The sequence below is a fragment of the Herpetosiphon sp. NSE202 genome (assembly GCF_042688385.1).
Classification (GTDB): Bacteria; Chloroflexota; Chloroflexia; order Chloroflexales; family Herpetosiphonaceae; genus Herpetosiphon.
The window spans coordinates 1-230,686 of record NZ_JBHUPY010000006.1 but is presented as its reverse complement, the minus strand read 5'-3'; the positions used below and the strand labels follow the sequence as shown (position 1 = coordinate 230,686).

Sequence of the window (230,686 nt, the reverse complement as noted above, 5' to 3'; positions counted from 1 at the left end):
TATCGCCATAGAGTTGCGAGATGATGATCGTTGTCCGGCTGATGTCTAAGCCAGCAACAATTAAATCGACTGGAGCCGTAAACGGCGGTGCGCTGATTGGTGTGCTAGTTGGTGCGGCTTCGCTTGTCGGCGTAGAACTGTCAAAACTGGCGGTTGGCACACTGCTTGGCTGGAGCGTTGGTTCAGTGGTGGGGGCACGTAAGGTGGCTGGCACTGCTTGGGTTGGCGAAATTGCTGCTATTGGTGGCAGTACCGTCGGACTCGGTTGGGCTGGTTGCTGCATACATCCAATCAACAGCAGACTGATCAGCATAAAACATCGACGCATCATCAATCCTCATTTCTCTGACACTAACGATCTATCTTCGTTGCAGTATAGAGTACGCTCGATCAAACATACTGAGCAACGAATGAAGTTTGGCTGATAGCTTGCTGAACCAAGGAAAACCGAGGATTTTAAGTGCTTGACACAACAGTTTTGCTCGGTGTAGCATGCGTTTACTAATTGAATTCCGACTACCAATTTTGGGGACGGCCATCACATAGACCTACGGGTCTGTTGATGCCGTCCCCTTTTTGTTGGAGCGGACAAAGGAGCAATCACAATGCAAATTCAATTGCAACCACTCACGCTGGCAATGGTTGATACGCTAGCCACCATCGATGCTGAACAGGCAGCGATCACGCGGGCCTATGCAAACGCCATAATCATTCCAAATGCCCAAATTCGCGCCATCGTTGAACAGGAAGCGCAGCAGCTGATTGGAGTGGTAGTCGAAGGCACGGCGATTGCTGATGGTCGCTGGTGGCTGTACGATCTCATCATCGTTCCACAATTGAGACGACAGGGCTATGGCCACGCGACAATCGCCGCCTTGCTTACGGAGCGCGCAGCCGACTATATCATTCAGCATTTGAATGCAGCCTATCCAGCCAGCAATCAAGTGGCTCAACAATTTTGGACAGCCTTAGGTGCGCAAGTTATCCTAAGCGATGCAGCGGGAGCAATAACTGTGACGTTGGCATTGCCGCCACATCCCACGCCAAACGCAACAATTACGCTGCAACCAATTACCCTCGCCAACGCACGGGCTTGTTTGGGATTAAGCATCGCGCCGCATCAGCAGCAGTTTGTCGCCAGCACCGCAGCCTCGTTAGTTCAATCGCGCTTCGAGCCACATTGGGAAACCCACGGCATCTACGCCGATGAAACGCTGGTTGGCTTCATGATGTATGGCAATGATCCAGTCTATGGCTGGGGGCTACTGCGGCTCTTGATTGATGCAAAATTTCAAGGTCGGGGTTATGGGCGCGCAGCAATTCAACACATGCTGGCCACCATTCGCGCCGCAGGTGGCAGCTCAGTAGCGGTTAGTTATGAAGATAATAATCATGTCGCCCGCCGCTTGTATCAATCGCTAGGCTTTGTCGAAACCGACGAGCAGCCGTTTGGCGAGCCATTTGCTGTGCTTCAGCTCAATCAATAAAACAGCAGCTTTGCCCCTTGCTTTTTCGCTCCTAGCAAGGGGCAAATTTTTGCAAGATGACGATTAATTGCTGTGCTCATGGGCATTATGGTAACCAGCAGGAAAGCGATCAGCAACCAAGTTGAGGGCAATGCCATGTTCAAGCCACGCCTTCAGCCCTGCCAGAACCAAACAAAAGCCTTCGGTTGAATCAACCACTTGTTGCTGAATAGATTCAGCTGTTCCGCTAAAGCCGGTTTCAGCAACCTCAACAAAGGTTGTTTGGTTGGGCTGCGGCTGCAATGACCAAGTAACCTGAGTTATGCCAACATAGCCAGGCCATTCAAGCACAAGTTTGGTTGGTGGCTCAACGACAAGCGACGTTACCTCAACCGCGACAGCATACATAGCCCATTCCCATGTAACCGTTTTGCCCTGCTCAAGCCAACCACTGCTGGCAGTAAACCAAAATTGAGTAGTTATTGCAGGGTTGATGAGCGCCTCAAACACCACTTCAATCGGTTTACGAATCACCATGCCAGTTTTTGAATCTGGATTTTGGCTGATCTGTAGCTCACTCATTGGTTGCTCCTTCATAAGATCCAATCGATGCTCTCTGCTCAGCGGCTTCATTATGAGATCATATGTTCGTAAAATACAAGTGTTTAGCGCTAGTTTTGGCGACTATTGTCCTCGCCAAATCGCTGCACATCGCTTATCGTACTCAGCATCGATGATTATGGATGATTGTGATGTGCACTATTGCCCTCCATAACTGCATCAATAAAGGAATACATATGCGCCGGATAACGACTGTCAGCGAGGTTGAAGCGCTGATTGGCTCACCCAACGAATTGGTTTTGATGAAAACGGTTACAAGCCTCGACGATGATTGCCTTGCGATTCTGGCGATTGCGCCTATCGCTGGCTTGGGCTTTCGCGATCCAGCAGGCCAGCCGCATACAACGGTGATTGGCGGAACTGCTGGCTTTATGCGGGCCGAATCAGCAACCCAAATAACCTTTGATCGCCCAAGCACGCTCGCGCTCTCCGAGCACTATCCCAGTGTTTCGTTGCTCTTCTTTCTCCCAGGAACCCACGGCGAAACGCTGCGGGTCAATGGCCAGCTGGCTGAAATTACGCTAAGCCAGGTAACAATTGCGGTAGAAGAGGCGTTTGTGCATTGTGCCAAGTGTATTTTGCGCTCAAAACTTTTTGATGTAAGCACAACGATTACGTCAAGTAATTGTATCCCTCAGCCCAGCGCAACCAGCCTCAATGATCCTCAGATTAGCCAATTTTTGGCGCAATCGCCGTTTGTGCTGCTTTCATCGTGGGATGCCAGCGGCGGCAGCGATACCAGCCCCAAAGGCGATCGAATGGGATTTGTGCGGGTGCTTGATGGCCAAACGCTGGCGATTGCTGATCGCAAAGGCAACCAGCGAGCAGACACCGTGCGCAATCTGTTGCAATCGGCCCAGATTGGGCTAGCATTTTTGGTTCCAGGCCGTGAGGAAGTGTTGCACATCAATGGCACTGGCTATCTCACCGATGATCTGGCGCTGTGTGCAAGCATGGCCTTGGGCGAAAAACCACCCCATGCAGCCTTTGTGATTAAAGTGCAACACATCAGATTACAAACCAACTCAGCCTTGCAGCAAGCCAAGCTTTGGGATGCATCTAGCCAAGCGGCCCAAGCTGAATTGCCAACTCCCAATTTGTTGGCAATCGTCGCCCGCCACATCACCAAAAACAAGCACTATGCAGCTCAAGCAGCGCTTAATCAGGAGGTTGATCAAGAATTAACCGTTGCTGCTGGCGAAGCAAGCATCAGCCCAAGCGTGCGCCAAGCCTACCAACAATCGCTTACGAACGAAGGCTATTAAACAACAAGCCCGCCAGTCGTTATGACTGGCGGGCTTTGGCTTGCAACTTGAAAGGTTATTTGTTTGCTGCGACTGGTTGCAGGCCGAAGCGTTTGGCAACTTCTGGCGTAATCAAGCCTAGTAAGGCATAACCAAGGCCAGTAACAATGATGCCGAGAACCAAGAAGCCAAGGCCAAGGGCGATTGCGCCATACGAAGCGCCAAGCGCCATTGCTGAAAGGCTCAGTGAAGTCACAAGCCCAGCAGCCGTCAATTGCGTGTTACGAGCTTGGTTGGCAACTGGCTTGCCGTTCGCATCTTTCAAAGCTTCTTCAGCGTTGTTCGTACCAGCTGGTGCGCCATCGGGAGTCGAGAAGCGACCCATTTGCGCATACGATAGACCTTGTGAGCTATCAGCAGCGTGGTGTTGAATGATGTCGGCCATGCTCAAAGCAGTTGCAATATCGTTGACTGGTGCATTTGGAATCGATGCATCTTCAGGTGTCGTGATTTGTTGCGCTTCAAGTTTATCGCCAACAAAATTATTGATATAGATGCCGGCCCCCATCGTCACTGCGCCACCTAAGGCAAAGATGATTCCGACGACAATGACCAGTTTAGGAAACAAACGTAAGGCTTTCATAACATCCCCCTATATTTGAATGTTGTTGTATATCGCACCGCTGTTTGAATTGTGTTTGTTATCGATTTCGCTGTTCGAACGTTGTTTGTTATCGATGTATGCAGTATATAATCGAAAGCAGCATTGCTAAGTTAAGAGTCGACAACCACAGGAGAACACGTCGCTTACCTTTGATCAAGCGCTGTTTAATCAGCAGATTGTGCTAAATTTTATGCTGGTTTCTCGCTCAGTAAGGAGCTTCAATGGATTCGAATCCAATCGCATTGATCGCCGAAATTGACCATGAATTACGCCATCGCTCTCAGGCTGCGCTTCAGCTTTTGCAGGCAATTACGCCGCATGTCGAGCCAGCACAACAAGCATATTGTGATTTGCTACATCATTATTTAGCGCAAAATGTAGCCCTCGCCGAGTCGATCCACGCCTGGCTGTTGGCGCAGATGAATAATCAATCATTTGATTAATTAGTTTGCCTAGCAGATTTATCTTCATTAAAATCTACCAAACCTTAAGCAAAAAAATAGCTTATGGGGCTTCAGTTTGCCACAATTCCTGCATAACTGGCGAGGTTTGCAACAGATCATCCAAGCGGCCTTGGGCGGCAATTCGCCCAGCATCCAGCACAATCACCCAATCAGCAAGCTGCAACAACGCACGGCGATGCGAAACGACCAGCCATGTGCTTGGCAGTTGCCGCAACCCTTGCCAAAGTTGGCGTTCAGTGGTTGAATCCAAGGCACTCGAACAATCATCGACGACCATTAATTGGCTTTGACGAACCAGCATACGCGCCAGTGCCGTGCGTTGCAGTTGGCCGCCCGATAAGCGCATCCCACGCGCACCAAGCTCAGTCGCAAAGCCAGCGGGCATGCTGGCTACATCAGCTTCGAGCATACTCGTCTTAATTGCTTGCGCTCGCTGTATTTCATCGAGGTTCAAGCCTAAACTGATGTTTTCATGCAACGAGCCGCTGAATAAGCGTGGCACTTGCGGCGTATAGGCGCAATTTGGGGGAATCAGCTGTTCAGCGGGGTGCGCGATAGCCTGATCATTCCATGTAATGGTTCCGCTGGCAGGCACAAGCCCGAGCAAGGCTCGTAACAACGTGGTTTTGCCAGCGCCAATTTTGCCAGTGAGAACCACAAATTGGCCATGCTCGATACCGAAATTAATTGCTTGGATGCCTGCTTGGCTTTGTGGATAGCAATAACTCAAGTTTTGAACTGCAAGCCGTTGCAGGTTGGGCAAAACGCTGGTTGGGCTAAAATCGGCAGCCGAATCGGGGGCAATCGGCCCATGCTCAACCAATGCCGCAGCAGGAGCAGCATTTAATAAGCTTTGCATGCGTTGAAACGAAACCCCAGCCTGTTTATAGTGGGTCAGCAACAAACCAATCAACGAGGGCAAGCGGGTGACCATGGCAAAATAGTAGACAAACAGTGAGAAATCACCAACGCTAAAATTGCCAGTGCGCATTGCCTCGCCAGCTAAGAGCAAAATCATGCCCGTACCAAGGCTAATTGTGGTGGCGTAGACCGAATTGAGCAGCGCAGTAAAAACCCGATCCTTAACCATCACCTGCCGCCGTTGATCGTTGAGCTGCTGAAAATGCGCAACCACTGCTGTTTCGGCGTTGGCAACTTTGATCGTTTGGATTGCGCCAAACAGCTCGCCAAGAAAATGCGAGACGTTGCTCGTAGCGGCGCGGCTGGCCTTGCGAAAGCGCTGAATTCGTTGGTTGGCAACCGTAAAAGCCGAAATCACAATCAATAAAGGAATCAAAATAACCAAGGTTATGCGCAGATCGATGTTCAACAAAATGGCCACGGCAATCACACTAAACAGCACATGACCAAGCACATCGAGCAACCAAACGCTGAAGGTCAGAATTTCTTCAACATCATCACGGAAGCTGTTGATTGCTGAACTCGACGATTCATACAAGGCTTGAGCACCTGGCTGAGCCAAAATTCGCTTGAGCATATTTTTGCGCAATAAGCCAGCGATGTTGTATTGCACCGCAATATCCATGGCCGTGCCAAGTTGGGTCAACAAACGGCGGCTCAATTCGCTGGTAACCAACAGTGCTACCAGCGTCCAGATGCCAAAGACCGCCGGAGCCGCACCACTCAATTGATCGAAGATTGCCCGATTGATCAAGCCAGGCAATAACGGCCACATAAAAAAGATGCTCCAAATGAACACACCAAAGCCATAGAGTGCAGGCCGATAGCGCATCAAGCGCAGCATTAATTGCCAGGGCTTCATTGCCACACCTCCGTTATGCCATGCTGCACCAGTTGGCGATACTGCGATTGGGGATTTTGCAGCAATGCTTGTCGCGACCCAAACTCGCGAATTCGGCCATGCTCAAGCACTAGAATCTTGTCGGCGCGCTGCAAGCTTGCCAAACGATGGGCAATGATAATCGTCGTGCGGCCTGCAAGCAGCCGATCTAAGGCCCGTTCGACAATTACTTCGCTCGCAGGGTCAAGCCGCGACGAGGCTTCATCAAGAATAATTAAGCGTGGATTTTTGAGCAGAATGCGCCCAAAGGCCAAAAGTTGCGCTTGGCCAGCAGAAAGCCCATTTGGTTGAATAATTGTATCCAAGCCATGCTCAAGGCTCTGCAACCACGGCGTTAAACCCAAGGTTGCTACGCTATCAAGCAATGATTGGTCAGCAATCGCTTGATCAAACAAACGCAGATTCTCGCGCACACTAGCTTGAAACAGTTGGACATCTTGGGTCACAAAGCCGATTGAGCGGCGTAAAGTGCTTAAACTGGTGTTCCGAATATCGGTGCCGCCTAAGCGAATGCTGCCTTGTTGAGGATCATACAAGCGCAGCAACAGGCGAATCAGGCTGCTCTTGCCGCTGCCAGTTCTGCCTAATACACCCAAAATCTGGCCTGCTGGCAATTCAAACGAGAGTGCGTGCAAAATCGGTGCATCGGCGCTGTAGCCAAACAAAACCTGATCAAACTGAACATCAAGCGCCTGCTGTGGCAGCGTTGCGGTTGTACCATCGATAATTGTTGGCTGTTCTTGGCGCAACGCATCAATGCGGATAATACTAGCGCTGGCTTTTTGAAACTCCTGAATTTGGCGCAAAATTTGATCAAGCGGTGTGGTAAGTAAGCCAATATACGCGGTAATCAGATACACGCCGCCAAGCGTCGTCTGCTGTTGTTGATAAAGGTAGATGCCAATGCCCAAGCCTAAGCCACTGGCAAGAATAAACATCGATTGGCCAGCATTGTAGAGCCAAGCGGTCGCCAACTCGGCGCTGCGGGTTTTGTGATAGAGCTTGTGCATATGCCGATACAGCTGTTGCAGCACATAATTACGTGCGCCGCTTGCGCGAATATCTTCAGTTGCCGCTAAGCGTTCTTCTAAAAAGCCAAAAAGTTCAGCGCTTGCTTGGCGCGATTCGCCCCAGCGTGGCACGCCAACCCGCTGCATTTTTTGCAAAAGGCCAATTCCAGCTGCCACACACACGATTAGGCCGAGGGCTACCCGCCAATCTTCCAAGGCCAAAAGCACGATAATTCCCAACAACAACAAGCCATTGCCAAGCAATTGAATAATAAATTGGCTAAAAAAGTTGGCCAAACTGGTAATATCGCCATCGATGCGCTCGATCAACTCGCCTGGCGTTTTTTCGGCATGAAAGCGACTATCCAAGCGCAAACAATGGGCAACTAGGTCGGCTCGTAAGGCATTGGTTGCCGTCCAACCAATGTTTTCGCTCAGATACACTGCCGCCAAAGCTAAAAGCTGTTGGCCAAAAGCGAGGCTCATAAAAAGCATTGCAAGGGTGATGAGCTGTGCTAATGGCTGGGCTGCTAAAGCTGCATCCAAAAAGTTGCGCATCAGCTGTGGGTTGAGCAATTGCACGCCGATCCCGCCAAAAACTAACCCAGCCAAACCGAACACCCACGCTCGTTGGGGGCGCAAATAGGTGCTCAGCAGGCGGCGATAGCGCAGCAAAGGAAACTGCATCAATTCTTCCTTTCATCAATTGGCCAATTCACTCATCAATCTATTGGATCAAGCGGCTCCAGCATGGCCAAGGCCTTGGTTGCCATCCGCTGAATCAGGCTGCGTAATGCTGGTGGTTGCAACACAACCAACGGCACATCAAGCTCCAGCAGCAAAAACGCTACCCACTCCAGATGCACTGCGGCCCGCCGTAACAGCACGCCCTGCGCCGTTGCTTCCAGCGTCGCGATTTGCGGCGCAATCAATTGCTGGGCATGATCAAGACTTGTTTTGAGCAATACTTCAACCTGCTGTTGATCATTGACATTATTCAAGGCGGCCAGCAGCGTATCGACAATATTGATTGAGGTTGGGCGCTCGAAATTGGTGGTTAACGGAGTTAGGCTGCGAATCCGATCAAGGCGAAAAATCCGCATGGCGCTGCGCAAATGGCAATAGCCAACCACATACCACGCTCCCTCATTAAACACAATCCCATATGGGTCGATACTGCGGGTACTTAACTGCTCGCTATAGGAGCTATATTCAAGCTGCACTTGTTGCTGATGCAGCACCGCCAAACTCAATTGCATCAGCCAAGCAGGCTCGATCCGCTGGCGATGAAAGTCATGCTGAATGCTAATCGCCGCCTGAATTGCCCGCGCATGGTGAATTAAATGCGCTGGTAATACCCGTTCAATCTTGGCTAAGGTTGTTTCAACAATCGCCCGCTCAACCGGAAACTGCAACTCGCGAATCGTCAATAAGCCCAAGGTTAAGGCCAGCGTTTCCGCTTCGCTGAATAAGAGCGGGGGCACGCGCTGAGCAGGCTTAAGCTGATACGCACCGTAGATGCCGCGTTCGGCCTCAACCGGAATACCCATATCTTGCAGTTGTTGAATATAGCGGCGCACCGTGCGCTGGTTGACATCAAGCCGTTGGGCCAGCTCGGCCCCGCTAATCTGCTGGCGTGCTTGCAAGAGTTCGAGCACAGCCAAAAGCCGCATCGTTGGTGAATACATCGTAATTGCTCCAAATTAGGGCCAATTCTGTCCTAATTTTATTGTATGCTCAGGCTATCAATCAATAGCAAGGAGCAGCATAATGAGCTATGTACCAGCAGGCTATGCCACCGTCAATCCATTTATTATTACGAGTGATGCTCAGCACTTGAGCCAATTTCTGCAAACGGTTTTTGGGGCGCAAGCAGTTGAGGCCGCCCATACGCTTGATACTGATGGCCTCTGGCTGCACTCTGAATTTAAAATTGGCGATTCGACCTTGATGGTGGTTGATCGCAAGCCCGATTGGCCTTGGACACCAAGCTTTTTGCAAATTTATGTTGCCGATTTGACCCAAACGTTGCAAACCGCGGTTGCCAATGGAGCCACGATTGTGACCGAGCCAACCCCAATTTTTGGCGAGCTATTCTCGCGCATCCTCGACCCATGGCACAATCTGTGGTGGGTGTATCAGGTGCTCGAAGCTGAACCGACGTGGGAATCAAGCTCAGCAGAAGGTGATAGCTGGGATACCGAATCGCCAGAATTAACCTATATTTATACAACATTGATAGAATGTATGCCTCGTTTAGGCCAACCTAAGGCCCAATAATTCGTGCAACGCAATGCGGGATACTACCTTATTTTGGTAGTATCCTGCAAGGATGAATCAATCAGCCAATCCACACTAGCAGCAACTTAATTAGTTGTATAATAAACCTTGCTGTTTTGTGGAAAGGAATATCTATGCGTTTTGGTCGTTCATGGGTGATCATTTTTGCAGTGGTGAGTATTGCCCTGATTAGTGTGATCACGGCAACTGCAATGGTCACACCCAGCGTCAGCTCATCTGATGGGCTATGGGCGAATGTTGCTGAACAGAGCATTCAACAAAAGGGCTCGCGCGAAATCATTCCAACGGTCTATCGCACGGTTAGCCTCGATTTGGCCTTGCTCGAACAACACTTGAGCCGCGTACCCCAAGAAGCCCAAACCAAAGTTCAAAAATCGGGGCTGATTTTGGATTTGCCCTTGCCCAATGGCCAATTTGGCAAATTCCGAGTCGTCGAATCGCCAATTATGGCTCCAGCTTTGGCGGCCAAGTTCCCTGAAATTCGTACCTTCTTGGCTCAATCAATCGATCAACCAGCCACCAGCGCGCGGCTTGATCTTACGCCACGCGGCTTTCATGGCATGATTTTGAGCGAGTCAGGTCGAATTTTTATCGACCCCTACAGTCGCAACGACACCAGCAACTATATTGTGTACGATAGCCGTAACTTTATAGCTGATCCCACTAAGTTGGCCGAACGCACCGGCATCGATTTTGAGCCAAATCTGTTGGATAACGCCCCATTAACCGTGCCAGAACGCTATTCAATCGGCGAAACCTTGCGCACCTATCGTTTGGCCATGGCCGCTACTGGCGAATATACTGCTTTCCACGGTGGCACGGTCAGCGGCGCAATGGCGGCAATCGTCACCAGCATGAACCGCGTCAACGGCATCTACGAACGCGATCTTTCAGTGCGCATGGAATTGATCGCCAATAACGATCTGATTGTTTATACCAACGCCAGCAGCGATCCCTACACCAACAATAGTGGCAGCACCATGCTTGGCCAAAACCAAACTAACTTAACCAGCGTCATTGGCAGCGCCAATTATGATATTGGTCACGTGTTCAGCACTGGCGGCGGTGGGGTTGCCTCATTACGCTCCGTCTGTTCAACCAGCAACAAGGCTCGTGGCGTAACTGGCTCAGGCTCGCCAGTTGGCGACGCATTTGATGTTGATTATGTCGCCCACGAAATTGGCCATCAATTTGGTGGCAACCACACCTTCAACGGTACAACTAGCAGCTGTAGCGGCAATCGCTCAAGCGGTGCGGCCTACGAACCAGGCAGCGGCTCAACGATTATGGGCTATGCTGGGATTTGTGGCTCCGAAAACTTGCAACCAAACAGCGATTTTGATTTCCACGTCAAGAGCTTGGAAGAAATCTCGGCTTTCATCACCACTGGCGGCGGCGCAAGCTGTGGCACGACCCAACAAACTGGCAATACGCCACCAGTCGCCAACGCTGGCAGCGATTACACGATTCCTGCTAACACTCCGTTTGAATTGACCGCCAACGCAACCGATGCAGAAGACAATAGCCTGACCTACGATTGGGAACAATATGATTTGGGGGCTGCTTCGCCACCAAATACTGATAACGGCACGCGCCCAATCTTCCGCAGTTTCAATTCAACGGTGAGCAATGTGCGAACCCTGCCCAAGCTCAGCGACATTTTGAACAACACCAGCACCATTGGCGAAGCATTGCCAACCACCAACCGCACCTTGACCTTCCGCTTGACCGTGCGTGACAATCACGCTGGGGCTGGTGGCTATGGCTTGGATACGGCAGTGCTGACGGTCAACAATAGCGCTGGCCCCTTCCAAGTAACTGCGCCAAATACGGCAATTGCTTGGACTGGCGATGCGAGCGAAACCGTCACTTGGAATGTAGCCAATACCACTGCGGCTCCAATTAACTGTGCCAATGTGAATATTTTGCTCTCAACTGATGGCGGCACCAGCTTCAACGCCTTGGTAAGTAATACGCCCAACGATGGCGGCGAAACCGTCGTTGCACCAAACGTCAATGCACCAGCTGCGCGAATCAAAGTACGTTGTGCAGATAATATCTTCTTTGATATTTCCAACGCCAACTTTACGATCAACGGGGTCAATATCACGCCAACGCCAATTACGCCAACGGCAACGGCAACCACGACCCCAACCCGCACGCCAACCGCAACGCCAGCAACGGTTAGCCCAACCGCAACCAACACTGCAACGCCAACCGCAAGCGTTACCCCAAGCGTCAGCGTCACGCCAACGCCAAGCGAGCAAAAGGTCTACTTGCCAATCGCAAGCAAGCAATAAGCTCATTAATAACCATCCAACTTCCCAATTGTGCGTAGTATTCTGCGTACAGTTGGGGAGTTTTTTTATGCCTGTTATTTGTTGGTTCCGGCGCGATTTACGCTTGGCTGATCATCGTGCCTTGCATGCTGCGGTTGCGGCAAGCGCTGGCGAGGTTATTCCAGTTTTCATTTTAGATGATGCAATTTTGCACGATGGCTATGTGGGAGCAGCCTTAACTGGCGTGACCCTCGCCATGCTCGCAGCGCTCGATCACGATTTGCGCCAATTGGGCAGCCGCTTGATTGTGCGCCATGGCCAACCGCTGGCCGAATTGCAAACCCTCGTGCGCGAAACTCAAGCCAGCGGCGTATATTGGAATCGCGATTATCTGCCCTATGCAATTAAGCGTGACACTGCGGTCAAACACTGGCTGCGCCAAGCAGGCCTGCAAGCCCATTCGTTTCACGATAGCGTTTTAGTCGAGCCTGAAGGGCTAAAAACCAAGGGCCAGCAAAAACCCTATCTGGTATTTGGTTCATATGTCAAGCGCTGGAGCGAATTGGCTTATGCGCAGGCCGAGCAACTTGTGCCAGCCCCGACCAAGCTTGTTCCCCCAGCAAGCGATTTAAGCAGCTTGCCAATCCCAAGTTTGGCCGATTTAGGCTTTGAGTTGCAGCAAACCCTGCCTACGGTTGGCGAAGCAGCAGCCCAACAGCGCTTGAGCCAATTTTTTGATCGGCGGCGCAGTTTATCGGTTTTGAAGTATGACCACGCCCGCGAGCTGCCCGCCGAAACTGGCACCTCGCAGCTTTCGGTCGATCTGCGCATGGGCAGCATTTCGATTCGCCAATGTCTGCAACGCGCCGTCGATCTGCTGACCGAGCCACTTACTGCCGAGCAGCGCCAAGGAGTCGATACTTGGATCAAGGAATTGGCATGGCGCGATTATTACACCCAATTGATCTACCACAATCCGCAGATGCTCAAACAGTCGCTCGATCCGCGCTACGACCAGATTGAATGGCGCAACGATCCTGCCGAATTTAACGCATGGCAACAGGGCCAAACTGGCTATCCAATTGTCGATGCAGGCCAACGCCAGCTCAACCAAACCGCGTGGATGCACAATCGAGTGCGCATGATCAGCGCCTCGTTTTTGGTCAAAGATCTGTTGATCGATTGGCGTTGGGGCGAGCGCTATTTTATGCAGCAATTATGCGATGCAGACCCGACCGCTAATAATGGTGGCTGGCAGTGGGCAGCAGGCTCAAGCGGGCCATCGGCCCAGCCCTATTTTCGCATTTTCAACCCAATTGCCCAGAGCAAAAAGCACGATCCGCAAGGCACATACATTCGGCGCTTTGTGCCCGAGCTAGCCAACGTGCCCGATCGCTACATTCACGAGCCATGGACAATGCCGCAAACCCTGCAAGAACATCTTGGCTGTGTGATTGGCCGCGATTATCCAGCGCCGTTGGTTGACCATGGCTTCGCGCGCGAACGCGCACTTGCCGCCTATCGCGAAGCCTTACAACAACCAGCAGAGGAATAATTATTCAACCTGACGTTGACTTGGCCAAGGCCGCAAAAACTCCATATTGCCATCATCAAGCGTGCCCAGCCGCAACATGAGCAAATCGAGCAGGTAGTTTTGATAAAGCTTCCACGGACGATTGCGGCCTTGGCGTGGCAAATGGCTGAGCACTCGTTGCACATAGCTGGAAGTAAAATTCAGCGCTGGCTCAGTGGCCATGGCTGGGTTAAAATTCTTGGGCACACAATACGCATAGCCATGGCGATCCATATGCTTCAACAAACGACACACATACATCGAGGTTAATTCGCATTTGAGCGTCCACGAAGCGTTGGTATAACCAAAGGCCAAAGCCAAATTAGGCACATCGCTGAGCATCATGCCTTTGTAATTCAGGGTTGTGCCCAGCTCGACCTTGCGCCCATCAACCAGCACTTCAATCCCGCTGAGCAAGCGCAAATTCAGGCCAGTAGCGGTCACAATTAGATCTGCGCTAAGCACTTGGCCCGATTTAAGCTGAATGCCAGTTGGGGTGAAATGCGCGATCTGGTCGGTCACAACGCTGGCCTGGCCTGCTTTCAAGGCTTTGAAAAAATCGCCATCTGGCGCTAAACAAAGCCGTTGATCCCATGGATTGTAATTTGGCGTAAAGTGCAGTTTGGCATCGTAGCTCGTGCCAAGCTCCTGCTGCGCCATCTTGATCAATGCCCGTTTGGCAATGCTCGGCAAACTACGCATCAACACATAATAGAAAATACTTTGGATAATCGCGCGCCAGCGAATCACATGAAAGGCCAATTTGGCTGGCAACCACCGCCGAATGCGCTCAGCACTTTGATCATGAGCGGGCTGAGCCACAACATAGCTTGGCGAGCGTTGGAGCATCGTCACATGGGCTGCGTGCTTGGCCATTGCTGGCACCAAAGTAATTGCGGTTGCGCCACTGCCAATTACAACCACTCGTTGATCGCGATAATCGAGCTGCTGTGGCCAAGCTTGTGGGTGCACCACCCGCCCTTGGAATTGGCTTAAACTCGGCCATTCTGGGGTGTAGCCTTGGCTATAATCGTAGTAGCCGCCGCACATGTAGAGAAAATTACAGCGATATTGCACGCTATCACCTTCAGCCAAGCGCTCAACCTCGACCGTCCACAGCGCTTGCTCCGACGACCAACTAACCCGCCGAACCATCTGCCCAAAGCGAATCTGCTGATCAATGCCATAGATTTGGGCAGTTTCGCGAATATACTGCAAAATCGAGGCTCCATCGGCAATCGCCTTGGAGCTGTGCCAAGGGCGAAAGGCGTAGCCCAGCGTGTACATATCCGAATCCGAGCGAATGCCAGGATAGCGAAAGAGATCCCACGTGCCGCCAATTGCCGTGCGACCTTCCAAAATGGCATAGCGTTTAGTTGGGCAGCGCGTTTGCAGATAATAAGCTGCACTAATGCCCGATAAACCAGCCCCAACAATCAACACATCAAAATCAATTGTTTGCATTGCCAACCTCATCAAACCAATAGCCGATTATACCAAGCGTTGGGCTATTCAAGCCATGGAAAGCCATCGGGATTGGCGTTAGCGCGCTCGATTAGGGTTGCAAGATTGTGGCTACGCACCTGATCGAGAAACGGAAAATCGTGGGGTTCAACCGTAAGTTTGGCAATTGGCGCAACCTCGTGCACACTCGCCCATTCCATAATTTGCAACATCATGCCACGTTTATAACTGCGTGGTTTGGCCACGAAACCAGCTTGCGGCAGAATGTAAATCGTGCCAACCCGCCATGGCTGGCGCTGATGCGCTTGGTCATCGATTGAGAAGAAATAATGGGGATCAGCGAAGCTCCCATCGTCATTCAGGCTGCGAAAACAGGCATTCAACAACGAAACCTCTGCTTGGCCGCGCTCAAGGATGGCATAAAAAATGGGCCAAATGCCATCAGAGGCCGCATACACTGCCAACTGATTGCCAAATTCGACAATATCGCTTGCTTGACGTGGCACAAGCGTGGCCAAATTTGGGTTGCCAGAGCCATGAAACAGCACTGGCTTGTGTTCTGCAAGATAGGCCAAAAATTGCCAGCGTGGCGAATCAACCAACGCGGTTAGGTCGATTGGCGTGGGTGATGCTTCGATTGTGGCCCAAATTGCCTCGAATTGGGCAATTTGGCTCGGCTCGTTTGGCAAGCTAGGCCGTCGTAAGTAATAACTAGGCTGCATAATACTCCTTTACGAATTGCGCTTGGCTGCTGGTTTTTCGGCTGCCTTCAGCATTTAAACCCAACCAAATCTATACCAAAATTGAAACTTAAAAATGATTGACAAATCCCACGCGATCAACTACCCTATACCGTGAAAGAAGGGGATTTCCCCATAGACTAACTCAATCAATGTTGCCAAATTCATAGCAATCGTCACTACTCATGCTCAATCCCCCCATAAAGAGATTTGGGTTAATTAGGCAGCATGGTGTGGGCAGATGCGCAACAGTTCATAGCATACATGTGCGCGCGTTAGCAATGCTGTTGGGCAGTGTCAGGAAAGGAAGCCGTTGATGGGCAAAATCAAATATCTGCGCTGGTTGCTTGCCGGCCTTGGATTGCTGCTCAGCGGCATCATTATCGTTGCCATCCTGCCCGAAACATGGTTCGCGCGCCCAACCACAACCGATGTGTGTGGCAATGCGATTGTGCCCGTGCCCATAGCCACCCAACGCGCCATGCAAACAACCATGTATTCAATGGATATTTTGCGGCAAGCCTTTGCCGAAGGCCGCATTAGTCGCGATCAGTTCTTTCTCTACCGCATATATTTAACGGATAATTATCGCGAGAAATATCCTGACGCACTCCGTGGAAATCATAGGCAACCTTGGAACCCAATCGAACGGTCATTTGAGCGCTATGCGTATCAAGATACACGGAAGCAATTCTGTACGTTTAGCCCCTGTGTACAACAGGAGTTAAATAGCATCCGTTTTCGATCAAAGCTGCACTGTCAGCAGGGCCAAGTTGTCACGATCACACCGTTACTGGAAGGCACGCCAACGCCATAATCGGGTGTTGTGATTAATGATGAATGCCTACAGCGCTAGAGACTCAGTGCTCTTTAGCCATAACGCTCAACTTGCTGCTCGACCCATGGAACCCCATCGAGCAAAGCGATCGAGAGCCAAGGGTTGGTGGAATCAAGCGCTTCCACGATTGTGCGCAGTTCCCATAGCTCAGCGGCAACAGCGCAATTACGCCATACAGCATAAATAAGCTGGATACTTTCGGCGATGTGTTGCTGTTCAACATAATAGGCAACAATCTGGCGCAAGGCTTCGATTCGTTTGGCTAGCGAATCAAAGCTCGGCACAAGCTGATAGGCACTAATAGGATCAGCAGCTTGCAATAACGCTGGCACTAAATATTCCAAGACAAAATCTTTTTCTTCCCAAGGCTCGCCATTTATAATCAACTCCTTAGCAAAGGCCAAATCGCCACGTTTGGCATAGGTCATGGCGATAGTTTCAAACCCCAAATCAGAATCAAGTTGGTGTATTTCAGCAATCAGCGCTTGGAGTGCAACCCGATTATCAACATCGGCATAGCCATTCGCAAGCGTTCTAAGCGCCTGCACACGTTTCTGAACCTCTGAAATCTGCAATGCATATTGATAGGCTTTGGTAAAGAACTCAGCATGGCCACGTACTGCGTAATCAGTACAAATCTCAGTCAGGCAGTTAAACAGATCGTCTGCATAGCTGCTTGGTTTTATGCCATCGGCGAGGCTTAGCAGATCAGTCAAAAATACTTGGGTATCTTCGTCAGGAGCATGATTAATATAGGTTGCCGCAACGTAGCGGTAAGCAACAACTTTGGGTCGGGTTTGGGTAACAATCGATTGAGTAATGCTATGCGCATAGCGCAACCAATCAATAAATACAGGGTAATTGCCTTGCTTCGCGTAGGCCTTAGCAATTTCACACAGCATTCCGATATATTCATATTCCGCCAAGCCTGTTATATCGGCATTGCGAATAGTTTCCAAGAGATTCATCAAATATTGATTAGCACCATAGTTGATTTGGGCAAGTGCAAGGTTGGAAACCCATTTCAGCGCTTGAACTGGTCGATGCAATCCATTACATAGTGCAAGCAGTTCACTATAATATCGGGCGGTAATGGTGGCTAGGCCTTGTTCATGGCTTTTAATGACAATTTGGCATAGGTTCCAAGCATAGGTTTCAGGCTGGGCTTGCGCCAAATTAAGTGTGGTATAGGATTGCTCAAGCTCACCATGAGCGGCGTAGCAATGGCTAAGTTCGGTTATGATTCTCGTTTGAGATTCATGATTCCTCATAGATTGGACAATGGAAAGTGCATTGGCCAATAGCCCATAGGCATGGTAGCTTTGCACAAGCATCGATCCAGCCCAAGTTTGCTCGTTTTCAGCTTCGATCGTTGCCAGCAGTTGGCTAGCTTCGTCAAGCATGGTTTTACCGAGCACATCAAGCTCGCTCTTCAAGGCTATAGTAGCAAGGTCACAGAGCAAGCGAATCTGATGATAGGCAGAATCGGCTGCTTGAGCGTGGGGCAAAGCTGCAAGCAGATAGCTTTGCACGAGGGAATAATTATGCTGCTCGCTGGCTTTGGTTGCGAGCATTTGGAAAAGGTTAACCGCCCAATGTGGTGATGAATGATGATCAATAATCTGGCGCACCGAATCAATAGCACCATGGTTGAGATAGATCTTGGCCTTTTCGAACGGCAAAGAATATTCAAAAGCTGCTTGATGACCAGTTAACAAGGCAGCTTGAACTACTTGTTGACAAAGATCAGCGTACTCATAACGCTTGACCATTTGAGCAAACAGTCGCAATAGATACATGTGCTCATTAACCAGTACTCTTGATGTAGCGGTATCAACTATGGTAGCTAATGCCTGCTCAAACGTGCTATGGGCGTGATCGTGCATAGCGTGCTCAGCATAGGTATTGGCGATGCACAGCAAACTTTTTACCGTATTGTAATTCTTGGCAATCTCGCCTAATTCTAGTCGCACGGCTTCCAGCAATTCCGCTATTTGCACATAATTGCGATAGCTGCTGGCCAACGAACAATAGCATTTCACCCGCTGATGCGGATCAACAATCAGTTGAATCATCGTTTCGGCGCGATCAGGCTCTGCATGAGTGCAGTACCACTCAGCGAGCGCGGCATAGGCTAGATTGCTACGATGCCAATGAGTAATTGTGGCCGCTAACTCAACCGCAGTTGCTATATCAGCATAATCAATATAGATCAAAACCAATTCATGCCGAAAACGATCTGATTCGATTGGAGTATCTAAACTCCGAGCTTTGAGCAAATTCCCTTGAGTCAAGTAACCCTTAATCAGCGCTGGTAGCGCCAAGAGTTGCGCTTCGCGGCTCAATCGTTCGTTTCTGGCGTGGGCCTTAATTAATAATGCGTGGGATTGTTGCTGATTGCCAGCGCGCCACTCGACCGTTGCCAGCATAGCGTTGAGTATGACCACATGCTCAGAATAAGCAAAGGGAATAGTTTCAGTCAATACTTGGCGTGCTTGCGCAAATTCAGCAACCGCAATTAACGCCGTCGCCAAAACCTGCGCACTCTTAAGCCGATACTTTGGAATTTGAATCTGCTTAACAATGCTGGCAGCTTGGGCTAAATCAGCTTGATTAATTGCGGTTTCGACTAAATGAGCCAAGGTTTGATCGCGAGTATCGTCAAGCGTGCGTGCAATTGACAATGCCTGATCCTGCATGGCGTTGTCAGCATAGGCTAACGTAAGCTGATGCAGCGCATAATCACGCTCTCGATGATCGTGCATACTGCGGGCAACTTGCTCCATGCGCTGCAAAATCGTCAAGCGACGCGCTGGCTCTGCATACGGCACAATCCAAGCCCATAAAAGCACTTGGTGCTCTGGATCAGAGCAAATCTCAATCTGGGCCAAGGCTTCGGCTATCCGTCCAACCACTGCCAAAATCACAAACACATAATCATCCCATTGATCGGCATGGCTGGTGAGGCTGGTGCGCAGCAGGCTATAGCGCCACAGTCGCGGCAACAATTCAAGCTGGTGGTCAAGGCTCTGGCCCGCCGCAATCACACTTTCGCGCGCCCGATCCAAATCGAGGCCATACAAGCGTGTGCTTGGCTCAAAACGTATTTTCTGCGCCCCATAATCACCTGCATCGACCACCTGCCACAAGTCAGCCCAACGCTCTGCTTGCGCCAGATGGGTGATATAGTGCTGGCGCGCATACCAGCGCCGCGCATGTTCAACTGGCTCGCTGCTATCCTGCCAAATTGCATCAAGCTCAGCCCCACACCAGTCGGCCATGCGGCTATGCCATGCGCGCAGTTCGGCAGTGCTGAATTCATGCTGCAATAAATAATCGTGAAACAACAAATGCTGTAATGCTAAGCGCTGATCGGCGGCAACACTGACCCAACCTGACAACAGCACAATCGGTGCTGTCAGCGCGTCGACTGGCTGGTGGATCAGTGCCGCGAGCACGGCTGGCTGTAATGGCTCGTGCGTCATCAACAAAACCGCCAAAATTGGCCGTGTGATCGTGTGCCATTCGGTTGGCGCGAGGCCTTGAATCCGCGCCAAGCTCAACCGAAACAGATTGGTCGGATCAGCAATGCTTTGATCGATAATGGGCACGACTTCGGCAGCAGGCATTTCGCTCATAGCCCGCGCTGCCAACTCCACCAACAAGGCATTGCCCTTGAGCGAGTCGGCTAATTGCCCCAACAAGGCTGGGTCAAGCGCTGATTGCAGCGTTTGCCAACGAGTAATCGCATCGGCCTCGCTCAATGGCGGCACCTTATAGATCACGCCCTGCTCAAGCGCCAGGCTTGCAAAGCTCTCGTTGGGTCGTGCACCAAGCACGATCACAATCCCCGGCGGCAGCTGCAAGGGCAAAAACGTCAAATCGCGACTACCATCAACTTCTGGTTGCAGCTGATCCAAGCCATCAAGATAGATCGTTTCGGCAATGCCGCTATCCGAGAGCGTTTGCAGCATCCGCCCAAATTCCAAGCGCAACGCAGGGTAACTGTCAACGGGAAAATAGCCATTGGTCAGATTGTGTTTAAGCATTAATTGGGCAACGATGCTACGCAACAAGTCGATTTGATAGGCGCGGCCCGGGGTGAGGGCAATAAAATGATGCGGCGTGTGCTCCAAGCCTGCGTACATAATTAATTGGGCAATGAGGCTGCTTTTGCCTTCGCCAGCGCCACCCGTCACTAAGACATAGCCGCCAGTCGGGCGGGTTTGGGCAATTAACTGATTAATTGCTGCTTGTTCGGCTACTCGCCCGACGAAGCCAGCTAACCGCAGCTGAAGCAAGCGCGCGCTTTCGCGATGCATCGCTGCCGCCCGCAGTTCGTGCTCATTGATTGACATTCTGCTTCTCTCCAATTACAAAAACAAGTTTCGCCGAGTGGTTGCCCACTCAGCGATGGTGCAATGCTCGCTAATTAGCGATGGGCAGCAAGATCGTGATAGGCCCACAGCACATTGACGACCGTCCAGTGATCATTAATTTTGACAATGTGCATGTAATCGATCCACTCATCGGCTGTTAGCTTCACGCTGGCAACGACTCCTTGCACATCGAGAATTTCAACAGTTTTTTGTGGATTTGGCGGAAACTTATCGCCTGCCTGATTATAACTTGCCGCCAGCAAAATCATCTCTTCGGCGCTCGCTTCGCGCAAATATTCCTTGCCCGTGGCGCGATGCGTCCAGACTGTTCGTTTGACCATGCGCGGATGAATACTGCGCTGCATTTGTTCTGGGTTGAGCGTATGCTGGGATTCCAAATAGTCTAGGGCTGCCTGCTGAATTGCCGCAATGTCGTCGCTGGTTGCGTGGTTCATTCATAACTCCGGTTATGCACCAAAATGAGGATTACGCGTGCTGCTCGTTGAGCAACGTCCCTAGTCTAGAAGCTCACGCCATAGCTTGTCAATCGGTCGTTTGCATGAAAGGTGTCAGGGATCGGGGATTGGGGATCAGGCACCAAGAAGCAGCTTGTTTGCCACGAATTGCATGAAGGTGAGGAATGCCAATCAACGCTGGTCTTTCAGCTAACCAATGATAGCAACCCCCAGACCTCTAACCCCTGACCCCTGATCATCGCCCCAACTCCCTTGAAAAATCACAGCAATGCTTCTATAGTGGCAGCATAGATTTAGTGTGCAGTTTGAGGATAGTATGTCAAACGATCAAATTCGCTTCGACGATGGCGCAAGCTATGAGCGCTACATGGGTGTATGGAGCCAACTGGTAGCAGCCAAATTCTTAACGTGGCTGGCTCCACAACAAGGATTAAACTGGCTTGATGTTGGCTGTGGCAATGGCGCATTTACCGAAATGATCTTCAAACAATGTCAACCAAGCGCCGTCACGGGGATCGATCCAGCGCCAGCCCAAATTGGCTATGCCCGCCAGCGCTTGGCGGATTATCCAGTCAAACTGGAGGAAGGCGATGCCCAAAATTTGCCTTTAGATAGTAACAGTGTCAATATTGCGGTGATGCCCTTGGTGATTTTCTTTGTGCCAGAGCCAGCCAAAGGCGTAGCCGAAATGGCGCGGGTGGTTGCCCCAGGCGGAACCGTGGCAGCCTACACGTGGGATATGTTTGGCGGCGGCTTTCCCTATTCCCCGATCCAAAAAGCCATCACCGACGCAGGGGTAAGCGTGCCCTATCCACCAAGTATCGAAGCCTCACGCATGGAAGTTATGCACGAGCTTTGGCAGCAAGCAGGCCTCAGCACTATTCAAACTGAAGTTATCAGTGTAACCCGCAGCTTTGTTGATTTTGCTGATTATTGGGAAACCGTACTTGGCGCACCCAGCATTGGCCCGCAACTGAATGCTATGAGTGCCAGCAAGCAGCAAGCCTTCCGAGACCAAATTCGCGCAACTTTGCCGCTCGATACCAATGGCCAAATCACGCTTCAAGCCCATGTCAACGCGATCAAAGGCATTGTGGCCCAGTAAGCACATGCCATGGTGATAGTCAGCATAATTATCATCATGGCGTTTTTATTTAATGCTTTGGTTTTGCCCACCGAGCCATTACTTGCCGCCAAGTCTATCATCAACAATCAGGAATTGGTAGGTTAGGAACATCGATATATGTCGGCTCTTCCAAGGGACCATCTACACCCATGATAACAACATCTTTGGTATCACTCACTGTTTGCCATTGCCTTCGAATCTCATCACGCTCATCAGGAGTTATGATCTGGTGTTCAACCGCAGCAACAAGATAGTCATCCGTACTTGTAAAAATTCCAATTTTGCTTGCCAGAAATCCCTTCGATACAGCATATTCATAATGAATCGGACAGGGAGGGGTATCTGTCGCAGTTAACAGTGGATCAACCGTCACGAAGGCTATAATTTGGCCAAACCCTTCCTGCGTACTATGGAACATTGCGGGAATCTCCATCGTTTGGATTCCAGGCACAATTGTGTGCAGGATTAAGGGAGCATCAACCGTCAAGACCCCGGTTGTCGTCAACGATACAGTAACGGTCGCAGCCATGGTTCTGGGAAATGTAGAGGAGAAATGCAGCCGAAATGGTTGCGGAGTGGTCATAGGGAGCTGTGAGGACTCAAAAATAATATTGACGAAAACACGGTTAGCGGGTCGGGCTATCTCTGATTTTCCACTAGTGCTCGATAGCGATGGGACTGGGCTACTCGAAACGCTTGGCGCTCCAGCCATACATCCAACCAGCGCGATAGCCATTAATCCGACAGCAACAAAGCGAACAAATAGACGCATAGAATTCTCCTAGCATAGCGCTAAAGCCTATGCAAACAACGCAGGATTTAGTGCTTCTGTTCCGCATAGCAGCAGAATGCTCAGCATCGTTGCAATTGATCGCAAGCTGTAAGCGTGGTGTAATACTCTATTAATATCTCAGGCCTATACTATTAACAGCAACGTGGATCTATTTGGGCTAGCCAAACGTAGGTTGGGTTAGTGGTTGTTAGTTAATAAGGATGCTGAGCATGAAAAAGATTCCCTCATCGGAGATAACGCCCGAAGCCTTGTTCCATTCACGCCGCCAATTTATCAAGGGCGCAGCGGCCTTGGTTGGCAGCGCCGCGCTGTTAGCCGCCTGTGGCAGCGAAGACACCAGCAATCTGCCAGCGGGCGTTGATGTGCAAACACCCTACGAATCGATCATCAATTACAACAATTTCTATGAATTTAGCACCGATAAAGAAGCGGTTGCCGCAAAATCCAAAAACTTTACTACCACGCCTTGGACGGTTGAGGTTGGCGGCTTGGTCAATAAACCGCAAACTTTTGCAATTGAGGATTTGCTCAAGCAATTTTCGCAAGAAGAACGGGTGTATCGTTTGCGCTGTGTTGAAGGCTGGTCGATGGTCATTCCGTGGACGGGATTTAGCCTTGCTGGCTTGTTGAAACAGGTCGAGCCAACCAGCGCTGCCAAATATGTACGTTTTGAAACCGTGATGCGACCAGAAGAAATGCCCGGCCAAAATAGCAGCTACTACACATGGCCCTACGTCGAGGGCTTGCGGCTCGACGAAGCCATGCACGATTTGACCTTGATGGCAACTGGAGTCTATGGCAAGCCTATTTTGCCCCAAAATGGTGCGCCGTTACGCCTCGCCGTGCCATGGAAATATGGCTTCAAAAGCATCAAATCGATCGTCAAAATTGAGCTTGTGGCCGATCAACCAAGCAGTTTATGGATGAACGCAGCGCCAGATGAATATGGCTTCTATGCCAATGTTAATCCCGATGTGCCCCACCCACGTTGGTCGCAATCAAGCGAGCGCCGCATTGGCGAGGCAGGTCGCCGCCGCACCTTGCCCTTCAATGGCTACGCCGATGAAGTTGCTTCGCTGTACAAAGATCTGGATTTAACTGTCAATTATTAATTTCCCCTATCCCACGGCGCGGGCAAGGGGTGCTTGGCTCGTGGTTCGCTAACGCTGGCAGCTATGGGCATGGCGATAAAGCTTGGCAAATTATTGAATAAAGGTAGGCTGCATGCTCAATCAACTCAAACGTCATTGGCTACGCTATTTGGTGCATGTCGGGTGTCTGGTGCCGTTTGGGTTATTGATCTTCGACTATCTGAACGACCAGTTAACCGTCAACCCGATTCAGGCAGCAACCTTGCGCACTGGCAAAACTGCATTAATTATTTTGGTGCTATCACTTGTCTGCACACCAATCAAAACCTTTACGCCATTTAAACAGGTAACTGTGTTGCGGCGACCATTGGGCTTATACGCTTTTTTCTATGTTTGCTTGCACCTGTTAATTTTTGTAGCTTGGGATTATGGCTTCGATTGGGAGTTTATTGGCGAGGCGATTGGCGAAAAACGCTATATCATCGTTGGCTTAATTGCCTGGCTCTTGCTGATTCCGTTGGCCATTACCTCGACCAAAGGCTGGATGCGACGGCTTGGTAAGCGCTGGCGGCTTTTACATCGGCTAGTTTATCTGGTCGCTGGCTTAGCTGTTTTACATTATGTCTGGTTAGTCAAGGCTGATGTGCGTGAACCACTGCTGTATGGCGCGGCGATTGGCATACTCTTATTGTTGCGCTTGCCAGCATTGCGCCGTTGGCAACAGCGCCCAAATAAACAACCAAAAGCGCTTGATCGCTCAAGTGAAGCTTCCTAAAAACCAAGGCGCAACGATTGTAATAATCGTTGCGCCTTGGCTGTTTAATCGCGAGCGTATCGTGGATAGTCCAGCGTTGGAACTAGCCTACGGTGCAATTGCAGGATACGCGTTGCGAACTAACATCGCAAATTGTGATGAGAACCAGCGGCCTGCGTGTGGTGCACCAGCCAACGCATTGGTTGGGTACGCTGGGTTGTAGCGGTTTTGCGCATTGGGGTCACACATTGCGTCAAACTGCTTGGCTGGGTCGGTTGGGTCAATCACCCCTGCCGTTGCCACGCCGTCGGATTCGCCTGGAGGCTTGACCCACACATAGGCATCAATCCCCGTCAATGGTGCTGCCGTTGGTCGTTCGCCAATCCCGGCCCCGGCTTGGTTACACCAGCCACCGCGGTGTGGGCGACGATCTAGCTTCGAATCGTTGACATAGATTTCCAACGAGTTCGAGCTGCTTACCGACGTTGGCCGAGCCGTGCCACCCCAACCGTTGCGGCTGGTATCAATCAACATCCCGATCCCACTTGGGAATCCTGCGCTGATGAAGGCATTGCGCATCGCCACCACATAATCCACTTCATCGAAGTAGGGGTTCCATTCGTAGAATAACGATGAGCGAATGGGGTTGCCACCACCCAAGGTCAAGCCCGAGTTGGGCAAGAACACTTCGTTCAATGGCGTGTAGTTGGCTGTGTTCGAGATGAAGCCATCGATCCCGCTCAAACCTTTGGTCGTGCCGCGCACCGTTTGGGTGTACAGCTGAATCGCTGGCGTGAAGTTGCTGTCCCAGCCCAACCAACCGGAGTGGGCAATGTCCATGTAGATGTAGACGTTGCTGGTCACATTCAGTTTGTTGATGGCGTATTGGACACCTTGGACATACGCGCCGCTCGAAATTGCTTCGGCACAGGCCGGAATATTGGCGTTGGTCACCAAGTTCGAGAGTGAATCCGGTTCCAACACGACCACAATCCGCAACGAAGCATATTTGCTATCGCTCAGAATCGTGGCAATTGGGTCGATGTACTCAGCTTTATAGCGAGCCAAGCCATTTTCCGAAATTTTCAACTCGCCGTTTGAAGCCAAAGCGGCACAGTCGCGGTTGGGCAAGTCGTAGACCACAATCGTAATCGCAACTTGTTGGCCGCTGGTTTGTTGTTGCACGAGGGCAGCATCCAAGTGGCCGCGCAAGCCCATGGCATCGCTGCTGCCAGCGATAGCGGCAATCCGATCCAACCAAACCGCAGTTGGATACTCAGCAACTTTGCGCATTTGTGAACCAAGCGTGCCACCAGTGGCGTTTGCTTCAGCGTTCACCCGGGCAGCATATTCGCTGTTGATATAGCCTTGTGCGCCAACAAATGGGTTCGCAACGTGGACACCAGGAATGCTGGTTGGAGCAGGCGTGCTCGTTGGAGCAGGCGTGCTCGTTGGAGCAGGCGTGCCAACTGGCGTGCTGGTTGCAGGAACCGTCGTTGCAACTGGAGTCGTGGTTGGGTTGGTCGATTGCGAAATTGCAGGATACGCGTTGCGAACCAACATCGCAAATTGTGATGAGAACCAGCGGCCTGCGTGTGGTGCACCAGCCAACGCATTGGTTGGGTACGCTGGGTTGTAGCGGTTTTGCGCATTGGGGTCACACATTGCGTCAAACTGCTTGGCTGGGTCGGTTGGGTCAATCACCCCTGCCGTTGCCACGCCGTCGGATTCGCCTGGAGGCTTGACCCACACATAGGCATCAATCCCCGTCAATGGTGCTGCCGTTGGCCGTTCGCCAATCCCGGCCCCGGCTTGGTTACACCAGCCACCGCGGTGTGGACGACGATCTAGCTTCGAATCGTTGACATAGATTTCCAACGAGTTCGAGCTGCTTACCGACGTTGGCCGAGCCGTGCCACCCCAACCGTTGCGGCTGGTATCAATCAACATCCCGATCCCACTTGGGAATCCAGCGCTGATGAAGGCATTGCGCATCGCCACCACATAATCCACTTCGTCGAAGTAGGGGTTCCATTCGTAGAACAACGACGAGCGAATGGGGTTGCCACCACCCAAGGTCAAGCCCGAGTTGGGCAAGAACACTTCGTTCAATGGCGTGTAGTTGGCCGTGTTCGAGATGAAGCCATCGATCCCGTTCAAACCTTTGGTCGTGCCGCGCACCGTTTGGGTGTACAGCTGAATCGCTGGCGTGAAGTTGCTGTCCCAGCCCAACCAACCGGAGTGGGCAATGTCCATGTAGATGTAGACGTTGCTGGTCACATTCAGTTTGTTGATGGCGTATTGGACACCTTGGACATACGCGCCGCTCGAAATTGCTTCGGCACAGGCCGGAATGTTGGCGTTGGTCACCAAGTTCGAGAGTGAATCCGGTTCCAACACGACCACAATCCGCAACGAAGCATATTTGCTATCGCTCAGAATCGTGGCAATCGGGTCGATGTACTCAGCTTTATAGCGAGCCAAGCCATTTTCCGAAATTTTCAACTCGCCGTTTGAAGCCAAAGCGGCACAGTCGCGGTTGGGCAAGTCGTAGACCACAATCGTAATCGCAACTTGTTGGCCGCTGGTTTGTTGTTGCACGAGGGCAGCGTCTAAGTGACCGCGCAAGCCCATGGCATCACTGCTGCCAGCGATAGCGGCAATCCGATCCAACCAGACGGCGGTTGGGTACTCAGCAACTTTGCGCATTTGTGAACCAAGCGTGCCACCAGTGGCGTTTGCTTCAGCGTTCACCCGGGCAGCATATTCGCTGTTGATATAGCCTTGTGCGCCAACAAATGGGTTCGCAACGTGAATTCCAGGAATGCTGGTTGGAGCAGGCGTGCTCGTTGGAACATTGGTTGGCACAGTTGTGTTGGTTGGGCGTGTGGTTGCGCTTGCAACTGGAGTGTTCGTCGGAACATTGGTTGGGCGCGTAGTCGCGCTTGGAACCGGTGTATTGGTTGCAACATTCGTTGGAACAGTCGTGTTGGTTGGTGCAGTTGTGGGGACTGTGGTGTTGGTAGGCACACTCGTTGGAACAACGACACCGCCACAGGTCACGCCATTGAGGGTAAATGCGGTTGGTTTGGCATTTGCACCACTATAGGTTGCTTGGAAACCGAAGTTTACCGTGCCACCAGTGCCAATATTGCCATTCCAGCCAGCGTTGCTGACGTTGACATTCGCACCAGTTTGGGCCACAACCCCACCCCAAAGATTTGAGATGTTTTGGTTGCCTGCGAATGACCAGCCGACTGTCCAGCTTGAGACCGCTGAACCGGTGTTTTTGAGGGTTACATCGCCAATAAAACCGCTACCCCAATCGTTAGCAATGTTATAGACGACTTCGCAGCTGGTGGCTGCGGCGGTTGGTTTAGCATTGAGTTGGCCTAAGCCACTGCTAACCACGGCGGTTAAAAGAACAAGAATTAATCCACGGGAATTAAAGATCCGAGCCATCGAATTCGCCTCCTTGCGTAGTATGTGTACTCTTCATCGATTAAAACGCGCATGGTTTTATGTACACAAACAATTCTTTGTCGTTCAACGTGGAAACTGGGTAAAAAAGTGGCTAACCTCCTTTGGAACCGGTCTCATATTTATAGCTTATTTGGGTAAAAACAGGCTTTGGAATGGGAGGCGAGAGCGTTATTTGAGAGCGATCCCAAAACTGTTGGACGAATGTTAAAGCTTTTAAGCAATTTTGTCAATAGCAAAACTTTAGAAATTCTTAAGTAAAAATTGGTTAGGCAAAAGTCGGTTTGGTGGCAACGTTTTTGGTACAATAACTACACGCATTTTCAGGACATAAAGGATCAGATTGCCATGCCGAATTCGTTACGAACCGCCGCGCCGCGCGTCGATCAAGCTACGCTCACCAACTTACTTCAGAGCTTTGATTGGCGTGCAACGCCGCTTGGGGCAATCGAAACATGGCCAATTGCCATGCGCAGCATCGTGGATATGATGCTGGCGGTTCCGGTTGCTATCGCCACTTTATGGGGCAGGCAAGGCGTGCTGATCTACAATGCTGGCTATTCAACTATTGCTGGTTCGCGCCACCCTGCGCTTTTTGGCCATCCAATTCTTGAAGCGTGGCCTGAAATTGCCGATTTCAATCAAGCGATCCTCGATCAGGTGTTTGCAGGCCAAAGCCTGACCTATGAAAAGCACGCTTTGATGCTCCAACGGAATGGACGCACTGAACAAGCATGGTTCGACTTAAGTTATAGCCCAATCGTGGATCAACAGGGCGAAATTATTGGGGTGATGGCCTTAGTCGTCGAAATAACCTCACAAGTGCTGGCTGAGCAACAACGCTATCGCGCCGAAGAACGCTATCAATTAGCCTTAGACGCTGGTTTACTTATCGGCACATGGGATTGGGATATTGTAGCCGATCGCTGTATCGTCGATCCGCGGTTTGCCGAGTATTTTTCGCTTGATCCCGTGCTTGCAAGCCAAGGCGTGAGCGTGAGCACCATGGTTGATTCAATTCATCCTGATGATCGGGCGACGATTGGCGAATTGATTCAATCAGCAATTTACAATGGTCAATCGTATCAAGCCGAATATCGAGTTCGCCACCGCGATGGCGGCTATCGTTGGGTCGAAGCAAGTGGCTTTTGCATTTTTGAAAACGAGCAGCCACAGCGCTTTCCTGGCGTGCTGATCGATATTACCGAACGTAAGCGCCGCGAAGATGCCTTGGCCCATAGCGAAGCACGGTTACGCGCAATTTTCGATACCTTGCCAGTTGGTTTGGTCTTTGCCGAAACTCCGACCGGACGGATTACCGATGGCAATGCTCATGTCGAGCGCATTTTGCTGCATCCTGTTTTGTCATCGCCTGCAACCGATGCCTATGGCGAATGGATTGCCTACGACGAACACAATCAACTTGTCCCCATCCACGAATATCCGCTGGCGATTGCCGTGCAAACCGGCCAAGTTTCCGAGCGCGATTTTCACTATCAGCGCGGCGATGGCTCGCGAGCGTGGATTAAGGTTATCGGCGGCCCAGTCCGCGATCTTGATAACACGATCACTGGTGGTTTAATCACCATTATTGATATTGACCGCGAAAAACGCACCGAAAAGCAACTTCAAGCGCTCAATAACGACCTTGAAGGCTTAGTGGCCCAACGCACCCGCGAACGCGACCGCATTTGGTTGGTCAGTCAAGATTTATTGGGCATTGCCGATCCAGATGGCAATTGGCTCTCGATCAATCCTGCTTGGCAACGCACACTCGGCTGGGATGATGCCGATATTCTTGGCCGCACCAGCACTTGGCTTGAACACCCAGATGATCATGAGCGTACCCAGCAAGAAATCGCCAAATTGGCGCGGGGAATTCCCACCAGCTCGTTTGAAAATCGCTTCCGCGATCGCGATGGTAAGTATCATTGGCTTTCGTGGACGGCAGTGCTCGACAATAAATATCTCTATTGTGTTGCCCGCGATATTACTAGCGAAAAACAGCGCCAAGCTGAAATTGAGGTCATGCAAACCCAACTGCGTCAATCGCAAAAAATGGAGGCAATTGGCCAACTTACTGGCGGCATCGCCCACGATTTCAATAATATTTTGACCAGCATTCTTGGCGGGCTAGATTTGCTGCAACGCCGGATTAATGCTGGCCGTTTTGATACCATTGAACGCTACATTACCAGCGCGGTTAAATCGGCCAAGCGCGCAGCAGCTTTGACCCAACGCCTGCTCGCCTTTTCGCGCCAACAAGCGCTTGATGTGCAACCAATCAATGTCAATAGCCTGATTCAATCGCTTGACGATTTGCTGCAACGCAGCCTTGGTGAGCAGATTCAGGTCGAAACCACGCTTGGCAACGATGTTTGGCGCGTACAGACTGATGCCAATCAATTGGAAAATGCCTTGCTCAACTTAGCGATCAATGCCCGCGATGCAATGCCGTATGGCGGAACGCTGCGGATTGCAACCAGCAATATCAGCACGCAACAAGCCAGTCAACAACAAATTGACCCAGCAGAGTATGTGTTGATCGAAGTTGCCGACACTGGCACTGGCATGAGTACAGAGATCGTCGAACGTGCCTTTGATCCGTTTTTTACCACCAAACCACTTGGCCAAGGCACAGGCTTGGGTTTATCGATGATTTATGGCTTTATTAAACAAATTGGCGGCCATATTCAAATTGATAGCCAACTTGAGCAAGGCACGAATATTAAGCTCTATTTACCACGTGATGAAAGCGGAATCGACCCCAATTTTGCAGCCGAATCGGCCCAATCGCGCAGCATTGAAGGCGCAACAATTTTGGTCGTTGAGGATGATGAGGCAGTGCGCATGGTCTTAATTGATGTGCTAGGCGAGTTGGGCTACCACACCTTAGAATCGTATGATGCAACCAGTGCCTTAGCCATTTTTGCCCAAAATATCCCGATCGATTTGGTGATTACTGATATTGGCCTGCCCAAAACCGATGGCTACGATTTATCACTCCAGATTCGCCAACGATCCCCAAACTTACCAATATTGTTGGTCAGCGGCTATACCGATCGGGCGGCGGTGCGCAGCGGCGAGCTTGAACCGCATATGGAGTTGCTCAGCAAACCATTTGAAATTACCGATTTGGCCAATAAAATTCACGACCTGCTCCAACAAAGCCACTAGCAAGCCCGCTGCCTAGAAGCAAGCTCGCCAGTGGCTGCCAACATGGAGCGAGCCTGCTGCCTAGAAACAGGCTCGCTCCACCAACACCTATGGAGCAACGCTACAAGAAACTCCATTCAAAACAAAGTTGGTTGGCACAGCATTGGTGCCATTATGAGTCGCAATAAAGCCAAAGTTTTGCGTGCCGTTGGTTGCAATATTTGCATTCCAATCGGCGCTATGTTTGGCTGTTACAGCTGAGCCAGTTTGCGTCAAAACTGTGTTCCAACTGCTGGAAATCGTTTGGCCATTGGCAAAATTCCAAGTCAACGTCCAGCCACCGCTAATCGGCGCACCCAAATTCGTGATTGTCAGATTGCCAGTAAAACCAGTGTTCCACTGATTGACCACATAATTGATTCGGCAACCACCAGCTGTTGGCGTTGACGTTGCGGTTGGCACGCGAGTTGGCGTTGAGGTAAATGGCAGTGCCGTTGGCGTAGTCGTGGCTGGCACGCGCGTCGCGGTTGCGGTTGGTGGCACGCTGGTCACGGTTGGCGTACCAGTCGCAGGCACAAAAGTTGGCGTGCCAGTTGCTGGAACGCGCGTCGCCGTTGCGGTTGCAGGTACGCTGGTCGCCGTGGCTGGCACGCTGGTTGCGGTCGCCGTGGCTGGGGCTGGCGTATTGGTCGGGGTTGAGCCAGCAATATCACCATAAATAATCCCGCGCCCATTCGTCCCAATATACACGCGGCCATAAATTCGGGGATCGCCCGTGATCGTTTCGTTGGTCGAGCCATATTGATGTTGATCATCGTTGATGCGCACCCAAGTTGTGCCACCATCGTCTGAGCGGAAGAAGCCTTCAGCGCCATCAATCGTGCCAGTAATATAGATTGCCTGATAGCTCTGGCCCGGCGCAGCCTTGCCAAAACCAACGACATTGGCAACGTCGACCCCAGCAATTTTGCTGAAGCTTGTGCCACCATTGGTCGAATGATACAAGCCATCTTTACGCCCAGCCAACCAAACATCGCCTTCAATCCCAGGAACTGCTTTAATTTTGGCCGTTTCAGCAGGCAGGTTGCTAGCAACAAGGCTGAAGTTCAAGCCGCCATCAGTGCTGCGATAGAAGCTGCCAGCAGCAATGCCATAGAAAGTTTTGGGATTAACCCGATCGGCAACCACTACTGCGCCACTTGGAATCCCAGCGCTGGCAGTCCACGAGTTGCCACAACCGCTGGCTACACTCACCGGCGCGCTCGTACCGCTCCAAATAATGCTTGCACCATCGGCGGCAACCGCAACTTTACCACCACCAACTGCGCCAGTTGGCTCGCTCAAAGCGTGCGACCAGTTCTTGCCACCATCCCAAGAACAGGCTAATTTTTTGGTTGTGCTACCTTCAGAAACATAGCCAACCCGCGCCATCGTCGTTGGCATCTTTTCAGCAAAATCGATGCCGGTTGATGTACCAAGCTGCAAGCCGCTCGACCATGATGGGGCTATGTTCAGGCTGGTATGGTAGAAGCCAGCAATATCGCCCAATGAACTGACCAAATTTGCGCCCGTTGGTGGGCTAATCAAATCGAGCACTGCCGTTTCTTCAAGCCCATGCGCCCGCACATCCAAGGCAACCTTGCCGCCAGTATCCCAAGCGGTCAAATTGCTAGTGCCATAAATGGTCGCGCCAGTGCCATACAGCATGGTATTCGAATCAAATGGATCAATTTCAATATCGCCAATCATCCAGCCCAATTTTGGTGCAACTTCCGGCGCATTGGCCGTGCCACCAAAATCAAGCCATGGCGAGGTGCTAATATCTTGGGTATAGCGGAAAATCCGTTCAGGATAATTGCCCCACGACCAAATGCCGATCCATGTTGCCCCGCCATCGGTGCTGCGATAGAGCAAGGCATCGGGCCACCATGAATTAAGGCTGCTGACCACCAAGGTATTGGGGTTTTGGGCATCAACCGCCAAGCCACCATAGCCAAAATAATTGTCGGCACTGCTCGAAGGAATGGGGCTAATATTCGTCCACGTTTGGTTGGCGGTGTTATATTTCCAAACATCACCCTTGCCGCCATCGTAAGGCCCAGGCGTATCGCTGTAGGTGATGTAGAGCATGCCATTTGAGGCCAATGTTGCGTGATGCGGAAAATATCCAGCAGTTGGTTGGCCCGCCAAGGCCGCCCAGGTTGCGCCGCCATCGGTGCTGCGGTAAATGCTGGTGGTCGTGTCGACTACACCTGCATAAATCACCTGCGAAGCGCTGTCATTGCTGGCGCTGCGTGGGTCAAATGTTACCCACACCACTCCAGTTCGGTCGCCAAAATAGGGATCGGTGTAGTTGCCGATTGCCGAAAAACTGGTAACTTTCGCCCACGTCACCCCATAATCGCTGCTGCGCCAAAGCCCTTGGCCGCGCGTCCCAAGATAGAGCACGCTATTTTTGTTGGGGTCGATGGCCAAGCGTTCACCCATTGAGCGGCCTGGCATATTGCCACCAAGCTTAAATGGTAAATCAGTGCGGCTCCAAGTGTTGCCTTTATCGTTTGAGCGTAAAATTGCGCCATTGGCCGAAGTCCAATCGTTGGTATACGTACCAGCGGCCAAATAGAGGCGATTAGGTTCAACTGGGTCGGTTGCCAAGCTCTCAATCCCAGTCCAATTCCAATCGGTTGCATTAATCCAATCGGTCAGGGGAATCCAGCGTTTGGTGGTGGGGTTCCAACGATATGCGCCGCCAATATCGGTACGCGCATAGACCAAATTGCGTTCAGTTGGATTATAAACAATGCCCGGCACAAAACCGCCGCCAACAATCTCAGCATTGGCCCACGTATAGGGCTGGCTGCTTGCCGCCCGCGATTGCGGTACGGCGACCATTGCTTGAATCACGCCTGCAAACAGCACCACTACTGCTGCGGCCATCTTTAGCATACGCATAGATGGGGTCTCCTTTGCACCCTAGGATTAGATCTATTAGGTAAAGCAGCAGCCAAGCACAAGCCACAACGCAAACAAAATGAGCTTAGCCTTTGAGGAAAGTTTTAGAAGTTTTTCTTGGAATCGATTCCAAGAAAAGGGTTAGCTAGGGCTTATTAAACCCAATGAACGAATAAAACCCCCTTCACTATTCAATCTAGTGGAACCGGTCTCAAAAGTTTAATAGCAATTAATAAAGCATCTTAGCCAAAAAAAGCAGTCTGTCAATACTAAAACTTTAGAATTTATTAAAATGTGGCTTCAATTTGCGCAACCGCGTAGCGCAGCTTCTTAATCATCCGCAGCATTAAGAATGCTTTGGAGCCATGTATGGGCTTTGGCAAGCAAGCGTTGGGCAATTGGCGTATTAAAAGCCCAATTTTGAAAGCCATGCGGCCCGCCAGCCACAACTTCAAACGTTATATCAACAGCAGCAGCCTGCAAATGCTCAGCATAACGCCGATTTTCTTCGTAAAACAAATCAATATCGCCGACCCCAATCCAAGTTGCGGGCAAACCAGCCAAATCGGCGCGCCGAGCCGCAGCAGCATAGATTGGAAGCTCGTCAAAGCTTGGTTTATGGCCCAAATAGGCCTGCCAACCAAGCATGTTTTTGTGGTTATTCCACACAAAATGATCGATCGCCGTCAAACCGCGATCAAGCGTCGTGCGATCATCAAGCATTGGGCATAACAGCAATTGGCCAATAGGCTGCGCTTGGCCCGCATCAAACAAGCGCTGCACCAAACTGGCAGCCAAGCCGCCACCAGCACTTTCGCCACCAATAATCACCTGCGTTGGATCAACCCCAAGCGTGGGCGCATGCTGTTGTAGCCAATCCCAGCCCGCCAAACAATCATCAAGCGGCACAGGAAACGGGTGTTCAGGCGCAAGCCGATAATCAACCGAAACCACCACAATTCCCAATTTTTGGGCGGTCGTGGCGCAGAATTGATCATCTTGAGCAGCATTCCCAATAATCAGCCCGCCGCCGTGAATCCATACCAGGGCAGCGTTTGAGTGACAAACAACTGGGCGATAGATGCGCAATGGGGGATTCAGCTCGGTATGCTGTTCAATGCTCACGCCAGCAAACTGCTTGCTTGGAATACGTTTACCTAACCAACGCACAAAACGTCGCCCCCAATTGCTGCCAAGCGGAAGCGGTGGAATGCGGCGAACATAGGGCTGTAATTCGGGATCGACTCTTGGAAGTTGCATCACACTGGCCTTTCTTGGGTGGATTAACCTCGATTTTTAGCATTGTACTGGCGTTTTGTACAGTAAATGGCAGTATTTCACCAGTAAAAATCCATTTTTTCGCCATTTGCGGCAGGTATGCTAAAGCTGGATCACCCAAGGAGCTTCAATTGATAGCGCGTTCAATCCGCAGCATTGAGTTACGAAGAGCTAGGCAGAAACTACAGATAGCTATGGAACAAAAATTTCTTTGGTAGCGTTTGATGGGTATGGTCCACAATGGCTTAATCAACATTATTATCTGAAAAGAGGCTGTTATGCGATTCAAACGAGGCAGCATTGTGCTGATCGCACTGATCATCAGCGCTTGTGGGGGAGAAGCGAGTGTTCCAACGTCAGTCAGCGATCCAAAATTACGCCCAGCACCACAAGCTGAGCCAACCAGCGTCGCTCAACAACCAGCGCCACAAGTCGATCCAAACGGTGGGGCCGAACAACCAGCGCCACAACCAATTCCCAGCCAACCACCAGCTGATGCAGCGGGTGCGCCATTGCCAGATGTGCAGGTAATACCAACCCAACCGCTTGATCCAGGTCGGCCCTACTCAAGTGACCAAGATCAAGAAGTTTTCGACTCGATGTACTTCAAAAATTATGGCACTAATCCATTCGTGCGCACAGAAACTGACCCCTTATCAACCTTTGCGATGGATATTGATAGTGCCTCGTATAGCCTGATGCGCAGCAGCATCAATCAAAACCTCTTGCCCCCAGCCGATTCGGTGCGGGTCGAAGAATATCTGAATGCCTTTGATTATGATTATCCACAGCCAGAAGATGGTGATTTTGCAATTTACAGCGAGGTAGCACCATCGCCATTTGGTGGCCCGAATTACGAATTGGTCCAAATTGGGATTCAAGCGCGCGAGATTGCGGTTGCCGATCGCAAGCCAGCGGCGCTGACCTTTGTGATCGATAGCTCAGGCTCGATGGCCCAAGATGGTCGCTTAGAAATGGTCAAAAACGCCTTGATCTATTTGGCTGGCAAGTTGCAACCAGATGATAGTTTGGCGATTGTGGCCTTCAACAATGATATGCGGGTGGTGTTGCAGCCAACCACGGGCGAAAATCAGATGGCTATTATCACAGCGATCAATTCGCTTGAGCCGAGCGGCGGCACCAATGCAGAGGCAGGTCTGCGCGCTGGCTTCGATTTAGCCTGGCAAGCCTTCAAACCAGAAGGCATCAATCGGATTTTGATGTGCTCCGATGGCGTTGCCAACAGCGGCATGACTGAGCCAAGCCAACTCTTGGCAACCTTCCAAGAGTATCTTGATGCAGGCGTGCAACTTTCGACCTATGGGGTTGGCATGGGCAACTACAACGATATTCTGTTGGAGCAATTGGCCGATAAAGGCGATGGCAACTATGGTTATATCGATTCAGCAGACGAAGCCCAACGCTTGTTTGGCGAGCAACTAACTGGCTCGCTCGAAACCATTGGCCGCGAAGCCAAGATCCAAGTCAGTTTTGATCCCAACGTGGTCAAGCGTTATCGCCTGATTGGCTACGAAAATCGTGATGTTGCTGATAGCGATTTCCGCAACGATAGTGTCGATGGGGGCGAAATTGGTGGTGGGCATAATGTAACTGCGCTGTATGAGATCAAGCGCCATCCTGATGCGCAGGGCACGATTGCCCAAGTTAATATTCGTTATGTCGATATGGATACGAACGCGCCGGTTGAAGAAAGCCTGAGCATTAGCACCGAGCAAATTCATAGCAGCTTTGATCGTTCGAGTGCGCGGATGCATTTGGCGGCCAGTGTTGCCGAATTTGCCGAACTTTTGCGCCATTCGCGCTGGAACAACGGCACTGACATCTTAGATGTTCTTGATTTAGCTGAAGAAGCAGCACTTGATTTACCCAACAACCAAGGTGCAGCCGAATTTGTGAACTTGCTCAAACAAGCAGAGCGCATGCACCAATAGCTAAAAAGCAGCAACGCCCGTTTCAGCGTGTGAAATGGGCGTTGCTTAGCAAAATGCCAGTTCAAAAAAATGAATAACTAGCAAGCAACCTCACGAGCAAGCAGATGGTCATCGAAAATCATACCATGATCGGCAGTGTTCCAACCCAATGGCCACACCGTGCCAGCATTATAGCGAGCACCTTGGAGTTGAGCATCAGTCAGGATAGCGTTGCGCAAATCAGCATCACGCAAATCGGCACCGCGCAAATCAGCGCCAGTAAAGTTCAATTGTTGGCGGGCTGGGTGGGCTGATTGATTGGAGCGAACCCCAAACAACGAAGCGTTGACCAAGCGTGCGCCACCGAATTGAGCTTGGCTCAAATTGGCCCCTGAAAGATCGGCATTGGTGAAATCAGCACCATCACATTGGGCTTGATTCAGATTCGCATCACGGAAATCAGCAGCGATAGCGGCAACCCGATTGAGTCGAGCGCGGTGAAAATTACAGCGTTGCAGATTTGCACCACTGAATTGAGCACGCACTAAATCAGCCAAGTTGAATTGAGTATCTGCCAAGTTTGCATCACAGAAATCGTGGTGGCGCAAGCGGGCAAATTGCATGTTGCTGCGATAGGCCGACAAAACGGGCATTTGAACAGGGTGGTTTTGTACATCCAAAACCAAGACATCGCGCAGGGTTGTCATAGCAGTCTACCTTCATTTAACGACGTGGTTAAAAGAGCAAGGGCGAATTATGATGAGCGAAGGTTTGCGATTAGCGTTTGCCTAAGCAAGAACTATGCTCATCGTTCGGTGACCAAGCCAAAAGGTATCTAGAACACCAGCTACGCTGTTGAACCGAGGCTATTGCAGGCAAGAATGAAACCAAAAGAGCAATTGTTTGGGCAATGATACCAACGCGAACGGATGATTGGTCGGTGAATGTCGCTTCACCGTGGTCTGCTCCGAGACAATACAACATGGTAACTCCAAACATCAGACAGTCAGGGTCTGAGGTAAGAATTTGGTGTGTTTATGCCATATAAACACGGGCCGATACAAATCCCGCCTCCGATAGCTCCTACCAGCCTAGGCTAGTACCTAGTTTGTGCGATGGCAGCAAGCTGCGGTATATCACCCACAATCACCAGCCAAAGCTCCAAATCAGCAACGAGGCTATTAGCCTTGTACAGGGTTGCTTGCTAGAACTTTCAGCCCGACACCTTTACCCACGAGGGGGATAAATCGTCAATTGTTGTGGCAGGTCGTGCCACGATAATTTGGTGATGGTTGTTCAGATCCGGTTGGTTTATCTGTGGGTTGTGGGGAGATTATACACAGATTACCCGCCATACCACTAGGTAATTAGAAACCATTTGGATAGTACCAATAGTACCAGCTGGTTTCTGACCTAGAGTGTATAGGAACTCAGTACTAGCACTTCTAGAATGAATTACCCATGCCATGGTATAACACCCATAGGGATAATTAGGCAACAACTGTTCTAGTCCTGACTATCAAGTAGTTAGGATCAGTGTAGACCGTATCATACCAAGAATTGCGAAATTTGTCACATGGAAATGATGGTACTGATATCGTTGCACTTCGGGCATCGTATCCAACTTAAATACTATACAACCATAGTCCAGCTATGGTACACTTCTCACACATAAATCCATAGTCCTATACAGCTATTGATATATGTGAAGTGTAAATAGTTCCGCTCAGGATTGAGCCATCGCTGCTTGAAATCAACCTATTCTGCGCTTTGCTCCAAGCATCCATTCAAGCAGCATCTTGTGATAACTGATGGAAGAGTTGTGTAACTTTGGTAGGGCATAGCAGGCGCTATGCTGAAGGAGCACCCATGCAAGCCCCAATCCAGCGCTGGCTTAATCAGATCAATCTTACAGACCCTGTGCAACGGGAGCAAGCCTTTCTCCTACAGATAATGTTAATTGGCTTGAGTATTATTTGTTTTGTTACTGTTCCAACTGCATTTATTGTCTCAAGCACCAGTGGCAGTGCTTTTCGGGCTGGCCTTACCAGTCTTTTGATTTTCATTTTCTTTGTGATTGCGGTCGTGAATCTGCGCCAAGGCCATTTTCGCCGTGCAGTTACGCTGGCCTCAAGCGGGCTTGTGGTAGGGCTGTCGATAATTTTGGCCCTTGAAGGATTACGCAATAGTGCTTGGATTCTTTCGGCATTTATGATGCCAATCACACTCTCAGGATTGTTAACTGGTCGCAAGGGGATTAAAACTATTGCTGGCGCAAGCATCGTTGTCATTGCACTCATCGGGGGGTTGCAATTCTTCAATGTGCAATTTATAGGAGCCTATCCACGGCTCGGCGATCTGTTGCCGCCAACAATTAGCACCTTTGTGTTTAGCGTTTTGATCGTGGGCTTCTTTTTTCATCGTTTTAGTGCCTCTTTAAATGATGCACTAAGCCGCGCGTTACAACGTGAATACGAGCTCCAACAGATTCGCGATAAACTTGAGATTTTGGTGGATGAGCGTACCGCAGCCCTGCAAGATGCCTTACACGCAGTCGAAGAACGCGAAGGACGACTTGAAAAAACCAATATCGAGCTAGCAAGCGCCAAAAACGCCGCCGAAGAAGCCAACCAACTTAAATCGCGCTTCTTGGCCAATATGAGCCACGAACTGCGCACGCCACTCAATGCAATTATCAATTTCACCGCCTTTCTTGATCGCTATGGAGATTTTTCTGAACGCCAGCGCGAGTTGCAAGAACGGGTACTGTATAACGCCGATCACCTGCTTGGCTTAATTAACGACATCCTTGACCTCTCGAAAATCGAAGCAGGCAGGATGGAGTTGATGTATGAAAAAACTGAGCTTGAACCCATTATTAGTGGAGTGATGGCCACCGCCAGCGGGCTGACCCGCGATAAAGGGCTTGAGCTTGACTTAGACATGCCCGAAGAACTGCCAACAATGGTGATTGATAAGGTGCGAATTCGCCAAGTGCTGCTCAATTTGCTTTCAAACGCCGTCAAATTCACAGAGCAAGGCCAAGTTAAGGTCATAATCAGCCAACCAAATCCTGAAACTGTGCAAATTGCCGTCCAAGATAGTGGGATTGGGATCGCGCCAGAGAATCAACAACAGATTTTCGAGGAGTTCCAACAAATTCAAAACGAAGTGACCCATCAATATCAAGGCACTGGTTTAGGCTTGCCGATTAGCAAACTGTTGGTCGAAATGCACGGCGGCAGGATGTGGCTCGAAAGCACCCAAGGCGAAGGCTCGACCTTCTACTTTAGCTTGCCAATTACCAACAGTTTGGCCGAAACCACAACCGTCGATCTTGCTGCGCCACCAAGTTTGATCGAGCTTGAAGCCACATCAAATGACCAAGCGAGCATTGAGATTGTGGTGATCGATGATAACCCTGATGCCCATGAAACCTTTCGGGTTATGCTGGAATCAGGGGGCTATCGGGTGCATAGCGTTTTAGATAGTCGTTTGGCAATTAGCAGCATCAAACAAATTGAGCCGCGCTTAATTATTACCGATGTGCAAATGCCAAATCTTGATGGTTGGGAATTGCTGGCCCAAATCAAGAATGATCCAACGATTGCCCATATCCCAATTGTTGTCTGCTCAGTGGTTGATCAAGGTACGATTGGGCTGGTTTTGGGGGCAAGGAAACATATTGTCAAACCTGTACGTGAGGAGGTATTGCTGGCGATTGTGCAAGAATGTGTCGAACCAGCTGCTGAGATCTTGGTTGTTGACGATAACCCTGACGCTCGTCAAGTTGTCCAACACATTCTCGCGGCCCGAGATTATGCGATTAGCGAGGCAACGGATGGGGTTGAGGCATTGGCGCTGATCGCGCACTCCAAGCCCGACCTCGTTATTCTCGATCTGATGATGCCAAATATGGATGGCTTTGAAGTGCTCGAAGCCCTGCGTAATAATCCCAACTATGCTGACATTCCAGTGATTATTGTCAGCGCCAAGGATCTTGATCAACAGGAACATGATTGGCTGCGTACCCGCGCCCAAGGGGTCATTGCTAAACGCCAACTTAGTGAGGAAGAATTTCTTAGCCGCATTAATGAGATCTTTAACCAAGGAGTAGAGTATGCCCGTGGCAAGTAATGAATATTTTGTTCCCGTTGTACCCAGCGACGCATCGGTGGTTATTGTCGAGGATAATCCCGATAATTTATTCGTTTTGGAGATTCTGCTCCGCGAAGATTTGCGGGTCAAATATTATAACGGACGAGCCTCTGGCCGCCAATTTTTTAAGTTGCTTGAGGCGAATCCTCGCCTGCACCCCGATTTGGTCTTGCTTGACATTCAGTTGCCCTATGAAGATGGTTTTACCGTTTTCAAAAATATGCTGCATGTGCCGCAACTTAAAAACACCCAAGTGATTGCGGTTACGGCCAACGTTATGCCGCAGGATGTGGCCAAAGCGCGTGAGCTTGGCTTCAATGGACTAATTGGCAAGCCGATTAATCGCAATCGCTTTCCCAATCAAATTACCCGCATTTTGAATGGCGAATCGGTCTGGGAACCCTACTAGATCGCGGTAGCCCAACCAGCGTTTGATTGCTCTACGCTGGTTGGGCTGCTATTCAGAAAGGAGTAGGGTTGAGATTACGACCTTGTGTAGGATCTCGATCCTTTGCCTATGAGCTTAATTCTTGACATTTTACTCAATGATTTGCGGGCATTAATTCGCGACCTTGGTCAAAATGGCGGCCTAATGAGTCCGTCGGTCTATGATACTGCTCAAGCGTTGCGCTTATACCCAACTCCCAACGAAGATCATGTTTGGCCAGCAGTTAATTGGTTAGTAATCCAACAACATGCTGATGGAGGTTGGGGCAATCCGGCTATGCCATTAAGCAGGGCAGTGCCAACTTTGGCTGCGATTTTGGCGCTGCGCCACCATTGTCAACGCCGCTCAACCTTCGATGGCTTGCTCGAAGCCAAACGTTTTTTGCGCCGCCAGCTTGAATATTGGGAAAAACCGCTGCCCGATAATCTGCCAGTGGGCATGGAATTGCTGCTGCCCTATATGCTCAAAGAGGCCTACCGCGAGGAACATGCCGATGATGCTGATGGGATTCCAATTAGATTACGGCTCGATATTCCACTTGCGCCTTATCGCGAATTGATCGCCTTGGGCGAACATAAACGGGCATTGATTCAGCAAAAGAAGCCGCGCGCTGGCACTGCTCCCGTCTATTCGTGGGAAGCGTGGGCGAGCCATGCAGACCCTGGCTTAATTGATGGCTCTGGTGGAATTGGCCATAGTCCTGCTGCAACTGCTGCCTGGTTATTTGCCGCCAACCATAACCCCAGCCTGCATCACGAAATCGCTGGCGCAGAAAGTTATTTGCGCCAAGCATCGTTGGCCACCTCGGAAAGCGCACCTTGTATTATGCCAACCGCTTGGCCAATTCCCCGTTTTGAGCAATCATTTAGCCTCTACGCCTTGGTAACCGCAGGAATTCTCGACTTTCCGAGCATTCAAGATGTACTCAAACCGCAAATTGCTGATTTGCAGCAAGCGCTCAAGCCCAAAGGCATTGGATTTAGCGATGATTTTATGCCCGATGGCGATGATACTGCGGCAGCGGTCGCCGTCTTAATCGCAGCGGGTTATCCCGTCGATCTTGAAATCTTACGTCAATTTGAGCGCGATCAATGTTTTGTTGCCTATCATGGTGAACTGCAACCGTCAATTTCATTGACAGCACGAGCGGTGCATGCGCTCGATTTGGCTGGGGTTGATATTTCGCGCTGGTGGAAAATTTTTATTGATGCCCAAAAACTAGATGGCAGTTGGAGCGGCGATAAATGGAATACTTCGTGGCTCTATACCACATGCCACGTCCTGATTGCCTTGAAAAACTCGCCCTACAAAACGGCGATGAAAGAAGCGGTTGCAGCGCTCCAGGTGCATCAACACCCTGATGGCGGCTGGGGCATTATTCAGCGCTCGACGACGGTTGAAACTGCCTATGCAGTGCTCGCACTCCACAACTTACGTGAAACTGGCCTTTTAGATAACGACGACATTCGCATGCTCCAACGTGGCTATAATTGGCTCTGCACTCATTATCGCCCTTTCCGCATGAAAGAGTATCAATGTTGGCTCAATAAAGAAATTTATTGTCCCCAACGGATTGATCGCGCCTATGAGCTAAGTGCCATGTTAGCAGTCACCTTAGGAGATTTACGGATATGATCCGCGACAGCATTCCAACGCTTGCAGATTTTCTTCAAGCTCCACTCGAAGCAATCCAACAGATTGCCCCAGCAACCATGATTTTTTCGAGCGGTGGCAGCCGCCGCAAAGCGGCCTTGGCAACTATGCCAGCGCAAGGCGAAGCGTATGCGCGTTGGTCGCACGGACAATTATTAACCTGTTTAGAGCTCTTTTTCTGTCACGGCATTAAGCATCTGTTTTTACCAATGCTTTTGCCCAATCAATTCCAAGAAACAACACCTAATTATCGTGAACATATTGAACATTGGGTTGCGTGGGGAGCAGCCAGCCCAGCGATGCGTGAGTATTACCGCGAACGCAATTGGCGAGTGCGACTGCTCGATACCCAACCATCACCAATTATCGCCGAAGCGGCTCAAAGCTTGCATCAGCCAGATGATACTTCGGAGCAGCCAACCCTTTGGTGGTTTATCGTCCGCGATTCAGAAGATCCATGGCAAGCCATCTTCCAAGCTGCCCATCAGACCGCCTTCAAAACACGGATTCAAGCAATTGAGGCGATCTATGGCGAACCAATCCCGCCTGCTGAATTATTTGTTTCATTTGGCAAACCGCAGGTTAATCATGATGTGTTACCACCCTTGTTGGTGGGCAATCTGCAATGTTACTGGACGCAAAAACCAGGTTACACCTTGAGCGAAGCCGAATTTCGCCAGATTTTGTATGATTTTAAATTTTTGCGCCAAACCTGGCAAAGCGATAAAACCGAACGCACCAAGGCCGCCTTAGAATTTCGGCAGCACTGGGAGCGCGGCCCCATTCTCGGGCTTGGCCAACAACTAGGCCCGTTTTGGTATCCACAATCAACCAGCATTGAATTAGAGTTGTAGCAGCGTTTTAAGGAGAATTGTGTATGACAGTCTTAGCAACTGATCTAGCGGAACCCAACCCACCAAGCATCAACGATGTCGAAGCCTATTACGACGCAATGGGGCCGTTTTATAAGCTGATTTGGGGTGATAGTGTTCACGGTGGCTATTGGCCAGCGGGCTTAGAACATTTATCGTTGCCTGAAGCCCAAGAGCATTTAACCAATTTGATGATTGAGAAAACGCCAATTGCCGCTGGTCAACACATGCTTGATCTTGGTTGTGGCACAGGCTTGCCAGCAATTCGCATGGCCGCCGCCAAACATTGCCACGTGCATGGCATCACTGTTGCCCACGGCCAAGTTGCTGAAGCCCAAACCACCATTCAAGCCATGCAGATGCAGGATCAGGTGCAGATTGCTTGGGGCAATGCCATGGCATTGCCCTTTGCTGATGGGTTCTTCAATGCCGCATGGGCCTTCGAATCGATCTTCCATATGCCCAGCCGCCTGACTGTCTTACAAGAGGCGAATCGCGTGTTGCAAACTGGCAGCTATTTGGTGCTGACCGATATTGTTGAAGTCAAGCCACTAAGCCTTGAACAAAAACACATCTTTTACCCTGCATTTCAGATCAATACCCTGACGACCAAGCAGGGCTACCTTGATCTTTTTGATCAAACGGGCTTCGAACAGCTTGAATTGATCGATTTGACCGCAGGAATTGCCAAAACGCTCGCCCACACCAAGCTTGGCATCGAGCAAAAACGGGCCGAACTGGAGGCGATGTATCCACCACCAATGTTGGCAATGATCGAACAAACCTGGCCGATGGTTGAGAAAATTTATGCAGAATATGTGCGCTATGTGTTGATTGTGGCGCGCAAACGTGGCTAAAATCAGCCATCACTAATTTCAATTGTTGTGCTCATTTTATTCATTCCATATCCCAGATCAGCGACAACGATTTACGTCAATACTTCCGGTTATCAATCAATTAATCGACTCACGAAGGAGTTAATTGTATGTCGCTGATTCAAAAAATGACCAAAGCATTTGTGCTAATCGTCGAAGATAATATTGATAATATGCTGGTATTAACTGAATTATTGAATGTTATGCCAGAAGTGCGCTATTGTAATGTGCGGCCCTCAGGTCGGCAGCTGTTTGCCTTCCTCGAAAATGATGCAGTGCCTGCAATTAATTTAATTTTGTTGGATATTAATCTGCCGCGGGAAAATGGCTATGTGCTGTTGCCCAAAATTCGTGCCCACCCAAAATTATGTAATGCGATTGTGATTGCAGTCAGCGCCCAATCTGCACCCCAAGAAGTAGCCAAAATGCGCGCTGCTGGCTTTGATGGTTTTCTGGCCAAACCACTCCATTTTCAACGCTTTCCAGAGCAGCTGCGCCGAATTATGAATGGTGAGCAAATTTGGGAAGGCAGTTAAACTAAATACCCAAATAGTTTATTCTTAAGTATTGTGCCCAATAAATTATAGAATAAATAGAGCCAATATATTTGCTAGCTATATAGCTTATTTTGGCTTTGTTAATAAAATTGGCTCAAAATTTGAATTAAATTTAACCAAATTTAGTTTTTTTTGACGTATAATACCCTTTGATCTGTGTGTCCAGGAGAAACAATTCATGGATTTTGCAATGTGGCATAACGTGAAGAGCAAAGTAGGGGTCCTACTTGGCTTGACGCTGTTGGCCGGCTCAATTGGCCAAGCTGCTCCAACCAAAGCCGCCGAGAAGCTGTGTTTCGACCAGCCAGGCGTTGTTGAATGTATTGCTCCCGAGTTCCGCGATTATTGGGAAAAGAACGGTGGCTTGCCCGTTTTTGGCTATCCCCAAACCGCAGCCTATGAAGAAGTCACGCCAGAAGGCAAGTTCTTGGTGCAATATTTCGAGCGCCAACGGCTTGAATATCACCCTGAAACTCCAGCTCCATTTACGATTTTGCTTGGACGGATTAATGATGAAGTGCTGTTGCGCGAAAACCGCGTCTGGCGCGATTTCCCAACCGCTCCGCAAGCCAACGGTTGCCAATTGTTCAGCGAAACTGGCCACAGCGTTTGTGGTGAGTTCTTGAAATATTGGAACTCGCAAGGCTTGGATTTGGGCGAAAATGGCATTACCTACGGCGAATCATTAGCTTTGTGGGGCTTGCCACTCTCTGATCCACAAGAAGAAATCAATATCGATGGCGATAAAGTCGTAACCCAACACTTCGAGCGCGCGCGCATGGAATGGCACACCAAAGATGGCAAGAACCAAATCTTGCTAACCCGACTTGGTGTGACCTTGGTGCCAATGCAATTGAAAATGTTGGCGATCAACGACTTCCATGGCCAAATCTCGACTGGCCGCAAAGTGAGCAACAAAGATGTTGGTGGCGCTGCCTATTTGAGCAGCTACATCAAACAAGCTCGCGCTAAAGCCCGCTACTCCTTGACGGTGCAAGCAGGCGATATGGTCGGCGCAAGCCCACCAAGCTCGGCCTTGTTGCAAGATCAACCAACCATGGAATTCTTGAATACCTTGGGTGTGAACGTTGGCACAATTGGTAACCACGAGTTTGATGAAGGCGTTGATGAACTGATGCGCTTGATCGACGGTGGCTGTCACCCAACCGCTGGCTGCTGGGATGGTGCAAACTATCCTTATATCGCTGCCAACGTGATTGACAAACGCACCAACAAAACCATCTTGCCAGCCTACCACGTTGTCAATGTCGATGGCGCACGGATTGGTTTTATTGGGGTTGTGTTAAAAAACACGCCTGAAATCGTAATTCCTTCGGGCGTTGCGAACCTTGAGTTCATCGATGAAGTAACCGCAATCAACCAAGCAGTTACCGAATTGAATGGCCAAGGCGTGCATGCAATCGTGGTTTTAGCCCACGAAGGTGGCACCCAAAACGCTACCAGTGGCGTAATTACTGGCCCAATCGCCGAAATTGCCAATAATGTGAATGATGATGTTGACGTGATTGTCAGCGCGCACACCCACACCTCAATCAGCGGCGAAGTCGATGGCAAATTGATCACCCAAGCGCTGTCGTATAGCACCGCGTTTGCTGATATTGATTTGACGATTGACCGCGCCAAGCGCGATATTGTAGGCAAAAAAGCCACGATCGTCACGACCTTCCACGAAGGCATGACCCCAGATGCTGAAGTTGCAGCGATGGTCAAGAAATATGAAGACCAAGTTGCACCACAAGTCAACCGCGTGGTTGGCTCAGCCTCAATCGCCATCAACAATACTCCCAACGATGCAGGCGAATCGGCCTTGGGCAACTTGATTGCCGATGCCCAACGCAACACCATGAGCACCCAATTTGCCTTCATGAATCCTGGTGGCATTCGCGCACCACTCGATGCTGGCGAAATCACCTGGGGCGAGTTGTATGCAATTCAACCATTCAGCAATGATTTGGTTAAGATGACGGTTAGCGGCAATGACATCTACACCTTGCTTAACCAACAATGGCAAACCCAAAGCGATGGCACAGTCCGCGCGCGCATCCTGCAAATTTCAGGCTTGAGCTACACCTGGACTGATGCCAACCCAATTGGCCAAAAGGTGTTAGAAGTTCGTGGCAGCGATGGCAAAGCCTTGGATAAAGCTGCAAGCTATACCATCACCGTCAATAGCTTCTTGGCCGATGGCGGCGACGGCTTCGTGGTGCTCAAACAAGGCACCAACCGCGAAGTTGGCCCAACCGACCTCGATGGCCTCGTGCGCTACATCGAAAAATTGGCGCAACCAGTCAATGCCAATGTCGAAAACCGCATCATCAAACAATAAGCTATAATTTTCGACACACGATCACCAATGCAGCAGGCAAAACCTGCTGCATTGTGTTTTAGGGCAACCAGCGCGGCCAAATCGCATCATCAGCAAGCTGGATAGGAGTCGTAATCTCAGGAACTTGATACCAAATCGAATAGCGCGCTTGCTGTGGGTCGAGTCTGCTCCAGATCAATTCTTGGCCCTCTGGTGACCATTGCGGGTCGAAATTATCGTAGCGTGAATCATCAGTCAGCTGGAGTGGTTCTAGGGGATTGTTGAACTTCAGCAGCCAGAGTTCGCCAACTTCGGCTCCCAACGGGCGACGAATATAGGCTAATTGCTGGCCATCAGGAGCCAGTCGCGGGTAGTAAACATCAGCATCAGGGCTTTCTAAAACCACCTGTATTTGCTCAGTCGCTAGATCGTAGCGCACCAAACGGCCAAAACGCCCTGCTGCTGGCTCGGTCAATTGAGCAATAATCAGCGCTTGGCTATCGGGCTGCCAGCTAAACGTACCAGTGAAGGTTAGTTCGCGGGTCTCGCCTGTCGCGGCATGCAAGACTAAATTAGGACGATCAGCCAATTCATAGATCAGCCACTTGCCATCAGGCGACCATTGTTGGTTCAAGGCTGGAGTTTGAGCAGCATCCAAGCTTTGGGGTTGGCTCGCACTCGCGCCAATTTGCCAAATGCTGGGCGGCGCAGGTTCGTCATCAATCAACTCCAACGGTGAACGCAAATAGAGCACTTGATCGTTAACTGGATGGCAGGTGGCTTGGCTCAACACCGCCGCAGGATCATCAACCAAGGTTTGAGTTTGACGCGTATTCAAATCACTTGCGAGCAAGCGATTCGTGCCGCTCAGCTTCGTTGTGTAAATCAAGCGCCCTTGACTGAAACAGGCTGGACTATTCACCGCCGTGCCAATTGTTTGTTGGTTTTGAGCAAAATCACGGACGATCAAATTCGCCTCGGTCAACGGCTCCTGCACATAGCTCATCAACCAATATTTCGGGTCAATGGTTGGCACAGCAGTTGATTTCACCGAACCACAACTGATTAAACTGCCAAGAATGCCAAGTAATAGAATCCAACGCATGCGATTAAATTCCCCTAAATACCTAGAATCCGTCAGGCTCACTGCTTTGCAGCAGCGGCCATGACGGATTATAAGCCAGACGAATAATAATTATTTATAGCGAATGTGTAAGTGATTATCGTGATTTGGATATGAGGTCGTCAAGCCTTCGCTAATCAACACTGGATCATTGAAGTAGATCACGGTAATTTGGCCAGGGGCGGCGGCGCGAATCGCTTTGACCAAATTGCGGGTTGCGGCCCGATCGTAGGTGCTTGATTGCCATGTGATGCGGCTGCCAGAGCATTGATTGCTATCGCTGCGAATTGGCCAAATATCCACATCAAGCCCAGTTTCGTGCGAAGCATGGCCTGGAATATCGCCGCCATGCTCGAAGCTAATATCGCCAAGTGGCACTTTGCCCTTGCCAAAGCTGGCAAAATTACTGCTTGCTTCTTCGAGTTGGGCCACGGTTGAGGCTACGCCCCAGTTGGCATTGCCATTGCCATCGGGATCTTTATCGCAGATGTTGGCGCTCATATCGGCATATTCATAGTGCCAAATCAAATTTTTCCAAGTTGTTGGGCCAACCACGCCATCGGCGCTCAAGCCAGCGTGGCTCTGAAAACTCTTGACAGCGCTTTCGGTGCCTGCGCCAAAATCGCCATCGACCGTCAGGCCTGCATTGCGTTTGGCGTTCAACAAGGTTTGTACAGCTTTGACGGCGTTGACATTATCGCCACGGCGCACGGTGACGACCAACGCGCCCCACGTATTTGGGCCAACGATGCCATCGGCTCCAAGGCCTTTGCTGGATTGAAAGCTCTTGACCGAGCTTTCGGTACCTGAGCCAAATACGCCATCGGCACCGATATTGAGCAAATATTGCATTGCCTTGACATCGCTGCCGCGATTGCCCTTGCTAACAGTGTGAAAAAATGCCGCTGAAAATGCCTGCGCCGTGTTGATCGAACTCAGCATAATGCCAAGAATTAATGTACAACTGGCGATTCGCCAAACGAGAGCTTTCATGAAGCAACCTCACTACATCGCTAAGTTATTCCAGCTATTCATGCCAACTACGCCATCAACCGTCAATTGGCGATTCGTTTGGAAGGCGCGCACCAAGGTATTTACGCCGGTGCCAAAGCTGCCATCAATCGTGGTTGGATAATTTTGCACGCTCAGTTGATTTTGCAAGGCTTTGACGGCCTCGCCAGTATCGTTCAAGCGCACGGTCATAATCAGTTTTTCCCATGTCGCCGCCCCAACAATCCCATCGGCGGTGAGGCCATTGGCGGTTTGGAAGGTTTTGACGGCGGTTTCGGTGCCTGGGCCAAACGCACCATCGGCGGTAATCGTCGCGCCCCGCGCCCGCAAGAGATATTGCATGGTTTTGGCAAGGCCAGTCGCTGGCGTATTGCGGCGCAAAATCGGCCACATGCGGCCAACCGCCCCACCATTGAGCGTCGTATCGACGGCGGTGCGCAATTGAGGCAACAAACTATACAGCGTATCACCTGGGCAGCTGGTGCTATCCAAATCGCGGTGGCCCACAATATCGTTGGCAGTAAGGCCATATTGCTGGCAAATATAGGCAATCAAGGCTACCAGTTTATTCCACAACGGCAGGCTGGGCGTGACGTTCATATACAAGCCTTCGCATTCGATGCCAATATGGGTTTCATTATGGCCATCGACGTGCGCGCCCTGCACATGTTTTGTACCGCCCTGCAAAATGCTGAGGCTTTGATGGCGGCCTTCCATAATCCAGCCACCACGGCTAATCGTAAATTGCTGGCCAGTATCGATCCAGCCGCGATTGAAGTGGCTTTGTTGAATTTGGCGCGCCACTTGCCAAGCCTTATTGCGGGTAAAATCGTTCGTGTTGAGGTTGGTGGTGTGGTGAACGACGATGCCAATTGGCTTTTGATTGAGCACATTAATTGGCTCTTTGGCTGCGGCAGAACCCCAAGCAGCAGTGCCATCGATGGCTGGGGTTGGCACGACGGCGTGGGCCGAGCGCAACAAACGCAATTCCGTCCCGCCAACGACCACACTCATAGCTACGCCCATGGATAACTTGCCAAACATTCGGCGCGAAATTTTCTTCATTACAGGGCTTTCCTTTGTTCAAAAAACAAGCCCCACGTTAGACAACGTGAGGCTTGCAGGCAAGGTCGATTATGGGCGCGGCCAAGCGCAGTGAATGTGGGTGCTGTGGCCGGAATCGCCGGGGCCGAGCACTTCGGTTGCGCCGAGGTTTGCGCATTTGTTGCGGAATGATTGTTGGTTGGGGTGTGATGCGCTAACGTGTGAGCCGTTGATGACGTTGACATCGACAGCAACGCCAGCATAGTGACGTGAGGTTGCGCTGTGCGAGCCGCCAGCAATTTCGCTGACCGAGTAGCTCCACGATTGTGAGAGGGTGATCATGCCGTTCAAGAGTGAGGTAGCGAGGTAGACCGAGCCACCTGGAGCATTGCCATAGCTGCTGCGGCGAGCTGCGCCACCATTAGCAGTATCAACAATGTTTTGGCGGGCGGTTGCGCTATCGGAAACGCCTGAGGTGTGGATGGTTGCCAAAGCGATGCGGCTGCTATCGCGGATGGTGCGAGCCAAATCGGCGCGGGTTGAGCCACCGCCACCGCTGGCATTGCCAGTCAAGGCAGCCCAGGTATCAGCACCAACGATGCCATCTGCGCCTAAGCCTTTGCTTGATTGGAAGCTCTTGACTGCCGACAAGGTGCCAGCGCCAAAATCGCCATCAACCGTCAATGAGTGGCCGTGTTTGCGCAATTGGCGTTGCAAAGCATTAACAACGATATTGTTATCGCCTGAGCGCACAACAACCACCAATTGTTCCCAGGTGTTTGGGCCAACCACGCCATCAGCGCTCAAGCCTTTGCTCGATTGAAAGCTCTTGACTGCCGACAAGGTGCCTGGGCCGAAATCGCCATCGACCGTCAAGCTATAGCCACGTTGCTTCAACATTGCTTGCACAGTGTAGACGTTATCGCCAGTGTTGCCATTGCTGACGGTTGCCCATGTGCGAGCTGCTACGCCGCGTGCCAAGGGGCCGAAACTTGCAAACGCCACTAAGGCTATAGTTAGGCCGCTGAACCAAAATGCCCATCGCTTGTGCATAATCGCTATCCTTCCTTGTGAATGACACCAAAAAAGATCGGGAATGGGACTGTTGCATGATTGTCGAAAAGCGCTTTTCGTAGGTATACTATATACAACGCTTCTTAAAAAATTCTAAAAAACTTGGTATATTTCTAAAAAACATCTTAAGAAGCCTTCAAGGAGCAACGAGCCACTAGGAGGTTCCATGACGCAACAGCCTACGATCTTAGTGATTCAGCCAGATCGCGCCTTGCAAGCCTTGATTGTGCGGGTATTAAAAACCGCTAGTTTTCAGGTTGTGCGCAGCACCAGCATTCACGAGGCTCAAGCTTTAGTCGAGCAAGAAGCCTTCGATCTGGTGGTGATCGATCAGTGGATGCCCGACCACGATGCGTTAGAATTTTGCCGTAGTTTGCGTGAGCATTCGAGCGTGCCATTGCTGATGGTTGGGGCCAGCAGCGATGCCTATATGCGCGGGATTGCGCTCGATCAAGGCATTGATGATTATGTCATTACGCCGTTTCACGAAAGCGAATTTTTGGCCCGCGTGCGCGCATTATTGCGCCGCAGCCAACAAACAACCTTGCAACAACAGCCCAACTATACCGAATGCGGCTCGTTGCTGATCAATTGGCAGGATCAGCAGGTGCGCAAACATGGCGAGCTGGTGCATCTGACCAAAACCGAATGGGCCTTGCTCAAATTATTTATTCAATATCATGGTCAAGTATTGACCCACCGCATGCTGTTGCAACAGGTTTGGGGCAAAAGCTATAGCGAAGATCGCGCCTATTTGCACGCCTATATGCGACGCTTGCGAGCCAAGCTCGAAGACGACCCAACCAAGCCGCAGTTAATTCACTCCGAATCGGGAATTGGCTATCGCTTTGCGCGCATCGAAGCCCCTAGTTATGCGCCAGTAGCCAATCCATTGAGCCTTGCCCATTTACGCTTGCCCTATCCCATTGCCGCCCTAATTGGCCGCCAGCATGAGTTAACCACGCTCCAAGCATTGTTGGCCAAACCAGAGGCACGGCTGATCACGATTACGGGCATGGGCGGTTCAGGCAAGACGAGCCTTGCTAGCTATATCGCCCAAACCATGCACCAAACGCAACAAATTCCAGTAGTTTTTGTGGCGCTCGATACGGTTAATGACCCGAGTTTGGTGGCGGCAACCCTTGCCCGTGCCGCCGGCTTACGCGACCATGGCGATGATGAGTCGCTTGAACGCTTGCAAGATTGGGTTGGCAACCAAACCATGCTGCTCATTTTAGATAATTTTGAGCAAGTGCTGGCCGCAGCGCCGCAAGTTAGCCAATTGCTCCAGCATTGCCCAAATTTAAAAATTGTGGTTACTAGCCGCATTGTGTTGGGCATTTATGGCGAATATGAGTTTGTGTTGCCGCCGCTGGGCTTGCCCGATTTACAACAAAGCCCTGAATTCGAGCAAATTGCAGCTAGCCCCGCAATTCAACTCTTTGTCCAGCGTGCGCAAGCGGTTGATAGCCAGTTTCGCTTAAACGCTGAAAACGCTGCCATCGTAGCCGAAATTTGTGTGCGGCTCGATGGTTTGGCCTTGGCAATTGAGTTGGCGGCGGTGCATAGCAAATTCTATCCACCGCAGGTGATGCTGCAACGGCTCAATCAGCGGCTTGATTTTCTCCAGCACAACAGCCCTGATCGCACGCCACGCCAACATTCCTTGCGCGGTGCAATCGATTGGAGCTACGAACTGCTTGGCAGCTACGAGCAAACCATTTTCCAAGGCATTGGCTTGTTTGCTGGCAGTTTTACCCGCGATGCGGCCCAAGCCTTGTGGCCCAACGATGAGCCAAGCAGGATCGAACGCGGCTTGCACCACTTGGTTAATGCCAGTTTGTTGCAACGCGAAACCAGCAGCGATGGCCTAAGCTGGTTTGCCATGCTCGACACAATTCGCGAATATAGCCTAAGCAAATTGCCCAAAGGCGAGGCTCATTGGCTACAACAACAATTACTCGATTATTATGTTGAGTTGATGCAACAAGCAGAGCAAGCCTTCTTGGTCAGCAACCACACCGGCTGGATCAAACGGCTTGAACGCGAATTGCCCACGATTCGCAGCATTCTCGCATGGGGCATTCAGCAAGATAATGCCTTGGCGGTCTGGCAATTAGGCGCGAGCTTTTGGCGCTTTTGGCACGAGCAAGGCCAGATCAGCGAAGGCCGCGAGTGGCTGGCCAAAATCCAACAGCTGCAACCAACCAGCATTCCGCTGGCAATTCGCGATAAAGTGCGCCTTGGCGCTGGCGTACTGGCATTTATCCAAGATGATTATGCGGCGGCCAATCGGGCATTTGGCGAAGTGCTGGTTGAGCCACGCAGAGAACATCAACCAAAGGCAATTGCCCACGCCTTGACCAACATTGGCATGGTGGCCTATTGGCAAGGCCGCTACGTCGAGGCAATTCAGGCCTTGCAAGAAAGCTTGCCTTTGCTCAAAATGCTTGATGATCGCTATGGCTTAGCCAGCAGTTTGCGCCATTTGGGCATGAGCCAACTGGTGCAACATGGCTCGCGCAGCGCTTTGGCCTTGTTGGCCGAAAGCCTCAGCTTTTATCAAGAGCTTGGCAGCAAAAGCGGCATTGGCACAGCAATGAGCTTCTATGGCCGAGCGCTCTTGATCTATGGCGACGATCATGAAGCCCAGCAATGGCTCGAACAGAGCATCGCCATGCTTGAGCCGTTGGGCAACTGGCCAGCAGTTGCGCGAAGCCAAACCTTTCTCGCGCGGGTTGCCTTAGCCCAAAAACGCTATGCTGATGCTCAACAGCTGTTGCATGAAAGCCTTGCCACGCTCTATCGCGTTGGCGACCGCGAAGGTGTGGCGGCTTCAATCGAAGGCTTGGCGGTTTGGAGTGCGCTCAACCAGCAGTCAGAGCGTGCCCAAGCGCTTTGGGCTGGCGCTCACTGGCTCCGCGAACTACTCGGTGCGCCAATTCCACCAGCCGATCATCAAGCCTTACGCCGGATGTTGCCGCAACAGTTTAGTTTTGTTCAGCAAGCACAAGCACCGAAATCGTTGCGTCACTTGGTTGGTTGCGCCTTGGCCGCCGATTGCAACTCGTTGGGCTGCGATGAGCATGGGTAGCATAGAGCATAGAGCATAGAGCATAGAACATAGATTATTTTTGATCCACGAAGCGCACGAAGAGCACGAAGCGGATGAGACTCTGGGCTTTTGGCTCTTGGCTAGCGGAACAATTGGTGGGTTATGCAACAGTGGTTGGAACTGTACGGAACTGATCCCCAGTCCCTGCCGTCGACCCCTCGCGCAAAACCCCTGCGTTTCCCTCCGGCGGAGGGACGGAAGGGTGGCGAAATCCAATGAGATCAATAATTTCCACGTTTAGGAGAAAAGCCTAGATTCGGCAACCAATAGCATATTAACCATAACGTTGATCGCGAATCGTAGCCGGTAATGGATCAAATATTTTTATTCGTGAATCATTCAGATCGAAATAATAATCAAGGTCGTCAATCTGCCATGATTCATCAGGAAATAAAACCTGCCAAACACGCTGCAAAAAAGCTTGAAGATCACGCGGTTGTTTATAAATGCCATATGGTTGTGACCACTCATGCTCAAGATCGGATTCTATATCAGCATCGTACACATTTAAACAATAACGTAACGATTCTTTAAATTTATACTGAAATCGAATATCGATCGGATAGTAGGATGTTGTAAAATGTGGTGCTATAAATGCTCGAATATAACGTTCTTGATTAAGCGGATCATCCATATACAGTGATTGCGGCAAATTCGACTTGTTTGCTTCTGCATTACCTGCTTGCAGATAAGAATAAATCCAATGGCGATTAACAATAATTCGTTTAAAACGCATGATTGGCTTCTCCCATATAATATTCACTTAACAAGTATATCAATTACTGAGTTCATTCAACAACAATCTACAGATTAAACCAAAAAAACCAGCGATCAACACGTGATCGCTGGCATGTTATTCAAGGCTTATTGGCTAACTTCGATTGGAGCACCTGCTGGTGGAGCGAAGAAATCGGCTGGGTAATCAGCATTAACTTCGAATTCCGTATAGGCTGATTCAACGAACATATCGCCATTCGATTCGTAATACTCCGACTTCAGCACCACAAACAACTCATCGTCGATCCAGAATTTGAGTCGGCTGTTGGCTTGGTCGCTACTGCCACCCAGCACACATTCGATTACCAAGGCATCGCGACCTAAGAAGCTTTCTTGGCCAACAGTTGAAAGTTGGTCGCCTGGTTGGGCGCACAAACCGTCGCTATTGCCATTCGAGTCGAGCGAAGCGGTTGGGTTTGGAATCACATACAATGCGCCATCCAATTCGCTTGAACTGAACTGGGAAACGCTGCCATCAACTGTATTAGGCTGGCCCGCTGGCGAGATCCAAGCCCAGGCATCAGCGCCGTTCATAATTTGGGTTTCGTATTGCTCAGCGCGGGTTTCGCTGCCTGGCCAAACAATTTCTTTGCGTAATTTATTTGGTTGCTGGACCCAAATTTTTTCGCTGACCACGCTGCCAGTTGCTGGCACGTGGGTTTCGAGCACGCCGTGCAGCGAATCGATACCAGTCAAGCCAAAAGCAGTGACTTGTTCGGCGCGGCGCAAGGCTTCTTTGGCACTAACTTGGCTGACTTGGCTTGGCAGCAAGCCAAAGCCAACTGCGGCCAACGCAACCCCAGTCGCGGCCATCATTGCTGGGCGCAACCAGCCCGTGCGGCGGGTTTGTGGCTTGAGGCTAGCTTGTTGTTGCAATGGTTTGAGCATGTTAAGTGAACCTTCGGGAACTTCGTGTTCTGCTACGTTAGTAAGCGCTTTTGAGATGGTATTATCGTTATGCATTACAGACTCCTCGACTACACAGATTCATTAATAATTGGGGCTAAGAGCCGACGCAGGCGTTCGCGAGCGCCCAACAGGCGTTGTTTGATCGCGCCTGGGCTGGTTGCTGCATCGTGAGCCATTTCGGCTTCGCTCATGCCAAGGTAATAGCGTTGCACAATTGCCGCACGCTGCAACGGCGTTAGTTGATTCAAGGCCTGCACGACGGTTTCGCGCATGGCATCTTGTTCTAGCAAGGCCTCTGGTTGCGGCTCATTGCTCATCAATTCTTCAAACATTGCCAAACCAGCAGCATTCGATTGATCAAGTGAGGGGTGGCGTTCGCGGCGTTGGGCATCTTTCAAGGCATCATTCAACACAATTTTCATAAACCACGGCCCAAAGGCCCGTTGGCTATCAAATTGTTGGATGCGCTGTACAACCCGCAGAAAGGCCGATTGAACAATATCTTCGGCGGCAGACCGATCGCGGACAACCAAGATCGCTGCTCGCACCGCCTGATATTGATAGTGGTGAACCAAGGGGGCTAGCCCAGCAATATCACCTTGTTTGAGTCGAGCTATAGCCTCGTGATCGTGCATATCCTTCCTTTCAGCCTAAGATTGAGCGCGCTCTCACTCTCTATATCCACGTGCAGACTAAAAAGTTAGGTCATCGTTTCGAGAACATAGAACAAAGAGCAGAGAACATAGGGGTCAGGGATCGGGGGTTGGGGATCGGAGTTTTTGGCTGTAGGAATATAATTCGTGGATTAGTTTTTTAACGCAGAGGCGCAGAGCAATGAAGGCTATTGACTATAGGACTTAGGAATTTGTAACGCTTAAAATCGTTCCGCCAGCCCATAGCCAAAAGCCTAATGCCATATTGGCCTTCGCGCTCTTCGCGTGCTTCGTGGTTTCGTTCTTCGTGCCCTTCGTGCGCTTCGTAGATCAATCCTAGCTTTTTTCGATTGAATAAAGCATCGCTGGCGTGCCATCGAGCACAATTTCGCGCTCTAGCTGCATGCCCATTTTTTCAGCAACCCTCATCGAAGCAACATTTTCGGGAATTGGCAAACAAATGAGGCGATTAAAATTCAACACATCAAAGCCATAAGCCACAATTGCCTGCGCAGCCTCGCTGGCCAAGCCTTGGCCCCAGTAGGCTTGATCGAGCAAATAGGCCACTTCAACTTCTTGGCGCTCATCGATGACCCACGGCAATAAGCCACAACGCCCAATAAATGCTCCCGTCGGTTTATAAATCGTCGCCCATAAACCATAGCCATATTCGCCATAATACACCTTGATAATCCAATCAAGTTCAGCTTTGGTTTCCTCGCGATCCAACACGCCCTCGGGAAAATGCTCGCGAATAACCGGATCACGGTAAAGCCGAAATAAAGCATCAAGATCGGCATTCGTTAGTTTGCGTAACATCAGACGTTCGGTTTCAAGAATAATCTGATTAGCCATAAGTGCTCCTTAAACTGTTTACTGGATGCTAGCAGTTTGGGTTGAATTACAAATCAATCGCTTGATTGAGCGTAAAATCAGCCCTGCGCCCTTCATGCTATAATCGGTAGCAGTTTTGCAGCCCAACGGTGTAGTGAGGAATTACGGCGATGAATCAGCTTGGTCGGCTTAAACGGGTTCCGATTCACGATGCTTGGCGACAAGCAGCCAGCCATTTTACCCATTGGCTCACTCAAGCCGAAAATATCGCCCAATTAAACACCGCCACCAACCTCGAATTGCGTTTTGAGGCGCTCAACAAAGGCACTGGCAATTTGCGCCAAAGCCTTGTCTGCTACGATCAACGCACCGAAACCAAAGTCTTGATCGAAAATCAATTAGCTGGCAGTGATCACGCTCATCTTGGCCAATTGCTCACCACCGCCAGCAGCGTTAAAGCGACGATTTTAATTTGGATTGCTGAGCATTTTACGCCTGAGCATCGCGCCACCATCGAATGGCTCAATCAACAAACCCTGCCGCATCTCTTATTTTTTGCAATTGAGCTGGAATTATGGCAAATTGATGATTCGCCGTTTGCCCCGCATTTCAAGCTAATTTGCAAGCCAAATGATTGGGAATTGGCGATTACTAACGAGCCAAGTTTGCCAGCCGCTCCGCCAACAGCAAATCCCAGCAAAAACATCTATTTAGGCTATTGGATGCGCTTTAATGCAATGCTGCGCGAGCGCAATAGCCACCTTGGAGCCAAAAAACCGCATGCCGAGCCAAGCACCAGTTTTGCCTTGGGCCGAGCCGATTGCAGCTTGCAAGCGAGCTTAAATGCCCGCGATAATTGGCTTGGAGTAGCGGTGATGTTGAGTGGAATTTCCGCCAAATTGCGCTTTCGCTGGCTGCGCCAACAACGAGTAGCGATTGAGCAACAATTGGGCGTTGGCCTCGAATGGCGCGAAAATCCCTTAACCAAGGAATATCAAATTTGGCTGGTTCGGCGCAACGCCAATTTGCACGATCATCAGCATTGGGCCGACCATCATGTTTGGATGATCGACACGCTCGAACGTTTTTACCGCGTGTTTACCCCGTTACTCAAGCAATTGTATATTCGCAACGAGCCAGAACAAAATTAAGATCCCCTCACCCCAACCCCTCTCCCGTGGCGCGGGCGAGGGGCTTTAATTCATGGTTCTTGCACAATTCGGCGGTAAAAATGGGTGCTCGCCCGCATCCAGTCGGAAAGGTGCTTAATCTGATGGTTTTCGCATGATCGCCAGATGCTCCCCCTCGCCCGCATCCAGTGGGAGAGGGGGTTGGGGGGTGAGGGAACAGCCCCTTATTGGTGGTGAAAACTGGTGCACCCCCTCGCCTGCGTCCAGTCGGAAAGGTGCTTAATCTGATGGTGTTCGCATGATTGCCAGATGCTCCCCCTCGCCCGCATCCAGTGGGAGAGGGGGTTGGGGGGTGAGGGAACAGCCTTTTAACGTCTGCGAGGTTGCAAATATTCGGTGGCGCGGCTGAAGGCTTGGGCCAAGGTTGCTGCCGTATCAATCACCGCCAGATCTAAGTGCAAATTAACCAAGGTTTCTGCCATGTCAGGCCGAATTCCAGCCAAAATCACCCGTGCACCAAGCAATTGGGCGGCATGCGAGGCATTGATCAAGGCGCGGGCAACCGCTGCATCGACCACAGGCACGCCAGTAATATCCATAATTACAACTTTGGCTTGTTGCTGCTCAATCGCTTTAAGCAAGGTGGCATTAATATCGCCAGCGCGATTGGCGCTAAACTCGCCAACCAACGGCATAACCAAAATCTGCTTGGTGATTGGGATGGTTGGCATGCTCAAGCGCCTCACGGTTTCGAGTAGGCGTTCTTGCTCCACATTTTGGGCCTGCACCTCGGCCAAGGCATGGTGTAACTCGCCAGTTCGCGTCACGACCAAGCCTTCTAGCTCCTCGTTCAGCTTCGAAAGCTTGGTTTGCGAGGCATTCAAGCCCACAACCATCGTATTGAAGACATCGCCAAGGCTGGCCAATTCATCGCGAGTTTTGAGGTGCACCGGCGTATAGGCATTGGGATCGTTGGTAAAGCGCGTGACGCTAGCATACAGTTCTTGAACTGGTAAGGCGATCCGCCGCCCAACATACCAGCCAATCCCTGCCACCAATGGCAAGGCAATCCCAATCACGATGGAGAGGCTCAACGCCAAGGTTTGGACGTTACTATAGATTACGTCAAGTGGACGCTCGACAATCAACAGCCAATCGGTGGGATCAAGCGCGGTGCGTACGCCCAGCACTTCTTCGCCAAATGGGCTAGTGTAGGTTTCAATCGGATTGCCATTTTTCAGCAACGGCAAATTAGCCAGATCTTGGTATTCGATCAGCGATTGCGTATTGGCGGCGCTGAGTAATTGGCCTTGCTGATTGACCACCAACACCCGCATCTGAGCCGCCGATTCGATCCGCGAAGTCGTTTCCCAAATCCGATCCATACTAATATCGGCCACCAAGATCAATTCGCCATTCGCACGGCCCAAAACAGGCAAGGCCATGCGAAAACGTGGAACTTCACTTGGCGCAAGCGGCAAAGAAACTACCTGTAATGGCTCGGGATTTTGAATTGCAACTTGGCGATTTTGCAGCATCTGCAATAACGGCGAACCAGCCAAGCTTTCGGGCAGATGCACGCCGCGCAAACGGGCGGCCACAGCAATCCGTTCGCCAGTAACCCGATATAGGCCAACCTCGGAGAAACTTGAGCCAAACAGCACTTGCGAGCCTAATTGCAAATCGCTCAGCTGGCTGGGATTGCCATTATTGCCAATCGTATTGCTGGCGTTGCGCAATTCATCCATACTATTGAGGATAAAGCGCCGATAATCTTCAGCTGCAAGGTTGGTCAGCGCAACTTGTTGATTTTGGGCTGAATTCTGTTGCGCACGATAACTAATTGTCAAGGCAATTGCCCAGACCGCTAGTAGCGGCAACAGCGCCGCAAGCAAAACTATTAATGTAACTCTTTGGCGAACCCGTGCCCGCATATCAATGATCCTATCTTTGCTGAAACGTTGCTTTGCGACGTTGAATCAAATCTGGTGGCTCAAACAGCCTGCTTAGCGCAGCTGGCTTGGGTCAAGTTTATCGAGAAAAATAAAATCTCCGCGCTCAATCTGCACAAACAAGACAGTTTTGTTGACTTCGCGCTCCGGCGTAAAGGCAATAACTCCGGTCACGCCTTCAAAGGTTTGGGTTGCAGCCAAGGTATCGCGAATTGTGCTCGAACTGCTATTTGGGCTACGTTTGAAGGCATCGATCAATAAATTGGTTGCATCGTAGGTCGACGAAGCCACCACATCAGGGTCGATATTGTAGGCGTTGCGAAATTCACGAATAAAATTTTGCACCATTGCCCGTGGATCGTTACGTGAAAAATCGGTTGCCAAGATCACGCCTTCAACATCGCTGCCGCCGAGTTTGACCAACGAAGGCGAATCCAAGCCATCGGAGCCAATAATTGGCAATGTAATGCCTGCTTGGCGCACTTGTTTAATAATATCAGCACTTTGCGCATAATAACCAATTAATACCAAGGCATCTGCTGGTTTGGCCTTAATGGTGGCAATCTGGCTACTAAAATCGCTCATATCGCTGGCATATTCGTTGGTGCTGACAATTGTTGATTGATTGGCGATTGCGGTTTTGGTAAAGGCTTCGGTAATGCTGCGCCCATAATCATTATTGATATTCAACACATGGAAATTGCGATAATTGAGCTTGGTTGTCGCATAATGAGCAAGCGCTTGGCCTTGCACCGTCGAAACATAAATCACCCGAAAAATCATCGGGCCAGTTTTGGTTACGTCGGGATGGGTTGCATAAGCCGCGAGCATTGGAATGCCGGCCTGCTGAAAGATGGGGGCTGCTGCGCGGGTTGTGCTGCTGTAGGAGCCGCCAATCACCGCCCGCACCTTATCCTCAGTTACCAGTTTTTGGGCCATGGTAATCGCTTGATTTGGCTCAAGCTGATCGTCGTAGGCTACCAATTCAAAGGTTTTGCCGGGCACAGTTTGGTTGGCGTTCGCTTGATCAATCGCCAGCTTAGACGCATGCATTGCATTATTCCCATCGCTCGCACTCGCACCACTTAATGGCCCGAAAAAGCCAATTTTAATCGTCTCTGATTGGGGCTGAGAAGCACTTCCACAGGCACTAACCAAGGCCAAGCCGATGAAGACAAGTATTCCCAAGCTGGCTCGTTTGAGCATGGTCAATCCTCCTGTATGGGATAGCACATGGCTTAGTAGGCTCCTAACGATGAGCAATGGTGGTTAAATCACGCTGCCGCATGGCTAGTCTAGCACACAAGCAAGCGCATGAGCAGTTGAGATTTAGAGGGAATTTTTGGCCGATCGCCAACCCTCTAGGCTATGCGCATGCTAGGAGTATTGGCTCATTGCCCAACTCAATCCAAGCATTCTCTTATCAGCAAGCCCTAATTACGTGGTAGCATGAGACCGGATTCATCAACTGATGGAGAACATCATGCAACAACTCAAATGGGGTTTGCTCGGAACGGGCTGGATCGCTGAACAATTTGCCAATGCTTTGGCCGATTTGCCCGGTGCTCAACGCTGGAGCGTGCTTTCGCGCAATCAAACCTCAGCTGAAACTTTCGCCCAAACCCATCAATTTGCCCATGCTCATAGCGATATTGAAACATTTTTGGCTGATCCAGAGCTGGATGTGGTGGTGATCGGCTCACCGCATCCACGCCACGCAGAACAAACTATCGCCTGTTTGAATGCTGGCAAACATGTGTTATGCGAAAAACCAATGGGCATCAACAGCCAACAAGTTGAGGCGATGATTGATGCGGCCAAAGCCAACCAGCGCTTTTTGATGGAAGCAATGTGGATGTGGTTTCACCCGAGCACGCTCAAAGCCAAAGCATTAATTGAAGAAGGCGCAATTGGCACGCCGCATCTGTTCCATGCCGATTTTAGCGTCCACTTCCCATTTGATCCGACCCATCGCATGTACGACCCTGCGCTTGGCGGCGGAGCTTTACTTGATATTGGGATTTACCCCTTGGCCTTGGCCTTGTATCTGTTTGGTGCACCAAGTAGTGTCTATGGCCAAGCCCAAATCGGCAAAACCGGAGTTGATGAGCAAGAAAGCATTATTTTGCAATATGCCGATGGTCGCCATGCCAATTGTGTCGCAAGCGTGCGCGCTGCGGGGCCATGTGAAGCCACAATCACCGGCAGCAACGGCTATATTCGCTTTCAACGCAATTTTTGGCACTCGCAACAATTGCTGGTCGCAAGCAACGGCCAAACTGAAACTCTCGATTTGCCCTTCATCGGCAATGGCTATGTCACCGAAGTTGCCCACGTGGCCGAATGTATTCAAGCAGGCTTGATCGAAAGCCCAATCGTCACTTGGGAAGCCTCGCGCAGCCTGATTAACACCATGGATCAATTGCGCCAAAGCTGGGGTATTCAGTATCCCGATGAGCGTTAATTAAGTACTTGGGGAGCAGAAACCCGCGCCTTTTCAACAGGCGCGGGTTTGTTGTGAGGGAAATTAATTATTGTTGATAGCCATTTGCTTGGTCAGCAGCATCACGCAACTGTTGCACAAACTGTTGCGCGCCAGCCGCCTGTTGGTCGCTTGGCAAACTACCAATATAATCGAGCAAAGCGCTGGCGCAAATCGCACCTTCGGCCATGGTGGCAACCGATGCAACATGCTCAGGCTTGGAAATTCCAAAACCCACCGCGCGCGGCAATTGGCTGTGTTGGCGTACTCGCGCCAAGAAATCGCCCAAATCATCGGCCAAGGCAGCGCGTGCGCCAGTTACCCCGCGCAAGGCCACGCAATAGATAAAGCCCGATGACAAACCAGCAACTTTGGCAATCCGCGCATCGGTTGAGGTTGGAGCCAAGAGAAAGACCAAATCGAGTTCATGAGCTTTGGTGGCCGCATGAAACTCTTGGGCTTCTTCTGGAGGCAAATCGGGCACAATAAAGCCATCGGCTCCTGCTGCTTTGGCCGCTGCCACAAATCGCTCAACGCCATATTGAAACATGGGGTTGAAATAACCCATCAGCAAGAGCGGAATGCTCAGCCCTGCGGCCCGCAACTGGCGCACGGTTTCCAAGCAAAATTCAAGATCAACGCCATTGGCCAGTGCAATATCAGTTGTGCGTTGAATCGTCGCGCCATCGGCCAATGGGTCGGAAAACGGCATGCCTAGTTCCAGCATATCCGCGCCGCCAGCCACCAAGGCTTGGGCTAAACTCAGGGCAGAATCGCGCTCAGGGTAGCCAATTGTCAAAAACGGCATCAGGGCTGTCCGACCTTGGCTGGCCAAGCGTTCAAAGGTTTGGGCAATTCGGCTCATAGCATCCTCAACTACAACAGCCACTACTCACGAAACTGGCTGTCATTCCATTCGGCAAAGAGTTCTTGCAAACGCAAGCGCTGATATTTGCCCGTTGCGGTGACCGGAATTTCGTTGCCAAATACCACAACTTTGGGGCATTTCGCAAAGGGCATCTGGGCACGACAATGGGCTAGAATTGCGGCGGCATTGAGTTGCACACCTTCTTCGGCCACAATATAAGCGCCAACTTCCTCGCCATACCAATTATTTGGGAAGGCAATTGCCAAGGCTGTGCGCACGCCAGGCATGGCCAGTAGCACTTCCTCAATTTCAAACGGGCTATATTTGACCCCGCCACGATTAATGAGCTCTTTCAGGCGGCCTGTGATAAACAAAAATTGGCGGCCTTGGGCATCCCATTGATAAAACCCTTCGTCACCAGAGCGAAACCAACCATACTTAAAGGCTTCTGCATTCGCATCAGGTCGGTTGAAATAGCTCATCATCACGTTATGGCCACGAATCACAATCTCGCCGCGCTCGCCCTCGGACAAGGCATGGCCTTGCGGATCGTGGATCGCCATTTCATTCGGCCAGATTGCCACCCCAATGCTGGGATAGCCAAAATCTTCCATCCAATGGCGATATTCTGCATCGCTCAGGTTGGTTGGCAAGAAACATGAATAACAGGTGGTTTCTGAAAGCCCATAGCCATGCAGCACACGCACGCCAAATTGGTCATAAAAGCGTTTGGCCAAAGCAACAGGCAATGTGCCAGCCCCACAAATTAAATAGCGCAAATGGCTGCGCTCAAATTGACTATGCTCTGGCTTGGCTTCGCACAAATATTGCAAAATCGTTGGCACAACCGAGACAATCTGCACCCGCTCGTTGGCGATGCGCTGCCAAAATGTGCCCGCGCTAAACGCCCGATTGAGCACCACCGAGGCTTGGGCCAACAATGGCGTAACCAAAGTCACCACAATCCCATTGACATGATGAATTGGCAAAATTGCCATCAAGCGGCTATCAACATCGATACCATGCCAGCGCATAATCCCGGTGCAATCGGCCAGCAAATTATAGTGGCTCAGTTGCACACCTTTGGGCGCGCCAGTCGTGCCCGATGTATAGACCAACAGCGCTTCATCAGCGAGGCTGGGAGCTTGGCTTGGCTCAAACGTCGCTGCTTGGGCTGCCAAGGCTTGCTCAAAATCAGCATCCAAAGCCACAACATGGGCAACGCCAGTAGCATGGCTGCTAATCGTTGTCGCTCGTTCGAGATATTCGGGCCGCGCCAGCACCACGCGCACCGCCGCATTACTCAAAATAAAGCCAATCCGCTGGTCATCTTCGCCGACATTTTGCGGCGCAATCGTCGCCCCAATCAGCCAGCATGCTGCATAAATTGCCACCGTATCAGGGTGATTATAGGCCAAGGTGGCAACCCGCTCGCCGTGGCGCACGCCATACACTGTCGTCAGCAAATTCGCAATCCGTGCCGCGCGCGCGAACAAATCGGCATAACTCCAACGAATTTCTTCGCCTGCATGATCGTTGAAATAGGCCAAAAACTCGCGTTGAGCATCGCTGGCAGCGCGAGCCTGCAACAGCTCAGCCAGCGAATGCCATGGAGTTTGAACCGTCGAGGCAGGAATTCCCGTGTAGGTATGGGCAGCATTCAACAACTGCATTGTCGTTGGATCAAGCTCAGGGTGCGTCATTGCACAAATACTCCTTAACTGAGAGCACACAGCGAACAGCCTCACCATTATATACGATGCTTGTGGTCGAGAATTAAGTTAATATAGTGTGTCACAATTCATACAATCCAAGGAAGCGAGTGATGACAGAGCAACAACCAATGGCCGCTGCGCCAATCAAATATCGCGACGATGGCGAGGTCGACTGGGCTAATATGTGGGAAAGCTTTTGTGGTTTGGCACTTGAAGGCGGGCCGCCCCATCGCGGCGATGATGCAGCCATTCCAATTCAGATTAATGCTAATTCGCAGCATCCCAACTATATGCAGGTCTATGCGGAGCTATGTCGCGGCATTTACGAGGTTAGCGGCCTCAGTGCCCATATTAGCGAAGCCGCCGAATGGCTGGCGATTGAATGCCCGATTGTTGGCCAAGCCCAATGGCTGGCAGGCGCAATTAATCAAGAGCATGTGGCGGCTCAAGCCAATGGCCAGCAACTATGGGTCCCAATTCATCAAGATTTTACCCTCAAAAGCGAAATCAAAAGCGTGATTACGGTTGTGGCCAAAACCACCCACTACTGGACAGAGCATCTGCCACCGTCGGTTAAACAGAGTTTTGCCATCCAAGCCCAATTCAGCAACGTCGGCCAAAAGCTCAAACGCCTATTTGGCCGGAAAAAATTAGTTTAATTAAGGAAAGCTACTCAATCCCCATTGCGTCTTTATGGCATCGAAAGAGTTAAGTTCGTTCGTCAGGAGGATTTCAATGGGGATTAACGATCAGGCTGAAGATACGATCAATCATCCAAATTCACGGCGCTCGTTTTTACGCAATAGTGGTTTGGCAGCATTAGCAACCGCTGGCGCAATTAGCGCGTTCGATCACGCTGCTGCCAGCACTAAGCCCGCAATTGATGAAAACCAACTTGCTGCTGGCGGCGAAATTCCTGATAGCGCCCAATATGCTCGCCGCGCTTTTCGCTCATTGACCTTATTGGCAATAAGTGCAGTCAGTAGTGACCAAACATTTGCCAAAAAAGTCTACGATTTTGCGCTTGCAGACCTTGACAAGAATGTGACTGGTTTATCGAATGCCAGCGATTCGGTCAACAGCCTGAGCTACACACCCAACCCCGACGACGATTACGAACCCCGCCCATGGTGGTGGCCACGCCCATGGTGGCGGCTCAAAGACCAACTGTTTACGCCAATCGAGCGTATTCCTGCTGGTGGGTTGATTGTTTTAGATTTGCATCGTAGCCTTGATGCCTTCAACATTGCCTTCCAATATGGCGATCAAGCTTTGCAAGCAGAAAATCTGCGCTTGGCCCGCAGCGAAATTCGCAGCCATTTTGTGGCACTGAAACGGGCAAATAGCTTTGCAGCATGGGAGCCAGGCGACGATCTTTGCCCGCCATGGTGGCCGTTCCCATGGCCGCCAAAACGCCAACCAGACATTTCAACACCGCAACCATTGCTTGAGCTTGGCAATCTAGTCAAAGGCTTAATCAATTATGGGCTTGGCAAAAGCATGAGCAATACGACGCTTGGCCTCGCTCGTAGCAGATCGATTATTCTCCAAGTTATGGGTAGTGCCCGCAAAATGACCAGTTATAGTGGCAATTTGGTTGGTTGGGTAGATGGCGATGACATTTGCCCACGCTGGCCATTCCCATGGCCAGGCCCATGGTCACTCAAACAATTACTTGATCAATACAACCCTAAACCGCAACCAGATCCATGGCAGCCAGTTGCCAGCGAAGTGCTGCGTGCCAGCACCATCTTTGCGATTGCCAGCAGTCTGAGAGACCGAGTGATTGCCCAAGGCTTACGCGACACAGCAATTGGGCACATTCAGGCGCAAGTTGGCAAATTAACCTAATTGTTGGATTGAAGCAGTGCAGCCGAGCTACGCAACCCGTTTGCTCGGCTGCAAACGATTAAGCGGCCAAATCTCTAGCTCGTCTAGCTCGCGCAGCAAGCGTTGAGTTGGCACAAAACGCCCAACCGCTTGAATCGAGGCTGGTTGGTCGGGCAGTTGGTGTTTAACCTCGTGAGCTGGCAAATGCTGGCTGTGTTGGTTGAACCATGGCCGCAGCTGCGCCACAGGCAATACATAAACCTTGCTGGTCGCAACCACATAGCTATACCAATATTCAGCCGCCGTGATTTGCAAACGGCTGGCAGGGTCGGGGTCGGCTTGCCAGGTGGGAATAAACAACTGTTGATCGTTGCCATATTCATCGTAGTAGAAGGCAATCCGAATATTACGCTTGGAGCATGGTGGGATGCGCACTTTCCAAACAATATTGACAGCTAATTGTTGATAGAGCGGCACATGGGCAACATCATTCACTTCTAAGGTATCGCTAAAACTGCGCAAATGCTTCATGAGCAGACGCTTAACTTCACGGCTTTGTTGGTCGCGCAGCGAGGGTATTTGCAGAATTGTTGCCATTAGAATGCCTCATTTCGTAGTTGCTTCAGTCACCCATTTTGACTATACCAGAACAAATTTTCTATGTCAAGCACACATGTCAAGTTAAGTATTTTAGCACTATTGTTTTTCATATGGTTCTTCTACATTCTCCACCCTTCCGTCCCTCCGCTGGAGGGAAACGCCGGGGGTTTCATCCCCCAGCACCCCCTAATATTTGCGTCGTGGATTGTTCAGGCTGGTTCAGCTACTCAACCATTGTGCATTTGTCGCATTCAATTCACGAACATAAATAAAATCAGCATAAAAAAGGCCAGTTGCATTATGCAACTGACCTAAATCTATCGATGAAACGCTATTATTTAGAGGCTAACCTTGCCATGATCGCCAACATCTGGGCGTTCGCCCGTGACGAGCGCCGTCAAAAAGCCTTTGACTTGGACAAAGGTGCTGTTGGGGGTATCCCAATATTCAACGATGCTTGGCTCGACCTTAATCAAGATAATGTTGGGGTCGTTTTCATCTTTGAACCAGGCCTTAGCCAATGGTGTCCATAACTCTTTGATTTTGGCGCGATCATCGACCAACTGAGCTTTGCCACTAACCGAGACATAGCGCGAGTCATCGACATTAACAAAAGCAACATTAACTTGTTTATCATTGCTCAATTCATCGATCTTGCCACTATCGCGGCTGGTCATAAACCACAAATCGCCGTCAAATTCTTTTTCTTGTACCACCATTGGGCGGCTGTGCAATGAATCATTTTGGGCAACCGTGGTTAACATAGCAATCTTAAAGCCTTTAAGTTGTTCGGCAACTTTGGCGATATTTTGTTGAACTGGGGTTTGCTCTGCCATTGAAGTATCCTCCAAACTAGAATTTCTACTAGCTCATCAAGGCAAGAGCTATGCCAAGAGCCAGCATAAATCCGTGGTATGATCAGATTGTAATTTCAGCATATCTTCACTTAGGAGGCTTCTGTGGAATATCGACGGCTAGGCAAAGCAGGCATGCGGGTTAGCGCCGTATCGTTGGGCGCATGGTTGACCTACGGCGGGAGTGTCGAAAGCGATATGGCCGCCCAATGTTTGCGGGCAGCAATCGACAATGGCATTAACTTTATCGATGTTGCCGATGCATATGCCTACGGTGAAGCTGAAAGAGTCGTTGGTGCAGTTATTCGCGATTACAAACGCGCGGATTTGGTGCTTTCTTCCAAGCTTTTTTGGCCCATGAGCAGCAATGTCAACGATCAAGGGCTTAGTCGCAAGCACATTATGGAATCAATCGATAAATCGCTCCGCCATTTTGGCACCGATTATTTGGATATTTATTTCTGCCATCGCTTCGACCCCAACACGCCACTCGAAGAAACTGTGCGTGCAATGAGCGATTTGGTGCAAGCTGGCAAGGTGCTCTATTGGGGCACAAGCGTTTGGGAAGCAGATCAAATTGAGCAAGCGGTCAGCATCGCCAAGCAATATAATGGCTACTTACCCCAAGTTGAGCAACCCCGCTACAATATGCTCGATCGCCATATTGAGCCAGCAATCATCCCAACCTGCGAGCAACACGGCCTTGGCTTAACCGTTTGGAGTCCGCTTGCTCAAGGGTTATTAACTGGCAAATATAATGCTGGCGTACCCGAGGGCAGCCGTGGCGCAACCACCAAATGGCTTGATCGCGAACTCAACGATAGCAATTTGCAAAAAATTCGCCAATTGACGGCGATTGCCGAAGAGCTTGAGCTGACCACCAGCCAATTGGCCTTGGCGTGGGTCTTGCGCTTGCCGCAAATTAGCTCAGTCATCACTGGCGCAACCAAGCCCGAGCATGTGCTCGATAACATCAAGGCTGGCGAAGTCCAATTAAGCGCCGATGTTCAAGCCCAAATCGAAGCAATTCTGGCCTAAAATACACCGTGCGCCACCAACAAAACTGTTGGTGGCGCACCAGCAAATACGCTTATTGCATCGTCCAAGTACCACTGCCGCCAGTAACTGAGGCTGCCACGGCCAAAGCTGCCCCCGTAAAGTTGCCAAGGTAGTCGTTGCCACGCCAGAATTGAATCGTTACTGCGCCGCCAACCCCAGAAACAACCGTCACTTGGAAGCTGCAATCGCCAACTAATTGGTTGATAGGAACCCCAATATAGCCGCCAGCACTGGTGCCACCACCAAGCCCAATGCCCCACATCGTGCCATAAAAGCGAATTTTTTGGTTATTATCAAAGGTCAAAATACATTCGCATGTACCATAAATGAAAGCAGTGGCAAATGTAGCAGTCCCAGTTGCGGTCGAGGTTGCTGCTGCGGTTAATTGATTTGGTGCATTTTTATCAGCATCAGGAAATGCTTGCTTGAGTGATTCAACCGTAGCATCGTATTGGGCTTGTGCAATTGAATTATAATCAATTTGTTGTTCAGTCGCCATTATTTATTCCTTTACTACACAAATTCTACAGTCAATTGAATCGATTCATACTTAAAACGTTCAAGCAACAGAAATCCTGAATTATTTCAAAGGATTTATAAAGATTGAATTACTAGCGCCAATCATAAAGCATTACAAGTATTGTAGATAATATTTATTGCTAAAATAAAAAACCAGCCATGATCAGCTGATCATGGCTGGGGCAAAAAATTAAGCGTTATTGGAGTTTGCCACGAAAACCAATTGGGCCTTCGCCAGCATAAACCATCGTTCCATCTAGGGTTTGGCCGCCATCTTGTGAATTAACATCAAGATTAATCGGATTCTGGTTATCACGGCCACCGATTACCCACGTTCCACCTGGATGCCATGGGGCATCATCGCCGCCCCATTGATTTTCAACAGCATAGTTGTTGGTACTGGTACGATTTGCGCGGAAGCCAATCGGGCCTTCATTGTTATAGGTCATGGTTCCAGTAAATGTTTGGCCATTATCAGCCGAGGAAATATTGATTGCTACAACATGTTGGTTATCGCGTGCGCCCAACACCCATGTTCCACCTGGATGCCATGGGGCATCATCGCCGCCCCATTGATTTTCAACCCAATATGCGCTCATTCGGTTGGCCTCCTAAACTAAACCGTTGTACCAAGAGAACCCAGCTCGCACCACCATAAACCATCGCAGGCAAAAGAGAAGCTATGATCAAGGGTTATTTGGTTGATTGCTGGCTCTGCATGTTAAACGCTGCTCAGCAAACAATCCTGAATAGTGTTAAGCCCCAATTTTTGATCAATTGCTCACGCTAAAAACCAAAGAAATCCCGTAACCGTGAGCGGCAACCCAAGCGCCAGCAGCAAATTAATGCTCAATCGGCGCACGCGCCCTTCGGCAACCCGCCATTCAACCAAGACACTGCGCAAGATTAGCCCAATGCCATTGCCCAACAAGACCCAATCGCCAAGCAACCATAAGTCATCGATTGCCAATAAGATGAAACCTACGCCATAAATAAAGCCAAGCAGTCCTAAACCCCAATAATGCTGCCTTTTTTCTGGCTGATGGAATAACCCCATAATCTTCCAGCTAATCACAGCCCCAATAATTGGCCAAAAATACAGAATCAGCAAAAGAGCTGTAAAACACGCCGCTAAAAAGGCAGCCCCAACCGCTAAAAATGATGAGCCAACGGCGAGCACGAGAATCGCAAAGCCCAAAACCGCCAACCATAAAAGAACGCGCTGAAACCACATACACTAAAACCTCACTATGCAATCGGTTGAATCAACCAGAGCATAGCCGCAGCGCGTTACACCGTTGTTACAAGGGTTTAGCTGTAATGGTCATGAGGTTAACCACCGCCTGAGCCCCTCACCCCAACCCCTCTCCCACGGAGCGGGCGAGGGGCTTTAACGCCGTGGTTCTTGCGCAATACGTCGGTAAAAACCCGTGCTCCCCCTCGCCCGCGTTTTCGTGGGAGAGGGGGTTGGGGGGTGAGGGAACATGATTGCCAATCCAATGAACCAATACATTTAACTTCTATCAATCCTTGCAAAAAATACGTTTTCTTTCATGTATCCATGTACAGGTAGCACGATTAATTAAATATTTTTAATGTATAATAGATAGGTATCCACTTCTACCTCTAGGAGGTTTGGCATGCCCGGAAAACGTTCATCGTTGGTGATCGTTGCAGCCTTGGTGGTTGCATTGCTGAGTAGCTTTGCTGCCGCCACCCTCGTCACTCCTACCGCCGCTTCGTCCGATGGCTTTTGGCAAGATGTGCAAGAAAGTCGGCTGGTGCAAAAAGGCGCGCGCCAAATTGTACCAACCATCTATCGCACTGTCGGTCTCGATTTGGATGGCTTGAGCCAATATTTGGCCAAAGCTCCATTAGAGCAAGACCAATTTGTGGCAAACTCGTTGTATACGCTGCAATTGCCTATGCCCGATGGCAAATTTGAGCAATTCCGCATCGTCGAATCGCCAATTATGCATCCCGATCTTGCGGCGAAGTTTCCCGAAATTCGCACCTACCTGATCGTTGGGGTGGATACACCGAATCTTAGCGGACGCTTGGATCTGACTCCAGCAGGCTTCCATGGCTTGATCTTGGGCGATCAAGGCCGAATTTTCATCGATCCCTACAGCGCTGGCGATACTAAGAATTATATTGTGTACGATAGCCGGAATTTTGTGCCAAGCAGCGAGAAACTGGCCGAACGCCAAGTCGAAGATTATGTGATCGATCTGCCCTTGACCAACGATGGCTTGGCAGCACCAAAAGCTGTTGGCGATAAATTGCGCACCTATCGCTTGGCCATGGCCGCAACTGGCGAATATACCGCCTTCCATGGCGGCACGGTCAGTGGCGCATTGGCAGCAATTACCACCAGCGTCAACCGCGTCAATGCCGTCTACGAGCGCGAAGTTGCTGTGCGCATGGTGTTGGTTGCCAACAACAGCAGCATTATTTACACCAACGCCAGCACCGACCCTTACACCAACAATAATGGTGTAACGATGCTTGGCCAAAACCAAACTAATATCAAAAACGTGATTGGTAACACCAATTATGATATTGGCCACGTGTTTAGCACTGGCGGCGGTGGCGTTGCCTCGTTAGGTTCCGTCTGTTCGACCAACTACAAAGCTCAAGGCGTGACCGGCTCATCGGCTCCGGTTGGCGATCCATTTGATATTGATTATGTGGCCCACGAAATTGGCCACCAATTTGGCGGCAACCACACCTTCAACGGCACAACTGGCAGTTGTGGTGGCGGCAATCGCGCCAGCAGCGCCGCCTACGAGCCAGGCAGCGGCTCGACGATTATGGCCTATGCTGGCATTTGTGGCGCTGAAAACCTGCAATCCAACAGCGATCCCTACTTCCATTCGAAGAGTTTAAACGAAATTACGACCTTTATTACCACTGGCGGCGGTTCAAGCTGTGGCACGGCAACCAACACTGGCAACACGGCTCCGGTCGCCAATGCTGGCGCAGATTACACGATTCCACGTAGCACGCCATTTGAATTAACTGGCACTGGCAGCGATGCCAACGGCGATAGCCTGACCTACAACTGGGAACAATATAATTTGGGCACGGCTGCGCCACCAAATACCGACAACGGCAGCCGCCCTATCTTCCGTAGCTTCAACCCAACCAGCAATCCAAAGCGCTCGTTCCCCAAATTGAGCGATATTCTGAACAACGTCAGCACGATTGGCGAATCATTGCCAACTACCAATCGCACCTTGGCCTTCCGCCTGATTGTGCGTGATAATCGAGCTGGCGGCGGCAGCTATGCAATTGATACCGCCAATGTGATGGTCAATAGTGCAGCTGGGCCGTTTACGGTAACCGCGCCCAACACGGCAGTTACCTGGACGCGCAACAGCAGCCGCACAATTACCTGGAACGTCGCCAACACCACTGCTGCTCCTGTTAGCTGCGCCAATGTCGAGATTTTATTCTCCAGCAACGGCGGCAGCAGCTTTACGAGCTTGCTTGCTTCGACCCCAAATGATGGCAGCCAAGCAGTAACAATACCAAATACGGCAACCACCCAAGCGCGAATCAAAGTACGCTGCGCCAACAACGTGTTCTTTGATCTTTCAAACGTCAACTTTACCGTGAACTAAGCACACAGCTGCTAAAATACAACAAACAACAGGCCAGTAGGAATATTCCTAGTGGCCTGTTTGCATCTAAATCAAAATGGCTTATTGTGGGATGGGCATGGTAGGGGTAACGGTTGGCGTTGGATCAGGATTGATCACGGTTGGTTCAGGATCTTTGCCATATGGGTCGATAATCATCATGCCCAACTTTCCATTCAGATACTCGTTGGTATCTGGGTTATAGCCGATGATCACCGTTGTCGCACTGGTGCGAAACTTGACCATGGTTTGGCTTGAATTGGCATAGGTCGTGTCGCCATGAATTTTTGCATAGCCATAATAGGGAGCTGTTTGGCTGGTTGGGCAATTCAGTGCTGAGCTAGAGCATTGGCCCACCACCAGCCGATTATCATCAATCAGGCGAAAGCGGCGCACGGTATTCGATTCCATGGCATCGGTGGTATGGCGATATTGCCATTGCAAATTGCCGTATAAGCCATTTACGTCAACACTCATTCGTGCATCAGGGTGATATAAGAGTGGCTGATTGCCATTCGTGCTAAATTGAGCTTGAGCATATGTCCAAAAATCAGGATAGTTCTGCTGCAAGGTGTTTGGCAAATCGAGATCACACGAAAGGTAGCCATTTCCTTGAAAGCGCGCATAATCTGCTGGGCTGAAATCGACAACACCATTGACGGTACAAGCAATGGTCGTCATTGAGACAATTGGTGGGTCTTGGCTTGGAATTTGCGGCGTACCAAGCTCGACCAAACAACCATTCGCCGTCTCAAAATCCCAAACTGCCATCCATGTATTTGGCGTTGAAAGATCGACACCTGCCAAACCGCAACCTGCAGGTGGAGGCGGCGTATTAGCCTTAACCTGCGTGGGTTGATTAAGTATAAATGAACCCAATAGGCTGATTAGAACTGTTAACACTACGATAAGTCGCATCTGGAGCCTCCCTAATCACAAACGAATCACTTGGCTTTCAGTATAGTGGGCTTAATGGCTCAAAAAGTCTCATGTTGCAGCGAAAAAGTCTCACATGAGGACGAGCGAGCCAACCATCGGCTGCTTTCGATTAACGAGGAGTGTGGAATGACGCATATTCTTAATCCAATCTTACGCACTGTACTCAACCAGTTTGATCAGCCTGCTGAGATTGGCACAATCCAACCGTTGGCAACCCCAGCCTTACTTGGGCATTGGTATGGTCTGTATGGAGCGTATCCGAATGAGCGGCAACGAGGCCAAATTATTCAATTGGTGGTTGCCTATGCTTTGCTTGGCGAAACCCAAGTGCGGCCCGATCAAAGCCACGATTTAGCTGAGATCGTGCAACAATTGCGGGCTGGCAACCGCGACCAACGCTTAGTCTATTGGCGCTTTTTGCACGAACACAAACTGCCGGTGCATGTGTTAATCGATGAGCTTGGCTTGGCCAAAGCAACCTTCCATCGCGATATGAAAGATCGTTTGCCCTTGATTTTGGATCAGGCTGCTGATTGTTTGTTGAGCATTTTGCAGCCAGCGCTCCAATTGGAACGGCCACCAGTGCCAGCGCAATTGTATGGCCGCGCTGAATGGCTGGCCGAAGCCCATGCAATGCTCAAGCATGAACAACATGTTTGTATCATTGGGCCAACAGGAGTTGGCAAAAGTGCCTGTGCTGCAATGCTCGCCAATACATGGCAAGGGCCAGTGTTTTGGCTGACGCTCCTGCCCGATTTGAATGATCAGGTTGAGAGCTGTTTGCCCTTGATCGGCGCATTCTTACAGCATCATGGGGCCTATAATTTGGCTCAACATTTGGCAATTGAGGGCGGCAAGCTCAACAGCAATGTGGCGTTGGGCTTAATTCGGCGCGATTGTGCCAGTCTGGCAACTCCAGCATTGTTTTGCCTTGATCAAAGCGAGGTTATGCTCAAGCAGCCGCAAGCCCACCATAGCGCCTTGCACTCATTTTGGCGTGCTTTAGCCGCAATTCCCAATGTGCATGTGCTGATTATTGGCAACCGCGTGTTTAGCGACAATCTACCAGTGCTCAGCCTAGAGCCGTTGGAAAGTAGCGCGTTTCGGGCATGGTTTGATGCAACCACAACCATTCAACCAGATTATCCATGGGAGCAATTCTTGGCACTGATTGCTGGCAACACCCATCTAATGCGGATTGTGATGGTTTTGATGCAGCAGGAACGAAGTTTGGCGGCAATTTGCGCCATGCTCGAAGCGCATCCAGGCGTTAGCTCGTTGATCGAACGGATTATCACCATGCTTGGGCCAAGTGCGCAACAATTATTAACCATTTTGGCCAGTTTTCAGCAACCGGTTCCACGCAGTTTATGGCCAAGCAGCGATCTCCAACAACTTGAGCACTATCAATTGCTGCAAGCAGGCTATCGCGATACGTTGGAGCTGTGGCCGTTGCTGCGCAAACACTATTGGCAACAGTTGAGTAACGAACAACGCCAACCATTGCATGAACATGCAGCCCAAGTGCATGCCTTGCTTGGGCAATGGACGCTCGCTGCCGAACATGCAATTGCCGCAGGCGATTATACACAAGCAATTGTTTGGTGGTTTCCGCAACGCCATAGCGAAATTCGGGCTGGCTATTTTGGCCGGATGCTGCGCATGCTGCAATTAATTCCACTTGATCAAGTACCAGCCCGCGAGGCCCAAACCCTGGCAATTGGCCAAGCAGAGTTGGCACGCTTTATTGGCAGCTACGATCAAGCCCGAGCTGGCTTAGCCGCCGTTTCGCACACAGGCAGCGATTCGCTGCGCGCCTACATCCGCCAACTCGAAGGTGATTTGTGGGAGGCCCAAGGTCAAATTGAGCAAGCAATGCAGAGCTACGAGCGGGCAATTACGATTTTGGATACCAACCACTATCATCAAGAAGCAATTTTATATGTCAAGCGTGGTTTGATGCACCTCAACCACGAGCGCGATTTTGCGGCAGCGCACCAAGCTGCCGCCAAGACCCATTTCATTGCCGCCTTGTTGAGTGGCGAAATTGCCGATGAGGAAGGCAACTACGATCGAGCCTTGGAGGGCTATCAAACTGCGCTTGAACATGCCTGCGCGCTCAACGATCAGGCGCTGCAAGCGCGCGCCCATGCGAGTTTGGCGATTGTGCATGCCCGCAATGAACGCACCGAAGCAATTGAGCATTTCAATTTTGCAATTCGTTATTATCAATCAATTGGCAACAATGTGCGTGCTGCCCGCAACCAAAGCAATTTGGCCTATTTTTTAGGCGAGATCAACCAACCCCACGAGGCGATCACAATTGCCCAAGAGGCATACAGCTTCTTCAAGCAAATTAATTCGCGCTTTTGGATTTCGATTAATACGATGACCTTGGCCAATGCCCACGTAGAACTCAATCAGTGTGATGATGCTGAGCGCTATGCCCAAGAAGTGCTGCATTATGAAGAAACAGCGCATGTGCCCTTTGGGGTGTATATTTTAGGCCGAGTTGCCAACCTCAAACAAGAATTCGCCATGGCTGAACGCTATTTACATCAATCAGTTCAACTTAGCCAAGCGATTCAGGATCGCTTTATGGAAGCCAAAGTTTGGCGCGAGCTGACCAAACTTTTTTATACAACCCAACGCTATCCTGACGCACAGCATGCCCTTACCCAAGCAAGCGCTTTGTATCAACAATTGGGCTTAAACAAAGAGCTGGATCGAATTCAACACTTGGCGCAACGCTACAATGGACAACTGATGGTCAACTAGTGCCTCAAGCCGCAAACGCCGCAAGGATGGGCTTGTCGATTGCGGCGTTCTGTCGTCGCCAATTGCTGCTCGCTTGACAGCAACCAGCGCCACGCTGATAATCGTAGCTGAGAAGCAGTTGGCAAAACTCCATGATACAAAATCCAAAACACAGAAAGGTTGATCGCAACGTTGGTGCATTGTTGCTCTTTGGAGTTGCATTGCTGCTATATAGCATAACCCTGCTGCCAGGCCTCGGTGGCGGCGATACTGCCGAATTTCAACGGGTTGGCCCAAGCCTTGAGATTGCGCATAGCACTGGCTATCCACTGTATAGTATGGTGACATGGCTGTGGAGCAAAGTACTGCCATTTGGCAGCGTTGCTTGGCGGGTTAATCTCTTTTCGGCCTTTGCTGCGGCGCTGAGTTTAACGATCGTTGGCCAAATTGCGCTCAAACTTGGGCTGGCTCAACGCTGGGCTTGGGCTTGTGCAGCCATTTTAGGGCTATCCGCAACTTTTTGGCAGCAAGCAACTCATGCCGAAATTTATGCCTTTGCAGTATTGCTACAAGTTGGCACAATCTGGCTAATTTTGGCTTGGCGGCAACAACAGGTTGCATTTTGCTGGCTTGGGCTGGCCGCAGGCCTGATGCTTGGGCATCATCGCAGCAGCCTATTTTTGCTGCCATGGATGCTGATCGCCGCTTGTTGGCAACGACGACCAACATTACGTCAAATACTGCTGGCAATCGCAGCTGGATTAATCAGTTTTCTACCGTATTTGTATATTGTTTGGCGCGCACCTGCTTGGCAAAATGGCTGGGCAGTGTTGGCTGAGTATCTGCTTGGCAGTGCTGGTGGCACGTGGTTTGACCCACAGCGAGCAGCCAATCAAGCATGGCAGCGGTTCGTTGCAGTGCAAGTTGGGCTTTTTGGACCGCAATTAACCTGGCTGGGCTTTGGCTTGGCGTGCTATGGGTTCTGGCACTGTTGGCGACAACAACGGCCAATTGCAATCATGCTTGCTGGTAGTTATTGCAGCATTCTGGGCTTTTGCTTGGCCTATTTCGTCGATGATTTGGCGGTTTTTGGGCTTGGCGCGTATGTTGTGCAAGCTTTGCTGATTGGCTTTGGGTTGGCGTATCTGCCGTGGCCACGCTGGAGTTTAGTCGGAGCTTTGGCTATGAGCGGATGGCTGGCATGGCAAAACTTGCCCCACATTCAAGCTAGCAATACAGCCGAAATCGAAAACCTTGCCCGTCAGCGCTTGGCCGAGCCAATTGCCGCACACAGCCTCGTGATTGGTGATGGCTGGAGCATCGAAAGTTTGCGCTATCTGCAAGCCGTTGAGCAGCAACGCCCCGACCTCGAATTTAGTTTTCAGGCCGATCAGCAGCGGATTCGCGATCAATTGGCTCAAGGCCGCCAAGTCTATGCGTTGCAAGCGATTCCCGAATTGGCCTTGCAGCATCGCAAACTTGGTGATTGGTGGCAGATTGAAAACAAACCCTTACAATTTAGCCAACAGCTCAACATTGGTTGGCACAATGGAATTCAATTAACTGGGCTTGAATTACCCAGTCATGCCCAAAACCAACTCCTAGTTGCCCTGCGCTGGCAAACTACTCAGCCGTTGCCAAGTTTGATTCGTTTTATCCATGTGCTCGATCAAGCTGGGAATTTGGTAGCCCAAACTGATAGCCCAACCAACCCTGCGAGCCAATATTGGCCACTTGATCAAGCCCAATCCGACCTACTAGCGATTGATTTGGCAGCGTCACTGCCAGCAGGTCGCTATACGGTCATTGTTGGTTGGTATGATCTAAGTGGCCAACGCATGCCGCTTGATGCAGCGAACGATACCTATGAACTGGGGCAAATTACTATTGATTAAGCTTTACAAAAGGCATAAATATGCGATAGCTCGCCGCAACTGGCACGCTCCAAGCACGTGAACCTTCAGTATTGCCGTTAATATCAACTGCACGCACAATAATGGTTGCTTGGTCAGCAACAGCGATTGGCTGGGTATAACGAATCCAAGTTGTTTGGCTGGGCAAGCGATATTCTAAGCCACGCACGCCACGATCGTCGGTCGCGCTGAGGGTTGCCAACCATGTGCCTTGGGTTTGGCTAAATCTTACGTTTGAGACGGGCGCTGCTTGATCAGTAAAATCAAATGAAGCTTGGGCAAGGTTGCTGGCCAGCGTCCGTTGCCCAGCAATCGACGGGTGATAAAAATCGGCGGTAACTAAGGTTGGCGAAATTGCTGAATTGAACAACAGATTCTGATCAAAGCGACAGCGTAAATAGCCGCTACAGACCTCGCTTAATTGGCTATTGAAATCGATAATTCGTTGACGGACACGCTGGCGACGCTCCATATCAGCGGGCGCGGTTGATTCGGGGTTGGCAAACATTGCCTGACAAACTCCAAATTGGTTCCAAATCCCGCGTGCAATTGGGTTATCTTTAAAGGTCTGCCAAACCTTAAACACATCGGGAATGCTAGCAATGAAAATGCGGGCTTCCGGCTCATTAGCGGTTAATTGATTTAATCCGCTGACTAGTTGCGCCCGATAAGCGGCCACGCTAGTCATATCACTTTCTTGATCAAAACAGACATCGTTCGCTCCGATTAAAATCGTGGCATATTGAACATCAGCAGGATTAGCTGCATTAACTTGGCCAACCAAGGCATTGATCGTTGCGCCAGAAGCAGCAGCATTGGTCACCGTTAAATTGCCAGTCGCGGCGCGAATCCGCTCGGCCAAACTGTTCACTTCAGGGCTGGTGCCAGTTGCCCAACTATACTGTGGCTGATCGGCAATATTATTTGGGTTGCCATCGGCCAGAAACGCGCGCGTAATTGAATCGCCAAAGGCCACCATCCGTTGCGGATAGCCAACAACTGCCGGATCAATCACCTCGCCCTGCGGTTTGGCTTGAATAGAACCACTCAGCGCCACGATGCCAACCAATAAACCCACCATTGTTCGTCGCATGCTTGTTCCTCGCTTTTGCTCAATTCAATCGTGTAGATACTGTATCAAACAAGGATTATCAAAAACAGCAACTTTGGCGCAGATTCGCAGCATGTTCACAGCAGTTCATACTATCTGCTTAAAGGATTCGATTAATCATTAACATCAAATACCCCCCAGCAAATTGGATTACGGGCGCGCTGATCTTCGAGCACAAACGCGCGCAGAGTTGCCGGAAGTTGGGCATGCTGCCAAGCACACTCTTGGCGACCAGTTTCATCCTCAGTGCCCTTGGCTGCTGCCGCGCGCACCGCCTTAATTGCATAGGCCGCAGCGCCAAGATTATGGGCGGCCACATGGGCAACTAAAGCTGCTTGAGCCGCCGCAAAGCCAGCAAAGCGTGCCGCCCCGCTTAAACCACGCGCAGCAGCATTGGCGTGACCACCAGCAGCGCGGGCTTCGCTCATACTAAGCTCGCCGCGCACCCAAGCATGAAGTTGGGCTAAGGCATGGCGTGGCCGTTGATCGTTGGGCTGGGCTTGCTCAAAGTATTCGAGCACATGGCTAGCACATGCAGCCGCCCAAAGCGCAAGCAGTCGATGGTCATCGTCGCTGAGCGTGCCTCCACGGCGAAGCGTAATCAGGCGCTGGTCGCGCTCCTTCGGCAAAATCATAGGTAACTCCTTGAATAACCGCTAGAAAGCATTCGCTGCGCAACAAGCGTTGCTTTGATCATGGGCTTGCTAGCGGCACGCCAATTGGCACGAGAAACTCACCATATAATTTCAAACGCTGGCTACTTGTGCAAATTACAACCAACTTCGGGACAATTTCGAGCAAACGCCGCAACCAGAGCGGATCATCAGGATGAGTTTGATAGCCAGCTAAAATTAATAAAACTTGGCGGGCTTGAAATAGCTGCAATAACTCCGCCGGGCTTGGCTTGGGCGAAGCTTGAACCTTTGCCAGTAAATGCTGGCTCAGTGCTTGCGACGGGCTGCCAGTTAAATCAAGCCATAAACAACCATCATTCATGCTAGTGCCAAGATCGTGGGCAAAATTCAGCACTAAAGCTTGCTGGCTTGGCTGATCAGCGCCAACCACATTGATCAAGCGCACCCCTTGCTCAAATAAGTGCAGGATGCGTTGATACGCCACCCCAGCCCGATTAACTGGTGGAGCAGCAGGCAAGCGAGTGGCTTGTCGGATTTGAGCAAACCAGGAGCGTGACGTTTGCAGCACTGGTTTTTGATTGATGCCAGTGGTCAAACTATGCAATAGTTTGCGCTGATGGCGATGAAAAGTTGCTTTATGGATGTGCAACTGTTGCAAATAAAAATCGACTGAAGCCCCTGGCTGAGCTAAAATCAGCTTTAACAAGCGCTGCTCAGCAGCATTGAGCGGCAGGCTTTGCAACAACGCATAACATTGTTGAATCCCACCACAAGCTTGCACAAATTGGGCAAGCTGGGGTTGATTGGCAATCTGTTCTGGGGCAAAAATTAATTCTGCGACAAGATCCTCGGTCAGTTGCATCGCATGTCCCATCTATTCAAGGCCAAATGTCTATCAAGTTCGTCTAGGTTAAACCCGAGCAAGCGCATCAAAATCCATACATCAGCTTAATATAATAATTCATCGTCGTGTTAAAATCGTTCTTTTCTAGGCAAAAATCAGGATCAGCAACAAAATCAACATCATCACAATAATGACTGAGCACGATCTTGGTTTGGGCCAAAAATTCACGTTCATTCCAACGCATTGCATACTTTTCAGTCTCAACGACATTCAAGAAATACCAATAAATTGCGAGAGCAATCAGGTAGTGTTGCTTAATTATCGCAACCAAGATCAATGATTCACAGGTAAAAAATACTTGTTCGATAAAAACCGTATTTTCTACCGCAACTGGATATAATATCTTGATACAGCGATCAATTCCTTGTTCATTTTTCAAGAAAAAGTATACTTTAATCAACCGAAAGTAGAGATTATAATCACCAAGATAGAGTGGAATATGTTGCATATGTTCTTCTTCTGCAATCAAATCGACTAGAATCTTTTCAGCTTCAAAATATTTTTCTTGGTAAATATAAATCAACGATATATTTTTCATCGATGCTGTAAAATCAAGGTAATATTTCATTTGCTTAAATTTCACTGCCAAATCTTGAAACATCAGATACGATTCATTCAATCTTTTGGATTTCCACATAAGATTTGCATAATTAAACATTGGCCCTAAGACATTAGTTTCATCACCAATCTGCTGGTAGAGATTAACTGTTGCTAAGAACATGTCTCCAGCTTCTTTTAATTTATTCTGCTCCATTAATATTAATGCATAAAAGTTTTTTGTTTTGGCTTCAAGGGTATAAAATCCATGCTTTTGAGTCAAATCAATCAGATAATGAATTATCGCTAGATGTGAATAATCTGGTCTATTTCGCGAACAGAACAAAATAGCTGTGTATAATACCCTACATTGCAAATATGGATTATCGGTTACCTTGAGCAAGCGTGGAATGACTGGTTCGATCCATGATCGAGCTTCTGCAATAAAGTGAAAACCCCACCAGAAACGATACAAAACAGCTAACAATTGCCAGAAACGCGTCGGATCAGCTTCGGCTTTGGCTGTATGCAAGGCTAATTGAATATTTGGATAGGCTTGAAACGTGGAAAGATGCCACATTCCATGGTCAGGGCCAATTAAGTATTCCTCTGTCGGGGTAACCCAGGTAATATAATAATCACAATGCTGTAAGCGTAAGCTATGGCGTTGCTCAGCACTCAGTAATTGCCATGCATAGTGGCGAATTGGCTCTAAAATTGTATACGGATGATGAACAACATCATTGCGGATACTAATTAAATGATTATCTAAGAGCAAACTTAAATGATCTTCCATTAAATCATGGTCAAGATCAGCTAACGCTGCTGCCGCCGCCACATCCCAGCCCGCCTGAAAGACGCTTAACTGACACAAAATTGCTTGGGTTTCAGCAGGCAATAAACGATAGCTCCAGCCAATCGTTGCCGCCATCGTTTGGTGGCGTATATCCACATCGAGCGGCCCTTCGGCAAGCAACCCAAGATCGCTACGAATTGCCGTCACAATTGACTCCAGAGAATATTCAGCTGCTCGAGCCGCCACCAACTCAATTGCCAGCGGCAACCCCGCAACGTGGCAGCAAATCTGACCAACCTGGTTTAGCAAGTGCTGATCGCTGCGATCAATCAAGCGCACCGCTTCTAGTCGATCAAGACAGAGCTGGACTGCTGGATAGTGACTGACGGGTTCCATACTCGGTGTAAGAGCAGGATACGCCAATACATCGACTTCGTAGATAATTTCATTTAACACATTTAAACGCACTCTGCTGGTCGCCAGCACTTGAAGCTGTGGCACTTCAGCAAAAAGGCTAGCCAACCACTCACCAGCCGCCGGAAGATGCTCCAAATTATCAAGAATCAGCAAACTGCGCCGATTTTCAAAAAACTGTTGAATCGCTTGCTCGATCGATTGAGCATCACTAAGCGATAGTTGCAACTGCTGCATACAGGCCAAGCCAATATCTTCAACGTGTTGTACATCAGCAAAACGTAAGACATGCACTTCATCACAGTCAATACCAACCCAATGCTGTGCCAGCTCAAACGCCAAGCGAGTTTTGCCAACCCCACCAGTCCCAACCAAACTGATCCAGCGGCTCCCGTTGGTTAGCAAGGTCGACAACACGTCAAGATCTGCTTGGCGGCCCACAAAACTCGTCCATGATCGCACAAGACTCGTGGGAATAAACGCAACAGGTTCAACCGCTGCCGGAATCAGTTCAGGCTGCCTCGGATTAGTATTCAGAAAACTGCTTAAGCTGTGACAAAGGGCATTTTGCTGCCGATGAAATGTCGCATGATGGATTGACAACAGATCGGTATAGCGTACGACCGACGCTTCAGGATGGGCCAAAATAACCTCAAGCACCCGTCGTTGCTTGGCTTTGAGCGGAAATTCAAGCAATTGCTGGCGCAGCTGCTGCAACCCACCAGCTTCGGCAATCACGGTTGACCATGTGGGGTGTTGAGATAAACGCTGGGGATAGTGCAAAAGATCATGGACAATCGCATCGTTCCATTCGGTTGATAATTGATTCATAGCGGGCTATCTTTCCTGCTGCCTAGGTTGCCGATTTGGTGCTGAACGCAGCTTGGCATGGCATACCACACAGCCCAATTAACCAAAAGATGCTTGGTTTGGGCTTCATGCAAACCCGCCTGAATCTGTTGAGCAGATAATCCTTGCAAGCCAGCTAGTTCACGCTGGTTGAGCCAACGCGGCAAGCGGGCTAGTGTTGTGAGCAGCTGTTGGGTCGCTGGTTGCAGTGTTGTATAGCGGGCGTTAATTAACCACGCCAAGCGCGCCTCGCTCGAAGCGATTGGCTGAAGTTGCGCCGCTAAAGTCGCCAAATCATAGTCAATACTCAGGCTGGCCACTACTTCGAGCGCCAAGGGCAAGCCACCCACGAGCTGGCAAAGCTGGCTTGCTGCCCCAATTTGGGCAGGCTCATGCAACGCGAGCGGCTGAAAATGGCTTAAGCGCTCACCCAAGAGTTGTAAGCTAGGATTTCCCTCAAGGGCAACAGGTTGATCAGCGGGCACAAGAGCGCTTAATTCGTCAACATGATGTAAACGCTCTTGGGGCACATGTAAGCGCTGCGTGCCGGTTGCCAACACCCGCACAAACGGCGCAGCCTGCAAACATTCAAACAACCAAGCAGCCAACTCAGGTTGATTCAGATTGTCTAAAATGAGCAACATATGGCGTGAGCTAAAATAGGCTTGCAAGCGTTGTTGCGCATCTAGGTGCGGGGAATCAAGCCCTAGCTGAGCCAAAAAATCGTGAGCAAGCATCGTTGGCTCAGCAGCGGTGGGAATATGCAACAAGCCAACACCATCACGGAAGATTGGGCCAACACGCTGGCTAATTTCCAAGGCCAAGCGGGTTTTGCCCACCCCAGCAGGGCCGATCAAGCTAATCCAATCGCAGCCTTGATCAAACAATAATTGAATTCGTTCAAGGTCGAGTGTGCGCCCAATGAAGCTCGTTGTGGGCATTTGGAAACCAATTGAGGCTGCTGCCTCAGCAGTAATCTCGATTTTGGGCGCTGGCAATAAGCCACTCAACCGCTGACACAGCGCATTTTGCTGGCGATGAAATGTCGCCGGATGAATCGCCAACACATCGCAATAATAGTCAACCGAGGCATCTGGCTGGCTGATTAAGATATTTAGCAAGCGCAATTCTTTGGTTTTCAGTGGGTAGGTTAATAGTTGCTGACGCAAATGGCGCAAACCGCCAAGTTCGGCAATAATCGGCGACCAGGCAGGGTGCGCCAAGAGGCGTTGCGGATAGTTTAAGAGGCTATGCACAACCTCGGCTGTCCATTCTAAAGTATCGGGTGGGGTCATAGCAGGGCTGCCCTATCGTTGCCAAAGCGAGCAAAGCTAAAACCATTCTCATCGGTTGGCTCTCACACCAACCTTCACCTCTCATCCACCCCCACTATACGCTTAATCCAACAAACCGTTGCGCTTCAAGAAAGCACTCAAGGCTTCGTCGCTTGGTTCGGTGATAACGGTACCACGATCAAATGAGCGCGCTTCGCGGCCTGCTGGCAACGGTGCTGGCGCTTCGAAGGGCAAATTGCTGCCAGCTTCGGCAACCACAATCGTGGGCACGCTGCGATAGCCAACCCAGCCCTCGACCAACGCACCAGCAGCGTCATCTTGATCGATATTAATTTGGGTGTAGGCAACCTGCTTGGCTTCTAAAAAACGTTGCGAACGAGCAAGATCAGGGCAAAAACTCGTTCGACCATAGACGACAACATGTTTACTCACAAGAAACCTCCATATGCACCGCCGGATAGAGATTAATAATGGTGCTCTATGATCGTACTTGGCTTTATACCATTGTCAAACGCCAGAACACCTCGTACAATGAGGGCAGCGACCCAAGTGGAGAACCTTCATGCCTGATGCAAGCAATGGCCATGTGTTAATCGTCGAAGACGACCTCAGTATTAGCCGCATGTTTCAATTGCTGCTGCGCGATGCTGGCTATCGGGTTTCATTGACCAATAGTAGCGAAGAAGCGTTGCAATTTGTGCGCGTCATTACACCAGATATTATTTTGTTGGATATTTCCTTGCCTGGTATGAATGGCGTTGATCTGACCCGCCATCTGCGCAGTAATCCCGCCATCCCATTTATTCCAATTATTCAAATTACCGCGCTTGGCGATTTGCGCACCAAAGTTGCGGCACTCGATGCAGGAGCCGACGATATTTTGGTCAAGCCAATCGAGTTATCCGAGCTATTGGCACGCTTACGAGTGATGATGCGGCTGCAAAAAAATCGCCGCGGCCTCGAAGAATCCACCCGCCAAATGCATATTTTGTATGCGATTAGCCAAACCCTCAACAGCTCGCTCGATATTAACAGTATTTTACGCGATTTGGTGCTGCAATTAGCCAATGCCTTGGGCGCAATCCGCACCTCAATCATTTTAGTCAACGACCATAACACGCCATTTTATGCCTCATCAGTCAAAGAAACCCTCAATACCGCAAGCATTCAACGGGTGATTCGCGATGGCGTAGCAGGCTGGGTGATGCGGGCCATGAAGCCATTAATCATCAGCGATACAGCCCGCGACCCACGCTGGATCTCGATGGATCGTCGAATTGATACCACGCGCTCGATTCTTTCAGTGCCCTTGATTCACCAAGGGATTGTGATTGGGGTCATTACGGCGGCGCATACCCGAATTAATTATTTTACCCAAGATCAGCTCGAATTAGCCCAAAATATTGGCAATCAAAGCGTCACCGCCTTTACCCATGCCCAACTGTTTCAAACCACCGTTCAACAAAAAGGCCTGCTCGAACGCCGCTCGCAAATGCTCGAAGAATTGTTGAATGTCGGCGAACGCTTAAGCCTCAATTTGCCACTGCACGAGGTGTTAAACGAGCTAGCCCAGGCAATTCATCGCTCGTTGGGCTTTCGCCAAGTTATTATTCACGTTTTTGAGATTGATGATGTTGAGTCGGCCCAAGGCGTAGCTGGGGTTCAGCGCGAGCAAATTCAGCAACTTTGGACCAATGAAAAGATTCAGCAAAGCATCATACCACTACTGCGTGAGCGCTTTCGGATGAGTCGCTCCTATTTTGTGCCATCGGGCTATACGCTCGACGACGAAGAAACCAACCATCTGCCATTTGGCGCAACTGGCATTCGCCAAGCAGATTATTTATTTGTGCCCTTGGGCAGCCCGCAACAATTGCTTGGCTTGATGATCGTCGATCTGCCGAATAATTTGATCACGCCCGATTTGGCCACGATTCAAGCGCTCGAAGTCTTTGCCAACCATGGCACAACCGCCGTCAATAACAATCGACTGTTCGCGCGCGAGCATACGCGCGCCAACCAATTGCAATTATTGGTCGAGCTAGGCCGCAATTTTGCCGAATTGATGACCCCTGATCAATTGCTGCGCTTGGTAACTTCGTTAGTGCGCCACAGTTTTGGCTTCAATAGTGTCGCAATTTTGCTCAAGCAGCAAAACCAATTTATGCTACGGGCTGGCACACATAATTTTGCCCATAATCCATACAACCAATATTTAAACATCGAACCCTATATTTTAGAAGCCTTAGAACACTATCAAAGCTGGCTTAGCAGCGATGTCACGCAGTTTTGCTTGGATTATCAATGGGCCGATCCGCAAATTGTGGCCGAGTTAATTGTGCCATTGCATACCCACGAGGGCATTCAAGGCCTCTTAGTGGTTGGGCATAGCGATCTCAGTGCCTTGGATGGCCTAACCCAATCGATTTTAGGCGCGGTTGCGGTGCAACTGACCGTCGGCTTGGATAATGCCAAGCTCTTTTTGCGCGAACAAGAATATATTCAACAACTTAACCAAGTTAATGAAATTGCCCTGCAATTGACCAGTGCCAGCAGCGAACCGCCATTTCATGAGATTATGCAGCAGGTTGCGGCGATTTTTCAGGCTCCCCAAAGTATGTTGGTGTTGATCGATCATGATCAGCGCCAGATTACCAAGAGCATTGCCTACCCGCTGCCATGGCTTGACCAACTGCCAGTCTTGCCTGAATTCTTGGCCAGCCTCGACGAAAGTCGCGTCCAGTTGTTTAAACAGCAGCACGATTCGGCATTGGGTCACGCATTACGTCAAGCAGAAATCAACATGGTCGTGATTGCCCAGTTGTATAGTGCCGAACGCTTACAAGGCCTGTTGTTGATTAAGCCTGCTGATGATCATTATATCTGGCGCTCGAATGAAAACAATTTGCTGCAAACTCTCGCCACCTTATTTGCCCAAGCCTTGGAAAATCAGCAACTCCAAGCTCAACGCCTCGAACGCTTGCGCGCCGATTTACAACGCTACATGGCTCCGCCGCTGGTCGAACAATTGTTGAGCGAAGGTGGTTTTGGTGAGCCAAGCGAGCGCGACATCGTAGTGTTATTTGCCGATTTACGCGGCTTTACGGCGCTCAGCGAAAATCTCGCCCCGCAAGTGGTGGTTAAGCAAATTCTCAATCGCTTTTTCGATGAAATGACAGCGGTGCTGTATCGCTATGATGCAATTATCGATAAGTTTCTAGGCGATGGCTTGATGGCAGTATTTGGCTCGGTGCGAGCATTGCCCAATGATCCAGAGCGCGCAATCAACGCCGCAATCGATATGCAGCAAACCTTTGCCAGCTTGCAAACTGAATGGCAAGCAAGCTTTGGCTATCCGATTGGCTTGGGCATTGGCATGAGCTGGGGGCGAGCGGTCGTTGGCAATATTGGCTCGGCCCAACGCATGGATTACACCGTGATTGGCGATGTGGTCAATACGGCCAGTCGTTTGGTGGCGATTGCCGAGGCTGGCCAAATTATCATCACGCAGCCGTTGGCGCAACGTTTACAGCAGCATCAAGCCCAACTGGATCAACTAGAGCCAGTCCAACTCAAAGGCAAACGCGAACTGCAAACAATCTACAGCGTGCGCAAAGCTGAATAAAAGAGCATAGAACATAGAGCATAGAACATATGGATAAGGCTATAGGCTGGTGGCTTTTGGCTATAGGTGCAATGGTTCATTAGGTTGGTAACCATGGTTCATTCCCTCACCCCCAGCCCCTCTCCCACTGAACGCGGGCGAGGGGAGCACGGACCGGTTGGTTGCCCTCGCCCGCGCCACGGGAGAGGGGTTGGGGTGAGGGGATCTTAAAACCGACCCTTGTAAGCAACCCCTGAACCCTCGTGATAAACCGCGAAGAACGCAAAAAGCGCGAAGGCTCGAGTTATAGAAGCACAGCAACATTCCAAAACATGAATATGTGGGGGTAAGGAGCGTTCCCTCACCCCCAACACCCTCTCCCACTAGATGCGGGCGAGGGGGAGCCAACTATTGTTTATCAACGACGTGCGGTAAAACCACATAGTAAAAGCCCCTCGCCCGCGCCACGGGAGAGGGGTTGGGGTGAGGGGATCTTTACCCACTTATTCGCTAAACCACTCCAATTGGCTTGGTTGAAAACTGGGCACTGCATAGCGCAAAAAGGTGTGCAAGCCTTCCAAATCAACCGACGTTAAGTGGTAGCGCAAATCGCGCAAATATTTAGCACAAACCCCAGGCGAGATATTAATTCGTGGCGCATAAAACTGGGCCAGTTCATCGATGCGGGTTAAATTTTCGGCCTTGGCAGCTCGCAACGCTGGCACAATCCCAGCATCACGCACAGCCTCGGCTTGATCGCGCCGCACAACCCAAACCGCAAATACAAACGGCAAGCCGCTCAGTTTCAGCCATTCATCGCCAAGATCAAAGAAGTAGGGCAACCCACGTTCGCCCAAATGACGACGCGCTGTTGCTTCAACCAAGGCCTTATCACCAATCATCAATGAACCTTGGCATTCAGCCAACATTGCATCAAGATTTGGAGCCATCGAACGCCATTCAGGCTGAATCCGATAGTGACGCTCGCACAGCACCTTGAGCAAATTAATGCTCGTTGCCGAATCGGTGGTCAAGGCAATCGGCTGGCCATCAAGCTGGCGCGGATCAGCAGCCCACGAAAACAGATTCACACTATTGACCGCGCCAATCGTGGCGATTGAAAAATCGCGCACAACTAACAATTTATCTGCATTCAAGGCCCATTCATAGACCGACATTGGCGCAACAGCAACCTCGCCGCGCAAAACTGCCGCGTTGATCGCCGTTGGCACGCCGCGTTGGACAGGCACATGCGGCAAGCGCTCAGTAATGCCATAATCCATCGGTTGGGTATTGAGATAATCGATTACACCAAGCATATAATTTAAAAGCGTGAGTACGCTAGGCGACTCACGCGATACGCAACGTTTCAAGCAACAGCCCAAAACCCTGCAATTAGTTCACAGCAATGTGGTTATATAAGGCATCACGTTCGACCGCTGTTTTGCCAGCAGTCGTCACAAGATGGACTAATTCGGCGCGTGAGATTCCTTGTTCGGTTTTAGCGCCAGCAGCGTGATAGATTTCTTCTTCGATCACGGTACCGTCTACGTCGGAAACCCCAAACGACAAGGCCACTTGGGCCAAACGTGGTGTAAGCGAGATCCAATAGGCTTTGACGTGGGCAAAGTTGTCGAGCAACAAGCGGCCAATCGCCAAATTCTTCAAATCTTCGAAGCCAGTTGTCCAATCGAGCTTCTTGACCCGCCCCAAGTTGTTATTTTCGGGGTGGAATGCCAGCGGAATGTAGGTTACAAAGCCGCCAGTTTTATCTTGTTGCTCGCGCAGCCGCAACAGGTGATCAACCCGTTGTTCGAGGGTTTCAATATGGCCATACAGCATCGTGGCATTGGTTTTGATGCCTAATTCGTGGGCAATCCCATGAATTTCCAGCCAGCCATCGCCATCAACCTTTTCAGGGCAGATTTTACGCCGCACATCGGGATGGAAAATTTCAGCGCCGCCACCAGGCAAGGCATCCAAGCCAGCTTTGCGCAAAATCTCAAGCGTCGTGCGCCAATCCATGTTCGAAATTTGCGCCATATAATCAATTTCAACTGCCGTAAAGGCTTTGACGTGAACATTGGGATAATGATCCTTCAATTCACGAATAATATCGGCATAATATTCAACATCAAGATCGGGCACTAACCCGCCAACAATATGAAATTCACGGGTTCGTTCGCTAAACAAACGCCCAACGTGATCAATAATTTGCTCAGGTGTGCGCACAAACGCATCAGGCTCGTTGCCATTGCGGCGGAATGAACAAAAATTACAGTGAAACGCACAAACATTGGTTGGCGTAATGCGGTGATTTTGCACAAAATACACCACATCGCCATTCTTGCGACGATTCACCGTATCGGCCAATTTACCCAAGGCTAAAATATCGTTAGTTTGATACAAACGAACTCCATCTTCAAATGAGAGCCGTTCGCCTGCTTCAACTTTTTCGGCAATATCAGAGAGTGGCGACTTCGCCAACAGAATAGCCATAGACAGTTCCTTTCCGCGTTACTGTGTTCATTATATCACAATGTTATTTTGATTTTCGTGCCAGTTTTGCGCGATTCCAGCGCCAGCGTTGGCTAACTGGAGTAACCAAATTGGAAACGAATAACAAGCCAAGGCTGGTGGTCAGCACCCAAATTGCACAAAACAGCAGATCGGCTCGCAATAAACGGCCTAAGCGCTGCCAGCCGTTGGCAAATTGGGCATGTTCCATGGCCACAATCGGCAAACTACCTTCGACTTGACTGGTTGCCAATACGAGCGGTTGGCGCTTCCAGCGATAGTGAATGGCCACAGGCACACTTGGCTCAAGCGTTTTAAGGGTAACGCTGAATGGTTGATTTGGCGTAATTGCCAGCGCTGGCTGAAACACCCCATAGCCAGCAGTTTCCCAAAGCGCTTCACGCGGCACGACCAGCGGCGCACAATGCTCGCGTGTTCCGACCACGACACAGCCTTGGAGTTTGGCATTGACCGGCGGCAGCTGGACCAAACTTAGGGCAAAGCCAGTTAATTCGCTTTGCTCCGATTGGATCGTGCCTTGAACAAAGGGTTGTTGGCCATCCAGAACCAGCATATTGGCCAGCGCGCCACATTCGCGTGGCCGAATCGCATTGCTCCGCGCAAGCCAAACAAACGGCAGCAAACTTAGTACAATCATTGTAGCAGGCATTAGGCTTAGGCCAAGTCGATTCAGCCGTAGCACTGGTTTAATAGGCCGTTGATAGCCATGATAGATATTAATTACTGCCAGTACGATTAGGCTAATAAACAGTGCCAATTGCAGGCTTTCGCTCAGCAAGCGCAACTTAGCCAAAAGCTGGCTTGCCAACTCCGAGCGTAGTGACAGCGCATGAATTGGATTAATAAATTGCCATTCAGGAATAAAGCGAAAGAAGAGATTAAGCTCGCGATGGCTATGCAACAGCGTCAGGCCAAAAGTTAACTCAGCGCCCAGCCACAAGCCCAAAGCGGCCCGCTTCAAGCGTAGCACCGCAATAATGCCAAAGGGTGCGAGCCAATATAGCCAATAAAACGGAATCTTAATCCAAAGAAAGAAAATCGCCAAGGTTGCGATGCTCACCCACCAAGCGCTATCAGCAACCCAAGGCCGTTCATACAACAGCAAAAAGATTAAGAACAGGCTATAGCACAGCAAAAAGAGCGAGCTAGGCTGGCTGAGGAAATTCAGCTGATCAAAAATGCGTGTGCCCTCGGATTGACAAAACGCCTTTGACATAGGCTGGGGTGCGCAGAAAAGGTAAACTTAACAGCAACAATGGCGCGATACTAACTCCAAATAATTTGAGCCGTTGCCACCACGAGCGGGTAAGTAGCACAATTAATGGTGGCACCAAAAACAGTGGCACCAGCTTGAAACCAGCGCCCAAGCCAAGCACGAGCATTGCCCAATAGCCATAGCGACGCGCCTTGCTCACATCGTTCGCAGCCAATGCGCGGCTCACCAAATAGGTTCCTAACAGCATCGCAGCCGTTGGAGTACACATCGTTTTGACCCATTGCCAACATAAATAAGGCCGTTGGCGACCAAGCCCACATTGCCCACGCCAAGCGCCCAGCAACCCGTTGCAAAAGCCAGCCAATCAATAGATCAAACGGTAAATAGAGCAGCTTAAACAAAAAAACCGCCCGCATCGGATTGGCAATTTCTCAAGTTGAAGGCCATGCCTGAAGATCAATCAGCCCCAAGAGATCGTAGATTTTTGCCGCAAATCCGGTATAGGCATAAAATCCATAGGGATAGGGAACCCAAACCGGCATTTCGATCACCCGCGGCCCATAGGTGGTATATAAATGCTCATACACATTCAAATGACCCTGAGTCACAAAATGGGCATGCCACGGCATATACAGCGCATCGTGTTGGCTCGCCAAGGGCATAATCAAAAAGCGCGCCAAGTAGCCAGCCAGAATAATCCAGCCCAACGGCGCAAGCTTCGGCAACAAGCCTAATCGATAGTTCATGGATTAACTTGCTTTTGTACCATGCTTAGCTTAAACGGCGCAATGCTTTGAGCAAACGCAGGATTCGGCCCGATTCAAGCGTGTTGATCTGCTTTTCAAGCTGGGCGATATGGGCATTTTTGCTGGCGAGCGTTGCTTCAAGCGTCGCCACATACTGCTGAAGCTCGTTGGTCGTAGTCGTTAATGGTGGTATCTGCGCCTGAGTTTCACGCAGCTGAGTTGTCAATTCGGCATTGTGCATGGTCGCTTGCTGCAAATCATACACCAACCACGCAGGCGGGCCTAAACGAGCCATTAATGCCTGTGGATGGCAGGCATAGACCGTCAACATGCGATATTCTGGTGATTCATCGCAATAAAATACGCACAAGCCCGCTTGGGTCACTAAGCTGGTGAGCGTTGACGCAGTAAAATATAAGGTATGCACCACGCTCAAAAGGCTGCCAGCTTGCCCTTGTTCGATAAACTGATCGCGAAATTGATAAGCTGGCACTTGAATTGCCAAAACGCCCTCTGGCGTGAGCGCGGCGGCGAGTTCTTGCACAAACGCTACTGGCTCGTGCAGATGCTCAAGCACATGCCAACAGGTAATCAGATCGAAGGCTTCAAGCTGGGCAAGGCTGGTTGGGTCGCTATAAACGGTCAAGCCATAGCGTTGGCGCGCAATGTCGGCGGCAACCGGCGAGAGTTCAATCCCAACTGGTTGCCAGCCGCGCTGTTGCGCCGCTACCAACAACAAGCCGCGATTACAACCAAGATCAAGCACTCGCCCAGGTTTTAGCTGGCCATGTTGTTCAATATGGGCAATAATGCTGGCTTTTAATGCTATTTCTTGCTGCTCTGCGGCATCGCTGTAGGCATACACCTCACTTTGGTTTTCGAGCAGGGTGGTGCTTTCAAGGGTCAAGCGTGGATTAAGATAAATTTGCTCGCATGTGCGACAGCTATATAAATTTAAGCCTTCAGCAATAAATGTTTCTGGTTGCTGCCAAACCAAATCTGCTTGGGTTGCGCCACAGCTTGGGCAGGCCTTGAGCGTTTCAGTTGGCATTGGTTGCAATTGCATGGCAGATCATCCCTTATAAATTAAATTTCGGCGGCAATTGTTGGCGATTGGGTAACTTCAGAACGCAACATGCGCCACCAAAACAGCATAACGCTTGCATAAACCACAAGCCAGATAGGAATAAAAAGCCAATCATTCTTAATATGTTGGGTTAATTGACTCATCGCTTTGCTCAAACTTAATTCATGCATCGGCATAAATGGTAAAATTCCAGCAAGTTTCTCATCGCCATAGCTAAATTGTTCTTTATTTGAGCGATAACCCAAATCAAGTTTGCGGTTTAACTCTCTGAGCTGCAAACTAAGCGTATATGGTTGATTATACGTCGCCATTGGTGGATAAATTACGTTATAGCCAACATATTCCCACACCTCGCCTTTCGGTGTAGTCAAGGGAGCACAACGTGTTTCCTGAATTGTGGTAATACAGCCGTTAATGCTAGGATAATTGTTACTTGGTTCTCTAAATTGCACTGCAAAACCCGTTAATGCTGTTTCAGAGCCAGTAAACTTTTGGGCAACGATTGGTGCATTTTGGTTCAATTGGATTGATAAATGGGCTTCAGCAAAGGCTGGGGCTGGAATAACCATACCGCGCGTGAGCAACATCGCTGCAATAATCACCCCAATATTAACAACTAAGGGAATTGGCAATAAGCGCAGTAAACCAGAATTTGCTTGCTCCAATGGTTGCGCTTGGCGAACTCGATATAAACAATAGACTGCTAAACCAAGCACAAAGCCAAATAATGCCAATTGAAAGCTTTGGATAAATCCCTCAAAACGGGTAAATATTTGCGCCAGTAATGGCGAGCGCAGCGATAATGCATGCACCGGATGCATAAAGGTCAATTCGTTAACTAAATAGCGTGATAAGCCAATATTAATATCACGGCTTTTACTAAATATCTGAATGACAAATAGAAATTCTGCTAAAAACCAAATGCTGATGTAGCGATAGCCAAAACGCAGCGCAATAACAATCGCAAAGGGAATAAACCAATAGAGCCAATACGTTGGAATATGAATCCACAAAAAGAACATTGCCATAACTGCTACTGCAACCCACCAAGCAGAATCACTGACCCATTTTTGACGATAATTCAAGAGAAAGATCAGCAAGGCACTATACGAAAATAAAAAGAATGATACAGGCTCGCTAAGCAAGCTCGATTCGTTAAATATCCGCGTGCCTTCAGGGTTAAAGAGTACGCCAGTTATATAGGCTTTACTGCTTAAAAACGGCAGTGATAGAAGCACAAATGGCGCTATCCCAATCACAAACAGAATAGCGCGCCGCGTCCACGATAGATTAAGCAGTAAAATTAATGGTACAACTAAAAATAATGGAATCATCTTGAATGATGCACCAATGCCTAAAACAAGCATTGCTTGCCACGCTCGTCGCCATTGCAGTTTTTGATCGCTTGCCGCCAGCGCTTGACCAACCAAAGCAGTACCAAGCACCATCGAAGCGGTCGCATAGACATCGTTTTGGCCCATTGCCAGCATATATAAGGCAGTTGGTGAAAGTGCCCACATAATAAGTGCACTCATGCCAATAGAGCGTTTCAAGCCCCAGCCAATTAATATATCAAATGGCAAATAGATCAATTTAAATAGAAAAACGGCCCGCATTGGGTTGGCAAGCGCCCAGGTCGATGACCAATTACTAATATCAATTAAGCCAAGCAAATCGTAGATTTTTGTCCAAAACCCGGTATAGGCATAAAAACCATATGGATATGGTGCCCACACCGGAATATTAATCACGCTATCGCCATAGGTATTTAGTAAGTGCTCATAAACATTGAAATGGCCTTGGGCAACAAAATGCGCATGCCATGGCATAAAAAGCACATCATTATGTCCAGTTACAGGCATGATCAATAAACGTGCAGTATAGCCAAGCATAACCAAGAAGATTGGCGCAAACTTAAGCAATACTGCACGATTAAACCATTGCGACATACACTCTTCCTCATTAATCTATAGACGGATAACGAAATAGCGCTCATGGAGCAATGATCGCCGTTGATCGTTGCTCCATGCTTTAGCGCCAACTACGAAATTGCGCTTTGGCCCGATCGTACATCCAGCGGCCATATTGTTTGGCTTCGAGGGCAAGGTGATTAAACTTACCAGAACGAATTAATTGCAAGGTTTTCTTGCTCCGTTCTTGCCATGTTTTCTTGGGCACAATCAAATTATGCAGGCGTTCGGTAAATTCGCTCAATAAAATATATTCGCTATTTGCCAACGCTTGTTGGGCACGCAAAAAGTCCACCTCGGGCGTGGCGCTACGCTCACGGGTATCGTAGGCAGCTGCATACAACACACGACAACACAGCTGGCCAAGTTGCGGCATATGGTTGAAGCTCAACGAGCCACCAACCGCAGCCCGAAAATCAAAGCGCACGCTTGAGCCGTTGGCAGAACTCACCACAAAGTGCAAGGCTTGATTGCGGCTGGCTGGCAAGGCCGGAAAATCAAAATGCAGCCACTGTTGATCAATGCTGCTTGATTCTACATCAACCAAGCTACGATTTGGATTAATCAGTGCATCGTAAATTTGTAAACGCCACGAGCCGCTGGCTGGTTGCGCCAAGGCAACTTCAAAGCCGCAAACGCCATCATGTTGGCAAACCAAACGCTGGCCGATGTTAAAATCGGCGTTCAAAGCGGCACTCACGCCATCACCTTGCAAATGTTCGTGATCGGTTAGCAAGCGTTGGTTAATCGTGCCAGAAGCAGTTGTAACCAGCTTAACCAAGGCTTTTTCGACCTCGCGGGCTGAGCTTTCCCAGCGCAAGGTTTTGGCATGCTCAAGGCCTGCCTTGATCAAGCGTTGGCGCAATGGCTCATCGCTCAAAACGCTTAACAAGGCTTGGGCTAGTGGTTTTGGCTCGGCAGTCGCCAACAAGCCGGTTTTGCCGTGGGTCACCAAAAAGTGATTTGGCGCAAGATCAATATCGACCACTGGACAGCCCGAGGCCATCATTTCAGGCGGCATCAACGAAGGATTGGTCGATGAAATGACTAAGCCCAAGGTGGCCGAAGCATACAACTCAGCCAATTCTTCTGGGTTTAAAATGCCCATGGCGGTAAATTTGAACGGCGCTGAAAAATGCTTGAGATGTTTATCGCCAAAGAGCACAATTTCAACATCAGGCCGTTGCTCTTTGACAATCGCCAAAGCGCGCATGCCCAAATCAAAACAGCGGCGGGGCGTTGATGGCCGCGCATAAAAAATAACCCGCGGTTTTTTGGTCAACAACTTGGGCCGTGGATAGTAGCGTTCGTGCTCGACCGCAAAATCAAATGGGAAGGTTGTGGCCTGATATTGCTCGTGCAAATGTTTGGCCAACCAATGCCCCAAGGTAATACAGGGCCAACCTTGTTTGTAGGTCGCCTCGGCGCTCAGCCATTCATCGCCCATGGCATAGAAAAATGGCTCGAAATCTTGTACGAAATAGGCACGAGTAATCGCCGGATCGCACATCTCAAAGCCTTGAGTTGTCGTCCATTGGGTTGCCAAAACAATATCAAAGCCCTTAATTTCTTGCGGCCAAAAATAAATTGGCGCATGCACCACGCCAAAATAGCGTTGCACAAAATGTTCAGGCCGATCCAGCGCCTCGGTCGGGTAATCGCTGGGATTCATAAAGATAATTTGCTCGTGGCCAAAGCTCGCCAAGAGGTTGATAATTCGAAAAATATTGGTATACCCACCAGAACCAACAATTGGCGCGGTCAGCAACCAAGCGATTCGCAGGCGAGGATGTTCAGTAACTTGCATAACTCGGTTCTATCCTTTACGGTTTACAAGACGTTTGAGCAGCCCTTTGGCTTTGCCACTCAACTGCATTAATACGCCATTGGCGATGTTTTGCAGCTGAATTTCTAATTGGTGGGCATAGGCTTTGGCTTCTGCATTGCCACGCTCAAGCTCTTGAACGCGATAATGTAAATCTTGGTTGCTGGTGATTAAGCCATCAATGTGCATCACCAACACTTCGGTGCCATTCGATAACGATTTATTTGCGCCGAGCAACAAGGCATTGCTCTTGATCAACGACATTTGGCGGGCATACATCACCCACACTTGAATCAAGGCATTGTGCAATTCGCGGCTGCGCGCCTTGGGCGTGTAGCGCTCATGCACATCAGCCAAGGCTTCGCGGCCCAAGCGTTGGCGCAACTCGGGATCAGTAACCATTGCTTCAAGCGCTGCAATCCATTCTGTTTCGTTCGCCGCCAGCATGCCATTGACCCCGTGGGTAATCGCATGGGAGAAGGCTTCAATTGGCGTAGCGATTAAGGGCACGCCCACCAAGCCTGCTTCCATATATTTGACTTCGCTCTTGGATTGGCAAAATGGATTATCAAGTTCCAATGGCGCGAGTGCAAAATCAACCGCAGCAATCTCATCGGCCAATTGTTCGAGTGGCACAAGATCGCGGCGCTCAATCCGTGCAGCAACTGCATCGAAAGCTGGCGATAATTGCAATGGCCCGACAATCCGCAGGCGCACATGCTCGTGCTTGGCCAAAATATGCAAAAGCGCGCTTTCAACTTGCTCAAAATCGCGATTATGGGTTGCAGTGCCGCTGAAATAGCCGATTAAGACTGGATCATTCGCGTGAGCTACAGGTTTGGCTTGGCGTTGCGCAGCAATCGGTGCAGCATAATTGATTTGGTTTTGGCTCAGCGCATTGCGCACTACATAGGCATTGAGGTCTAAGGCGCGCACTTGTTCGGCCAGCGGTTCGGTCGAAACAATCACTGCATCACACAGCATCATCGTTTTGCGATAGCGCTCAACGCCATCGCGATAGAGCGCAACTTCATCGGCGGGCCAATCTTTAATCGCATCGATATAGTGCAGCAAATCGGTGCGAAACACCAAATCATCAGTATCAAAAATAACTGGATGGCCAAGCGCCTGATGGGCATTGATCAATGCTTCAATGTTCGAATCGAGTGCCACCCGATGCAAAATTAAGATGCCAAATTTAATGCTATCGGCAATCTTAAATGGCTCGTTATAGAGGCTGGTAACGCCGCTATACATCTCAAACCATTCGAGTTGTTCTTGGCGATGGCGACAGCGATAATTGCCTGCATTGCCAATATCACAGCCAGTAATCATATGCACCGTGCGATCGGTAAAATACAAATCGCGCTGAAATTGGCTAATTAATGGTTGGCTGGCTGGCTGAGGCACATTGGTTGCAAAGCGTTGAATAATGGTGAGCAGCAATGCCTCATATTCTTCGGCGGCGGCGGCAATCGTATAGTGGCTTTGCACATGTTCATAGGCAGCTTGGCCAAGCTTTTGGCGCAAACCTGCATCGGCAACCAAGCTACGCAGATGGCTCGTCCATTCTGCTTCAGTGGCGGCCAAAAAGCCATTTTCGCCATTGCTAATCGCTTCGACAAAGGCGGGAATTGGGCTAGCCACAACTGGCAAGCGTAAGGCTGCTGCTTCCAAATATTTTAATTCGCTCCGGCAACGGGTAAAGGCATTTTCCACATCCAAGGGAGCCAAAATAATATCAGCCTGCGCCATCAGGCTTGGCAATTCTTCCAGCGGCACAAACGGCAATTGCTCAATTTGGGCAGCAACCGGAGCCAAAACCTCAGGCAGGGTAATTTTGCCACCTAAAACAAGCCGCAACTTGGGGTTTTGCTGCAAGAGGCTTAATAAACTTGGCGCGATCAAGCGCAAGTCGGCATCGTGCGAAAAGGTGCCGCTAAAATAGCCAATGGTCACATGCTCGTGAGCTGCGCGGGCTTGATACGCAGCTTCGCACCAAGTCAGCCAATCGTCGCCAAGCACATTGCGATGCGTCCAAACAGGCTTATCAAAAGATTTTGCGGCCGCGGCAAGCGGAGTTGTGCTGACAATCGCTGCCTGACATTGCTCAAAAACTGGCACATTGCCCAGCACATAAGCGCGCCAAAATTGACGTTCGAAGCCAGTGCTTTCGGCGACAATCGGCATCGAATCGACCAAGCGTGGGTCAAAGAGCAGATCGTCGGTTTCATAGACCAATGGCTTGCCTGCCGCCGCTTGCTTGACGGTTTCCCAAAAATGGCTGGCTTTGGGCCGATGGGCAATCACCAGATCGGCGGTCGCAATTGCTGAAATAACCGCCGAATCGGTCTGGTTAAACAATTGAGCCTTGTGCCCGCGTTGCTTTAATTGATCAATTGCATGCTGACAGCGATAGCGCTGGGTTTCGCCGCCACAACCGCTCCAGAAAACGACGTTTAATTGACGCTGACTCATTAACGAAATTTCCTCCAAAGCTGGCGTAAACGATCAGTGATGCGTTGTGGTAGCGAGCGATTAAGCTGCTGTTGAACCAAACTATGTTGCCAATGCAGATATTCAAGTTGGGCTTGCACGCCACGTTTTTCGGCCTCAAGCTGTGCTGCCAACACCGATGCATCCAGCAAACGCCGCTCTAAATCGTGCATCTGATCAAAGCTAGTTGCTTGCAGGGCAAGTTGTTGCTGCATCTGCGCTAGTTGCTGGCTCTGGGCCTGCTGATCGTGCTTGAATTGCGCAAGTTGGGCTGTGAGGGATTGCTGAAACAGCACAGTATCGTAGGCGGTGCTGGTCAAAACAGGCAAAACGATGCTCAACAAATCGCTGGCTGGGTCGGTTGGCGTTGGCTGGAGTGAACGCTCGACCAAGGCTTGCAAGCTAGAATCCAGCTGACCATTGGTGGCAATTAGATAAATTTTGCGGTAGCCAGGCCCGCGCTGGTCGTAGGCATAAAAGCGTTGATTATAGAGCGCATCGAAATTGGCGTGCATTGCATCGCGTTGGTTTTGGCGAAACAATAAATGTTTCAGCACCATCAGCAATTGCCAATGTGGCAAGTAGCCGCTTTCAAACGCCAGATAATCAAGCTGCTCAGCGGCGAGCCAAGCCTCAACCAAGGTCGCTTGGGGCAAGCCATATGCAACATGCTCATCGAGCATGGGATTATGCATCTGCAATTGGCTCAGATAATCGCGCAACATCGCTTCGGCGGTGGCTACATTGGTTAAATTATGCGGCGCTGCCAAAAAAACCGCTCGGCTGGCCACCCGCCGCAGTTCGGCCAAAAAACTATTGCGACCTTCCAGCGGAATATGCTCAAGCGTATCGCAACTGAGCACAATATCAAACGACTGATCCTCAAAGGGCAATTTGGTGCCATCAGCCTGCTGATAGCCAGCACCCACATACTCGGCAGTATCCACGACCAAGGTTTCATCGGCGGGAAAAAAAGCTTGCAACGGCATCACGCCATTGCGCGGCGGGAAAAAACCGCCAACATCAAGAATCCGCCAGCGCTGATCGCTTGCGCCAGCAGCTTGTTTTAATAAAAATATCGCTTCAGCACTCAGCCGATAGCGCTGATATTGATCAAAGGGCATCGCAAGCAGGGCATCGGAATTCCAATGCTCAAGCACAGGGATCATGGTCATTCCTACCCTTTCCAAAGTACACCTACAAAATGCGAATTATAGCATACTCTTTGACAGGCAACACCTGTGCCGAATCAATCGTGTAGCGCTGCGTGATTAATAAAATAAGTGCGAGAATCCACGTATTTAGCGTATCGATTTAATAATTCTAGGCTTACATTTTAGCGAAATTCAGTACACTGTGATGGAGGATCAAGCTTTGCGTTACAGCGACTCATGCGCCATTGAAGCTGTATCAAGCGATGGGTTTCTATAAAATCGCCATAGTAAAAATCATGATATTCGTACTTAGTACCAGAAGTACGATTTTTCATTTGAACCAAGGCTGAAATATAGGCTCTTGGTTCGCTTAGTTCAAGATCAGGCATTGTTTGCTGATGGCCTGATTTTTTAGCGAGCATGCTCAATGGTGTATCAAATGAGGCAAGCATAACGCTTTTTTGATACAGCAAGGTCAATGTCCCATGAGAAACTGCATCAATGCTTGTTTGATCAAGATAGAGAATTTTGATCGTCGTTTGACTTAACAATTGTTCCAATGCTTCAGGCGATGAAACAATTGCAATGCTGGTAATTGATCGAGCAGCCTCAAATGGGGTTTCAGAAAAATAAATTGTATCAATTGGGGTTGTTGGCGTGGGCTGTGGCGATAGAGCAACAGGCTGCGCAGTTTGACAGCCAACCAAACAGCTCAATCCCAGTAGCAAGCGCAGAATCCAGCGTTGCATCTACGCACCTCCTCACGCAATTAGTTACCTTTGTATGCTAGCGCAGCAAAAACTGATTGTAAAGAATAGCTAGGCAATGCAGCCAGTACGAACAATCGCTGGTTTGGGCGTAGAATAAGTGATCTAGCGATCAATGCTTGTGCAGCATTGCAATTCAGCCATTTACGAAGGAGCCGAACCCGAATGAAACTTCAATGTGCAATTCTTGATGATTATCAGCAGGTCGCTTTAACCATGGCTGATTGGTCAGTCATCGCCGATCAGGTTGAGGTGCGGGTATTTGCAGAATACTTTAGCGATCAAGCAGCCTTGGTGCAGGCAATTGGCGATTGCGAGATTGTGGTGATTATGCGTGAACGCACGCCGTTCAAAGCCGATTTATTTGCTCAATTGCCAAAACTTAAGCTGCTGGTCACGACTGGGATGCGCAACGCCTCGATTGATCTGGCTGCTGCCAAGGCCCAAGGCATCATCGTTTGTGGCACAGCCACTTACCCAGAGCCACCAGTCGAAATAACGTGGGCGCTCATTTTGGGCTTGGCGCGCCAAATCGTGCCCGAAAACTTGGCGTTTCGCAACAATGGCCCGTGGCAACACACGATTGGCATGGATCTCGCTGGCCAAACGCTGGGCTTGTTGGGTTTAGGCAAACTTGGCAGCAAGGTAGCGCTGATTGCCCAAGCCTTTGGCATGAACGTACTGGCTTGGAGCCAAAATCTCAGCGATGAACATGCACAAGCACTTGGCGTGCAACGCGCTGAATCAAAAGCACAGTTGCTCGCCGAAAGCGATATTGTTTCGATTCACCTTGTGCTGAGCGAGCGCACTCGTGGTTTAGTCGGTGCTGCTGAATTGCAGCAGATGCGCCGCACGGCCTATCTCATTAATACCTCACGTGGGCCAATTGTTGATCAAGCAGCGTTAATCAGCGCCCTCGAACAAGGCTGGATCGCTGGCGCAGGCTTAGATGTTTTTGATCAAGAGCCGTTGCCTGCCGATCATCCGTTGCGCCGCTTGCCCAATGTGCTGGCAACGCCTCATTTGGGCTACGTCACTCAACGCAATTATCGGGCGTATTTTGGCGAGGCAGTTGCCGATATTCAGGCCTTTTTGGCTGGCACGCCGCTACGCCAAATCGATTGAATTATGTCAATTCAATAATAATTAAAAATGCATGTTGATTAACCCAACACTTGCCCCTCGACCAGCTGTGGTTGAGGGGTTTTGCGTCGCCAACGTTGCTGACGCAATTGGCTGTAACGGGCTTGTAACGTAGGCGCTGTATGCTTGCTGCATCAGTTGATTTGAGGTGAATTCAATGCAAACATTTTTTCAACAATTGCGCCAGCCCAAGCAAAGCATGGCCGAACAGCGTAATCAGCCAGTTCAGCAATGGCCATATCGGGCTTGGTTGCAGCATGCTGGTTTAGCGGTTGGCGGCTCGCTGATCTATGGCGGCTCGCTTCAGCAAGCAGTGCCGCAATGGTCGCGGCGCGGCGCGGCAGGTTGGTTGACACTTTCTGCTGGTGCTGGCTGGTTGGTGCTTGGCCCAGCGCTCATATTCGCCAGCCGAGGGCGGATTAATAGCTGTATTCAGGCATGTTTGGTGAGCATGAGCTATGGCGAAACAATTCTATTAATTGCTGCTTTGCTCAATTATCTGCTCAAAACCCAAGCCTCTGCCCAACAACGCAACCTACTGCTGGTGTTAATCGCCAACATCACTATGGCTAGCACTTTAGCCGAGCAACTGAGCGTGATTAAAGTAGCGCGTTGGCAAACCTGGCTGCTGTGGATGCTGCTGCTGAACGGCACAGGCGCAGTTTGTTTCTATCGTTTGCGCCATCTTTTAGCGAAATGAGGCTCTTATGCCACTTCTACATAACCCAATGACCATGCAAGGCCACATTGACCAATGTTGGCTTTTGAGCTATCGCATGCCAATCGAACATTTTTCGCCAATCCTGCCAGCAGAATTAACCGCCACCGAATATCAAGGATACGGTTTTTGGAATATCGTAATATGCCATGTTGCGCATATGCGTCCGTGGTTTGCACCGCAAGCAGTGGGCATTAACTATTGGCATGTGGCCTATCGAATTTATGTCAATCTAAAAACGCCATTTGGTATACAACAAGGCCTGTATTTTGTGCGCAGCGATTGTGATAACAGGCTGTTGGCGTGGGCTGGCAATCTCGTAACCAATTTCAATTTTCATCATACGCCAATTGTGGTTAAACGTTCTGTTGAGCAGACACGTATTTCAATTAAAAGCACTACGGCAAATGCCGACATTGTGATTGATAACCACCAGCCAGCCCAACTTGCCAGTGATTCAGTGTTCGAAAGCCTTGAACAAGCAGCCAAGCTACTTAAATATCCAGCGCGGGGGATTGCCTTGAGCAAACCAGGCGAAGCCAATATTGTGCGCATTGAGCGTGATGAAGCTGCGTGGCAACACAGCTTGCGCCATGTCCAGCAGGCCGAATTTCAATTAATGAAACAGTATCCGGTACAACCAGAAATTTGCTATGAAATTCAGCCAATTGATTATCGCTGGTTGCGTGGCTATCGTCGCAAGGTGCTTATGGCTGAGCAATGAGGTGCGCAATGCGAATTTTTTTGACGGGAGCAAGTGGCTTTATTGGTCGCCATGTGGCAGCTGAATTAAGCAACGCTGGCCATCAATTAACCTGCTTGGTGCGCCAAATGCCAGCGGTTCAAGCAAATCCAGCAATTAACTATCTGGTGGCGGAGTGGCTTAAGCCTGATCAATGGCTTGATCATGTAGCTGGCCACGAGATTGTGATCAATTGTGTGGGAATCTTGCGCGAAACCCGCCGAGCCAGCTTTCAAGCAGTGCAGACTGATGTACCAATTGCCTTATTTCACGCCGCCGCCCAGCACCAGCTACAAAAAATCATTCAAATCAGTGCCTTGGGAGCCGATGTTGCGGCTCCCCAAGCCTTTGTGCGCAGCAAAGCGCTCGCCGATCAGGCCTTGAGCCAGCAAGCAATTCCGTGGGTGGTGTTGCGGCCAAGTTTTGTCTATGGCGCAGGCAGCTATTCCATGCGGCTCTTTCAACGTTTGGCCAAGCTACCAATTACGCCAATCTTGGGTGATGGCCGCTATCAGGTGCAGCCAATCCATATCAACGACCTTGTACAAGCAATTAAATTATGCGTTGAACAGCAAGCAATTGCCAACTGCACAATTGAGGCTGGCGGCGAGCGCATGAGTTTTTATCAGTTGCTCGAACGCTTGGCAGCCAGCCAAGGTCGCAGTTTACGCCCATGGTTTGTGCCTAATTGGCTAAGCCAGTTGCTTGCCCAAATTGGCACGACAACAGGTTTGGGGCCGATTAATCGGGCTGAATTAAGCCTCTTGCTGCAAGGAAACATTGCTGATTTAAGTGCCTTTCGCCATTATTTTGGCTTTGAACCACGCCCATTTCAGCCAAATCGCTAAAACCAAAAGCCCATGGTCTAGCTAGTCCCATGGGCTTTTGATCTGATATTAAGTTAGGGATTTCAGGATCACTTGAACATTTCCACACACCAAGTGGTCATCCGACCACTTATTCCGTCAAGGCGAAAGAAGAACTATTGAACAGCTTTGTAGATGTTGATCCGGCCACAGGTCCAGCGTGAGCCAGTCCCGCTGATTTGGTCGGAGCTTGAGCAGATTTTGCTCTTGATTTGGCTATTGCTCAAGCCTTTTGATGACAACAAGCCAGCCAAACCAGCAACGTGCGGGGTAGCCATTGAGGTCCCGCTGATCGTGTTATAGCCACTGCCAATCCAGGTTGAGTAGATGCTCGAACCAGGGGCAGCAACTTCGACCCACGTACCATAGTTTGAGAACGATGAACGAGCATCGGTCGACGTGGTTGAAGCAACCGCGAAACAGTTGGTGTAGGCTGCTGGGTAGGCGCTGGTGGTGCTTGAGGTGTTGCTGTTACCAGCAGCACACGCCAAGAATACACCTTTGCCCCAAGCGAAGTTGACAGCATTTTGCAATGCGGTCGAACCGCCGCCACCAAGGCTCAAGTTGATGACCTTCGCGCCATTGTTGGCAGCGTAGGTGATGCCATTGGCCACACCGGCCAAGGTACCGCTACCGCTGTTGTTCAACACGCGAACACCCATCACACGGCAGTTGGGGCAAGTGCCTGCGCCACCGGTGCTATTGTTGGTTTCAGCAGCAACCGTCCCAGCGACGTGGGTGCCGTGGCCGTTACCATCAGTTGGCGTTGAGTCATTATCAATGTAGTCGTAGCCAGCAACGACTTTGGCATCCAAATCAGGGTGATTGCTTTGAATCCCAGTGTCAACGACCGCAACAACAACACTGCTGCTACCACGGGTAATATCCCATCCAGTGTATGCTTGCGTTACACCCCAAGCCCATTGTGAGCTACGACCTGGGTCGTTTGGCGTGTAGGTTGAGGCATAGATAAAGTTGGGTTCGGCATATTCGATGGAGTCATTTTTGAGCAAGCTTTCAACCAGCGCCGTGCGCCCAGCCAAGCTATCGTTGCTCTTAAGGCTGGCAAATTCGACAACTTCTGCATCGAGAGCTTCGATGCGATCGATTTGCACAGCACCTAACGCATTCAACATATTGGTGCGATTGGCTTTGGTGGTTGTATTCTTGAACTTGATGACGAATTGACCAGGAACAGCAGGGGCATTGAGGTCGAGACCAACGGCATCGCCAATGTCGATGGGTTTTTCTACATCACGTGACTGTGCGAACGATGAATTTGAGCCAGCAAACGCACTAACCGCCAAGATCAACATGCTCGAAACAAACAGACGCTTCAAAGTTGCCTCCTCAACATGTGGGTTATTTAACCAAAATTGTGCAGTACCAAACCAACAGCGGCTGTACCTACACCTATTGCACATCGTTGTCATGAAGGATTGGTGAGGCCGATGATCCTGATGTTGCGTCCTCCTTACGCAGTCAGCAAACTACCCTAACATTAAGATCAAGCTCCATATCAGTGGATTAGTTATATCTTAAATGATCTTAACGAATTTGTCAAAAAATTTTAATAACTCTTATGCAGATATGTTAAAAAGCGCTTAAACGGGTTTAAGCATACTCCTAGAGCAGGTTGACAACAAACCTACTACTAATCATCGTAGAAATTGGCTAGTTAACTTGTTCGTAAATTATGACGAATTTAATCAAGATTGATCAGCTAAACCAATTTTTTCGTCTGAGGCTACTTTCGCATGCTCCATAGGCAGAAGGATGATCCAATGGAAAAGCCACTTAATAATGCACATGGTCTGGTAAACTCCGTCGGATATTCCCGCCGTGATTTTTTACGTTTAGGCGGGCTAGCCACGCTTGGCCTTTTAGCAAGCTGTGGCACTACTCAGGCCACCCCTGTGAGCACCGCCACGCCTACCAAGCCCAAAATTGGCTTGGTGATGAAGTCGCTCAGCAACGAGTTTTTTCAACAAATGCAGGCTGGCGCTGAAGAATATGCCCGCCAAAATGCAACCAGCTTCGATTTCATGGCCACAGGCATTAACGACGAGCGCGATTTTGCGACCCAAATTGCCTCGCTTGAGCGCCTGATTACCGAAAAATATGATGTGATTGTGCTTGCTCCCGCCGATTCGGTGGCTTTGGTCGCGCCCGTTGCCAAAGCAATCAAAGCAGGCATTGTCGTGATTAATATCGATGTTGCACTCGATGAGGCGACCAAAAAAGCCGCCGGCATTGATCTTGCCTTCTTTGGCCCCGATAACCGGGCTGGCTCAAAAATGTCGGGCGATATTCTAGCCAAAGCCTTGGGCGTTGGCGGCAAGGTCGCGATTCTCGAAGGCAATCCCGAGGCCGATAATGCGGTGCAACGTCGCTTGGGCTTCGATGATGCAATTGCCGATGGCAGCTTGAAGCTTGTCGTCGCCGAAAGCGGCCACTGGGAAACCAGCGAAGGCCAAAGCATCACCGCCGCGTGGCTGAAAAAATATCCCGACCTGCAAGGCATTATGGCGGCCAACGATTCGATGGCCTTTGGCGCTGTGCAAGCGCTCGAAGCCGCCGGAATGATCGATAAGGTTAAAGTTGTGGGCTTCGATAATATTCCAGCTGTGCAACCATTGATCAAAGATGGTAAAATGCTGGCAACGGTGGAACAATATGGTGCGCAAATGGCCGCAATCGGTATGGATTATGGCTATCGCACGCTCAAGGGCGAGAAATTCAGTGGCTGGATTCGCACTGAGCTGAAATTGATCACCAAAGATAATATCTAGCAACTAACTTCGATCAAACCTAGTTAATGATGCAGAATGCACAGAAGCCCAACCTTCTGTGCATTCTTCTGGTTGTCAAACACCATTCTTTTCTGTTTAGTTGGATACCGTAGCACTATGCGTCTTAAGGCTTTACTCGCCCTGCTTTTCCGCATCAAACACGCCAATGCCAATATTCGGCGACGTGGCAAAGCAATCGTCGGCATCACCTTTCTCTTGGTTTGCTGTATTGTTTTAATTGGCCTATTTAGCATTTTTGCTGCTGGTTGGCGAGAAACCGCAGCGCTGATTAGCCCATTTGGCATTTTGGGGTTGGCAGCGATTGGGCTAGCGCGCCGTGGCTCAGCCAATAGCGGCGCAGGCTTGCTGATTGCAGTGACATTAATCGCCTTGGTAGCTGCACCAGTGTTGGCCAATCGGGTTGCATTTACGCCATTTTTCTTTTTGCTGCCAATCTTAATTGGCTTTGTAACGCTCTCGCCGCGTGGTTTGTTGGTTGCCAGCGCAACGAGCTTGGCTGCACTCGCGTTGTTAGCAATATTAACCAGAGATATTCCCCAAACATTGCCCCAAAATAGCGATGTATATGGCTTAGCCAGTACGTTGTTGCTGATTATCATTGGGCTGGGCTATGTTGGCTCGCGTACGACGCAGCAAGCAATCCATGCCATGAATCTTGCGCAACAGCGTAGCCGCGAATTGACTTCGACGCTGCAAACCGAGCGCGATCAACTGAGCGAGCGCGTGGCTGAAAGCACCCAAGAATTACGCCAAAACTTGGCAAATTCGCAACATTTAATCGAGCAACAAGCTCAATTATTAACTGAAAACGATCAACAACGCTCAACCATTCGGGCCTTGAGTTTGCCAATTTTACCCTTGCACCAACAAATGTTGCTGGTTCCGCTAATTGGCACATTTGATCAGGAGCGTTTGCAGGATATTCAGCAACAACTTTTAGCGGCAGTTGGCAGCTATCGCACCAAAATCTTATTGCTGGATTTAACAGGCGTGGCGGTGCTTGATTATGCTGGGGCAGCGATGTTGCAGCGAATTGTGCAAGCCAGCAGCTTGCTTGGTGCGGTCGTGGCCTTTATCGGGGTTCGGCCTGAGGCGGCCCAAGCCTTGGTTAGTATGGGCAATGAACTTGATAACGTAGCAGTTTTCCGCGATCTGCAAGCAGCAATTCAGCAGCATAGTCGGCTACTATTTAATCGCTAGCGTTCATCTAATCTATGTTGAAAATTTTATGGTTATCGCTTGTGATACTATTGAACAATTTCAAATTATTGAAAACAGCTTTCAGTATCGACCATTTACTGAGGTATTTGCTCAATTCAGCCTGATTGAAGCAGGGTTAAACTATTCAGCAAAAAAAGCTTACGATCTTCCACAAAACGCAGTAAATTCAAATCGTGTCGTTGGGATTCATCAAGCATTGGGGCATCATTGTTATACAATTGAGTTTTTTGATGCTGGTCATACAACATTATTATTTAGGAAAAATTCTTGGTTTGATAAGCCATGGAAGCGCTATGATTCAATTGTTGCATTAATTAAGCGACAGAATTGGTTATTATTTGATATGTCGTAGCATTGCTCCATGGCAATAAATGGATAAAAATCAATCTGCTTCAACCACAACCCCTAAACGACCCAGCAAGGCCCGATAATCGCCAGCGCGATAGCGAATTGGCGGCTTGCTAGGCCGATGCGAATCCGAGCCAGCACTCGTCAACAGGCTTCGTTGCGCGGCAAAACTACGATAGAGGGCAATTTGATCCGGCGTATGCAACGGATACTCAACTTCAAGCCCATCTAACGCCACTTCGGCCCACAGTTGCTCAAGCAGCGGTTGATCAAAACACACAAAGCCATCATCCCGACCTGGATGCGCTAAGATACACACCGCGCCACTTTGCTGGGCGGCTGCAACCACTGCGGCAATTGGCGTGGTGGCAAAATCGCAACCAGCGGCTTGCAGTAATTGCGAAAACTGGGCTGGGGCTAAATCTGGGTTTTGCTGTTTGACCAACGCCGCGAAGACATGCGGCTGACTGGCCGAGGGTTGGCGCAAAATTGCATCAAGTTGCGGTTGCATCTGATCGCCTAAAAAGCCTGCATTACAACAATATGCATAGGCATTGGCGATGATTGTCTGTTGGCGTTGATGCAGCTCCGCGGCCAGTGCCGTTAGTGGATTTGGCTGGAGCGTAAAGCCGAAACACAACACATCAACCATTTGCTCGCGCCAAAGGCAGCTCATTTCAGCAGCAACCAGCAGCGGCATGGCTTTAGCCAAGGCCAAATCTTGCAGCGATTGAGCAAGCTCAGGCCGATCGTGGTCGGTGATGGCGGCCAAGCCAAAGCCTTCACGCTTGAGATAGCCAATCAGTTCGGCGGCTTCCCATTGACCATCGCTGGCGGTGGTATGCAATTGCAAGTCGATTGCTGCATCGGCGGCCAAAACGAGGTTGGTGGTTGAAAGGATAGGCATTATTGGCCAATCTCCAATTGCAGCGTAACCTCATCGCCTTCGTTGAGCTGTTCAGCCAGGCGAATTGGTTTTTTAATTGGCACAAGATACAGCCCATCTTTGGGAATTAACGACGTGCTCCAACGAGTTTTGCCAATTTGAACTTGGGCTGGAATTACGCCCCAACCATAGGTCACTAAGCCAGCAATAGCCTTGATCATGCGGCTCTCTTCTTCGGGCACAGTCACAAAATACCATGGTGCAGGCCCTTTCCAAAACCAAATTGGCCCAATCAGCTCAATAATCATGGCAAACTCCTGCTCGATTTAATCATCAAGAACCCATGCAACAACCTGCATGGGTTCTTGAATAAACCAAATAGTATTATGAACGGCTGAGTTGCGCAACTGCGGTGCGCAAGTCGGCTGCGGTTTGGACTGCGCTCAAATCGACTGATAGCGCCGTCAAGCTTTGGGCAACTTCGGGGCCGACCCCGACCAAGGTAACCGTCGCGCCCAACAACCGCAAGCCATGAATCATACGCACTAAGGCTTGGGCCGCAGATTCGTCCATCATTGGCACGCCAGTAATATCGATCAGAACTTTCTTGGCGCGCTCACGTTCAACCCGCGATAAGATAATCGTGGTTGCTTGCTGCATGCGTTCGCCATCCAAGCTGCCAATCAAGGGCATCACCAACACCCCTTTGAGAATTGGAATGACTGGTGAGGCAACATCGCGCAGCAATTGGGATAATTGTTGGCGCTCGGCCAATGAATGTTCGAGGTTGGCCACCACTTCATTGAGGCGTTGCATGGCTGCTTCGCGGGCAGCTTCCTTGGCCTCGGTTTCTTGGCGGGCAACCTGCAACGCAGCGGTCATGCTATTAAACGAATTGGCCAATTGACCAAGTTCGTTGCTACTTTCGACCTCAATCGGCTGCAAATCGCCATCAGCAACGCGGTTGGTTGCGCCAATGAGGCTGGTTAATGGCTTGACAAATTGGCGACGCAGAATCATCGCCATGACAAAGCCAAACAGAATCAAGGCAATCAAAGCAAGGCCAATATTCAGTGCGAGGCTTTGGTTGGTAATCGTGGCAATTTGGTTGGCAGTTTCTTGGGTGCGCTCAGTAATTTCATCCAATGGCGAAGCCAAGCCCAAGGCCCAGGGAATGCCACTAATTGCGGCATAGGCCACCACATAGCCGCGCCCATCCATAAAGATCGTCGTCACGCCATCACGGCCAGCTTGTAAATCGTTAATCATCGAAGAAGCAGCATTATTCGATTGATTGGTCAAAATTTGCTGCACAACGCCACCTTGACCAGCCTCGGTTACGGCAACAACCTCGCCCTTTTGGGTAATCAAAAAGGCAAAACTCGATTCATCAAGAATCAAGCCCTTGAGGTAGAATGCCAAGCGATCAAGACTAACATCGACGCTAACCGTGCCCAAAAATTCAGCATTATCGTAGACTGGCGCGGCAACCGAAATCAAAGCCTGCGATTGATCAATCGACTGGTGAACTTCGGTCCAAACCAAAGCGCGGCTGGGATTATTGGCTGGGAGGCTGGCGATATAGGCCGCCTCCTGGCTTGGTTGCCAATCAACTGGCGGATCGTTGGGAGTCATGTTGGGGTAGGTACGCAGCGTATTGGCGGTTAAATACGAGATACGCACAATTTCGGGAACGCTAATTTGCAGACTTGGTAACACATCTTCGAGCCGTTGGCTATAGCCAATATCGGCCAGTGCTTGGGCCTGATCTGGGTTAGCAATCACCAAGACTGTCGTTGCGCCGCTGGCATATTGACGACCATTACGAGCCACGCTTAGCTCTGGCAAACGTGGGCTTTGGGTCGTTGGTTGTTGCAAATAGGTGCGAGTGGTGACTGCCAGCTGTTGCACAGCCCGAACCGTTTGGGCGGTGCTTGCAGAGTGGCTTTTGGCAATCCGCAGGAGATATTGTTCAGCTTGGGTTTGCAGCGCGGCGGTGCTATCATTGGTGGCTTGGTTGCGCACAGCCACCAAGCCACGGGTATTAATCGCTAAATTAAGCAACGCCAACAGAGATGTTCCCAATAAGAGAATAACAATAACCTGCCTGCGTAAACTATGGAGCATCGTCCATCCTCCACCTACAACAACCTATTGCGACACGCGCAGCGTAATTTTGAACGTTTCTGGTGGGATTGAGGTCGTCGGGTCAAACGTTGTGAGTGATGTTGTATCGATCACAAAGCTTTTTGGGCCAACGTGGGCCATATAATCTTTGCCTTCCAAAATGCGCACCGTTTGGTCGAGCGCAATCCGGGCAATCGTCACTGGTGGTGCAACCGCCGCAGCTTGGATACCGCCGCTTTGCAACTCTGCATAGACTTCAGGGCTGATGTAATAAGCCATCAGCTTAATTGTATCTTGTAGCTTGCGTTGGCGCAAAATTTCGGCAGCAGTTACAGTTGTTTGGCCAGTACCTACAATATAATCGATCTCTGGATGCGCGATCAAGACCTCTTCGATTAATTTTGCCTGTTCTTCTTTGCCAGTATCGCCATATTTGGTTTCGACAAGGTTAATTGCGCCATTGGTAATAGTAGCTTTGAATTTTTCGTCTGCTGCCTTCGACCAACCAGCCTTCTCTGGGCCTGGGAACCAAGCAACATCAACTGGCTCGCTGCCTTTGGGATGCTTTTGCACCAGATATTTGGCAATTTCTTGGCCGCCCTCGCCTGGCACTGACAGCGATTTGGCGGTAACAGCCTTCGACGAAATATCGTTCATAAAGGCAATTACTGGAATCTTTTGGCCTTGCAACTCAACAATTAAATCGTTAAGCCCATCAAGCGAGATTGAACCAATCACCACAGCTTTGGCTCCATTGGCCACACATTGGCGAATTTGGGTGATTTGGGTGGGCAAATTGCCATAGCCGCCAGCTTCAACAATTTCGACATTCACGCCCAAGCGTTCGGCCTCGGAGACAATGCCATAATTAACCGCCAGCCAATAGCTATCTTTGATGTGCGGAATCGAAACACAAATCGTTTCAGCTTTATCAGCAAGCACCAGCGGCACATAATCGGTTGTCGTCCGTGGGCTAGCAAAATCAAACGGCGGATTCCAGACTTCAACCTGATAGCTAGCACTGGTATTGGTTTGGCTCAGTGCGGCGGTTGCGCCGGGAGTATTGGTTGGTTGGGTGGTTGGCTGGGCCGTACCACAAGCGGCTAAGCTACAAGCCAATAAGCTGCCAAGAAGCCAGAATGAGCGTTTGGTTGCAAGCTGCATAGGAGCGTCTCCTTAGTCCCTGAAACCCGAGCGCAACGATTGAAGAATGCGGTGGGCCTTGTGAGAAGCGGGGTTCCATGAAAGAAGGTATGCCGTGCATGATGCAGCGGCATACCCACTCAACCAGTTTAGTTGATTTCAACAATCAATTCAATTTCGGTGGCCATATTGAACGGTAAGGCAACTTTACCGCCTGATGAACGGGCGTGCTTGCCTGCTTCAGGCCCGAAAATCGTTACCAAGAAGTCTGAGCAGCCATCGACAGTTTTGCCGAGTGCGCCAACAACGGGGCCTGAGGTAACGTCATCGTAGGTTGGAACAACGTTGACCGTGCCAGTTACCATCACAATGTGGTCAACTCGATCGAGGTCGCCAATCGTCGATTTGAGGAAACGCAAGCCACGCACACAGCTCAACATTGCAGCTTCTTGAGCGGTTGCTAACGAAAGAGTTGGCAACTCGCCTTTAAGGAATCCACCGCTACCGGTCAAGATTTCTGGGCCAGCCGATGAGATGAAAACAATTTCGCCAGCTTGTGAAGCATTCACATAATTGGCAGTTGGTGGAGCCAAGTCTGGCAATGAAGCAACGCCATAGCGAGCTTCAACATAGGCTTCGACCTTTTCGAACACACAATCAACGCCTGGGCGGCGGCAACGGTTGCGTTCGGCGCTGTCAAGCGATTGGCCTTCCGAGGCGAGGGTAATTGAACTAAATGTGCCAGCTACCAACAATACGAGCAGGAGTTTTAGGGAAAAACGTTTCATGAATGGACTCCTCGTCACAAACTAGTGCCATGAACGCTTGATCGCATGATCAACGGTCATTCCATCTATACGGCAAATGGTTCAGTGGATAGCCTGAGTGTACCCGACGCAATACCAAAGTCAATCCGACCAATAGTCCTATCCAAAAATACCCTCTAATGGGATTGCTCAGCCCACGAGCAACTAGGCTACACTAGGCGGGTTGTTTAGCGCAAAAGTCATTGCTTCAGCACCAAACGAGGGGCCAACAGTGAACTATTTTGCGAGAGAAGGGGTAAAGTAGGTCAGCACAGGTTAAATCTTGAGGAAAAAACAATGCCGATTTGGATTCATTTTGAGTTTTTGTGGATTCCACACCGTTTTGGTGGGCATCCAAATCCTCCTTTTGAGACCATGATGACACTCATTAGTTGGCAAAAATATGGAGATAGCCCCAATGGCGAGGGCCGAACAATTCGATGGATCGAATTTGCCTATGACGAAACAACCAGAGAAGGCTATGCACGCTGTCAGTTTCTGACCGATACACCGTTACCAAAAGGCTGGCTTGAACCGGGATTATTGATTGAACTAACATTTGGTACCAATCGAATCTTAGCAATCGGCAAAATCGTCGAGGAACGTAGTTTATGATAAGGCCCTTCCCACGAAGGACATTGATAGCCTAGCATTCAGATTTAAATTTGGGTAAATAAGATGGAACCAAAGCTTAGCAGAATCAACATAATTCAGGCTCGCTATGTTCTTGGACGAATTCCCAATAGCGAGTTACCCAAGCTGGCGACACAATTACTAATCGACGGATACGATAGTCTAGCGTTAAGAATTTTGGCAGGATTGCAAGCGTATGAACTTGACTTGAAGGCGAATACATTGTGGGATCAGGTTAACACCGACTTGGCATTCACGCCTATAACAAGCTATGATGCAGCGCGCATTTATGCAACAGATGTGCTCCAACAGGTCATATTGGGAACAATCGATCCCTTTATAGCCGCCGAAGATTTATGGGATGTATCGATAGAGGCAAGAAATAATAAAACTTCGAACAACCAAGGCCGTTCGCAATCAGAATTTCATGATCTTGATCCGTTTATTTATTGTGCCAGCGAGGCCCGTTCACGACCTGAGGATCGAGAGTTTTTTCGCCAAGCAATTCTTAGCGAAGCGCAGGATTGGTTAGATCAGCAAGGTTATTGCTAATTATTGAGTAAGACTCTGAGGAAAAGATAATGCCGATTTGGATTCATTTTGAGTATGTGTGGATGCCGCCCAATTTCGGACATCCAATTCCACCCTATGAAAATATGATGACGCAAATTCGTTGGCAACATTACATGGGTTATCCAGAGAACGAGATCCGAACGCTCAAATGGGAATACTTTGACTATGATCTACTAACTAACCAAGGCTATGCGAAATGTCGATTTATTTCTGATGGGCCATTACCTGAAGGCTGGCTTGAACCTGGTTTATTTATTGAATTAACATCGGGAGGGGATCGAGTTATGGCAGTCGGCAAAATCGTTGAGGAACGCAGCAGATAATTATTATTCAGCGGAGCAACAATGGATAATACCCTTTGCGACTATTTGTGGGCACAACTCAAACCACTCTTCATAGCATTGGAACACAAGATTCGGGCCCAATTTCAAGTGCCTATCTTTACCAATATTGATATGTACTATAACGATGCGTTTCACTTTTGTGGATGTATTGAATTTGGTAAAACTCATCATAGTGATTGCATCGCATTTGTGGTAAACATTAACAAGCGTGATGAAGGGCTAGAGCTTGATGGCTGCCTTACCCATAGCCATAATCCATTTTCAGTTGCAGGGCCAAGTTATGTCTTCAACGCCGATAATCCCATGAGTGAAGCATCGCTTGATGCATGGATTAGCGAATTTAAGGCATTTATTGATCGCTATGCAGACCAGATCAAACCAATTATTGAATCAATGGAAAGTTAAAGCGTCGCTTTGATTTCATCGAGCCACAAAGGGGCTACTTGGTACCAAGCAGCCTCTTCTTCTTTTACTCTCCAATTCTCATGAACCTTGCCAGCTAAATCCGAGTATCATAGATCGTCAAACTAGTACGGAAGGATTGCCCATGAGTGAACCATTTATGCCGATTGCTGTGATTTTGCCGGAACAGGGAACTACCTTAATTGGTGATATTCGCTGCAAAGTCTCCAGCGCTGCCACCAACAACCAATGCACGGTCTTGGAGGTTACGTTGCTGGCTGGCCAAGGCGCGGTGCTGCACCAACACGCGGTCGAAATGGAGATTTTGCTGGTGCAGGCAGGGCGTTGCACCGTGGGCGACGAGCGCAATCAATGGCTGCTTGAGGTTGGCGGCATCGCCCACTTTCCCCAAAATACGCGCCACTTTTTTCGCAATGATCACCCCGAAACCTGTGTGCTCTTGATCACCGCAATTCCAGGTGGGCTTGATCGCTTTTTCGAGGCCTTGGCGGCCCAAGCAGAAAATGCAGCCCAAGACTGAGCCAAATCAAGCTTGCCCAGCGTATACTGCCAGCCTAAGCGGTTTAATCTGGAGCTGATTATGCCAACCACAATTCCAGCACTGCCCTGCGTCGATCTCGATCAAACCATCGATTTTTGGCACAACCTTGGTTTTACGGTCAGCTATACCCAACGCAAGCCCAGCCCCTACGCCGTCATCAATGCCGAGGATTATTGCTTACACTTCTTTGGCTTGAAACACCTGCCGCCCGCCGAAAACTATAGCACCTGTCTGATTATCGTTGCCGAAGTTGAGCAGTTGCACCAACAATTTGCCGCGCGCTTGAAGGCTAGTTTAGGCAAAGTGCCAGCCCAAGGCTTTCCGCGCATCTCACGCATGAAGCCGGGTCAAAGCCGTTTCACGCTCACCGATAACGCTGGCAATTCGATTATTTTCATCAAACAAGGTGATGAGGATGAAGCCGCCTCCCAAGCCTACCTAAACCCCGATCAATCGCCGTTGCAACGCGCCCTTGCGGTAGCGGCCCGCCTGCGCGATTTCAAAAATGATGATCAAGCAGCCGCTAAAACCCTCGACAATGCCCTAGCCCGCTATTCCGATGCGCCAGCCTTGGAATACGCTCAAGTGCTGCTAGCACGGCGCGAATTGGCCCAAGCACTTGAGCAAAGCGACCAAATAGAACGGTTGAACACCCAACTAAGTAGTTTGGCGCTCAATCCTGAACAACGCCAGCAACTCGGCTTATAGCTTCATGGTTTACGTGCAAGCTGCTTGAAATTCAAGCGGCTTGCGGGTTATTAGCAGGGTATAACGTTAAGATGAATTTTTATTGCTACGCCCATAGTGCGTTACGCAAGCCCATCCGTGATCTGGCAATTAACCAGCGCTATCCACGCATGGCCGTCTGCTATGATGATGGAACCATCCAAGAGATCGCAATCCCAAGTTTGGCCAGAACCGCCCAGCATCGCAGCCGCCGCACTGGGATTGCCTTTAGACTAACGTGGAGCAGCGACGGCACAACCATCTATAGTACCAATGAGTATGGTTATCGAGCTTTGCATTGGATCAATGGATTAAACCAGCCGCCGCAGGTTCTGTTCGAAGACCCAATCTATGATGATGATCAAGCAGCAATGGAGGCGTGGGATGGCTTCTACCCAACATTAATTCAAAGTGATCGGCTTGGTAAAGAGCTTGTTTGTGACAGTTTTGGCGATATTAAGCGTTGGAATGCCAACGATTTAACCACAATTCGGCTCCTAAGAGTCCATAAAAATCACAGTTTAGGCTTTGCCCTTCATCCGACCCAAGCGATTTTGGCCAGTTGCAGCATGGATGGCACAATTGGCATTTGGGATGAACTTGATGTAGCAACTAGCTGGCCGACCAATCGGTTTAGAAGTGTAAAAGATATTGCTTGGAGCAACGATGACACAAGTTTGTTATGCACAGGCTTCGAACCACAGCATTATGGGATTCACCATGCGTCACTTGTTCAGCGCTGGAATCCATGGAATCAGCAGTTAGAAGCAGAGTATCGCATGCCCTATGCTACAAAAATCGCCGTCCATCCAAGCAAACCGTTGGTGGCAATCGGCCACCTCGACCATACTATTAGCATCTGGCACAGCGATTCATGGCAAGCTTATGCCACACTGAAAAGCCACTATGTACATATCGATGAACTCAGCTGGTCACATGATGGTCAATGGTTAATCTCGATTGGCTCTAAGCCTAAAGATTATTATTACGGCATCGAAGTATGGGCAGCTCGTACGTAGCGACTTCAACCGCAAGCCTCAAGTTGCTCAGCGTTAAAACAGCGAGCCAGAATATTACGCGTCGCTTGGATAAAATGGCGCTCGGCAGAATCAACCGGATGCACCACGCAGCTGGTAATATCGCAGTGTAACCCTGTAATCATCCGCCCTTGGGCTTGTTGCTCAGCCAAAACAGTGAGCAAGGTTTGGCCGATAATGTGTACTGCCCAATCCAATTCTGCAAAAGCCAAAAACTTGCCATCGCGCATGGCCAAATCGCGCAAGCTAAGTAGGCGATTGGGTTGGGGAATCAGGCGCATGCCAACGATTGCAAAACGCTCAGTATTGGGAATTTGGCGCACATAGCGTTCATAGTCTAGGATTGGCCGTTTTAAACGCCAGCTTGGTTGGGCAAGCGTGGTTGCCAAAATCACTCGTTGATAAGGCACACAGCGCGGCATAATCATCGGTCACCTCGCTGCTAGGGTTGAGCTTGCTGGCGCATGGCATAAACATAGCCAACCAACCCGCCAATCAGGCTGGCCCCAACCACCAAGCCAATTGCGCTGCCGCCATGAACGACCAGCAACAACAGCAAACAAACCCCAGCAATCCCGCCAAATACCTTAATTCGTACGTCATCCGACCATGGCTGAATGAAGCTTGGCAAAAAGCGCACAGCCGCCAACGCGCCCACAACCATCGCTATAAAGCCAACAATCGCCAGCTTAATAACTGCGCCAACTACAGTCGTTGCGACAATCGCGCCAACCCCACCAACCAAGGCTAAATCAAGCATTGGCTTGTATTGCGGGGCGAGACTGGCGCGAATTTGATCTTCAAAATCTTCGCCAGTGGCTTGGCTTTGATCGTATTTTTCGAGCAATTCTTCGGCCCAACGCAATTCGGCCTGCGCCGCAGCATATTCTTCAGGATTGGTACTGGCGTAGGCGGTTTCGGATAAAGCTTGATAGGCCGATTCTGCCGCCGCCATCGGATTGCTCAAAATTTGCTGGGCGGTTAATTGAATCACCTGCCAATCGGCCCAAGTTGTTTGGGCACTGCTCGAAGCTTGGCAAATAATCCCAATTTTTTGGGCTGGGTAGGCAAAATCAAAACGAAAACTATTGCCAGCAATCTCAACTGTGTGATTTTCGTACAAATACACTGCCGGATGAGCCGCATGCCAAGCCACCGCAAACAAATCGTTGATCGCATTGCCGCTTGATTGTTGGCGTTGGCGTGGTTGTTCGCGCTGGCCACTCAACTCGCGATCGTAGGCTTGGCGCTTTTGGGGATCTTTCAGCACGCCATAGGCAATATTCAAGGCCTGCATCAAGGCCGTGGCATCGGGAGCTTTATTAATATCAGGGTGATATTGGCGCGCCAAACGGCGAAATGCTGCATCAATCGTGGCAGCATCGGCGCTGGTGGCAACCCCAAGAACCTCGTAATGTGTTTTCATCAAGCGTTATTCACTCGCTGCTAAACCAAAAAAACCACGTAATTGTTGACGATAGGTGGCGTGATTAGCCCACAAGGCCAGATTGGCTTGGGTTTGCTGTTCAAGCAATTGGGCTAAGCGTTCAATGTTTGCCGCGCGTAATTTGGCCAAGGTCTGCGCAATCAAGGCCTGATTTGCTTGTTCAAGCTCATGCCAAAATCGTTCATGCAGAATCTGTTGGCCAGCAACCTGCGCCGCCGTCAACTGGCTAAAATCGCCAAACACCGCTTGCTCGTGCAAATAGCGCAAAAAGCGGCAAGCCACGCTATTGAGTTTATCCTGTTTAAGCTCATCGATCCAATCGCTGGCATCATCGCTGAGTTGGCGCGCCAAGGTCAAGCATTCTAGCGTTTCGATGACGAGATTCGCGGTTGGGCCAAATGGATCGTGACCAGCCAGCCAAGCCTGAGCACGGCTGTTGAAAAAGAAGGGTTGGGCACGTGCCAACAGAACTGTTTGCTCAAAATTGGCCAATTGATCAAAGTCCAAGCTTGCCAATTCGCTCAAGCGATAGCGCAATTCCTGCTGATGGCCAAGCGCCGATTCAAGCGTCAGCTGGCGAAATAGCGGCCAGATTGGGCTTTGCGCCAAGCCTAATTCTGTATATAACTCAAGCTGGCGCAGCAAGGCCAAATGCGCACCAAGCAATAACGCTGGCTCAGCATCGCCATCCAACAGATTATCTTGGACCCAATAATACCACCAGCCATAGAGTTGGGCCGCACCAAGCTGCACATAGATGGGCCTTGCAAGCGCAAACTGCTCGCGCAGCCACCATGGCAAGAGCGCAGCAATCTGGCTAAATCGGCCCTGTTTCAACTGGCTGAATTGAGCTTGCAAAGCGTGGGTCAAGCCTGTGGGCAAGGCCAACAAATCGGCTTCAATCAAGCAACAAACGGCGCGATAGTGCGCGTGATCATCATCTGGCTCGGCTGAATTCATCCTCATTCCTTTGCTGCGACAAACAATTGTGCGCCACTAGGATACACCAAAGCCAAGCATAGCCGAACTTTGAGCCGCAAAGCCCAGTATAGTACAGCAGAATCGAATCCTTGTAAGGAGAACCAATCGATGACTGTTTCGATGAATATCGAATTTGTGATGATTCCACACCAGCTTGGCGGGCGCAAACATCCATTTGCAAAAAAGATGTATATGAATCTTCGTTGGCAGCGCTATTTCTATCACGTCCCGAATAGCGTCAGGAGTATTCAATTGATTGAGTTTGAATATGATGCACAGACCCGATTAGGCCATGCATGTTGCATTTTCCCCTTTGATGATCCATTTCCTCAGGCCTGGCTTGAACCAGGCGAATTACTTGAACTGTGTGACGGCGCACACATCGTAGCAATTGCCAAGATTGTGCCGCCACGGATTGTGAAAGAAGAGGATTGAAGTTATGTCAAATCTGATCGCGTTTGAATTTTTCTGGCTACCCGAACAATTCAGTGGCCATAGCCAACCGCCGTTTGTAAGCATGCAAACGCGCATTCGAGGTGAATCAAGCCAATTTCCGATGCGCAGTATCGAATGGATACAGTTGGAATATGACCAAATCACCAGTCAAGGCTATGCGCTGAGCAAATTGCTCACTCGAATCCCAATAGCCATAGGCCAGTTTAAATTTGGCGAACAAATTAAGCTCCTTGCTGGCGACACAATTATTGCAGTTGGTAAAATCGTTAACCCTCGCGCTGAAGCTGGCAGGTAATTACACTTTATGCATCCTCAACCCGCTTCCACAGCGCTGGCGTGGGAGCTTAACTCAGTACTTTGGCATGTTTCAGCTGAGCAATTTTACCATTCAGCAAAATTGGCGCTTGATATATTCCCATATTGGCATATAATAACTATATGGCACGTGCAGCAACAACAACCGATGTATTTAACGCGATCGCAGAGCCGGGGCGGCGGCAAATTCTCGACCTGCTCGCGAACGGCGAGCTTTCCGTCAACGAACTGGTTGAGCAGCTTGGGCTGGCTCAGCCGCAGGTATCCAAGCGCCTGCATGTCTTGCGCGAAGTCGGGCTAGTGCTCGTACGCGATGATGGTCGACAACGCTACTACCGATTAAATGGGCGGGCACTCAAGCCCATTCACGATTGGATTCGGCGCTACGAACAAATGTGGAACGACCGCTTTGATGCCTTGGATGATTTGCTCGAAGAATTGCATGATTAGGAGGATTAACCCATGCCAACGCTTGTCAACAAACATTCAGCAGTGATTACGCTGCCAACCGACACCCAAATTCAGATTAGCCGCGATTTTAATGTGCCCAAGGAGCTAGTCTATCGGGCTTGGACCACGCCTGAACTAGTGAAACGCTGGTGGTCAGCAGGCCATGGCACGGTCACAATCGCTGATATTGATTTGAAAATTGGCGGCATGTGGCGGTGGGTCACGGTTACAGACACTGGCTTTGAAGTGGCATTTCATGGCGAATATCGCGAACTTATCCCCAATCAGCGGCTAGTTTGCACCGAAGTGTACGAAGCTATGCCCGAAGGCGAAGCATTAAATAGCCTAAGCTTCAGCGATCGCGAAGGTGGCTCAAGCTTGACCCTGCTGGTGCAACATAGCTGCCAAGAGCATCGCGATGCCCACGTCAATTCAGGTATGGAATCGGGCATGCAAAGCGCGCTGGCAATGCTTGAAGCAATCGCGCTCGAATTGCTTGAACAAGCGGCAGTCGAAGCCTAATTCGGCGGCCATAAAGGTTGATGTGGCTTCGTGGAATGGAGAATTCATGACAACGCTAACCGCAACCAGCGCAAAAACCAGCCTGTGGGCCAGCAGGATCATGCGAGGGTTACCAATTCTATTCCTGATTTTTGATGGCAGCTACAAGCTTTTTAATCCAGCTCCGGTTGCTGAATCATTCGCTGCACTGGGCTACCCCGAGGGCATTGCCTTGAGCTTGGGATTGCTGCTGATTGTCTGTACCATCATGTATGCAATTCCCCGCACAGCAGTCCTGGGGGCAGTTCTGCTAACTGGCTACCTTGGCGGGGCAATCGCCAGCCATGTTCGGGTCGGCGATCCGCTCTTCTCGTTGATCTTTCCGATCATCATTGGGGGACTGTTGTGGGGTGGCCTGTATCTCAGCGATGAACGGCTCCGTGCGATTTTCCCAGTGCGTGGCGCATAACCCATAAACGACTAAACCATGAGCAACGCCCCGCTCTCATTGACTAGGAGCGGGGCGTTGCAGATTTAGTTCGCAGCCCAAGGAATGTAGCAGCGCCACATTACGGTAGTTGTAGTCGCGGTTGGCTCAGTGGTCGCCGTTGGTACGTCAGTCGTGGTCGGCGTTGCCGTGTTGGTTGCGGTTACGGTCGCAGTTGGCACATCGGTCGGCGTTGCGGTTGCGGTGTTGGTCGCGGTCGCAATTGGCACATCGGTCGCCGTGGCCGTTGCGGTTGGCAATTCGGTCGCGGTTGGTTCGTCGGTTGCCGTTACGGTTGGCACATCGGTTGCGGTCGCTGTAGCTGTATTTGTCGTGGTTGCAGTCGCGGTTGGCTCAGCGGTTGCAGTTGGTTCGTCAGTCGTGGTCGCCGTCGCCGTCGGTTCAGCGGTTGCGGTTGCTGTGGAAGTTGCGGTCGCGGTCGGTTCGTCAGTAGATGTAGCAGGCGGAACATCAGTTGCCGTCGCCGTTGGTTCAGCGGTTGCGGTTGCTGTATTGGTCGCTGTTGCTGTGGGCAAAGGTGTACGGGTTGCGGTTACGCGCGGGGTTGGCGTGCTTTCAATTGGCACATTCAGTTGGCCATAACTATTATCGCCCCAACACAAAATCCGCCGATCACCCTTGATTGCGCAGGTATGGCCATATCCAGAACTGATTTGGCTAAACGTACCAGCTGGCACCATTGCCGCAGCAAAATGTCCCCAGCAATGGGCAATTGTCGTATTACTAACGATGCCACAGCCATGATAGCCCCCAATGCTAAGCTGGCTAAATGAGCCATTGGGCGGTGCAGGCAAATCGGAGAATGTCGAGTAATTCCAACAGCTGATCCTATTATCAGTTGCTAGTGCACAAGCAGAGCTATAGCCAACACTGACATCGCGATAGCTCCCAGCAGGCGGTGGGACGAATACATCCCAGCCATTTTCCCAACAGTGGAGTGCTTGCGCAGTATCAATTGCACAAGCATAGGCTTGGCCAACGCTCACTTTCGTATATAGACCTTGCGGGGCACTTTCCCATGGATCAACATTCCCGCCCCAACAGGCTAAAGTTTTATCAAGCTTAATCGCGCAACTATGAAACGAACCAGCATCAAGCGCGCTAAATCTGCCGCTTGGTGGATTCAGAATCCCATAATCTGGCGAACCCCAACATTGGATCGCGAGATCTGAGGATCGAATACCACAGCTAAATCCAGCGCCAGCACTCACTGCTTCAAATGAGCCAGTTGGCGGCATTGATTCATTATCAGCATTCGAACCCCAACATTGCAGCATTCGACTGGTCTTAATTGCACAGGTGTGGATAGAGCCAGCACTTACTCGCAGATAGGTATCGACCAAGGGTGCGGCCATAACCTGCGGGTTCGATTTGGGCAACACAAGAATCAGCGCTGCCAAGCCAATTAGCCACCACAGCAGTGGCGCGCGAAAACGAACGTGGATGCGATCCATAACCACACAGCTCCTCAACAACGATTGTCCAGATCCACAGAATGATGATGATCGCTCAATTATACGTCCGGATCAGCGTAGCACTAGAGCCATTAGTCCAATCCAGGAGTGGGATCACGCATCACTAGCGTTGGTTCAGGAGTGATAACCGAGAAGCTGATTATGGAGTGAATTCGGGCCGCAATCGCTCGCCTCTTGCACAGGCAAGCGATCGCGGCAAATTAAGCACTTACTTCGTCGCGGCCCAAGGAATGTAACAGCGCCACAGTGGAATGGTCATGGTCGCAGTTGGCGCATTAGTCGCCGTTGCGGTTGCGGTGTTTGTTAACGTAGGCACATCGGTCGGTGTTGCCGTTGCGGTCGGCAGATCGGTCACGGTCGCCGTTGGCACATCGGTCGGTGTTGCGGTTGGTTCATCGGTCGCGGTCGCCGTTGGTTCGTCTGTTGCCGTTGGCAACTCGGTCGCGGTCGCCGTTGGTTCGTCTGTTGCCGTTGCGGTTGGCAACTCGGTCGCGGTCGCGGTTGGCACATCGGTCGGTGTTGCCGTTGCGGTTGGCACATCGGTCGCGGTTGCAGTTGGTTCGTCTGTTGCCGTTGCTGTGGCTGTTGGAATGTCAGTTGCAGTCGCTGTATTGGTTGCGGTGGCCGTGCGCGTTATAGTTGGGATTCTGGTTGGGGTTGGCGTTCTGGTTGCAAATCCCTGAGCAGTTGGCGTGCTTTCAATCGGCACATTCAGTTGCCCACTACCATTCTCACCCCAACACAAAATCCGGCGATCACTCTTAATCGCACAGGTATGCTCGCCTCCAGAACTAATACTCGTAAAACTTCCTGCTGGCACATAGATAGCCGCCATCCCTTGCCCCCAACAAGTGACAGTGGTCGTATTGGTGATAAGTCCACAGCCATGGCTCATGCCAATACTAACTTGGCTATAGGTGACATTTGATGGTGGCGTAAAAGGTTGTGAGTTTGAATAGCTCCAACAGGCAATACTGTTATCAACTGCTATTGCACAAGCAGTATGATAGCCAACGTTAATATCACGATAGCTACCAATTGGCGGTGCTGGAATTGCTCGTGATTCCTCACCCCAACAGGCGAGTGCTTGAGTTGTATCGATCGCACAAGCATAGCCATCACCAACACTAAGCTTTGTATAGGTTCCTGCTGGGGCATTGAGTTCACCATCCGTATTAAAACCCCAGCACTGCAAACTTTGATCAGTTTTAATCCCACAGCTATGCCATCCGCCAGAATCAAGCGCACGAAAGGTGTCACTTGGTACATTGGTCTGCCCATGAGTATTCTTTCCCCAACAGGCAAGAGTTTGGGGCGAATAGCGGATTGCACAACTGAAAGATGTACCTGAACTTAGCTCGCGATAGGAGCCAGTTGGCGGATTTGTTTCACCCCATTGAGTATATCCCCAACATTGAAGGGACGACCCATCCTTAATCGCACAGGTATGCATTGCACCTGCACTTACTCGCATATAGGTATCAATTAATGGCACGGCCATAACTTGGGTGGGCGACTTGGGCAGCACCAGCACAAGCAGCACAAGGCCGATAATCCACCAAAGCAGGGCTGGCCGAAAACGTGATTGTTGACGCATAAATTCTCCTCGCAGTACAGCATGGATCATAGCAAATAGGCTAAGCCAACCGTAACAGCAAACCTGCTACGGCATCGACTCAAACCCGAGCTTCATGATTGGTTTGGAAATAGCAAATTCTCTCGAAGAATAGGCTTATTATATGCGAGGATTGCGCCAAATCAAGTACCAAAAGTACCTTTCAGCAGGGTCATTAATGAGGATCATTTGCCCATGTTCACTGCCCACAAACAAAAATCCAGCCTGCGTTGCGACTACAACACGGGCTGGCTTGGATAAAATTTACAGCTGACAAATCAATTAGCGTTGATAGACCCGCACCCAGTCAACATACATGCGTTGCGGAAAAACGCTACTTGCAGGCGGGTCAAGCGGCCAATCGCCGCCAACCGCGATATTGAGCAAAATATAGAATGGTTGATGGAATTCGGTTTTGCCGCTGCCAGTAATTGGCAAGACCAGCGGCTGACCATTATCGTTCCTCAATAATGGCTGACCATCAATTGTCCAGCGAATTTGCTGCGCATCCCATTCAACCCCAAACACGTGATAGGCATCGGCATAGCTTCCGCTGGGCAGATTTTTGGCTTGCGCACCATCGCTACGGTCGCCATTTTCCGACCACCACATATAGCCATGGGTGCGGTTATCGCCACATTCGCTGCCACATTGGTTGCCACCCACCATTTCCATAATATCGATCTCGCCAGAAGCTGGCCAATTGCCTTGGTTGCCCATCATCCAGAAGGCTGGCCAAATGCCATTGCCATACGGCAAGCGCATGCGGGCTTCGATGCGGCCATATTGCCACGAACGTTTGCCTTGGGTCACCAAGCGTGCCGAGGTATATTGACACTTGCCATACCAGCAGTTGTAATTGGCAGGATTTTCCTTGCGCGCTTCGATGAGCAGGGCTTTGCCATCTTCAGCAGTGGCATCTTGGGTGATACTCGCATTTTGACCATTGGTGTAATATTGGCGCTCGTTATTGCCGCCACCATCGCCATTAACAATATAGCGCCAATTGCTTTGATCAATCGTCGCTTGGTTAAATTCATCGCTCCAAACTAAGTTCCAATTACCAGTTGGGGTTGGCGTACGCGTTGGAGTAAGCGTTGGGCCTGGCGTGCGGGTTGGAGTTGGATTCGCCGCCGATGTGCCATAGATTTCTAGTTCCCACAGCGAGTAGCCCCATGGCGTGCCGCGCGTGGTTGCATAGACCCGCAAATAGCGCCCGCTGCCAGTAACATTCAAATCGTCGTTGTTGCCATCGCCAGTCGTCGTGTTATAGATCGTCGTCCAATTTGTGGCATTGGTTGACACTTCGAGCCGATAGGCTTTGGCGTAGGCGGCTTCCCATTTGAGCAGCACCCGATTAAGATTATAGGTCGCGCCAAGATCGATGCGCAACCATTCGACCGAAGTTTCGGCGCTGGCCCAACGCGTTGCAGCATTGCCATCAACGGCTTTGTTTGCTTCAAAGCCAGCACCTTCAATCGATGAAGCAAGCGCAGGCCGACCAAATGCCAGATTCACCCCTGTTTGGGCTTGAATCGAACGTGGCAGCCCAAGCAACCCAAATAGCCCAAATACACCAAGCAGCAGCAAGATTCGCAGCTGAAATAACGGTTTAGCACGCTTAATCATCAACAATCGCTCCTAAAATTACTTAATTAAGTATTAAGAGTATAAAGCGAAAATGCCGACCACAAGCGGGGTAATTACAGGGGTAAAACTGGGGCAAATTGGCTACGCTGCTAGCTTGACAGGCTTGCTATAGTGATGGGCTAGGGAGAAATCAGTTCGCTAGTGCTCGTAACCTAGCGCGAGTTAACTAGCAAGGAGAGTGTCTTGATGAATCGTGATCAACTGCTGGCCGAGTTCGAGCAATTAAGCAATGCCCAACGGATTAAACGCATGGTTGGCTTGGGCCAACAAGCAACCAACGATCCCCAAAGTGCCCAATTAATTGAGCAATTCGCCCAAAGCCCAAGCATCTATCAACGCCGTTTGGCTTTGTGGAGTTGCTACGGCAGCCACGATAGCAGCTTAATTCGGCGCTTTATCAGCGATCCTGCCCAATCGTTAATTCGCTTAGCAATTGATTTAATCGCTGTGTATGGCAATGATCCTGATGTAGCCGCCAGTTTGAGCCAATTAGCTGCTCCATTTTGGCGGAGAGCGCTCAAATTATTGGCCAAACAAGGCCGATTTCACTTGATTGACGCTTTTTTGGCAACCTTAGAGCCACAACAGCTGCCACCCTATCAATTATTTGGCTCAGAACAGTATTACAACCAGCATCAAGCAAGCATTATCCACCACCTTACACCAGCAGCCTGGAGCCACTTTGCCCGTTTCAAGCCACGCGAATGTGCCGAGGCAGTTCAGCAGATTTTGCAAAACGAAGCCCTGAATCTTAGCCATAAGCTAAGTATTTTCAACCAAGCTATTCCCGATCTTGTAGAATACGATCCCGATCGAGCACTCGCCTTGCTGCAAATAGCGCTCGATCAACAAATTGCGCTCCAATCGTTGTCACTGCAAGCTTTAGCAAATCGGCGACCGCAAGCGATTGCCAATTTGATGATTCAACAGCAACAAACAGCCTCGATTAACTGGGGCAACGTGCTCAGCAAATTGAATTTGGATCAAATTTTACAGCTAGCTGAACTCAATTTGCTGCCGCGACCAGGCTTATGGCTGAACAAAATCCCCAGCTCCTACCGCTCAGCAGTGTACGCCGCCCATCATCGCGAATGGTACGATCAACAATTAATGCTCCTCGATGATACGCTCTTGCAAGCGCTGCCAAGCAACGAACGCCAATATGAGGCGCGGCGGATTCAGCAACTGCCCAATACCGCTGCAAATCTGCAATTGAAAATTCGCTACGCTGCCTATTTGCCATGGGATGAAGCATGGGCAGCGTTGCAACCAGCACTCAAACATAATGAAGCCGAATTGCGTGGCGAAGCACTTGCTTCGTTAATCAAGATTGTGCGCTATCAGCCAGAGTATGCTCAAACCGCCTTGGATTTAGTTCATGATCGGCGCAATGAGCAAGATCCCGTGCGGGTTAAGTTGCTGTCGGCATTAAGCGAACTGCCAGCGCGACGGTGGCAAGCACAACACCTCGCTAGCATCGAGCAAATTATTCGTGTTAGCCTGAATGCCCGCGATTGCTCCGATACCAGCATTCGCTTATTACAACGCTGGCTGAGCAAATTGCTTGAAGTGCATCCCCAAGCCAGCATCGAATTAATTAGCCAGATTAGCCGCGAACGGGGCAAGCTCTTTGTGCAGCGCCATGGCCGCGGACTCAACGCCAGCGAGGCCAAAGCGCTATCGGCTGCCCTCTTGCCAATTATGCAATCATGGCAACGCCGCCAGCAAGCAGAAGATATTTTAAGCATTATCAATTTTGTTGGCCGTGCGATCAAGGATGTGCCCGAATTGTTGGTGATGCTTGAGCAAATTGCCAATGATACGATTGATTGGGCTGCCATGCGCGCGGTCTATGTGCTGCATCGCTATGCTCGTACTACGTTTACGCAAGTTGTGCCGCGCATTTTGGCCAACGATCGCAGCTGGATCACCCAACCATTGATTGCGAACTTTGTGCATACTAAACGCCAAGATTTGCTAACCCCATTTTTGCCAGCCCAACGCTATAAAGGTAAATTTAGCACGGGCGATGCTGGCTATATTTTGCCCATTCAGCGCGGCTTTGAGCGCTGGACAACCAACCAGCAACAAATTTTTGCCGAAGCAGTCATTACCCAAACCGCGCAAGAAGACTTACAACACCAATATTTAATCGAATATGCGCAGCGTTTAGCCTACCTCAGCGAGGTCGCACCGACTCGCCTGATCGAGTTGGCCCAGCTTGATGCGCCAATTGAGGTGCTGCGTGATAAAGCGCTTGAGGCCCTAAGTCGCCGCGAAACTGGCGATGGCGTGCCAACCCTGCTCGAAGCCTTAGACGATGGTCGTGCTCGGGTGGCGATTTATGCCTTGTATCGGGTCTTAATGCGCATGCCAACCAACCAAGCCTTGGCAATTTTGCGCAATGTACCGAGCAGCAAAATAACCGTCGCCAAAGCAACCATCCGCTTAATCGGCGCGCTGAATAATCAAGCCGCCTACCAAGAATTATTGCGTTGGAACGAGCGTGAGTTACATCGCGATGTGCTGATTGCCCTCGTCCATACGCTCAACAGCTACCTTGAGCAACCAGAAACCTGGCAAATTTTTGAACGCTTGCTGAGCCATGAAGAAACCACGGTGGTCAAGAGCCTTGCGAAAATCTCGCTCGCAGGCCAACCGCTCAGCATGCACGAACCAGTGCTGCACTTATTGGCAGCGCTAGTAGAACATCCTCAGCTTGAAGTTCGTGAAGAAGCTGTGGGGCGTTGTTTCTTGTTTCATGGCACCGACCACCAACGGATTTTGGTTAAACCATTGACCAAAGCGCTGACTTCAGGGATCGTACGGTTCCGCGATTCAGCAGTTAGGGCGCTGGTTAGGATGTATGCAATCAAGGATCAAGAGGTTATTCTGGGAATTGTGCGCGAGCATTTGCCCAATCGGGCGGTTATTTACGAGCTGATTAGCACGCTTGATCGCCAAGTGAGCGCGTTTGAAGCATATTATCCAGTTGGCTACGCGCTGATCAACGAATTAGCCCGCGACCGCTTTACGACCCATTTGCAAATTCAATTGGCGGGTCATTGCTACAGCGAACAAGAATGGTTTGATTTCGTTCAACAGTTGCAGCAACAACGCTTGCTCAATATTAATAATTTTCGGGCGGTCTTGGAAGTCGTTGAAGCGGTTGCTAATCGGCGTTGGCTAGCTCAACCAGCGCAACTCGAAAGCTTTTTCTATCGATCTAGCGCTGCTTATTTACGCCGGATTGGCCTCGCCGCCTTTGGCTTCAAAACCAAACGCCTTGGCTGGCATCCCGCCGATTATCAACGCCTCGCCGAATATCAGGCCGATTCCGATGAGTTGGTTGCCGTACCAGCCCAATTTATCTTTCCACCGCAGGTCGAAACAGCCGAACCAACCAAATAAATCCAGCTCACAAGCGGCGCGTCGCCGATAAGCAACGCGCCGCTTTTCAGCCAGCTTGACAGGCTTGGTATATTTATGGGCTGGGGAGAATTTGTTAACTACTCGTATGCTATCAGCAGATAGCCCCTAGCGCGAGTTAATTAGCATGGAGAGTGTGTTGATGAATCGTGATCAACTGCTGGCTGAGTTCGAGCAATTAAGTGATAACCAACGGATTAAACGCATGGTTGCACTTGGCCAACAAGCAACCAACGATCCTCAAAGCGGCCAATTAATCGAGCAATTGGCCCAAAGCCCAAGCATTTACCAACGCCGTTTGGCCTTGTGGAGTTGCTATGGCAGCCACGATAGCAGCCTGATTGGAAGGTTTATCAGCGATCCTGCTCAATCGTTAGTTCGGTTAGCAATTAATTTAATGGGTGTGTATGGCACTGATGCTGATGTAGCAGCCAGTTTGGGCCAATTAGCCGCCCCATTCTGGCGAAAAGCACTCAAATTATTGGCCAAACAAGGTCGATTTGCATTAATTGATGATTTTTTGGCAACTCTAGAGCCAGCGCAATTGGCGCAGTATGCACTATTTGGTTCGCAACAGTATTACAATCAGCAGCAAGCGTCAATTATTCAGCGGTTTAGCCCACGTGAATGGGGCCAACTGGCCCGCTTCAAGCCGCTTGCATGCGTTGCATCATTGAATACGTTTTTGCAGCAATCAGCCCAGAGTATTCAACAAAAACAGGCAGTTTTGAGCATTGCGCTGCCAAAATTAGCCATGCGCCAGCCAGATCTGGCGCTCGGATTGGTGCAAACAGCGCTCGATCATCAGTTGGAACTCAATTCCTTGCCACTCCAAGCCCTAGCCTATCAGCGCCCCCAAGCGATTGCCGACCTGATGATTCAGCAGCAACAAAAAGTAGATCTTGATTGGGGCAACTTGGTCAGCAAACTGCGCTTAGAGCAAGTTTTACGGCTGGCCGAGCTGAATCTACTACCAAAACGAGCTAAATGGCTGCAAAAAACACCGATTAGCTATCGCTCAGCTTTGTATGCAGCCCAGCATCGCAAATGGTACGATGACAGATTGTTGCTTGAAGATCGTGTATGGCAAGCGCTGCCAAGCAACGAACGCCAGCATGAAGTGCGACGCACGCAACACCTGCCACATGTGGAAATGTTCCCTATTTTTAAAATTCAGCATGCCGCCTATTTGCCATGGGATGAGGCATGGGAAATCGTGCAACCAGCGCTCAAGAATAGCGAAGCTGTGTGGCGGGGTGAAGCAATCGCTTCGTTAATCAAGATTGTGCGCTATCAGCCAGAATATGCCCAAACTGTCTTGGATTTGGTTAACGATCGACGTAACGAGCAAGATCCGGTGCGGGTCAAAATGCTGACAGCCTTAAGCGATCTGCCAGCACGACGGTGGCAAGCCCAACACCTCGCCAGCATCGAGCAGATTATGCGCGCGAGCTTAAATGCCCGCGATTGCTCCGATACGAGCATTCAGCTCTTACAACGCTGGCTCAGCAAATTACTTGCGGTGCATCCAGAGGCCAGTATGGCATTAATTGGCCAAATGAGCCGCGAGCGTGGCAAACTGTTTGTCCAGAGCTATGGCGGCGAGCTGAATGCCGCCGAGGCCCAAGCCTTGTGCGCCGTGCTTTTGCCAATTATGCGCACCTGGCAACGCGCCCAACAAATTGAAGATATTCTCAGCATTGTCTATTTTATTGGGCGCTCAATCAAGGATGTGCCCGAATTAATTGCCATGCTTGAGCAAATCGCCAACGAACAGTTGCATTGGGCAGCAAAACGAGCTTTGGATGCACTCCACAGCTACGCTCGCCCTCATTTTAACCAACTTGTGCCACAGCTGCTTGCCAACGACCCAAGCTGGATTACCCAAAGGCTGATTTTGAACTTTGTGCAGAGCAAACGTCAAGACTTGCTCACGCCATTTTTGCCCGCCCAAGCCTACGAAGGCAAATTCAGCACGGGCGATGCTGCGTATATTTTGCCCATTCAGCACGGCTTTGAGCGCTGGACCACCAAGCAACAACAGCTATTTGCCCAAACTCTGATTGAGCAAACCCATAATCCTGATCTGCAACACCCAACCTTGATTGATTATGCGCAACGCCTAGTCTACCTCAGCGAAGTTACCCCAACCCGCTTGATCGAGTTGGCGCAGCTTAACGCCCCAATTGAGGTCTTGCGCGATAAAGCACTCGAAGCATTAAGCCGCCGCGAAACCAATGATGGCGTGCCAACGCTGCTCGAAGCGTTGGATGATGGCCGCGCCCGCGTGGCGATTTATGCTTTACGGCGAATCTTAGTGCGTATGCCAACCAACCAAGCTTTGGATATTCTGCGCAATGTGCCAAGTGACAGAGTAACCGTTACCAAAGAAACCGTGCGGCTGATTGGCGACCTCAAAAATCAGGTTGCCTACCAAGAATTATTGCGCTGGAACGAGCTTGAGCTGCATAATGACGTGCGGATTGCCCTCGTCCATGCGCTGAGCAACTATCTTGAGCACCCAGAAACCTGGCAAATCTTGGCAAGCATTGGTCAGCATGACGATCCAAATGTGGTCGATAGCTTGACCGATATTTGGGTCAAAAACCAACCACCAGCAATTCAGCAACGCTATCTCAAACTCGTGGCGGGGTTATTGGAACATCCTGATGGAGCTGTTCGCGGAGATGCGCTGATGGCGCTTAGTTTGATTCCTGACCCTGATCGGCTACTAGTCCAACCAATCATCGCAATCATTGCGAGCGATAGCCAAGATTTACTCGAAGATTGCATTATATCGCTCGTCCAACTCTATGGAATTAGCGATATTGAGGTTGTTGCCGCGATTGTGCGCCGCTTTCTGGCAAAACGCTTTTTTCTCTATCGATTTGTTGAACATCTTACGCCGCTGCTCGAAATCCAACCAAGCTTCTTCCCTTTGGGGCGCGCAATTGTGGCCGAATTGGCCAGCGATCGCTTAACCACTCAATTGCAAATTCAATTGGCTGCACGCTGCTATACCGAGCAAGCATGGTTCGATTTTGTGCAACAGTTGAGCCAAAAGCAATTATTGCATGTTGATAATTTTCGGGCAGTGCTCGACGAACTCCATTATGTTCAAAATACTATTTGGCTCCGCCAACCTGATCAACTAGAAACGTTCTTCTATCCATCCAGCGATCCCTATTTACGCCGGATCGGCTTAGCAGCGTTTATTTTCAAAACGAAAGAGCTTGGCTGGCATCCTGCCGATCATCAACGGCTGGCCGAATATAAGGCCGACCCTGATGAGCTGGTTGCAGCCGCAGCCCTGTTTGTTTTCGCTCCTCAAACAACCGATGGCGACGACGAAGATTCGTTCGAGGATGATGATATGGAGTAAGATTGGCCAACCATGCCCTCACCCTCAGCCCCTCTCCCACTAAACGCGGGCGAGGGGAGCACTCTGTGGATAATCAATGATTCATGGCGAAACCACGAGATTAATCCCCTCGCTCGCGAACGGTGGGGGATCTCAAAACCTATGAGGGGCGAGGGGCTTTGGCAGAACGAGAGGATTCCAGCATGACACGCAGCTATCAGTATTGTGGCCCTGCGGAGCTGAGCCACATGCCCAATCCATTGCCAAGCCGCAACCAGATTCGCCAGCGGGCTGATGCGGAAGCATGGATTGCAGCGCAGCATCTCGGTTCAGGCAAGCACCAGCAACTAACCGCGACGTTTATCATCGATCAAGCGGCGCAGCTGTGGCTGGCCGATCAACGCTCTGAGCATGTGGTCTGTGCCCGTGGTGCGGCGGTGCTGGCCGCTGGCGAGATCACATTTAGCGTTGAAGCAAAGTGCCTCGTTGGCTGCGAATTAACCAATCAATCGACTGGCTATTGCCCTGAGCCAGCTTCGTGGGCTGTCGTTCAGCAGGTGCTCGATTCAATCGGCTTGCCGCATGCTGGCGCTTGGACAACCAGCTATGAGTTTCGGCGCTGCCCAGCGTGTGCTATGCTCAACTTAATCAAAGAACAGTGGTTTTTCTGTGCTGTTTGCGACCACGAGTTGCCCCAGCAATGGAATTGTGCGAGGGGTTAGGGGTCAGGGGCTGGGGATCGGTTGCGGGTATAATGCCCAACGTCTTTGCCAAACTCGTTCATGCTTCCCATAGCCAAAAGCCTATAGCCAATTCCCCTTCGTGGTTACTCAATTCTGATCCCTGATCCCTAACAACTGTTCTCTCAACCGTATTTCTCCACCCTTCCGTCCCGCCTCAAGGCGGGAAACGCCGGGGGTTTTCATCCCCCTGCACCCCCTAATATTTGTTCTGTGGATTGTTACTGTTACTGCTGGTTCCCATCCTTCGTGCGCTTCGTGGATCAAAACTTCGCGTTCTTCGCGCTCTTCGCGGTTTCCATTCTTCTCCCTTCGTGCACTTCGTGGATCAAACCTTGGTGGCAGCTTCAAGATAGGCGTTTTTAAGCGCAACATAGTTTTCGGCAGTGCGCCGAATGCGCTCAAGATGAGCGGCATCAAGCGGGCGAATTTTGCCAGGAATGCCCAAAACGAGCGAATTAGGCGGCACAATCATGCCTTCGGTAACCAAGGCACGCGCACCAATCAGCGAGCCAGCGCCAATCTGGGCATGGTTCAAAATCACCGCGCCCATGCCAATCAGCACATCATCGCCAACGGTACAGCCATGGACAATTGCGCCATGGCCAATGCTCACGCCTGCGCCAATTGTTAGCCAGGCATCGGGGTCGGCATGCAAAATTGAGCCATCTTGAATATTACAGCGTGCGCCGATGCGAATCAGGCCTTTATCGCCGCGAATAACCGTCATCGGCCAAACACTCACGTCGCTGGCTAATTCGACCGCACCACAAACCAAGGCTTGGGGCGCAATATAAACCCCTTCCGCGCGCGAAACACAATCGCTGACGCAGGGAAATTGATATTCCACAATCGGTTACCTACGCTAAAACATGGCCGCGCAGAATCGTCAAGGCCTCGCCGCCAATTCGCGAACTCATCACTTGCGCGTCTTGATCGAACTCCACAGCAACCTCGACCCGCCCAGGCCGGCCCATGGCATCGCCTTGCTCAGCGCGATACTGCACCACATTGCTGCCATCTGCTTGGGCAATAAGCCCAACCCCAACCAACAATGCGCCAAGTGGACCTTGAGCCGAGCCAGTTACGGGGTCTTCGTCAATGCCAATGAGTGGCCCGAAAAAGCGCACATGCACCGCGCTCTCAGCATCCAGCCCTTCCAAGCAGTACAGGGTTAATGCGCTTAGTTGATGGCTCTGACAGAGGAAACGTACATCATTCATATTGGGCTTAATCGCCAAAAGATTCGCCAGATTATGACAACCAATATAACCATATTCACCGCCACGGGTTGGCGGAATATCGCTACGAATATCGGATTCATCCAAGCCCAGCGCGGCAGCCAAGGCCACAATTTGCACATCGAGCGGCTCGAATTCGGGCACAGGAATGTCGAGCCACACTTTACAAGCAGAGGTTTCGCTTGCTTGCAGCTCGACCGCCAAAATGCCTGCGGCAGTTTCAATCGTATACTGACCAGGGATCACCAAATGGCCGCGTTCGGCCAGGGCATGGCACGCAGCGACCGTGGCATGGCCGCACAACGGCACCTCGACGGTTGGCGTAAACCAACGCAATTGCAAATCGGCTTGGCTACTTGGCAGCACAAACGCCGTCTCGGAAACATTCATCTCGCGGGCCAAGCGTTGCATAACTACCGGATCAAGCCCAGCAGTATCGAGCAACACCGCCGCTGCATTACCAGTGAACGGAACCCGAGCGAAGGCATCAACTTGGACAATTTCGCGCCAGCGTGGCATAGAACGATCCTCAAACTAGGGTTAATCTAGCTTCATTCTAGCACGATGCAGAGAAGATGTTGAAGCTTTAGCGCTGCTTACGCAGCCGAAAAGCTCCATCAAGCAAGCCAACAACCAGCCAAATCAGCGTCGCGCCAAACAATTGCAGGCTCGAAAAGCCCAAGCTAAAGCCAAGCACGAGCAGGCCAAGCACAAGTGCGGCGTGCAAATAGACCCAGCGAGTTTGATAATCAGCTGGATTTTTGGTTAAGCGCGTGGTCAGCCAAAGCATGCCAATCGCCGCCAGCAAACCAAGCACGCCATAGAGCTGGTTGATTTGGCTGCTCGGATAGGCCAGTATCAGCGCAAGGCCAAAACTGGCTGCGTTCAACATTCTGGCGAGCAACAGGCTTAACGTGGAGTTTTTGAAGGCATTGAGCGAGGTCATGGTTAATCTCCTCAATCAAAACATATGAGTTAGATGTACTAGCTCATTGGATTGGATACCGTGTCCCCTCACCCCCAGCCCCTCTCCCACTGAATGCGGGCGAGGGGAGCACTGAATTCAGCGGTTCCCCCTCGCTCGCGGGCGGGAGAGGGGGGTAGGGGGTGAGGGGGGAATCGTTGTTAACGCAATGAATCAGTACAGTTAGAGTCTAGCACAAATGGCTAGCAATGAGAATACTAGAAGCTTTTAACTACTTCTATTTTCTCCTCCCTTCCGTCCCTCCGCTGGAGGGAAACGCCGGGGGTTTTCAGCCCCCAGCACCCCCAAATATTTGGGTTGTGGATTATTGCTGTTGCTTCTGATTCCCCATCCTTCGCGCTCTTCGCGTTCTTCACGGTTTCTGCCCTTCGTGTGCTTCGTGTCCTTCGGGGATCAAACGCTTAATTGACATTCATGGTCAACCTGTTATGATGATCGCGTTTCCGGTATCGTTTCCAGCCCGTTTCATGACTAGCAAGAGGTAGTGCTGTGCGCTCAAAACAATCAACAATCACCATTCACGATGTTGCCAAAGCGGCAGGCGTTTCGGTCAGCACAGCATCGCGAGTGCTCAACAACAAAGCTGATGTTTCGCCAGAAACCTACAAAAAAGTGCGCCAAGTAATTGACGACCTGAACTACACCGCTAGTTTAGCCGCCAAAAGCATGCGCAGCCGCACAACCAATGTGCTTGGATTGTTGGTGCCTGAGCTGATTGAGGTCTATTACCACGAGGTCATCAAAGGGGTTGGCGCAGCAATCGAAAATTCTGGCTACGATTTATTGATTTATACCAGTGGCAGCCCAACCCGCAACAAACGGGCCTCTTGGGAGCGTGAGCACGTGGCGTTGTTGAGCAGTGGCTTGACCGACGGCTGTATTATCGTTTCGCCCTCGGCCCCAACCTTCCAACAAAATGCCAATATTGTGGTGATCGATCCCCATGGTGCGGGCGCAGAAGTGCCATCGGTTGTAGCAACCAATCACGAAGGGGCAATCCAAGCTGTTGATTATTTGGCCAGTCTTGGTCATCGCCGCATTGGCTTTGTTCAAGGCCATCCCACGGCATGGAGCGCGCTGCAACGCTTTGAAGGCTACAAAGCTGGGCTGCACAAAGCTGGCATCGAATTTGATGCCGCCTTAATTTGCGACGGTGATTTTACTTCGGCATGCGGCAAAGCAGCAACCTATCATCTCATGAACCAGCCCAATCCGCCAAGCGCCATTTTTGCCGCCAACGACCGCACTGCAATCGGCGTGCTTGAAGCCGCCCAAGAACTAGGCCTCAACGTGCCACAAGATCTCTCAGTGATTGGCTTTGATAATATTCCCGAAACCATGCAAACCACGCCACGCCTAACAACCATTGATCAATCGATTCGGGCGATGGGTTCGTTGGGTGTGCGGCTCTTAATCGATATGCTGCAAAATCGCGAATCGGCGCAATTGCTGCACACAGTGCCAACCAGCTTGGTTATTCGCGATTCGTGCTGGATGCGCAAGCAATAGCTGTACTGATACATCAGGTTAACCACCGCCTGATCCCCTCACCCCAACCCCTCTCCCACGGCGCGGGCGAGGGGCTTTTGGTTGTGTGGGTTTAGCATGATTGGTGGTGAAAACGAGCTCTCCCCCTCGCCCGCGTTTTCGTGGGAGAGGGGGTTGGGGGGTGAGGGAACGCTCCACCGCCGACCAATCGCTCAAAACCTACCCTTGTAAGGTTGGGGGGTGAGGGGACATGGTTGCCAACCTAATGAACCAGTACAAATAGCAGCTAGGCCAAAACAAATTTGACCTAGCACTCCCACGTTACATTAGAGCTGTTTGTGAATTTTATAGTGCGTTGCAGTTCGCTCAACAATAATTGCATCTTTTTTCAACGCTTGAGCAAAATCATGGCGTAAATGCGGGGTCATTGCCTCAAGCAACGCGTTCTTCATATCAATAATTGCTGTTTTGGTAAAGTGCAGATGCTCAAGCCGAAGGCCCGAAATTACCAATGGCAAATTGTATTGTTTATTCGTTTGGGGCGGTTCGATCAAAAAGCTATAACCATCTTCATGAATAATCACTGTGCGCATTTCATCGGTCATGTTGGCATGAATAAAGTTATTCCGCAATTGCCGAATCGCTGTATAGCGTTGTAGGGTATCGCCAGGAAAATCGATGCTATGGCCAGTGAAACACATGCATAGCATCGGCGCAAACAGAATTTTTTGATCGAGTGGCATGCTTATAGTTCGTTTGTAAGCAGCTTCATTGGCGCGTGCCTCAGGACGACTATACATTTCAAAGACTAAATTGAGCAAGCCTTCAAATGAGGAAAGTAAAAGAAAAAAGGCCGAGCGACAAAAGGTGTGTTGAACATGCTGATCGTTAATCTGTTCAGCCTCACGTAACAACGCTTCAGCACTTTCTAAATACAGCTGATAGGGGTTTTGCAAAAGCAGATAAGCACTCGCTTTGGCTTTTTGACTGCGACTACTTTTCTCTTGATTTGCTAAGTGCATAAATAAGTTTTGCAGTTCGCGAAAGATTGACTCCGCACTGGCCGCTTGTTGATCATCAGGGTAAATATCCACTAAACAGCCATACAGTTTCCATTCGTAAATACTTAATAGGGCTTGTGGTAGCCGTACCTCATAGCACCACTGGCTGCTTTGGTTAGGCACTTGACCATTGGGCATGCCCAGCTTCCGCAAGCTGCTATAAATCGCATAGGGCGAAATTTGATCAATCGTGAAGGTATAAGGGTTTGTGCGCTTGGTGATTGAATCAATCGTGCGCAAGCTTAGGTCAGTCAGTTTAATTGCCATCGATCTATCCTTATAGCAAACTACGCGTCGCGGTGATAATCCAAGGCTTGTCGCACCAGATCGATAATCTGGTCAAGCTCGCTCATTTTGAGCAGCAAGACCTCAACATCGCCGTTACCCCAGCGCCCTACATTCGAAACATCTTTACATAGCCCCAACGGATCATTGATTTCGGCAAAGGGCATGTTTAGCGATAGGCGCAAGCCACGCCGCTGCGGCACAACATCAACAATATTGGTATCAAGTTTAAAGGCAATGTATAAACGCAGTGGTTCTTCACGAATAGCGGTATCGAGATTCAGCACGCGCCGCCGAAACTCGCGATAGAGATCGCCAACCTCGCCAAGCAGGTATTCTGATTGAAGCGCGGTTTCGTTAGCTGAACGGCGATCTTTAAGATTCCGTTGAATAACCTGAACTTGATTGGGATATGGCCAAACCTCACACGCAAGTTTGGCTAAATTTTCTGCCCGCGCTTCAATCAAATGCTCATCCCAGCCATCCATATGGCGCAAATCGTTGTTAAGTGGGCTTGGATTGGCAGCAAAACCATCAGCATGATCGCGTTTTTGGCCAAAACTAGCTTCATCATCAATCAAGCCTTGACTCACCAACGTAAGATTACTCAGCCGATCAAGGTAGCGAATTTGAATATTCGCCCAATCCTCGCCCAACTCTGCTTGCCATTCGGCAGAAAGCGGGCTGTTGCGCGGAATAATGTTCAGCGTCGCCCCATCTTGGCGAGGAATTCCACCAACGCCAGCTTCGAGTCGGTAGAGCAAATAATTACGATTACGAAAATTATTAATATCTTTGCTCAGCAACTCGCGCTGAAATTCTTCATCGGTTGGAAAGCGCCGCGAAGCATCTTTATCGACAAATACTGCCGCTAGTTGCTCAATTAACGACGATTGCGCAGTTAATTCATAGCGCGCTAGCAGGCTTTCGTTGCTCATATCGCGCATCAACATGGCAAAAATTTTGTTAAGCGAATTCGTCGAAATACCACAGATCGCCCGCCGAAAAACATAGCTCTCGACCATGCGAAACAAGGTCAGCAGTTCGTTACGATTTATGTGGTGTCGGGCATAAAAACGCAAACATTCCATCAAAAAGGGAAAAGCCACATCCACTTTTAGGGTGTGAATATCATGTATCGCCGCGACTAAGGCTGGATCATCGCTCCGCTCGAAGCTCAGTTGCACAAAATATTGCGAGTATTCGTCGATTTCGGCAATAACTTGTTGAATACTCAGTTGATTGCTGTTAATCAGGCGCTTAAATTCATCGTATACATCGTCGATGTTGGGAATGTAGCCAAGTTTAATCGTCAGGTAATCGCGCATAAAGCGATTAAAGCGCCCTGCATATTCAGCATGACCAAAACGTTGCTCCATCGGAAACCAATGTTGCTGGTACAGTTGGGTTTGGACTTCCGGTTGCTGGCCCATCAAAATATAGTTACGAATCAAATCGGCTTGGGTCAGTTTGAGGCCTGTTGAATTAAGGCTTTCAAAAATCAGTTGCGGGTTATCTTTGCCCCGCTCCAGCGAAATATCAACAATGATCAAGCGTTGCAAGCCCGAGAAAATTGGCTGAAGATTGGGCGCTTGGCGCAATTGCTCCACAAAATAGGCGTAATTTTCGCGAATTCGCTGTGAACTGTCATCGCTCAAGGGCTTATCGTCAACTACCGCCATGAGACTGGGCTTGTCGCTCTGGGTTAGCAACAGTTTGTAGGCCAAATCGCCATCTTCATCGTCGTTACGCAGATAATAATTGCGCAATTTGCGCCGAGTAATGCTGACAGTTTCATGCACCCGCTCTTCAATTGCCTTGCCTAAAGCAGCAATCAATAACGATAAGGTCGAGAGTCGCTGTTGACCGTCAATCACCAAGAGCTGGGGAACGACGGTCGAGCTATACATGCTGCCTTCAACATACACCACCGAACCAATAAAGTGGCCAGGAATCGCTGGATTATTGGCCAAACGTTCAATATCATTCCACAATTGTTCGCATTGGGCGATTGTCCAGCTATATGTCCGTTGATAAATTGGGATGACAAATTGTTTGGTGCCATCAAGAAAATTGAAAAGACTGGTTTCTTTGGCCTTCATACAAATCCTTGCACTAACGAGAGATTATGCTTATTCCCCGTTCAATCAAGCTCAATCAGTGGCTGAAGATAGTCATCGAGCAATGCAGCTGATTCTGCGGTCAATTCTCGGACTTGGGGTAATGTTTGTTGATCGATTATCGTTGGCGTTTTAAAAGCGAGATTACTGCGAATTCGACTATTCCTTCGACCACTCCAAAATTGCAATTTTTTGGCAATCTCAAGCGGAATCATGCGATCAAAATCCATCGCTGTAGCATGACTAGCACTTGAATGATCGGTATCGTCGACCATTTCATCAGCAGCCCAGCCCAGCAAGCGGCGAATCGATTCACGATCGCCGATTTGGCCGACGACATGCTTTCCTAGCAAATAGATGTTGCCACGAATGTTGGTTACGACATATATTTCATCGCCAGCTTGAATTGATTTGGTTCGAAAAAAATTACTAAAGAGATAGCCAATCGGTGCTCCTGCTTGGGAGCGAGCCTCTTCCCATGTTGTATTCGTCCAGTAGTGAGTAAAATAACGGGTCATTGGTGTCTTTTCCTCTTACTCAAGGTCAAGATCCATTGCGGTTTGCACAGCTTTTGGCACGCTTGGCGTGGCTTGTTGCTTGCTTCGTTGGCGTTGCTGTGCGCGTTGCTGCTGTTTATAGAACTTGATCAAGCGTTCCATAAACAGCCACAATTTGCCGGTACCAATTTCATGGAATGTGCCATCAGGTTCATAAATACGCCAAACTAGGTCATAGGGCCGAGCAATAATCCATTTTGTCCCAGCAACAAACATGGTATATTCCGCTTGCTCACGTTCGTGATTAAAGCTCATTGTTGCATTACCAACCAGCGCGTGCATGCGATCGCCATGCTTTGAGTACAACTCTGGTTCTTGACCAAGAAAGTCGTAGAGCATCTGTTCCATATAATATGCATGATCGCGAAACATCGTCTGCTCCTTTGCTGCTTACTCCTCATCGCCAGCATCTTTGCCCATGCGATATTTGATGTCGTAGTTGATGATGTAATCAAGTTCTTCATCGCTAAACCCATAGTGCTGCGCCAATAGCCGATCTATCTCGTCAATGATTGGCTTGGATTTTGAAAGATAGAATTCATCGTAGATCACATTTGTAAACTTTTGTTTTCTCACGCGACGATATGAATTTATTTTAATATCTTCCATTAATTTATAACTTAAAGATTTAATATACTCCTTATTATTTATATCAATTAAATTACTATCAAATCTAAATTCCAATAACTCATGTTTACCACAATGATATCCATCAGATATAGAAAACCAAAACCAATAGAATAATGTTGAATTAATTAGTAATAAAATAAAATCTTTATGGTCTTCGTTTAAAATATTTATTACCTTATAATCTTCAGATTTTTTCTCTCCGTCTCTATCACTATAAAAATATGGAATAAAGTCTAAAGATTTAATGAAATAACCAGGTATTCTATGCCAGTATATCTTATTATCGCCATTTTCTGATAAATTAACACCTAATCTTGATTTAGGCATCTTCTTAAGTATACTTTTTTCTATTTCTGTAGATATTTTGGTATATCCTAATTCTGAACTAAATTCAGTTATATTTTGATATATAAGATTTTGTAGTAAAAAATCTCTTTCTTCATGATTCCATCTGTAATATTTTGTTGAGAATATTTCACAATCTTTCTTACTATATTTTTTCTTCATTAATAATATGGTTAATCTTTGTTCTGCACCATCAAATAATTTTGACGGTCTAATGCCATAGCTTGATTGCCATACATTTTCAGATTTAGTAATGGTTACTTCTTGAAGGGATCTCATACGATTAGTACCAAAAGCACTAATCGGAATAATCAATCCTTTAAATCCATGCTTTGATAGCAAATTAATCGATCGTTCCATTGTAAAAGCATATAAATTTCCGCAACTCTCAGTTTGATAGCCGCGAATCGTATAATCTTTTTTGACCTTGCTATATTCAATGTAAGGTGGATTACCAATAATCACATCGAAGCCGCCGTGGCCTTCGATAATCTCATAGAACTCAACAAACCAGTGAAAGGGCTTGTGAGTTGCGCGCCAACGCTCAAAGGCAGCGCTATGTGCTGGTTGCACGCCATACTCTTGGGCCAAATACTGATCAAGCTGCTGGTTCAAGTCGGCTAGATGCTTACGCAGCGCAGCCTTCTCGTTGGCCAAGGCCGAGCCATCAACATCGTAGCGGCTTTGCTGCTCGCGAAAGCTGCGATAGGCAGTGCTGGTTTGCTGGGCGCTAGCGTGAATCTTGGCGCTCATATTGAAGACATCGAACTTCTGCTGCAATAAATCAAGTACCTCGGCCTCGCTGGCAAAGCCAACCAAGGTGTTGCCAGCCCGAATATTAAAATCGATGTCGGGCAGCGGTTCTAAGCCTTGATTTGGCTTTTTAGGATCACGATCAACGTGAGCCACCAGCTTCAAAAACAGCCGCAGCTTACAAATTTCCACCGCCTCGTCCATAATATCCACGCCATACAAATTTTTCAGCATAATTTGTTTGAGCACAAAATACCGCTGATTGGGATGGTGTTGACGATTATTTGATTCTGCTAGCACCTCGTGCAAATCTGCTGGCACAAGGCTCGTTTGGTCGTCAACCAAGCCTTGAATCCGTTCGAGACAGCCAGCATACAATGGCTCTAAAATATTCAAGGCGGCAAACAAAAATGCGCCAGAGCCACAAGTTGGGTCGAGCACAGTCACCGCACGAATCGCTGCGAAAAGTGCTTGCAAGCTAGCGGGGTCGGCCACATAGCCAATTACATCGGCGGCAAATTGGCGGATATTCAAATTCAGCGTGATCAGCTCATTAATTGTCGTAACGTCGCCAGCTTGCAATTGGGCTTGGATAGCTTGGCAGCGCTGGCGACGTGCCACATGTTCGCGCCAAGTTTCGGTTGGCAACGCATAGGCTTCAGCAGCAGGTCGATTCCAGCCATCGCGCGCGGCGATGTTGGCAATGCCAGCCTCAATTTCCGGCGGCAATGGCAGCTCTACGCCCTTCAAGACTGCTGGGTAGATATAGCGCTGAGGATTGGCACTAAGCAACTGCCAGATTGGGCTATTTGGCGCAAAGCCAGCAGGATACGTTCGCGCCGCATGGTCAAACATAAACGGAATAATTGTATTTTTGCTAATATACTCGGTAATATCCTCTTTGGTATAGTACGCACCCATCTGCTTTTGGTTAATATATTTCTCGAAGATATAGCCCAGCACATCGGGGTTAATCTCGTTGGCAACTTTGCCCTCGCGGTCATCGAGCTGCCACTGATACTGATCGAAGAAATCGAAGAGCGTACTAAATGCGTGGTCAGGAATAGCAATTGCTGGATTGTTTTGCTCCAGCTCATGCAAATCAAACAAACCGCCATTCAAATAGGGCACATCGCCAATCAAGGCAGTTAATTCAGGCGAACGTTGGCGTTGGTTTAAGCCTTCGTGAAACAAACGCAACAAAAACTGGCGATAAAAAGCATAAAACGAGTTGGCATCTGCTGGATAGTTGGTTTGAAGCTGTTTTAAGCGATTATTCAAATAATGCTCATCGCCCGCCAAAAAACCCTTGCGCTGAATAAAATACAAAAACATCAACCGATTCAGCATCAACGAGCCATACCATTCACGATCTGATTGCTCGTTAATCCCAGCGATGCTATTCACAAACTCATCGTGCTTCTTTTTAAACACATCGTAGAATTTTTTAGTTACCGTTTCAACATCAAAGGCCTTTTTGACCTTGCTAGTCACGCCGACGACACCTAAGCCAGCTTCTTCTTCGAGCGCAATAAACAAACCGCGCAAGCGTGAAGCAATATCCTCGCGGTTGGTAAAATGACGGGGGCGTGAAACACCATGTTCGCGGCGAACCCACAGCCAAACTTGGTCGCGCTGGGCAGCATCGACAAACACCAACAAATGCTCAGCAACATCCTTGGTAAGTTCACTGCTCAAGCGAATTCTGGTTGCTGCATTGGGAATCCGCCCATCGGCAGCAGGAGCACAGCGCCATACTTGCACACCCCGTTTTTGGGCAATTGGCGTGAGGTTGAGCTCCGTCCCCTGAATGCTATATGCAAGCGGATATTGCTGTAGGTTATCCCAACTTAATTCTTCGACAAACAAGCGTTGAAAATCGAACGCATCAAGCAATTGACGGAGGCGCGGAAGCGTTGGAGTCGAAGTCATCGGTGTTCCTCACTAAAACAAACCAAGCGAACAAATCAAGCGTGGCTCGTCGGTCTCATCATTTTCATCGATAATACACAGGCGATTTTCATCGCGCAGTGCCAGCACCAATTCGGCTAAGGCCTGATCGCGAATGCCAGCGCGTAATTGGCGATTGAGGGTATCGGTTGCAGTTTGGCGCAATGGAAAGCGATAAATCTCATCAATTGCCCGTGCCAATTCCGGCGCTTCAAACAACGTACCGCGCACTGAATCGTAATAATGCTTCAGTTGCTCATAGGTGCGAAAGCGGGCACTACTTGAACGGCCCAAGCCACCGCTTGCGTGTTGCTCCTCGCGCACCAGATACTCAATCCCTGCTTGCACCAACTCGTGATGCTGAGGGTGACGCTCAAGCGCCGGAGTATCGGGGTGGCAGGCAGCAGCCTGCAAGATTGCCAACTGCGATTGAGTGACGCTGGTTGCTTGTTGATTAATCCAAGCCAGCGAATCATTGCCCTCAGCCGAGCGCATATAGATCAAAACCCCGTTGGGTGAGCCATTCAATGCTTGATGCTGGCGGGTTGAATAGATCACATCGGGCAAATTGGGAATAATCTGGCTCAATTTCGGGTCGGCATCGGTGGCGTTTTTCCAAATCTGGTAGGCATACGATACCAAATCAACGTCAGTATCAGCCTCATCTTCCAGCACAGCAGCATTTTCGCTATACAAATCGTGCAAGAGACTATCATTATCATCATCTTCAAAAAATGCTTCATCGGTACCAACCACTTCAGCATTTTGGCGCAAACGCTGCCGAACCCGTGAACGCAACCCAATAATTCGTTCAACGCCATCGGCAGGCAGAAACGAGTAGCAGGCAATCGTATCAGCTTGTTGCCCAATCCGATCAACCCGGCCAGCCCGCTGAATCAAGCGAATAATTGCCCAGGGTAAATCGTAATTGACAATAATATGCGCATCTTGCAAATTTTGGCCTTCGCTCAAAACATCGGTTGCCACCAAAACGCGTATCTCATCAGCAGGCTCAATCCGTCCGGCCATGCCATTGCTGCGGGGGCTAAATCGGTTGACAATGCTGGTTGTCGCTGGCGAACCACCAACAACCCCGGCCACTGCGCGCACGCCATGGGCTTGGAGTTGGTCAAGCAAATAGGCCACTGTATCGGCAAATTGGGTAAAAATTAAGAGCTTTTGATCGGGATGTTGCTGCTGAACCAAATCAATCAGCGCTGCCAACTTCGCATCATGAGCGCTATTCCATGCGCCACACGCCTGCAACACTGCAATCAAAGCCTGCGAATCGTCCTGCAAATCGGCCTGCAACTGGCGATTAAACAACTGTGAACGAATCCATTTGAAGCGTGAATGATAGCGGGTGCGATACTCAGCGTAGCGTTGTTTGGCCAAAGCCCGAAAATGCTGCTCCGACCACAAGCGAGGTTCAGCAGTTTCCGCAGGCGTTTGGAACTCGTCATCGTAGCTTGGCAACGTCGAAAGATCAACATCTGCATCACTAGGAGAGCCAAGAATATCCATGGCTTGAGTTCCCAAGGGTAGCGGTTCACGCTGTTCGAGCGCATGCAAGACAATAAAATTGCGCAAAATATGCCGTTCAAGCGATTGTAAAAAAGCAGGGCCACCGCTTTCCAAACGCTTAAACAAATTAGTTCGACAAAAACCGACCAAGCGTAAACGTGCCCGTTTGAGCCGTTCGATCAAGTCAAGTTCATCGGCAACAAGCGTAACACCTTGCTGCTTGAGATACGAACCGAGCCGATAGCGCGGCAAGGTTAGGTTGGTAATTGTATCAACCACCGAACTAGCCATCATCTTGGCATATGAATCGTTGGGGTCATCATCATGGACAGCAAAACGCAGCGTGCGTGGAATGCGCTCGGGAAAGTAGGAAATTCGGCCATCGGCAAAGCGCAAACAGCGACGGCCTGAAGCATCGGTCGCTGCATAATTCGCCTTAATAAATGAGCGGGTACGGCGCACTAAATAGCGCCGCATTAACTCGCGCCAATCATCGGGATAGCTACTTTTTTCAAAGGCGGCCAACGAACTAAACGAACCAGCAAATTCGCGGCGAAACGCCAGCTCACCCAGCTCGCGAATTATCCGCTCAGGCCGCAAGCCCAAATTGGTATCTTCGCCAATAAACAAACGCAGCTGGGCGGATAAATCGAGGTAACTTTTATTGTAGGGTGTGGCCGAAAGCAAAATACATTTGCTATCACTTTGGGCAATATAGGTTTGCAAGGCTTTATAGCGTTTACCCTCGCGATTGCGTAAATTATGGCTTTCATCAATCAGCACCAAGCGGAAGCGCGCAGGAATTTGCTGCATTGTCTGTTCTGAAACGCGGCTGAGCGGCAAAATCTTGGCCCGAAGCCCATAGGTATCGACATAGTGCTGCCACATTGTCTCCAAATGTTTGGGGCAAACAATCAGCGTGCTAAACCCATATGAATCTTCAAACATGCGCGCCAGCGCCGTAGCCATCATGGTTTTGCCTAAGCCCACCACATCGCCGATAATCACGCCGCCACGCTGTTTCAAGTGCCGAGCAGCAATCTTGACAGCAGCTACTTGGAAATCAAACAATTGCTGCTGTAACTCTGGAGGAAGCGAAAACTCGGCTAGGCCAGCCCGTGCCTCTTGGGAAAGGTGGTAAACCATCTTGAGATACAAGTGATAGGGCTTAAGTGGTTGCTCGCGGGCCCAACTCTCATCGATAATTGCAGCCAGTTCCGCCGAAATATCCAAGCACCAACGATCGTCCCAACGCTCAGCAAACCAATGATCAAGCTTAATACAGGCATCAGCATCGAGAACATCAATATTCAATTCACCCTGTTTGACTAAGCCAGCCAAGGTCAAATTGCTACTGCCAAGGTAGCCCACAATGGGGTTAATTGGGTCATTGCGATGCAGCAAATACACTTTGGCATGCAGCGGATAACGCAAAAAAACCTTGATCACGACTTTGCCCGTTTTCAATTGGTGGCTTAATCGCCGCAAACCTTGCTCATCGGCGTTTGTTGGCGACCCAAGCATTAATTGTTGGCGAAAATCGCTGGCAACCCGTTGTTTTAATTGTAATACCTTGGATTGATCGACGGGAGGTTCGGGGGTTAGGCTTAATCCAGTTCGCAGCACATCTGCGGGAGCTGGTTGCATGCCGACTAAGACGCGGCAACAATTATGTTCACCACCGGCCCAACTATCAAGTACAGCATCAATTTGTCGCCAGCCTCGTAGATTGAAATAGCCAACACAAAAATCGGCCCGTTGAGCAAGTGCCAATGTGTCACGTAAGGCTGAAACCAAAGCCAAGTCAATATTGTCAAAAATTCGCGGCATGGCAACATCCTTCCAACTAACCAGGTTGCAAGGAGTATAGCACATACCTAACACACAAATGTGAATATTCGGCGCAACAAGTCGGTATTAGATCACAATTATTGACTAAGGTTGACTCCTCGCCGACGGAGTTGTTCGACAACCGCAGCCAGCAGTTTAAGTGGCTGCAAGCCCCCAACAAACAACACCTCATCCTCGAACAAGGCAATTGGGTAGGGCCAGCCTTCTTCAGCAAAATACTCAAGTTGGTTGGCGTGCTGTGCTTGTACCGCCGCATCATCAAGATCATAATAGTTGACGCTTACTTGCGCGCCAACCAAACGCTCCAATGAGAGCGCAACATTGGTTGCTACCTTCAACGAAGGCATGCGCGGGCCTCAGCCATAGCCACAACTGGCATCGCTCGAACGCCCAAATATTTCCAATCGATACACCATCAACGACCTAGCTAAAAAAGAATCCTGCTCGCAAAAGTATAGCAGATCTCGATCCGCAACAAAAAACGGGGCAATTTTTGCCCCGTCTTGCTGTAATTAGCTTATTTATTGAACTTGCCAGAGCGCTGGCACATTGGCTGGCTCCCAGCCGACCAGCGAGGTATGGGCTTGCAAACAGGTATAGTTTTTGCCTGCATAACTGACTTTTGCGCCAGCTGCATAGGCTGTGTTGGGTTGCCAAGCAGGCGTGCCAGTGGTTGGCGTGGCGGTTGGATTTGGCCGTGGGGTCGCGGTTGGATTCGGCACGCTAGTTGCGGTTGGATTTGGCCGTGGCGTGGCGGTTGGGCCATTGGCTGGTGAGCCATAGGCTTCCAACTCGAACAACGAAACGCCCCATTCGGTGGCTTTGGAAGTGGTATACACCCGCAGATAGCGTCCAGTTCCATTGAGGCTCAAGTTGTCGTTGCCGCCATCGCCACTGCTGGTGCTATAGATCGTTTGCCAATTGTTGGCATCGTTGGAAACCTGCACCTGATAGCTGCGGGCATAGGCTGCTTCCCAATTGAGAATCACCCGACTCAAGGTATAGCTGCTGCCAAAATCAACCTGCAACCATTGGGGATTGCTCCATGCGCTCGACCAGCGGGTTGAACTATTGCCATCGACCGCCAAACTTGCGCCATAGCTGCTGGCTTCGGTCGATGAGGCCGTAGCGTTGCGGCCACGAGCGATATTCGTGCCATTTGGATTTGGAGTTGGCGTGGCGGTCGGGCCACTATTGCCCATCACCGTGTCGTAGATGGTGCTTACCAGCGATGTACTGTCTTTGGTATCTTGCGACATTTCCCAATACATAATTCCAGCAGCGTGCGTAAGCAAATATTGGGTTTTGCGCCGAATCGTGGGCTGGCCGTTGTAGCAACCATACACGCCATTGACCGTCGCGCAATCGCGGTTGGCGTTATCGCGGTTGGCGGCAACCGCTTGGGCATAGGTGAAGCTTTCGCCAGGCCGCGCATAGAATGGCACGCCAAGCACAGCTTTCGAGGCAGGCAAGCCGCGATTGAGCCAAAAATTCAAGCTATTGATCGACCAATCGTAGTTGGCATGCGGCTCGCCGCCATCGTAGGCCATAATGTTCAGCCAATCGACATAGCCAAACACATCGGCGGCCACGCCATCGGCAGCAGAACCATCGGAAACCACGGCGGCGGTCAGCAATTTGCCTCGGCTATGCATTGCGGTCGATAAGCCACTCATCAAGGCCGAATAATTGCCAGCAGACGAGGCCTTGGGATATTCCCAATCAATATCAACCCCATCAAGATTATATTGATTGACGAAATTGACCATGTTATTGATGAAGTTTGTACGTGCGGTTGGACTAGCACCCAAAGCCTCAAACGTAGCATCAACCGAACTGCCGCTCCAGCCGCCAACCGAAATAAAGACCTTAACATTGTTGTTGTGGGCCAAGGTCACCATTGATTGCAATTTGCCTGGGTTATCCAAACTGCGCAAGCTACCATCGGCGTTGGCCAACAAAAATGCATAATTGATATGGGTGATTTTGCTGTATTGGATGCTATTCACATCGCCTGCCCACGAGGGCATATAGCCAATACTCTTAAAGCCGTTGGGCAAGCTCGCTGCCCGCGCCGCCGGAACCTGCCGCGCCTGAAGATTGAATACCAAAAAGAGCAAACAAACAATACTTATCATTGCAAAACGCCAACGTGCCATACACTGATCCTCCTACAACTTTGGAGTCGGCTTGCTGCTTCGTAATTTCATTGAAATTACTTATTAGCACCTTAGCATAGGCCCAGCCTCAATGTCAAGCATTTTCTTAATAAAATTTTATAAATCCAGCTTTGGGCTGGTTGCTGAAGCTATAGCACGGTTAGCGGTTGCAAGATGGCTAATAATCCTCCTAAGCCATCGCTTGGCGGGAGTTTGGCAATTGGGCTAAGTTGTAGCCAGGTTGCGCGTACCTTATTCACCAATTCAAGATTATGTAAATTTCCACCATACCAATGGTGCCAGAGCAACAGCGCATAGGCCGAGCGCAAGACTGGCGCACGCACGCGCACACTCAGCGGGCTGTAGCGGGCTGGGTGCAAATGCACACGCTGCTCAGCAGCATCGCCCCAGCGTAACACCCAATTTGAACTATCGCTCAAAGTTAATAGTTGATAGTGGTCATTGCTTGCCAGCCATGCTGCATATTCGACTTCAGTTTCAATGCTTTGTTGGTTGAGTTGGGCCAGCACTTGGCTGTTGATGAGCGCTGGAGTTAACTCACCAAGATAGAGATCCATTTGGGAATTGCCGATTTTTTGCAAGCCTGCCAACAAGCTTGTTTGCTCACCCTGTGGCAAGCTTGCGAGGGTTTGTAGCGCCCAACGGGCATGATGTTTCCAGCAATTTAAACTCGTCTGAAGCGCCATCGTTCACCTATGCTATACTCAGCCAACCCTACTTACTACAAGGATCGACCTATGTCACAATTTATCGATCTGAGCCACACTGTTGAAGCTGGCATGATAACCTACAAGGGCCTGCCAGCCCCAATTATTTGCGATTTTCTGAGCCGCGAGGCCTCGCGTAACATCTACGCCGAAGGCACCGAGTTTCATATTGGCAAAATTGAGTTGGTTGCCAATACCGGAACCTACATTGATAGCCCGTTTCATCGCTTTGCTGATGGCAAGGATTTAGCCGAATTAACATTAACCCAAATTGCCGAACTTGAGGGTGTGCTGATTCGCCATGAGCTGGCTCATGGGCGGGCAATCGAGGCTTCGGCATTTGCTGGGCTTGAGCTCAAAGGCAAGGCGGTGTTGGTCAACACCAATTGGGCGCAACATTGGCGCACCGACCAATATTTCGAGGGCCATCCATACTTAACAGCGGCGGCAGCTGAGTTTTTGGTGGAGGCGCAAGTCACGCTTGTTGGCATCGATTCATACAATATTGATGATACCGCCGATGGCAGACGGCCAGTGCATACGATTTTGTTGGGCAACAATATTCCGATTGTTGAGCATCTTTGCCAGCTTGAGCAACTGCCAAATGCTGGCTTTCGTTTTTCGGCAGTGCCCGTAAAAATCAAGCAATTTGGCACATTTCCGGTGCGCGCCTATGCGCGGATTGATGGATAGAGGATTGAGCAATGAGCGAGCAACCAAGCTACGATACGCCCTTGCCACTGTTTGTCTATGGAACGTTACGCACTGGCGAATACAACTGGAAGATTTACCTTGAAGGCAAAACCCGCAGCGAAACCCCAGCGATTGTGCAGCAACACCAACTGTATGCTAACCGCTACCCATATATGATTCCAGGCGAAGGCACTGTGGTTGGCACGTTGGTCGAAATTGAGCCAGCGCTGTACGTAGCAGTGATGCGCGAGATCGATGAGTTAGAGCAATTTAGCCCCACTGGCAATAGTTGGTATTTGCGGGTGGCACGCTATGTTGAGGTTGGCGAGCAACGCATTTTAGCCTGGATGTATTATGCCAGCGAACGAGTTAGCCAACATCTAACCAACGATCACCGAATTGTTGATGGGGATTGGGTAGGCTGGAATCAAGCGCAAAAGCCTGAATAAAGTAGATTCCCTCACCCCCCAGCCCCCTCCTTTCAAGGGTAGGTTTAAAAAAGCGTGGTGGTTAAATATTCCCTCACCCCCCAGCCCCTCTCCCACGAAAACGCGGGCGAGGGGGAGCACCCGTTTTAATCACCAATTCATGCAAGAACCACGGCGTTAAAGCCCCTCGCCCGCGCCACGGGAGAGGGGTTGGGGTGAGGGGATCTTAACAACCTACCCTTGTAAACACCCCCTCTCCCACTGGACGCGGGCGAGGGGGTGCAATCTTCATGCTCTTCGCGGTTTCGCGTGCTTCGCGGTTTCTTCCCTTCGTGCGCTTCGTGGATCAATGGCGAGAATGTAGTTTTACCAGTTGCTCAAGCGCTGAACTAGAAAATCTAGTCTTTCGTCGAAAATTCCTTGACGATACCAAGCATAAATATACGTTACGACATCTGGATCGAGATCCAGCGCAAAATAAACATAATCGGCCATTTCTCTGCCAAGACCAAGACTTTTTAGCCTATGCAAGATTGTTGATGGTTTTTCACCATCAGCGTGCAACTTAATAATCAAGGCGTTGATCATTTCAGGATTTTGTTCACTCATAACAACCTACTTTCTATCCGCGACCAAAAAAATACGTTACAAGTCTATGCTCTATAGCATAGTGATCATCATGATCAAATGGATAAACAAAATAGCCAATACTCCAAGGCAGAAACCTTTCACCACCCAATGGGCTTTGCTTACGCAATGGATCATCACGATCAATAATATAAAAGAATTTAGCATGACATGTACTCAAGTATTGCATTTCTGCAATTACCGCTGGAACACAGGCATAGATAATTCCTAGCTGATTCGCTTGATTCGGTTCAGGTTGATAAGTCATAATCATATCTCTTGATAAATTATTAATCCTAATAGACTGAAATTGCCCAATCCCAGCAATTATATTGATCACATATTGATCAGGATCAAAAATAGTTAATATTTGCATAGCAATCTTTCTTTGATAATATACTGGTACATTGCGTTAACCTCCGCCTGATCCCCTCACCCCAACCCCTCGCCCGTGGCGCGGGCGAGGGGCTTTAATGCCATGGTTCTTACGCAATGCGTCGGTAACAACGGGTACTCCCCTCGCCCGCGTTCAGTGGGAGAGGGGCTGGGGTGAGGGAATGCCACGTATTTCCAATCCAATGAACCAGTATATATAGCCCATAGCCTTCTCCCCTTTGTGCGCTTCGTGGATCAACCAGCGACGATGCTTGACGTGAGCAACAAGCTTGACTAAACTCAAACCTTGAAGCCGAGTTTACGATTCACAGCCTTCGGGCAGGGAGACTCTATGCACAACGTTGTGGTTATTACAACGGGCGGCACAATTTCCACCAAACGCACACCGCAATGGAGCGGCGCAGTTCCAATGCTCAAAGGCGATGATTTTTCGGCCATGCTGCCTCGCGGCGAATTTAACGTCAGCTTTCAAGATTTTACCAACTTGCCAAGCAGCCATATTACCCCAACCATGGCGCTTGATTTAGCGCAACGAATCAATAGCCAATTGCTGGGCGAGGCCGATGGCGTGGTCGTGACCCATGGCACCGATACCTTGGAAGAAAGCGCCTTCTTATGCGATTTATTGATCGATTCGAATAAACCAGTGATTTTTACTGGCTCGATGCGAATTGCCACCGATGTTGGCTATGATGGCGTTACTAATCTGACTGGCGCAATTCGCGCTGCTGCCGCCCCGCAAACCCGTGGGCTAGGCGTGATGGTCGCCTTCAACGATCGCTTATTCTCGGCAGCAACCGTGCAAAAAATCGATTCGCAAACAGTTGATGCCTTTGATGCACCTGGCTTTGGCCCGATTGGCAGCTTAACTGGCGCAACCGTGCGCATCAATCATCAGCCCAGCGGTCGCCACTATATTCCCTGTTCGCGCTTGGCCGAACGCGTCGATTTGATTTATGCCACTCAAGGAGCCGACGATCGTCAATTGCGCGCTGCCATCGACACCAACTCACAAGGAATTGTGATTGCGGCGTTTGGTGGCGGGCGCGTGCCGCCATGGTGGCTACCAACTATTCAAGAAGCGCTCAACAAACGGATTCCGGTGGTAGTGACAACCCGCTGCTTAAAGGGTATTTGCTACGACGAATATGGCTATGTTGGCGAATATCACGATCTCAAACGATTGGGCGTTATGTTTGCCCAGCAACTTTCGCCAGTTAAAGCCCGCATCAAATTAATGGTCGCTGTGGGTGCTGCCGCTCATCCGCAAGAATTACGCGATTGGTTTGCTGAATAATCAAATTCAGCTTAAATAAAAGCGCCCTGCACCATCGAAAACATGGGCAGGGCGCTTTGCTATTTAACCTTATAAACTGGGAAATCGGCCAGCTAAGGCATTGGCAATATTAAATGGATCGCTGGCAACAACGGTTGCGGCGTAGAGCTCCATCGCCCCAATATCCGAGCCACGGCTGTTGGGATCGCCGCGATCAACAATTCGCACGATGGTTGGCAGATTGGCCCACGATTCAGGGGTGTCGGTCAGTGGCGGCAGGGTCATGCTCACATTGAAGCTTTGCACGCCCAACTCAGTCACAAAACAATCGAGCACATGATAAAGCGATTGGGCTAATTCCTGCGGATCGTTGCCAAACAGCACAACCTCTTTTTCCTTAACTGGCGTGAGCGAAACATAGCCATAGGTGTTGTCGCTATGAATATTGAGGCTCAAGCCTAAGGCTCGATGCACGCGCCAAACATCTTGGAAATAATTGCTGTTGTTTTGCAGCTGATATTGCTCAGCAGTGCGCCGCAACATTTCGACCTTGGGATAGGCCATGCCATGCGAAACCGACATTTGGGCATGGCCGTGAATAACCGATGCGCCCGAACGCCAGAGACTATTCCAAATAAAGAATGGATAGATCGCTTGCGGATCGGCGCTATGCACCGCATCGAACCAACGCCCAGCAGTCTGAATATAATCCTCAACCCGTTCGAGATTAAAATTCAATGGATTATGTTGATCGAAGATCAGCACGCCATGCCAGCCATCGAATTTGGCGACGTTGGAAGCGCTAAGGCAATAGCGCCCGCGCACCCGGCCAAAACGATCTTCTGGGGTGCCACTTTCAGGCGTACAAAAACCCGCTTCATCTTGCGGGCCAGCACTAGCAGCGATAATCTGATCAATATCCGATTGATAGCGACCTTGTTGCGGGCGTAGCCCACGAATCCGATTAAAAATTGCTCCATCGAGCGTCCAGAGGTTGGTCACCCGAATAATTTCTTGATGCAAGACAGCTTCGACACTGCCAAAAGCGCGTTCAATCCAGCCATGCATTCGGTCTGGTGGATGAATTGTGCCATGGCTCACATCAACGCGGAACAGTTGTCGCCACAGGGCAGCAACCGAGGGCGGCAAGCCCGCCACCAAACGCGGCAGATGAGTGATCACGGCTCCTCCGTGGTTATTACTAAAGAAGGCTTCTTCAAACGAATCCATAGTCCACAGCGACTCACGAACGCTCATTCGCGTCTCCATAGCTAGCGCGTGGCCGACGCGCTGCACGACTGACGAGGGCTCGGCGATATAGTTCATCGTAGCGTTGCGCCGAACGTGCCCACGACCAATCACAGTGCATCGCCCGCTTAACTGCGGCCTGCCAGAGTTCTTGGTGTCGATACAGCTCTAGGGCACGCATCATGGTGCCATACAGCGATTGACTCTCTGGCTGGGTAAACCCAAACCCGTTGCCGGTTCCGGCATAGGTGTTGATATTCTCAACGGTATCGGCTAGCCCACCAACCGCGCAAACTAACGGTAAACAGCCGTAGCGCTGAGCAATCAGTTGATTCGTGCCGCCTGGCTCAACCAACGATGGCATTAATAAGACATCACTTCCAGCATAACATTGATGCGCCAAAGCTTCATTGAAGGTCAGCGCCAGCGCAACTTGCTGTGGATAGCGTTGCTGCAAGCCGCTGAGCCATTCATGATAGCGCGCTTCGCCAGTCCCCATAACCACCCATTGGAATTGATGATGGCTTAATAATGCTTCGATCGTTTCGGCTAACAGGCCCAAGCCTTTTTGGTCGTTTAAGCGCCCAATGAAACAAAACAAGGGCTTGTTAGGATCAAGCTCCAAGTCTAATTGCTGTTGCAACGCTGTTTTACATGCTTGTTTGCCCGTTAGATCATCGTGGCTAAATGCTTGGGCAAGGTACGAATCAGTAGCAGGATTATAGCGCTGATTGTCAATGCCATTCAAGACCCCAAACAAGCGATCACGCCGATCGCGCAATAATGGGTCGAGGCCTTCGCCAAATGCCGGAGTTAATATCTCACGGGCATGGGTCGGGCTGACCGTATTGATCATATCGGCATAATAGATGCCACGACTCATTAAATCGACCACCCGATGCAAACTTGGCATATCGGAATGGGCAATATAGCCATATTCAGCAATGCCCGCCATTTCTAAAACCCGTTGGCCAAAAACACCGCGATACGCAAGCGTATGAATGGTATAGAGCGAGGCGGTATTGGCAAAAAATTGATCATCACGATACGAGGTGCGCAGCCAGTTGGCCACAATCGCCGCATGCCAATCGTTGAGATGCACAACATCTGGTTGCCAGTCTTGGGCGCGGGCAATTTCGAGCGTGGCTTTGGCCCAAAATACAAAGCGCTCAGCATCACCATCACCAAGGTACACCTCAGGCTGGCCAAATAAACGCTGGTTTTCGACCATCCAAACTTGTACGTTGCTATCAGGCAATCTGGTGCTATACCAGGTTGCTGGTTCGGCAGCATCGGCTAAAGGTACGTTCAGATTGACGTGGCTTGGTTCAAGCTGCCAGCGGGTGGGATCGATATGGCCATAGCGTGGCATTGCCACAATCACTTCGTGACCTAAGGCCTGCAAGGCGCGCGGCAACGAGGCAGCAACCTCGGCTAAACCACCAGTGCGGGCAAATGGCTCGACCTCAGAGGCGAAATATAAAATCCGTAAGGCTTGTTCATTCATGCAGACTGCTTTACGCTGAATTGCGATAAGAAAGCCGCCCGTGCCTTTGTGTGCATGGTCGGCCTCGACTATGCTTGCTATGCTACCACATAGCTATTGCTGAATGCAAACCCGTGGCTAAGAGCATAGAACAAAGAACATAGAACATAGATGGATTGGTACATTGCGTTAACGACGACCTGATCCCCTCACCCCTAGCCCCCTCTCCCGCCCGCGAGGCCAGGGGGAACCACGAGACAAGTGCTCCCCTCGCCCGCGTTCAGTGGGAGAGGGGCTGGGGGTGAGGGCACAAAATCATCACAAAGCGCAAACCCTCTGCTTCAACGCATGAAACAGAGGGTTTGGGCAAAAACGCGATTCAAATTAGCGCTTATTCACCAACCGCTCGCCGATTAATCGTTTTTTCGGCAATTTTGGTGAGATTATGATCAGTTTCGCCTTCTTGATCAAGAATTTTTTGCAAGCGCTCAGCGATGCTATTCATGCCCAGCTGTTTGGCCCAGGTGCGCACACAGCCATAGCCAGCCATTTCATAGTGTTCAACCCGTTGGGCTGCGGCAATCAAGCCAGCATCCATCACTTCAGGGTCAGCCTTTTCTTTCATGAAATCTTGGCCTTCGCGCAAAATCCCTTCCATCGCTTTGCACCGGTGGTCGGCTGGTTTCTTGCCGAGATCGGCAAAAATATCATCAAGCGTAGCCCGTTGGACTTTGGTTTCTTCCAGATGCTTTTCAAAGGCAGCCCGCAATACAGGCGCGGTCGCTTGCTTGGCCATCAGTGGTAAGGCATCAAGAATTTGGGTTTCTGCATCGTAGAGATCGCTAAGATGTTCATGTAACAGGTCATCGAGTGTTTTAAGGGTGGTCATCATCGTCCTCCATAGGAATCACAAGATCATCTTCTATGCAATTTTGTAAAGCAACAATCGTACCACCCCGATTCTTCAGCCATGTTTATTGGTCGGTTCGAGCCATCGTCAGCGGCACATACAGCTGATACAGCGGGGCAATTGGCGTTGGCGAAATTGTCGCGCTTGGCGAGCTGGTTGGCGTTGGCGTGTTGGTTGGCGTTGGCGTGTTGGTCATGGTCGCCGTTGTTGTGCTGGTCGCGGTCGTAGTCGGCGTGCTAGTCACAGTCGCGGTGTTGGTCGGGATTGGCGTATTGGTTACGGTCGCGGTGTTGGTTGGCGTTGAAGTATTGGTTGGCGTTGGGGTTAATTCTGGGCTGGCAAAATTGAACACGGCAACCCCCAACGAATCAATTTCGCCGACTTTGCTAAAATCGCCAACTGCATACAAGCGGTTATAATCGACCGCAAGCGTGCGAACCGCCCCATTTGGATAGCTTACCAAAGCGCTAAAATTGCTGCCATCAAAGCGAGCAATTGGCCCAGTTGTCATGCCATCGACCTGCATAAAATCGCCGCCGATGTACAAGCCGCCGCCTTCGAGGCCTTGCATGGTGGTAATTGGCCCATCAAAGCGCGCTATTTGGATCAGATTCAATGCTTGATCAAAGCGATACAAGTAACCAGCAGCATTGGCCATATACAGCTCATTATTCCACGTGACAAAATTATGGTCGAGTTTGGGCAAGCTAGGGCTTTTCACATCTTGCCAGTATGTCCCATTCCAGCGCGCAAGATCAAGAAAATAGACCCACTCTAAGCCACGCAGTTCAAATTTATAGAATTGGCTTTGATGGACAAAAATTTGTTCTTGATGGGTTGAAAACCATTCGCCAGCGATGCGTTGGCTAAGCGTTTGACCATCAAACTCAACCAACCCCGTAATTGGCAGATTCGCTTGCAATGGGGCAAGATAGGTAAACAGCTGCTGGCCAGAACGATGCCAATTAATGTGCCCAGTTGTGCTCAGCACGCCACTTTGCCAAGCATTATTTTCCCAATGCCAAATATTGCTCGCTGGCGCAGCGCTACTCAAAGCACGGGGATACTCCAATAAAACATAGGCTTGTTGGCCCAAGGTGTGCACTTGGGCTTCACTAACAGTTTTATCGCCAGTCGCCAGCAGATTCCATTGATTGCCACTCCAGCGTTGAATCGTGCCCGAATTAGTGGCAGTCACATGCTTGGTCGTAATCATTGGTTGGCCAAGATCGCCAGCGATAGCCTGAACATTCTGCTTGCCAATAAAACTGCCTAGCGCTTGAGCAGTGCTCCCATCCCACGCAACCAACTGCTGAGGCTGACCATCAAGCGTCATATGGCCACCAAGATAGAGCGTTTCGCCCTCGGATGCCAAGGCACTAAGCTTGGTAATCTCAAAGGGCAATTGAGCTAGAACCCATTGATCTTGGTTCAAAACCCAAAGCTGATTGCCACTTTGCATATACAACGTATTATCAAAGCCAACCAATCCATTAATCGGCCCAGGATGGGTTGGCCCAATCAGCTGCAATTGACTATTGTGCCAGCGATACACTTGGCTTGGATAGGGAGCATCCCACGCTTGGCTTATAAGATACGTGCTATCGCTAATTGTGTAGGTTTGACCATTCATCCGCGACCAACCAAGATCGATTGGAACCCATTGATCCTGTTCAAGCCGTGCAAGCTGTGCAGGTTGGGAGTTAAACTCCCAGAATTCGCCGGCAGCAACTAATCCCTCAGGAGTGCTGCTAAAGCTGTTGACCGTATTGTTGAACTCGATAGGTTGGGGTATCACTGTTCCATTCCATTGCGCAATCCCAAATGACTGAATCTGATTAAAGAAACTAAAGTTGCCTCCAATGTACAGCGTATCACTATAAACATGGAGTGCATGCACAATTGGCTCGGCGGCAGCGTCATCCAAAGTTCCAAGAATGCCTGAACCAAACGCTTGGAAGCCAGTACCATCCCAAGCAGCAATATGATTGATTTTGCGATTTTGCAGGTTCGTAAATTGGCCAGCAACGTAGAGCGTATTGCTATAGGTTGCAACTGCACGAATTTTATTAATATCATCTGTATGCAAGTTATAATTTGTCCAGGTTGCGCCGTCCCATTTGGTTAACCCATTGATCGCTTGGCCATTAACCGAATGAAAATCACCAAGCACATACAGATCGCCTTTTTGATCGAGGGTTAATGATGAGATCGTGGCTGGTTGTTGCAAGTTTTGGCCAAAACTACTATCCCAAGTACCGTTTATTGGTAGGCTGCTGGCTGGTTGGCTCGCATTCACGCCAAGCAGGCTGCTCAGCGCAAGCAGCGCCATAATAACAAGGCCAATTGACAAACGCAGAGTAGAACGCATAGTTAATCGTATCCTCTCAATTAAGCATATAATCCTCGTTTGAGGATACTAAAGCAGCGCCAACATGTGCGCACATTTTCCTGCATCGCTAGGCGCTGGTCAATAGGCAAATAGCTAGCTGAATAGTTGCTATTGCTGAGGCATAACTCAATCGATGAATACTTGGAGCAGATTTTGATCAAGCCAACAATCCGCCGAATCATCGTCCTTGGTGTGATTATCCTCTGCGGCATTGGATCGCGACTGATTGCAACCGGATTCGCATTATTCGACAATTATCTTGGCGATGCGTTGTATGCTGCTATGCTGTTTATGCTGCTGCTTGTGCTTGCACCGAGGTTGAGGCTCGCCAAGGCGGCGCTGATGAGTTTTGCGGTTGTGGTGCTGATTGAGCTATTTCAACTGACAACCATTCCGCTCGCTATGCGCAGTCATGAGAACAGCCTATTGAGGCTCATAGCGATCGTCCTTGGCACAACCTTTAATGGCTGGGATCTGGTGAGTTATGCAATTGGCATCGTGCTATTTTTCGGCTATGAAGCCTATTGGGCTAGGGTTGAAGCAGCGCAATGAAGCATTATGATGAGACGATATGCGCCTGCTCACGCCAAAGCCATGCCAGAAATGCCGAACCATAATAGTGACAGCCTTGCGCAGTTGTATCAATTGGATGGGTCGCAATCTGCTCAATCGTGATGTAAAGCCCAACAAACAGCACCCCATCGTCAGCAAGTTGCTGCCAACAAGCTTGCATGCCTGCGCGCAGCTGAGGAAACCAGATCAAAGTTGGCGCAACTGCTGCCTGTGAAGCTACTACCATCAACCTATCGCTCGTTGGCTCATTGACTACATGATAATCAAAAGCACACCAAAATGGCCTGCCAGCATAATTAATTCTGGGAGCAAAGCGGCCACTCAATGGTGCGGTAATGCGCCAGCGCTGCATAGATCACTCATTTGCTTTTGGATTTGTCCGCTAAGGTTTGGAAAAGAAGGGATTGGCACGGACGGCGGGACTCGAACCCACGACCGTCGGTTTAGAAGACCGATGCTCTATCCAACTGAGCTACGCCCGCCAATGTTGAGGGATCATGGCTTGTCACGACCCCTAGAGTATAGCATATTCTGGGCACGTGGTGAGCAAGCCTAAACCCTAATATTCCATGATGGTTCGTAATCAGTATAGCCCTTTAATTCATAGCATTGTAATGGCAGGCATTCAATTGCCGCCCAAAGCAGACTGCCAAAGCAGCAGGCATTGCTGCAAACAGATGCACCAGCGGCGAATCTTGCGCCAATAATTCGCTGCGAAAAAAATGGGATAGCGCGCTCGCTTGCAAACTTGATTCAATATCAAAACGTTGCTGATCGGCTTTGGCATACAGGTTGCGCTGTTTGAGCTGCTGCCGGAGTTGCCGTTCAATATAGCATTCAATTGGGCTGGAGTTGCCGTTCAATATAGCGTTCAATTGGTTGGATGACTTTGGCGACTGGTTGGGTAATTGCCCATTCCATGCTTACAGCTTGACCTTGATTAAGCATGCTGGTTTGGGTTTTTAGCCCATGAGCAATGCCTTGGGCATTGCAATTCCACCATGTCAGGGCATTGTTAAAGCGATTCGCCACCCACATTTGGGTTGGGCCATCTACCTTGGTGTTGAAGGTTGCGCCAATCAGCAGCGCAGCGGTTAAATGCACCTGCGGCAGAATCAACAAGCGCTCAATCGCTTGCCCAACAATTGCATTTTTAACATCAATAAGCGCCTGCTGAATAACCGGCCAAGCTGCGTTATCAATGGCATAATCCTGCGTCCAATCGTTCCAATCGAGGGCGATATGCGCGCCTTTGGCTGGGGCAGCGGTTTGAGTGGTTGCCAACAGGCTCAGCCACGAAGGATTATGTTGGCGCATAAAGCGCTGAAAACGAGCTTTAACAACGCTTGCGCTATCTGCACTGGGCTATGTTGGTCGAGTTGCCAGCTCTGTTGCAATTGCTCAAACGCCAAATATTGAAAGCTCTCTGCTTCACGCACTTCGGCTATTTCAATGCCATCACACACCAACCACCATGGAGTTTCGGGATGTTGTTGCAGATACAGAATCGCTACCCCAAGCGGCTGATCAATGCTTACTTTGAGTGAATCGAGATAGAGCACAACTCCTTGACTAGCAGCGATGGATTCACGAATAGCGCTTGCTGCATGGCTAGGATCACGGTCGATACCTAAGCCACGCACTCGACATTCACGGGCCAAATCTTCCCGAGCAGGCTTGCTATTTGGGCAAGCCACAGGCTAAGTGGGCGACTTTCAGCATGATAGATTGGCTCAAATTGGTTCACAAAACCTCCTACTTAATCTTGCGCACCAGCGGCGACCAAACCCGATAGCCATTGGCAATAATGCTGGCTTGCACGCTGCGACTATTAATTTGGGCTGTATTAACAATGACGCGGCGCTCATTGGTGCTGACGGTGGCGCGAAAGCTAATCACGGCGCTCTGCGAATTGGGAATTGTGCCGCTCCATTGCACGCTGTTGTTGCTAATTGTTGGCGCTGGCAAGTTGCTTGGGTTGATTGTGGCGCTGGATGGAACGATCGTCAAGCCAGCTGGCAATTGATCGTTCATCGTTTGCGAGCTACCTGTGCCAACCACAGTAATCGCATAGCGCAATTGTTGGCCTTGATCAACGCCACCAAATTCGGCAAGCTTGCTTGGTTGCGGTGCGGCACTAGCTACAACCGCTGCTGAATCGGCGTTAAGTTGCAAACTTGAGCTATCAACGGCCTCGAAATGCTCGCCCCGTATTTGATCAAATGCAGCGCCTAAATCCTCATCATTCCAATTTGGATGTGGCGCGCCGGAAATATACCAATCCGAGCCATTATCGGCCACAATGATGCCATAACGCTGCATGGCCCGTAAGATAACTTGCACCTCGCTGGAAAAGCCCGCAATATCGAACGAGGATTTAAGCCGAAAACGCATGCCCATTGGTGGCACATTCAGGTCAGTAATCGATGAAGCAAAATGGCGGGCGGGCCAAACATAGGCTTTTTGCGAACGCTGAATCGTAAAGCGAATTGCATGGCGAATTTCGCCCGCCTGAACCTCTTCGTAGCGCACTAAACCAGGCAAAATTGGCAAGCCCGCTGCATCTGCCGAGGTCCAGCCTGCAGGCCGCAGCGCATTCGAACGTAAATCGAAGATCGCGCCATTGCTGACATTCCAGGTTGTATCGTTGATCTTGGTTGCATTGTACAGTTCGTAGAGTTTGCACTCACCTTCGCGCACCACCAACACATGATGGTCGCTGCCATGTTCGCGCGGCGCGTTTGGTGGCACGGGATATTGGCCTGCGCCAGTGGTTGGGTCGCTCTCATCGGGATAATCGACGAAATTAACGTTTACAGTTGGTTGATTGGCGGGTACAACCACAAATGGAATGCCAATTGCGCCGCCATTCCATTGGCCTGCGCCAAAATCGGGGTGCAAACTTTCGCTCGCGCCAATGCTGGCAATATACTGGCTCGAACGCGGGTGCACAGGCAAATTGTCGATTGGCGTGTTCCAAATATTATCAAGCGGAAAAACTGGGCATTGACCAATAGTTGGCGAGCTTTGGGGAGTTGGCGGAAAATTGGTCGGATTGGCGGGCATGCTCTGGGCACTTGGCGGCCCAGCCCAATTGGAACTGCAAGCAGCAATCAAGCCAACCATTAAACCAACAACAAGTATGCGACGCATCAAGGCCTCCTTTGGTTTTGCTGCGGATACAACGCCATGGCCAGTCTATCACAGGCTTTTTGGGCTGTCGCTAGCCAATTTAGCCAATAATTTAAGCTGATTTTTACCCGCAGCTCAACCAAGCGCATGCCACTGGTCGAGCCGCTTGGAGCAATTTGACATGCCAAGCCAATCGTGCTATAATCCTAACGCCTTAGTAACTGAGGCAAAAAAATGTGGTGGCTGTAGCTCAATGGCAGAGCGCCTCACTGTGGCTGAGGATGTTGAGGGTTCGAGCCCCTTCAGCCACCCCATTCAAACGACACCTGATTAGTTTTTGCTAATCGGGTGTCGTTTTTTTAAGCAGCAAAAACATCAAGCAAAAAAAGCCTGTTCCTTAGCAAAGAAGGAACTGGCTCAAGCGTTAGGCGCATTGGTTCATTGGGTTGGCAATCGCATTCCCTCACCCCCCTCACCCACTGAACGCGGGCGAGGGGGTGTCAACTGTTTTTCACGATGGGGGTGAACCACGGCGTTAAAGCCCCTCGCCCGCGCCACGGGAGCGGGGTTGGGGTGAGGGGATCAACGTGATAAATGCTTACAGTTAGGCGCTGGGCAGTTTTAGCCTCGCCAGAAATGCTCGATCAAGGCCTGTTCTGCTTCAGGATTCCAAACATTGCCCGCGCCAAGTTTGGCGGCTACGTCAGGGCAAATGCTGTGCAATTGATCAACTCCGGTCAATGGCAAGCCACTCAATTGGGGGAAAATCACGACTTTGCCTGCATAGGTGCCGGCCATCATCGCTTTCACGCCATCAAGCGCCGCTTCAATGCCACCAACTGCCGCCACCGAGCGATTCGGCGATAGCTCACCAGCTAAGGTTTTTTGAATCACCGTGGCTTGGTCGCTAATCCGCGAGCCAGATGTGCCAGTAAATTGGGCATTGGCCAAATAGACATTGCTCAAATTCAATGGCGCAAAAGTGCCATTCGGCACGCCCGCAAACAACACCAACATACCATTTGGCGCAAGCAAGGTCGCTGCATCGCCCATCAATGGGCCGCTTGGCACGCTCACAATTACATCATCAGCGCCCAGATCGTTGCTTTCGAGCATAACCGTGGCATGCAACGAGTTTTCAACGGTTGGGTTGATTAAGACCAAGCGTTTGCCTCGGGCCTTAGCCAAGCTGCCAAATAAGCGATCTAAGGCTTGTAAACGATCATCATTCACATCAGTTGCAATGATCGTGCGTGGCCCATTCGGCAATTCAATTGCCCGCTGGACGTGCATTTGGCCCATCGGCCCACCAGCGCCAACAAAGACCGCCACGCCATTTGGTTGCAAATCGCAGCGATTGCGTTGCTCGCCATAGGCAGCGCTAATCTCGGGGCCGCTTGTACCAACATAGGCAATATAATCGTAGTGAATGCGCCCAACATCAATCTCTGGCAAGCCATCAAGCGCAGTTTGGCCAACCAAATTAAACGTGCCACGGCGGGCAACCAAGCGGGCGGCGGCGCTAATTTGGTTAGCAGAACGTGGATCAAGCACAATCACATCGTCAAAGCCTTGGTTGCTGGTCAATTCGCTGCGTAGCGCGGCGTAATCATCAATGCTCAGGCCATCGCGCACCAGAATTTCGGCCTTGCTGGTTTGCTGCACAAGTTCACGCACTTGCTGCGGCACATCAGTCAAAATAATGCGGGCTGGCGCAGCGAGGCCACTGCTAAAACTGTAGCTGGTTCGATCATCAGCGTTGCCAATAATCCACAGCGTGCCACCTTCCTTGAGTTCGAGGCGGCGGCGCTGGGTGTAGGCTCCCTCGACACAGGCCCATGGCTCGGTCAAGGCGGTTTCGGCGTAGCCCATACCCGTGCCAATGGGCAGCACATAGGCTCCATCGTCTGCATTCAGCACTTCATCGCCAAGCACATGAAATTGGGTCAGGCCACCAGGAATCGTGTAGCCATAGGCCGTGCTCATGCCATCTTGGTAAATATCTGGCTGAATCGCCAAACGCTGGCCTGGCTGATAATCGGCTTGCAGATTTTTGCCAACTTTGAGCACGGTTAAGGCTGCTTCGTGGCCCAAACGGGTTGGCTCGCTGGCCAAATCGCGATTATACAGCTTGGGATGGCGACCACCCTGCTGAATTAATTTAACATCGGAGAAGCACATGCCGACCGCATCAACCCTCACCAATAGCTGGTTATCGGCTGGCTCGCTGACGGCAAACGTTTCAGGTTGGGCATCGCGCCCAATATTTTCAACCCCAGCCCCATACATATTCCAAGCAACCGTAGTTGCAGCAATCGGGGCATCGGGTGCTTGATAGTTATCAAAAGTGGTCATTGGTCGAACGCTCCTTGGCGTACTTCGGCGGCAGTGGCACAGGCCAATGCACGGCGGGCAGATGTTTGGCACTGAGCAAAGTTCAATGCCCGAATTTGGGCTTTAACAGTAGGAATGGCGGGCACGCTGACGCTTAATTCATCAACGCCCAGCCCAACCAAAATTGGCACAGCTTGCGGATCAGCGCCCAACTCGCCGCAAACCCCAACCCATTTGCCAGCAGCATGGGCCGCCTCAACCGTGCGCGCAATCAACCGCAACACCGCTGGGTGTAAACCATCTGCTTGGGCAGCCAAGGTCGGGTGCGTACGATCCATCGCCAAGGTATATTGGGTCAGGTCGTTGGTGCCAATTGAAAAGAAATCGACTTCATTAGCCAAAAGATCAGCCATCAAGGCCGCTGAAGGCACTTCGATCATAATCCCGATTTCAATCGGTGGCAGCTGCAATTCAGCCCGAATGCGCTCGATTTCAGCCTTAGCAGCGCGTAATTCGCCAGCATCGGCAATCATCGGGAACATAATTCGCAAGCGGCCAAAGCTGGCAGCGCGCAAAATGGCCCGCACTTGGGTTTGCAGCAACTCAGGGTGCGCTAAGCACAAACGAATGCCGCGCTCGCCCAAAAATGGGTTTTCCTCGGTGGGCAAGGCTAAGTATGGCAAGGGTTTGTCGCCGCCAATATCGAGCGTGCGCACAATTACTGGTGCTGCGCCCATGGCTTGGGCAATCTCGCGGTAGGTCGCAAATTGTTCATCTTCGGTTGGGGCTTGGGTGCGCTCCAAAAACAGAAATTCGGTGCGCAATAAGCCAACCCCATCAGCCCCGAGGGTGGTGGCTTGTTGGGCCTCGTTGAGGCCGCCAATGTTGGCGACAACCTCGATATGCTGACCATCAACGGTCGTGGCTGGCAGCTTGGCGCTGCTCATGGCCAAGGCTTTGTGCTCACGCTCGCGTTGCTGGGCGGTTTTGGCAGCAGTAATCGCCTCTGCCGCTGGGCTAATTAATAACGTGCCAGCAGTGCCATCAAGAATCACTTCGGTGCCAGTGGCCAATTCCAAGACGCTTGGCCCTGCGCTAATCACTGCCGGCAAGCCCAAGGCGCGGGCCAAAATCGCCGTATGGGCATTCGGACCACCCACAGCGGTGCAAAAGCCCAGCACTTTGGCAGGATCAAAAGCTGCGGTTTCCGAGGGCGTAAGATCATAAGCAACCACAATCATTGGCTGCTTGGTTTTGGCCCAATGTTCATCGAGGCTAGCGGCTTCGGCTCCGGCCAACAAGCGCAGCACGCGCTCACCAACGTCGCGCAGATCGCTCGCGCGCTCGGCCAAAAGTGGATCGTCAAGTTGGGCAATTGCCTCAGCCTGTTGATTGATCACTGTTTGCCAAGCCACCGCTGCCGCCTGCCCAGCCTGAATCGCGCCATGCACTGCTTCGAGCAACGCTGGATCGGCCAGCAGATCGCGGTGAACATCGAAAATTGCCGCTTCGCTGGCATCGGCCCGCAACAACACTTGTTCGCGCAACGCCACTAGTTGCTGTTGGGCGGTGCTCAAGGCTGCTTGCAAATGCTGTAGCTCGTTATCAACACCGCTAAATGTGTGGTTAATTTCAATTCGTGCTCGTTCGTAGCGCAAAATTGGGCCAACCGCAATCCCAGGCGCACCAGCAATCGCTTGGATGTTTGCACCAGCCTTGATTGGTTCGGCACGAATGGGGCCTATTACGGGCACAACGTCAGCCACAGCAATGCTTGATTCGGCGTGACTATGGCCGTTGTGCGTGCCATTGCCGTTGCGAGCAGCAGCCAAAGCACTATTGACGCTATCATGGGTTTCGGGGCCTTCGCCTAAGCCTTCACGCACGGCGGTTGCCAATGCTTCAGCAGCGAGCGCTTCATCTTCACCATTTATGTCAATTTGAACCGCTTGGCCACAACCAACACCTAAGGTCAAAATTGCGATCATGCTTTTGGCGCTAACTCGCTTGTTGCCAGCTCGAATATGCACGGTCGATTTGAATTGTTTTGCAAGGTCGACCAGAACTCGGGCAGGCCGCGCATGCAGACCTGCCGAGTTGTGAATCACCAAATCAAGCTCCTGCATGATGCCTTTCCTCGTCGTAGGCTTCTTCCTCACGCGCTCGCCCTAAGTGCTCAAGAATTTGCAACGGATCGCTGGTTTGGGCTAAATGCTGGACAATTTGCTCATCCTCGATCACTTCGGCCAAATTGGCCAACACGCCAACATGCTCATCGGCGTTGGCGGCAATCCCAATCACTAAATAGGCTAACTCGCCTGGCTCCCACTCAACGCCAGCGGGAAACTGCACCACAGCGATGCCAGTGCGCAGCACATCAGCCATATTTTCGTGCTGGCCATGCGGAATCGCCACGCCATTGCCAAGATAGGTCGAGATGACTTGTTCGCGCTGCAACATACCAGCCACATAATTAGCCGAAACACAGCCGCTGGCAACTAACAAGGCTCCAGCTTGTTGAATGGCCTCGTGTTTGCTGGCAGCGCTGGCTCCTAGCCGAATGGTTTCGCTCGATAAGATTGCCATTTTAGGCCTCCACTAGATCAGTACCATCCTGCAAGCTTTGCACAACCTGATCGAACACGGGATCATTCAGGAATTGGGTGAAGGCAATTACCACGGCATTTGGCGCTTGCTTGCGGGCAAAATCGGCCAAGCCTTTATGCACCAACACCAGCTTGGCATCGGTTGGCAACGAGCGCACCGATTTATGCACCACGCTAATGCTCAAATTGGCTTGTTTGAGTTTCTTTTTGAGCGCCGTTACGCCCATAAAACTTGAGCCAATGCCTGCTTCACAGGCAAACACGATCGTTGAAACATCTGCGGCAGCGATTGATTGAGCCATAACAAACCTCCTTGTTTGAAATTAATTAGTGAGCGGCAACGGTTGCGCCAGTCATTTCGGCGGATTCTTCTTCGGCTTCAACGGCTTCTTGGCCGGGGAAGAGTTTGAGCAACACCGAGCCAACCACAAACGAGCCGATAATCCCCACAACCACGCCACCTAAGACCGCAAAATGGCCGCCGCGTGGAATAACTGCAAAATAGGCAAAGATCGAGCCAGGTGATGGCGTGGCAACCAAGCCAGCATCCCAAATCACAAACCAGAGGTCGGCCACAATCCCACCAGCCCACATTGCAACAATCATCATGGGGCGAGCCAAAATATAGGGGAAATAGATTTCGTGAATCCCGCCGAGGAAGTGAATCACGGCAGCGCCTGGAGCCGATTGTTTGAGGTTGCCTTTGCCAGCAAACCAGAAGGCCAAGAGCAAACCCAAGCCTGGGCCAGGATTACTTTCGAGCAAGAAGTGAATTGCCTTGCCACTCTCTTTGACTTCTGCCACACCCAAGGGGCCGAGAATCCCGTGGTTAATCGCGTTGTTGAGGAACAGCACTTTGGCTGGTTCGATCAGAATGTCAGCAACGGGCAACAAGCGCGAATCAATCAGAAATTGTACGCCCGAACCCAAGCCATCGCTCAGAAATTCCACGACTGGGCCGATTGCCACATTGGCCAAGAGCACCAAGCCAGTTACCAAGAAGCCAGCTGAAAAGTTATTGATCAACATTTCAAAGCCGGTTGGCATGCGATCTTCCAGGAATTCGTCGATTTTCTTCATCAGATAGCCGCCAAGTGGCCCCATAACCATAGCGCCGATAAACATCGGAATATCGGCCCCGACAATCACACCCATAGTTGCGGCAGCACCAACCACCCCACCACGGGTATCGTGAATCATCTTGCCACCAGTGTAGCCAATCAGGGTTGGCAACAAATAGGTGATCATTGGGCCAACCAGCTTGGCAAAGTCTTCATTGGGAATCCAACCAGTGGGAATAAACAGAGCGGTGATTAAGCCCCAAGCAATGAACGCACCGATGTTAGGAACAACCATTGCAGCCAAGAAGCTGCCAAAGCGCTGAATATGCTGTCGCATGATGGGCGTTTCTCCTTTGAAGTCATTGTTAATCGTCGTTGATTGCCCGTGGATTTCAGAATGGTGGTTCTGCCAGCTAACGCCCGGGTTGTTCGCTAAGCAACAGTTACCCACGGTTTTGCACACACCGCTAAGTAGAGGTTCGTCGCGGTGTTTTGGCAGTGCCCTACACCATGGCAACGATCCTATCGTAGATTGTCAATCGAGGGAGACAGCTCCGGATGGACAGAGGTTCGATGTGTTTGTTCTACTCTTACGGTACAAGCGTTTTAGGCCATTGTCAAGCTATAAAACCTATTTTATTAGTTTGCTTTTTAGTCGCTCAATTGCGACAAAATGCGATTATTTCGCAGCCTAAACCATCCACTGGGTTAGCGCCGCAATATCTTCTGGGTGCAACATTGGATGCACTTGGATAACATCAATCGGCACACTAGCCAGTGCAAGCGGCGCAGTTGTAATTACCAAATCGGCCTTGGCCAAACGCTCTGCAGAAAGCTCGCGCATTGATAAAACTTCAAAAATGCCAAGTTTGGGAAACCGCGCCTTGAGCCGAGCCACCAACAGTTGGGTTGTGGCCATGCCGCTCGGGCACACCACCAAAATATTGCGGGTTTGGACTGGGCGCGCCCGCACTACCGCCGCCCGCAAGAGCAAAATCAGTTCATCGCGGGCATCGAATGGCAAGGCGACACCAATCGTTGCCAACAAGCTGCGATCAATCAGATCGGCTATGCGGCGCTCGGCTGCATAGCGCTCGCTCAGCGTTTCGCTGGCTTGATGGTTTGGAACCCACAAGCCAAAGCGTTGGCGATTGCAAGCAGGCGGAATTAATGCCTCCAAGCCATCGCGCAAAAGCTGATCGTTGGCGAGGGCTGGCACATTGTAGGTTGTGGCAATCAAATCAATCAGACGATTGATTAAATTATGGGTCACATGATCAGTTTCGCGTTGCCTGAGCCATGGTCGTTCGCGGGCGGCACACACCAATTGCAAGCTCAAGCCAGCAATTTCGGCCTGCGTAGCGGTTTGCTCCACGCCATAGTCAATGATTAATTGGCTGGCAATTGGCCAAACCACTTGTTGCTCCAGCCAATGCAGGGTTTCAGGATGCCACATGAGATACTGTTGGGAGCCAATCCGCTGCTGTTGCAAGGCTAAAGCCAACCCAAGCAGGCTAATTGCCTGATCGCTAAAGCGTGCATGCAATTGCGTTTCAGCCCAAATGACCTGCTGTTGCGCCTCAGCCAAATCAAGCTCCTGCAAAAAGCTATTGATTCGTTGAATAATTGGCAAGAGCGCAGCATCCTGCTGCAACACAAAATCAAAGCCAGCCCCAGCCTGCACGCTAATAATTGGCAAACTGAAGGGCACATCGCCCCATAACAAAGCAGCAATCGCTTGGCGTTTGGCCAATTCAGGCCCTTCGATCCAGCAGCCGCGATGTTGCCGCCGCACCACTTGCAAGCCAAAACTTGCCAACCAAAGCTCCATCACATCGAGATCTTTGAGCACCGTCGTGCGCGCAACCGCCAAATCGTGCTGAAGCTGGTTGAGGGTCAATGGCTCAGGCGTAATCAACAACACCAAGCCCAAAAGCTGGCCGCGTTGTTCTGGCGTAAGAATCAATTGAAATTTGGCTTGCGATTCAAGCTCGGCATGCAAGCGTTGGCGTTGCTGCGGCGCGCAGATCAGCTGAATGCCAACCCCTGGCACTTGGCGTAAACTGGCGTGGCGACGCGCCAACCAAAGCTTAATACTGCGTAAACTATAGGAAACTTGGCGTGGCGTGAGATGCAAAGACTGGCCGAGCGCCGCAGCCCCGATTGGAGTTTCGGTGGTGAGCAAAAGGTACAACAGATCACGTTGAGCAGTCGTCAGCGACAGCATACGTTTACCCCATAGTGTGGAGCGAAATAGGTTCCCTACAATGAGAGATTGTGTTTATGCTAGCTGCGATTTAGCCCATTGTCAAGCGCTAAAACACGTTTTATTAATACATTTTTTAGTAGGACAATTAAGACAAAAGTGGATGATTTAACCTATAACATTCCCTCACCCCCCAACCCCCTCGCCCACTGAACGCGGGCGAGGGGGAGCAGCCGTTTTTACCAAGGATTTTTGCAAGAATCACGACGTTAAAGCCCCTCGCCCGTTGGACGGGAGAGGGGTTGGGGTGAGGGAATCTTAACAACCGACCCTTAAAAACCAGCCCCTCTCCCACTGAACGCGGGCGAGGGAGTGCAGCCGTTTTTACTGACGCATTTCGCTAAAACCAGCATGTGAAAGCCCCTCTCTCGCTGGGCGGGAGAGGGGTTGGGGTGAGGGAATCCCTGTTTACTTCGATTCGTCAGCTGGTTTTGAATCCTCATTGACGATCGGAATATTAGTTGCTTGCGCTTGTTCAGGTGCTTGCGGTTGTTCAGGCGCTGCAGGCCCATCCAATTGGCGCAAAAAGCGATCGGTATAGGTTTCTTCGGCTGGGTCGAAGTGCTTGGCTGCCCGCTCAAAATATGGCGTAGTCACACGCCGAGCAAACTCAAGCAAGCCCTCTTCTTGAATCGCGTTCAACGACTCGTGATAATATTCAAAAATATGGGTATTGCCTAAGCTCCAGCCAGCCTGCAGCGCACCGGCGGCAACCACAGCTGAAACATCAAGCAACGATTGGCCTTCGGTGCGCGCGGTTTCGCGCAGTTGGTCGAAGGTATCGGCCAAAGCGGTTGGGGCAGGCAAGCTGCTAGCATTGGCTTTAATCGTTTCCCACGAGCTGCGCAAGGCCGAAACATCAAGCGGTGGCAAATCGACGGTATCGGCAGCTACACCAGATGTTCCTTCCAAGCGTTCGAGCAAGGCATCAACCGAATCAATATTCGCTTCTGCTGGCAACAATTGGCGTTGTTGTAATTCAGATACCAGCGCCGCCAAATAGGTGCGCGTGCCGCTCGTCACATCCGAGGCTGCGGCCAAAAACCATAGCGGCGACCAACCAAGGCTCAAAAAGCCGACCAATTCGACCGCGTTACCAGCTATTTTGCGTTTGGTCAGTTCTTCGATACCCATTGTTTCGTCAGCATAAACATTTTTTACATCGCCAACCAATTCGATTGTGATGCGCAGCAAGCGTTCAAATGTTACCTGATAGAGCCGCGTATTGCGCAAACTCTTGGGAACGATCACATTGCTGGCCTCGTTGACCAAGCCGCCAACTAAGGCTGCGCCTGCTCGTAGCGTGCGCTCTGGCAACGAAATCACATAATTTAGTGGTTTATCCATCGACATCTCCTTTGACAGCACCTGATCTAGGCTTGTACTAAGACGCTGCTCGCTATAGATTTGTTTTAGCCATTTCACAAAGGATGGCTATTGGCGTTTGGTACATCAGGGTAACCATCGCCTGATCCCCTCACCCCCAACCCCTCTCCCACGTGGCGGGCGAGGGGCGTTAATCCCATGGTTCTTGCGCACTGCGTTGGTAAAAACCGGTGCTCCCCTCGCCCGCGTTCAGTGGGCCGTTGAATATTTGGCAGTACATTGATTGTCGTCAACGGTAAAAACCGGTGCTCCCCTCGCCCGCGTTCAGTGGGCCGTTGAATATTTGGCAGTATATTGATTGTCATCAACGGTAAAAACCGGTGCTCCCCTCGCCCGCGTTCAGTGGGCCGTTGAATATTTGGCAGTACATTGATTATCGTCAACGGTAAAAACCGGTGCTCCCCTCGCCCGCGTTCAGTGGGAGAAGGGCTGGGGGTGAGGGCATGATCTTGGTTGCCAATCCAATGAACCAATACAGCTTTTGATTTTTGCCTTCTGACTTTTGCCTTCATCCCTCATCCCTCATACTTCATCCTTCTATAAGGTGTCGCCACAAAATTTGGTAGACATCGGTGGCATGCAAGGCGGCTTCGGGCAAAAGCTCTGGCTGATTGGTCAGTAACAACGGCGCGTGATCAGGATCGCTGCTAATCACGCCATGCGAGCCACGCACGACCGTTGGATCAAGCCCAATCACATCCATCACATAGCGGAAACCAAGCTTTTTCTTGGCCAAAGTCATGCCTATTTTGGCCATTGGCACGCGCAAACTTGGGTCAACAAACAGCTCAGCAGGGTCGTAGCCAGGCTTACGATGAATATCCACTGCCCGCGCAAAATCGGGCGCACGCTGATCATCAAGCCAATAGTAGTAGCTGAACCATGCATCGGCCTCGGCGATTGCCACCAACTCGCCAGCGCGCTCGTGATCAAGGCCATATTCGCGTTTGCCTTCAGCATCAAGCACTTTGGCAATCCCAGGCGTGGCTTCAAGCAGGGCTTTGACTCGTTCCAAATAGCTCAAATCATTCACATAGACATGGGCAACTTGATGATCAGCCACGGCAAAGGCTTTGCTCACGCCAGCATCAAGCAATTCGCGGCCCAATTCTTCGCGCACAGCAATTAATCCTGCTGCCCGCAACAAGCGATTAATCGCCACTGGCCGATTAACGCTGGTAATGCCATACTCCGATAAAATGATGATTCGTGCGTTGCGTTGCTCGTAGAAATCGAGCAAATCACCAACAATTTGATCAATCTCGGCCAATTGTGCTGCGCAGCGCTCAATATCTGCGCCATATTGCTGAAAACAATAATCCAAATGCGGTAAATAAATTAAGCTTAACGTTGGATTATAGCGTTGCTCAACGGTTTTAGCTGAGCTGGCAATCCAACGCGACGAAGCAATTGAAGAATTTGGCCCCCAAAAATTAAACAACGGAAATTGACCTAGTTCACGCTGTAAATCATCGCGCAACTCGGCTGGTTGACTGTAAATATCAGGCAATTTGCGGCCATCAGCAGGGTACATCGGGCGCGGCGTAACCGCAACGTCAGCTGCTGAATACATGTTGTACCACCAGAACAAATTGGCACAGGTAAAGCTTGGATCAAGCGCTTTGGCTGCTTCCCAAATTTTTGGAGCCTGAACTAATTTATTTGATTGTCGCCAAAATTTAACTTCACATTCATCGCGAAAATACCAGCCATTACCCACAATTCCATGCTCGCTGGGCATTTTACCAGTCAGGTAGGTTGCTTGTATACTACAGGTTACTGCTGGAACAATTGGTTTAATTAAAGCTTGGGCAGTTTTTTGCTGCCATGCCCGTAAACGTGGTGTATGTGGCCCAATCAATGCAGGGGTCAAGCCAACAACATTAATGACAACAGTTTTATGCATCTTAGGTTCCTTGAATAGAGCGTTGAGCCAAGCGAGTGAGGCCAAAGGCGGCAATTGCAAACGAGCAAGCCCACAAATTGCCAGCAACAATGCATACAAGGGCATCGAAGAGGCTAATGCCCGCAATCAAACGACCAATCGCTGGGCCAATCAGGCGCTGGCGATAGACCAAACTGATGCTATGCAAGACCCAACTCAGCAAGCCAACACTCACAATAATCGGGCTAAAATCGGGCGTAACCAAAGCATAGCCAGCGGGCAGCAGCACACACAGCGCAGGCCACAGTGCCTTCAATTGCGGGCGTAGCTCCGATTTAGCGATAAATGTAAAGCCCATCACATAGCAAAAGAGCAAGCCAACTGCCAACCATGCTTGCCACGAAAAATTAACACCCAAGGCCGCAATGGTGCTGAGATAGACCAAAATCCGCGTGCCAGCCATCAGGACTGGGCTGATTGGATTGGTTTTGTGCCACAAATCGTAGAGCACAATTAACCCAACCAAGCTGCTAGCCCAAAGCAGACCTTGCAAACTCACCAACGCCACACAGCCCAAGCCAACCCCAAACAAGCCGATTGTTAGCAGCAAGGCGGCCTTGCGACTGACACGACCGCTGGGCAAAGGCCGATCTGGCCGTTCACGCAGGTCGATCGCATAATCGCACCAATCATTAAACACCATGCCAGCGCTATAAAAGAGGCTAAATGCCAGCGCCAGCAGCCAGACCCGCCAATCGCCGATGCTCACGCCAGCCAAGGCCACGCCCGCCAAGGTATTGCTGATCACGGTCGGATTATTGGAGATGCGCATCAACTCCAAATAGGCAAACCAGCCAGATTTAGCGCTTGAGTTCATGCAGCACCCACGCATATTCCCGCGCAATCGATTCGGTCAGATCGAGTTTTAATTGGCTTGGCAGCACATCCCAAGTATAGGTTTCGATTTCTAAATGCTGGCTGTAGGGTTGCTCATTCAACAGCTGCAAACTTTCTAGCAAGGCTGGTTGGGTCGCGTTGAGCACCCCAAAACTGCTAGTAAATATCGGCACATGAAAATGAATGCGCCATTCGCAAGCTTGCGGGTCGTCGATTGCAGCTAAGGCTTGGGGCAAATCGCGATATTGCAGCAACGAGCCATCGCGATTGCGCTGAATCACTTGATGCAAATAAATTGCCTCGCTAAATGGTGCTAAGGCTGTTGCCACTGCTTGGCGATCGTCGCCAAACTCCACTTGTAAGGCTGAGCTAAACTGCACTTTGGCTATGCTCAGACCTGCTGCTTGATACTTGGCAATCACTGTGCGTGGCGCTTCGTAGGCCACTGCACAATGGCAGGTATCCAAGCAAGCGCCAACATGGCGACGAATCGCAGTTTGGGCTTCGAGCAACGAGCAATCGAGCATGGCCACCAATTCGGCAGAACCAACAGCAAGCAACTGCTCAAAATAGCTAATCAGTTCGCTGCTGGTTTCGAGCAAGCCATCTGGCTCTGGCTCGAAGGCCAGTTGAATGAGGATGCCGCGCTGGCGTTCAAGCTGCACCAAGGCCGCAACCACCTGCAACACATGGCGATTGAGCAAATTCCACGGCACGCTGGTTAAATCAGCAAACCATGGCTTATAGCTCAACGGGCTGGTCGAAATTGAGCCATGCATGCCGTTGGGCAGTAGCGCAGCCAAAATCTCGATCAAACGCAACGTGTAGACAACCCGCTCAGGCTCCTGCCAATCGGGCGCATGCACCTGATCCTTAACAGGTTGTTGATGAAACGGGTGGTACGGAAAGCCATTCAGGGTAAAAACATATAAGTTATGTTCAGTTAACCACGTTTGAAATGCGGCCAACGTAGCTGGCTGCAACAATTCATGGCTTTCTTGGCCCGAAAGGCGCAGGCCAATGCCAAAAGCTTGGTCGGGCGCAACTCGCTGTTTAAGCTCGAGCACATGCTGTTGTAAGCCAGCCAAGACTGCTGGCCAGCCATTTGCAGGGTGAATATTGGTGCAATAGGTCAAATCCAGTTGCGGCGTTTGCTTAATTTCCATGGTTACTGCACCAATGCTTGCTCAAGTGGCGCGAGCTTAAACTTGGGGTTTTGGCTCAAAAAGCGGCTGGGATTGGCATAAACTACTTCGTGAATCCATTGCTGCGAATGGCCACGGCGGCGCATTTCAAACATACAATTGGGAATTGCCAGCGGTTGGCTTGGGCCCCAATCGCAGGCTGAAGCCACACACAACCGCTCAGTGCCATACATTTCGAGCATATCAATCGCGCGGCCTGGCGAAACTTTGGTCATTGGATAGAGCGTCAAGCCTGCCCAAAAGCCATGTTCAAGCACCATGCGAATCGTATGCTCCTCAACATGGTCAACCAGCACCCGACTGGGATCGATGCGGCTGTTGCTGGCCAAGGTTTCAACAATTGCCTTCGTGCCTTTGTATTTATCTTCAAGGTGCGGAGTGTGAATATGGATCAATTGATTGTGCTCAAGCGCCAATTCAACATGATCGATAAAGGTGGCAAGTTCGTTGCGGGTCACGCGATTAAGGCCAATTTCGCCAATTCCCAGTACATTTGGGCGCTCCAAAAATTGGGGAATAATTGCCAAGACTTCGCGTGCCAGTTCGCGATCTTCGCCTTCTTTAGGGTTCAAACAGAGCCAAGTATAATGCTGAATGCCATATTTAGCTGCGCGTTGGGGTTCAAACTCGGTTAAATGTTTAAAATAATCAGCAAAAGCGCTGGCCGAAACCCGATCGTAGCCAGCCCAAAATGCTGGTTCGGTCACGGCAACACAGCCAGTCAAAGCCATGGCATGATAATCGTCGGTGGTGCGCGAAACCATATGCGCATGCAAATCGATATAATTCATCATTGCTCACTCTCCTTGGCTGCTCCATAGGCACTTTGGCCATCGCGTTCGGCGCGCAGCTCGCTACTCAGATCGCTCAACAACATTTGAATCCGTTCGACACGGCCAAATTCGCTGCTATTGAGCGCTGCAAGCGCTTCGCGAAAGGCTTTGATCCGAAAATCGTCGTTGGCATTGTGCTCAATCGAGCGCTCAAAGCGATCCAAAAAGGCGGCAATATCTAAGATTTTGGTCCGATGCTCAATAAATTCAAGCTCGATTAATTCACGCTGCGTGCGTGGGCAAGAGCCTTCAATCTGCATAAAATCCTCGTTTCAAGCGCGTTCGGCTAAATAGCGAATGGCTTGTTGCATAACGCTTAAATCAATTGTATGAACGTCGTAGGGTTGGCCAATATCGCGAATTAATGTGATCGTTAATTGGCCGCCAAGGTGTTCGCGAAACTCAGTCAAGCCACTCAACAGGCTTTGGGGATGCATTGGCTGGTCAAGATAGCTGCTCAAGGCTGGGTGATAGAGGTCGAAGCCAAGCGCCATGAGACAATTTATCACCCGTTGCCAAGTAGCCTCAGCTAAATCACCCAGCAAATAGTTATAGGTGCAATCGAGCGCAATCCCAATGGCTACCGCCTCGCCATGGCGCAAACTATACTCGCTGAGATATTCAAGTTTATGCGCCGCCCAATGACCAAAATCCAAGGGGCGCGCTGAGCCTCGCTCAAATGGGTCGCCACCAGCAATATGGGCCAAATGCAGCTCGGCACAGCGAAAAATCTGATCCTGCATCACGGCCAAATCGCGCTGTTGCAGCGCCGATGTTGTTTGCTCAATCGTGGCAAAAAAAGCTGGATCTTTGAGCAAGGCTACTTTGATGGCTTCAGCAATGCCGCTGCGCCAATCGCGCTCGCTGAGCGTGGTCAAAAAGTGGCTATCGTTGAGCACAGCATAGGGTGGCGCAAATGTGCCCAAGAAATTCTTTTTGCCAAAGGCATTGATGCTATTTTTCACCCCAACTGCTGCATCGTTTTGGGCCAAAACCGTGGTTGGCACGCGAATCAAGCGCACGCCACGATGGGCAGTTGCCGCCGCATAACCAACCATATCGATTAATGCCCCGCCGCCAATCGCCATAACATACGAATGGCGATCGATCGCATAGCGATTAATGCCAGCATAGACCGCTTGCAATGGCTCGCTGCTGTGTTTGATCACTTCGCCGCCAGCCAGCACAAGGCTTGGTTCGACCAATTCAAAGGCTTGGCTGGCTTGGGCATAGGCCGCAATAGCGGCTAAAAGGGTCGGGTGATGCTCAGCCACAGCTTGATCAAGCACCACCCAAAGTTTGGGCAGGCTCGGCGCTGGGGCAAATATAGCAGCTAAACATGGGTTAGCTAGGTCAAAAAGTTTATGAGTGCAATGCACTGGATACGAATAACGAACTTCAAACGCTTGCTGGATCGAACGCATAGCCATCTCTACCACTATGAGCAAATGCTCCAAATACTGAAATTACAATATTCCAATTTTAGCATAGCTTGTAGTAGGCCGTTATTTAGCGTGCGCCAAACAATGCAGTGCCTACCCGCACAAACGTCGAGCCTTCCTCGATGGCCACCTCAAAATCGCCGCTCATGCCCATCGAAAGCTCTGGCAAGGGGCGATCAAGCTGCTGTTCAAGCGCATCGCGCACGTCGCGCAAGGCCCGAAAGCATGGCCGCACCACGCCCTCAACATCATCAGAATAGGGCGCGATCGTCATAAAGCCCTGCAAATCGATCAACGGTAACTCAGCAATGGCGCGAACTTCGGCCACAAAATCGTGCCATGCAGGGTTACGCACACCGCCAGCTAAGGCAAAGCCATCTTTGGAGCGCTCGCCAGAAACATTCACTTGCAGCAAAATTGGCAAGGGCTGCGGAATTACCGCTGCTTCTTCATCAACAATCCGGTTGAGAATTTCGGCCAGCTTAAGGCTATCGATTGAATGGATTAATGAAAAAAGCTTGGCAGCGCGCCGCGCCTTGTTGCGTTGCAAATGGCCAATTAAATGCCAGCGGGTTTGCGCTACGGCTTCTGGCGTTTGCAGGGCAATTTTCTCCTCGGCCTCTTGCACCCGATTTTCGCCCACATCGTGAATGCCAGCCGCCAAAACCGCATTGACCCGCAGCATTGGATGGGTTTTGGTGACCGCAATCAAGCGCACGCTGGTGGGATCGCGCTGACTGCGCTGAGCAGCTTGGTCGATCCGCTGCTGAATCTGGGCAATCTGTTCCAACAATTGAGCCTGATCAAACGGCATGACGTACCTCGCGTAGACCAATCACCGCAGCAAAGCGACCGGTAGCTCCTGCTTCGTGACGATGTGAAAAGAAGCGATCATTATGACAAGCTGTACATAAATTCATGTTAATCAGGTTGGCAGGTTGAATGCCAGCTTGCAGCAACCAATGGGCATTTGCCGCCCATAAATCAAAATGCGGACGCTGTTTGCCAAGTTGGCGCAACAACACATGCGCCGAATGCTCACCAAATGCTTGTTCAACCGCGCCAATCACTGGCTGATCGACCTCATAGCAGCATGGGCCAATCGCAGGGCCGATAGCTGCCAGAATATTGGCTGGCTCGGAGCCAAATTGAGCTTGCATGGTTGTGATAACCACTTTGGCAATATTATTAACTGTGCCTTGCCAACCAGCGTGAGCCACGCCAACTGCTTGGGCAATCGGGTCGAAAAAGAGCAATGGCGTGCAATCGGCAAAATTGGCCCACAGCACCAGCCCAGGCTGGTTGGTAACTAAGCCATCGGCAGGCGGCAAGGTGGTTTCGCGCTCGCTCGCGCCACGTCCGCGCTGCAATTCGCCCACGACGGCAACGGTTGTGCCATGAACTTGGCCAGCCAAAACTGCATCATCAAGCGTAAAACCGACCTGTTCTGCAAAACGGCGGCGATTTTCCAAAACGGCGGCGGGATCGTCGGGCCGCGAAAAACCAAGATTGAGGGTTGCATGGGGTGGTTTACTGACCCCACCTTGGCGGGTTGAAACGCCATGAATCAACTCAGGATACCGCAAGAAGCGTTGGATTTGCTCGATCATGCCAACCCCCATCAGATTGCTTGAATTTAATCAGCAATACAAAGCGTGCTAGCGCCCATCATAACACCAGATGCAGCTTGGTTGAAAAGCAAAAATCCCCCTTGAATGGTTTTTCGCCATCCAAGAGGGATTTGCACTTTGCGAAGCAGCAGGCCTAGGGGTTAGGCGTTGCGGCTTTTCTTCAATTCTTCCACCCGAGCCGAAAGTTGGGCAATTTTGTCGCTCAACTCATCGATATCGCGCTTTGATGGAATATTCATTCGGTTGAGCACTTGTTCGAGCCGTGATTCAACCCGTGATTCAGCTTCATCGGCGACGTGCTCAACTTCACGTTTGCGACGCGAAAGCACATCATTCAACAAGGTTTTGGCTTCCCGTTCGGCAACTTCACCACGATCAACCAAGCGACCAACGAATTGTTCCATTTCGTCGCGGGTCATGGCCACAGCGCCAACAGCAGCCAACATCAATTTGCGCACGCCATCGACAAATGGCACGCCACGATCGTCAGCATCTTTCTTGATTTCATTCAAGCTTACTTCGATTTCATCAGCCATTACAATAACTCCTTTGGATTGACCTATCGCTCACCAGTTGTTCCAGTATAGCACCGCGCCAAATTAGCCGCGAAGCGCTTCGATCCGGCGTTCAACTTCGCGTTGAACGGTGACGCGCTTGGCGTGGCTAGCTTCAAACAATTTGACATGATGCAATTCGGCGATGCCCAAGCCATCGAGTTTGGCAATGGCTTCTTCAGCGCGCAAGGCTTCGTAGCCAGCAAATGGCTCGCGAATTTCGCCATCGACGGTCAGATGTTTGGCAACCGATTGTTCAATTTCGCGTTGAACGGTGACGCGTTTGGCGTGGCTGCTTTCGTAGGCTTCCAAAGCAAACAGTTCATCAAGGCTCAAGGTTGGCAACAAAACAATAATTTCTTCGGCGGTAAGATTTTCGTAGTTGGCAACTGGGGCGATGCTGCCATCGCTGCCAAGTTCGCGCAATTGAGCGTTAAGTTGGGCGATGCGGGTATCGAGCACGCGCAAAGTTTTGCGTGAAGGAATGTTCAAGTTTTCCAAGACATCGCTCACGCCACGCTCAACAGTTTGGCTGGCATCTTGCACATCGTTATTCAAATTGTTTTGTTCGCGGCGGAGGCGCACATTCAAATCTTTCAAATCGCCACGAACCCCGGCGGCTACTTTTTCGCCGCGCTTGATCAATTTTTTAAAGGTTTTTTCACCATTATCGATGGCCAACCCAGCAATCCCCAAGCCTGCCAACCATGAACGGCGAGCAACTTTTTGGGCGCTTTTGACTTGTTTTTCAGTCGTGTCAGCAATTTGGCGAATGATCGTCATAGATCGCTCCTTTTGGGTAAACCGCCATATGGCAGTTTTTTATAGCATGTGTTGTTGTTTTGATGTCATGACGCGTTGCGTTATCAAGAATATAACACAGCGCGTCATAGGTGTCAAGAGCGATTAATCACAGAATTTGGCGATCTCTTCGATTTACTGGCCGCTGATCTTGGCTATTGGCTTTGGGCTATTGGCTTTGGGAGCCTAATCTGTGGTCATCTGTGTCAATCTGTGGCTAAAACAAGGTATGAAGGATGAAGGATGAGGGATGAAGCGGAATGATGGCTATTGGCTGGTGGCTTTGAGCTATCGAAACAGCAATCAAAAAATCATTCGTGTAATTCGTGTAATTCGTGGCTAAAAATTCATCTTTGTACTCTTTGGGATTCCCGATCCTCAACAACTGATCACCAATCAGCGTTTCGCCACCCTTCCGTCCCTCCGCCGGAGGGAACCGCCGGGGGTTTTCAGCCCCCAGCACCCCCAAATATTGAGTTTGTGGACTGTTTTAGTATTGCCAAAACCTTGGCTTCGTGTAATTCGTGGCGAAGAGTTGGCTATTGGCTTTGGGCGATTGGCTTCGCGATCGTCGCGCGCTGCGTGGTTCGCACATAGCCAAGCCATGAATCAATGCTCTTTTTGAAGCAAGGGCAATACCAGCAACTGAGAAAATTAGGGATCTGGCTCAAACGAATTAATCTCTTTGCCATCAATCAAATCGCGAATATCGTCATGGCACTCAAAAAAATCGTGCATCACCTGCATAAAGAATTTAACATCAAAAGGAGCCGCTGGCGCAGGATATTCGCTTTGTAGTAAACGACGAGACAGGTAAAAATTAATTGCGATCAAAAACCGTCGAGTAATGAGATCCGGCTCAGCCAGAATCATTTCACGAGTGTAGCCATCATTAATCGTATTGGGTTTGCGGATCATAGTTCCTCAATGCTACATTCACAAGTTTTCATCAATTGCTTGAATCAACAAAAACGATTGTAGAAGTCGATGTAACGCAAGCGGCAAATTTACTCCAAGCAAAGATAAACCTTTAAAATGATCATAATATGACGTTGATTCATGCATAATTTGCCCATTGGAAAGCACAAATAGCGAACTCTCATTTCGATTTGGACATTTAATTCTGCCAATTGGGGCAATTTGCAAACCACTCAGCCGGATGTAGGTATGAGAACACCAAAAGGCTGCCTCGCTAAATGCTGGGGCCAGTTGTGGCAGTAATTGAATCTCAATTGGTTGATCAGTCCATACAAATAGCGCTTCCAAGCTTGCATCGAGCGGCCATGGCTGGGCTAGTGTTGCGCTATTGAACTGGAAACCGCCATAACGACTTAGTAGCTCAATCAGTTGGGGAAATATTGGGTATTGCTGCTGACGCAGCTCATAGAGCCATGGTTCAGGATCAATCTGTGTATCTGGCTGCCAGCCTGCTGTCGTCAATAGTGAATCAATAATTGGCTTAATCATTGTTACTCCTTGGCTGCATCATCAAACAAAACTGCATACTCAGCCAAGGCATTCAAGCCCTCGCTGGGCGTGGTTCCCCAAATTTTCAAAGCCGATGTGAACCTATCAGCTAAGCCACCCCAACCCATATTGTAGAACTGGCCCGTTATAATCCACCCATCAGAGGTTAAAAATATCGTGCTTCCCACATCATACGAGCCAATTGGGCAAATCAAACGCCCATAATTGGCAATCAACGGATGGTTAAGCCAGTAGGGCGCAGCGTCATAATCGGCATGCTGAGAATAGGCAGGAATGAAATTCTCAAACATTCGCCAAAGCCGATAGGGAATTCCGTGATGCTCAAAAACTTGATCAGCAAAAATAAATCGATTATGGCTCCCCAAGGTTGTTAGGCCACCAAATTGGCGTAAAAATGCTTCAGCCAGCGGAAATAGCGGATACGTCGCTTCTGCAATGTGCTCAAGATGCGCTGTAGGATCAACATCGCGCGCTGGAGTCCAGCCAAGTTGGCGATAGACGGTTTCGGCGATTGGCGAAAGTTGGAGTTCAAGGGTTTGCATGAATTCGGCCTCCTCAATCTATGCCAAATAAAACAGATGTGCTATGATAAAGTTCCATATTGAGCTTCATGTTGAGGATAGTTTAACGGAGCAGCTTGATTAAGTATAGGAGATGCAGATGAATGTTGCAGCGTTTCGCCATTTCTACGAGTATCACTTTGCCGAAAATCGCCAGCTCTTGGAACAGTATGTCGCCCAATTATCCGATGAACAGTTTATCCAAGAAGTAGCATATTCGCTCGGCTCGGTGCGCAACCAACTGGTGCATTTGATGAGTGTTGATGAAACTTGGTTTAGTGGCTTGCGTGGCGTAGAATTTCCCGAACCGCTTGATCCGAACGCTTTCGCCGATCGGGAAGCCTTACGCAAGTATTGGGCTGGCGTTGAAGCTATGATGCGCGAATATTTGGCCAATTTGCAGGATGCAGATTTGCAAACCAAACCGCTTGATGGCGAAGATGAAAATTTGATTGTCTGGCAAGTATTATTGCAAGTTGTCAACCATGGCACCGATCATCGCGCCCAAGTGCTGCGCATGTGCCACGATTTTGGCATAAAAACCAGCTCACAAGATTATATTTTTTATGTGTATGCCAATCCTTCAGCCTAAAAAAGCGGTGAGACACCTATTTTGAGGTGTCTCACCAAACTAGCTTAGGCAAGTTGTGGGCTTGGGCGGCGCGGGCGATTGTTGAAGTAGAGTACCAGCCAGCAAACCACGGTAAAGACCGCCAAGGCTACAAAACCATAACTAAACGAGCCTGTTTGTTGGCGAATGTAGCCCAGTAGCAAGGGCGGGAAGAAGCCGCCCAAGCCACCAGCAGCACCGACCAAACCAGTCACAATCCCAACTGATTGCGGGAAATACTCAGGCACTAATTTGAAAACTGCACCATTGCCTAAGCCAATTGCCGCCGCCATGCCCAATGCGCCAATCGTAAAGGGCACAACGTTGTTGAAGGCCATCAAGCCTGCCATACAAGTCGTGATTGGAAAGACCCATTTCAAAATTGTATTGCCGCCAACTTTATCGGCCAGAATCCCGCCAACTGGACGCAAAGCAGTCGCTACCAGCACAAAGCCAGCGGTACGTAAGCCAGCATCGGTTTTGCTTAGGCCAAATAAATCGGTCAACAAGGTTGGCAAATAGACCGCCATGGCCACAAAACCACCAAATGTTAGAAAATAGTACAAGCTCAACATCCAACTTTTGGTATTCCGCATTGGTTGTAAAATTTGGCTTAGGCTTTTGACTTGGCCTTGGCGCGGCGCATTGCGGGCAAAGAGCATAAAGCAGATTAGCCAAACCACAGTCAATGCCGAAAAAACCCAAAAGCCCCATTCATAGCCCAAATTGGCCGCCAACACTGGCGCGCCAAACGCTGCCAACGATTGGCCTGCATTGCCAGCGCCATACACACCCAAGGCAAAACCTTGGCGTTGCGGCGGATACCAACCACTGACAAAGCCAACCCCAACCGAAAAACTCGCCAGCGCCAAGCCACAACCAAAGGCTGCAATCAGCAATTGATTGTAACTTTGCACCCAGCCCATGCCGAGCGATGGGATAATCGCGCCAGCCATCACGGCGCTAAACACGATCCGCCCACCATAGCGATCAGTCAACATCCCCAGCGGAATCCGCCCCAAACTACCAAGCAAAACCGGCAAGGCCAACGCAATGCTGACCTGAACGGGCGTAAGATTCAAATCGGTTTTAATCGTTGGCATCATGGCCGAAACCGAGCCAAATATTGCAAAACAGACGGCAAACGCGCCGGTTGCGAGAATCAATTGGCCAAGATTGCCACGGGGTTGGTCCTCGTTGGCTGTTGCTTGAGCATTCATTGCAAGGCTCCTATCAGTTGGGCTTTCGATCAAGCTTGTAGAGAAATCTCAGCAAGCCAAGGTTGAGCAGCAAACAGATGCAGCTAAAGATTAAGGCTGGCAGTGGCACACCACTATCACCACCAAGATACGAGTTCATGGTGGCGGTCAAGAGCCAAAGCTGCACAATATCGATGATCAACACAATGCTTAAAATGCCATGGACGATGGTCATTTTTTGCTGGCGGGGAAAGCGTTGTTTCATATGCTGCGTAGCTCCACGGCGGTTGCAAAAATCTCATCGCCACGCACTTCGACATGAATGCGCGGCAATGGGCGTTGTGGCGGCCCAGCTAATGGGCGGCCTTCAGCCAAACTAAACGAGCCATTATGGCAGGGGCAGCCAATTTGGTTTTCGGCAACGTTGGGAATCACGGCGCACGAAAGATGAGTACATTTTTGGCTATAGGCGAGCAAGGTATCAGCATCGGGGCGCACCAAAATGCATGGCTCATGCTCGTTGGGATAGTGAAATACCAATGTGCCGCCAACCGGAATTTCGCCAAGGCTGGCAATTTTTTGGGCTGGTGGTGGCGCTGCTTGGTTGCGCTGCCAATTTTTAAACAAAATCCAAAATTGGCCTGCACTAAATGCCGAGCTAATCAGCACCAAAAATTTGGCAAATTCTCGCCGCGAAACATAATTATCTTGGGCGACATCAATCGGAAAATCTTGCCGCCATTGCGGCTGTTCGCTCAATGGCAAGCCATCTGGCGCAAGCGAAAGTTCATCGTGGTCGCGAGTCATAATCAGCATGTCCTTTCAATCTCAGGTTGCAACAAACAGCGTTTGGCGGCTTATTCGTCGTGCATCATCAAGAAAATATCGTGACCACTGGTGTGATCATGCATAGCCGAAAGCACGTCGATGTGTTCTGGTTGAGCTGTTCGCGGCACCATCATGTGGACTTTGGTGCTGATTGTTTGCTGACCAAATTGAAATTGATTGATTGGCATCGAGCGGGGACGTTGGGCTTCAATTTGCTCGCGTGTGCCATAGTATAAAGCACCGCTTGGGCAGACCGAGGCGCACATCGGCGCTTTTCCTATCGAAGTTCGGTCATAACACATATCGCATTTCATCATCAGTTCAGCACCACTATTCATCTTGGGCACGCCAAACGGGCAGGCCAGCACACAGTTGTTGCAGGCAATACAGCGTGGTTTTCGCGCAGTTTGCACCACACCATCAGGCGTTTTCTTAATTGCATCAGCAGGGCAAACCTCGGCACACGTTGGCGAATCGCAGTGCATACACACTACTGGCGCGGTTTGGGTCGAATAATGCCGATTCACAAATTCAAGGTGAATCATGGCCTGACCTTTGTGCGTATCGCACTCGCTACAGGCTTGGACACACGATTGGCAGCCGATGCAACGGCTGGGATCGATAAAAAATTCATACTGGGCTTCAGGCATGGTAGGCTCCTATTGCTGAGGCTCAAGTTGGCTGGCATAGGCTGGTGCTTGGCTGGCTTTGACCAAGCGCACCGCACAAACCTTGTACTCAGGAATTTTCGAAATTGGGTCTTGAGCGGCGATCGTGAGACGATTGATGCTTTTTTGGCCAGCCCAGTGATAGGGCACAAAAATCGTATCTGGGCGAATCGTGCGCACAACTTGCGCGCGCAAGGTAATTTCGCCGCGCCGAGTTTGGGCCGTGACCCAATCGCCTTCTTTGATGCTGAGCCGCATGGCCAGTTGCGGATGCAGCTCAATTCGTGGCTCGGCATATTGATCAACCAAGGGGCCAATGCGGCGGGTTTGGGTTCCCGATAGAAAGTGGCTAATCACCCGGCCTGTCGTCAGCATTAGTGGATATTCTGCGTCAACATCTTCAGCGGGCGGCGTGTAGGGCGCAACGTTGAAGCGCGCTTTGCCATCAGGGAAGTAGAACGGGCCAGCACCCTTGGCCACTGGATTCCAGGAATTTGGCTCGAACAGACGCGGCGTGCCCGGGTGATCATCGCTGGGGCATGGCCAAAACACTCCGTTTTGGGCTTCAATTTTTTCATACGTAATGCCTGAGTAATCGGCAACCCCACCTTTCGAGGCGCGGCGTAATTCTTCAAAAATCGCTCGTGGCCCATCGAAAGTAAAGCCTTTGCTGCGACCCAAGGCTTGGGCAATATCCTGAATGATGCGCCAATCTTGGCGGGCATCGCCTGGGCATTCAATCGCTTGATTGATTTTGATCACCCGACCCTCAGCTTGGGTAACAGTTCCTTCATCTTCCTCTTGCAGCGAGCCAGGCAACACAATATCGGCATGACGTGCGCTATCGTTCAAGAAGAAATCGATTGAAGTATAGAATTCCAGTTTATCGAGCATCGCGCTCACGTAATCGCTATCGGGCAGCGAAACCTTGGGATTAAAGCACAAGCTCAGCAAGCCTTTAATCTCGCCAGTTTCGATTTTGCGGAAAATTTCGTAGGCATCAACGCCGGGCTGGGGCATTTCCTCGACAGGCATATCCCAAATGTTGGCAATATGTTGGCGATGCTCGGGATTGGCCAAATCGCGCCAGCCTGGCAATTGATCACATTTTTGGCCATGTTCGCGGCCACCTTGGCCATTGGCTTGGCCAGTAATCGTGGCATAACCACAATTTGGCCGCCCGATGCGACCCGAAGCCAGCACAAGGCTAATTGCGCCCAGCACGTTTTGCACGCCATGGGTATGGTGCTCAATGCCACGGGCGTGAGTCATAAACGAGGTTTTGGCCGTGCCCCACCATTCGGCGGCCTGTTGAATGCCTTTTTCGGCAATCCCCGTCACCTCGGCTGTGCGCTTAGGAGTCCAATCGGCAACATGTTCGGCTACAGCTTCAAAGCCAACCGTATGATTGTTAATAAATTCATGATCAAGCCAATCGTGTTTGATCATCAGGTGCAAAATGCCATTGAACAGGGCAATATCGCGGCCTGGCTTAATTGGCAAATACAGGTCGCAGGTACGGGCAATTGGCGTGATGCGCGGATCGACAACGATAATTTTGGCACCATTTTCGCGTGCCCGCCAAACATAGCTGGTGGTGATTGGCGCACATTCGGCCACATTCGCCCCGCTAATCCACACCACATCGGTGTGCAGCATATCGTCCCAGGCATTGGCAGCGCGGTCGATGCCGAATGATTTTTTGTTGGCAGCGCCAGCGCTGACCATGCATAAGCGCCCGTTATAATCGATATAGGGCGTTTTGAGGCACATGCGGGCAAATTTGCCCATCAAATAGGTTTTTTCGGTGGTCAAACTTGCGCCAGAAAGAATCCCGAAGGCGCTGTTGCCATATTGGGCTTGAATGCGACCAATTTCGCCAGCCACGCGCTGAATTGCTGCATCGTAGCCAATGGGCCGAAAACCGCCGCTACTGGCTGGATCACGCTCCAAGGCGCTGAGCAAGCGGTCGGGATGCGCCCCTTGCAAATAGCGTTTCACGCCTTTCGGGCAAAGCATGCCTTGATTAAACGGGAAGTCATACCACGGCTCAAAGCCAATCACGGTATTGTCTTTGACTTTCAGTTGAATGCCACATTGCTGGCCACAAAAGCAACAGTGGGTTTTGACCAAGCGATCTGGCTCAACGCCAGCCTCAAGCCGTTGGCCTTGGGCATGGGCGAGATGTGGGCCAAACGCGGCAATCAAATCGAGTTCAGAACGGGGAAGCTGTGCCATAATTTCAATTCCTCACAAACCTAAAAATGCAGATTGGCCTGATCTTCATGGCCAAGCGGGCCTTCGCTAATAACGGGGTTACCAAAGCGCGGGGCGGCTGGTTGCTCGTGCATGCTCGAAAACATTTGATCGCCAAAATTGCCTTGCCATTGTTTGGTTTGAGCCAAAACAAACATCGCGCGGCGGCATGGCGGGCAAATCCATTGATAATGTTCGACTTCGCCCGCAACTTCGTAGCGAAAGCCAAGTTGCTTTTGCACGCTAATCAAATCTTCGACGTGCATCCGCGAGGAATAGGCTTCGCCACAACGACGGCAATGGGCTTGCTCGCTGGTTGCGCCTGCATCTTTATAGAAGGTTGCGCCAAGTTGCGCGGGGCGCTGGAAGATGTGAAAAAACTTGCCAAACGGCATATACAGCAAGGTGAAAATCACCGTAATTGCGTGCAGAATTGCAATAAAATCGAAAGCATAGCCACGCATCCAGGTGTAGCTGGCGGTCAGCATCACACCGGTCACGCTAATCGCAAACAGCAAAATCAGCGGCAAAATATCTTCAACAAATTGCTGGACTGAGGCCGCGCCATGGTCGCGCATGCGCCGCCACATCGCTAGCATCACACCGAAAATCACCGCGAACGACGACCACACCAAGCCATGAAACATCAAAAAAGCAAAAATCGAATCGACGGGGAAGTCGAAGAGGGCAAAGCCAAACAAATAGGCTCGATATGAATCCAACGAGCCGGGCACGCTGGCGAAGTGCAGCCAGCCAAAAACTAAGGGAAACGTGATTGCGACAGCGACAATGCAGCCCCACATAATGAACCAGTGGGCCAGCCAGCGCAACTTGCCACGCTTCCAAATAAAGCGATTAGCGGCAAAATCGCTGCTGGTGCGGGTAAACAAATTGCGAATGTTGGTCAATAAGCGCTGAGGTTTAAAAAACATTTGCCAGCCGCGTTTCCAATACATGGCGGTTGGCGGGCGTTGCAGCCACATCGTGTAGCGGTAGGTAATGCCAAAGGTGGCAAAAAGCGTGGCAAAGGTGTAGGCAACAAGGGCTGCATCAAAATGCGCCAGATCGCGGGAACCAACCGCAATCATAATCGCAAGACTGATTGTTGTAATGCAGCCCCAGATAAGCGCTTTGCGAACGGGGTGGCGTTTGACCATCGGGTGCTCCTTGAACCAAAACGACATTGTTGTTTTAAGTTGGCACATTTGGGGAATTACAAGCAGCATACTGGCTATTTCCCCACAACAATGTAATCAGCTAAATACCTGTGGTTAAAAACTCCTTACAATGCAGTAATTAATGTCAGATAGGCTTGCTGGATGTGGCCTAACGACTCAAACGCATAGCCTTCGTCGCTGAGCGTTTCGTGCAAAATCACCGGAATTCGGTCGGTCACACCAATTAAATAGCTCGCTGGCGGCAACCGTTTGAGCGTGGTTATGGTGCGGACCATGGGTTCTGGTGGCTTAAGGCCACGATTATCCAAAACGATACATGGCGTAGCCGGATTGAGTTGGTCGGATTGTTGGGCTTCGCTAATGGCAATGCGTCCGATAAATACCAACCAATCATCGTCTGTATGTTGATAGGCCCAGGCTTGATAGCCACGGCGAGCTAGCCACTGATACAGCGGGACTGGCTCGAAACTACTGCGCAACAGCAAGAGTTGATCGGCGGCGAGGGCAAGTGCTGCCGGAGTAATGAGCGCCAGTGGATTTTGGGCGGTTGCTTGGGCTTCACGCACATCAAGCAGATAATTGATTTGGTTCAATTGCAGCCATGTTGGAGGCGTGGTTGGATCGGGCTGCTGATCAAAATCTTCAGCAAGTGGCGTACCCACAGCTGGCTCAGGCTGGGCTTGATTGAGCGCTTGCAGCAAGCGCGCAGGCTCAATCTTGGCAATTTGGGCTGCCTGTTCAACCGTAACCATCCGCGCAAACACCCGCCGCAACAGCGGATTGCGCAGCCGTTGGAAGGCTGTATGTTGGGCCACAAACACCTCAAGCAAGTTGGGATAGCGCTTGAGAATATCGGCGACCGTCATCGTAGCAATAATCATGGATACCTCGCGGGCTGAATGCCTTGTCTGGCGAGTCTAGCTCCAGCAGGGTGGTTGAGGCAGCGACTTTTCTCACATGACGATGGTGTGAGAAAAGTCACGCCCTTAATTGACTCAATTTGCTACGCTCATGCAGAGGTTAATTGCTGAAACGAGGATGCTATGCATGTGCCCAGCCAAAACTATAATCATGCCCGCAACGTGTTGATTTTGCTGCTGATTGCCCAAGGCTTTCTGTTGGCTTGGGCTGGCCTACAAGCCAGCATTGCCCCGCAGCTGATTGGCTTTCCCTACAGCCCTAACATCTTAAGTTTGACCCACCTAATTACCCTGAGTTGGGCAAGCTTAATCTGTCTGGCGGCATTGTATCAGCTCTTACCAGTGCTGTTGCAACAACCCTTGGCGTGGCGCAGCATGGTCGATTGGAGCTTTGGCGGGTTTGTCATTGGCAGCGGACTCTTTAGTTGGGCCTTTAGTCAGGCGGCAACCCATTGGCTGATGAGCGGGGCTAGCTTGATGAGTGTTGGTTTGGTGGGTATTTTGGCAAGCTATGGCCGCACGTTATGGCAAGCACGCCAGTGGGATGTAACGACGATTGGCATTAGTTTAGCATTAACTACCTTAGCAATTCAACTCCTGATTGGCATGATGCTCGTAATTAATCGTTCGGTCTTGCTTTGGCCAAGTTTGGTTGCTTATGGCCCACTCGGCCATGCCACGCTAGGAGTGCTCGGTTGGTTTAGCACGCTAACCTTGGCCTTGAGCTATCGGTTATTGGCAATGTTCAGCTTAGCCCATGGCTATGTTTGCCGCTGGCGTTGGGTTGCGGTGATTGGCATGAACGTGGCGGCCTATGCAACCGCTATCGCCTTATGGCTGCAAGCTTCAAATATGATTATGTTAATTTGTGCCAGTTTAATCCTAATCAGTCTTGGGGCATGGTTGGCTGATGTGCGTTCGATTTTAGGCCATCGGATTCGCCGCCAAATCGAAGGCCCGATTAAATTGTTTATTGCTGCTGGCGTATGGCTGCTTTTCTGTAGCGGCTGGGCGTTTGGCGCAGGCTTAGATTGGTTGCCCGGCAGCGGAGCAAAGCAATTCCAAGTTTTGTTTATGGCTGGCATGCAAGGCTGGATTGGGCTAGCAATCATGACGATGTTGCACAAAATCATTCCATTTTTAATGTGGATTGATCGCGCCAATCGCCCAACCCAACCTGTGCCAACCACCGCCCGCGAATTGTTTTTGCCCCAATTAACGGCTGCCTCAATTGCAAGTTATGGCTTGGGCAGCGGCTTGGTGATTCTCGCTGTGATAGTTAGTAGTGTTTGGGGCTTGCGCTTGGGCAGTGGCTTGATTGCCGCCAGTGGCCTAGCGCTGTTGCTCAATTGCTGGCATGGGCTGCGTGCAGAGCATCAATCGAAGAACATAGAACATAGAGCATAGAACATATTTCCCTCACCCCCAGCCTCTCTCCCACGAAAACGCGGGCGAGGGGAGTCGACCTTTGTATCATCCAGTGCACCAGAACCACGGTGTTAAAGCCCCTCGCCTGCTGGGCGGGAGAGGGGTTGGGGTGAGGGTATGCTCTTCGTTCCAACCTAATGAACCATTACACTAATTCCCCAACACCCGATCCTTCGTGATCTTCGCGTTCTTCGCGGTTTCTAAGCTAGGGTCGGGGATCAAAAATTAAACATCATCTTCAGCATGAACGATATTGCAGAGTGGCAGCACCTCGCTGCGTTTGACCCGCCGCCGATGGCGGGGATTGGGCGCAAGCTCAGCACTGGCGGTATATTCGTGAAGTTTGCCGCTATGAATCAGCCGAATAACCCGTTGAGTCGCCACATTGCTACCAACCAACGCTGCATCAGGGTAGAGCAGCTGCGCCGCCTCGGTAATCGTAATTAAATCATCTGCATCGAGCCATGCCAACACTGCCCCACAGACCGCGCCAATTCCAGGCTGAGTCCAAAATTCTGCCGGGATAACTGGTTCGGCGCTCAACGGCGCTTGCCACAACAACCGACAAACATCATCGAGCACGCCCTTAATTTCAAAATAACGCGCCACACCGGCAGTTTCGCGCTCGATTTCGCCATTAGCAACCTGCACCAAAAGCGTCAGTTCTTGCTCCAACAAACTTGGAGCCATTGTTGAATTGGCGGAAGCGCCACCCCACCATAAATGCTCGGCCAGCCGTTGTTGCGCTTGCATCACCGTCGCCAAGGTTGTTTGAATAATCAGCGTAGCATCAAACTGCATACCCCATCCTTACGCAATCAATTTTCAATATACGTATATTACATCAATATACGTATATTATCAAGTAATAGCAGGATGTGGATTGCGGCTAGGGCTCTGCATAATAATCCTCGCTATACGGATCATCATACAAATAACCCAATTCAACCACCTCGTGGCGTTTGCGGCGGCGCGGTGGGCGCGGCGTAGCCAGCGGATCAGCGACTGGTTGGGCCGATCTTTTGCGTTTCGTTTGCGCTTGCTCGCGCACTTCGTCGCTAATATCGTGATAAAAGCTAAGATCATCGATTTCCCACGGCTCAGCAGCGAAAAGGATTTGCCAAACCCGCAGCAGAAAAGCATGAACATCATTCGGTCGGTCAAACTGGATTTGCATTGAATCCCATGCATAATAAAATTCATGCCTCATCTGTTCATCATAGATATTCAAGCAATAGCGCAGCGATTCTTTCATCCAATATTGGGAACGAACGTAATATGGATGTCGGGCTGGTTCGAAATATGGTTTTGCATAGGTTTCGATAAATCGCACCTGATTTGCCACGTCGTCCATGGGGAGCCATTCTGACAAATGCTCAATACCACTATTCCAAGTACTAAACCATAAGTTCTCATACACGAGTCGGCGATCAACCTTAATTGGCTTAAACCCCATAGCTCAAACTCCCACTAGATAACAATCCTTGCTCTATTCTACCCACGTTTTATTGCAATAGTTCACTATTCCAAAATACCAAAAATTTCTGTATATTTAACTCTTGACAATACTGTGTATAACACAGTATGATAAAAATCATGATAATACAAGCAACAGAACAAGAGGGATACGAAAAGTTATCCCAAGAATTACGGCGGGGAGTGGTTATTTTGGCGGCATTGAGCCAGCTGCAAACGCCCCAATATGGCTACTCGCTGATTGATCGCTTAGCTGAACGAGGCTTTAACATCGACCAAGGCACGCTGTATCCGCTTTTGCGCCGCTTAGAAAGCCAAGGCTTTTTGGATAGCATGTGGAATGTCGAAGGCTCTCGTCCACGCCGTTACTATGTGATTAACGAGGCAGGTCGCACAATTCTGGCCCAACTCAGCCACGATTGGCAAAGCTTGGCCGAAGTGATGCAACGCCTCTTAACTGATGAAGGAGTTTAAGGTGGATTTGATTGAACGATACCTTGGCGCGGTCAGCAATTATTTGCCAGCGAAACAGCGCAACGATATTTTGGCCGAATTACGCTCGTCGATTTACGATAGCCTTGAGCGCAACGACCAAGCGCTCGACGATCAGGCAGCCGTCGTTGCGGCCTTGCAAGCACTGGGCGAGCCAGCCAAGGTTGCTGCCGCCTATGGCAATAACCGCCAATATTTAATTAGCCCAGCGCTGTTTCCTCAGTTTCGCTCGGTCGTCTTGCTGGTGTTTAGCATTATGATCGCGACCCAGCTTGGGTTGGCGCTGCTTGGCTCGCTCGGCAATCAGCGGCTCAATATCATTAACACAATCTGGGGCGTGATTGGCAATCTGCCTGCAACTTTTGGGCTGATTGTGGCGATTTTCTGGGGCTTGCAACAACTCGAAGTTGAGGCTGAATTTGAACCGAAAAAGCCCTTTGACCCGCGCAAATTGCCAGCAATCACGCCAGCCAGCGAAAAAGTTGGCCGTGGCTCGCAATTATTTGGGATTGCAGCGCAGGTTATTTTGCTCGGCTGGCTGATGCAATTTCAGGCTGAAGGTGGCTTTCGTTGGTTCAGTGGCCAAGGCTTCTTTGAAAATCCAGTCATTAGCCAATACTTTACCTTGGTCGTGGTTGCCAGTATTGTCAATATTGTGGTCGATTTGGTGGTGTTATGGCGTGGAGTTTGGCAAACAAGCACCAGAATTGCCTCGCTCGCAGCCAGTGGCTTGAGCTTAATCGTGCTGTTTTTGCTAATTCAAGGCCATTCCGCATGGCTGGCAAATGCTGGTTATCCACGCTCGCTGATTCAGCTAAGCAAGCTTGGCGATATGATTCGCGAGAGTAATATGGCAATTGGCATGAGCGCCTTCTACTATGGCCTGACCTTCACGGCGTTGTTTGTGATTGTCGATGCTGGCTATACCGCCTACAAGTTGTATCAAGAACGCAGCCACGCACAACAAAACGAGGTTGTAGTCACCGCATAACCAAGCAAATCCAACAAGCAGCAGTTAATCGCGAGTGATTAACTGCTGCGCTGTGCTTAAGCCATTGTTTGATTAGCCAATTTGGCTCGTCGGCGCATCCACCAACTTTCATCCCAATTGGTATAGCAAATATGAATAATCATCACGAAGGGCAAAATCCAGGCAAACCGAATTGCAAAATCTGGTTCAACCGGGATAAACACAACCCATACATACGAAAGCACGATCGTCCACCATTTAGGATAAAACAAAATAAATACAATATAGCTATAAGTGCCAAAAACTGGCGAGGCTAGCGCCATCATCAGAATACTGAGCAGCATTCGGCGCTCACGATCTTCAAATAAGAACGGAATCCAGATAAAAGGCAAAGCAAAGCGCCATGTATCGCCTGCGGCCAAACGCCAAACATGCGGCGGCAACGCTTGAGTATTGCTCAGCCAGCGCAGCGGCCAATCGATGCCAAAGACCAAAAAACTCAACAGCAGCATAATCGCTGGCGGAATAACTATTTTCCAGAGCTGCGACCATTTTTGGCCAATAAGAAAGCCAACGATGACTAAAGCAGTAACCTGTGGCTTAATTGCCAAAAAGCAAATTCCCAGCCCTTGCAGCCATGGATTTTTTGATTTAAGCATCAGATAGAAGCCAATGCATAAAAAAATATCAACTTGGCCTAGCGAATATTGACCAAGCATTGGAAAGGCAATAATCACCAACGGAGTAACATCAAGCTTATAAATCAACCAAAACATACCCGCAAAAACCAGCAAGCTCCACAAAGGCATAGTCCATTGACTATCGGGCAAGATCATCAATGGAACAAAAAACCAACGCGCATAATAGGGATTAAATCCACATGTATCACAACCTTTGGCAAACGGTATATAATATTTACGCAGATCTTCACCAAACATCGTAATAAAGAACGATGCGATTACCAGCGTTCCTGCAATAAGAATCGCACTAATCCAAGCAATTCGTCTAAAATTGATTGATGGTTGGGTCATTAAGGCTTTCCTCGTATGCTGAAGCAGTGTGCATCATACCAAAAAATGCTGAGCTTGAAGTTTGATTATTATTCTCTCTAACAGACTATTTTTATATACAAAACATCAATCAAGTGCAAGCTATGGCATAATCAAACTTGATTAACTTTGTGATTGAGGAGCATTGATGTCGCGGATCTATCCTAGCCAACCGTTAATTGGGGTTTCGGTGATGGTTTGGCACGCCCAACGGGTGCTGTTGGTGAAGCGCTCCAAGGAGCCGCTGGCTGGACAATGGAGCGTGCCAGGTGGCGCAATCGAGCTTGGTGAAACTATCGAAGCGGCTGCACGGCGCGAAATTCGCGAAGAATGCAATGTTGAAATCAGCCAACCACGCTTTATTACCGCCGTCGATGTGATTCATCGCGACCAAAGCGAGCAGATTCAATATCATTATGTCTTGTTGGAAATGCAAGCAGAGTGGCTGAGTGGCGAACCGCAGGCTGGCGACGATGCGCTGGCGATTGGCTGGTTTGGGGTTGACGATTTAAGCGGCTTGGAGATTCACCCTGAAACCCGCTTATTGGTGGAAACAGTTGCCGCCCAACGCCTTGGTTAAACGCAAAACCCCGTCATGCTAGCCAGCACAACGGGGTTTTCGCTTACTGCAATTTAGAAATAGCCTAATTCATCTTTGGCATCTTGGCTCATCATTTCTGGGTTCCAGAAGGGAGTCCAAACCAAGTTGATATTCACATCGTTCAAGCTTGGGTGAATCACTTCGAGCGCCTTGACCTCTTTATGCGCTTGGTCGATAATTTGCGGGCCAGCTGGGCAAGCAGGCGTAGTCAGGGTCATATCGACAACAATTTGGCGGCCTTCATCACGAATATCCACGTTATAAATCAAGCCCAAATCGACGATATTCACCCCAATTTCGGGGTCAACCACGTTTTTGAGCGCTGAACGAACCATATCATCACTGAGCATTGGATTTCCTTCCTATAGCTCACACCACACAGGTGTGCTTAATTCGAGAATGTTTCGGGTGGGGTTTTGGCTGATGCGTCATTGCCAAGCTCCGCCCGAATTTGATCGTTGCGATATTTCTTGATCGCGGCTTTGAGCGTGCCGAGGGCCAAGGTTGCACAGCGCGGGCGCGATTGCACCACCTCGCGGCCTAGCTCATCGATCATCCAATTAAAATCCAAGCCTTCGACGGCGGCCAAGCTTTGGCCTTGCATTTGTTCAAGCAAAATCGAGGCGGCTGCTTGGCTGATGGTGCAGCCCTCGCCGACAAATGCCACATCTTGAATCGCATCGTTGGCTGAATCGACCTTGAGATAGATTGTCACGACATCGCCGCAACCAGGATTACCACCAGGCATGGTCACATCCGGATCGGCCAATTCGCCACGATGGCGCGGTTGTTCGTAGTGTTCAATTAAAAACTCGAAAGCTTCTTGGCGATCCACATTCGCCTCCATAACTGGTGCTAATATCTATTTGTATTGTACACGATTATGCCTAAAAATTGGCTAGCTAAACGGCCAAACACCACCCCCAAAGGATGGTGTTTGGCTAAAGCGTTAGTTTATTCGCGGTTTAGCGGCCAGCAGGCAAGCTATCGGCGGCATTCTTGGCAGCGCTATCAACAACCCCAATATTTAATGGAATTGAGCGCTCGAAGCTGCTACCATCGGCAGTTGTGCCCGTAACCGTTACGGCTACTTGATACAAGCCAAAGGCTTGTGGGCTGCTAAGATTCAGGGTTGCGCGATCAACGCCTTTGGCCGCGAGGCTGCGGTTGGTTGGCATTGCGCTGTGTAATTCAGTGCCTTGTGGCGTGCCGGTCAATTGGGCCTTGATGCTCAAGCTTTGGGCATCGGCAGCATTGAGCTTGAAACCCAATGTTTGGTTGGGTTGAGCCAACAAGTTGCCAGCGTCAAGCTGCACCTTCAGGCTGCTTTCAAGCGTAGCATTGAACAAATAGCCAGTATCTGCTTTGCCACCGCTGACCACCACCGACCATGTGCCGCTTGCAGGTGCAACAACTTCGGTGCTGTAGTGGTACGCGCCACGGAAGAATTCGCCATCAAGCACTGGTTTGTTGGCAGCATAGCGCTGGCCTTGGCTATCAACGAAGCTCACATCCAGATCAGCACTGTTGCTCACAAAATCAAAGCTCGCATTTTTAACCCCAGTTTCGAGCTTGAAGCGAATTCCGCTGCGGCTGGCGCTTTCGAGCATGCCACCGCGCAAAATGCTATTGGCTTCGATGCTGGTTGCTTGCTCGGCAACTGGGCTGGCGCTTGCATTTTCGACAGCTTTGCTGCGGAAGGTGCTGCGAACGCTTGGCTCGATTGAACTCCAAACCACGCTACCCAAGCGAATGTTATCGTGGTCGTAGTTGCGGGTGAAGAGGCGAGTCGTTTGACGAGGATGAATTGAGCTGCTAACCTGCACAACTCCATCATTATCGCCTGAAATGTAGGCTCCACCAAACCACATTGCCGAGAAGAACGGGCCATGGTTGGTGCCGCCAGCAGTGTGGAAGCGCACATTATTGTAGTTGGCGCTGCCATCGGTTTGGGCGCGGAAGTTGTTCATATACGAGGTTTGCATTGAATAGGTGCCATCATCGCGTTGGCCAAGCAACGAAGCCAGCCAACCAGCCCACCAACTGTTGGCCAAATCGGCCAGTTGCGAGCCACGATGCGGCGAGCTAAGGGTGACAATATTTTGTACCTTGCTGCTTGCGCCATAGTGAATCACTGCACTATTGGTATCGACACCACCTTTGCTATGGGCGATAATGTTAACCGAACTAACCCCATAATGACTTAAAATAACATCTAATTGACGATTGAGGGTTGCGCCGTTGGTCCAAATTGTTGATGAAGGGCCATCAACTTCGTCATCAATACTGACAAAGGCAGTCCGATAGCCAGCGGCATAGGCCTTATCATACATATCGTTCGTGCCGTGGTACATGGTTTCGCCCCACCAGTTGGGAGCCTTGCCGTGCAAACCATGGACAAAGACCAAAACTGGCTTGCTGCTGCTGTTGGCTGGCACAGCGCCAACCCAAACCCGACCTTTGCCCGCTCCATTAACCTCGGCAATAATCCGTGGCGCTGGGGCGGCCATCAACTGGTTAGTTTGAGCTTGAACTGCTTGCTGGGGAAGGCTAAATGTGGCCAACATGAGGGCGATCAGGGCCAAAATAATAACAATCCGACGTTTCACGAACGACTCCTTTGCATTGCTCATCGTCACTGACGAACGATCATCGAGAGAAGCGACTGACGGATATTTGTGAGAATCGACTAGCGGCTAGGTGGGAGAAATTGGTGGATAGCAGCATGATAACGCAGAATATCAAAATAGTCAAAAATTTATTAATAGCGCATTTTTGAGGAGAATTTGGCAATGACCCAGCATCTTTGGCAGGTTGAATGGCTTCAGCAACTGTTGCAACAACCACATACGGCACTCACTCAGCCAGCAATTCAACAGCTTGTAAGCGCCAAGGGCGGCCTGAATTCCTTTCTGCAAGCGCTTTGCCAACAAGCTTTACAGCCCGATCAACAGCGCTTGCTGCAATTGATTGTGGCCGAACCCCAACGAAGTATTGCCTATTACGCCGATAGTTTGGGCATTCATAGCACCACCTATCATCGCCATTTCAAAAAGTTATGTCAACAATTAACCACCCGCTTGAATGATGGGATTGCTGAGAGCCAACCAAGCGCCAGCTTCAGCCTGCCAATTCCGCCAACCAGCTGTTTGGGCCGCAATAGCGAACAGCAAACAGTTAATCGGCTGTTGGCCAAGGGTCAACGCTTGATCAGCATTCTGGGCTTTGGTGGTGTTGGCAAAACTCGCTTGGCGCTTGCGATCGCCGAAGTGCAGCAGGCCAACTATCGCGATGGCGTGTGTTTTTGTGGGCTAGCCAGCATTAGCCAACCACAATTGGTTTTAGCTACAATTGCCGAGGCTTTAGGCGTGGCGATTGGCCCGCAACAAACTGCCGCAAAAGCGCTCCAGCAGTTTTTGGCAAGCCGTCACTTGTTGCTGATTTTGGATAATGTTGAGCATGTGGTTGAAGGCGTGACCGCAATTGGCCAGTTGTTGCGCGCAGCGCCGCAAGTGCAAATTGTGGCCACCAGCCGCGTGCCGCTCAATTTGTATGGCGAATATATGCTGCAACTTCAGCCCTTGGCCGTACCAACCAAACCAATCGCAAGCGAAGATTTGGCTGAAACGCCAGCGATTGCGCTATTTCTAGAACGTGCCCAAAGCCATGCTGCCGCACTGCAACCAGATGCAGCAACGCTTGAAGCGATTCGCCAAATTTGCAGCCAACTTGAGGGCCTGCCCTTAGCGCTCGAATTAGCTGCTGCTCATACGCGCGTGCTCTCGCCGCAACGCTTGGCCCAACAATTAACCAACCATGTGCTTGGGCTAAAAACCAGCATCCGCGATTTGCCCGAACGCCAACGCAGCCTGCGCAACCTGATTAGCTGGAGCCTCGATCTGCTTGAGCCAAGCCAACAACAAGCGCTGCACGCCTTAGCAATTTGGCCCGCTGGCTGGACGATCAGCAGTGCCAGCTTTGCGCTTAATCTGGCAGAAACAGACCATGCACTGTATGAGATTTTGGGCAATTTGGTCGATCATCATTTGATTATGCAAGTGCCACAGACTGAGCGCTGGGTGTTGCACCCGTTTGTGCGCGATTATGTGCTTGAACAGTTAGCAAGCGCCCAGCAGCAACAGTTGGCGCAGCAGCATTTAGCTTGGGCCAGCCAACTCAGCGAGGCCTTTAATCAACATTTTGCCAGCGATCAGCAACATTGGCTCGATCTCTTTGAAGCTGAGCACGATAATTTACGTGCAGCCCTTGCCTGGGCCAGCAGCAATCAGTATCCAATTGCAGCATTAAATATTGCGGTCAATAGCTGGCGCTTTTGGTGGGCACGCAACTATTTCCACGAAGGCCAACAATGGCTTGATCAAGCGCTTTCCCAAGCCACCAGCCAAGCCCAAACGCTTGAGCCAACCCTGCATTCGCGGGCATTAAACGCCTGTGGCGCAATGGCCTGGAGTCGCGGCGATATTGCTGCGGCCCAAGCCAGCTTTAGCCAAAGCCTTGCGCTCTACGATGCCAACAATAACCCAATTGGCGCAGCCATGGTGCGCAACAACTTAGCACTCGTGGCAATCAAACAACAAGCCTATAGCCAAGCAGAAAACTTGTTTGAACAAAATGCCACCGTCTTTGGCAGCAATCCAGAGCAAGCTGCCAACTATGCAGCAACCTTGAGCAACTTATCGATGCTAGCTCGCTATCGGGGCGATTTGCAACGCGCCTATGATCTGGCCCAGCAAACCCTCAGACTGCGCCAACAGCTCAATAACCAGTGGGCGAGCGCAACTTCGCTGACGAATCTTGGCGCAATTAGCTTGCAACGCGGCGAATATCAGCAAGCCCAAGCCTATTATCAACAGAGCTTGCAGGCCTTACAACAGCTTGGCGAGCGCGAAAGTATTGCCGAATGTTTGGAGGGCATGGCAATTTTGGCAATTCAGGCTGGCAACTATCAGCTTGGCGCACACCGCTTAATTATGGTCGAGCAGCTGCGCGAATCGATTGGCGCACCGCGCTCCGAGCCAGAACAAGCCTTATTAGCTCCATGGATTGACCAGCTTGAACACCAATTGGATGCAAGTGCCTATCAACAACTCAAGCAGCAAACCAGCCTTGAGTTGCTCAAACCCATGATTGAACAAGCGCTCGACGAGGGGTCAGGGGTCAGGGATTAGGGGCCAAGGCAAAAGTCAGAAGGCAAAAGTCAAAAGGCAAAAGTCAGAAGGCAAAAGTCAGAAGGCAGAAGTCAAAAGAGAGGTCAGGGATGGGAGGCTATTGGCTATGGGCTATCGGGGAGCAGAAAACATAATCAAAATAATCTGTGCCAATCTGTGGCTAACATAGCTTCGCGATCTTCGCGTTCTTCGCGGTTTCGTCCTTCGTGCGCTTCGTGCCCTTCGTGGATCACATATTTAACGCAGCGGCGCAGAGGATGCGAGGCTATAGGCTATTGGCTATTGGGGAGCAGCAACAGAATCCCAATCATCTGTGCCAATCTGTGGCTAAAAAACTTAACCTTCGCGCTCTTCGCGGTTTCGTCCTTCGTGCGCTTCGTGGATCACCAGCAGCACAGAAAAGAAACGTTTATTTGCGGTTTCTTGACTTCATCCTTGCTGCAAACGATTGTAAATAATCATTCAACCGATAATCAAGCGTATAGCCACGCCGCATTGAGCCGTCGATAATTCGCATCGCAAATTCTTCTGGATCAAAGGGAATGACTAAGTATTCAGTATAAAATACCGAAGGGTCGATGTAAGAACTATACACTCTTTCTTTATGTCTACCGCGCTCAAAGAGCATATAGATATTCAAGCCTCGATGTTGTTCTGCTGGAAGTGTTATTGGCGCATGGCCCATATACCAAATTACAACTTGCACATGCTTCGGCTCTTCAATTGCTGGAACTACATCAAGCAGCACCAATTCAGCGCCTAAAAGCGAACAAACTTCTTGAATTGACGCGATTAATTGAGGATCACTCGACCCATACAAGCCAATATGTAAACTCATTGCTAGCTCCAAAGTCAAAAGTCAAAAGAGATGTCAGGGATGGGAGGCTATAGGCTATGGGCTATCGGGGAGCAGCAACAGAATCCCAATCATATGGGCCAATCTATGGCAAAACAGCCTTCGCGATCTTCGCGTTCTTCGCGGTTTCAACGGCTGAATTCTTAACGCAAAGGCGCAGAGGATGCGAGGCTATTGGCTGTTGGCTATCGGGGAGCAGGAATAAAATCAAAATAATCTGTGCCAATCTGTGGCTAAAAAACTTAACCTTCGCGCTCTTCGTGTTCTTCGCGGTTTCAACGGCTAAATTTTTAACGCAAAGGCGCAGAGTGGATAAGGCTATGGTCTAACAGAACATTTTGGATATCTCAAACATTCCGATAGCCCATAGCCTACAGCCCATAGCCTTCTTTTAGCGCGGTGCATCGGCCAAGACGAAAATATCCAAATCGCGGTCACTGTTGATCAGTTTGGTCAACAATGAGCCACCGCGCAGCTCATCCCAACGTGAGCGCACAGGCCGCCCAATAAAGATACCAGTGGCGTGTTGCTCGTGCGCCACTTGGAGCATCGCTGCCGCCACATCTTTCTCCTCGATAATTACCACCTCGTGGCACAGTTCATCGGCATAATCAAGGTGTTCGCGGGCCGCCAAACGATAGCCACTTGAGCCACCACCAGGCGGGCGAATATGCACCCCAATCAGCAATGCACCCATGCCATAGGCCAAATCGGCGGCCCGTTGCAACAAATACATGGCGCTTGGATTAAAGCCAATCCCCACCAACCAGCGCGGACGTTCGGCACTATCGCTCAATGGACGGCGAATTTCGAGCAAGGCATGGGTTGCAGCCCGCAGTTGATTCAACACATCAAGGCGCAACGAGGTGCTACGCGCTTGCTCAGCCTCTGGCGGAGCCAGCAAAAGCCCTTCATCCAGCTGGCGAATAATATCAATTGGCTCAGGATCGATCAGCACCAACTCGCTGGCTTGCTCCAAGGCCGTTTCAGGAATAATCGGCGTTGGCGTAATGTCAGTCAAACGGGTAAAAATAGGCGCAATCGTGGTCAAATTATAGGCATAGATTGTTGACCAAACGGCAACTCCGGCCATACGCAGTTGCTCGACCAGCTTCAACGGCTCGATTGGCTGATCTGGCAAGCCGTGTTGATGGGCTAAATTGCCAAGCACAATAATTTGGGGTGGATCACGCAGAATCGTTTCGAGATCAAGCGCTTCAATCCGTTGATTGTTCTGGCGCTCGTAGATTAAAGGTAAAGGCCGCAAACCACGGGCAAAATCGCATAAATAATCGCTTGAAGCATTAAAGGCAATCCCAACATCATAGCCTTGGGCTGCCAGCAGTTGGGCATCGGCCATCAACCGACGGGTGCAGCCAATGCCTGGTGCTAAGCTCAAATAAATGCGATGTTCGCCATAACGGTGTGAAGCGGATTCAGATCGCATGGAGACCTCATTGCATAGATTGAGCTTTAATTATACCTGTAACGTCAATCGCGTGCCAAAAGCATCTCTGGCAAAACTCGGACCACAATTGGCCGACCACGTAAATCGCGCTGAGCATAGAACAAGGCTCGCCCTGCTTCAAGTTGCTCAACATTCTTGGAAAGTTTGGGGTTAGCCAGCCCAAAGCCAATTAAAAAGGCCCCAAAAAAGATCGTAAAGGCTCCACCAAAAATATAGGCACAAGCATAGGCGATCACTGCCCAAATCAGCCATGCCAAGATAGGCAAGGGCTTGAGCGCTGGCAGCAGTTTAAAATCGCGGGCGGTTTCGGCCTTTAGCAAGCGTTCGCGCAATTTGCGCCAATGGATCTTAATTTGATAAAAATAAATTGCCACTGGAATCACAATACTGATGCCAAGCATGCCTGCCAAATCTGCAAGCTTAAAGCCAATTTGGCGAATTTCAAAGCCAAGAAATAGCACGCCTAAGCCAAGCAAGATGCCGCCAGCGATGCAGAGCCAACGCCCAACTTGGCGTAATTGTTCAGTTAAGCGCATTCCATGCTCCTAGGGTTGTACCTGATAAATAATCCAGCCATCGGCTTCGTAGACTTTGGTCGCTGCTTGTTCGAGCAAGCCAATATTGGCTTGGGGATACGCTTTTTGCTCATTCGGCCCCCAAACCACATAATTAACTTTTTGGCGAGTCAGCACTTCGCGTAGTTGATTTAGATCGGTTGCATTATAAATTGCATTCAGATCGCCTTGGCGCTGCGCTACTTGTTGGCTGGCATCGGGCTGCTTGCTACGCCACAAGCCTTCGTGAGAACCAGGCCACGCCAAAAGGGTTGGCCGAGCGCTTAAGGTCGCCAATTCGCCGCCATCTTGATAGCTACTGCCAGGCGCGTTTGCCAAAACGCTGGTGCGCGGAGTGTTTGCTTCAAGCCAAGCTGCGGCTTTACGAATTGGCTCCAAAAAGTGTTGAGAGCTTTCAATCCCATCTAGTTTCGCGCCACTCGCATCCCACGAGGGCGAGGTTCGCGGGTTGATCACTGAAATTGGGTAGACCAAGCCGCCAGCCAACAATAGCCCAAATAATGGCACCCAAATGCCATTCGTCCAGCGTCGCCACTGGCCATTGCTCAACAAGCCCCAAATACTGGCAGCCGCAATAATCCCCAACAGCATCCAAGCTTGATAATAGACCTTGAAAACTGTGTTCATACGATTATCAAAAATGTCGCGCAGATACAGAAAATCGACAACCACAATCAATAAGGCTGCCAAGCCAACCACAATCAAGCTAAAGTTTTGCACATCGCGCTGGTTGCGTTGCCAGGCTGTTTGCCAACAGATCACGGCAATTGGTAAAAACACGACCGCTGGAATGCCTGCGATCAAGCCAATCAGCAGCACCACCCCAATCACTGCCCATTGTTGCCATACTTTGACGATGCGCGTCAGCCATGCAACGATTGGCACCAAGAACAAACCAAAAATGATCAGCAAATCAGTCCAGCCTGAATGATCACGGGCTGGAGCCATAATTTTGCCCAAACTGTTGATAATTGGGATGTTGGCGAAGGGTTCAGGAATCGTATCGCGGCCAGCAAACGAGGTAAATGTGAGCAAGAATGGCATATAGAGCAAAACCGCTGCCAACACCACCAAGCCAACTTGACCAGCCACATGCAACCAGTCGCGGCGCGTTGGCTGCGGCGTATGACTCCGCCACAAGTTGACCAAGCCCAAAGCATACAACACACCAAAGGTTGGCGCATCCCATGAATTAGCCGCGTACAAGCCGCCAATTACCAAGCCAGCCATGGCCAATTCAAGCCAATCGTGCTTGGGAAAGCGCAGCATTGCAGGCCGCACAAACAACGCCAAAGCCAAGGCAATGGCCAAAAGCGTCAGCGGAATCGCGAGCACATGCGGGTGCATATCGGCCAAATAGAAGCTGAAGAAGGGGAATTCGGTAATAATCTCGCGCTGAAACATCCCCGTGCGTTGCTGGTTATCAACGATGATCGTCGTTTCTTCGCTATCGTCGTAGATCACCCGTGATGGCCACCAAGCATTAAATTTCTCGCCCATTGGTGGCAAGGTCGAGCTTTTAGACTCGCCTGGGTTATCCGATTTGAGCGTTGCAGGATCGACGCTAGCAGGCTCGATGCCTTGCAATGCTTGCCATAGCACCGAAACCCGTTGGCTATCGGTGAGCTTATTAACCTCGGCAGAATTGATGATCGTTTGCAAAGCCCCCATTTGGTTGCCCACCATCAGCACCAGCACACAGCCAAGCACGCCAAGGGCGGCAATTCCAGCCAAGCGCAAACGCGATAGCACATAATCGTGCCACCACAACCGCACCATCGTTGTGACTAAACCAGCAATTCCAAGGCTACCTAAGCCAATAATCGTGGCTAAGCCTAAATTGAAGGTTTCGCCAAGCGTCGCGCCACTCAACACGCTCAAAACGCTGATCAGCACATAGCCAAAATAATAATAATTAACACTAAATCCCGCCAACCATAAATCGCTTGGCGGATAGCTGGAGCTATTCAACACGGCGCTAAACAGCATCGCTTCCATGGGTTTTTCGGTGGAATGAATCCCCGATCCATACAACCCATGCAAACGCAACTGAATGCCCAGCCAGAAAACCAGCCCAAATAACAGTTCGTAGGCCAGCCATTCAGGCCAATGTTGGCGAATTGCCGCCAGCATGCGCGCTTTATCAAAGGGCTTTTGCACAAACCAGCTCAGCGTGCCAAGGCCGATTAGGCCCAAGCCAACCGTCACGCCATCGAAGCCCGAAAGATTGAGCATCGCGCCCATCCAAGCCAGCCATGCAACAACCAACAGGCCTAGTGCCTTGCTCCACGCCAATCCCCGCCCTGGCAAATGGCCAAACACGCGCATACTCAGCGGCAGCGCGAGAATTCCGATTAAAACGATCCTTAACCACCAAGCAATCATAACAACTCACTATGGCAGGTTCTTCAAGCGCTCCTGCGCCGAACCTACCCATAAGCCCTCGGGCGGGGCGATACTCAAATAGGTTTCGTATTCGCGGCGAGCCTCGGCAGGATTATTTTGCAACCGATACACTTCGGCCAGATGGTAGTGCGGGTCGGCAAATTGGCTATCGGCCAGAATCGCCGCGCTAAATTGGGCCGCCGCCGCATCAAGTTTGGTGCTATCAATCTCGGCCCAAGCCAAATAGCCTTGGCCTAGTTTGGTTTGGTTTTGCGGGTTTGGCCCTGCATTATAGGCTTGTTCGTAGGCCAACACCACCTGATCGTAGCGTTTCAGCGAGAGCAGCACATCGCCCAAGAGATGGTGCAAACCAATATCGTTGGGGTGAACATCGGCAGCCCGACCCAAAATCGCAGCCGCGCGATCAGCTTGGCCCGACTGCCACAATTGCTTGCCAGCCTCGAAGGCATAGCCAGCATTGTTGGGGTCGCTTTCGTAAAGCGCAACCGCCGCCTCAACTTGATTGCCAGCCTGATCAACCGGCGTGTTCGGCACTGCTGGCGTTGCAGGCACGCCATCACGCCATTGCATCGCTAGCTCGCGCAATTGCGGAGTGGTTTTGTAGATTGTGACGCTATTCTGTTGATAAACTTGCTGCACGCCGGGCATCGTCACAAATTTATCAACGCCCATTGGGTCGCGCAAGCGCTCAATCTGGCCAACATACACATAATCCACGCCATATTTATTCAGCAACCATTGGGTGCGCAACACATCAAGGCTGCTATAAATCTCCAGCACATCGCGAATCCGTTGGTCAACCAATGGCCCAGGCCGTTGTTCGCCAGCATGCAAAGCACTAATGACGGTTGGCAAGCCAGTGTTGGCCGTAATCCGAATGCCATAAGCGCGATAGAATTCTTGCTCCGATTGCAGCAAAATTTCGGTGCCAGTAATATTCTCGGTAATCCAGCGAATTGCCGCCAGATCGTCAGCCAGATTAACTATGCCATTGTTGACGCTATATTCAGCAGTTTGCATATAGGCCAAGCCATCAAGGGTCAAGCCTTGCACTGGTTTATCGAAGCGCATGCCAACCCGACTGAGCGTGCCAAAAATCGGGAAGAATAGGCCAATCACAACCCCAATCGTAACCACCGTTTGCCAACTATATTTGGCCACCCGCGAGCTGCGCAGGGCCGAAGCAATATGCGGCAACAGCAGGCTCGCGCTCAAAGCCCACAGCACCCAAACTTGATAACCAAATTTGAAAACTGTGTTCATTCGCTCTGAATCGCCAGGACCGCCTTCCCACGTGCCAGGTGCAAGGTGATCACGAATGAACAACATTTCGACACCCAAGGCCACTAAGCCGCCGACCAAGCCCAGCACAATTGCCCAGCGCGCCGATGGCGAGGCCACCCGATTGATAAAGCGCCGAATGAGGCCCGCCAAGAGCAAGCCAATCGCTAAGCGCACCGGAATGCCAGCGCTGAAAATTGGCTTATAGATTGCTGCCAAGCCTGGCAAAACCGAAGGCTCGGTAAGCGCACTCTTGCCAGCAGCGCTACGGGTCAAAAGTAACACAACCAAGGCCGCCGCAGCCAAGCCATAGCCAATCAGCCAGCGCCCACGCGTCGCTTTCACCCAATCCAAAAATGGCGTAGGTTCGGCGCGTTTAAGCGGTAACAACAGCCAAGCAGTGATCACCAGTACAAACAGGCCATAAATCGCCAGCCACGGCACAAGTGCTGTGCCAACCCGAATTGGCCATACGCCACCAACCGGCGCTTTATAGCTGCCCAAGAATGGCGCATACAGCAGCAAACCAAGCGCCACCGTTGCCACACCTAGCAGGCTATAACCAAGCGTCGACCACCAACGGCGTTGCGGCGCTTGCCAACCCCGCGCCATCAAGCCAACTATGAGCACCAAGCCGTAGGTTGGCACATCCCATGCATTGGCCGCTGCTAATGAGCCAACCGCCAAGGCTGCTAAACCAAACGCTGGCAATTGGCGGCGTAAGCGTCGTCGTCTGCTCACTTCCCACGCCAAGGCCACCACCAACAAGGTTATTGGCAAGGCAATCAGGTGCGGGTGTAAATCGGCAAAAATAATGCTCCAGGCAGGAAATTCATTAATCGTATTAAGTTGATCGCTAACAGTGACCCGACTTGGCCCCCAGAACCATGGCACGCCGCCGCCCAAACGGCGGGTAAAGTTTTCGCGCGTGCCATTGGCTAGCGCATCGCCGAGCATCGCACCCAAACTGGTGTTGCTATCGAGCGGCGCACAAGCAGCTTCGCGGCCTTCGCCACCCAACTCGCACGCTTGCCAAGCCCGCACCACGCCGCCAATTCCGGTCGAGGTACCAATTGGCAACACGCCTGCCAAATTGCCGATGATGGCCACTGCAACCAAGGCCATGGCGGCAACTTTGAGCCGCCGCGTAACCACCAAGCCCACTGCCCAAGCTCCAATGCCGATCAACGCGCCAACTGTGGCAACCGCCAAATTAAAGCCAATTGCCGAGTTCAACCCAAACAACTTCATCGGCAAGGCCATCAAATACAGGCCGTAGTAGTAGTAGTTGATCGTGCCTTGCGAATAGAATGGATCGAGCGGTGGCATGTTGGGCGAGCGCAACACTGCATTCAAAAAGCCAAATTCAAACGGCTTTTCGCCACCCCAGTAGGGATGCCACAAATCAGAATTGGCTGCCCGAACCAAGGTCCAAAGCGCAAACAAGCTGACAAAAACCAACTCGCTGATGATGATGTTGCGCCGTTGTTGTCGCCAGCCAGCGCGAATCCGTTGGGCCGCACCAAAATACCATGCCGCAACTGCCAAGGCCGCCAACATTGCGAAGCCTACAACCACGCTGAGCCGCGTCCACTGCCAGAAGCCAAGGCTGGTTGGCAGCCAAATCAGCCAGCCAAGCAGCAAGATTCCAGCAATTTTGCTGGCGCTCCAAGCTGCGGCTAACGACGAACGCAAGGCTTGAGCCACAATTGGGAAGGCTAGCAAGCCCACCAATTCAAAAAATAGCAACCACAACACGATTGCAGCGCCCTGATTTTGGTTGATCCAAGCCCAATCTGAGAAGCCATCAACGCGTGGGGTTTCGACTTTGTTATCGACCGTGGCTTGGGGCAAGGGCTTTTCGGCCATGCTAATCGCCGCAACCGGATTGGCTGGCGGAATGCCCGGCAACTCGGTTGGCGGCAAGGCGCTTGGCTCAGGTACTTTGGCATCGGTGCGCAGGTAGATTTGGGTTGTGCCGCTGTCGTAGCCAATGCGCCAACGCCCCGAGGCCTTCAGTTGCTCAAAAACTGGCAACAAATCGCCGTAGACCGCACGCTCCAAGCCGCCAAGATAAATTACGCTCACGCCATAGCGGTCGAGGTAATTTTGGGCGGTATTGGCATCAAATGCGGTGTAAATTTGCTGAATGATATTTTTACGATTGGCGATAATCCCAGCTGCTTCTGCTGGTGCACGTTGCTGATTCTCGTGACCATCCCAGCCGATCAAGGTTGGCAGGCCAGTCCAAGTTGCAATGCGGCTGTTCCAGCGATAGGCTGAGGTGCTGGCTTCGAGCACAGTTGGCGTGCCTTCGACGTTGGCGCGCAACCAGCGAATCGCCGCTGCATCGTCTTTAAGCGCAATTTCGCGATTTTCAACCCAGGTCGCGCCTTCCATCCAAGCCATGCCATCAAGCCCACGCGGCGCATCGGCCACATAGCGATCGGAAACTTTGGCTTGGGTGGCGGTAATTGGATAGACCAAAGCGCCAAGCACCAACAAGCCCGTGACGGTTGCCCACGAGATGCGCAATGGAGCCGCCAAACCAGAACGCAACCCGCTGCGGAAGGCACTCAAGGTCAATGGCACAACACTAGCTGCTGACAAGGCCAACAAGGCCCAAGCCTCGTAACCAAGCTTAAACACCACGTTCATGCGTCCAGCGCCGGGCAAGACAATCGTTTCGGTCAAGAGCACCAGCAAAATGCCAGCAGTCGTCAAGGCCAAGGGCACAACTTCGCGTCGTCTGGTGCGCCCAGCCAAGGCACTCCACAACAGCGAAATTCCCCAAACTGCCAGCGGCAATAGAACCACGATTGAGGCAGCACGTTGGGCAATCGCCTGCTTGAATAAATTATCAATCAACAGCGCTACTTTGCCTGGCTCAACGCTCATATCAAGCGGGGTTACCACATTTTGCAGCAGGCTGATCAACGCCATCCAGACGAGGCTGGCACCAATCCCAATTAAGGTGTTGCGCATGCCCCAAATTCGCCGCGCCAGCAGCAGCATCCATGGAATCAAAATCCAGAACCACAAGCCATACAACGCAGTGAATTCGCGAATTGTCATGCGTTGGTCGTTGGTCAGCAATTGGGGCTTGCCATAGTCGCCAGTCGCCAAATAGCGGTTGAATGGCGACCAAACCACGGTCATCACCACAAACACTGCCAGCGGTGGCAGCACAATCCACAACCAGCGCTTGGGCCAAGCGACATTGCGGCTTTGTTGCACCCCAACCACCAACAAGGCAACTGCCGCCAACGCTAGGCTCAGCGGATAATCCCACACATTGGTGGCCTTGAGTGCGCCAATCAAAATGCCCAGCGCCACGCTCCAACCTGCCAAGGCTTTGGCCGAAATCGTGGGCGCTTTGTACAAGCCAACCAGGCTCAGCAAGAGCAAGACGAGCAGCGAAAGCCCAATAATGTGGGCATGCAAATCGCCATATAAAAACGAGAAGAAGGGAAATTCGCTAATTGTGCTGGGCGGAATCACCCGCGTTGCATTCCAATAGGGCCATTCTGGGCGCAAATTGAACGATTCGCCATCGAGCCGTTTGGCAAAGCCTGCCGCTGCATCAGCCAACGGCGAGCCACCTTCCAGCCAAATACCTTGGCTCGATTGCTCAGGATTCGACCAACTTAACTCGCTGTTGCCCAAAATCCGGGCACTATTGAAATAAAAGACTGGCTGGACCAAATTGCCCAAGAGCATCAAGGCTACCGCCGCCCCAACCGCCGTCATGCAGGCGCGGCGCTCGATCTTTTTGGCAGCTCGCCCAAGCGTCGAAAGCAGATTGTAGCCAAAACTGCCACTCAGTTGCGCGGTCATGGCAAACAAGCTAATTAATGCCAGATTGAAGCCAACCTCTGGGCGAATCGCCAACAGCTTCATCGGCATGCCCATCAGCACATAGCCCCAATAGTAGTAGTTCATGTAGCCGCCAGCAAACCATGGGTCATAGGGCGGGAACTGCACCGATTTGAGCGTCGCCGTCAGGTAGGCCAAATTCATGGGCTTTTCGCCGCCCATGGCTGGGTGCCATAAATCGGGGTTCAGGTAGCGAATCGTCAGCAAAATCAAAAAGCCAACCAGATAAATCGCCTGCGACGTGAGAATTGCCGCGCGGCGCGTCTGCCACCACAAGCGTAATTCGTGGCGCGAACGCAGCAAACTAACCCCGCCCAAGCCAACCAAAACCAGATAGACCCCAGCAATCCAGAAGCGATTGAACGACCACCAATGCCATGCCGCTGGCAGCCATGCAATCAAGGCCAGGGCAAATAGACCAACCAGCCGCGCCATGCCCAAGCCACGGTCAGGCAAGGGCAATTTTAAGCGCCACAGCAGACCAAAGGCCGCCAAGCCCAGCACTTCTAGCGCCAAAACCCAGAAAATCAATGGCGCAACATTGGCAACGCCATCAAAAACCCAAGCCCACGTGCCCGAAGTCAGTTGCTCGCGCCATTCGGCCACAGTTTGTTGCAACATAGTTGGCATTGGCGTGGCAACTTTGGGCCGCAACTTATAAATTTCATCAACATTCACATCACGCAAAATTTGCTGGCGTGCTGCATCAACATTCCAGCTATCAGTGCGCTTCCAAATCGTCACCCGAGGATGATCGTAAACGCTCCAATCTTCGGTGGCGTGATCATCGGGAATGCTGATACCCAAAAACGAAGGATACGAACTGAAATCGGCAACTTTTTCGTAGCCCAGCGAGCCATCGAAAATGCCCTTGAAGAAATTGAGCGTGGCCGGAAAACGCATCGGCAATTGATCAAGCGAATCGTAGGCACGATTTGAGGTAAAGGCCAAATAGTTGGCTTGGTTGGCAACTTGCAGAATTTGCTCAATCGAGCCAGCATCATTTTCATTGACAATTGGCAACTGCACATCAGTCCAGATCCAATTTTCCATGGCTGGAATGCCAATATCCCACGAATCGGAGGTGTGAGTGCTGCCCGGCGGCAGGTTGGCGTGCGCCCAAGCAGAAGCTTGAATCCGGGTATGTGGTCGCTCATAGATCCGGCTAAAACCCCAGCCCCAGAGCAGCGTTACCAGCGCCACCATGCTGGTGAGGCCCACTGCCAAGCCATGCAACGGCACTTTGCGAAACAGTAACGGTGTGCCTTCGCGCCGCGCCCAATCGATAAAGCTAATCAAGCCCCACGCCGCAAATAAAATTAACGGGCCATAAATCGGCAGCAAATAGCGCATCGGCTTGATCATCAAGCCGCCCTGCCAGAAGAAATAAATCCCTGTCCAAAGCCACATTGGCAAGAGGCCAAGCAAACGCTGGCGTGATGTTGAGCGCAATAGTGCAACCCCAAATGCCAGCCAGCCAAGCCATGCCGCCACGCCCAAAGGCACGCCCATGCCCCAGCGAATCATGTTGGTCAATTCGTAGGTATAGTTGCTGCGGCCAGCCCATTGATGCGATGAAGGTGCATCAACATCACCAGATGAAGTTGCACTAGCACGGCCAATTGCCTCAATAAAACGCTCATCTGGGCCAATGCCATTGAAGGCATCGGGCATGCTAAAACGCAGCGTAAACAACATTACTAACAAGGCTAGAACAGCAAAAGGCAAAGCATGCATACCACTCCAAAACAGCCGATGGAAAAGTACGGCTGGCGAGTGGTTAGCACGTAAATGCGCTGGATTATGCCAATAAGCCACCATGGCAGCAATCGCAATAATCCCACCAAGTGGCGCGAGGGTAATTTTGCAGGAAACCGCCAAAGCTAAGGCTGCACCAGCAAACATGGTGTTGAGAAATGCGCTCCACCATTGGCGCGATTGGGCCAAACGCGTGCTCGCATACAAGGTCAACAGGCCATACATCGCCGCCTGACCATCGACGACAAAAAAGTGGGCATGTTGAATGAGGGCTGGCGACCAAGCAAAACAAAAGCCAGCCAACAAGCCAATGCGGCGGCTATTGAGCGTGCGGCCAAGCAAAAACAAGAGTACGATTGAAATCAAATCGGCAATTGTTGAGACGGTGCGGCCAACCACGGCAATTTGGCGGCTCGATAGTTGGTCTGGTTCAATTTCAGGGTAGAATTTTTCAGTTAAGTAGCGCACGCTGGCAACTGGCAACGAGCCATAAACATAGCCTTGATCAATCGTGCGCGGGTTGAGTGAGTTACAGCCGCTGGTTGCGCTAGGCCGTTGTTTGCTCAGATCAGGCTCTTCTGGATTACGCGTATTCTTCAGTTGGGCCACGCCTTGATCGTTGGTCACAATCTCACATTCGGTTCTGAGATAGCTCAAAAACGAATCGGGAACACGCAGGTTGGGCGTAATCGCATCCTTGAGGTAATACTCGTCTGGGTGAATGAGTGGCGCGTAGCCATCCCAATCAGCACGATTGATCGATCGTACTCCCCAAGCCATCCAAAGGATTACCAACAATAAAAGCAAGCTGATCAAATCGGGGAAGCGTCGCCCAAAGGCACGCAGCGCAGCGAAACGTGGCATAGTTATCACCCTGAACTCAACAACGGGCGAATTATAGCGCAAAATCGGCTTGCATGGGAACACAATAGAGAAGGATGAAGGATGAATTATGAGGGATGAAATTTAGAACATAGAACAGAGAGCATAGAACATAAAATAAATCAGAAGGCAAAAGTCAAAAGGCAAAATCACAAGCTATGCAGCATTGAAACCACAAAGAGCACGAAGAACACAAAGGTTAAGTTTTTTCGCCACAGATTGACACAGATTTGTTTGATTTTGTTCCTGCTCCCCAATAGCCATCAGCCAAAAGCCAATAACCTGCCATTCCTCACATCTCTTTTGACTTTTGATTATCTATGCTCTCTGTTCTATGCTCTTCATCCCTCATCCCTCATAATTCATCCTTTCGTTCTCTGCGCCTCTGCGTTAATCCTAACTCCTGAAGCCTATAGCCTATTTTGATTTTTGCCTTCTGCCTTTTGACTTTTGCCTTCATCCCTCATCCTTCATACTTTCGCTATGCGCTATGCTCGCTGCTCTTCAGAATCAGTTTTATTGACCTGTTGGCGCAGACGTTCGGTTAGCCTAGGTTTGGTCGAGGTCACCGCAGTTTGGGCCAGCTTAACCTCAGGTTGCCACTCAATCGCTGGATACTCATCTTCGATCAAGCCTTCGAGCGACAGTAAGTTTGGTTGCCAACTATCGAAGGTTTGGCGTTGAGCAGGATCAAATTGAAAACTCTGATCGGTACACAGAAACACCTGATAGCTGGTTTCTGCGGCATTCGTCAGCGGCTTGATCAAAATGTACCAATCTTTATAGGTTCCCGATTGGATAAGGCCAATCGTGTTGTAGGCAATCGACATACAATACTCCTTGATTAGGGTACGATTGGAATATGATTATTGCTAACATATTCCCAGCGGCCAGGTCGGCGCGGATCGGGTTTGACTCGTTCAAGATGGACGTGTGGCACATCAGGCGAATGATCGCCCGCAAGGGAACCATCGTCGATGCGGCCTTGGTTGTAGGTACCATCGGCATTCGGGGTTTTGCTGCGAAATACGCCTGGTGAAACTTCCTCAGCATCGCCGATCCATTGACCAATTGCATCAAGTGCTTCATCTTCGGTCAACGTTTCGCCGCTGGTTATATTCCCAGTTGCCTTCTCTGTTTCGCCAATTACATTGCCAATTTTCTCGGCATCGACGCTTGCATTATGGCTGGGCGTTGCAGGTGTTGCATTTTGGCTGATTAATGCAGCGCCACCGATTACTGCAACCCCAAGCAAACCAAGAGCAATAAGATCGCCAATCGGCAAGGGGCCATCAGCAAGGGCTAGCCCACCAGCAATTGGCAGAACACCCGCAACACCACCTGCCTGGACAACTGGTTGTTGGCGTTCTACCAGCCAATCGCGCAAACGTTGGCGTAATGGTTCAGGATTATAGGTCTGCTCTTCAACGTGCGCTGCGACTTGAACATTTTGGAAAGCACGTGGTTTAGCAGCAACTGCTTCGACCGTACCTTTGAACAATGCCGCAGCTTCTTCTTCGCTATAACGAAAAACAATCTGAATTTGGCGCGTCAGATCGCTAGCTTCTTGAAAAACTGTTTGCAAGCGACGAATCGCCGGAAAAACTATGCTATCTAACTCATTAAAACAGCGCTGCGCCGACTCGCCTTGCCATCCTCCATCGCGCAATGGTTGCATCCCCCGTTGCAGCAATTGCTCAAGATCTTGAATCCGACTAGCAAGTTTTTGAAAGCGTTGGCGAACAGTATCAGTGCTCAAATAATCAATTTGCACAAGCTCATTAGCCACATACCCTCCAAGTGATCGTATAAACAATACTCAGATAGCTATACTGATTTATGCCTTGGAGGTTGCACTAATATTAAGCAGTTTGATGGCCCACGCCCGCACTTGCTCGGCTTCGCCCTGTAAAATCATCTCGTCATAGCGGCTTTGCTGCGCAGTTTGCGGATGCTAGTATCATGATAAACCATTCCAATAGCTGTAATGGTCCATGGCTTTAACCACCACCTCATCCACGAAGGACACGAAGGGCCACAAAGTTAGGAACCACGAAGAACGCGAAGATCGCGAAGAACATGTTTTAGCCACGAATGATCACGCTTCATCCTTCATCCCTCATCCTTCATATTTTCACTATGTTCTATGTTCTATGTTCTTTGGTCTCTATTCATCCTTTCGTTCTCTGCGCCGCTGCGTTAATTTTTCGCCACGAATTGCCCGAATACTGTTCCGATAGCCCAAAGCCTATCGCCCCGATCCCTGATCCCCGACCCCTCGGCCTTCATCCTTCATCCCTCATCCTTCATACTTTCACTATGTTCTATGCTCTATGTTCTTTGGTCTTTGGGCTATGCATAAATATATTCATAACAAACTAAGGTCAGATCAGTTGCTTTGATCGTGCTGGCTGGGCTATTTGGCTCAAACGTACTCCGACCTTGGGTTTGGTAGAGTTCGCGCAATAGCTCAAGCACGGCCTGCACATCTGCATCAGCATTATAGCGATTGAGGGCTTTGCGCAAGCGTTGCACAACCGCCCCAACCTGTGGCTCTTTCAACATCTTGCGCAATTCGCGCACTTCAGCCCGATCAACACCAGGTTGCGCTAAATGATTATGCAATAGTTGGGCAATGACATTCTGTTCTGGCGCAACGATTTTATCAACCACCGTCGCGGTAACTTGTTGCTGCACATCCCGCAAAATGCTATTCAGAATCGTATCGTGAATCGCAAAAATATCGACCTCGTGATAGGGCGGCGGAAAGCGTGGTGTATCAGGACTACACGCAATCAGTTGCATAATGGTGTAGCGATTGTCGGTAATCGTCTGTTTTGCAAGGTCGTAGTAGCGCCAAAAATGGGCAGTGCTGCCATCACGCGGGGCAGTGAAATAGAAAAACAGGCCCTTAGCATTGCTGCGCTCAATTCCCGAATGAATGCCATCATCAAGGTCGGTCAGCCAGCGCTGGGCATCGGTCGCCAGCACATTTTGCAATTCAGCAAATAATGATTCGCTACTTGCCAGTTCCAAAAATGATTCTTGCTCCTCAACGACAGCATTATCTTCGTCGGCGATGCGTTTGAGGGTGTTGAAATCGCGCGGCGTAACCACTTCGCCAAGCACACTTGCATCCAAAAAGCCTGTTTGATTGATCAAATCGATTTTGCTGGTTAGGCTGCGCACCAAGCCCAACAAGGCTTCAAGCTCGCGCTCAGGAAACATATTGTAGACATGCAACACATCGAAGTTTGAGCCAAGCCGATCGATCCGGCCTGCTCGTTGCACCATACGCGTTGGATTCCAATGCAGATCGTAGTTCAGCAAATGGCCGCAATCTTGCAAATTATGGCCTTCGGAGAGCACATCGGTGGCAATTAGAATTTGCACTTCTTCACTTGTCCCAATCAAATCTGCCTGATTGCTGGCGCGCGGCGCAAAATGGCTAACAATCTTGGCGCGATCGCTGGTTTTGACGCTGCTATCGATGCGGCGAATGGTTGGATTGCCAAGGCTGGCCTGCCAGGCGGCGTTGCTTGGGTCGGTCAGGGTCTGATATAAATAACGCGCCGTATCTTTGTAGTAGGTAAAAATCACAACTTTGCAACCATTGAGTTGGTTGGCGAGCAAGGCTTGCAATTGCACTAACTTCGCATCGTGGCTGGCCTGAATTTGGCGAATCGCATGCCAAATGTCGTTCAGCGCGTCAATATCTGCTTGCAACGCCCGATGCAAGCGCCGCCGATCGTATTTGCTGGCTTCAAGTTTGGGCAGTTTGGCAATGATGGCACTGGCCGCTGCATGCTCATCAAGCGCCGAGGCTTGCGAGCTTGGGGTGCTATCGTCGCTATCTTCTTCGTCGGCTTCAAGCAAGCGCATGGCCTGTTGAAATGAGACTGAATCGAGCACAACCCCATCTTGAACATATTCAGCAAAGGTTTTGACAAAAGCCAACGAGCGCCGAATCGAAATCCGAAAGGCTTCAATGCTCGATTCGAGTCGTTTGAGAAAGCGGCTTTTGAAAATGCCAACCAAGGCTGCTTGCCGCCCAAGCTCAAAATCGTCTTGATCAATTGGGCGCAACTTGTAGGCTTCAAGGTTGTAATGGGCTAAATGCAGGCCTTCAATCGCGCGAATAATATTTTGATACAGCCCACTGTAGGCCGCTTGCAAATCGTATTCGACGCTGTGCAACTGCCGCGTTGGCCAGCGAATTGGCTCGCCATGAATCAGCGCTTCTGGGTAGGCACGGCGAATAAATTGGCGCGTGCGCCGAATAACCACTTCTTCGAGCAGGTTGAAAATCCGAATTGAGCCTGCTTCCATCGATTCGCGCCGCGCTGCCAAGAAATATTTGTAGAGATCGCCGATGCCCGCCGAAGCAAAATAGCTGCGATCGTTGCCGGTAAACAAATTAATTTGGTTGTATAAATCGAAAATGTTGTTGTTAATCGGCGTGGCGGTTAGCATAATGAGCTTTTTGCGATTGCCACTGCGCCCCCGTCGCCCATTGGCGGCCAGCAAAAGCTCAAGTTGTTGATAGCGTTTGGCGCGCTTGTTGCGAAAATTATGTGCTTCGTCAACCAGAATCACATCAACATCCAAAAACTCGCGGCTATCAAATTCGTCGAGACCAAGCCGTTCTTGGGTGAGCACTTGGCCAGCAATCGTCGCGCTACGCAGCTCGCGCTCCCACATGCCGCGCAACGAAGCCGGACAAATGACCAAGGCTTTTTGGCGCTGATGGTAGGCGTAATCTTCCAGCAGTTTTTTGCCAATCCAGGTTTTACCAAGCCCCACCGAATCGGCGACAATCACGCCATCGTATTGAGCCAAAATCCGCCGCGCTTTGCGCACAGCATCATCTTGGAATTCGGCCAATTCGACCGCCGAACGGGTTGCTGGTTGCTCGTCGCGCTCAGCTAAATCGTCCTTGAAGTAGCGATACAGCGCTTTCATGTAGATTTCGTAGGGCGTGTATTCGCGCCCGCCAAATTTGGAGTTTTCAAGCAATTCGATCAACTGATCTTTATAGTCGATTGAGCGTTGCCACTGCTGCTCGTACCAGCGCGAAAGGTCGAGGATGGCGCGCGTGCCAATTTCGCTTTTGAGCAGGCGTTCTTGTTCTACGTCAAGCTCGCCGCTGGTTTGTTGCGCTGCATGTTGAGCAACTGTGGCTTTGGCTTCAGCATCATCTAGCTCGGCATCGGTCAGCAGAGTTTTATGCACCAAATTCAATTCATGATTGCTGACCAAGCCCGGCCCAGTGAAATTGCTGCTGCCCACAATGCCCACAATTGGCGTGAGCGGATCGAACACATTGGCATCAGCCAAACGCCCATAGAGCAAATAGCACTTGGCATGCAAAAAGGCTCGTCGCCCTTGTTCATCGGGCAAAAAGCCAGTATACAAGCGCACATCAACCTGGTCGCGGCGCAAAAAACGAATCAGCGCTTCGACCAAGCGCAAAGTGCGTTCGCTAAAGGCTTCGGCATTAAGTTCATGACGCAAAAACGCGCCCGAATCGGGCCGCATGCCCAAATCATCGCCAGCCAGCGGTTTATCGCCCAGCAACAAGCGCACTTGGCCTGTGGTTTCTAGCTCGTGGCGCAGTTGCTCAAAGCCGCGAATGCTGAAATAGGCTGTGGCAATATCCAGCGATTGGTCGCTCGCTCGCTGCAACAAATAGCGCAACACATCGGCCAAGCGCTGTTCAATATTATCTATCACATACGGAATTTGCATAAATTTACCTTTGTCTGATGCACGGAGAATGAAACCGCGAAGAGCGCGAAGATCACGAAGGTTTTTTAGCCACGAATTCCACGAATTGCACGAATGATTATTTTTAGCCACAGATTGCACAGATTAGCTAGATTGTGTTCTCCTTACCCCCAACCCCTCTCCCGTCCAACGGGCGAGGGGCTTTAATTACGTAGTTCTAATCACAAGGCAGGGTGAAACATGGCTGCTCCCCCTCGCCCGCGTTCAGTATAAAATCCACTGGTACAAGCGCGTTATCACAAGGCAGGGTGAAACATGGCTGCTCCCCCTCGCCCGCGTTCAGTGGGAGAGGGGGCTGGGGGGTGAGGGGACACGATTGCTAATCCAATGAACCATTACAGCTATGTTCTATACTCTTCATCCTTCATCCCTCATCCTTCATCCTTCATCCTTTTCTATGCTCTATGTTCTATGTTCTATGCTCTCTTAACTCCGTAATACTTGCAGCGCCCACTCGCGCAGTTGCTCGGCTTCGCTGCGTGGAATTACCTCGTCGTGAGCGGCTTTGTTGCGCAGTTTGCGCATGCTATCATTATTGAGCGTTTCGGCCAAACCGTCTGGCCCAAACATATTGCGCTCGCTAAAGCGTTGGCTCACAAAGCTGCGCAAGGCTTGCTCACTCTTGCTGTTCAGCATAATCGGGAAATTGCCCAAGGTCAGGTGGCGCGTGCCTTGCATAAATTCAGCCAAAAATTTATTCTTGCAATCAGCAGCACCAAAGCCCGATTCGTCGCGGAATGGCTTGAAGATCGTTTCGTAGAGCAGGGTTTCAACTGCCTTGGTAAACGGAATCACGCTGACTGAGAAATCCATGGTTTCGTCTTCCATCAACAGGCTATATTCGCCAGTTCGCAGGAAGGTCGGAATTTGCGGCGGCAGGGTGCGCCAATTGGGCAAGGCTGCATCCAAGCTGGCTTCAATGCTAATTGGCTCGACTCGATCGAAGAAGCGCTCGGCAGCAGGCAGAATTTCTTCAGCAATTTTGTCGATAATTGCATCTGCTTGTTCGTCGCTGGTCGCCGCCCCCAAATCTTTGAGCACGTTGGCTTTGGCTTCGCTCAACGCTTGCTCATATTGTGGGCGCTCGATTAGCTCAATCTCTGCATCGCTCAGACCATACAAGCGATAGACAATTTTATCGATCAAGGCATCGGTGCGGGCCAAATCGTGTTTAATCGGCAATAATATGGCAAGCGATTGGTGGTAGGCTTGGTTAATGCTGGCTTCTAGCTCGCTCAGGTTGGCTGCAAAGCGGTTGCGATTTTGATATAACTCGTATAAGAAATCGTCCCAACTCACCGCGCGTTGACCTTTTTGGTAATCGCCAAGGTAGCCCTGAATGATCGTTTTGCCGCTCAGACTCTCAATCCCAGTTTCGCCTTTTTTTGGTTGGATGCGGAGTTGGCTTTCAAGCCAGTTCAAGAAGCGCTTGCTCTCGTGTTGCTTGGCTTTGTTGAGGTCTATCATCTGTTGCGCGAGGTAGGCTAAGAGGTCATGCACCACATCACTAAAGGATTGGTCGGAATTGGTCGGAATTGGTCGGAATTGGTCGGAATTGGTCGGAATTGGTCGGAATTGGTCGGAATTGGTC

At 50.3% G+C, this 230,686-nt stretch carries 185 protein-coding genes, 2 tRNA genes and 5 pseudogenes (1 of these 192 cut by a window edge); 63 read left to right on the top strand and 129 right to left on the bottom strand.

The window, feature by feature from the left end:
• A protein-coding gene (locus ACFMKP_RS08905) for a hypothetical protein (protein WP_382291049.1) crosses the window boundary here: on the bottom strand, nucleotides 1–331 show its 5' end (the start). 935 nt of this gene lie to the left of the window's left edge; 331 of the gene's 1,266 nt are visible here — the first part of the coding sequence; the start codon lies at nucleotides 329–331; its stop codon lies beyond the left edge, outside the window.
• Between the two features lie 274 nt (nucleotides 332–605).
• Between ACFMKP_RS08905 and ACFMKP_RS08900 the strand changes: the two genes are divergently transcribed.
• Nucleotides 606–1,487, top strand: coding sequence for a GNAT family N-acetyltransferase (locus tag ACFMKP_RS08900; RefSeq protein WP_382291047.1), 882 nt, complete (start codon nucleotides 606–608; stop codon nucleotides 1,485–1,487).
• Nucleotides 1,488–1,550: 63 nt separating this feature from the next.
• Here the strand turns inward: ACFMKP_RS08900 and ACFMKP_RS08895 are convergent, their stop codons facing one another.
• Complete coding sequence (locus tag ACFMKP_RS08895; RefSeq protein ID WP_382291045.1) at nucleotides 1,551–2,048, bottom strand: SRPBCC family protein; 498 nt, start codon at nucleotides 2,046–2,048, stop codon at nucleotides 1,551–1,553.
• A 215-nt stretch (nucleotides 2,049–2,263) separates the two neighbouring features.
• On the opposite strand from ACFMKP_RS08895, the gene ACFMKP_RS08890 reads away from it, so the two are divergent.
• A complete protein-coding gene (locus ACFMKP_RS08890; protein WP_382291043.1) occupies nucleotides 2,264–3,352 on the top strand; it encodes a pyridoxamine 5'-phosphate oxidase family protein in 1,089 nt (362 codons plus the stop codon).
• A 55-nt stretch (nucleotides 3,353–3,407) separates the two neighbouring features.
• Here ACFMKP_RS08890 and ACFMKP_RS08885 read toward each other — a convergent pair whose 3' ends face one another.
• Nucleotides 3,408–3,974, bottom strand: a complete 567-nt coding sequence (locus tag ACFMKP_RS08885; RefSeq protein WP_382291041.1) for a hypothetical protein — start codon at nucleotides 3,972–3,974, stop codon at nucleotides 3,408–3,410.
• Nucleotides 3,975–4,216: 242 nt separating this feature from the next.
• On the opposite strand from ACFMKP_RS08885, the gene ACFMKP_RS08880 reads away from it, so the two are divergent.
• Nucleotides 4,217–4,438, top strand: coding sequence for a hypothetical protein (locus tag ACFMKP_RS08880; protein WP_382291039.1), 222 nt, complete (start codon nucleotides 4,217–4,219; stop codon nucleotides 4,436–4,438).
• Between the two features lie 61 nt (nucleotides 4,439–4,499).
• Here the strand turns inward: ACFMKP_RS08880 and ACFMKP_RS08875 are convergent, their stop codons facing one another.
• Genes ACFMKP_RS08875 through ACFMKP_RS08865 form a run of 3 tightly spaced genes read right to left on the bottom strand, consistent with a single transcriptional unit; the run spans nucleotide 4,500 to nucleotide 8,979 of the window.
• Nucleotides 4,500–6,242: an ABC transporter ATP-binding protein gene (locus ACFMKP_RS08875; protein WP_382291037.1), complete on the bottom strand. Its 1,743-nt coding sequence runs from the start codon at nucleotides 6,240–6,242 to the stop codon at nucleotides 4,500–4,502.
• Nucleotides 6,239–7,978, bottom strand: coding sequence for an ABC transporter ATP-binding protein (locus ACFMKP_RS08870; protein WP_382291035.1), 1,740 nt, complete (start codon nucleotides 7,976–7,978; stop codon nucleotides 6,239–6,241). The genes ACFMKP_RS08875 and ACFMKP_RS08870 overlap by 4 nt, the downstream gene beginning before the upstream one ends.
• Nucleotides 7,979–8,013: 35 nt before the next feature.
• Nucleotides 8,014–8,979: a helix-turn-helix transcriptional regulator gene (locus ACFMKP_RS08865; protein ID WP_382291033.1), complete on the bottom strand. Its 966-nt coding sequence runs from the start codon at nucleotides 8,977–8,979 to the stop codon at nucleotides 8,014–8,016.
• An 82-nt stretch (nucleotides 8,980–9,061) separates the two neighbouring features.
• Here ACFMKP_RS08865 and ACFMKP_RS08860 point away from each other — a divergent pair, with 82 nt between their 5' ends.
• The 3 genes from ACFMKP_RS08860 to ACFMKP_RS08850 all read left to right on the top strand — a co-directional run bounded on the left by ACFMKP_RS08860 (nucleotide 9,062) and on the right by ACFMKP_RS08850 (nucleotide 13,426).
• Nucleotides 9,062–9,571, top strand: a complete 510-nt coding sequence (locus ACFMKP_RS08860; protein WP_382291031.1) for a VOC family protein — start codon at nucleotides 9,062–9,064, stop codon at nucleotides 9,569–9,571.
• A 134-nt stretch (nucleotides 9,572–9,705) separates the two neighbouring features.
• A complete protein-coding gene (locus tag ACFMKP_RS08855) occupies nucleotides 9,706–11,892 on the top strand; it encodes a reprolysin-like metallopeptidase (protein ID WP_382291029.1) in 2,187 nt (728 codons plus the stop codon).
• Between the two features lie 67 nt (nucleotides 11,893–11,959).
• Nucleotides 11,960–13,426, top strand: coding sequence for a cryptochrome/photolyase family protein (locus ACFMKP_RS08850; RefSeq protein ID WP_382291027.1), 1,467 nt, complete (start codon nucleotides 11,960–11,962; stop codon nucleotides 13,424–13,426).
• Here the strand turns inward: ACFMKP_RS08850 and ACFMKP_RS08845 are convergent, their stop codons facing one another.
• Together ACFMKP_RS08845 and ACFMKP_RS08840 are read right to left on the bottom strand one after the other, a co-directional pair.
• Complete coding sequence (locus ACFMKP_RS08845; RefSeq protein ID WP_382291025.1) at nucleotides 13,427–14,908, bottom strand: flavin-containing monooxygenase; 1,482 nt, start codon at nucleotides 14,906–14,908, stop codon at nucleotides 13,427–13,429.
• A 44-nt stretch (nucleotides 14,909–14,952) separates the two neighbouring features.
• Nucleotides 14,953–15,630, bottom strand: coding sequence for a hypothetical protein (locus ACFMKP_RS08840; protein WP_382291023.1), 678 nt, complete (start codon nucleotides 15,628–15,630; stop codon nucleotides 14,953–14,955).
• 334 nt (nucleotides 15,631–15,964) lie between these two features.
• Here ACFMKP_RS08840 and ACFMKP_RS08835 point away from each other — a divergent pair, with 334 nt between their 5' ends.
• Nucleotides 15,965–16,465: a hypothetical protein gene (locus ACFMKP_RS08835; protein ID WP_382291021.1), complete on the top strand. Its 501-nt coding sequence runs from the start codon at nucleotides 15,965–15,967 to the stop codon at nucleotides 16,463–16,465.
• Nucleotides 16,466–16,518: 53 nt separating this feature from the next.
• Here the strand turns inward: ACFMKP_RS08835 and ACFMKP_RS08830 are convergent, their stop codons facing one another.
• Together ACFMKP_RS08830 and ACFMKP_RS08825 are read right to left on the bottom strand one after the other, a co-directional pair.
• A complete protein-coding gene (locus tag ACFMKP_RS08830; RefSeq protein ID WP_382291019.1) occupies nucleotides 16,519–20,844 on the bottom strand; it encodes an ATP-binding protein in 4,326 nt (1,441 codons plus the stop codon).
• Nucleotides 20,845–20,918: 74 nt separating this feature from the next.
• On the bottom strand, nucleotides 20,919–21,320 hold the full coding sequence (locus tag ACFMKP_RS08825) for a nuclear transport factor 2 family protein (RefSeq protein ID WP_382291017.1): 402 nt from the start codon (nucleotides 21,318–21,320) through the stop codon (nucleotides 20,919–20,921).
• A 337-nt stretch (nucleotides 21,321–21,657) separates the two neighbouring features.
• On the opposite strand from ACFMKP_RS08825, the gene ACFMKP_RS08820 reads away from it, so the two are divergent.
• Nucleotides 21,658–22,446 carry a class I SAM-dependent methyltransferase gene (locus tag ACFMKP_RS08820; RefSeq protein WP_382291015.1) on the top strand — a complete coding sequence of 263 codons (789 nt, stop codon included), beginning with the start codon at nucleotides 21,658–21,660 and terminating at the stop codon, nucleotides 22,444–22,446.
• Nucleotides 22,447–22,546: 100 nt separating this feature from the next.
• On the opposite strand, the gene ACFMKP_RS08815 is transcribed toward ACFMKP_RS08820, so the two are convergent.
• Nucleotides 22,547–23,239, bottom strand: coding sequence for a hypothetical protein (locus tag ACFMKP_RS08815; protein WP_382291013.1), 693 nt, complete (start codon nucleotides 23,237–23,239; stop codon nucleotides 22,547–22,549).
• A 230-nt stretch (nucleotides 23,240–23,469) separates the two neighbouring features.
• Between ACFMKP_RS08815 and msrP the strand changes: the two genes are divergently transcribed.
• Together msrP and ACFMKP_RS08805 are read left to right on the top strand one after the other, a co-directional pair.
• A complete protein-coding gene (gene msrP / locus ACFMKP_RS08810) occupies nucleotides 23,470–24,372 on the top strand; it encodes a protein-methionine-sulfoxide reductase catalytic subunit MsrP (protein ID WP_382291011.1) in 903 nt (300 codons plus the stop codon).
• A 112-nt stretch (nucleotides 24,373–24,484) separates the two neighbouring features.
• A complete protein-coding gene (locus ACFMKP_RS08805; protein WP_382291009.1) occupies nucleotides 24,485–25,126 on the top strand; it encodes a sulfite oxidase heme-binding subunit YedZ in 642 nt (213 codons plus the stop codon).
• 87 nt (nucleotides 25,127–25,213) lie between these two features.
• On the opposite strand, the gene ACFMKP_RS08800 is transcribed toward ACFMKP_RS08805, so the two are convergent.
• Complete coding sequence (locus ACFMKP_RS08800; RefSeq protein WP_382291007.1) at nucleotides 25,214–28,567, bottom strand: glycoside hydrolase family 6 protein; 3,354 nt, start codon at nucleotides 28,565–28,567, stop codon at nucleotides 25,214–25,216.
• A gap of 366 nt (nucleotides 28,568–28,933) precedes the next feature.
• Here ACFMKP_RS08800 and ACFMKP_RS08795 point away from each other — a divergent pair, with 366 nt between their 5' ends.
• Nucleotides 28,934–31,762, top strand: a complete 2,829-nt coding sequence (locus tag ACFMKP_RS08795) for a PAS domain S-box protein (RefSeq protein WP_382291005.1) — start codon at nucleotides 28,934–28,936, stop codon at nucleotides 31,760–31,762.
• A gap of 87 nt (nucleotides 31,763–31,849) precedes the next feature.
• Here ACFMKP_RS08795 and ACFMKP_RS08790 read toward each other — a convergent pair whose 3' ends face one another.
• Nucleotides 31,850–34,693, bottom strand: a complete 2,844-nt coding sequence (locus ACFMKP_RS08790; RefSeq protein WP_382291003.1) for a cellulose binding domain-containing protein — start codon at nucleotides 34,691–34,693, stop codon at nucleotides 31,850–31,852.
• A 330-nt stretch (nucleotides 34,694–35,023) separates the two neighbouring features.
• Nucleotides 35,024–35,953 carry an alpha/beta hydrolase gene (locus tag ACFMKP_RS08785; RefSeq protein WP_382291001.1) on the bottom strand — a complete coding sequence of 310 codons (930 nt, stop codon included), beginning with the start codon at nucleotides 35,951–35,953 and terminating at the stop codon, nucleotides 35,024–35,026.
• Nucleotides 35,954–36,249: 296 nt separating this feature from the next.
• Between ACFMKP_RS08785 and ACFMKP_RS08780 the strand changes: the two genes are divergently transcribed.
• On the top strand, nucleotides 36,250–37,923 hold the full coding sequence (locus ACFMKP_RS08780; protein ID WP_382290999.1) for a von Willebrand factor type A domain-containing protein: 1,674 nt from the start codon (nucleotides 36,250–36,252) through the stop codon (nucleotides 37,921–37,923).
• A 77-nt stretch (nucleotides 37,924–38,000) separates the two neighbouring features.
• Here the strand turns inward: ACFMKP_RS08780 and ACFMKP_RS08775 are convergent, their stop codons facing one another.
• Nucleotides 38,001–38,609: a pentapeptide repeat-containing protein gene (locus ACFMKP_RS08775; RefSeq protein ID WP_382290997.1), complete on the bottom strand. Its 609-nt coding sequence runs from the start codon at nucleotides 38,607–38,609 to the stop codon at nucleotides 38,001–38,003.
• Between the two features lie 1,162 nt (nucleotides 38,610–39,771).
• Here ACFMKP_RS08775 and ACFMKP_RS08770 point away from each other — a divergent pair.
• From ACFMKP_RS08770 to ACFMKP_RS08740, 7 genes are all read left to right on the top strand, one after another.
• Nucleotides 39,772–42,039 carry a response regulator gene (locus ACFMKP_RS08770; RefSeq protein ID WP_382290995.1) on the top strand — a complete coding sequence of 756 codons (2,268 nt, stop codon included), beginning with the start codon at nucleotides 39,772–39,774 and terminating at the stop codon, nucleotides 42,037–42,039.
• A complete protein-coding gene (locus ACFMKP_RS08765) occupies nucleotides 42,023–42,469 on the top strand; it encodes a response regulator (RefSeq protein WP_054533867.1) in 447 nt (148 codons plus the stop codon). Before ACFMKP_RS08770 ends, ACFMKP_RS08765 begins: the two co-directional genes overlap by 17 nt.
• Nucleotides 42,470–42,577: 108 nt before the next feature.
• On the top strand, nucleotides 42,578–44,143 hold the full coding sequence (locus tag ACFMKP_RS08760) for a prenyltransferase/squalene oxidase repeat-containing protein (protein ID WP_382290993.1): 1,566 nt from the start codon (nucleotides 42,578–42,580) through the stop codon (nucleotides 44,141–44,143).
• On the top strand, nucleotides 44,140–45,015 hold the full coding sequence (locus ACFMKP_RS08755) for a hypothetical protein (RefSeq protein WP_382290991.1): 876 nt from the start codon (nucleotides 44,140–44,142) through the stop codon (nucleotides 45,013–45,015). Before ACFMKP_RS08760 ends, ACFMKP_RS08755 begins: the two co-directional genes overlap by 4 nt.
• Before the next feature lie 23 nt (nucleotides 45,016–45,038).
• Nucleotides 45,039–45,890: an SAM-dependent methyltransferase gene (locus tag ACFMKP_RS08750; RefSeq protein ID WP_382290989.1), complete on the top strand. Its 852-nt coding sequence runs from the start codon at nucleotides 45,039–45,041 to the stop codon at nucleotides 45,888–45,890.
• A gap of 128 nt (nucleotides 45,891–46,018) precedes the next feature.
• Nucleotides 46,019–46,444 (top strand): response regulator, encoded by a 426-nt coding sequence (locus ACFMKP_RS08745; protein ID WP_382290987.1) that lies wholly within the window; start codon nucleotides 46,019–46,021, stop codon nucleotides 46,442–46,444.
• A 199-nt stretch (nucleotides 46,445–46,643) separates the two neighbouring features.
• Nucleotides 46,644–48,812: a bifunctional metallophosphatase/5'-nucleotidase gene (locus ACFMKP_RS08740; protein ID WP_382290985.1), complete on the top strand. Its 2,169-nt coding sequence runs from the start codon at nucleotides 46,644–46,646 to the stop codon at nucleotides 48,810–48,812.
• A 58-nt stretch (nucleotides 48,813–48,870) separates the two neighbouring features.
• On the opposite strand, the gene ACFMKP_RS08735 is transcribed toward ACFMKP_RS08740, so the two are convergent.
• The 4 genes from ACFMKP_RS08735 to ACFMKP_RS08720 form a co-directional block, all read right to left on the bottom strand.
• Nucleotides 48,871–49,896 (bottom strand): hypothetical protein, encoded by a 1,026-nt coding sequence (locus tag ACFMKP_RS08735; protein ID WP_382290983.1) that lies wholly within the window; start codon nucleotides 49,894–49,896, stop codon nucleotides 48,871–48,873.
• Nucleotides 49,897–49,986: 90 nt separating this feature from the next.
• Nucleotides 49,987–50,907, bottom strand: coding sequence for a penicillin-insensitive murein endopeptidase (locus tag ACFMKP_RS08730; protein WP_382290981.1), 921 nt, complete (start codon nucleotides 50,905–50,907; stop codon nucleotides 49,987–49,989).
• 12 nt (nucleotides 50,908–50,919) lie between these two features.
• Complete coding sequence (locus ACFMKP_RS08725) at nucleotides 50,920–51,990, bottom strand: N-acetylmuramoyl-L-alanine amidase (protein WP_382290979.1); 1,071 nt, start codon at nucleotides 51,988–51,990, stop codon at nucleotides 50,920–50,922.
• Nucleotides 51,991–52,059: 69 nt separating this feature from the next.
• The gene (locus ACFMKP_RS08720; protein ID WP_382290977.1) at nucleotides 52,060–53,022 is read right to left on the bottom strand and encodes a peptidoglycan-binding protein; all 963 of its coding nucleotides are present in this window, start codon (nucleotides 53,020–53,022) and stop codon (nucleotides 52,060–52,062) included.
• Nucleotides 53,023–53,209: 187 nt separating this feature from the next.
• Here ACFMKP_RS08720 and ACFMKP_RS08715 point away from each other — a divergent pair, with 187 nt between their 5' ends.
• Entirely contained in the window at nucleotides 53,210–56,137 is a 2,928-nt protein-coding gene (locus tag ACFMKP_RS08715; RefSeq protein ID WP_382290975.1) for a winged helix-turn-helix domain-containing protein, read from the top strand.
• Between the two features lie 295 nt (nucleotides 56,138–56,432).
• Here the strand turns inward: ACFMKP_RS08715 and ACFMKP_RS08710 are convergent, their stop codons facing one another.
• The 4 genes from ACFMKP_RS08710 to ACFMKP_RS08695 form a co-directional block, all read right to left on the bottom strand.
• Nucleotides 56,433–56,894: a hypothetical protein gene (locus ACFMKP_RS08710; protein ID WP_382290973.1), complete on the bottom strand. Its 462-nt coding sequence runs from the start codon at nucleotides 56,892–56,894 to the stop codon at nucleotides 56,433–56,435.
• A gap of 128 nt (nucleotides 56,895–57,022) precedes the next feature.
• Entirely contained in the window at nucleotides 57,023–57,898 is an 876-nt protein-coding gene (locus ACFMKP_RS08705) for an outer membrane lipoprotein carrier protein LolA (protein WP_382290971.1), read from the bottom strand.
• Nucleotides 57,899–57,912: 14 nt separating this feature from the next.
• Nucleotides 57,913–58,479, bottom strand: coding sequence for an RNA polymerase sigma factor (locus ACFMKP_RS08700; RefSeq protein ID WP_382290969.1), 567 nt, complete (start codon nucleotides 58,477–58,479; stop codon nucleotides 57,913–57,915).
• 354 nt (nucleotides 58,480–58,833) lie between these two features.
• Nucleotides 58,834–59,352: a GNAT family N-acetyltransferase gene (locus tag ACFMKP_RS08695; protein ID WP_382290967.1), complete on the bottom strand. Its 519-nt coding sequence runs from the start codon at nucleotides 59,350–59,352 to the stop codon at nucleotides 58,834–58,836.
• 149 nt (nucleotides 59,353–59,501) lie between these two features.
• Between ACFMKP_RS08695 and ACFMKP_RS08690 the strand changes: the two genes are divergently transcribed.
• Nucleotides 59,502–60,482, top strand: coding sequence for a DUF4268 domain-containing protein (locus ACFMKP_RS08690; RefSeq protein WP_382290965.1), 981 nt, complete (start codon nucleotides 59,502–59,504; stop codon nucleotides 60,480–60,482).
• Nucleotides 60,483–60,829: 347 nt separating this feature from the next.
• Here the strand turns inward: ACFMKP_RS08690 and ACFMKP_RS08685 are convergent, their stop codons facing one another.
• The gene (locus tag ACFMKP_RS08685; RefSeq protein ID WP_382290963.1) at nucleotides 60,830–62,395 is read right to left on the bottom strand and encodes an STAS domain-containing protein; all 1,566 of its coding nucleotides are present in this window, start codon (nucleotides 62,393–62,395) and stop codon (nucleotides 60,830–60,832) included.
• 72 nt (nucleotides 62,396–62,467) lie between these two features.
• Nucleotides 62,468–63,619, bottom strand: a complete 1,152-nt coding sequence (locus ACFMKP_RS08680; protein WP_382290961.1) for an ABC transporter substrate-binding protein — start codon at nucleotides 63,617–63,619, stop codon at nucleotides 62,468–62,470.
• Between the two features lie 277 nt (nucleotides 63,620–63,896).
• Here ACFMKP_RS08680 and ACFMKP_RS08675 point away from each other — a divergent pair, with 277 nt between their 5' ends.
• The gene (locus tag ACFMKP_RS08675; protein ID WP_382290959.1) at nucleotides 63,897–64,877 is read left to right on the top strand and encodes a Gfo/Idh/MocA family protein; all 981 of its coding nucleotides are present in this window, start codon (nucleotides 63,897–63,899) and stop codon (nucleotides 64,875–64,877) included.
• 67 nt (nucleotides 64,878–64,944) lie between these two features.
• Here ACFMKP_RS08675 and trpA read toward each other — a convergent pair whose 3' ends face one another.
• Together trpA and ACFMKP_RS08665 are read right to left on the bottom strand one after the other, a co-directional pair.
• Nucleotides 64,945–65,760, bottom strand: coding sequence for a tryptophan synthase subunit alpha (gene trpA / locus ACFMKP_RS08670; protein ID WP_382290957.1), 816 nt, complete (start codon nucleotides 65,758–65,760; stop codon nucleotides 64,945–64,947).
• A 23-nt stretch (nucleotides 65,761–65,783) separates the two neighbouring features.
• Nucleotides 65,784–67,466 carry a class I adenylate-forming enzyme family protein gene (locus tag ACFMKP_RS08665; RefSeq protein WP_382290955.1) on the bottom strand — a complete coding sequence of 561 codons (1,683 nt, stop codon included), beginning with the start codon at nucleotides 67,464–67,466 and terminating at the stop codon, nucleotides 65,784–65,786.
• 122 nt (nucleotides 67,467–67,588) lie between these two features.
• Here ACFMKP_RS08665 and ACFMKP_RS08660 point away from each other — a divergent pair, with 122 nt between their 5' ends.
• A complete protein-coding gene (locus ACFMKP_RS08660) occupies nucleotides 67,589–68,137 on the top strand; it encodes a hypothetical protein (protein ID WP_382290953.1) in 549 nt (182 codons plus the stop codon).
• Between the two features lie 76 nt (nucleotides 68,138–68,213).
• A complete protein-coding gene (locus tag ACFMKP_RS08655; RefSeq protein WP_382290951.1) occupies nucleotides 68,214–69,329 on the top strand; it encodes a hypothetical protein in 1,116 nt (371 codons plus the stop codon).
• A gap of 27 nt (nucleotides 69,330–69,356) precedes the next feature.
• Here ACFMKP_RS08655 and ACFMKP_RS08650 read toward each other — a convergent pair whose 3' ends face one another.
• Both ACFMKP_RS08650 and ACFMKP_RS08645 read right to left on the bottom strand, forming a co-directional pair.
• A complete protein-coding gene (locus ACFMKP_RS08650) occupies nucleotides 69,357–69,905 on the bottom strand; it encodes a hypothetical protein (protein WP_110514374.1) in 549 nt (182 codons plus the stop codon).
• Nucleotides 69,906–70,246: 341 nt separating this feature from the next.
• A complete protein-coding gene (locus tag ACFMKP_RS08645) occupies nucleotides 70,247–70,744 on the bottom strand; it encodes a pyridoxamine 5'-phosphate oxidase family protein (protein ID WP_110514373.1) in 498 nt (165 codons plus the stop codon).
• A gap of 123 nt (nucleotides 70,745–70,867) precedes the next feature.
• Between ACFMKP_RS08645 and ACFMKP_RS08640 the strand changes: the two genes are divergently transcribed.
• On the top strand, nucleotides 70,868–71,800 hold the full coding sequence (locus ACFMKP_RS08640; protein WP_382290948.1) for an aldo/keto reductase family protein: 933 nt from the start codon (nucleotides 70,868–70,870) through the stop codon (nucleotides 71,798–71,800).
• 52 nt (nucleotides 71,801–71,852) lie between these two features.
• On the opposite strand, the gene ACFMKP_RS08635 is transcribed toward ACFMKP_RS08640, so the two are convergent.
• From ACFMKP_RS08635 to ACFMKP_RS08625, 3 genes and pseudogenes are all read right to left on the bottom strand, one after another.
• Nucleotides 71,853–72,320, bottom strand: a complete 468-nt coding sequence (locus tag ACFMKP_RS08635; RefSeq protein WP_382290946.1) for a hypothetical protein — start codon at nucleotides 72,318–72,320, stop codon at nucleotides 71,853–71,855.
• 217 nt (nucleotides 72,321–72,537) lie between these two features.
• Nucleotides 72,538–72,930 (bottom strand): annotated as a pseudogene (locus tag ACFMKP_RS08630) (lectin OAA); the annotation flags it as partial.
• A gap of 191 nt (nucleotides 72,931–73,121) precedes the next feature.
• Nucleotides 73,122–73,574: a hypothetical protein gene (locus ACFMKP_RS08625; RefSeq protein ID WP_382290944.1), complete on the bottom strand. Its 453-nt coding sequence runs from the start codon at nucleotides 73,572–73,574 to the stop codon at nucleotides 73,122–73,124.
• Between the two features lie 406 nt (nucleotides 73,575–73,980).
• Between ACFMKP_RS08625 and ACFMKP_RS08620 the strand changes: the two genes are divergently transcribed.
• On the top strand, nucleotides 73,981–75,966 hold the full coding sequence (locus ACFMKP_RS08620; protein ID WP_382290943.1) for a reprolysin-like metallopeptidase: 1,986 nt from the start codon (nucleotides 73,981–73,983) through the stop codon (nucleotides 75,964–75,966).
• 81 nt (nucleotides 75,967–76,047) lie between these two features.
• On the opposite strand, the gene ACFMKP_RS08615 is transcribed toward ACFMKP_RS08620, so the two are convergent.
• Nucleotides 76,048–76,791 carry a hypothetical protein gene (locus ACFMKP_RS08615; protein ID WP_382290941.1) on the bottom strand — a complete coding sequence of 248 codons (744 nt, stop codon included), beginning with the start codon at nucleotides 76,789–76,791 and terminating at the stop codon, nucleotides 76,048–76,050.
• Nucleotides 76,792–77,049: 258 nt separating this feature from the next.
• On the opposite strand from ACFMKP_RS08615, the gene ACFMKP_RS08610 reads away from it, so the two are divergent.
• Nucleotides 77,050–79,701, top strand: a complete 2,652-nt coding sequence (locus tag ACFMKP_RS08610) for a tetratricopeptide repeat protein (protein ID WP_382290939.1) — start codon at nucleotides 77,050–77,052, stop codon at nucleotides 79,699–79,701.
• A gap of 4 nt (nucleotides 79,702–79,705) precedes the next feature.
• Here ACFMKP_RS08610 and ACFMKP_RS08605 read toward each other — a convergent pair whose 3' ends face one another.
• Nucleotides 79,706–79,834 (bottom strand): hypothetical protein, encoded by a 129-nt coding sequence (locus tag ACFMKP_RS08605; RefSeq protein ID WP_382290937.1) that lies wholly within the window; start codon nucleotides 79,832–79,834, stop codon nucleotides 79,706–79,708.
• A 67-nt stretch (nucleotides 79,835–79,901) separates the two neighbouring features.
• Here ACFMKP_RS08605 and ACFMKP_RS08600 point away from each other — a divergent pair, with 67 nt between their 5' ends.
• Nucleotides 79,902–81,575: a protein O-mannosyl-transferase family gene (locus ACFMKP_RS08600; RefSeq protein WP_382290935.1), complete on the top strand. Its 1,674-nt coding sequence runs from the start codon at nucleotides 79,902–79,904 to the stop codon at nucleotides 81,573–81,575.
• Here the strand turns inward: ACFMKP_RS08600 and ACFMKP_RS08595 are convergent.
• The 6 genes from ACFMKP_RS08595 to ACFMKP_RS08570 form a co-directional block, all read right to left on the bottom strand.
• On the bottom strand, nucleotides 81,565–82,686 hold the full coding sequence (locus ACFMKP_RS08595) for an SGNH/GDSL hydrolase family protein (protein ID WP_382290933.1): 1,122 nt from the start codon (nucleotides 82,684–82,686) through the stop codon (nucleotides 81,565–81,567). The genes ACFMKP_RS08600 and ACFMKP_RS08595 overlap by 11 nt on opposite strands.
• 131 nt (nucleotides 82,687–82,817) lie before the next feature.
• On the bottom strand, nucleotides 82,818–83,339 hold the full coding sequence (locus ACFMKP_RS08590) for a putative immunity protein (protein WP_382290931.1): 522 nt from the start codon (nucleotides 83,337–83,339) through the stop codon (nucleotides 82,818–82,820).
• Between the two features lie 58 nt (nucleotides 83,340–83,397).
• Nucleotides 83,398–84,201 (bottom strand): hypothetical protein, encoded by an 804-nt coding sequence (locus ACFMKP_RS08585; protein ID WP_382290929.1) that lies wholly within the window; start codon nucleotides 84,199–84,201, stop codon nucleotides 83,398–83,400.
• Nucleotides 84,202–84,268: 67 nt separating this feature from the next.
• The gene (locus tag ACFMKP_RS08580; RefSeq protein ID WP_382290927.1) at nucleotides 84,269–86,821 is read right to left on the bottom strand and encodes an ATP-binding protein; all 2,553 of its coding nucleotides are present in this window, start codon (nucleotides 86,819–86,821) and stop codon (nucleotides 84,269–84,271) included.
• The gene (locus ACFMKP_RS08575) at nucleotides 86,818–88,134 is read right to left on the bottom strand and encodes a hypothetical protein (RefSeq protein ID WP_382290925.1); all 1,317 of its coding nucleotides are present in this window, start codon (nucleotides 88,132–88,134) and stop codon (nucleotides 86,818–86,820) included. The genes ACFMKP_RS08580 and ACFMKP_RS08575 overlap by 4 nt, the downstream gene beginning before the upstream one ends.
• Nucleotides 88,135–88,236: 102 nt before the next feature.
• Nucleotides 88,237–88,566 (bottom strand): glutaredoxin family protein, encoded by a 330-nt coding sequence (locus ACFMKP_RS08570; RefSeq protein ID WP_382290923.1) that lies wholly within the window; start codon nucleotides 88,564–88,566, stop codon nucleotides 88,237–88,239.
• 130 nt (nucleotides 88,567–88,696) lie between these two features.
• Between ACFMKP_RS08570 and ACFMKP_RS08565 the strand changes: the two genes are divergently transcribed.
• The gene (locus tag ACFMKP_RS08565) at nucleotides 88,697–91,759 is read left to right on the top strand and encodes a GAF domain-containing protein (RefSeq protein WP_382290921.1); all 3,063 of its coding nucleotides are present in this window, start codon (nucleotides 88,697–88,699) and stop codon (nucleotides 91,757–91,759) included.
• A 482-nt stretch (nucleotides 91,760–92,241) separates the two neighbouring features.
• Here the strand turns inward: ACFMKP_RS08565 and ACFMKP_RS08560 are convergent, their stop codons facing one another.
• The 11 genes from ACFMKP_RS08560 to ACFMKP_RS08510 form a co-directional block, all read right to left on the bottom strand.
• Nucleotides 92,242–93,057, bottom strand: a complete 816-nt coding sequence (locus ACFMKP_RS08560) for a menaquinone biosynthetic enzyme MqnA/MqnD family protein (protein ID WP_382290919.1) — start codon at nucleotides 93,055–93,057, stop codon at nucleotides 92,242–92,244.
• A 76-nt stretch (nucleotides 93,058–93,133) separates the two neighbouring features.
• Nucleotides 93,134–94,237 carry an aminofutalosine synthase MqnE gene (mqnE, locus tag ACFMKP_RS08555; protein WP_204755214.1) on the bottom strand — a complete coding sequence of 368 codons (1,104 nt, stop codon included), beginning with the start codon at nucleotides 94,235–94,237 and terminating at the stop codon, nucleotides 93,134–93,136.
• Nucleotides 94,238–94,280: 43 nt separating this feature from the next.
• Nucleotides 94,281–95,492 carry a hypothetical protein gene (locus tag ACFMKP_RS08550; protein ID WP_382290917.1) on the bottom strand — a complete coding sequence of 404 codons (1,212 nt, stop codon included), beginning with the start codon at nucleotides 95,490–95,492 and terminating at the stop codon, nucleotides 94,281–94,283.
• A complete protein-coding gene (locus ACFMKP_RS08545; RefSeq protein WP_382290915.1) occupies nucleotides 95,449–95,760 on the bottom strand; it encodes a hypothetical protein in 312 nt (103 codons plus the stop codon). Before ACFMKP_RS08545 ends, ACFMKP_RS08550 begins: the two co-directional genes overlap by 44 nt.
• Before the next feature lie 163 nt (nucleotides 95,761–95,923).
• Nucleotides 95,924–96,238 carry a hypothetical protein gene (locus tag ACFMKP_RS08540; RefSeq protein ID WP_382290913.1) on the bottom strand — a complete coding sequence of 105 codons (315 nt, stop codon included), beginning with the start codon at nucleotides 96,236–96,238 and terminating at the stop codon, nucleotides 95,924–95,926.
• Between the two features lie 25 nt (nucleotides 96,239–96,263).
• Nucleotides 96,264–97,304, bottom strand: coding sequence for a methyltransferase domain-containing protein (locus ACFMKP_RS08535; RefSeq protein WP_382290911.1), 1,041 nt, complete (start codon nucleotides 97,302–97,304; stop codon nucleotides 96,264–96,266).
• 20 nt (nucleotides 97,305–97,324) lie between these two features.
• The gene (locus tag ACFMKP_RS08530; RefSeq protein ID WP_382290909.1) at nucleotides 97,325–99,274 is read right to left on the bottom strand and encodes a hypothetical protein; all 1,950 of its coding nucleotides are present in this window, start codon (nucleotides 99,272–99,274) and stop codon (nucleotides 97,325–97,327) included.
• 82 nt (nucleotides 99,275–99,356) lie between these two features.
• Nucleotides 99,357–101,102, bottom strand: coding sequence for a glycosyltransferase family 4 protein (locus ACFMKP_RS08525; RefSeq protein WP_382290907.1), 1,746 nt, complete (start codon nucleotides 101,100–101,102; stop codon nucleotides 99,357–99,359).
• A 9-nt stretch (nucleotides 101,103–101,111) separates the two neighbouring features.
• Nucleotides 101,112–103,598 (bottom strand): glycosyltransferase family 4 protein, encoded by a 2,487-nt coding sequence (locus tag ACFMKP_RS08520; protein WP_382290905.1) that lies wholly within the window; start codon nucleotides 103,596–103,598, stop codon nucleotides 101,112–101,114.
• Nucleotides 103,598–104,791 carry a class I SAM-dependent methyltransferase gene (locus tag ACFMKP_RS08515; RefSeq protein ID WP_382290903.1) on the bottom strand — a complete coding sequence of 398 codons (1,194 nt, stop codon included), beginning with the start codon at nucleotides 104,789–104,791 and terminating at the stop codon, nucleotides 103,598–103,600. The genes ACFMKP_RS08520 and ACFMKP_RS08515 overlap by 1 nt, the downstream gene beginning before the upstream one ends.
• A gap of 161 nt (nucleotides 104,792–104,952) precedes the next feature.
• The gene (locus tag ACFMKP_RS08510; RefSeq protein WP_382290901.1) at nucleotides 104,953–105,519 is read right to left on the bottom strand and encodes a hypothetical protein; all 567 of its coding nucleotides are present in this window, start codon (nucleotides 105,517–105,519) and stop codon (nucleotides 104,953–104,955) included.
• 183 nt (nucleotides 105,520–105,702) lie between these two features.
• On the opposite strand from ACFMKP_RS08510, the gene ACFMKP_RS08505 reads away from it, so the two are divergent.
• The 4 genes from ACFMKP_RS08505 (at nucleotide 105,703) to ACFMKP_RS08490 (ending at nucleotide 108,988) form a co-directional block, all read left to right on the top strand.
• Nucleotides 105,703–106,662, top strand: coding sequence for a D-2-hydroxyacid dehydrogenase family protein (locus tag ACFMKP_RS08505; protein ID WP_382290899.1), 960 nt, complete (start codon nucleotides 105,703–105,705; stop codon nucleotides 106,660–106,662).
• A 175-nt stretch (nucleotides 106,663–106,837) separates the two neighbouring features.
• Nucleotides 106,838–107,380 carry a hypothetical protein gene (locus ACFMKP_RS08500; protein WP_382290897.1) on the top strand — a complete coding sequence of 181 codons (543 nt, stop codon included), beginning with the start codon at nucleotides 106,838–106,840 and terminating at the stop codon, nucleotides 107,378–107,380.
• 7 nt (nucleotides 107,381–107,387) lie between these two features.
• On the top strand, nucleotides 107,388–108,122 hold the full coding sequence (locus tag ACFMKP_RS08495) for a DUF2071 domain-containing protein (RefSeq protein WP_382290895.1): 735 nt from the start codon (nucleotides 107,388–107,390) through the stop codon (nucleotides 108,120–108,122).
• A gap of 8 nt (nucleotides 108,123–108,130) precedes the next feature.
• Complete coding sequence (locus ACFMKP_RS08490) at nucleotides 108,131–108,988, top strand: complex I NDUFA9 subunit family protein (protein ID WP_382290893.1); 858 nt, start codon at nucleotides 108,131–108,133, stop codon at nucleotides 108,986–108,988.
• A 134-nt stretch (nucleotides 108,989–109,122) separates the two neighbouring features.
• On the opposite strand, the gene ACFMKP_RS08485 is transcribed toward ACFMKP_RS08490, so the two are convergent.
• Nucleotides 109,123–110,346, bottom strand: coding sequence for a S8 family peptidase (locus ACFMKP_RS08485; RefSeq protein WP_382290891.1), 1,224 nt, complete (start codon nucleotides 110,344–110,346; stop codon nucleotides 109,123–109,125).
• Between the two features lie 444 nt (nucleotides 110,347–110,790).
• On the opposite strand from ACFMKP_RS08485, the gene ACFMKP_RS08480 reads away from it, so the two are divergent.
• The 3 genes from ACFMKP_RS08480 (at nucleotide 110,791) to ACFMKP_RS08470 (ending at nucleotide 113,392) form a co-directional block, all read left to right on the top strand.
• Nucleotides 110,791–111,798 carry a sugar ABC transporter substrate-binding protein gene (locus tag ACFMKP_RS08480; RefSeq protein ID WP_382290889.1) on the top strand — a complete coding sequence of 336 codons (1,008 nt, stop codon included), beginning with the start codon at nucleotides 110,791–110,793 and terminating at the stop codon, nucleotides 111,796–111,798.
• A gap of 117 nt (nucleotides 111,799–111,915) precedes the next feature.
• Nucleotides 111,916–113,019: an STAS domain-containing protein gene (locus ACFMKP_RS08475; protein ID WP_382290888.1), complete on the top strand. Its 1,104-nt coding sequence runs from the start codon at nucleotides 111,916–111,918 to the stop codon at nucleotides 113,017–113,019.
• 28 nt (nucleotides 113,020–113,047) lie between these two features.
• Nucleotides 113,048–113,392: a hypothetical protein gene (locus tag ACFMKP_RS08470; RefSeq protein ID WP_382290886.1), complete on the top strand. Its 345-nt coding sequence runs from the start codon at nucleotides 113,048–113,050 to the stop codon at nucleotides 113,390–113,392.
• Nucleotides 113,393–113,422: 30 nt separating this feature from the next.
• Here ACFMKP_RS08470 and ACFMKP_RS08465 read toward each other — a convergent pair whose 3' ends face one another.
• The 5 genes from ACFMKP_RS08465 to ACFMKP_RS08445 form a co-directional block, all read right to left on the bottom strand.
• Nucleotides 113,423–114,295, bottom strand: coding sequence for a PHP domain-containing protein (locus ACFMKP_RS08465; RefSeq protein WP_382290884.1), 873 nt, complete (start codon nucleotides 114,293–114,295; stop codon nucleotides 113,423–113,425).
• Nucleotides 114,295–114,582, bottom strand: a complete 288-nt coding sequence (locus ACFMKP_RS08460) for a DUF1905 domain-containing protein (RefSeq protein ID WP_382290882.1) — start codon at nucleotides 114,580–114,582, stop codon at nucleotides 114,295–114,297. The genes ACFMKP_RS08465 and ACFMKP_RS08460 overlap by 1 nt, the downstream gene beginning before the upstream one ends.
• A 76-nt stretch (nucleotides 114,583–114,658) precedes the next feature.
• Entirely contained in the window at nucleotides 114,659–116,401 is a 1,743-nt protein-coding gene (locus ACFMKP_RS08455; protein WP_382290880.1) for an STAS domain-containing protein, read from the bottom strand.
• Between the two features lie 24 nt (nucleotides 116,402–116,425).
• Nucleotides 116,426–117,565: a TMAO reductase system periplasmic protein TorT gene (gene torT / locus ACFMKP_RS08450; protein WP_382290878.1), complete on the bottom strand. Its 1,140-nt coding sequence runs from the start codon at nucleotides 117,563–117,565 to the stop codon at nucleotides 116,426–116,428.
• Between the two features lie 128 nt (nucleotides 117,566–117,693).
• The gene (locus ACFMKP_RS08445; RefSeq protein ID WP_054535982.1) at nucleotides 117,694–118,332 is read right to left on the bottom strand and encodes a RidA family protein; all 639 of its coding nucleotides are present in this window, start codon (nucleotides 118,330–118,332) and stop codon (nucleotides 117,694–117,696) included.
• A 315-nt stretch (nucleotides 118,333–118,647) separates the two neighbouring features.
• Between ACFMKP_RS08445 and ACFMKP_RS08440 the strand changes: the two genes are divergently transcribed.
• The 7 genes from ACFMKP_RS08440 to ACFMKP_RS08410 all read left to right on the top strand — a co-directional run bounded on the left by ACFMKP_RS08440 (nucleotide 118,648) and on the right by ACFMKP_RS08410 (nucleotide 122,609).
• A complete protein-coding gene (locus ACFMKP_RS08440; RefSeq protein ID WP_382290876.1) occupies nucleotides 118,648–118,965 on the top strand; it encodes a hypothetical protein in 318 nt (105 codons plus the stop codon).
• A 63-nt stretch (nucleotides 118,966–119,028) separates the two neighbouring features.
• On the top strand, nucleotides 119,029–119,535 hold the full coding sequence (locus tag ACFMKP_RS08435; protein ID WP_382290874.1) for a hypothetical protein: 507 nt from the start codon (nucleotides 119,029–119,031) through the stop codon (nucleotides 119,533–119,535).
• Nucleotides 119,536–119,564: 29 nt separating this feature from the next.
• A complete protein-coding gene (locus tag ACFMKP_RS08430; protein ID WP_382290872.1) occupies nucleotides 119,565–119,879 on the top strand; it encodes a hypothetical protein in 315 nt (104 codons plus the stop codon).
• Between the two features lie 21 nt (nucleotides 119,880–119,900).
• On the top strand, nucleotides 119,901–120,305 hold the full coding sequence (locus ACFMKP_RS08425; protein WP_382290871.1) for a hypothetical protein: 405 nt from the start codon (nucleotides 119,901–119,903) through the stop codon (nucleotides 120,303–120,305).
• 142 nt (nucleotides 120,306–120,447) lie between these two features.
• Nucleotides 120,448–120,843, top strand: a complete 396-nt coding sequence (locus ACFMKP_RS08420; protein WP_382290869.1) for a cupin domain-containing protein — start codon at nucleotides 120,448–120,450, stop codon at nucleotides 120,841–120,843.
• Between the two features lie 60 nt (nucleotides 120,844–120,903).
• Nucleotides 120,904–121,572: a hypothetical protein gene (locus ACFMKP_RS08415; protein ID WP_382290867.1), complete on the top strand. Its 669-nt coding sequence runs from the start codon at nucleotides 120,904–120,906 to the stop codon at nucleotides 121,570–121,572.
• Between the two features lie 71 nt (nucleotides 121,573–121,643).
• The gene (locus tag ACFMKP_RS08410; protein WP_382290865.1) at nucleotides 121,644–122,609 is read left to right on the top strand and encodes a WD40 repeat domain-containing protein; all 966 of its coding nucleotides are present in this window, start codon (nucleotides 121,644–121,646) and stop codon (nucleotides 122,607–122,609) included.
• Between the two features lie 5 nt (nucleotides 122,610–122,614).
• On the opposite strand, the gene ACFMKP_RS08405 is transcribed toward ACFMKP_RS08410, so the two are convergent.
• The 3 genes and pseudogenes from ACFMKP_RS08405 to ACFMKP_RS08395 form a co-directional block, all read right to left on the bottom strand.
• Entirely contained in the window at nucleotides 122,615–123,055 is a 441-nt protein-coding gene (locus tag ACFMKP_RS08405) for a hypothetical protein (protein ID WP_382290863.1), read from the bottom strand.
• Between the two features lie 803 nt (nucleotides 123,056–123,858).
• Nucleotides 123,859–124,053, bottom strand: a pseudogene (locus tag ACFMKP_RS08400) (DnaJ domain-containing protein); the annotation flags it as partial.
• Nucleotides 124,054–124,059: 6 nt separating this feature from the next.
• A complete protein-coding gene (locus ACFMKP_RS08395; RefSeq protein WP_382290862.1) occupies nucleotides 124,060–125,034 on the bottom strand; it encodes a hypothetical protein in 975 nt (324 codons plus the stop codon).
• A 129-nt stretch (nucleotides 125,035–125,163) separates the two neighbouring features.
• On the opposite strand from ACFMKP_RS08395, the gene ACFMKP_RS08390 reads away from it, so the two are divergent.
• The 5 genes from ACFMKP_RS08390 to ACFMKP_RS08370 all read left to right on the top strand — a co-directional run bounded on the left by ACFMKP_RS08390 (nucleotide 125,164) and on the right by ACFMKP_RS08370 (nucleotide 127,246).
• Complete coding sequence (locus tag ACFMKP_RS08390; RefSeq protein WP_382290860.1) at nucleotides 125,164–125,490, top strand: hypothetical protein; 327 nt, start codon at nucleotides 125,164–125,166, stop codon at nucleotides 125,488–125,490.
• 4 nt (nucleotides 125,491–125,494) lie between these two features.
• Nucleotides 125,495–125,806 carry a hypothetical protein gene (locus ACFMKP_RS08385; protein WP_382290858.1) on the top strand — a complete coding sequence of 104 codons (312 nt, stop codon included), beginning with the start codon at nucleotides 125,495–125,497 and terminating at the stop codon, nucleotides 125,804–125,806.
• Nucleotides 125,807–125,949: 143 nt separating this feature from the next.
• A complete protein-coding gene (locus tag ACFMKP_RS08380; RefSeq protein ID WP_382290856.1) occupies nucleotides 125,950–126,276 on the top strand; it encodes an ArsR/SmtB family transcription factor in 327 nt (108 codons plus the stop codon).
• A 12-nt stretch (nucleotides 126,277–126,288) separates the two neighbouring features.
• On the top strand, nucleotides 126,289–126,798 hold the full coding sequence (locus ACFMKP_RS08375; protein ID WP_382290854.1) for an SRPBCC family protein: 510 nt from the start codon (nucleotides 126,289–126,291) through the stop codon (nucleotides 126,796–126,798).
• 46 nt (nucleotides 126,799–126,844) lie between these two features.
• On the top strand, nucleotides 126,845–127,246 hold the full coding sequence (locus ACFMKP_RS08370) for a DoxX family protein (protein WP_382290853.1): 402 nt from the start codon (nucleotides 126,845–126,847) through the stop codon (nucleotides 127,244–127,246).
• 65 nt (nucleotides 127,247–127,311) lie between these two features.
• Here ACFMKP_RS08370 and ACFMKP_RS08365 read toward each other — a convergent pair whose 3' ends face one another.
• The 3 genes from ACFMKP_RS08365 to ACFMKP_RS08355 all read right to left on the bottom strand — a co-directional run bounded on the left by ACFMKP_RS08365 (nucleotide 127,312) and on the right by ACFMKP_RS08355 (nucleotide 132,004).
• A complete protein-coding gene (locus ACFMKP_RS08365) occupies nucleotides 127,312–128,739 on the bottom strand; it encodes an RCC1 domain-containing protein (protein WP_382290851.1) in 1,428 nt (475 codons plus the stop codon).
• Between the two features lie 229 nt (nucleotides 128,740–128,968).
• Nucleotides 128,969–130,357 carry a hypothetical protein gene (locus tag ACFMKP_RS08360; protein ID WP_382290849.1) on the bottom strand — a complete coding sequence of 463 codons (1,389 nt, stop codon included), beginning with the start codon at nucleotides 130,355–130,357 and terminating at the stop codon, nucleotides 128,969–128,971.
• A gap of 300 nt (nucleotides 130,358–130,657) precedes the next feature.
• Complete coding sequence (locus ACFMKP_RS08355) at nucleotides 130,658–132,004, bottom strand: discoidin domain-containing protein (protein ID WP_382290847.1); 1,347 nt, start codon at nucleotides 132,002–132,004, stop codon at nucleotides 130,658–130,660.
• Nucleotides 132,005–132,211: 207 nt separating this feature from the next.
• Between ACFMKP_RS08355 and ACFMKP_RS08350 the strand changes: the two genes are divergently transcribed.
• From ACFMKP_RS08350 to ACFMKP_RS08340, 3 genes are all read left to right on the top strand, one after another.
• Complete coding sequence (locus ACFMKP_RS08350; RefSeq protein WP_382290845.1) at nucleotides 132,212–135,436, top strand: HEAT repeat domain-containing protein; 3,225 nt, start codon at nucleotides 132,212–132,214, stop codon at nucleotides 135,434–135,436.
• Nucleotides 135,437–135,596: 160 nt separating this feature from the next.
• Nucleotides 135,597–138,836, top strand: coding sequence for a HEAT repeat domain-containing protein (locus ACFMKP_RS08345; protein ID WP_382290843.1), 3,240 nt, complete (start codon nucleotides 135,597–135,599; stop codon nucleotides 138,834–138,836).
• Nucleotides 138,837–139,018: 182 nt separating this feature from the next.
• A complete protein-coding gene (locus ACFMKP_RS08340) occupies nucleotides 139,019–139,537 on the top strand; it encodes a hypothetical protein (RefSeq protein WP_382290841.1) in 519 nt (172 codons plus the stop codon).
• Nucleotides 139,538–139,883: 346 nt separating this feature from the next.
• Here the strand turns inward: ACFMKP_RS08340 and ACFMKP_RS08335 are convergent, their stop codons facing one another.
• From ACFMKP_RS08335 to ACFMKP_RS08325, 3 genes are all read right to left on the bottom strand, one after another.
• On the bottom strand, nucleotides 139,884–140,405 hold the full coding sequence (locus tag ACFMKP_RS08335; protein WP_382290839.1) for a gamma carbonic anhydrase family protein: 522 nt from the start codon (nucleotides 140,403–140,405) through the stop codon (nucleotides 139,884–139,886).
• A 10-nt stretch (nucleotides 140,406–140,415) separates the two neighbouring features.
• Nucleotides 140,416–141,315 (bottom strand): PhzF family phenazine biosynthesis protein, encoded by a 900-nt coding sequence (locus ACFMKP_RS08330; protein ID WP_382290836.1) that lies wholly within the window; start codon nucleotides 141,313–141,315, stop codon nucleotides 140,416–140,418.
• A 67-nt stretch (nucleotides 141,316–141,382) separates the two neighbouring features.
• Nucleotides 141,383–141,742 carry a hypothetical protein gene (locus tag ACFMKP_RS08325; RefSeq protein ID WP_382290834.1) on the bottom strand — a complete coding sequence of 120 codons (360 nt, stop codon included), beginning with the start codon at nucleotides 141,740–141,742 and terminating at the stop codon, nucleotides 141,383–141,385.
• A gap of 528 nt (nucleotides 141,743–142,270) precedes the next feature.
• Between ACFMKP_RS08325 and ACFMKP_RS08320 the strand changes: the two genes are divergently transcribed.
• Nucleotides 142,271–143,290: a LacI family DNA-binding transcriptional regulator gene (locus ACFMKP_RS08320; RefSeq protein WP_382290831.1), complete on the top strand. Its 1,020-nt coding sequence runs from the start codon at nucleotides 142,271–142,273 to the stop codon at nucleotides 143,288–143,290.
• A 305-nt stretch (nucleotides 143,291–143,595) separates the two neighbouring features.
• Here the strand turns inward: ACFMKP_RS08320 and ACFMKP_RS08315 are convergent, their stop codons facing one another.
• The 9 genes from ACFMKP_RS08315 to ACFMKP_RS08275 all read right to left on the bottom strand — a co-directional run bounded on the left by ACFMKP_RS08315 (nucleotide 143,596) and on the right by ACFMKP_RS08275 (nucleotide 157,211).
• Entirely contained in the window at nucleotides 143,596–144,597 is a 1,002-nt protein-coding gene (locus tag ACFMKP_RS08315; RefSeq protein WP_382290829.1) for a hypothetical protein, read from the bottom strand.
• A 20-nt stretch (nucleotides 144,598–144,617) separates the two neighbouring features.
• Nucleotides 144,618–146,717 carry a DUF262 domain-containing protein gene (locus ACFMKP_RS08310; RefSeq protein ID WP_382290826.1) on the bottom strand — a complete coding sequence of 700 codons (2,100 nt, stop codon included), beginning with the start codon at nucleotides 146,715–146,717 and terminating at the stop codon, nucleotides 144,618–144,620.
• A 41-nt stretch (nucleotides 146,718–146,758) separates the two neighbouring features.
• Nucleotides 146,759–147,253 carry a hypothetical protein gene (locus ACFMKP_RS08305; protein ID WP_382290824.1) on the bottom strand — a complete coding sequence of 165 codons (495 nt, stop codon included), beginning with the start codon at nucleotides 147,251–147,253 and terminating at the stop codon, nucleotides 146,759–146,761.
• A gap of 15 nt (nucleotides 147,254–147,268) precedes the next feature.
• Complete coding sequence (locus ACFMKP_RS08300) at nucleotides 147,269–147,664, bottom strand: hypothetical protein (protein WP_382290821.1); 396 nt, start codon at nucleotides 147,662–147,664, stop codon at nucleotides 147,269–147,271.
• Nucleotides 147,665–147,682: 18 nt separating this feature from the next.
• Nucleotides 147,683–150,952 carry an Eco57I restriction-modification methylase domain-containing protein gene (locus tag ACFMKP_RS08295; protein ID WP_382290819.1) on the bottom strand — a complete coding sequence of 1,090 codons (3,270 nt, stop codon included), beginning with the start codon at nucleotides 150,950–150,952 and terminating at the stop codon, nucleotides 147,683–147,685.
• A 12-nt stretch (nucleotides 150,953–150,964) separates the two neighbouring features.
• On the bottom strand, nucleotides 150,965–154,324 hold the full coding sequence (locus tag ACFMKP_RS08290) for a helicase-related protein (protein ID WP_382290817.1): 3,360 nt from the start codon (nucleotides 154,322–154,324) through the stop codon (nucleotides 150,965–150,967).
• Between the two features lie 98 nt (nucleotides 154,325–154,422).
• Nucleotides 154,423–154,692, bottom strand: a complete 270-nt coding sequence (locus ACFMKP_RS08285) for a hypothetical protein (RefSeq protein ID WP_382290814.1) — start codon at nucleotides 154,690–154,692, stop codon at nucleotides 154,423–154,425.
• Nucleotides 154,693–154,866: 174 nt separating this feature from the next.
• Nucleotides 154,867–156,504: a glycosyl hydrolase family 18 protein gene (locus ACFMKP_RS08280; RefSeq protein ID WP_382290811.1), complete on the bottom strand. Its 1,638-nt coding sequence runs from the start codon at nucleotides 156,502–156,504 to the stop codon at nucleotides 154,867–154,869.
• 149 nt (nucleotides 156,505–156,653) lie between these two features.
• Nucleotides 156,654–157,211 carry a hypothetical protein gene (locus tag ACFMKP_RS08275; RefSeq protein WP_382290809.1) on the bottom strand — a complete coding sequence of 186 codons (558 nt, stop codon included), beginning with the start codon at nucleotides 157,209–157,211 and terminating at the stop codon, nucleotides 156,654–156,656.
• A gap of 51 nt (nucleotides 157,212–157,262) precedes the next feature.
• On the opposite strand from ACFMKP_RS08275, the gene ACFMKP_RS08270 reads away from it, so the two are divergent.
• The gene (locus ACFMKP_RS08270; protein ID WP_382290807.1) at nucleotides 157,263–157,925 is read left to right on the top strand and encodes a cyclase family protein; all 663 of its coding nucleotides are present in this window, start codon (nucleotides 157,263–157,265) and stop codon (nucleotides 157,923–157,925) included.
• A gap of 11 nt (nucleotides 157,926–157,936) precedes the next feature.
• Nucleotides 157,937–158,374, top strand: coding sequence for a gamma-glutamylcyclotransferase (locus ACFMKP_RS08265; RefSeq protein WP_382290805.1), 438 nt, complete (start codon nucleotides 157,937–157,939; stop codon nucleotides 158,372–158,374).
• A 345-nt stretch (nucleotides 158,375–158,719) separates the two neighbouring features.
• Here ACFMKP_RS08265 and ACFMKP_RS08260 read toward each other — a convergent pair whose 3' ends face one another.
• Together ACFMKP_RS08260 and ACFMKP_RS08255 are read right to left on the bottom strand one after the other, a co-directional pair.
• Nucleotides 158,720–158,962: a hypothetical protein gene (locus ACFMKP_RS08260; RefSeq protein WP_382290803.1), complete on the bottom strand. Its 243-nt coding sequence runs from the start codon at nucleotides 158,960–158,962 to the stop codon at nucleotides 158,720–158,722.
• Nucleotides 158,963–158,975: 13 nt separating this feature from the next.
• Nucleotides 158,976–159,356, bottom strand: coding sequence for a hypothetical protein (locus tag ACFMKP_RS08255; protein ID WP_382290800.1), 381 nt, complete (start codon nucleotides 159,354–159,356; stop codon nucleotides 158,976–158,978).
• A 351-nt stretch (nucleotides 159,357–159,707) separates the two neighbouring features.
• Between ACFMKP_RS08255 and ACFMKP_RS08250 the strand changes: the two genes are divergently transcribed.
• On the top strand, nucleotides 159,708–160,673 hold the full coding sequence (locus ACFMKP_RS08250) for an asparaginase (protein ID WP_382290798.1): 966 nt from the start codon (nucleotides 159,708–159,710) through the stop codon (nucleotides 160,671–160,673).
• 69 nt (nucleotides 160,674–160,742) lie between these two features.
• Here ACFMKP_RS08250 and ACFMKP_RS08245 read toward each other — a convergent pair whose 3' ends face one another.
• The 4 genes from ACFMKP_RS08245 to ACFMKP_RS08230 form a co-directional block, all read right to left on the bottom strand.
• Nucleotides 160,743–161,909 carry a hypothetical protein gene (locus ACFMKP_RS08245; RefSeq protein WP_382290795.1) on the bottom strand — a complete coding sequence of 389 codons (1,167 nt, stop codon included), beginning with the start codon at nucleotides 161,907–161,909 and terminating at the stop codon, nucleotides 160,743–160,745.
• A complete protein-coding gene (locus tag ACFMKP_RS08240; RefSeq protein WP_382290793.1) occupies nucleotides 161,896–163,407 on the bottom strand; it encodes a glycogen synthase in 1,512 nt (503 codons plus the stop codon). The genes ACFMKP_RS08245 and ACFMKP_RS08240 overlap by 14 nt, the downstream gene beginning before the upstream one ends.
• Nucleotides 163,408–163,777: 370 nt before the next feature.
• Nucleotides 163,778–164,278, bottom strand: a complete 501-nt coding sequence (locus tag ACFMKP_RS08235) for a ferritin-like domain-containing protein (protein WP_204756458.1) — start codon at nucleotides 164,276–164,278, stop codon at nucleotides 163,778–163,780.
• A gap of 82 nt (nucleotides 164,279–164,360) precedes the next feature.
• Nucleotides 164,361–166,667: a hypothetical protein gene (locus ACFMKP_RS08230; RefSeq protein ID WP_382290791.1), complete on the bottom strand. Its 2,307-nt coding sequence runs from the start codon at nucleotides 166,665–166,667 to the stop codon at nucleotides 164,361–164,363.
• A 174-nt stretch (nucleotides 166,668–166,841) separates the two neighbouring features.
• Between ACFMKP_RS08230 and ACFMKP_RS08225 the strand changes: the two genes are divergently transcribed.
• Complete coding sequence (locus ACFMKP_RS08225) at nucleotides 166,842–167,240, top strand: DUF2809 domain-containing protein (protein WP_382290789.1); 399 nt, start codon at nucleotides 166,842–166,844, stop codon at nucleotides 167,238–167,240.
• A gap of 4 nt (nucleotides 167,241–167,244) precedes the next feature.
• Here the strand turns inward: ACFMKP_RS08225 and ACFMKP_RS08220 are convergent, their stop codons facing one another.
• The 7 genes and pseudogenes from ACFMKP_RS08220 to ACFMKP_RS08190 all read right to left on the bottom strand — a co-directional run.
• The gene (locus ACFMKP_RS08220; protein WP_382290787.1) at nucleotides 167,245–167,613 is read right to left on the bottom strand and encodes a hypothetical protein; all 369 of its coding nucleotides are present in this window, start codon (nucleotides 167,611–167,613) and stop codon (nucleotides 167,245–167,247) included.
• 53 nt (nucleotides 167,614–167,666) lie between these two features.
• Nucleotides 167,667–167,743, bottom strand: a tRNA-Arg gene (locus tag ACFMKP_RS08215).
• Nucleotides 167,744–167,857: 114 nt separating this feature from the next.
• On the bottom strand, nucleotides 167,858–168,124 hold the full coding sequence (locus ACFMKP_RS08210; RefSeq protein WP_382290785.1) for a hypothetical protein: 267 nt from the start codon (nucleotides 168,122–168,124) through the stop codon (nucleotides 167,858–167,860).
• Nucleotides 168,099–168,578 (bottom strand): hypothetical protein, encoded by a 480-nt coding sequence (locus tag ACFMKP_RS08205; RefSeq protein WP_382290783.1) that lies wholly within the window; start codon nucleotides 168,576–168,578, stop codon nucleotides 168,099–168,101. The genes ACFMKP_RS08210 and ACFMKP_RS08205 overlap by 26 nt, the downstream gene beginning before the upstream one ends.
• Nucleotides 168,551–168,922 (bottom strand): hypothetical protein, encoded by a 372-nt coding sequence (locus tag ACFMKP_RS08200; RefSeq protein WP_382290782.1) that lies wholly within the window; start codon nucleotides 168,920–168,922, stop codon nucleotides 168,551–168,553. Before ACFMKP_RS08200 ends, ACFMKP_RS08205 begins: the two co-directional genes overlap by 28 nt.
• 94 nt (nucleotides 168,923–169,016) lie before the next feature.
• Nucleotides 169,017–169,436, bottom strand: coding sequence for a hypothetical protein (locus ACFMKP_RS08195; RefSeq protein WP_382291271.1), 420 nt, complete (start codon nucleotides 169,434–169,436; stop codon nucleotides 169,017–169,019).
• Nucleotides 169,416–170,387 (bottom strand): annotated as a pseudogene (locus tag ACFMKP_RS08190) (hypothetical protein); the annotation flags it as partial. The pseudogene ACFMKP_RS08190 and the gene ACFMKP_RS08195, both read right to left, overlap by 21 nt.
• A 245-nt stretch (nucleotides 170,388–170,632) precedes the next feature.
• Between ACFMKP_RS08190 and ACFMKP_RS08185 the strand changes: the two are divergent.
• A tRNA-His gene (locus ACFMKP_RS08185) sits at nucleotides 170,633–170,707 on the top strand.
• 307 nt (nucleotides 170,708–171,014) lie between these two features.
• Here ACFMKP_RS08185 and ACFMKP_RS08180 read toward each other — a convergent pair.
• The 19 genes and pseudogenes from ACFMKP_RS08180 to ACFMKP_RS08090 all read right to left on the bottom strand — a co-directional run bounded on the left by ACFMKP_RS08180 (nucleotide 171,015) and on the right by ACFMKP_RS08090 (nucleotide 191,324).
• The gene (locus ACFMKP_RS08180; RefSeq protein ID WP_382290779.1) at nucleotides 171,015–172,748 is read right to left on the bottom strand and encodes an alcohol dehydrogenase catalytic domain-containing protein; all 1,734 of its coding nucleotides are present in this window, start codon (nucleotides 172,746–172,748) and stop codon (nucleotides 171,015–171,017) included.
• Nucleotides 172,745–174,853: a phosphoenolpyruvate--protein phosphotransferase gene (ptsP, locus tag ACFMKP_RS08175; protein WP_382290777.1), complete on the bottom strand. Its 2,109-nt coding sequence runs from the start codon at nucleotides 174,851–174,853 to the stop codon at nucleotides 172,745–172,747. The genes ACFMKP_RS08180 and ptsP overlap by 4 nt, the downstream gene beginning before the upstream one ends.
• Entirely contained in the window at nucleotides 174,840–175,313 is a 474-nt protein-coding gene (locus tag ACFMKP_RS08170) for a PTS sugar transporter subunit IIA (RefSeq protein WP_382290775.1), read from the bottom strand. Before ACFMKP_RS08170 ends, ptsP begins: the two co-directional genes overlap by 14 nt.
• Nucleotide 175,314: 1 nt before the next feature.
• A pseudogene (locus tag ACFMKP_RS08165) lies at nucleotides 175,315–176,731 on the bottom strand (PTS mannitol transporter subunit IICB).
• A gap of 354 nt (nucleotides 176,732–177,085) precedes the next feature.
• Nucleotides 177,086–178,621, bottom strand: coding sequence for a BglG family transcription antiterminator (locus tag ACFMKP_RS08160; protein WP_382290772.1), 1,536 nt, complete (start codon nucleotides 178,619–178,621; stop codon nucleotides 177,086–177,088).
• 447 nt (nucleotides 178,622–179,068) lie between these two features.
• On the bottom strand, nucleotides 179,069–180,007 hold the full coding sequence (locus ACFMKP_RS08155; RefSeq protein ID WP_382290770.1) for a hypothetical protein: 939 nt from the start codon (nucleotides 180,005–180,007) through the stop codon (nucleotides 179,069–179,071).
• 568 nt (nucleotides 180,008–180,575) lie between these two features.
• Nucleotides 180,576–181,952, bottom strand: a complete 1,377-nt coding sequence (locus tag ACFMKP_RS08150; protein WP_382290768.1) for an alkaline phosphatase family protein — start codon at nucleotides 181,950–181,952, stop codon at nucleotides 180,576–180,578.
• A 1-nt stretch (nucleotide 181,953) separates the two neighbouring features.
• Nucleotides 181,954–182,808: a UbiA family prenyltransferase gene (locus ACFMKP_RS08145; RefSeq protein ID WP_382290766.1), complete on the bottom strand. Its 855-nt coding sequence runs from the start codon at nucleotides 182,806–182,808 to the stop codon at nucleotides 181,954–181,956.
• Nucleotides 182,792–183,994, bottom strand: coding sequence for a metabolite traffic protein EboE (eboE, locus tag ACFMKP_RS08140; protein ID WP_382290764.1), 1,203 nt, complete (start codon nucleotides 183,992–183,994; stop codon nucleotides 182,792–182,794). Before eboE ends, ACFMKP_RS08145 begins: the two co-directional genes overlap by 17 nt.
• A 2-nt stretch (nucleotides 183,995–183,996) precedes the next feature.
• On the bottom strand, nucleotides 183,997–184,824 hold the full coding sequence (locus ACFMKP_RS08135; protein WP_382291269.1) for a TatD family hydrolase: 828 nt from the start codon (nucleotides 184,822–184,824) through the stop codon (nucleotides 183,997–183,999).
• Entirely contained in the window at nucleotides 184,824–185,126 is a 303-nt protein-coding gene (locus ACFMKP_RS08130; protein ID WP_382290761.1) for a hypothetical protein, read from the bottom strand. The genes ACFMKP_RS08135 and ACFMKP_RS08130 overlap by 1 nt, the downstream gene beginning before the upstream one ends.
• A 12-nt stretch (nucleotides 185,127–185,138) precedes the next feature.
• Nucleotides 185,139–186,296 (bottom strand): 3-dehydroquinate synthase, encoded by a 1,158-nt coding sequence (locus ACFMKP_RS08125; RefSeq protein WP_382290758.1) that lies wholly within the window; start codon nucleotides 186,294–186,296, stop codon nucleotides 185,139–185,141.
• 79 nt (nucleotides 186,297–186,375) lie between these two features.
• The gene (locus ACFMKP_RS08120) at nucleotides 186,376–187,122 is read right to left on the bottom strand and encodes a YggS family pyridoxal phosphate-dependent enzyme (protein WP_382290756.1); all 747 of its coding nucleotides are present in this window, start codon (nucleotides 187,120–187,122) and stop codon (nucleotides 186,376–186,378) included.
• Entirely contained in the window at nucleotides 187,112–187,918 is an 807-nt protein-coding gene (pgeF, locus tag ACFMKP_RS08115; RefSeq protein ID WP_382290754.1) for a peptidoglycan editing factor PgeF, read from the bottom strand. Before pgeF ends, ACFMKP_RS08120 begins: the two co-directional genes overlap by 11 nt.
• A 161-nt stretch (nucleotides 187,919–188,079) precedes the next feature.
• Nucleotides 188,080–188,475 (bottom strand): phasin family protein, encoded by a 396-nt coding sequence (locus ACFMKP_RS08110; RefSeq protein WP_204756478.1) that lies wholly within the window; start codon nucleotides 188,473–188,475, stop codon nucleotides 188,080–188,082.
• Nucleotides 188,476–188,538: 63 nt separating this feature from the next.
• A complete protein-coding gene (locus ACFMKP_RS08105; protein WP_110515401.1) occupies nucleotides 188,539–189,276 on the bottom strand; it encodes a phasin family protein in 738 nt (245 codons plus the stop codon).
• Between the two features lie 672 nt (nucleotides 189,277–189,948).
• Nucleotides 189,949–190,212, bottom strand: a complete 264-nt coding sequence (locus tag ACFMKP_RS08100; RefSeq protein WP_382290751.1) for a hypothetical protein — start codon at nucleotides 190,210–190,212, stop codon at nucleotides 189,949–189,951.
• Nucleotides 190,213–190,230: 18 nt separating this feature from the next.
• Nucleotides 190,231–190,761, bottom strand: a complete 531-nt coding sequence (locus tag ACFMKP_RS08095) for an SUKH-3 domain-containing protein (RefSeq protein WP_382290750.1) — start codon at nucleotides 190,759–190,761, stop codon at nucleotides 190,231–190,233.
• Between the two features lie 2 nt (nucleotides 190,762–190,763).
• A complete protein-coding gene (locus tag ACFMKP_RS08090; protein WP_382290747.1) occupies nucleotides 190,764–191,324 on the bottom strand; it encodes an SUKH-3 domain-containing protein in 561 nt (186 codons plus the stop codon).
• A gap of 118 nt (nucleotides 191,325–191,442) precedes the next feature.
• On the opposite strand from ACFMKP_RS08090, the gene ACFMKP_RS08085 reads away from it, so the two are divergent.
• Nucleotides 191,443–191,934, top strand: coding sequence for a DinB family protein (locus ACFMKP_RS08085; protein ID WP_382290744.1), 492 nt, complete (start codon nucleotides 191,443–191,445; stop codon nucleotides 191,932–191,934).
• 44 nt (nucleotides 191,935–191,978) lie between these two features.
• Here ACFMKP_RS08085 and ACFMKP_RS08080 read toward each other — a convergent pair whose 3' ends face one another.
• The 7 genes from ACFMKP_RS08080 to ACFMKP_RS08050 form a co-directional block, all read right to left on the bottom strand.
• On the bottom strand, nucleotides 191,979–193,172 hold the full coding sequence (locus ACFMKP_RS08080) for a nitrate/nitrite transporter (protein WP_382290742.1): 1,194 nt from the start codon (nucleotides 193,170–193,172) through the stop codon (nucleotides 191,979–191,981).
• 13 nt (nucleotides 193,173–193,185) lie between these two features.
• Nucleotides 193,186–193,416 (bottom strand): DUF6755 family protein, encoded by a 231-nt coding sequence (locus ACFMKP_RS08075; protein WP_054532605.1) that lies wholly within the window; start codon nucleotides 193,414–193,416, stop codon nucleotides 193,186–193,188.
• A complete protein-coding gene (locus ACFMKP_RS08070; protein ID WP_239583916.1) occupies nucleotides 193,413–193,967 on the bottom strand; it encodes a ubiquinol-cytochrome c reductase iron-sulfur subunit in 555 nt (184 codons plus the stop codon). Before ACFMKP_RS08070 ends, ACFMKP_RS08075 begins: the two co-directional genes overlap by 4 nt.
• Before the next feature lie 41 nt (nucleotides 193,968–194,008).
• Complete coding sequence (locus ACFMKP_RS08065) at nucleotides 194,009–194,629, bottom strand: 4Fe-4S dicluster domain-containing protein (RefSeq protein ID WP_204756537.1); 621 nt, start codon at nucleotides 194,627–194,629, stop codon at nucleotides 194,009–194,011.
• Nucleotides 194,630–194,638: 9 nt separating this feature from the next.
• Nucleotides 194,639–196,885 carry a molybdopterin oxidoreductase family protein gene (locus ACFMKP_RS08060; protein ID WP_382290738.1) on the bottom strand — a complete coding sequence of 749 codons (2,247 nt, stop codon included), beginning with the start codon at nucleotides 196,883–196,885 and terminating at the stop codon, nucleotides 194,639–194,641.
• Between the two features lie 20 nt (nucleotides 196,886–196,905).
• Nucleotides 196,906–198,060 (bottom strand): MFS transporter, encoded by a 1,155-nt coding sequence (locus ACFMKP_RS08055; protein WP_382290736.1) that lies wholly within the window; start codon nucleotides 198,058–198,060, stop codon nucleotides 196,906–196,908.
• Nucleotides 198,061–198,185: 125 nt separating this feature from the next.
• Entirely contained in the window at nucleotides 198,186–198,962 is a 777-nt protein-coding gene (locus tag ACFMKP_RS08050; protein ID WP_382290734.1) for a DUF2249 domain-containing protein, read from the bottom strand.
• Nucleotides 198,963–199,124: 162 nt separating this feature from the next.
• Here ACFMKP_RS08050 and ACFMKP_RS08045 point away from each other — a divergent pair, with 162 nt between their 5' ends.
• The gene (locus ACFMKP_RS08045; RefSeq protein ID WP_382290732.1) at nucleotides 199,125–200,408 is read left to right on the top strand and encodes a hypothetical protein; all 1,284 of its coding nucleotides are present in this window, start codon (nucleotides 199,125–199,127) and stop codon (nucleotides 200,406–200,408) included.
• Nucleotides 200,409–200,654: 246 nt separating this feature from the next.
• Here ACFMKP_RS08045 and ACFMKP_RS08040 read toward each other — a convergent pair whose 3' ends face one another.
• Both ACFMKP_RS08040 and ACFMKP_RS08035 read right to left on the bottom strand, forming a co-directional pair.
• Nucleotides 200,655–201,230: a helix-turn-helix domain-containing protein gene (locus ACFMKP_RS08040; protein WP_054532611.1), complete on the bottom strand. Its 576-nt coding sequence runs from the start codon at nucleotides 201,228–201,230 to the stop codon at nucleotides 200,655–200,657.
• Nucleotides 201,231–201,318: 88 nt separating this feature from the next.
• Nucleotides 201,319–201,606, bottom strand: a complete 288-nt coding sequence (locus tag ACFMKP_RS08035; protein WP_382290729.1) for a hypothetical protein — start codon at nucleotides 201,604–201,606, stop codon at nucleotides 201,319–201,321.
• Nucleotides 201,607–202,025: 419 nt separating this feature from the next.
• On the opposite strand from ACFMKP_RS08035, the gene ACFMKP_RS08030 reads away from it, so the two are divergent.
• Nucleotides 202,026–202,379 carry a PadR family transcriptional regulator gene (locus tag ACFMKP_RS08030; RefSeq protein WP_382290727.1) on the top strand — a complete coding sequence of 118 codons (354 nt, stop codon included), beginning with the start codon at nucleotides 202,026–202,028 and terminating at the stop codon, nucleotides 202,377–202,379.
• Nucleotide 202,380: 1 nt separating this feature from the next.
• Complete coding sequence (locus ACFMKP_RS08025) at nucleotides 202,381–203,388, top strand: HAAS signaling domain-containing protein (RefSeq protein ID WP_382290725.1); 1,008 nt, start codon at nucleotides 202,381–202,383, stop codon at nucleotides 203,386–203,388.
• Nucleotides 203,389–203,444: 56 nt separating this feature from the next.
• On the opposite strand, the gene ACFMKP_RS08020 is transcribed toward ACFMKP_RS08025, so the two are convergent.
• The gene (locus ACFMKP_RS08020) at nucleotides 203,445–204,398 is read right to left on the bottom strand and encodes a glycosyltransferase 87 family protein (RefSeq protein ID WP_382290722.1); all 954 of its coding nucleotides are present in this window, start codon (nucleotides 204,396–204,398) and stop codon (nucleotides 203,445–203,447) included.
• Between the two features lie 166 nt (nucleotides 204,399–204,564).
• Between ACFMKP_RS08020 and ACFMKP_RS08015 the strand changes: the two genes are divergently transcribed.
• Nucleotides 204,565–204,996 (top strand): NUDIX hydrolase, encoded by a 432-nt coding sequence (locus ACFMKP_RS08015; RefSeq protein WP_382290720.1) that lies wholly within the window; start codon nucleotides 204,565–204,567, stop codon nucleotides 204,994–204,996.
• 53 nt (nucleotides 204,997–205,049) lie between these two features.
• Here the strand turns inward: ACFMKP_RS08015 and ACFMKP_RS08010 are convergent, their stop codons facing one another.
• From ACFMKP_RS08010 to ACFMKP_RS08000, 3 genes are all read right to left on the bottom strand, one after another.
• Nucleotides 205,050–205,367 (bottom strand): metal-sulfur cluster assembly factor, encoded by a 318-nt coding sequence (locus ACFMKP_RS08010; RefSeq protein WP_110515384.1) that lies wholly within the window; start codon nucleotides 205,365–205,367, stop codon nucleotides 205,050–205,052.
• Nucleotides 205,368–205,405: 38 nt separating this feature from the next.
• Complete coding sequence (locus tag ACFMKP_RS08005; protein ID WP_382290717.1) at nucleotides 205,406–205,852, bottom strand: iron-sulfur cluster assembly scaffold protein; 447 nt, start codon at nucleotides 205,850–205,852, stop codon at nucleotides 205,406–205,408.
• Between the two features lie 130 nt (nucleotides 205,853–205,982).
• Entirely contained in the window at nucleotides 205,983–207,626 is a 1,644-nt protein-coding gene (locus ACFMKP_RS08000; RefSeq protein ID WP_382290715.1) for an esterase/lipase family protein, read from the bottom strand.
• A gap of 183 nt (nucleotides 207,627–207,809) precedes the next feature.
• Here ACFMKP_RS08000 and ACFMKP_RS07995 point away from each other — a divergent pair, with 183 nt between their 5' ends.
• Entirely contained in the window at nucleotides 207,810–210,206 is a 2,397-nt protein-coding gene (locus ACFMKP_RS07995; protein ID WP_382290712.1) for an ATP-binding protein, read from the top strand.
• 409 nt (nucleotides 210,207–210,615) lie between these two features.
• Here ACFMKP_RS07995 and ACFMKP_RS07990 read toward each other — a convergent pair whose 3' ends face one another.
• The 9 genes and pseudogenes from ACFMKP_RS07990 to ACFMKP_RS07950 form a co-directional block, all read right to left on the bottom strand.
• Nucleotides 210,616–211,044 (bottom strand): hypothetical protein, encoded by a 429-nt coding sequence (locus ACFMKP_RS07990; protein ID WP_382290710.1) that lies wholly within the window; start codon nucleotides 211,042–211,044, stop codon nucleotides 210,616–210,618.
• A gap of 409 nt (nucleotides 211,045–211,453) precedes the next feature.
• Complete coding sequence (locus ACFMKP_RS07985) at nucleotides 211,454–212,509, bottom strand: hypothetical protein (protein WP_382290707.1); 1,056 nt, start codon at nucleotides 212,507–212,509, stop codon at nucleotides 211,454–211,456.
• A 44-nt stretch (nucleotides 212,510–212,553) separates the two neighbouring features.
• Nucleotides 212,554–213,066: a hypothetical protein gene (locus ACFMKP_RS07980; RefSeq protein WP_382290705.1), complete on the bottom strand. Its 513-nt coding sequence runs from the start codon at nucleotides 213,064–213,066 to the stop codon at nucleotides 212,554–212,556.
• 9 nt (nucleotides 213,067–213,075) lie between these two features.
• On the bottom strand, nucleotides 213,076–215,490 hold the full coding sequence (locus ACFMKP_RS07975; RefSeq protein ID WP_382290702.1) for a DUF2298 domain-containing protein: 2,415 nt from the start codon (nucleotides 215,488–215,490) through the stop codon (nucleotides 213,076–213,078).
• A 9-nt stretch (nucleotides 215,491–215,499) separates the two neighbouring features.
• Nucleotides 215,500–223,290, bottom strand: coding sequence for a DUF2298 domain-containing protein (locus ACFMKP_RS07970; RefSeq protein ID WP_382290699.1), 7,791 nt, complete (start codon nucleotides 223,288–223,290; stop codon nucleotides 215,500–215,502).
• Between the two features lie 506 nt (nucleotides 223,291–223,796).
• Nucleotides 223,797–224,138, bottom strand: coding sequence for a hypothetical protein (locus ACFMKP_RS07965; protein WP_382290697.1), 342 nt, complete (start codon nucleotides 224,136–224,138; stop codon nucleotides 223,797–223,799).
• Between the two features lie 14 nt (nucleotides 224,139–224,152).
• Nucleotides 224,153–225,097: a WXG100 family type VII secretion target gene (locus ACFMKP_RS07960; protein ID WP_382290695.1), complete on the bottom strand. Its 945-nt coding sequence runs from the start codon at nucleotides 225,095–225,097 to the stop codon at nucleotides 224,153–224,155.
• 563 nt (nucleotides 225,098–225,660) lie between these two features.
• Nucleotides 225,661–229,056 carry a helicase-related protein gene (locus ACFMKP_RS07955; protein WP_382290693.1) on the bottom strand — a complete coding sequence of 1,132 codons (3,396 nt, stop codon included), beginning with the start codon at nucleotides 229,054–229,056 and terminating at the stop codon, nucleotides 225,661–225,663.
• 465 nt (nucleotides 229,057–229,521) lie between these two features.
• Nucleotides 229,522–230,686 (bottom strand): annotated as a pseudogene (locus ACFMKP_RS07950) (hypothetical protein); the annotation flags it as partial.

Bases quoted from the DNA above. Each gene is read 5' to 3' on its own strand.
- ACFMKP_RS08900 (WP_382291047.1), top strand. From the start codon at position 606: ATGCAAATTCAATTGCAACCACTCACGCTGGCAATGGTTGATACGCTA.
- ACFMKP_RS08895 (WP_382291045.1), bottom strand. From the start codon at position 2,048: ATGAGTGAGCTACAGATCAGCCAAAATCCAGATTCAAAAACTGGCATG.
- ACFMKP_RS08890 (WP_382291043.1), top strand. From the start codon at position 2,264: ATGCGCCGGATAACGACTGTCAGCGAGGTTGAAGCGCTGATTGGCTCA.
- ACFMKP_RS08885 (WP_382291041.1), bottom strand. From the start codon at position 3,974: ATGAAAGCCTTACGTTTGTTTCCTAAACTGGTCATTGTCGTCGGAATC.
- ACFMKP_RS08880 (WP_382291039.1), top strand. From the start codon at position 4,217: ATGGATTCGAATCCAATCGCATTGATCGCCGAAATTGACCATGAATTA.
- ACFMKP_RS08875 (WP_382291037.1), bottom strand. From the start codon at position 6,242: ATGAAGCCCTGGCAATTAATGCTGCGCTTGATGCGCTATCGGCCTGCA.
- ACFMKP_RS08870 (WP_382291035.1), bottom strand. From the start codon at position 7,978: ATGCAGTTTCCTTTGCTGCGCTATCGCCGCCTGCTGAGCACCTATTTG.
- ACFMKP_RS08865 (WP_382291033.1), bottom strand. From the start codon at position 8,979: ATGTATTCACCAACGATGCGGCTTTTGGCTGTGCTCGAACTCTTGCAA.
- ACFMKP_RS08860 (WP_382291031.1), top strand. From the start codon at position 9,062: ATGAGCTATGTACCAGCAGGCTATGCCACCGTCAATCCATTTATTATT.
- ACFMKP_RS08855 (WP_382291029.1), top strand. From the start codon at position 9,706: ATGCGTTTTGGTCGTTCATGGGTGATCATTTTTGCAGTGGTGAGTATT.
- ACFMKP_RS08850 (WP_382291027.1), top strand. From the start codon at position 11,960: ATGCCTGTTATTTGTTGGTTCCGGCGCGATTTACGCTTGGCTGATCAT.
- ACFMKP_RS08845 (WP_382291025.1), bottom strand. From the start codon at position 14,908: ATGCAAACAATTGATTTTGATGTGTTGATTGTTGGGGCTGGTTTATCG.
- ACFMKP_RS08840 (WP_382291023.1), bottom strand. From the start codon at position 15,630: ATGCAGCCTAGTTATTACTTACGACGGCCTAGCTTGCCAAACGAGCCG.
- ACFMKP_RS08835 (WP_382291021.1), top strand. From the start codon at position 15,965: ATGGGCAAAATCAAATATCTGCGCTGGTTGCTTGCCGGCCTTGGATTG.
- ACFMKP_RS08830 (WP_382291019.1), bottom strand. From the start codon at position 20,844: ATGTCAATCAATGAGCACGAACTGCGGGCGGCAGCGATGCATCGCGAA.
- ACFMKP_RS08825 (WP_382291017.1), bottom strand. From the start codon at position 21,320: ATGAACCACGCAACCAGCGACGACATTGCGGCAATTCAGCAGGCAGCC.
- ACFMKP_RS08820 (WP_382291015.1), top strand. From the start codon at position 21,658: ATGTCAAACGATCAAATTCGCTTCGACGATGGCGCAAGCTATGAGCGC.
- ACFMKP_RS08815 (WP_382291013.1), bottom strand. From the start codon at position 23,239: ATGCGTCTATTTGTTCGCTTTGTTGCTGTCGGATTAATGGCTATCGCG.
- msrP (WP_382291011.1), top strand. From the start codon at position 23,470: ATGAAAAAGATTCCCTCATCGGAGATAACGCCCGAAGCCTTGTTCCAT.
- ACFMKP_RS08805 (WP_382291009.1), top strand. From the start codon at position 24,485: ATGCTCAATCAACTCAAACGTCATTGGCTACGCTATTTGGTGCATGTC.
- ACFMKP_RS08800 (WP_382291007.1), bottom strand. From the start codon at position 28,567: ATGGCTCGGATCTTTAATTCCCGTGGATTAATTCTTGTTCTTTTAACC.
- ACFMKP_RS08795 (WP_382291005.1), top strand. From the start codon at position 28,934: ATGCCGAATTCGTTACGAACCGCCGCGCCGCGCGTCGATCAAGCTACG.
- ACFMKP_RS08790 (WP_382291003.1), bottom strand. From the start codon at position 34,693: ATGCGTATGCTAAAGATGGCCGCAGCAGTAGTGGTGCTGTTTGCAGGC.
- ACFMKP_RS08785 (WP_382291001.1), bottom strand. From the start codon at position 35,953: ATGCAACTTCCAAGAGTCGATCCCGAATTACAGCCCTATGTTCGCCGC.
- ACFMKP_RS08780 (WP_382290999.1), top strand. From the start codon at position 36,250: ATGCGATTCAAACGAGGCAGCATTGTGCTGATCGCACTGATCATCAGC.
- ACFMKP_RS08775 (WP_382290997.1), bottom strand. From the start codon at position 38,609: ATGACAACCCTGCGCGATGTCTTGGTTTTGGATGTACAAAACCACCCT.
- ACFMKP_RS08770 (WP_382290995.1), top strand. From the start codon at position 39,772: ATGCAAGCCCCAATCCAGCGCTGGCTTAATCAGATCAATCTTACAGAC.
- ACFMKP_RS08765 (WP_054533867.1), top strand. From the start codon at position 42,023: ATGCCCGTGGCAAGTAATGAATATTTTGTTCCCGTTGTACCCAGCGAC.
- ACFMKP_RS08760 (WP_382290993.1), top strand. From the start codon at position 42,578: ATGAGCTTAATTCTTGACATTTTACTCAATGATTTGCGGGCATTAATT.
- ACFMKP_RS08755 (WP_382290991.1), top strand. From the start codon at position 44,140: ATGATCCGCGACAGCATTCCAACGCTTGCAGATTTTCTTCAAGCTCCA.
- ACFMKP_RS08750 (WP_382290989.1), top strand. From the start codon at position 45,039: ATGACAGTCTTAGCAACTGATCTAGCGGAACCCAACCCACCAAGCATC.
- ACFMKP_RS08745 (WP_382290987.1), top strand. From the start codon at position 46,019: ATGTCGCTGATTCAAAAAATGACCAAAGCATTTGTGCTAATCGTCGAA.
- ACFMKP_RS08740 (WP_382290985.1), top strand. From the start codon at position 46,644: ATGGATTTTGCAATGTGGCATAACGTGAAGAGCAAAGTAGGGGTCCTA.
- ACFMKP_RS08735 (WP_382290983.1), bottom strand. From the start codon at position 49,896: ATGCGTTGGATTCTATTACTTGGCATTCTTGGCAGTTTAATCAGTTGT.
- ACFMKP_RS08730 (WP_382290981.1), bottom strand. From the start codon at position 50,907: ATGAAAGCTCTCGTTTGGCGAATCGCCAGTTGTACATTAATTCTTGGC.
- ACFMKP_RS08725 (WP_382290979.1), bottom strand. From the start codon at position 51,990: ATGAAGAAAATTTCGCGCCGAATGTTTGGCAAGTTATCCATGGGCGTA.
- ACFMKP_RS08720 (WP_382290977.1), bottom strand. From the start codon at position 53,022: ATGCACAAGCGATGGGCATTTTGGTTCAGCGGCCTAACTATAGCCTTA.
- ACFMKP_RS08715 (WP_382290975.1), top strand. From the start codon at position 53,210: ATGACGCAACAGCCTACGATCTTAGTGATTCAGCCAGATCGCGCCTTG.
- ACFMKP_RS08710 (WP_382290973.1), bottom strand. From the start codon at position 56,894: ATGCGTTTTAAACGAATTATTGTTAATCGCCATTGGATTTATTCTTAT.
- ACFMKP_RS08705 (WP_382290971.1), bottom strand. From the start codon at position 57,898: ATGCATAACGATAATACCATCTCAAAAGCGCTTACTAACGTAGCAGAA.
- ACFMKP_RS08700 (WP_382290969.1), bottom strand. From the start codon at position 58,479: ATGCACGATCACGAGGCTATAGCTCGACTCAAACAAGGTGATATTGCT.
- ACFMKP_RS08695 (WP_382290967.1), bottom strand. From the start codon at position 59,352: ATGGCTAATCAGATTATTCTTGAAACCGAACGTCTGATGTTACGCAAA.
- ACFMKP_RS08690 (WP_382290965.1), top strand. From the start codon at position 59,502: ATGAATCAGCTTGGTCGGCTTAAACGGGTTCCGATTCACGATGCTTGG.
- ACFMKP_RS08685 (WP_382290963.1), bottom strand. From the start codon at position 62,395: ATGCGGGCACGGGTTCGCCAAAGAGTTACATTAATAGTTTTGCTTGCG.
- ACFMKP_RS08680 (WP_382290961.1), bottom strand. From the start codon at position 63,619: ATGCTCAAACGAGCCAGCTTGGGAATACTTGTCTTCATCGGCTTGGCC.
- ACFMKP_RS08675 (WP_382290959.1), top strand. From the start codon at position 63,897: ATGCAACAACTCAAATGGGGTTTGCTCGGAACGGGCTGGATCGCTGAA.
- trpA (WP_382290957.1), bottom strand. From the start codon at position 65,760: ATGAGCCGAATTGCCCAAACCTTTGAACGCTTGGCCAGCCAAGGTCGG.
- ACFMKP_RS08665 (WP_382290955.1), bottom strand. From the start codon at position 67,466: ATGACGCACCCTGAGCTTGATCCAACGACAATGCAGTTGTTGAATGCT.
- ACFMKP_RS08660 (WP_382290953.1), top strand. From the start codon at position 67,589: ATGACAGAGCAACAACCAATGGCCGCTGCGCCAATCAAATATCGCGAC.
- ACFMKP_RS08655 (WP_382290951.1), top strand. From the start codon at position 68,214: ATGGGGATTAACGATCAGGCTGAAGATACGATCAATCATCCAAATTCA.
- ACFMKP_RS08650 (WP_110514374.1), bottom strand. From the start codon at position 69,905: ATGGCAACAATTCTGCAAATACCCTCGCTGCGCGACCAACAAAGCCGT.
- ACFMKP_RS08645 (WP_110514373.1), bottom strand. From the start codon at position 70,744: ATGGCAGAGCAAACCCCAGTTCAACAAAATATCGCCAAAGTTGCCGAA.
- ACFMKP_RS08635 (WP_382290946.1), bottom strand. From the start codon at position 72,320: ATGGCGACTGAACAACAAATTGATTATAATTCAATTGCACAAGCCCAA.
- ACFMKP_RS08625 (WP_382290944.1), bottom strand. From the start codon at position 73,574: ATGTGGTTTCAGCGCGTTCTTTTATGGTTGGCGGTTTTGGGCTTTGCG.
- ACFMKP_RS08620 (WP_382290943.1), top strand. From the start codon at position 73,981: ATGCCCGGAAAACGTTCATCGTTGGTGATCGTTGCAGCCTTGGTGGTT.
- ACFMKP_RS08610 (WP_382290939.1), top strand. From the start codon at position 77,050: ATGACGCATATTCTTAATCCAATCTTACGCACTGTACTCAACCAGTTT.
- ACFMKP_RS08605 (WP_382290937.1), bottom strand. From the start codon at position 79,834: ATGGAGTTTTGCCAACTGCTTCTCAGCTACGATTATCAGCGTGGCGCT.
- ACFMKP_RS08595 (WP_382290933.1), bottom strand. From the start codon at position 82,686: ATGCGACGAACAATGGTGGGTTTATTGGTTGGCATCGTGGCGCTGAGT.
- ACFMKP_RS08590 (WP_382290931.1), bottom strand. From the start codon at position 83,339: ATGATTTTGCCGAAGGAGCGCGACCAGCGCCTGATTACGCTTCGCCGT.
- ACFMKP_RS08585 (WP_382290929.1), bottom strand. From the start codon at position 84,201: ATGCAACTGACCGAGGATCTTGTCGCAGAATTAATTTTTGCCCCAGAA.
- ACFMKP_RS08580 (WP_382290927.1), bottom strand. From the start codon at position 86,821: ATGAATCAATTATCAACCGAATGGAACGATGCGATTGTCCATGATCTT.
- ACFMKP_RS08575 (WP_382290925.1), bottom strand. From the start codon at position 88,134: ATGACCCCACCCGATACTTTAGAATGGACAGCCGAGGTTGTGCATAGC.
- ACFMKP_RS08565 (WP_382290921.1), top strand. From the start codon at position 88,697: ATGCCTGATGCAAGCAATGGCCATGTGTTAATCGTCGAAGACGACCTC.
- ACFMKP_RS08560 (WP_382290919.1), bottom strand. From the start codon at position 93,057: ATGCTTGGTGTAATCGATTATCTCAATACCCAACCGATGGATTATGGC.
- mqnE (WP_204755214.1), bottom strand. From the start codon at position 94,237: ATGGCTATTCTGTTGGCGAAGTCGCCACTCTCTGATATTGCCGAAAAA.
- ACFMKP_RS08550 (WP_382290917.1), bottom strand. From the start codon at position 95,492: ATGTCAAAGGCGTTTTGTCAATCCGAGGGCACACGCATTTTTGATCAG.
- ACFMKP_RS08545 (WP_382290915.1), bottom strand. From the start codon at position 95,760: ATGTGTACTCCAACGGCTGCGATGCTGTTAGGAACCTATTTGGTGAGC.
- ACFMKP_RS08540 (WP_382290913.1), bottom strand. From the start codon at position 96,238: ATGAACTATCGATTAGGCTTGTTGCCGAAGCTTGCGCCGTTGGGCTGG.
- ACFMKP_RS08535 (WP_382290911.1), bottom strand. From the start codon at position 97,304: ATGCAATTGCAACCAATGCCAACTGAAACGCTCAAGGCCTGCCCAAGC.
- ACFMKP_RS08530 (WP_382290909.1), bottom strand. From the start codon at position 99,274: ATGTCGCAATGGTTTAATCGTGCAGTATTGCTTAAGTTTGCGCCAATC.
- ACFMKP_RS08525 (WP_382290907.1), bottom strand. From the start codon at position 101,102: ATGCAAGTTACTGAACATCCTCGCCTGCGAATCGCTTGGTTGCTGACC.
- ACFMKP_RS08520 (WP_382290905.1), bottom strand. From the start codon at position 103,598: ATGAGTCAGCGTCAATTAAACGTCGTTTTCTGGAGCGGTTGTGGCGGC.
- ACFMKP_RS08515 (WP_382290903.1), bottom strand. From the start codon at position 104,791: ATGACCATGATCCCTGTGCTTGAGCATTGGAATTCCGATGCCCTGCTT.
- ACFMKP_RS08510 (WP_382290901.1), bottom strand. From the start codon at position 105,519: ATGCAACGCTGGATTCTGCGCTTGCTACTGGGATTGAGCTGTTTGGTT.
- ACFMKP_RS08505 (WP_382290899.1), top strand. From the start codon at position 105,703: ATGAAACTTCAATGTGCAATTCTTGATGATTATCAGCAGGTCGCTTTA.
- ACFMKP_RS08500 (WP_382290897.1), top strand. From the start codon at position 106,838: ATGCAAACATTTTTTCAACAATTGCGCCAGCCCAAGCAAAGCATGGCC.
- ACFMKP_RS08495 (WP_382290895.1), top strand. From the start codon at position 107,388: ATGCCACTTCTACATAACCCAATGACCATGCAAGGCCACATTGACCAA.
- ACFMKP_RS08490 (WP_382290893.1), top strand. From the start codon at position 108,131: ATGCGAATTTTTTTGACGGGAGCAAGTGGCTTTATTGGTCGCCATGTG.
- ACFMKP_RS08480 (WP_382290889.1), top strand. From the start codon at position 110,791: ATGGAAAAGCCACTTAATAATGCACATGGTCTGGTAAACTCCGTCGGA.
- ACFMKP_RS08475 (WP_382290888.1), top strand. From the start codon at position 111,916: ATGCGTCTTAAGGCTTTACTCGCCCTGCTTTTCCGCATCAAACACGCC.
- ACFMKP_RS08470 (WP_382290886.1), top strand. From the start codon at position 113,048: ATGGTTATCGCTTGTGATACTATTGAACAATTTCAAATTATTGAAAAC.
- ACFMKP_RS08465 (WP_382290884.1), bottom strand. From the start codon at position 114,295: ATGCCTATCCTTTCAACCACCAACCTCGTTTTGGCCGCCGATGCAGCA.
- ACFMKP_RS08460 (WP_382290882.1), bottom strand. From the start codon at position 114,582: ATGATTATTGAGCTGATTGGGCCAATTTGGTTTTGGAAAGGGCCTGCA.
- ACFMKP_RS08455 (WP_382290880.1), bottom strand. From the start codon at position 116,401: ATGCTCCATAGTTTACGCAGGCAGGTTATTGTTATTCTCTTATTGGGA.
- torT (WP_382290878.1), bottom strand. From the start codon at position 117,565: ATGCAGCTTGCAACCAAACGCTCATTCTGGCTTCTTGGCAGCTTATTG.
- ACFMKP_RS08445 (WP_054535982.1), bottom strand. From the start codon at position 118,332: ATGAAACGTTTTTCCCTAAAACTCCTGCTCGTATTGTTGGTAGCTGGC.
- ACFMKP_RS08440 (WP_382290876.1), top strand. From the start codon at position 118,648: ATGCCGATTTGGATTCATTTTGAGTTTTTGTGGATTCCACACCGTTTT.
- ACFMKP_RS08435 (WP_382290874.1), top strand. From the start codon at position 119,029: ATGGAACCAAAGCTTAGCAGAATCAACATAATTCAGGCTCGCTATGTT.
- ACFMKP_RS08430 (WP_382290872.1), top strand. From the start codon at position 119,565: ATGCCGATTTGGATTCATTTTGAGTATGTGTGGATGCCGCCCAATTTC.
- ACFMKP_RS08425 (WP_382290871.1), top strand. From the start codon at position 119,901: ATGGATAATACCCTTTGCGACTATTTGTGGGCACAACTCAAACCACTC.
- ACFMKP_RS08420 (WP_382290869.1), top strand. From the start codon at position 120,448: ATGAGTGAACCATTTATGCCGATTGCTGTGATTTTGCCGGAACAGGGA.
- ACFMKP_RS08415 (WP_382290867.1), top strand. From the start codon at position 120,904: ATGCCAACCACAATTCCAGCACTGCCCTGCGTCGATCTCGATCAAACC.
- ACFMKP_RS08410 (WP_382290865.1), top strand. From the start codon at position 121,644: ATGAATTTTTATTGCTACGCCCATAGTGCGTTACGCAAGCCCATCCGT.
- ACFMKP_RS08405 (WP_382290863.1), bottom strand. From the start codon at position 123,055: ATGATTATGCCGCGCTGTGTGCCTTATCAACGAGTGATTTTGGCAACC.
- ACFMKP_RS08395 (WP_382290862.1), bottom strand. From the start codon at position 125,034: ATGAATTCAGCCGAGCCAGATGATGATCACGCGCACTATCGCGCCGTT.
- ACFMKP_RS08390 (WP_382290860.1), top strand. From the start codon at position 125,164: ATGACTGTTTCGATGAATATCGAATTTGTGATGATTCCACACCAGCTT.
- ACFMKP_RS08385 (WP_382290858.1), top strand. From the start codon at position 125,495: ATGTCAAATCTGATCGCGTTTGAATTTTTCTGGCTACCCGAACAATTC.
- ACFMKP_RS08380 (WP_382290856.1), top strand. From the start codon at position 125,950: ATGGCACGTGCAGCAACAACAACCGATGTATTTAACGCGATCGCAGAG.
- ACFMKP_RS08375 (WP_382290854.1), top strand. From the start codon at position 126,289: ATGCCAACGCTTGTCAACAAACATTCAGCAGTGATTACGCTGCCAACC.
- ACFMKP_RS08370 (WP_382290853.1), top strand. From the start codon at position 126,845: ATGACAACGCTAACCGCAACCAGCGCAAAAACCAGCCTGTGGGCCAGC.
- ACFMKP_RS08365 (WP_382290851.1), bottom strand. From the start codon at position 128,739: ATGGATCGCATCCACGTTCGTTTTCGCGCGCCACTGCTGTGGTGGCTA.
- ACFMKP_RS08360 (WP_382290849.1), bottom strand. From the start codon at position 130,357: ATGCGTCAACAATCACGTTTTCGGCCAGCCCTGCTTTGGTGGATTATC.
- ACFMKP_RS08355 (WP_382290847.1), bottom strand. From the start codon at position 132,004: ATGATTAAGCGTGCTAAACCGTTATTTCAGCTGCGAATCTTGCTGCTG.
- ACFMKP_RS08350 (WP_382290845.1), top strand. From the start codon at position 132,212: ATGAATCGTGATCAACTGCTGGCCGAGTTCGAGCAATTAAGCAATGCC.
- ACFMKP_RS08345 (WP_382290843.1), top strand. From the start codon at position 135,597: ATGAATCGTGATCAACTGCTGGCTGAGTTCGAGCAATTAAGTGATAAC.
- ACFMKP_RS08340 (WP_382290841.1), top strand. From the start codon at position 139,019: ATGACACGCAGCTATCAGTATTGTGGCCCTGCGGAGCTGAGCCACATG.
- ACFMKP_RS08330 (WP_382290836.1), bottom strand. From the start codon at position 141,315: ATGCCACGCTGGCGCGAAATTGTCCAAGTTGATGCCTTCGCTCGGGTT.
- ACFMKP_RS08325 (WP_382290834.1), bottom strand. From the start codon at position 141,742: ATGACCTCGCTCAATGCCTTCAAAAACTCCACGTTAAGCCTGTTGCTC.
- ACFMKP_RS08315 (WP_382290829.1), bottom strand. From the start codon at position 144,597: ATGGCAATTAAACTGACTGACCTAAGCTTGCGCACGATTGATTCAATC.
- ACFMKP_RS08310 (WP_382290826.1), bottom strand. From the start codon at position 146,717: ATGAAGGCCAAAGAAACCAGTCTTTTCAATTTTCTTGATGGCACCAAA.
- ACFMKP_RS08305 (WP_382290824.1), bottom strand. From the start codon at position 147,253: ATGACCCGTTATTTTACTCACTACTGGACGAATACAACATGGGAAGAG.
- ACFMKP_RS08300 (WP_382290821.1), bottom strand. From the start codon at position 147,664: ATGTTTCGCGATCATGCATATTATATGGAACAGATGCTCTACGACTTT.
- ACFMKP_RS08295 (WP_382290819.1), bottom strand. From the start codon at position 150,952: ATGACTTCGACTCCAACGCTTCCGCGCCTCCGTCAATTGCTTGATGCG.
- ACFMKP_RS08290 (WP_382290817.1), bottom strand. From the start codon at position 154,324: ATGCCGCGAATTTTTGACAATATTGACTTGGCTTTGGTTTCAGCCTTA.
- ACFMKP_RS08285 (WP_382290814.1), bottom strand. From the start codon at position 154,692: ATGCCTTCGTTGAAGGTAGCAACCAATGTTGCGCTCTCATTGGAGCGT.
- ACFMKP_RS08280 (WP_382290811.1), bottom strand. From the start codon at position 156,504: ATGGCACGTTGGCGTTTTGCAATGATAAGTATTGTTTGTTTGCTCTTT.
- ACFMKP_RS08275 (WP_382290809.1), bottom strand. From the start codon at position 157,211: ATGGCGCTTCAGACGAGTTTAAATTGCTGGAAACATCATGCCCGTTGG.
- ACFMKP_RS08270 (WP_382290807.1), top strand. From the start codon at position 157,263: ATGTCACAATTTATCGATCTGAGCCACACTGTTGAAGCTGGCATGATA.
- ACFMKP_RS08265 (WP_382290805.1), top strand. From the start codon at position 157,937: ATGAGCGAGCAACCAAGCTACGATACGCCCTTGCCACTGTTTGTCTAT.
- ACFMKP_RS08260 (WP_382290803.1), bottom strand. From the start codon at position 158,962: ATGAGTGAACAAAATCCTGAAATGATCAACGCCTTGATTATTAAGTTG.
- ACFMKP_RS08255 (WP_382290800.1), bottom strand. From the start codon at position 159,356: ATGCAAATATTAACTATTTTTGATCCTGATCAATATGTGATCAATATA.
- ACFMKP_RS08250 (WP_382290798.1), top strand. From the start codon at position 159,708: ATGCACAACGTTGTGGTTATTACAACGGGCGGCACAATTTCCACCAAA.
- ACFMKP_RS08245 (WP_382290795.1), bottom strand. From the start codon at position 161,909: ATGAGCGTTCGTGAGTCGCTGTGGACTATGGATTCGTTTGAAGAAGCC.
- ACFMKP_RS08240 (WP_382290793.1), bottom strand. From the start codon at position 163,407: ATGAATGAACAAGCCTTACGGATTTTATATTTCGCCTCTGAGGTCGAG.
- ACFMKP_RS08235 (WP_204756458.1), bottom strand. From the start codon at position 164,278: ATGATGACCACCCTTAAAACACTCGATGACCTGTTACATGAACATCTT.
- ACFMKP_RS08230 (WP_382290791.1), bottom strand. From the start codon at position 166,667: ATGCGTTCTACTCTGCGTTTGTCAATTGGCCTTGTTATTATGGCGCTG.
- ACFMKP_RS08220 (WP_382290787.1), bottom strand. From the start codon at position 167,613: ATGCAGCGCTGGCGCATTACCGCACCATTGAGTGGCCGCTTTGCTCCC.
- ACFMKP_RS08205 (WP_382290783.1), bottom strand. From the start codon at position 168,578: ATGCGCCAACATAATCCTTCGTGGCTGAGCCTGTTGGCAACCACTCAA.
- ACFMKP_RS08180 (WP_382290779.1), bottom strand. From the start codon at position 172,748: ATGACCACTTTTGATAACTATCAAGCACCCGATGCCCCGATTGCTGCA.
- ptsP (WP_382290777.1), bottom strand. From the start codon at position 174,853: ATGCAGGAGCTTGATTTGGTGATTCACAACTCGGCAGGTCTGCATGCG.
- ACFMKP_RS08170 (WP_382290775.1), bottom strand. From the start codon at position 175,313: ATGGCAATCTTATCGAGCGAAACCATTCGGCTAGGAGCCAGCGCTGCC.
- ACFMKP_RS08160 (WP_382290772.1), bottom strand. From the start codon at position 178,621: ATGCTGTCGCTGACGACTGCTCAACGTGATCTGTTGTACCTTTTGCTC.
- ACFMKP_RS08155 (WP_382290770.1), bottom strand. From the start codon at position 180,007: ATGGATAAACCACTAAATTATGTGATTTCGTTGCCAGAGCGCACGCTA.
- ACFMKP_RS08150 (WP_382290768.1), bottom strand. From the start codon at position 181,952: ATGCATAAAACTGTTGTCATTAATGTTGTTGGCTTGACCCCTGCATTG.
- ACFMKP_RS08145 (WP_382290766.1), bottom strand. From the start codon at position 182,808: ATGAACTCAAGCGCTAAATCTGGCTGGTTTGCCTATTTGGAGTTGATG.
- eboE (WP_382290764.1), bottom strand. From the start codon at position 183,994: ATGGAAATTAAGCAAACGCCGCAACTGGATTTGACCTATTGCACCAAT.
- ACFMKP_RS08135 (WP_382291269.1), bottom strand. From the start codon at position 184,824: ATGAATTATATCGATTTGCATGCGCATATGGTTTCGCGCACCACCGAC.
- ACFMKP_RS08130 (WP_382290761.1), bottom strand. From the start codon at position 185,126: ATGCAGATTGAAGGCTCTTGCCCACGCACGCAGCGTGAATTAATCGAG.
- ACFMKP_RS08125 (WP_382290758.1), bottom strand. From the start codon at position 186,296: ATGGCTATGCGTTCGATCCAGCAAGCGTTTGAAGTTCGTTATTCGTAT.
- ACFMKP_RS08120 (WP_382290756.1), bottom strand. From the start codon at position 187,122: ATGCCGTTTGATCAGGCTCAATTGTTGGAACAGATTGCCCAGATTCAG.
- pgeF (WP_382290754.1), bottom strand. From the start codon at position 187,918: ATGATCGAGCAAATCCAACGCTTCTTGCGGTATCCTGAGTTGATTCAT.
- ACFMKP_RS08110 (WP_204756478.1), bottom strand. From the start codon at position 188,475: ATGGCTGATGAAATCGAAGTAAGCTTGAATGAAATCAAGAAAGATGCT.
- ACFMKP_RS08105 (WP_110515401.1), bottom strand. From the start codon at position 189,276: ATGACGATCATTCGCCAAATTGCTGACACGACTGAAAAACAAGTCAAA.
- ACFMKP_RS08100 (WP_382290751.1), bottom strand. From the start codon at position 190,212: ATGATCCGCAAACCCAATACGATTAATGATGGCTACACTCGTGAAATG.
- ACFMKP_RS08095 (WP_382290750.1), bottom strand. From the start codon at position 190,761: ATGATTAAGCCAATTATTGATTCACTATTGACGACAGCAGGCTGGCAG.
- ACFMKP_RS08090 (WP_382290747.1), bottom strand. From the start codon at position 191,324: ATGCAAACCCTTGAACTCCAACTTTCGCCAATCGCCGAAACCGTCTAT.
- ACFMKP_RS08085 (WP_382290744.1), top strand. From the start codon at position 191,443: ATGAATGTTGCAGCGTTTCGCCATTTCTACGAGTATCACTTTGCCGAA.
- ACFMKP_RS08080 (WP_382290742.1), bottom strand. From the start codon at position 193,172: ATGAATGCTCAAGCAACAGCCAACGAGGACCAACCCCGTGGCAATCTT.
- ACFMKP_RS08075 (WP_054532605.1), bottom strand. From the start codon at position 193,416: ATGAAACAACGCTTTCCCCGCCAGCAAAAAATGACCATCGTCCATGGC.
- ACFMKP_RS08070 (WP_239583916.1), bottom strand. From the start codon at position 193,967: ATGCTGATTATGACTCGCGACCACGATGAACTTTCGCTTGCGCCAGAT.
- ACFMKP_RS08065 (WP_204756537.1), bottom strand. From the start codon at position 194,629: ATGCCTGAAGCCCAGTATGAATTTTTTATCGATCCCAGCCGTTGCATC.
- ACFMKP_RS08060 (WP_382290738.1), bottom strand. From the start codon at position 196,885: ATGGCACAGCTTCCCCGTTCTGAACTCGATTTGATTGCCGCGTTTGGC.
- ACFMKP_RS08055 (WP_382290736.1), bottom strand. From the start codon at position 198,060: ATGGTCAAACGCCACCCCGTTCGCAAAGCGCTTATCTGGGGCTGCATT.
- ACFMKP_RS08050 (WP_382290734.1), bottom strand. From the start codon at position 198,962: ATGATTATTGCTACGATGACGGTCGCCGATATTCTCAAGCGCTATCCC.
- ACFMKP_RS08045 (WP_382290732.1), top strand. From the start codon at position 199,125: ATGCATGTGCCCAGCCAAAACTATAATCATGCCCGCAACGTGTTGATT.
- ACFMKP_RS08040 (WP_054532611.1), bottom strand. From the start codon at position 201,230: ATGCAGTTTGATGCTACGCTGATTATTCAAACAACCTTGGCGACGGTG.
- ACFMKP_RS08035 (WP_382290729.1), bottom strand. From the start codon at position 201,606: ATGCAAATCCAGTTTGACCGACCGAATGATGTTCATGCTTTTCTGCTG.
- ACFMKP_RS08030 (WP_382290727.1), top strand. From the start codon at position 202,026: ATGATAATACAAGCAACAGAACAAGAGGGATACGAAAAGTTATCCCAA.
- ACFMKP_RS08020 (WP_382290722.1), bottom strand. From the start codon at position 204,398: ATGACCCAACCATCAATCAATTTTAGACGAATTGCTTGGATTAGTGCG.
- ACFMKP_RS08015 (WP_382290720.1), top strand. From the start codon at position 204,565: ATGTCGCGGATCTATCCTAGCCAACCGTTAATTGGGGTTTCGGTGATG.
- ACFMKP_RS08010 (WP_110515384.1), bottom strand. From the start codon at position 205,367: ATGCTCAGTGATGATATGGTTCGTTCAGCGCTCAAAAACGTGGTTGAC.
- ACFMKP_RS07995 (WP_382290712.1), top strand. From the start codon at position 207,810: ATGACCCAGCATCTTTGGCAGGTTGAATGGCTTCAGCAACTGTTGCAA.
- ACFMKP_RS07990 (WP_382290710.1), bottom strand. From the start codon at position 211,044: ATGAGTTTACATATTGGCTTGTATGGGTCGAGTGATCCTCAATTAATC.
- ACFMKP_RS07985 (WP_382290707.1), bottom strand. From the start codon at position 212,509: ATGCGATCTGAATCCGCTTCACACCGTTATGGCGAACATCGCATTTAT.
- ACFMKP_RS07980 (WP_382290705.1), bottom strand. From the start codon at position 213,066: ATGCGCTTAACTGAACAATTACGCCAAGTTGGGCGTTGGCTCTGCATC.
- ACFMKP_RS07975 (WP_382290702.1), bottom strand. From the start codon at position 215,490: ATGATTGCTTGGTGGTTAAGGATCGTTTTAATCGGAATTCTCGCGCTG.
- ACFMKP_RS07970 (WP_382290699.1), bottom strand. From the start codon at position 223,290: ATGCCACGTTTCGCTGCGCTGCGTGCCTTTGGGCGACGCTTCCCCGAT.
- ACFMKP_RS07965 (WP_382290697.1), bottom strand. From the start codon at position 224,138: ATGTCGATTGCCTACAACACGATTGGCCTTATCCAATCGGGAACCTAT.
- ACFMKP_RS07955 (WP_382290693.1), bottom strand. From the start codon at position 229,056: ATGCAAATTCCGTATGTGATAGATAATATTGAACAGCGCTTGGCCGAT.